Origin of the sequence: Paeniglutamicibacter psychrophenolicus (assembly GCF_030812255.1) — a bacterium.
Classification (GTDB): Bacteria; Actinomycetota; Actinomycetes; order Actinomycetales; family Micrococcaceae; genus Paeniglutamicibacter; species Paeniglutamicibacter psychrophenolicus_A.
Map to the genome: position 1 here is coordinate 55,381 of NZ_JAUSSH010000001.1, position 230,686 is coordinate 286,066.

Genomic DNA, 230,686 nt, shown 5'->3' on the forward strand with positions numbered 1-230,686 from the left:
CCTCCAAGCCAGCTCCGGCTCCCGTCGTGATCGCCGTGGCCAACGAGGTCACCCCGCGCTCCACCACTTCCTCGACTTCCTCGACGCGTTCCAGCAATGCCGACGCCTTTGCACCGGTAACCCGCTCGAACCGCGGCACCACCGAATCCACCTCCCCGGCCCCCAAGGCCAAGAGCGACTCGGTCAACACCGCCAACCTCTCCGGCATCGCGGCAACCGCTGCCAAGTACGTGGGCGTTCCCTATGTATGGGGCGGCAGCACCCCGTCGGGCTGGGATTGCTCCGGCTTCGTCAAGTACGTCTACGCACAGCACGGCATCAACATCGCCCGCGGCACCTCGGCCATCCGTGGCTCGGGCCAGTTCGTTCGCACCTCCAGCCCGAAGCCGGGCGACCTGGTGTTCCAGAACGGTGGCGGCCACGTTGGCATCTACCTCGGTGGCGGCAAGATGATCGGTGCACAGAACCCGACCGTCGACACGATCCTTCACGACGTGACCCGCAACCCGCTCTACGGGTACTACACCCTCAAGGGCTAAGCGTAAGCGTTCCAAGGGCCCCGGCCGATCCGCAAGGATCGGCCGGGGCCCTTGCCGTTAATCCCGCCAACAGGGGTGCCTCCGGGGCGGCAGGGGCGGTGCGTGGCGCCCGCGCCCGATGCATCCGGGAACGGCCGAAACGCGCCGCCAGGGGTGTACCGCGGGCAAATTTCCGGTGGATTTTTGAACTAGTTGCCGACAAATGCGAGCAAAACAGTGATCCATTGTCTTAGGCTAGGGCACAGGAGCCAAAGCCGAGTGCCGCGTGCGCCACCGTGAGGGATTTCCGTCGTGGACGGGTCCCTCTGTTGCGCCGGGTCAGGATCAAAGGATGCGCACATGCGAACCCTTGTACTGAATGCAGGATTTGAACCGCTGGCGGTCATCACCTTCCGCCGGGCACTTCTCCTTGTCCTCACCGGAAAGGCCACCGTCCTTGCCGATGACGACCGGGACCCGGTCGTCGGGGTCAACCAGGTGGTGCCCAGGCCCACGGTGATCCTGCTGAACCGCTACATCCGCCTGCCATACCGCTCCGTCGTCAATGTCTCGCGCCGCGGGGTGCTGCGCCGCGACGGGCACCGCTGCGCGTACTGCGGACGAAGCGCCAACACGATCGACCACATCGTGCCGCGGAGCCGCGGCGGCGAGGATTCATGGGAGAATTTAGTAGCGGCATGCCAAGGCTGCAATAGCGCCAAGGGAGACCGGACGCTGGCACAGCTGGGCTGGAAGCTGCGGTTTGCCCCGAGCCGACCGCGAGGCGCCCAATGGTTCATCACCGAACTGGAACGCCCCGCAGAGGCTTGGAGTCCCTTTTTACGGAGTGCAGCATGAAATTCGATGCGATCATCGTGGCCGGTGGCCGTGGGTCCCGGCTCGGCGGGGTCAGCAAGCCCCTTCTTGAACACCGCGGCGAGACGTTGCTGGAGCATTCGCTCAACGCCGTCCGTGACGCCCAGGCCATCGCCGTGGTCGGCGCCCACGCCCTGGCCGAAGCCGTCACCCGGTACATGGACGGTGCCCCGGACCACCAGCGCGTGGTCATCACCCGCGAATATCCAACCTTTGCGGGCCCCGCCGCGGCGGTCGCCGCCGGTCGGGCCGCCCTGGACGACGGACCCGACGACGAAAGCGCGCAGCGCGAAAACGAGGCTTCCGAGCTGACCATCGTGCTGGCCTCGGACCTCTTGGATCCGGGCCCGGTGGTCGCGGCACTGCTGGCCGCCACCGACAACCCGGTTCAGGGAACCGAGGCATGGGTGCCCCAGGATGTCTCCGGGGTGCTGCAGACGCTCTCCTGCGCCGTCCTCACCTCGTCCCTGCGCGAAGCCATCAGCCGGGCCTCCGAACCCCGCGGAAGTCTCGAGAATGCGTCAATGATGCGTCTGCTTGCTACAGTGCAGATGGAACGGCTGAAGCTTCCCGACGCGGACTTCAGCGACATCGATACGCCCGGGGATGCCGGGCGGCACGGGATAGCGGTGGCCAACGGCCACTGACAAGGAGAATGCACCATGCCGGAAGCCCAGCTCGATCAATGGGTCAGGGAACTCCTGGCGGCGTATGAACTCAACGACACCGAAATCGACATCGACCAGGTGCTCTCGCTGGCCGGCGTTGCCGCGCACACCATCGTCCGCCCCGCCGCCCCGCTGACCACCTACGTGGCCGGCTATGTGGCAGGCCTCGCCGTGGGCAGCGGCCGGGCCGGCATGAAACCGGCGATGGAGTCGGCCGACTCGCTGGCACGCACCGTGCTGGCCGCACGCCCCGCCTCCACCGACGACGCCTGAGCAGCGCCGCGTTGAAAGACCACTCCTGGGACGGCGCCCGCACCGAGGCCCACCGGCTGGGCACCCGGATCGCCGCCGCGCCCCAAACGGTTCCCCTGCACCTTGCCGCAGGACGGATCCTCGCCGCCGACGTGGTGACCGCCTACCCGATGCCGCATTGCGCGACCTCCGCCATGGACGGATACGCGGTCAACGGCACCGGGCCCTGGCAACTGCTCAGGGCGCTGGCCGGCAACCCGGGCGCGGGCGAAAACCTGGTGCTTGCCTCCTCGGAAGCCACCGCGGTGGTCACCGGGTCGCTGGTTCCCGAGGGCACCACCGCCATCCTGCGCGTCGAGCACTCCCGGCTGGAGGGCGGGTTGCTCCACGGCGACCGCCAACTGCGCCCCGGGGCCGACATCCGGCCCGCCGGAACCGAAGCCGCCAAGGGCGAGCTGCTGGCCCGCGCCGGAACCCCGCTGAGGGCAGGGGTGATCGCCGCGGCGGCGGTCTCCGGCCACGACGAACTCCTGGTGGCGGCAACCCCCTCGGTGCACCTGGTGTTCACGGGCGACGAAGTCATCGCCGTGGGGCACCCGGCCCCCGGACAGGTCCGCGACGGCTTCTCCCCGGTGCTGCCGCAGGTCGTGGCCGCGCTGGGCGGCACGGTCGGCAGCGCGGTGCGCATCGGGGACAGCCTCGAAGCCACGGTGGCGGCGATCGACTCGGCGCCGGCCCGGGCGGCGAACATCATCGTCACCACCGGCGGCACCGGGTTCTCCGATCGGGACTTCGTGCGCGCCGCGGTTCGCGAAGTGGGCGGAACGGAAGTGGTCCCCTCCATCGCCATGCGCCCCGGTCACCCCTCGATGCTTTCGACACTGCCCGGAAACCGGCTGTTGGTTGCCCTGCCCGGAAACCCGCTGGCCGCGCTCATGGCCGTCGCCACGCTGCTGGACCCGCTGCTGCGCGGGGCCACCGGGCGCGAAACGGCCAGGCTGCGCAACGCGACCTGCGCCGCGGACTTCGCCCCGCTGCCCGGGCGCACCCGCCTGGTCCCGGCCCGCTGGGTCCCCGGAGCCGCCGGCCCCGACGCCCTGGCCCCGGCCGAGCATGTCTCCCCGGCCATGCTGCGCGGGCTGGCCGCAGCCGATGCGATCCTGGTGGTCGGGCCGGACGGGGCGATTGCCGGTGCACCGGCTTCCTACCTTCGGTTACCGTGGTAGCCGGTCGTGAAAACACGTAAGACCAACAGCCAAGGCCGGAAGGGCAAGAGAAGGACATGGGACGGAAGATAGTCCGCAGGCGCATCACCAGGGCAAGCCTGGACGGGGCCCGGATAACCCGCGAGGAAAAGCTGGCCGTCGAGGAACCGCTGGAAATACGCTTCAACGGCACCTCCTTCACCACCTCCATGCGCACCCCGGGCGACGACTTCGACCTGGTTGCAGGGTTCCTGCTGGCCGAGGGCCTCATCAGCCGCACCGAACACCTGGTGTCCATGCGCTACTGCGCCGGCACCGACGAGGACGGCAACCAAACCTTCAACGTCATCGACGTGCAGCTCGGTTTCGGGGCCCGGGCCCCGGATACGTCCGCCGCACGGAACGTGGTGACATCCTCGGCCTGCGGGATCTGCGGAACCAACTCCATCGACGAGGTCACCAAGAAATCCTCCTACCCGCTGGATCCGGCCCGCGGCCACCTGCCGGTCCAGACGCTGTTGAATATGCCCGACACCCTGCGTGACGCACAGGAACTGTTCTCCGCCACCGGGGGAGTGCACGCCGCGGGCCTGTTCACCACAGCCGGGGAACTGCTGGTGCTGCGCGAGGACGTCGGGCGGCACAACGCCGTGGACAAGGTCGTCGGGGCCGCGCTGCGCGAGCATAGGTTACCGCTTCATGACTGTGTCCTGCAGGTCTCCGGGCGGGCCTCTTTCGAACTGGTGCAGAAGGCCGCGATGGCCGGGATCCCGGTGCTGTCGGCTGTCAGTGCCCCGTCTTCGCTGGCAGTGGAATTGGCCGATGAAACCGGGTTGACGCTTGCGGCATTCTCCCGGGGTAGTACGGTAAACATATATACGCATGCCGACAGGGTTGGATCCGGTTCCTAGGAACCAGCGAGCACCGGGTTTCCCCTTCAGCGCACGCGAGCGGCCACGGTCCGCGAAACCGTTGTTGAACGTGGAGGATACATGCATCGGCCAGCCCCAACGCAGGACATCAATGAAGACGACCTGGTAGTCACCGAGCCCAAACGCAGTGCGGCCGGGGTCGAGGCAGTGATGGTCTCGATGAAACGCGGTTTCGCCGAGGCCGGCGTGAGCCGGACCCTGCGTTCGATGCTGCGCATCAACCAGCGCGGCGGCTTCGACTGTCCGGGCTGTGCGTGGCCCGAGTCCATCACCGGGGCCCGCAAGCCGGCCGAGTTCTGCGAGAACGGCGCCAAGGCCATTGCCGAGGAAGCCAGCGCCCGCACCGTGACCCCCGAATGGTGGGCCAAGCACCCCATCAACGTGCTGCGCGAGAAGACCGAGTACTGGCTCGGCTCCCAGGGCCGCATCACCGAGCCCATGATCATCCGCGAGGGCGAAAGCCACTACACCCCGATCACCTGGGCCCAGGCCTTCGCGACCATCGGCGAGCACGTCAAGGCGACCACCCCGGAACGGTGCGTTTTCTACACCTCCGGACGCACGGCCAACGAGACCGCGTTCATGTACCAGTTGATGGCCCGGTCCCTGGGCACCAACAACCTGCCCGACTGCTCGAACATGTGCCACGAATCCTCGGGCTCCGCGCTGAACCCCACCATCGGCATCGGCAAGGGCACCGTCTCGCTGGAGGACTTCGAGCACGCCGAACTGATCTTCGTCATCGGCCAGAACCCCGGAACCAACCACCCCCGGATGCTCTCGGCCCTGGCCGAAGCGCGCAAGCGCGGGGCGCACATCGTCGCGGTGAACCCGCTGCCGGAGGCCGGCTTCTTCGGGTTCAAGGACCCGCAGGCCGTGCGGGGCATGCTCGGCAAGTCCGACGACATCAGCGACCACTTCCTGCAGATCAAGGTCGGCGGGGACCTGGCGCTCTTCCAGGCCTTCGGCCACCTGCTCTTCGAGGCCGAGGCCAGGAACCCCGGCACCGTGATAGATGCGGCATTCATCGACTCGGTGACCGACGGCTTTGACGCCTACAAGGAAGCCCGCGCCACCCTGGATTGGGAAGCCACCGAGGAAGCCACGGGGCTGACCCGCACCGAAATCACCACGGTGGCCAACCTGTTGGTCAAGTCCAAGGCCTCCATCTTCTGCTGGGCGCTGGGACTGACCCAGCAGCCGCACTCGGTGCCGACGCTGAAGGAAATCATCAACCTGCTGCTGCTGCAGGGCAACTTCGGCAAGCCCGGCGCCGGTGCCTGCCCGGTGCGCGGGCACTCCAACGTCCAGGGCGACCGGACCATGGGTATCTGGGAGAAGCCCGGCGAGGGGCTGCTGGCGGCCCTGGATGAGGAGTTCAAGATCAACTCCCCGCGGGCCCACGGATTCGACTCCACCGAGGCGCTGGTGGCCTTCGAAAATGACACCGTCGACGTGTTCGTCTCCATGGGCGGGAACTTCGCCCTGGCGAACTCGGAGACCGAAGCCCTGGAGGCCGGCATGCAGCGGGCCAAGCTGACCGTGCACATCTCCACCAAGCCCAACCGCTCCCACGTGGTGCACGGGCAGACCTCGCTGATCCTGCCCACCCTGGGACGCACCGACCGCGACGACAAGCACCCCGGCGGACCGCAGTTCCTCTCCGTGGAAGACTCCATGTCCGTCATCCACTCCACCCAGGGCCGGCTCAAGCCGGTCTCCGAGCACCTGCTGGCCGAGCCGGTCATCGTCGCGCGGATGGCCACCGCCATCCTGGGCGAGGACCACGTGGTGGACTGGAAGGCCATGGCCGACGACTACGACGTCATCCGCGACCACATCTCCCGGGTGCTGCCGGGCTTCGAGGACTTCAACCGCCGGGTCCGCGGGCGCAACGGCTTCGTGCTGCCCAACCCGCCGCGCGACACCCGTTCCTTCGCCACCGACATCGGCAAGGGCAGGTTCACGGTCTCGCCCTTCGAGGCGCTTTCGGCCCCGGAGGGGCACCTGATCCTGCAGACCATGCGGTCCCACGACCAGTACAACACCACGTTCTACGGGCTCGATGACAGGTACCGCGGCATCAAGAACGGGCGCCGGGTCATCCTGATCAACCCGGAGGACCTGGCCGAGCTGGGCCTTGAAGACAAGGCGCTGGTCGATGTGATCTCCACCTTCGGCGGGACCGAGCGCCGCGCCAACCGCTTCCGGCTGGTTTCCTACCCGACGGCCAAGGGCTGCGCCGCGGCCTACTTCCCGGAAGCGAACGCGCTGGTGCACCGGGACCTGGTGGCCCGAGAGTCCAACACCCCGGGCTTCAAGGCCATCATGGTGCGCTTTGTGCCGCATACCCGCGAGGCCGCGCGGATGTTCGACGAGGACGCCGTAGCGGTCGGCTGAGCCGGCGCCGGCGGGCAGGGGGCCGCACCGGCAATCCCATTCATTGGGCATGTCGGCCCCATGCCGGCCCGGTGATGGCTAGGCTGGGCGGTTGATCGATCCGTCCAGCCCAAAGATCCAAAGGTACCGCCATGTCCACCAGGTTTTCCCCGCGCACGATCATGGTTGCCGGCGTCCTGCTGGCCGTGCTGGCGGGCCACGCAATGCCCCTGCAGGCCCGCATCAACGGGGAAATGGGGATTCGGCTCCAGGACGCGGTCGCGGCCGCGCTGGTGAGCATGGTGGTGGCCCTGGTGGTCATCCTCGCCGTCACCGCCGGTACCCCCGGCGGGCGCCGGGGCCTGGACCGCCTGCGCACCGAAACCCGCGCCGGAACCATCGGCTGGTGGAACTACCTGGCCGGGATCATGGGCGCGGTCTTCGTGGTGGTGATGGCGGCCACCGCTCCAATCATCGGGTTGGCCATCTACACCGTGGTCGTGGTCGCGGGCCAGACGGTGTCCGGATTGATGGTCGACCGCCTCGGCCTGGGCCCCGGAGGACGGCGGCGGATCACGCCTGCCCGGGGACTCGGGGTGCTGCTGGCCATCGCCGGGGTGCTGGTGGCCGTGTCCCCGCGGTTGTCCGGGCTGGCCGACCCCGCTGCCCTGGTGGTGCCCATCCTGGCGGTGTTTGCCTCGGGCATCATCATGAGCCTCCAGCACGGTTTCAACGGGACCGTGGCCGCGCGTGCGGGTTCCCCGCTGCCCGGAACCCTGGTGAACTACATCCTCGGGGCGGCCGTCCTGCTGGCGGTATGGCTGGTGAAGCTGGCCCTCGGCGGCCACGTCCCGGTGCTGCCCCGCGAACCGTGGCTGTATGTGGCCGGGGCGCTGGGGACCGGAAACCTGATCCTTTCGGCGATCCTGACTCGGCATATCGGGATCCTGGTCACCGGGCTGGGCATGATTGCCGGCCAGCTGATCGGTGCGTTGCTGCTTGACCTGCTGCTGCCCGCCGAGGGCACAGCCATCTACGTGCAGACGGTCGTGGGGATCGCGATCGTGTTGGCCGCCATGTTCCTGGCCGCCCTGGGCCCGGGCCGGCCGCGGGTCGGCCGGGGTGCCGGTGGCGAACAGGGGAAGAAAAACGAGGCAGAATCGGTTGGAACCACAGTCGGCGGTTCGCCTGCCGACTAGTATCGGCCAGTGGCATGCATCCGGGATCCCCGCTGCGTGCTTTATGGCCCCGTCTGCATGAAAAGAGCACCACATGAGCATGGAAAACGCGGCCTGGCATTCGCTGTGGCGGATGTCCGGAGACAAGGGCAAGGCCTACGCGGATACGACCCCGCGACGGGTGCTGTCCTTTGCGGCGAGCTACAAGAACAGGTTGCTGGTCTTCGTGCTCTTCTCGGTGTTCTCCGCGGTGCTGGCGGTGATCACCCCGGTGCTGGCCGGGCGCGTGGTCGATGCCATCGTGGCCCAGACCGGGGTCCAGGTGGTGCTGAAGCTTGCCGGGATCATCGCGATCGTGGCCGTCGCCGATGCCGTCGTCTCGCTGGTGGTGCGCTGGTATTCCTCGCGCCTGGGCGAGGGAATCATCTTCGATCTGCGCACCGCGGTCTTTGACCACGTGCAGAAGATGCCCGTGGCCTTCTTCACCCGCACCCGCACCGGCGCGCTGGTCAGCCGGCTGAACAACGACGTGATCGGCGCCCAGTCCGCCTTCGCCGGCACGCTCTCGGGACTGGTGTCCAACACCGTGGCCCTGCTGCTGACCGCCGGGGTCATGTTCTCCACCTCCTGGCAGGTCACCGCGCTGGCGCTGGTGCTGCTGCCGATCTTCCTGCTCCCGGCCCGGCACTTCGGCAAGTCCATCGCGCTGCTGCGCCGGGAATCGGCCGACCTGAACGCCTCCATGGGCACCCAGATGACCGAGCGCTTCTCCGCCCCCGGCGCCACCTTGATCAAGCTCTTTGGCCGCCCCGCCGAGGAATCGGCGCAATTCGGGCTGCGCGCCGGACGCGTGCGGGACATCGGGGTGAAGATGGCCATGCGCCAGTTCTTCTTCGTCGCGATGCTCACCCTGGTCGCCGCGCTGGCCCTGGCCCTGGTCTACGGGCTCGGCGGGGTCTATGCCATGCGCGGGGAGCTGGCCGCCGGCGACGTGGTGGTCCTGGGCATGCTGCTGACCCGGCTCTATGCCCCGCTGACCGCCCTGGCCAACGCCCGCGTGGAGATCACCAGCGCGCTGGTCAGCTTCGACCGGGTCTTTGAGATCCTCGACCTCGAGCCGCTGATCCACGATGCACCCGATGCCCGGGTGCTGGATGCCGGACCGGTGTCGGTGAAGTTCACCAACGTCTCCTTCGCCTACCCCAGCGCCGAGAAGGTGTCCCTCGCCTCGCTGGAGGACGTCTCGGTGCTCGACACGCGGGGAGGGGAAACGGTGCTGCACGGCATCGACTTCGAAATCCCCGCAGGGTCCACGGTGGCCCTGGTCGGTTCCTCGGGCGCCGGCAAGTCCACCATCGCTTCGCTGCTGGCGCGGCTGTACGACGTGGATTCGGGCAGCGTGCAACTGGCCGGCGTCGACATCCGCAAGCTCAAGCTCGACTCGCTGCGCTCCACGGTCTCGATGGTCACCCAGGACGGGCACCTCTTCCATGAGACCATCGGCTCGAACCTGCGCCTGGCAAAGCCCGAGGCCAGCGACGCGGAGATCTGGCAGGCCTTGGAAAGGGCACGCCTGGAACCGACCATCTCGGCGCTGCCCGACGGGCTGGACACCGTGGTGGGGGAGCGCGGCTACCGGCTCTCGGGCGGGGAACGCCAGCGCATGACCATCGCCCGGCTGCTGCTGGCCGCCCCGCAGGTGGTCATCCTGGACGAGGCCACCGCGGCGCTGGACTCCGCCAACGAGGCCGCCGTGCAGGCGGCCCTGGCCGAGGCCCTGGAGAACCGCACCGCGCTGGTGATCGCCCACCGGCTCTCCACCATCCGCTCGGCGGATTTGATCCTGGTCATCGAGGACGGGCGGGTCGCCGAGCGCGGCACCCACGCCGAGCTCATGGCCGTGCGCGGGCGCTACGCCGAGCTGCACGACACCCAGTTCGCGCAGTGATCCCCGGGCTCAGCGGCCCAGCAAGCCCGGCAGCACCTTGTCCCGCAGCAGCGGGGTGATATCGCCGCGGGTGAGTGCCGCCGCCGGGTCGATCCAGAGCATCTGTTCGATTTCGGCCTGGATCCTGGGCGTGTCGGAAGTGCATGCCCCGAAGAGGTGCGCATGGATATCCGTGTCGGCCTCGTTGGCCGCCGGGCCCTTCCACAGGCCCATGGATTCGACCTGGCCAGGGGCGAAGGCCAGCCCCAGTTCCTCCTGGACTTCGCGCAATACCGCGGCCATCGGGCTTTCGCCGGGTTCGAGCTTGCCACCAGGCTGCATGAACATCACGGTGCCCTGCTTACGCACCAAGAGGATGCGTCCGGAGGGGTCGAGCAATTGCAGGGCGGCGATGGTGAGAATCTTTGGCACAACTTGAGCTTAACAACCATTCAAAGCACAGGTGGGGGTGATAACGTGCTTGGTGGACAAGCCTCGTCGCGCGTTTTTCCATTTAACGGTGGATACTGGAGTCAAATCGGCCAGGCGCCACGTCCGACGAACCGGCCTAGTCATTGGGGACTAACGGTTCGGGCAAGGCCAGCGGGGGATCAAATGTGGATCTACAAATGGAGAATTGATGCAGCGGGGCACCAACTTAGGTCGACTCGGGGATTTTAATCAGGCGGTCATCTTTGAATCGATCCGCCGTGCAGCCGACGGGGTCAGTCGTGTAGAGCTTGCCGGTTCCACCGGGCTTTCCCCGCAAACCATCTCAAACGTCGTGCGCCGTCTTCTGGACGAGGGGCTCGTCCGCGAGGACCGCACGATTGTTTCCGGTCCGGGCAAACCCCGAACCGTTCTGGAACTCGAAGCCAACCGCATGGTGGCCGTGGGCATCCACCTCGACCCGGGTGTCATCACCGTGGCCATGCTGAACCTCCGCGGCGAAATCATGCACTCGCGTCGCCTGGACATCCCTGCCGTCGAGGTCCCCGAGAAAACCATCGAGACCATGGCACAGACCGTGGACGAGATCATTTCCGAATCCGGCGTGCCGCGCAGCAACGTGCTTGGCGTGGGCGTGGTGGTCCCCGGTCCGCTGGATCCCGTGCGCGGGGTCATGATCGACCCGCCGTTGCTCGACGGCTGGAAAGACGTCGACATGGTCGAACCGCTGCACCGGATGCTCAAGCTCGACGTGGTCATCGAAAAAGACACCATTGCCGCTTCCATCGCCGAGCAGTGGAAGGGCAACGACGCCGAACGCGACAACTTCGTCACGATGTATGTGGGTGCCGGAATCGGCGCCGGCATGGTCCTAAACGGGGAAATCCACCGCGGCATCAGCAACAACGCCGGCGAGATCGGGCACTACTCCACCGGTGTCATTTCCCAGGAATGCGAGATCTGCAGCCGCAACGACTGCCTGCACGCCTCCTTGTCGTTCAACCTGATCGCGCAGCGTGCCCGCGCCCGAGGGCTGGGCCTCACGGTGCCCGACGACGGCACCGCGGAACAGCGTGCGGCAGGCATGAACGAAATCGTGGCGCTGGCGAAGTCCGGCAATGAAATCGCCGTGGAACTGATCCGCGAATGCATGGGACACGTCGGCCAGGTCGCCGGACAGCTGTGCAACACCCTGGACGTAGGCCTGGTGGTCCTTGCCGGGCCATTGTGGTCAGAGGTCGGCCAGTGGTGCCTGGAAGACGTGCGGGCAATCATCAACGAACGCTTCAGCTCCAAGAACGTCCATGCCGTCGAGGTCCGATCCTCGACCTTGGGCCATGAAGTGGGGGCGATTGGCGGTGCCTGCGTCGTCATGGACGAAAGCCTCTCGCCCAAGGCCGCGGCACTATTGTTGCGCTAAACGGTCATATATTGCGTCGATGGGTCGTCGAATGTGACTATCTGACGACCCAATGTCTTACTACTTGTGGGTCGGTTGACAATCTATCTCTAATGGATTTAGATGACCGGTAAGAGTTGGTTGCATCCGAGCTGCCCACCGTTGTTTGTGTGACAGTCTTGATTTTCCGCAAAGCCAACGCGTGGGGGAACGGCAGGTCGGCTGCTGGGGACCCGGCTCTTAACGCCGTCGACCGGTGCCGTGGGATGTAATGGGAGTTATCCCACGGTTTCACCGGTCGGCGGCACCTTTTTCTTAACGCCGGATTGTGTGGCACGGCCCGAAACCACACGGGGCGATGGATGCCATGACGAGCACGGACTGCATGTGCCTGACCGAGAAAACCGGGCATCGGCGGGGCCGGCAGGCACTTGCCACTTGTTCAACCTGCGGTGGGGCCCAGGTATCCGGGCACACCCGAAACAGGGCCAACGGCAAGAGCGCAACCTGCAGGTTTGCAGGTTGCGCTCTTGTTTGGTGCCCCTGACCGGAATTGAACCGATGGCCTACTCTTTAGGAGAGAGTCGCTCTATCCAACTGAGCTACAGGGGCGCGTTTCGCCAAAAAACGATCCGGGTCAATCCTAACGGTATTTGGCGAAGCTTGGTCAATGTGGCGCAGCGCGCCGTCTGGCGGCCGCAAACTTCCAGGCGCTAGAGCAGACCCTTCTTGGACAATTCCCACTTTTCGCGGAACGTGCGCACAAACGAGGCGATGAGCACCCCGAAGAGGATTGCCGCGGTGGCAAAGAGCAGGATCCAGCGGGTGGTGGTCAGCGTGGAGGCCAGGGACACCGCGGCCGGGTCCAGTGCACCGGTGAACAAGGCATCGATGGCACGGTTCTCCCACAGGTCGACGACCGCGAAGAGCATGGGCACCGCCCACAGGAGCCAGCGGCCCATGCCGCGGGAGGTGTTGATGTTCACGGCCAGCATGGTGACCAGCGCCAGGAAGAGCGGGAAGAGCAGGCCAGCGGTCTTGTGCACGTAGTTCAACTGTCCGACGGCGTCCGCATCCATGGCCTGGCGCAACGCCTCGATGTGCCCGGCGGAGTAGCCGCCGATCATCTGGTCCGGCATGGCCAACCCGTTGGACAGATCCGTCATCTGGTTAAGCACGAGCAGGTGGTAGTACCAAAAGAGGAAGAGCACCACGACGAACCCGGCGACCAGGATCAGGCTCCCGTTGCTGGCAGCCTTCTCCGGGGAGCGCTGCGTCGAGGGGTTGGGAGCCGGTGCCGCCGGGGCGGGACGGTTGTACTGCTTCTTTTTCTTCTGTGACTTGACCATGACCCCAATTATGCCGCCAAATGATCGGGGCCAGGCCAACGGGTGGGCGCACCGCCGTAGACTGGGGCCATCATGGATTTTCTTTTCGATGACTTCGTCGCGCCCGCCCAAGCCCCTCCCCTCCCAGATGCCCAGGCGCTGCTTGCCGGGCTGAACCCCCAGCAGGAGCAAGCCGTCAAGCACGCCGGGTCCCCACTGCTGATCGTTGCCGGTGCCGGCTCCGGCAAGACGCGCGTGCTCTCGCACCGCATGGCCTACCTGCTGGCCACCGGAAGGGCGCGTCCGCACGAGATCCTGGCCATCACCTTCACCAACAAGGCCGCCGCCGAGATGCGTGAACGCATTTCCGCTCTGGTGGGCGAGGACGTGGCGAAGAAGATGTGGGTGTCCACCTTCCACTCCTCGTGCGTGCGGATCCTGCGCCGCGAGGCGGCCTCGGTGGGACTGAAGTCCAGCTTCTCCATCTACGACTCCGCCGACTCCCTGCGCCTGATCACGCTGGTGTCCAAGGGCCTGGAACTGGACCCCAAGAGGTTCACGCCCAAGTCCATGGCGCACAAGATCTCCGCGCTGAAGAACGAACTCATCGACGACGAGCAATATGCGGCTACCGTTGCCTCCAACGACCCGTTCGCCGCGGCGGTTTCGCAGGTCTACCGGGGCTACACCGAACGGCTTCGCGCGGCCAACGCCCTGGACTTCGATGACCTCATTGCCCACGTGGTCAACATCTTCCGTGCCTTCCCGGCGGTGGCGGACAACTACCGCCGGCGCTTCCGCCACGTCATGGTCGACGAGTATCAGGACACCAACCACGCCCAGTACGCCCTGGTGCGCGAGCTGACCGGGCCCGACGGCCCGACCCCGGGCGGGGAACTGACCGTGGTGGGCGACTCCGACCAGTCGATCTACGCCTTCCGCGGGGCCGACATCCGCAACATCGTCGAGTTCGCCAAGGACTACCCGGATGCTGTGACCATCAAGCTCGAGCAGAACTACCGCTCCACCCAGACCATCCTTTCGGCCGCCAACGACGTCATCAAGCGCAACCCGGACCGGCCCGAGAAGCGGCTGTGGACCGCCGAGGGCGACGGCGAGAAGATCATCGGCTACGTGGGGGAGTCGGAGTCGGACGAGGCCCGCTGGATCGCCGAGGAGATCCTGCGCCTGAACGACGAGGAGTCCATCCGTCCCGGCGACGTTGCCATCTTCTACCGCACCAACGCGCAGTCCCGTTCCCTCGAGGAGCAGTTGATCCGCGTGGACTTGAAGTACAAGGTCATTGGCGGAACCCGCTTCTACGACCGCAAGGAAGTCAAGGACGCCCTGGCCTACCTGCGGGTGCTGGTGAACCCGGAGGACGACATCAACGTGCGCCGGATCCTCAACGAGCCCAAGCGCGGCATCGGGGACCGGGCCGAATACTCGGTGGCCGCGCTGGCCGAACGTGAGCGGATCTCCTTCATGGAGGCGCTGCGCCGGGCCGAGGACGCACCCGGGCTGGGAACCCGCGGCCAGAACATGGTCGGAGCGTTCGTGAAGATCATGGACGACCTGGCCGTGGTCGCCGACGGATCCGGCCCGGCCGAGGCGCTCGAGGCGGTGCTGGAGCAGACCGGCTACCTGGAGATGCTGCGTTCCTCCAGCGACCCCCAGGACGAGTCCCGCGTGGAGAACCTTGCCGAGCTGGTGGCGGTGGTCCGGGACTTCATGAAGGAGAACCCCGAAGGCACGCTCACCGACTTCCTCGAGCGCGTGGCGCTGGTGGCGGACGCCGACTCCATCCCCGACGCGCCCTCCGACGCGGAGGGCGTGGACATGGCCCACCGTGAGGGAATGGTCACGTTGATGACGCTGCACACGGCCAAGGGCCTGGAATTCCCCGTGGTCTTCCTCACCGGCATGGAGCACGGCATCTTCCCGCACCAACGGTCCCTGACCGATGAAAAGGAGCTGGCCGAGGAACGCCGGCTGGCCTACGTGGGGCTCACCCGGGCCCGCCAGCGCCTGTACCTGACCCGCGCCGAGTACCGCAGCCTGTGGGGCCAGGCGCAGTACAACCCCGCCAGCCAGTTCCTCGAGGAAATCCCGGAAGCCCTGGTCGAGTGGAAGCGCGAGGGCACCAAGCGTTCCAGCTTCGAGTCCTTTGGCGGGAGCAGCAACTTCGCCACCAGCCGCTACGAGTCGGGCTCCTACTGGGGTGCGGGCGCCGGATCCGGTGGCGGGGGAAGGCTCTCCGGCGCCCCGGAAATCCACACGCTGAGCACCGCGCCCACGGCGCGGGCCAAGGGCCGGGTCCAGCCGAACAAGGAAATCATTTCCCTGTCGGTGGGGGACAAGGTCAGCCATGGCACCTTCGGCGAGGGCGTGGTCCTGGCCCTGGAAGGTGCCGGGGACAAGACCGTGGCCAAGGTGAAGTTCGCGGACGCGGAGAAACGGCTATTGCTGCGCTATGCCCCGTTGGCCAAGCTTGACTAGCTACGTTGCCAAGCGCGAGGATACCCCCGAAAACGCCATGTTTGCGGGGCCTGTGGCGGGTGTCACGGCGCATTGGGCTCTACCGTTTGTAGAACTGTGCCATTGGGCGCCAAGGCGCTAGGCTGTGGGATGGAGCCCGCCCTGTTTCCAGGATGGACTCTCCCCCTCAAAGCATGGATCCGTGTATATGGAGCCGTGTCTTGAGTCAGCATAGACTTCGACAAGAAGGACACAAGCCCGTGGACCTGTATGAATACCAGGCGCGCGATATGTTCGAGTCGCACGGTGTACCCGTGCTGGCCGGCATCGTTGCCTACACACCTGAAGAAGCCAAGGCCGCTGCCGAGAAAATCGGTGGCGTCGTGGTCGTTAAAGCCCAGGTAAAGGTCGGAGGCCGCGGCAAGGCCGGTGGCGTGAAGGTCGCAAAGACCGCCGACGAGGCGTTCAAGTACGCATCCGACATTCTCGGCATGGACATCAAGGGCCACACCGTGAACAAGGTCATGATCGCCCAGGGCGCCGACATCGCCGAGGAGTTCTACTTCTCCGTGCTGCTGGATCGCGCGAACCGCAACTACCTGGCCATGTGCTCGGTTGAAGGCGGCATGGAAATCGAGGAACTCGCCGTTGAGCGTCCCGAGGCCCTGGCCCGCATCGCCGTTGACCCGGCCGTAGGCATCGACCAGGCCAAGGCCGACGAGATCGTTGCCGCAGCAGGCTTCGCGCCGGAGCTGACCGAAAAGGTCGCCGCGGCAATCCTGAAGCTGTGGGACGTCTTCAAGAAGGAAGACGCAACCCTGGTCGAGGTCAACCCGCTGGTTCGCACCGGCGCCGGCGACATCGTTGCACTGGACGGCAAGGTCTCCATCGACGAGAACGCCGAATTCCGCAACCCGCACCACGTCGAGCTCGAGGACAAGGACGCAGCGGATCCGCTCGAGGCCAAGGCCAAGGCGATGGACCTGAACTACGTCAAGCTGGACGGCGAAGTGGGCATCATCGGCAACGGTGCAGGCCTGGTCATGTCGACCCTGGACGTCGTCGCCTACGCCGGCGAAAACCACGGCAACGTGAAGCCCGCCAACTTCCTGGACATCGGCGGCGGAGCCTCCGCCGAGGTCATGGCCGCAGGCCTTGACGTCATCCTGAACGACGAGCAGGTCAAGTCGGTCTTCGTGAACGTCTTCGGTGGCATCACCGCGTGTGACGCCGTTGCCAAGGGCATCGTCGGTGCACTGGCCGAGCTCGGTTCCGCAGCCAACAAGCCGCTGGTCGTGCGCCTGGACGGCAACAACGTCGAAGAGGGCCGCCGCATTCTTGCCGAGGCCAACCACCCGTTGGTCACCCTGGCAGCAACCATGGACGAGGGCGCCGACAAGGCCGCCGAGCTCGCCAACGCAGCGAAGTAAGTAGGGATACGCGAACATGAGCATTTACCTTAACAAGGATTCCAAGGTCATCGTTCAGGGCATCACCGGTGGCGAGGGTACCAAGCACACCGCCCTGATGCTGAAGGCCGGCACCAACATCGTCGGTGGCGTCAATGCCCGCAAGGCCGGCACCACCGTGCTGCACGGCGACAAGGAAATCAAGGTCTTCGGCGCAGTGGCGGAAGCCATGGCCGAAACCGGTGCAGACGTTTCCATCGTCTTCGTGCCGCCTGCCTTCACCAAGGATGCAGTCGTCGAGGCCATCGAGGCAGGCATCGGCCTGGTCGTTGTCATCACCGAGGGCGTTCCGGTACAGGACTCGGCCGAGTTCTGGGCCCTGGCCCAGTCCAAGGTCGACGCCGACGGCAACCAGGTCACCCGCATCATCGGCCCGAACTGCCCCGGCATCATCACCCCGGGCGAGGCACTGGTCGGTATCACGCCGAACAACATCACCCAGAAGGGCCCGATCGGCTTGGTCTCCAAGTCCGGCACCCTGACCTACCAGATGATGTACGAACTGCGCGACCTGGGCTTCTCCACCGCCATCGGCATCGGCGGCGACCCGGTCATCGGAACCACCCACATCGACGCCCTGGCTGCGTTCGAGGCGGACCCGGAGACCAAGGCCATCGTCATGATCGGCGAAATCGGCGGCGACGCCGAAGAGCGTGCCGCCGAGTACATCAAGGCCAACGTCACCAAGCCGGTCGTCGGCTACGTGGCAGGCTTCACCGCACCCGAGGGCAAGACCATGGGCCACGCCGGCGCCATCGTCTCGGGCTCGGCCGGTACTGCACAGGCCAAGCAGGAAGCCCTTGAGGCTGCCGGCGTGAAGGTCGGCAAGACCCCGTCGGAAACCGCAACGCTGCTGCGCGAAGTTTACGCCGCCCTCTAATTCCATAGAGTGCACCAAAGCGGTGGCGGTCATCTTGTTACTCACGTAGCGAGGTGGCCGCCACCGGTCGTTTAAGCGCTCGTGGTCTCTCCCAGCTCAGGCCCGAAGGCGGAAGAACGAGTCCCCGACCAGCTCGTGGGCCCCGGGAACCAGCACCACCAGGAGCTCGGGGTTGAACTGCACCTCGACTGGACCGCGGCCCGCCAAGGCCGCCGAGAGCTTGTGCGGGGCGAGCGCCTCGAGCACCCACTCGTCGGGCCCGGAGCCCACGTGCAGCAGGCTGGTGTCTTTGTCGAGGTCGAGCCACGCGGTGATCCAGTCGCCGGCAAAGCGCGGCAGGGGATTGGCGGGCGAAGCTGTGGCCAGGCTGGGGCTGTACAAGATGCACACGTCCTTGATATTCGTTGTCCTTGCCCCTGCGCGCGGGATGCGCGAAAGGGCCGCTTCGTCATCCGAACCACCCACCGTGCAACTATGGGGTTGGTATCTGTTTAGGTCGGAGCCTTGCCTTGCGGCAGCCAGAATTCGTGAAGCTGTTTCAACCATACGTTGAAACGGGGACACATTGCCACCACGGGTCAAGGGGGGCAACACAGGGTCATATGTTTCGGGAGCCCGGCACGTGGAGCGTTTTGCTGCTCCGTGTCCAACGAACGGGCATAGGCTGGAAAACGAAAACACCAAGACCAGCCTGCGGAGGCAACCATGCGCGCCACACTGATCCACGGACCGCGGGACATCCGCGTCGAGGACTGCCCCGATCCCGTCCTGCTCGCCGACACCGACGCCATCGTGAAGGTCGGCGCGGCCTGCGTCTGCGGCTCGGACCTGTGGCCCTACCGCGGGATCAACCCGATCCCGGAGCCCCGGCGCATCGGCCACGAGTTCATCGGAACCGTGACGGCGCTCGGTAGCAAGGTCGCCACCTTGAAGGTCGGCGACTTCGTGGTGGCACCCTGGGCCAATAGCTGCGGCACCTGCCCGCCGTGCCGCAACGGCGTCCAGGTCGCCTGCGAGCACCGGGCGTCCTGGGGCGGGAACGACGAGAACGGGTTGCCGGTGGACGGCGGACAGGGCGAGGCGGTGCGGGTCCCCAACGCCGACGGCACCCTGGTTCCGGTCCCGGGCGTCAGCGAACCGGACGAGGTGCTGTCCAAGTCGCTGCTGGCGCTCTCGGACGTGATGGGCACCGGGCACCACGCCGCGCTCGGGGCCAGGGTGGCACCCGGGCGCAGCGTCGTGGTCGTCGGCGACGGCGCCGTGGGCCTGTGCGGGGTCCTTGCCGCCAAGCGCCTGGGGGCGACGCGCATCATCGCGATGTCCCGGCACGCCGACCGCGCGGCCCTGGCCCGCGAATTCGGGGCCACCGACGTGGTTGCCGAGCGCGGGGCCGAGGCCGCAGTGAAGGTGCGCGAACTGCTCGGGGGAGTGCTGGCGGATTCGGTGCTCGAATGCGTGGGCACCGCCGAGGCCATGGACCAGGCACTGCGCTGCACCAGGCCCGGCGGCTCGCTGGGCTTCGTGGGAGTTCCACACGGCCAGGACGGGCTGCCGATCTCGGTGCTGTTCTCCAAGAACATCTCGGTCGCCGGCGGTGCCGCCAGCACCCGGGCGTACCTGCCCGAGCTGCTCGAGGATGTGCTGGCCGGCCTCATCAACCCCGGCCTGGTCTTCGACACCGTCATGGGCCTGGAGCAGGCGCCCGAGGCCTACCGGGCCATGGACGAGCGACGTGCGATCAAGGTCATGCTCAAGCTGGGCTGATGCCCCCTTCCGACGTGTGGCCCGGCAACCCGTCGGACCACACGTCGGAAGGTTTTTCCCTTAGTCCCGTGCGACGCGCAATTCAAGGGCGACGGGCCTCGGGAATTGTCATCGTGACCATTTTGTGACCTTTGCGGGCGTGCGTTATCGTTGGGCCCGATGCCAGCTTTTACCCAAAACCCCGTCCGAGGATCGTCCTACGCCGCAAGCGACCCCGTCTTCGTCGACCCCTCCGGCAGGCGCCTGCAGCGACTCAAGAAGGCCGGCATGGTGGTCGTGGGCCTGATGGCGCTGTACGTGGCACTCCTCCTGGTCGCCTTCCTGGGCGGCTCCACAACCGCGGCACCGAGGCTGCCCGTTTCAGGGGGGCAGCCAGCGGTCGCGGCCGGGCCCGAAGCCTCGACGAAACCGCGGCCAACACCAACCCCGACCCCGGCATCCGAACGCGCCGAGGAACCACCCGTGGCGGCACCCGATGCGACCGCCGGCACCGAGGCGGCCACAAGCGCCCCTGAGGAAACCGCGCCCACCGCCGCGCCTTCTTCCGCAACCGAATCCGCTGCCCCTTCCAGCTCGGCCGTTCCCCGTGAAACCACGGCCCCCCAAACAGCACCGAGCACCGCTCCCGCGAGTGCCGCGCCGAGCCCCGGCAGCGAGCCGACCGCACCGGGAAGGAGCCAGGACGCACCGGGCCGCAATGCAACAGCCCCCGGACACGGCGGCACCGGCCCGGCCAAGCCCACCCGGGAGCCCCTTCCGTGAGCCGCGGACGCCGGGTGGCCCGCACCGGCGGCATCGCGGCGCACTGGTTACTCATGGTTGTCGTCGTCCTGACACTGGGGCTGTCGCTGGCCATCCAGGGATACATGAACCACCTGGCAGGCATCGGCGATCGCCCCGCGCCCGTGAGCCGCGCCGCCGGGAATGTCCCGGAGGCAGTCCTGGACGGTGGCCCGATCATTGATGCCCGCGGGCAGGATGTCCGCACGGCCGGTCCCTCCGCCCGCACCGTGGCCCTGACCTTCGACGACGGGCCCGACCCGGCCTGGACCCCGAAGATCCTCGATGTCCTGCGGGAGCACGGGGTCCATGCCACCTTCTTCGTCACCGGCACCTCGGCGATCCGGCATCCCGGGCTGCTGCGGCGCATGGCCGCCGAGGGCCACGAGATCGGCATCCAGACCCTCACGCACGCCGACCTCTCCGGGGCCCCCTCGTGGCGGCGCGAGCTCGAGATCCGGGGTGCCCAGAAGGTCGTCGCGGGGATCACCGGCCAATCGCCGTCGCTGCTGCGCCCGCCCCACAGCTCGGGGAACGCGGCCACGACGAACGGACAGTGGTCGGCCATGGAGACGGCAGCGGACGAGGGCTTCCTGACCGTGCTGAGCACACTCAACAGCGCAGACGAGCGCGCCCCCGGCGCCAAGGTGATCACCGGCCAGTTGCTGCTGCACGGGGCCGGGGGCCAGGTGCTCCTGATGCACGACGGCGGGGGGAACCGTTCCCAGACCGTCGAGGCGCTGTCCGCGGCGCTGGGGAAGCAGGACGCGCCCGGCCACCGCTTCACCACGGTCGGCGACTCGATCGGCGTGGACAGCACCCGGCAGGCGTCCGTAGCCGATTCCTTGATCGGGACCGCATTCGTCTTCGGTGTCCGCTTCACCGATGCCGTTGCCACGGCCATCTCCTGGGGCCTGGTCGCGGCCGGGATCGTGACGCTGGCGCGGGCGGTGCTGGTGATGGTGGTCGCCTTCCGGCACAGCCGGGCGGTGCGGCGCAGCCGCGAGGCCGAGCGCGGCCGGGCCTGGTTCACCTCGCCGATGCGCACCGAGGTCCTCGACCCGGTCAGCGTGATCGTCCCGGCCTACAACGAATCGGCCGGCATCGAGGCGGCCGTGCGGTCCATCGCCGCCTCGACCCATCCGGTGCAGGTCATCGTCGTCGACGACGGCTCGAGCGACGGCACCGCCGACATCGTCGAGGCGCTCGGACTGCCCGGCGTCGAGGTCATCCGCAAGGAGAACGGCGGGAAGCCCTCGGCACTGAACGCCGGGATCGCCGCGGCCCGCCACGAGCTGGTGGTGATGGTTGACGGGGACACCGTGTTCGAGCCCGACACCGTCCACGTGCTTATCCAGCGCTTTTCCGATCCGCGGGTCGGCGCCATCTCGGGCAACACCAAGATCGCCAACCGCGGCGGCATCCTCGGTGCGTGGCAGCACATCGAATACGTCGTCGGGTTCAACCTGGACCGGCGCCTGTTCGACGTCGCCGAATGCATGCCCACGGTCCCCGGGGCGATCGGCGCGTTCCGCCGCGAGGCCCTGGCCAGGGTGGGCGGGGTCAGCAGCGACACCCTCGCCGAGGACACCGACCTGACCATGGCCCTGTGCCGCGACGGCTGGCGGGTCGTGTACGAGGACGACGCCCTGGCCTGGACCGAGGCCCCGGCAACCCTCGGGGCCTTGTGGAAGCAGCGCTACCGCTGGTGCTATGGCACGCTGCAGGCCATGTTCAAGCACCGCGGGGCCGTTGCGCAATCGGGTGCTGCCGGGAAGCTGGGGCGCCGGGGGCTTGGCTACCTGCTGCTCTTCCAGGTCCTGCTTCCGCTCTTCGCGCCCGTGGTCGACATCTTTGCCATCTACGGGCTGGTGTTCCTGGATCCCGTCAGGATTGCCGTGCTCTGGGGCACCTTCCTGCTGATCCAGTTCATCATGGCGGCCTACGCGTTCCGGCTCGACCGCGAGCCGCTGCGCGCCCTGTGGACGCTGCCGCTGCAGCAGTTCGTGTACCGGCAGCTGATGTACCTGGTGGTGATCCAGTCGGTGGTCACCGCGCTGGCCGGCGTGCGCCTGCGCTGGCACCGCATGGAACGCTACGGCTCGCTGCGCGCTCCGATGGATTCGAAGGCCCGGACCCCGGCGCCGTAGCCGCCCCGGCGCTGGCCGCTGCGCAGCCCCGGGGCGTATCGTGGTGCCCATGGAGGGCGAAGCCGCGCATCGGGCGGTGGGAAGCGGAATCCGGTTGGCCGAGCTGGTGGGCACGCTGTCGCTGGCGGTGGACCTGGGACTCGGCCAGCCCATGGAGCATGTGGCCCGCTCCGCGCTGTTGGCGACCAGGTTGGGCGAACTGATCGGGCTGGGGCCCGACGACCGCGCCGACCTCTATTACGTGGCGCTGCTCGGCTGGGTGGGATGCATCGCCGACAGCCCGGAGTCTTCGCGCCGCTTCGGCGATGACATCGCCTACCGGGCCGGGGTGTTCGACGTGGACATGGCCCCGCTGCCGTTCCTGGGCTACCTGCTGCGCAGCGCGGGCTCCGGTTCCCCGGCCTCCCGACGGCTGGGTACCCGGGCCACGCTGTTGGCCACCGGAGCCGCCGGCGTTAAGGCCTCGCTGCGGACGCATTGCCTGGTGGCGGCCGAGTTCGCCGGCCGGCTGGGACTGGGCGCGGGAGTTTCCGGCCCGCTGCAACAGGTCTTTGCCCGCTGGGACGGCCGCGGCCTGCCCGCGGGGCTTGGCGGGAACAGGATCGCTGTGGCCACCCGGCTCTGGCAGCTGTGCGACGTGCTGGAGGTGCACCATCGGCGGGGCGGCACCGCAGCCGCACTGGCGGTGGCCGAGGCGCGCCGCGGCACCCAGTGCGACCCGGAGCTGGTGGCCGCCTTCACCCGGGACGCCGAGGAGCTCTTCGCCGCACTTCCCTCCGGATCGGCCTTCGAGACACTGATCGATGCGGAGCCTGGCCTGCACCGCGAAGTCACCGGCGCGGAGCTGGACCCCGTGCTTGGGGTGCTGGCCGATTACGCCGACCTGAAGGCCCCTCAGCTACGCGGGCACAGCCGCGCCGTGGCCCGGCTCGCCCAGGCCGCGGCCCGCCGGCTGGGGCTGGAGGACGAACAGGTCAGGTTGCTGGGGCGCGCCGCCCTGCTGCACGACCTGGGGCGCACGGGGATCCCGAACGCGATCCTGGAAAAGGAAGGGACGCTGGGCCGCGCCGAGGCCGAACGGTTGCGGATGCTGCCGTACTACACCGAACGCATGCTCGCGCGGCCCGCGCCGCTACGCGAGATCGGGCAGCTGGCCGCGCTGGCGCACGAACGGCTCGACGGAACCGGGCACCACCGCGGCCTGAACGCGACGATGATCCCGCTGCCGGGCCGGATCCTGGCGGCGGCCAACGAATACCAGCGCTTGTGCGAACCGCGCCCGGTTCCGCACACCGCCGAGCAGGCAGCCCGCCTGCTGGTGGCCCAGGTGGCCGCCGGCGGGCTGGATGCCGGGGCCGTCGACGCGGTCCTGGCCTGCGCCGGGCAGGCCCCCGAACGCCGGCCCTCCGGGCCCGCGGGTCTCACCGCCCGTGAGGTCCAGGTGCTGGTGCTGCTGGCCCGCGGTGCCTCCAACCGGCAGATCGCCGCACGGCTGGGCATCGCGCCCAAGACTGCAGGGAACCACATCGAACGGATCTATGCGAAGGCCGGTGTCGGCAGCCGCGCGGCAGCAACCCTGTTTGCGATGCGGCACGGGCTGCTGGACCGGCTCCAGGAGTTCGGTGATGGGGTAAACGCCCCATGAAACCCGGGTGCCGGCAATCCTACGGTTGTTGCATGCGGTGAAGGACACCGCGGCAGAACCACAGGAGATGGGCACGATGCCGAAGTTTGTCATCGAACGGACCGTTCCGGGCGCCGGCCGGATGGACGAGGGTCAATTGCAGGAGTTGGCGGCGGGCTCCAACGGCGTGCTGCGGCAGCTGGGCGAGGGCATCCAGTGGGTGCACAGCTACGTGGCCGAGGACCGGCTCTTTTGTGTGTACAACGCCAGGGACAAGGGGCTGATCCGCGAGCACGCCCGCATCGGCGGGTTCCCGTGCGACAGCATCCGGCAGGTCTCCGCAATCATCGATCCGGTGACGGGAGAGGCGCCATGAGCACCCTCGGCGCGGTCCTGGCCGCGAAGAACCTGGACTCCCCGGATGAGGTGCGCGATTTCGCGCACGGGCACATGGACATCGTGCAGGTTGCCGGGAGAACAGTGGGGCGGATGGTCTTCGAACCGGGCTGGCGCTGGTCGGTGCACATGCGTCCGACGGCGGGCACCGACAGCTGCCGGGTGCTGCACACCGGTGCAGTGCTCTCCGGCCGGCTTGCGGTGCGCATGGACGACGGGACCGAGGCCGTCGCCGGCCCGGGCGACGTGTTTGTCATTGAGCCCGGGCACGACGGCTGGGTGCTCGGGGACGAGCCCTGCGTGCTGCTGGACTGGACCGGAGCCGGCGGCTACGCCCGGCACTGACCCGCACCCGGCCCGGCGCTAGCCCCTGAGCCCGTAGGTTTCGAGGAAGTGCTGGCGCTGGTCGTGGAACATGACCACGCCGAAGCGCTCATCGAGTTCGTCAAAGCGCCGGATGATGGCAGGGTCCCCGTGGCCCAGCGGGCTGCGGTCCCCGGCCTCGAGGATCCTGAAGTATTCGACCAGGTACTCGTCGAAGTTCTGGTTGAAGAACATGTCCGCGAACCTGACAGGTTCGTCGGTGGCATTGAAGAAGGTGTGGACCAGCCCGGCCGGGCGCAGTTGCATGCCGCCGGCCGGGACCTCGTAGACGGTCCCGTCGACGTACACGCTCAGCGTCCCGGCCAGCACCAGCGAGAGCTCGTCGAGGGTGTGGTGCAGGTGGGGATCGGGGCCCAGCAGCTTCGGGCCCAGCGCCGTTTCGACGCACGCGTACTGGTAGCCGGTCGCCTTGCCGGGCACCAGCACGCGGATCGCGACCCCGCGCGGACCGGGGTCCAGCGGCGGTTGCGGCGGCCACAGCCTCGGTTCGTTGGCCAGGACCTGGACGGCGGTTTCGGGGGTGATGCAGGTGGTGGTCACGGTGACGCACCCCTTTCACTGATCGGAGGGCCGGCGTTGGGCCGCCAGCACCAGGTTGAACGGCGTTTCCGCGACCTTCTCGACCGCGGTGAATCCGGCCTGTGCCAGGACCCCGCGCAGTGTTTGCTCCCCGGACATCGCACCCAGCGCCAAACCGACGGGCTGGGACAGCGAGTTGGGCGTGCACAGGAAGGTGGAGGCGGCGTAGCCGAAGGCGGCGGCGGGGTTTTGAGCCAGGTTCTGCGCGAGCGAACCGGCGGAGTACGGCTCGATGAGCAGCAGCGTCCCGCCGTCGGCCAGCGCGTCCCGGGCATGGATGGCCGCCCCGAGCGGGTCGCCCAGGTCATGGAACGCATCAAAGAACGTGATCAGGTCGTATCCCGTGCCCGGGTAGCCTGCCGCGTCGGAGAGGGCGAAATCGACCCGTGCTGCGAGGCCGGCAGCATTCGCGCGTTCCCGCGCCAGCTGGATCGATGGTTCGTGGGCATCGAATCCGGTGATGCGCGCGTCGGGATACATCCCGGCCAGCAGCACCGAGGGATAGCCGCGACCGCAGCCGACATCGGCCACCGTGGCGCCGGTGCGCAGCGCCGCATCGAGCTCCGGAAGCAGGGCCAGCCAGCCTTCGAGTCCCGCGCGGTAGCGCGCCCCAGAAGCGTTCGGTGGCTTCGAACACCAGCGGATCATGGAGTGCCCAGTCCAGGCCGTGCCCGGAGCCGAAGGCCCCGGCCACCGCTTCGGTGTCCCGGAACAGGGTCGCCGCCATGGTGATGTCGCCGATCATCGAGGCCGGGGAGGCCCCGTCCACCAGCACCGCGGCGTGCGCCGGCGGCAGGGAGAAGCTCTGGGTTGGGGCCTCGTAGCGAAGGAAACCGGCGGTGGCCTGCTGGGCCAGCCATTCGCGCAGCAGGTGCTCGTCGAACCCGGTGGCGTCGGCCAGTTCCCCCGAGGTGGCCGGTGGTTTGCCGGCCATGGCCGCGTAGAGCCCCAGCCGGTCGCCGAGCACGACGGCGGCCAGGGATGCCGCACCGATCATGGCCCCGGCGAGCTGCCCGGCGAAGGCCTCGATGTCCTTTTCAACCGCCTGCCCGGCGGCATGCGCCGGTGCGTCCGGGGTGATGGTGTTTTCTGCGGGGCCGTTCATGGCTCCTCCTTCGGGGTGGGCCGCCGGATTCTCCGGGGCAGGAACTCGGGGTTTCCGGCGAGCGGTAATGCGCGGCGGTATTCGTCTTCCATGACCCCAGCCTGCGCGGTTGGCCTTTCACCGACCTTTCACTGGACTTCACGCGGTGAGTCAGGACAATGGCAGGTATGGACGGGCCTGTCATTGGATTCGCGGTGCTTGGCCCCCTGCGGGCCACCGTGGACGGTGTCCCCGTCGTTTTGCCCGCGGGCCGTCGCCGGGCGGTGCTGGCGGTCCTGTTGCTGCACCGCGGGTACATGGTGGGAGCAGACGCACTCATCGATGCCGCGTGGGGCCGGGACCTGCCGGAGTCTCCGCCGGCAGCGCTTTACACCGTCATCTCGCGGCTGCGCGGGCTTCTGGGCCGACAATGCCTCGACGCGGTTCCCGGTGGCTACCGGCTGGACCTCCCGCCCGGCAGCACCGATGCCGAGTACTTTGAGGAACTGCGCACCAGGGCCGCACGCAGCCCCGCGGAGCCGGCGGCACGTTTGCTGGATGCCGCGCTGGGACTGTGGCGCGGAGCTGCCTACCAGGAGTACAACGACCGTGACTTCGCCCGGGCGGAAGCCGCCCGGCTCGATGGGCTGCGGCTGGATGCCTTCGAGGAGCGGGCTGCCATCGATCTGGAACTCGGGGCAGCGGACGCTGCGTCGGCGCGGCTGCTGCCCTTTGTCACGGAGAATCCCTTCCGGGAGCGGGCCGTGGGACTGCTGATGAGTGCGCTGTCCCGATCCGGGCGGACGCCGGAGGCACTGCAGGAGTACAGCGGGTACCGCAGGACCCTGGCCCGGGAACTCGGGCTGGATCCCTCCCCCTACCTCGAAGGCCTGCAACAACGCATCCTGGGGAACACCGGAACCACGGGGCCCGTGCGCCCGGGGCGGCGAAACCTGCCGGCTTTCGGCGGGCCGCCTCCCACCAGCTTCGTGGGCCGGGAGCAGGAAACCGCCCGGCTGCTTGACATGGTTGCCACCCACCGTCTGGTGACGGTGACGGGGCCCGGGGGAGTGGGCAAGACCCGCCTGGTCACCGAGGCGTTGGGAGCCCTGGGGGACCGCACGGGACTCGCCCCCGTGCTGGTGGACCTGGCGGGCGTGGCCCGCCCGGCACCCGGAGGAACCGCCGCGGTGGGCACCGAGGTCTGCGCGGTGCTGGGCATGGAACCGGGCACCGGGGACGACCCCCTGGAGGCGATCGCCGAGGCGCTGCGCGCGGCCCCCGGGCTGCTGGTGCTGGATAATTGCGAGCACGTGCGTGCCGAGGTCCGCGAGCTGGCAGGTACCTTGGCCCGCGCCTGCCCCGATTCCCCGCTGCTGGCCACCAGCAGGGCCAGGCTGGGCCTTGAGCACGAGGCGGTGCTGGTGCTGGACCCGCTGCCCGTCCCGGCTCTCGGCGCCCGAAGCACAGAGATCAACGCCTCCTCCGCGGTGCGCCTGTTCGTCGAGCGATCCGGCACCGACCCGCCCCGGGACGGCGCCGCGGACACCGTGGCCGCCCCGGGACGGCGCCGCGGACACCGTGGCCGCCCCGGGACGGCGCCGCGGACACCGTGGCCGCGCTGGTGCGGCGGCTGGACGGGCTGCCGCTGGCCATCGAGCAGGCCGCCGGCCGGGCGGCCGTGCTGGGGGCCGGACCGCTGCTCGAACGCCTGGAACGGGGCCTGGATTTGGTCTCCGGGAACGGGGGCGGGCGGCAGGAATCGCTGGCCCGCGTGCTGGACTTCTCCTGGGAACTGCTGGACCCGGCGACCCGGCAGCTGCTCGAATCCTTGTCGGTCTTCGGCGGAGAATTCGACCTGGACGCGGCCGAGGCGATGGCCCCGGGCCCGGGAACCCCCGCGGACCTGCGGCTGGCCGAACTCGTGGAATGCTCGATGCTCGTACTCATCCGGGACCCGGCCGGCACCCGCTACCGCTTGCTGGAAACGGTGCGGGCGCATGCCGCCGCCAGGCTGGAGGCCGCGCACCGCACCGATGCCGCCCGGATCGCCCATGCCCGCTGGGCCGCAGCCCTGGCCGGCAGGTTCGCCGCCGCCTCCGTGTCCCGCGGCATGCGCGGCTTCGGCCTGCTGGACCGGGCCAAGGCGGAATTCGCCGCCGCGGTGCGCTTCGCGCTGGACACCGGCAGGTGCTCCCTGGCCGCGAGAATCACCGGGCAGCTGGCCCTGGTGCCGCATTGGATGCCGGGGCCGCGGCTGTGGCAGTTGTTCACCGAAGCGGGCCGCGCCCCCGGGCTGCGCGGGCAACGGGCCGAAGCGCTGGGCCTGGCCGCCGCCGCGATGGCTGCGGCCCAACAGGGGACGCCGGGCGAGGCACTGGAACTCGCCGCCCGGGCCCGGGAACTGGCCACCACGGTGCAACCGGCGTACCTGGCGGGCCTGACGTCGGGCATCGCCGCGCTGTATGCAGGCCGGCTGCCCGACGCCGCCGCGAACTTCGCCGGGGCGTTGGACATCGCGGGCCCCACACCAGGGAACCGCGCCGAGCTGCACGCCTCGCTGGCCCTGGTCCACTGCTACGCCGGGGACCTGGCCGCCGCACGGGCTTCGGTTGGGGCCGCCCGGTTGGCGGCCGAGGGGCCCGTCCACGGGGCCATCCGCGCCTTCGCCACCTACGCCAGCGGGGAGGTGTTGGCCGTGCGGGACCCGGCAACGGCCACTGCGGTGTTCCGCGATGCGGCGCTGCAGGCGGACAGGATCGCGGCGCAACAGGTGGGGCTGGTGGCCAGGATCGCCTGGCTCGCTGCCCTGGCCACGATCGGTGAGCACCGCAAGGCGCTGGACATGGCCGGGCCGCTGCTGGAGGGCCTGCTCCGGGAGGGGAACTGGCCGCAGCTCTGGACCACGGTGCGGACGCTGGCCGGGTCGTTCGCCGCCACGGGGCGCGACGCCCTTGCCGAATTCCTGCTGGCCGCGGCGGACGCCGCGACCTCCGCCACGACGCTGGCGGGCCCCGATGCCCTGCGCCAGACCGAATTGCGCGAACGCCTCCGCGGACGGTTGGGGGAGAGTCGCAGCGCACGGATCGCGGCGCTCGCCGGAGCGTTGCCCCGCACCGACATCGTGCACCGGGCCTGGGCCGCCCTGCAGGACGGTGCCCCGGTGCTGGACCCCGGAGCCTGAACCACCTGCCGGACCGGGCCCGGCCTGCCGTCCCTACACGCGCTCGCGCCCCGAGGCCGGAGCCCGCCGGGGCAGGGAGCGGCCGGAGAAGAACTCCGGACGGCGAGCCGCGGCCCCCACCAGGAACACCGCACCGAGGGCGATGATGCCCACGCCGAGCACGAAGACCAGCCCGACCCCGAAGATCTGGGAACCGGACCCGTAGGCCGGGTCCCAGAAATCGACGGCGGTCTGGATGAAGACGGCCACCAGCGCGATCCCGCCCAGCAGCGGGGCCAGCAGCCGGAGGGCGAAGTCGCGCAGCGAGTCCAGGGCCGTGTGGCGGAAGTACCAGACGCAGGCCAGGGCGGTGAGCCCCAGTTGGCCGGAGGCCAAGCCCTTGGAGCGGATGCGCCCGGTGCCGAAGGAGCGTGCGGGCGCCTGGGCGCGCCGGGCGGTGGACACGCTCATGGCCGGTCCCCGGCCACGGGTTCCTGCTGGGTGATGCAGTGGATGCCTCCGCCGCGGGCGTAGAGCTCGCGGGCATCCACGCCCACGACCTTCCGCCCCGGGTAGGCCGCGGCCAGCACGGCAAGGGCGGCTTCGTCGTGCGGATCGTCGAAGGTGCAGGCCACCACGCCGCCGTTGATGACCAGGTGGTTGATGTAGCTGTAGTCCACGAAGCCCTCCGCGTCGCGCAGCACGGTCGGGGCGGGGACCTCGATGACGTTGAATTCGCGGCCCTTCGCGTCGGTGGCGCCGCGGAAGGTGGAGATCAGTTCCTGGCAGATCGCATAATCCGGGTGTTCCGGGTTTTGCTGGGAGTGGATGAGCACGGTGCCGGGGGAGGGGATCGTGGCGACGATGTCCACGTGTCCGCGGGTGCCGAACTCCTGGGAGTCGCGGGCCAGGCCGCGGGGAAGCCAGTGCACCTTGGTGGCCCCCAGGGTGCGGGCGAATTCCGCCTCGATTTCTTCCTTGGTGGTCCCGGGGTTGCGTCCCGGGTCCAGCTGCACCGATTCGGTGGCCAGCACGGTGCCCTCGCCGTCCACGTGGATGGCGCCGCCCTCGTTGACCAGCGCGGTGGCGATGCGCGGAACCCCGGCCCATTCGGCCACCGCGGAGCCGATCAACGCGTCCTTGTCCCAGGCCGCCCAGTCCTGGGCGCCCCAGCCGTTGAACACCCAGTCGACGGCCGCCAGTTCGCCCGCGGCATTGGTGACGAAGGTGGGGCCGATGTCGCGCATTCAGGCGTCGTTGAGCTCGACGGTGCGGATCTCGATCCGCTCGTCGAGGTATCGCGCGGCGATCTGTGTGTCGGCGGGATCCACGACCATGGAGACCGGTGCGAACTCGGCCACCGCATGGGCTACGTTGGCCCAGGTCGAGCGGGCCGCGTGGGCTTCGGCCTCGGTGTCGCCAAGCGTGTAGCCCCCGTGGGGAAGGCCATCCACACGCGCTTCTGGGCCGAGGTCTCGGCGGGCATGGTCCAGTTCACGTCTGACTCCTGCAAGGTGCCGGGTGTGTGGGAGGCGATCGAGGCGGAAGGTCCCGCGTGGAGGTCGCCGCCACATAAATGAATATCGTTCGTTTTAGTATGGTGGCTTGCGTCACGTGGCACAAGGGGTAAAACGAATGTAGTTCGTTAGGCTTTGGGGAACAGGTCCCCGACCCCCGCTTTCAGGAGCCATCCATGGCACGGCCCGGCGCCCCCAAGCTCTCCGCCTGCGCGATTGCCGCCGCCGCCCTGGAACTGGTTGACGCGCACGGCGGGTTCACCATCCCGGCCCTGGCCAGGGCCATGGGCGTGGGCCCGTCCTCGCTCTACAACCACGTCGCGTCGAAGTCCGACATCATCGAATTGATGCGCGGGGAGGCGATGGGGGAGATCGGGCTGCCCGGGCCGGGCACCGACTGGGTGGACACGCTGCGGCGGATCGCGACCGGCTACCTGCGCTCCTACGCCCGGCACCCGAGGCTGATCCCGCTGCTGACCGCCCACACGGTGCGCGACGCGGCGACGCTGCAGGTCTGCGAACTGCTCGCCGACGCCCTGGCCGCGGGCGGGTTCGGCGCCGAGGCGTCACTGGCCGCGATCACGGTGCTGGACTCGTTCGTGCTCGGCTCGGCGCTCGAGGCGGGCCTGGGGTCCGGGGACCGCGCGCAGCGGACCTTCGAGTACGGCCTGGAGATCCTGCTGGCGGGATTCGCCCTCCAGGCCGCCGCGAAGGCACCGGCGCCCTAGCGCAGCAGTTCGCGGATGTCGTCCGCGTTGAGCACCTTGCCGAAGCCCGCGCCCTCGTCCATCACCGAGGAGATCAGCTGGCGCTTGGAATCCTGCAGTGCCACCACCTTCTCCTCGATGGTGTCCTTGGCGACCATCCGGTAGACCATCACGTTGCGGGTCTGGCCGATGCGGTGCGCCCGGTCCACGGCCTGCGACTCCGCGGCCGGGTTCCACCAGGGATCCAGCAGGAAGCAGTAGTCCGCCTCGGTGAGGTTCAGCCCGAAGCCGCCGGCCTTCAGCGAAATCAGGAACACCGGCGCCTGGCCCGACTTGAAGGAATCGATGACCTCGGCGCGCTTGCGCGTGGAGCCGTCCAGGTAGGCATAGGGCACCCCGGCGGCATCCAGCCGGTCAGCTGCCTTCTTCAGGAAGGAGGTGAACTGGGAGAAGATCAGTGCGCGGTGGCCCTCGGCCAGCACATCCTCGAGCTGCTCGAAGAGCACGTCCAGCTTGGCGCTGGGCACATCGGCATAGTCGGTATCCACCAGCGAGGCATCCAGCGCCAGCATCCGCAGCAGGGTCAGCGACTGGAAGATCGTGAACCGGTTCTTGTCCATGTCATCGACCAGGCGCAGCACCTTCTGCCGCTCGCGGTGCAGGTGCGTGTCGTAGACCTTCCGGTGCGCCTCGCCCAGCTCCACGTGCAGCACCTGTTCCTGCTTCGGCGGCAGGTCGGTGACCACCGCGTCCTTGGTCCTGCGCAGCATGAACGGGCGGATCCGCCGGCGCAGGCGCACCAGCGGCTCGGGCAGGCCCTGGCGCTCGATGGGCCGCTGGTAGTTCTCCGCGAAGCGCACCGCGGAGGGGAAGAGCCCGGGGGAGACGATGGCGAAGATCGACCAGAGCTCCATGAGGTTGTTCTCCATGGGCGTGCCGGTGATCGCCAGCTTGAAGCGGGCGGGCATGTCACGGGCCACGTGGTGCGCCTTGGTCGCCTTGTTCTTCACGAACTGCGCCTCGTCCAGGATCAGCCCGGCCCAGTTGATGTCCGCGTACGCGTCGTCGTCCAGGCGCAGCAGCGTGTAGGAGGTGACCACCACGTCGTACTCCCGGGCCAGGGCCGCCAGCGAGGCGCTGGCGCGCGATTCGGTGTCGGTGACCGCCACGACCCGCAGGGAAGGGGCGAAGCGCGCGGCCTCGTCCTTCCAGTTGGACACCACCGAGGTCGGGGCGACCACCAGGAACGGGGCGCGGACCTTGGCCTGGGCGGTGATGCCCTCGAAGGCGTCGGGGTTGGCCCACACCTGGTGGGCGTGCAGCATCAGGGCCAGGGTCTGCACGGTCTTGCCCAGGCCCATGTCGTCGGCCAGCACCCCGCCCAGCCCGTTGCGCCACAGCGTGGCCAGCCAGCCGAAGCCCTCCACCTGGTAGGGGCGCAGCGTCGCGTTCAGGGTCTCGGGCAGGTCGGTGACGGCGGTGGTCTTCAAGTCCACCAGCGAGTTCAGCGCGCTGACCCATTGGTCCGGGCCCTCGATGTGCGTGGCCAGCGCGTCCAGTTCCTCCCACATGGCGTACTGGTACTGCGTCAGCGAGATGTCCGCTTCCTTGTCCTTCATGTCCCGCAGCCCGCTGGCCTCGGTGACCAGGGCGCGGAGCTTGGCGAAGAGCGGATCCTCCAGGGAGAAATAGGTGCGGTCCGGCATCAGCAGCTTGGTCTGGCCCTGGGCCAGGGCGCGCAGGATGTCGGCGTAGGGGATCTGGCGCCCGCCGATGGAGATCAGCAGGCCCAGGTCGAACCAGTCGCGGCGGTCCGATTCCACGGTGGTGATGACCAGCTCCGGGGCCTCGGTGAGCTCGTGGAACACCGGGCGGGTGCCGGTTTCGTTGAGCACCAGGTCCTTGATCCCGGCCAGGGCCGGCAGCACGCGGCGCACGAAGTCGATGACCTCAAGTCCCGCCAGGTGCTTGGGGCCCAGCACCGTGGACTCGAAGGCCGGGTAGTGGTTCAGGATTTGAAGCACTTCGGATTCCAGCGCGGATTCCACCGCGGTGTCGCGGTCCGCCGCGTCCACTACCATGCCCTGGTAGTCGAAGACCCAGTCCACGTCGACGGTTTCGCCGGTGCCGTAGCGGATCCTGGCCACCAGCTTGGGCGGCAGCACCGCCGGCAGCGCCACGGAATCGTCGGGGCTGGTGACCCGCAGCTTGCGGGCCAGGCGCGGGTAGACGCGGGAGAAGAATTCCTCGGTCTCGGATTCCGGGACGTTGAGGGTTTCGGGGTGGTGCAGCATCGAGAGCTCGGTGTGGCTCAGCCCGCCGGGGACCTGGCCCAGGAAGATCTCGTTCTGGTCCTCGGTGGCGGCGTAGACGCCGTGGTTGCCGATGGATCCGGCCGGCGAATGCGCGTCGAGGATGAAGCGGTGCCCGCCCATCGACAGCGACGGTGCCAGCGCCAGGCCGTCTTCGCCGGCCTGCGCGCCCAGGGCGACGTGGGCCGGGGAGGCGAGCAGGATCCGGGTGTTGGTGCGCATGCCCACCAGCGCCACGCCCAGGGCCTTGGCCGTGGGCAGCAGTTCCCAGAGCAGCGCGGAGGCGTATTCGTCGAGATAGAGCCAGTCGTTGTCCTCGCCGAAGTAGAGCTCGCCCTTGGCCCGGTAGAGCGGCACGAACTGGCAGAACCAGCGGTACTGCTCGATGTCCAGGTTCAGCCCGAAGGTCTTGAAGCTGATGGTGTTCCAGCGCAGGTTCGACCGCGCCCAGCGGTCGGACCCGGCGCGCACCACCGGGCGCACGCCCAGCCGCCAGCGCCTCGAGGCGACCTTCAGCTGCCCCACCCCGGACCCGGGGGCCCATTGCTGGTGCGCCGAGAGCGTGGTGTCCTGCAGCTCGAACTGCAGGCCCATCTGCAGCACCGGGTGCTTGGAGTTGGCCCCGCCCAGGGACGTGGGGGTGGCCGGCGCCGGGGCGAGCAGCTCCTGCAGTGCCTGCTGCCAGGCCGGAACGGCCACGGCGGTGTTGCGGTACACCACGTCCTTGGCGCGCAGGTGCATGGAGTTCGAGTAAATGAGCACGGCCGCCACGTGGCGGCATGCCGGGGCCGCCCCGCACGGGCAGGTGGCGTCGTCGATGACGCGCTCGCCCTTCTTGGTGGCCAGCGCGATGCGCACCTCGTGGGCGGGCTCGGAATCCCCGGACACCGTGGCGGACATGGCCTGGCCGACCGGATCCCACGCGAACCCGCTCAGCGCGGCGTCGGTGGCCAGCACCTTGCCGCGGGTGAAGGAGACACCGCCGACGACACGCAGGATTTCACGCGCATCGACCATGGGAAAAGCAGATTCGGTCATCCTCCCATCGTTTCACGTTCCTGACCCCCAGCCCTAACCCGGGCGGGCCAGCGTGCCGAAGAATACGGCCCGGGACCCGAAAGTCGCTAGCCTAGGTGTCATGAACAGCACTCCGGCCCTTCATCCGCTCCCGCGCATCATTGAGATTGCGTCGCTGGGCGACTTCGACCGGCATGCGGCCACGGCGCTGGCGCTGACGGACAAGCGCCTGGCGGCCTCCATGCACGGCTGGCACGTGCAGTCGGTGGACCTGCGCGCCCGCAGCGCGGTGCTGGAAAAGCTGCGCTCGGCAGGCTCGGTGTTCATGGGCTGCGACATCGAGGGCAAGACCGAGCGCCGGCTGCGCGGGGGCGGGGCACTGGTCTTCCCCGAGATCCCCGGGCTGCCCTTCGACCCCTACCGCGGGGAGCTGTATTCCGGGGGCGAGCTCTATGCGGGCCTGGACGCCGGGTCCTACGAGTCGGTGCCCGACGCACGGATCTACGCCTGGGCCTCGCACCGCTACGGAGCCGGCGCCCACGACGCCTTGAACGCCGCGCTGTCCACCACCCTGCACGACCACGCCATCGGTTCGCGGCTGGATTCGCAGATCCGCGACGGCGCGCTGGCCCACGCCCCGCTGGTCGGGGTCATGGGCGGGCACGCCCAGGAACGGGGATCGGCGGGGTACGAGCGGGCCGCACGGCTGGGCCATGCCCTGTCCGGGGCCGGATTCATCGTCGCCACCGGAGGCGGGCCCGGGGCCATGGAAGCGGCGAACCTGGGTGCCTACCTGGGATCGGGCAGCACCGAGAACCTGGCCGAGGCGCTGGGCATGCTGGCTCAGGAGCCGGGGTTCACCCCGTCGGTGACCCGCTGGGCGCGGGCCGCGGCACGCGTGCGCGAACGCTGGCCCGCGGGCCTGGCGAACCTGGGGATCCCCACCTGGTTTTACGGGCACGAGCCGCCGAACATGTTCGCCACCCACATCGCCAAGTACTTCGCCAACGCCACCCGCGAGGCCGTGCTGCTGAAGAGCTGCCCCGGGGGCATCGTGTTCCTGCCCGGCGCCGCCGGGACCGTGCAGGAAATCTTCCAGGACGCGTGCGAGAACTTTTACGGGGCCGAAGGCAGCATCAGCCCGATGGTGCTGGTGGGCATCGAGCACTGGACCCGGACGCTGCCGGCCTATCCGTTGCTGGCCGAACTGGCCCGCGGCAGGGCCATGGAGGAGAAGGTCTTCCTGGTCGACGATGCGGCCGAGGCCGTGCGGATCCTGGTGGACCTGAACGACGGCTCGATCTCCGGGGTCCGGGGACTGGCCTGAGTGCCGCAACCGCCGGTGCGCAGCGGATAGGATGTTGAAGATCATTTCCCCACATCCACGACTGTTCTTGGCGAAAAAGCCCTGCCCGGCACCCCGGGCCGTCCCCGCGAGGCAGTTGCACACGTATTGACCGAAGAGGGCACATGCCAGCGGAAGAACTAGCCATCGGCGTCGACATCGGTGGAACAAAGATCGCGGCAGGACTGGTGACCCCCGAGGGCAAGGTCCTCGGCCGGCTCCGTCGTTCCACGCCCGGCCACGACGCGCGTGCCGTCGAGTCGACGGTCGTCGAACTGGTGACGCTGCTCGGCGCCCGGGCCCCGCACGCAGCGGTCGGGGTTGGTGCCGCGGGCTGGATGGATTCGACCGGCAGCACGGTGCTCTTCAGCCCCCACCTGGCCTGGCGCAACGAGCCGCTGCGTGCGCGACTCGAGGGCGCGCTGGGGCGCAGTGTGATGCTCAGCAACGACGCCGATGCGGCCGGCTGGGCCGAACACCGCTTCGGGGCCGCCCGCGGCGAGAACGAGATGCTGTGCCTGACCCTGGGCACCGGGATCGGCGGGGCCATCGTCCTGGGCGGGAAGCTGCAGCGCGGCAGGTTCGGCGTGGCCGGGGAATTCGGGCACCAGACCCTGGTTCCGGGCGGCCACCGCTGTGCCTGCGGAAACCGCGGCTGCTGGGAGCAATATGCCTCGGGCAACGCCCTGGGACGCGAGGGACGTGCCCTGGCCGGTTCGAACTCGCCGGTGGCCCACGCACTTCGATCCGAAACCCACGGGGACGCCTCGGCGGTGACCGGGGAAATGGTCACGCGCCTGGCGGAGGCCGGGGATCCGGCCTGTGCCGACCTGGTCGCAGAGGCCGGCGAATGGCTGGGCCTGGGCCTGGCGAACCTGGCCGCGGTGCTGGACCCGGGAATCATGGTCATCGGCGGGGGACTGGGCTCGGCCTCCCCCACCCTGATCGAGGTGGCCACGGCCGCCTACAAGAAGGCCCTGAGCGGGCGCGGGTACCGGCCCTTTGCGAAAATCCTGCGGGCCGAGCTGGGCCCCGACGCCGGCCTGGTCGGTGCCGCCGATCTGGCCCGGCTGCCCCGCGGCTAGGCGTATTTGCCCAGCCGCAGGGCAGGAGAACCGGCCGAAGTGACCGGCGGGCTCTTGCATGGTGCCGCGGTGTCAGCGATTCGGCAACAGCTCGGACATGTCCAGCTGACCCACCGTGAGCGTCCGGCCATAGCTGAACTTCACCCGGCTGGCCACCCACGAGGTGCGTGCCAGCTCGACCAGCTCGCCCGTTTCCCTGAGCCGACTCTGCGTGATGATCTCCAGCAATTGGACGTCATGGTATGAGCCCAGAAGCTTGGCCTGACCTGCATCCGCGAAACAGATGCGAATCGAACTCGAGGCGCTGATGACGGCCGAACGAGCGTTGCGCCCGAGAACAGCCGCTCCATTGGCCGGCATCCAGGATTCCGTGATGGCAATGGCCACGCCGTTGACCTCTTGGACGTGCACTCCGAAACCGAGCCTGTCCCCATCGTCATGTTGGATCACGGCGAGCAATTCCTCCGGCACCTCGCCGTTCCGTGAATAGGAGATCAGTCGTGAACGCGCCACGTGGCCGGTGGCAAGCAATTGTTCGCGCCAGGGGCGCAAGAGATTGACTTCGCAGCGAATCAGGTCGCTGCGCTCGGTGACAAAGCTGCCCGAGCCGCGTCGGCTGAAAAGAAGTCCGTCGGTGGCCAGGGCCTCGATTGCGCGGCGCACCGTCATCCTGCTCACCCCGTAGTGGGGCACCAACGCCGACTCCGACGGGATGCGGGCGCCAGGGGCGAATTCTCCCTGCTCGATGCGCTGGCGAAGGTCTCGCTGTACCTGCCCCCACACGGTCAACGGCGAGTCCTGTTTGACGGTGAACGCTTCCATGAACATATCCTTCCATGCCACACCGCCCCCCGAACATGCAACAGCCGATGGTGAAGCGAAACGGGAGTCCCGTTGGCGCGAAGTTGTCTGCTTTCCCGGACAGCCTTGGCCCAAAGCTGTCCGTCTTAGCGGGCAGCAGGCCCTTATTTTACCCACCAACGTGGCCTGACGCACACCTCGACCCCTAGGTTGGGTTCGAGAGCTGAAAACAAGTACCGAAGGAGCCCAGCACAGTGAACCAGACCCAGATCCCGCAGCCGCGGATCGCCATCGTGGGGAGCGGACCCGCGGGTTGCTACACTGCAGGCTTCCTCCGCAAGCGCTGGCCCGAGGCACCGATCGTGCTCTTTGATCGGTTGACCACACCCTACGGCCTGGTCCGTTACGGCGTGGCCCCGGACCATCTGGGCACGAAGGGCATCGCCAAGCAATTCGACAGGCTTTTTGCCAGGGACCGCGTGGAATTCCGCGGGGGCGTGGAAATCGGCAGGGACCTGGGCCTCGACCAACTGCGCGCCGAATATGACATCGTGGTGCTGGCCACCGGCCTGTGGGCCGATCGGAGCATCGACGGGTTCCGCGATGTCGAAGGCAACGCCACCCATGCCGGAGTCCACGGCTCGGGTGAGCTGACCCGGATGATCAACGGCCACCCGGACCGTGACTCCGAGAACCTGGTCATCGGGCGCAACACGGTAATCGTGGGCAACGGAAACGTCGCGGTGGACCTAGTGCGTCTGATGCTCACCGATCCGGGGGTCTTGACCGGGCTCGACGTGCCCATCGATGCCATCAATGCGCTGCATGAGGGACCGGTGGCGCGGATCGATGTCGTCGGACGCTCGGCGGCCGACGAAGCAAAGTTCGATCCCGCCATGATCCGCGAACTGGGAAAACTCCCGGATGTGCGATTCACCAGCGACGCGGTCGCCGTTCCGGGGAATGGAGACCGGGACGCCACGGCCAAGATGGCGGCCATAGTCGAACTGGTCGAACAATCGCCTGTTGCCGCAACCCGTAGCGTGAACTTCCATTTCGGCTGGACCCCCGACACCCTGCAGGGAAGCGAGCGGGTTGCCTCGGTAATCTTCCGCGATACGGGTGGGCAACGCGGGCAGTTGGTGCTTGAAACCGACAGCGTGTGTACAGCAGTGGGCTTCACCGAAGTCGGCGACGACGTTCTGTTGCGCAGCGCGTTGGAAGGCGAGGCCACCAACCTTGAACGCGGGATGCTGGCCGAGGGACTCTATTGCGTCGGATGGCTCCGACGCGGCCCTGTCGGCACGATCCCCGTCAACAGGGCAGACGCCAAGATGGTCGCCAACGCCATCATCAATGACGTCGAATCCAGTGTCGCCACTGTCGCTCGATAGCCCGCCTGCACCGTCACCCTCCAAATCAACCTTTCAAGGAAAGAGCAACCATGAATATCACGGTCCTGTACGGCACCGAATCCGGCAACGCCGAGACGGTGGCCGACGACATCATCGAAGAATTCGACGGACAGTTCGAGGTCACCGGCCTCGACATGGGCGATGCAGCCGCCGTGGACCTGGACCCCGCCTCCATCTACTTGGTCGTGTGCTCGACCCACGGCGAGGGCGGGCTGCCAGCAAGCGCCGTGCCCTTCGCCGAAATGCTGGACGAGGAAAAGCCCGACCTGTCCGGCATCCGGTACGCCATGTTCGGCCTGGGCGACAGCTCATACGAGATCTACAGCCGCGGCAGCGAGCGCATCGACGAGCGTCTGGCCGCCCTGGGTGCCGTGCGCGTCGGTGAATACGGACGGCACGACGCCGGCGACGGCTCACTGCCCAACGAACCCGCCCTTGCCTGGTCCCGCGAAACGCTTCCCGTCCTTGCCCAGCTGAGCGAGGTGGCCTCATGACCATCACCACGGCCGCCGCCAACGCCCGGGCTATCACGGTTCCCCGCGACCTGACCGTTCACTACGACCCGCTGTCCTACGCCGATTACGACTACCCATACGATCTGTTCAAGCGGCTGCGCGATGCAGCCCCGGTGTTCCACAACCGCGAACGCAACCTGTATGTCGTCTCGCGCTACGCCGATGTGCGTGCCGGGCTCGGCGACCACGAACGCTTGTCCAACAAGCACGGCAATGACATTGACGGCACCCACGACTCCTACGGCGACGGCATGCTGGTTACCCTCGATCCGCCGCGGCACACGGTGCTCCGCTCAGCGATCCGCCGCACTTTCTCCGCCCGCGAGATCCTCGCCAAGGAAGACGGATTGCGCGAATTCGCCCGGCACCTGCTGAGCGAGCTGCGCGAGGACGGCGGCGGAGACTTTGCCGCACGATTCGCCGTGCCCATGGGCATCGGCACCGGCATGACCCTGCTCGGCGCGCCGGCCGAGGACAACCCGGCATTTTCCGAACTCCTTGAACGGTCCATGGTGCGCATCGTTGGCCAACTCGGAGTCCCCGCGGATGCCGCGGCCGCGAACCGGGAAGCCGAGGAAATCATTGCCCAGCGATTCTCCGAACGACGAGCCGCCATCGACGCGGGTGCCGAAGCCACTGGCAAGGACGCCTTCACCCAAATCCTGGTGGCCGCCCACGCCGGCAAGGTCCTGCCCGGCGAGGAAGACGGACTGGCCCATCTGGTGCTCTCGGCCGGAAGCGACGCCCCGGCGGCGCTGCTCACCAACTGCATTGCGGTGTTGGACAAGTTTCCTGCGCTGCAGGGTTTTCTCCGCGAAAATCCCTCGATGATTCCCGATTTCATCGAGGAGACGCTGCGCTATGAAACCCCCAGCCAGAACCTGTCGCGGCAAACCACCCAGGAGATTGAAATTGCCGGAACGGTGATCCCCCAAGACTCGCGGGTGATGTTCCTACAGGCCTCGGCCAACCGTGACGAACGCGTCTACGAGGACCCTGACACCTTTGACCTGACCCGTGGATTCACCCCGGCAAACCGGATCATGACCTTCGGCGAAGGCGCCCATGCCTGCATGGGCGCCCCCGCCGCACGGTTGGTTGCCAGGGTAGTGCTCGAAGAACTCCTGCCGGGACCTGACTTCAGGATTGTCGGGCAACCGAAGCGCTGGACAAAGCAGTTGGTGCGCGGGTTTGAGAAACTGCCCATCAAATTCATCTCATGAGCACAGCCACGCTCATCTGGCCACTGCGCAGCAGTTTCGTCTCGTACATCGAGGCACTCCCCGACGGCATGGTGGAAGCCGGGAACGGTGCGCGGCGCCAGGGACGCAACTTCATGTTTCCCGGGCACTCCGCTTCCGGCGGTGGGTTCGGCTTCGAGGGCTGGCTGCACTTTGCAGGCCACCACGGGAGCCTGGACATCACGCTGGAATCGCTGGAAGTCCAAACCGAGGGGGCGAACGCGACACTCTGGACCGTGGTGTCCGGCTACCGGATGCGAATGGCCACGATGAGCGGCGTCCAAGTGTCCGGCGAGGTGCTTTTACATTCCGACGCGGTGAGGCTGACAGGCGACGGTGCGCACGTCCTGGGCGGGGTGTACGCCCCGGGAGCCGAACTGGAACCCCTAACCATCCGTACCGTTCGCTAACGCGCGCGGACAACCCCGAGAGGAAACGCATGCAGTATCGCAATTTTGGCCGCACTGGCTGGAACGTCAGTGAGATTTCGTTTGGCGCTTGGCAACTGGGAGGGCAATGGGGCGCCGTCGACGACAAAAAGTCCGTCCAGGCGCTCCTGGAAGCCTACGAAAGAGGCATCAACTTCGTGGACACCGCAGAATCCTACGGTGCGGGGCACAGTGAAACGGTGATCGGCGAGTCCCTGCGCCAATGGGGCAGGGCGAAGGTCTACGTTGCCACCAAGGTCCAACCGCTGAGGTGGCCGGACCCGGCACTGGACGATCCGCAGATGCGCGGCAGATATCCCGCGTGGTACCTGCGCGAAAGCGTTGATGAGTCGCTGAAGCGGTTGGGCGTTGAACGCCTGGACCTGCTGCAGCTGCACTGCTGGCTGGGCTCGGGCATCAACGAGCTGGACTGGCTGGAAACCCTCAACGACTTGCGTGTGGAAGGAAAAATCGACAAGATCGGCGTCTCGATCCGCGATTACCGCCCCGAAGAGGGTGCCAAACTGGCCGAACTTGGCCTGGTCGACTCCATCCAGGTCATCTTCAACATGTTCGAACAGCGCCCCATCGAGGACTTGTTTCCATCGGCAGCCAAGACCAATACGGCCATCATCGACCGAGTCGCGTTCGACTCCGGATCGCTCTCCGGCTCGTGGACCCCTGAAACCTACGCAGGTTGGGAACCGGGCTCGCAGCAGCGCGAGATGTTCCGCGGCGAGAGGTTTGCCGAAACGCTGCGCCGGGTCGAGGAGCTGAAGAAGATTGTTTCCCCGTACTACGAGTCGTTGGCCGAAGCCGCCATGCGTTACGTGCTGGCCTCGCCGGAGGTGTCCACAGTGATCGCCGGCATGAGCAGCTCGCGCAACATCGCCCGCAACGTCAGCTACTCCGACGGCCAGCCGTTCCCCGGGGACCTCCGCACGGCACTGGCCGAACACGGCTGGATCAGGAACTACTACGCATGAGCCATCCCAAAACGGTGCAGGTCGAACTGCTCAGCCCTGCCGAGCTGGATGCGTGCCTCGCCGCGGCAGCTGTCGCCTACCTGCCGCTGGGCACCCTCGAATTCCATGGACCGCATCTGCCCATCGGCTTGGATGCGCTCACCGCCCACGGCGTGTGTCTTGCCGCTGCCCGGTTGGGCGGCGGCATCGTGCTCCCGACCGTCTACCAGGGGTTCGGAGGCGGGCATGGTCACTACCCGTGGACCATCATGATGGAGAACGGCGAAGGCATCGCCGCACACCTGACGGCGACCCTTTCCCGATTGGAGGATTTCGGGGTGCGCACCGCCGTGATCTTCTCCGGTCACTTTGCCGACGAACAGCTCCAAGTGATCGACGACGTTGCGGCGGCATTCAACCAACACGCCGGCGGATCGCTGCGGGTGCTCGCCTCGGCCGTCAACAGGTGCCCAACAGCATCGTTGCAGGCCGACCACGCAGGTGAGTTCGAGACGACCTTGCTGGGGGCAATAGCCCCAGGGCTGGTGCACCTGGACCGGTTGCCCCCTGTCGACACATATCCGGCGGCCGACCCCGGCGGAGATTCCCAAGGCGTCCACCGCCATGACAAAAGCCATCCGCTGTGGGGAGTCTTCGGGCCCGACCCGCGACTGGCGGACCTCTCGCGCTCGCCGGAGCTGCTCGCAGATCTCGCTGCTTGGTTGGTCCGGTCGGTCGATGACCAAAGCCAAGGCACTGCAGGCATCGGAGTCCAGGCGGGGGAATGAGTTGGTTCCTTCGGCCCCTGTCGTTTTCGTGCCACGGGCGAGCTGCCCCGTTTCAGTGAGAAGGCAATGCAGGGGCTCTTCGCCGGTTTACGGAGATTACTTGGAACCTCGGATTGCTCCGGGATTACGACGGGGAATGCGAGGGGGAAGGCCTCGTTGAACAGCAGGTTCCCATCGGAGCAAACATTGCTCCGGTGGGAACCTGCTGTTCGCGTTAAGGCGTGTTGAACCTGGCCGAAGGTGCAGCAGATGCCAGCGTCCTGGGCGCTGGGTTTCTTCCGGCAGGGTTACAAAGAAACGATGGAAAGCAATCGTCCGGGCGTCCCCCTGCGGGGTAGACGCACCGTTTCAGGGCGGTGTACGCAGGTGGGCTTTTGCGCTGGAGTGGTTGTGCCGATCCGATGGATTCGGGATCCGAAGTTCATACAAAAATGACAGTGTCCTTGGGGTGGTTTCCTCCGCACACCCATGCGGTGCGGAGAAAGTCGGTGCAAGTACCGGGTTCGACAGCTTGCGGTCGGTCTCGTTCCGCAGGACGAAATGCGGTGTCGGTGCAGCAATGCAGGAAAGCCGAGGTGCACCCCCTGAGGTGTGCCTCGGCCTTCCTCTTGCCTCCGTTCGCACAGGTTCCCTAGCGAACCCCGTACTTGGTTTGGAATTCCATTTCGAGTTCCTCCAATGAACGCCCCCTGGTTTCCGGGACGGAGGTGGCGATGAAGGTGATTGCGACCAGCCCGATGGCCGCGAAGATCCAAAAGGTGCCGAAGCCGACGGCTTCGATCAGCGAGGGGAAGACCAGCGAGACGACGGCGTTGGTCAACCAGAGAACCAGGACCGTGGCCCCGATCATCCGGCCACGGAACTTCAACGGGAAAATCTCCGCGATCATGAGCCAGGCCAGTGCGCCGATGGTGCCGGCCATGAAAGCGATGAAGGCCAAGATGCCGATCAATAGCAGCCATGGCCGCAGCGGGTTGCCGTCCTCCATGAAAATGCCGACCGAGCCCACGAAGGCGTGGGCCAGGGTGGTTCCCGAGAGTCCGATGAGCAACAGCGTGCGGCGATTGAACTTGTTGATGATGGCCAGCGCAACCAACGTCGCCCCGACATTGACCACGCCATTGAGCACGTTGAAGCCCAATGCAGCATTGCGGGTGAAGCCGGCCTGTTCAAGGACCTGGGTTCCGTAATACATCATGGAGTTGATGCCGGTGAGTTGTTGGAAGGCAGCCAATCCCATGCCGATGAACAGCAGGCGGCGCAACCACGGCTGGGAAAGGATCTCGGACCAGCCAACGGACTGCTCCTTCTTTTCCAGGAGCGTGAGTTCCTGGATCTCGTTGATCTCCGCCACTGCCCGTTCGTCCGAGCGGATGGTGCGCAGCGCCGCGAGGGCCTCGGCATAGCGTCCCTTGGAGGCGAGCCAGCGAGGGCTTTCGGGCATGCGCAGCATGCCGAAGAAGAGGACCAACGCCGGCAGGACGGCAATGGTAAGCATGTAGCGCCAGACCTCACCGTGTCCGCCCCAGAGATTGCCGATAATGGCGTTGATCGCAAAGGCGAGGAACTGGCCGGAAACAATCATGAGTTCATTAAGCGAGACCAACGAGCCTCGGCGCTCGAAGGGAGCGACTTCGGCCAGGTATACCGGGACGGTGACCGATGCCCCGCCCACGGCCAGGCCCAGGATGAAGCGGAAGACCAACAGGGATTCGTAGGTCGGTGCAAGCACGCAGCCCAGTGCACCGACAAAGAACAAGACTGCAAGGCCGATGATCAGCTTGCGTCGGCCCAATCCATCGGAGATTCGACCTCCGAAGAATGCGCCAAGTGCGGCGCCGGCCAGCAGGATGAAGGTGATGAGCCCTTCTTGGATCGCATTGATCTGGAAGTAGTCGACCATGAATGAAAGTGCGCCGTTGAGCACCCCGGTGTCGTAGCCGAAAAGGAGGCCGCCGAACGTTGCGATGACCGCAACCTGGCCAATGCGCTTGTTGTAGGCGCCCTGGCCCAGCGGTGGCAGTGATGTCTTGCCGGCGCTCGGGGCCACTGGTTGTTTGGACATGTCTCGCTCCCTTGAGAGATTCATTCCGTCACCCCACGGAATGGCGGAGGAGGTTTGATGAAAAGATCTTTGGCCTAATGTCAGTACATACTAGCACGAGCCAGTGAGCTGTGTCACAGGTATTTTGATACAATTTTCTACCGTTGATCAACATGGCGAATAACCCGTTGGTGACCTGAAGCAACGAGGCATTCGAGGAGCGACAGATGCCAGGCAGGTAGGGTGGTTCACGATGAACAACGAGGGTGCGGGCGCACGCAACGCCAGAAATTCGGGGTCCGACCGAATCGGCCGCAGGGCAACCATGTCCGATGTGGCCGCCCGGGTTGGCGTTTCACGGCAATTGGTCGGTCTGGTCTTCCGCAACGAGGCAGGGGTCGGGGTCGAAACGCGTAATCGCATCCTTGCCGCAGCGCGCCAACTGGGGTACAGCCCGAATACCGCAGCCCAATCCCTTCGCGGATCCTCCACCCGGTCCATAGGGGTCATTTTCAATCCCTATGAGCTCACTCCGCTGGATATCCTGAGTCGGATTTATGAACACGCAGCGACGGCCGGCTATCGCGTCCTGGTGAGCACCACAACGGAGACCCGGACCGAGCAGGTTGCCATCGACGAACTGGTTGGATACCGGTGCGAGGCGTTGATTCTCATTGCGCCGAAGGCTGGATTTGTGGAATTGCGACGGGCTATCGGCCCCACGCCGGTTGTCGTGGTGGGCCGAGGCATGCCCGGTTCCGACTTTGACGTTGTTCGGTCACAGGGTGCCGACGGCATGGACGGCATGGTCCGTCATCTGGCGAGCTTGGGGCACCGGAGCATTTGCTACGTGCATTGCCTGGACGTGCTCGATTCGGACGTGCGCCTGGGCGGTTACCGCAGGGCGATGGCCGGACTCGGGTTGGAGCAACGGGTCATCGAATTGTCGGGTGATTTCACCGAGGAAGCCGGGGCGCGGGCTGCCGAGTTGCTTATGAGCGGCGGGGACCTGCCGGGCGCGGTCATGTGCAACAACGACCTTGCGGCATCGGGACTGAGCCACCGCCTCCTGCAGTTCGGGCTCCACTGTCCTCGGGACATTTCGATCACCGGCTACGATGACAACCGCATTGCGGGACTGTCCTATCTCGATCTGACGACGGTGTGCCAGGATCCGAATGAGATGGCCCGGGCTGCGGTCGAGGCGGCCGTGGCACGGGCGGCAGGTTCCGCAGGACTCCCTCGGGAGATCTTCACCGGTGCCCGGCTGGTCATCCGCTCGAGCACGGCCGCCCCTTCCGTTTGAGGTGGAGCGGCCGTACTTGCGATTTCCGCGGCTACAGTGCCCGCGGCGTGCCGGAGGAAGCTGTCGTACCACCGTCCACCGGAAGGATGATGCCGGTGATGTAGCCGGCGTCAGGGGAGGCGAGGAATAGCACGGATCGGGCGATGTCCTCCGGTTCCCCCGCCCGCTCCAGGGCGACGCGATCCATCAAGCGTGCCGAGAACTCCGGATTCTCCAGCCGCTCGACGGTGAGCCTGGAAGCGGTGAATGCCGGAGCGACGGCATTCACGCGGACACCGTGGGCACCCATGTCCAGTGCCAGTGACTGCACCATCGCATTGAGGGCGCCCTTGGTGGCGTTGTAGGCAAACTGTTTCCAGTCGCCTCGGATGCCGGCAGTGGAGGAAATGGCAACGATGTTTCCTCGGGTTAGTTTCAGCGCAGGGACCACCGCCCGGGCAAGGGTGATGAAGGCATCGAGGTTCACGCTGCGCATCCGTTCCCAAGCCGCGTCCTCGAAGTCCTCGATGATGCTTGGCTCACTGGTGCCGGCATTGGATACCACGACATCAATGCGGCCAAAGTGCTCCATGATGCCGGCCACGGCGGACTCCACCGCAGATCGTGACGTCACGTCGGCGACAAGGACCAAGGCGTCTTCTGGGGGAAATCCCGCAATGGTCTCCTCAAGCGGCCCCGCGGACCGCCCAAGCACCGCGACGCTGGCACCCTGCTCCAGGAAGCCCCGGGCGATGCTGCGCCCGATGCCGGAACCTGCGCCGGTGACCAGCACGACCTGGCCCTCGTAGGGGTAGCGCGCCCAAGCGATCAACGGACCGAAACCTCGAGGGCGGCGTTGGCTTCGCGCAGCACGGCCGAGGCCACTTCCAGGCCCTCGATGCGGCCCAGGGACACGTCCTCGTGCTCGATGTTGACCCACATCTCGGGGTCGACCTCGTGCAGGGCGCGTAGGAACTCGGTCCAGTACGCGGTGTCATGTCCCTTGCCCAGGGCCACGAAGTCCCAGGCTGCATCCTTGGGCCACTCGTTGGCCCATTCGTCCCCGCCCAGGTTCGTGCGCGGCTCGGAGGGGTCCAGCTTGCGGAAGCGGTTGTCCAGCACCCCGTAGATCGCGGCGGACGGGTTCACCCGCACGTCCTTGGCGGCGGCGTGGAAGACCAGCGGTCCCAAGTCGCGGATGACGGCCACCGGATCCATCTGCTGCCAGAACAGGTGCGAGGCATCCAGTTCCACACCCACGTTGGTGGCGCCGGTGCGTTCGACCAGCTCGCGAATGCCTGCCGGGTTGAAGACGACGTTTTGCGGGTGGAGTTCAAGGGCAACCTTCACCCCGTGGTCGACGGCGAGCTTGTCGATGTCCTTCCAGAAATCGGCGGCCACGCCCATTTGGTAGTCAAGGACATCGAGCGATGCGGAGTTCCAGGCGTTGACGATCCAGTTCGGCGTGGTGGCTCCGGGTTCCCCGCCGGGCAGGCCGGACATCGTGACCACGCGGTCCTGGCCCAGGCGTTCGGCCAGGCGGATCGAGCGGCGGATGTCCTCGGCGTGGGCATCGCCGATCAGGGGATTGGGGTGCAGCGGGTTGCCGTTGCAGTTGAGCCCGGCAATCGAGACGCCGGTGCCTTCGAAGATCCCCAGGTATTCGTCGCGGGCGACGTCGCTGGCCAGGATGTCGTCATAGGTCGGGATGTGCACGGGGGGAAGGAATCCGCCGGAGTTGATCTCAATGCCGGTCAATCCGGCCTTGGCGATGGCAACAAGCGCCTCGGGCAGTGGGCGGTCGTGCAGAATGGCGTTGTAGACACCGAGTTTCATGGCTTTCCTTGCTTTCTTGGATGGAGAAGGGCATTCCACGGTTCGTGGCGAGGTCGGCCTGTGACACTGGACGTGGGGGCCGCACCGAGTTCTTGGAGCGCTCCAAACGATGGCGCACCTAAAATATATCCACACAAGGTCAAGTTGTCCATACAAAGTTTCCGACGAGAAAAATTCCCTTCCGCCGCGGGCGCGGAATGGGGCCCCCGGGATTGCCCGACGGCCTTCTATTGACTTTGTAAACATGTCAGGACAAACTGTTTTTAGGACCCGCCGGAATCCCGGCGGGCCGCCCAGCGTCGAACAGGAAGGGAGCGTCGGAGCCGTGCCGATGATTCGCATTGATGTCACCCAGGGGCGCACGCCCGAAGAGCTGGCCGCACTCAGCAAGGCGATCCATGCCGCGGTGGTGGGGGAATACCGCATCCCGGCGGGCGACTACTTCCACGTCATGACCGAGCATCCGCGCGGACAGGTCGTCGCGCTGGATGCCGGGCTCGGGTTCGAGCGCAGCGATGGCGTGGTGATGATCCAGGTCTTCACCCAGCGCGGGCGTTCCGGGGAGGCCAGGGCGGCTCTGTTTGCAGCGATCGCACGCGAGCTGCGGGGCGTCGGCGTGGCCGGGGAGGACGTGTTTATTGGCTATGTGGAAAACGGCGCCGAGGACTGGTCGTTCGGATTCGGCCGGGCCCAGTACTCCACCGGCGAGTTGGCCGCACCCGATGCCCGGGACGCTTCGTGATCCGGCGCCGGGCGGCCCGGACCGCCGTTACGTGACGTTTGTTGTAAATATGACAGTACAAACTTTTGACAGGACAAAGTTTATGGTGCAGAGTATTTCCTGTGGCTTGACTCACAGCAGCGAGACCTTCGGGGCTGATGTGCAACCTCCCAGCCAGGAACCAGACAAGAAAGGACGTCGATCCGCGTGACCCACGACGTACTCACCATCGGACGCATCAGCGTCGACGTCTACCCGAACGACATCGGTGTTCCCCTTGGCGAGGTTAACAGCTTCGGCAAGTATCTTGGTGGTTCGCCAACCAATGTGGCGGTGGCCGCAGCCCGCCATGGGCGCCGCACCGCGGTCATCACCCGGATCGGCGATGACGAGTTCGGCAGCTACCTGGAACGCGAGCTGGACAAGTTCCAGGTCGACCGCAAGCATGTCAGCCGCGTCCCCGGGCTCCAGACACCGGTCACCTTTTGCGCAATCATGCCCCCGGAGGACTTCCCGCTGTACTTCTACGGACGCTTCCCCACCGCACCGGACTGGAAGATCGCCACCGACGAGCTGGACGTCGATGCCATCCGCAGCTCGCGGATCTTCTGGTCCACCGTCACCGGGCTGAGCCAGGAGCCCAGCGCCAGCGCCCACATCGCTGCGCACGAGATCAGGTCCCGCGACACGCTCGCGGCAAACCAGTTCACCATCCTGGACCTGGACTACCGCCCCATGTTCTGGGAATCCGAGGAAGCGGCCCGCGCCCAGGTGGCCAAGGTCCTTCCCCACGTCACCGTCGCCATCGGCAACGACAAGGAATGCGCCGTGGCCGTCGGGGCGGGAACCCCCGACGAGCAGGCCGACCGGCTGCTGGCCGCCGGCGTGGAAATCGCCGTGGTCAAGCTCGGACCCGAGGGCGTCATGGCCAAGACCCGCACCGAACGGGTGGTCTCCGCCCCGGTGCCGGTGCAGACCGTCAACGGGCTCGGTGCCGGGGACTCCTTCGGCGGCGCCTTCTGCCACGGACTGCTCTCCGGATGGCCGCTTGAGCAAGTCCTGGACTACGCCAATGCCGCCGGTGCCATCGTCGCCTCCCGTCTGGCCTGCTCCGACGACATGCCCACCCCATCCGAGGTCAACGCGCTGTTGGCCGAACGCGGCCGCACCGTACCGGGCCCAGCAACCATCGAGGTCTCCCCATGAGCAACGGCCCAGCCATCGACCGCGAGGACCCGCGCCGCTACGCGCACCTGACCAGTATCCGCCTGGAGGATCCGGGAGCCGTGGCCCGTGCGGCCGCCACCCGCATCCGCCACGTGGGGGCGCGCACGGGACGGCAGAACTTCATCATCGCCGCTGACCACCCTGCCCGCGGAGCGCTGTCGGTCGGCGAGAACCAGCTGGCCATGGCCGATCGCCGCGACCTGCTCGACCGCCTGCGCATCTCCCTGCAGAACCCCGCCGTCGACGGCGTGCTGGCAAGCCCCGACATCCTCGATGACCTGCTGCTGCTCGGCGCGTTGGACCACAAGCTGGTCTTCGGGTCGATGAACCGCGGCGGGCTGTCCGGATACGTCAACGAGTTCGACGACCGCTTCACCGGGCACACCGCCCAGGCGCTGGCGGACATCGGCGCGGACGGCGGGAAGATGCTCACCCGCATCGCCCTGGGCGACCCGGCAACCGCGGTGACCCTCGAGGCCACCGCCCACGCCATCGACGAGCTGGCCGAACGCAAGCTCTACGCCATGGTCGAGCCGTTCCTCTCCGAATGGCACAACGGACGGGTCCGCAACGACCTGAGCCCCGACGCCGTCATCAAATCGGTCGGCATCGCCTCCGGGCTCGGCGGCACCAGCGCCTACACCTGGATGAAGCTCCCGGTGGTCCCGGAGATGGAACGCGTCATGGCCTCCACCACGCTGCCCACCGTGCTGCTGGGCGGGGACCCCGACGGCTCGCCCGACGAGGTCTTCGCCACCTGGCAGGCCGCACTGGCGCTGCCCGGGGTCCAGGGCCTGACGGTGGGGCGCACGCTGCTCTACCCGGCCGACGGAGACGTCGCCGCCGCGGTGGCCACCGCCGCCTCCCTGCTGAACCACAACACCATCCCCGCCGAGTAGGAGCACCGCAAGGCAATGGCTACACGCAGAATGACGGTCGCCCAGGCCGTCGTGGAATTCCTGGGCAGGCAGTACACCGTGGACAACATCGGTTCGGAAACCTACCGCGAACGCCTGATACCGGGCATGTTCGGGATCTTCGGCCACGGCAACGTGGCGGGCGTCGGCCAGGCCCTGAAGCAGTTCCAGGCCAAGGACCCGGCCCTGATGCCCTATTACCAGGGGCGCAACGAGCAGGCCCAGTCGCACCAGGCCGTCGGCTACGCCCGGCACACCCGGCGCCGGGCCACCTACGCGGTGTCCACCTCCATCGGCCCGGGATCCTCGAACCTGCTCACCGGCGCCGCCCTGGCCACCGCCAACCGGCTTCCGGTGCTGCTGCTGCCGTCTGACACCTTCGCCACCCGCGCGGCCGACCCGGTGTTGCAGCAGCTCGAGCACTCCCACGGCTACGACATCACCGTCAACGACGCCTTCCGCCCGCTGTCCAAGTACTTCGACCGGGTCAACCGCCCCGAGCAGCTGTTCTCCGCGATGATGAACGGGCTGCGCGTGCTCACCGACCCCGTCGAAACCGGCGCGGTGACCATCTCGCTGCCGCAGGACGTGCAGGCCGAGGTGTTCGAGGTGCCCGCCGAATTCCTGGCCGAACGCGACTGGAGGATCCGCCGCCCCGAGCCCGAGGCCGAGGACATCGCCCGCGCCGCAGCGCAGATCAAGGCCGCCAAGTGCCCGCTGATCATCGCCGGCGGCGGGGTGCTGTACTCCTTCGCGCAGGACGCGCTGCTGGAACTGGCGCAGAAAACCGGCATCCCGGTGGCCTACACGCAGGCCGGGGTCGGCACCATCGCCTGGGACTCGCCGTACTCGCTGGGCGCCATCGGTTCCACCGGCACCACCGCAGCCAACGCGCTGGCCGCCGAGGCGGACCTGGTCATCGGCATCGGCACCCGCTACGAGGACTTCACCACCGCCTCACGCACCGCGTTCCAGAACCCGGAACTGCGGTTCATCAACATCAACGTCGCGCCGCTTGACGCCTACAAGCACGGCACCGCGCTGCCCATCGTCGCCGATGCCCGCAAGGCCCTGGTGGCGCTGAACACCGCCCTGGGCGGCTACCGGGTCGGGGCAGACCTCGAAGCAGCCATCGCCTCGCAGAAGCAGCGCTGGGACGCAACGGTCGATGCCGCCTTCGCCACCCGGCACAACCCGCTTCCGGCGCAGAACGAGATCATCGGCGCGGTGCACGGGGCCATGGACGAACGCGACGTGGTCATCTGCGCCGCCGGATCGCTGCCCGGGGACCTGCACAAGATGTGGCGGATCAAGGACGCCCACGGCTACCACGTGGAATACGCGTTCTCCTGCATGGGCTACGAGATCGCCGGCGGCCTGGGCGTCAAGCGCGCGGTCATCGACGAGGCCGCCCGCGGCGCGGCGGCAAACCGCGACGTCGTGGTCATGGTCGGGGACGGGTCCTACCTGATGATGCACACCGAGCTGGTCACCGCCGTGGCCGAGGGCATCAAGCTCATCACGGTGCTGATCCAGAACCACGGCTACGCCTCCATCGGCTCGCTCTCCGAATCCCTGGGTTCCCAGCGCTTCGGCACCCAATACCGCCAGCTGGATGCAGAAACGCATTCCTTCGACGCCGGTGCCAAGCTGCCCATCGACCTGGCCACCAATGCCGAGTCCCTGGGCGTGAAGGTCATCAGGATCGAACCGGGCACCGACGCCATCGACAAGCTCGCCGCGGCCGTCGCCACGGCCAAGGCGGCACCCGAGGGCAGCGGCCCGATCCTCATCCACGTCGAATCCGACCCGCTGCTCGATGCCCCGGACTCCGAGTCCTGGTGGGACGTGCCGGTCTCCGGCGAATCCGACCTCGAATCGACCCGGGCCGCCTACGCGACCTACACCGGGCACAAGGCGCGCCAGCGCAACTTCCTGGGCTAGCCCCCCACCCGAACTTCCCCCCACCACAGAAGGAAAGCCGACATGAGCACCACCACCCAGGCCACCGCGGTGACCACCATCAACCACTTCATCAACGGGACCGAAACCGCCGGCGAGGGCGGCAACACCCAGCCGGTGTACAACCCCGCCACCGGCGAGGTCACCGCCAACCTGGCCCTGGCCTCCGCCGCCGACCTGGCCGCAACGGTCGCCGCGGCCCGCACCGCGGCCGATTCCTGGGGGGACACCTCCATCGCCAAGCGCACCGCGGTGCTCTTCAAGTTCCGTGAACTGCTGGTGGCCAACACCGACGCGCTGGCCCGCATCGTGACGTCCGAGCACGGCAAGGTCCTCTCCGACGCGGCGGGCGAGATCGGCCGCGGCATCGAGGTCGTGGAGTACGCCTGCGGCATCTCGCAGTCGCTCAAGGGCGAATTCTCCGACCAGGTCTCCACCGGCATCGACGTGTTCTCCTTCCGCCAGCCCCTGGGCGTGGTCGCGGGCATCACCCCGTTCAACTTCCCGGTCATGGTGCCGCTGTGGATGGCCCCGGTCGCCATCGCCGCCGGCAACGCCTTCATCCTCAAGCCCTCCGAGCGCGACCCCTCCGCGGCCGTCTTCATGGCCCGGCTCTTCAAGGAAGCCGGCTTGCCCGACGGCGTGTTCCAGGTGCTGCACGGCGGAAAGGAAACCGTCGACGGGCTGCTGAACCACCCGGACATCGACGGGATCTCCTTCGTCGGCTCCACCCCGATCGCCAAGTACGTCCACGAAACGGCAACCGCCAACGGCAAGCGCGTCCAGGCCCTGGGCGGGGCAAAGAACCACGCGGTCATCATGCCGGACGCCGACATGGAACTGGCCGCCGACCACCTCACCGCCGCAGCCTTCGGCTCGGCCGGACAGCGCTGCATGGCCATCTCCGTGGCCGTGGCCGTGGGTTCGGCCGCCGACGTGCTGGTGGACAAGCTGGTGGCCCGCGCCAACGACATCAAGGTCTCCCACGGCCTTGACGCCGAGGCGGACATGGGCCCGGTCATCACCCCGGCCTCCAAGACCCGCATCGAAAAGATCGTCGGCGAGGCCGCCGAAGCCGGGGCCGCGGTCATCGTCGATGGCCGCGACCTGGTGGTCGCCGACCACGAGAACGGCTTCTTCGTCGGCCCGACCATCATCGACAAGGTCAAGCGCGAAATGACCGCCTACACCGAGGAGGTCTTCGGACCCGTCCTGGCAGTCATCCGCGTAGACACCCTGGCCGAGGCCATCGAGGTCGTCAACGCCAACCCCTACGGCAACGGAACGGCGATCTTTACCTCCAACGGGGCCGACGCCCGCACCTACACCCGCAAGGTCCACGTCGGCATGGTGGGCGTCAACATCCCGCTGCCGGTGCCGGTGGCCTGGCACTCCTTCGGCGGCTGGAAGAACTCGCTCTTTGGCGAGCACCACATCTACGGCCCGGACGGGGTGCGCTTCTACACCCGCGGCAAGGCCGTCACCCAGCGCTGGCCCGAACACAAGGAAGACTCGAACGCCTCCTTCGCGTTCCCGTCCAACTAGTTCCGCCGCACCAACCTCCCACCGGGGGACCCGACATTGGGGACCAACGCCTTCCGGGGGAAGCACCACGCCGTGCCGCGGGATACTTGTCCCGCGGCACGGCGAACCTCACCAATGCCACGCCACGTTGCGCTAGAGAAAGGTCCGCCTGATGCCGGACACACCGAACAAATTGGTCATCGGCACCGCGCCGGACTCCTGGGGCGTCTGGTTCCCCAACGACCCGAAGCAGACCCCGTGGGAGCGCTTCCTGGACGAGGTCGCCGAATCCGGCTACAAGACCATCGAACTGGGCCCCTACGGCTACCTGCCCACCGACCCGTCCCGGCTGGCCGACGAGTTGGCGGCCCGCGACCTGAACGTCTGCGCCGGCACCGTGTTCACCGCCTTCCACCGCGGGCTCGACGGCTCCGCCGATGCCTGGGACGAGGCCTGGGAACCGGCCCGGAAGGTCGCCGAACTGACCGCGGCGATGGGCGGGGAACACATCGTGGTCATCCCGGCCATGTGGCGCGACGACGTCACCGGTGCGGCCGTGGAGGACGAGCACCTCACGGACGGGGGCTGGGATGCGCTGTTCAAGGGCCACGACCGGCTGGGGAAGATCCTGGCCGAGGACTTCGGGCTCAAGCAGCAATTCCACTCCCATGCCGACTCCCATGTATGCGCCCAGGAGGACATCGAGCGGTTCCTGCAGCACACCGATCCGGCGCTGGCCAACCTCTGCCTGGACACCGGGCACGCCGAATACGGAGGGGCCTCCTCGCTGGAGCTGATCCGCAAGCACCCCGAGCGTATCGGCTACCTGCACCTGAAGCAGATCGACCCCCAGGTGCTGGCCACGGTGCGTGAGCAGAACCTGACCTGGGCCGCGGCCAACCTGGCCGGGGTCATGGTTGAGCCGCCGAACGGGCTGCCCGACCTGCGCGCGGTCATCGAGGCCGTCGAGGAACTCAACCGCCCGATCTACGGGATCGTGGAACAGGACATGTACCCGGTCGCCGATTTCTCGGTGCCGATGCCCATCGCCAAGCGCACCGCCACCCACCTGCTTTCCTGCGGCTCGCGCACCCGCGTCCGCTAAACCCCACCCCACCAGGCATCGCGGCCCGCGGGCCGGACAGAAAAGGAACACCAGCATGAGTCCAACATTGCGCGTAGCGGTCATCGGGGCCGGACGCATGGGAGCCGACCACATCCAGCGCCTGCACCACAGGATTTCCGGGGCCGAGGTCGCCGCCGTCGTGGACATCGACGAGGCCCGGGCCAACGCGGCCATCGCCGGCATCGAAGGCGCCGTGGCGCTCACCGATGCGCAGGCCGCCCTGGATTCCCCGGACGTGGACGCGCTCCTGATCGCAACCCCCGGCTTCCTGCACCACGACATCCTGCTCAAGGCCCTGGAACGCGACATCCCGATCCTGTGCGAAAAGCCGTTGACCCCCGACGCTGCGTCGTCCTGGGAAATCGTGCAGGCCGAGGCCAAACTCGGCCGCAAGCGCATCCAGGTCGGCTTCATGCGCCGCTACGACGCCGAATACGCGCAGCTGCGCGCACTGGTCGCCGGCGGGGAGTTGGGCGAGCTGCTGATGCTCCACCACCAGCACCGCAACCCCGACACCCCGGCCGGCTTCACCAACGAGATGCTGATCAACGACTCGGTCGTCCACGAATTCGACGCCATCCGCTTCTTCACGAACGAGGAAATCACCTCGGTGCAGGTGCGCCTGGGCAAGGCCACGAAGAACGCGCCGGCGGGCCAGCACGACCCGCAGCACGTGCTGATCGAGACCGAATCCGGGGTGCTGGCGGACGTGGAGATCTACGTCAACGCGCTCTTCGGCTACGAGGTCGCCACCCAGGCTTCCTTCGAGACCGGCATCGTGTCCATCGGCAACGATTCGGGCCCCTACGTACGCACCGCGGGCAAGTGGGGCGGCAACGTCACCCCCGGCTTCGAGGAGCGCTTCGGCGCCGCCTACGACACCGAGATCCAGGCCTGGGTCGACGCCGCGGCCAAGGGTGAACTGGGCGGCCCCAGCGCCTGGGACGGGTACGCCACCGCCGCCTGCTGCGAGGCCGGCGTCGAGGCCCAGCGCACCGGGCAGAAGGTCGCCGTGAAACTCAACGCCAAGCCCTCCCTGTACAGCTAGCCACCAGACCCCAGGAGCCAGAGAATGAAGATCGCCCTTGACCCGACACCGTTCCACCACACGCACTCGCTGCTCGAATTCCCGGCGCTGGCCGCGGAACTCGGCTACAAGTACCTGCAGCTGACCCCGCACCAGGACCTGCTGCCCTTCTTCAAGCACCCGAAGGCCGACGATGCACTGGTCGCGGACCTGAAGGCCGCGTGCCGGAAGGCCGGCGTCGAGGTCGCCTCGGTGCTGCCGGTGCACAAGTGGTCCTCCCCGGACCCGGTGCTGCGCGAGGCCGCGGTGCGCTACTGGAAGCGCGCCATCCAGATCACCGTGGATTTGGGCGTGAACCAGATGAACACCGAGTTCTCCGGCCGCCCGGAGCAGCCCGAGGAATCCGAGGCCGCGTTCTACCGCTCCATGGAGGAACTGGTCCCGCTCTTCGAATCCGAGGGCATCAATGTGGCCTTCGACCCGCACCCGGACGACTTCGTGGAGGAAGGCCTGGCCGGCTGGCGGGTCATCCGCGGGGTGAACTCCCCGAACCTGTCCTTCGCCTACGTCGCGGCGCACACCTTCCACATGAAGGACGAGCCGCTGGAGATCATGGCGGCGGTCGGCGAGAGGCTGCGCGTGGTGCACGTGGCGGACACCATGAACCACCACGCCTCGCACGGGCTGCGCTACATCACCAACCCCCCGGGAAACGCGGTGCGCGTGCACCAGCACCTGAAGATCGGTGACGGGGATGTGGACTGGGACGAGTTCTTCGGCGGACTGGCCGAGAACGGGTTCACCTCGCGCGAGGAAACCGTCATGGTCTCGTGTGTCTTTGCGGAGAACGAAAACGCCAAGGAAGTCGCAAGGTACCAGTTGCGCACCATGCAGGACTACGTTTCAAGCACCCTGTAGTCGAGGGCGAAGGTGAAAGCGGATTTTCGGATGATGACAGAGATGAAAGCCACCGTGACGGCAGGAATTGCTGCCAAGGCGGAGGCCAACCCCAAGAAATTCATGCGCAAGGTCGCATTGTTCTCCACCTTCGGCGGACTGCTCTTCGGCTACGACACCGGGGTGATCAACGGGGCGTTGCCGTTCATGCAACGCGACCTGGGACTCAGCCCGATGGCCGAGGGGCTGGTCACCTCCACGCTGCTGCTCGGTGCCGCCTTCGGGGCCCTGTTTGCCGGACGCCTCTCCGACACCTATGGCCGGCGCAAGACCATCATGGGGCTGGCCATCGTCTTCGCGGTGGCCACGATCGGATGCTCGATCTCCCCGACCGTCGGGCTGCTGGTGCTCTCACGCACCGTGCTGGGACTGGCGGTGGGCGGGGCCTCGGTGATCGTCCCGGTGTACCTGGCCGAGATGTCGCCCGCGGCCCAACGCGGGCGCATCGTCACGCAGAACGAGCTGATGATCGTCACCGGCCAGTTCCTGGCCTTCACCTTCAACGCGGTGCTGGGGAACATGTTCCCCGAGGCGAACCACATCTGGCGCTACATGCTGGTGATTGCCACGCTGCCGGCGGTGGTGCTGTGGTTCGGGATGCTGGTGCTGCCCGAATCCCCGCGCTGGCTGGCCTCGGCCGGACGCTACGACGCGGTCCTGGACGTATTGGGCCGCACGCGCCGGGCCGAGGACGTCACCGGGGAGTTCGAAGAGGTCCGGCAGGCAGCCCGCGACGACTACAAATCCAAGATGGGCGGGTTCAAGGACCTGATGGTCCCTTGGGTGCGGCGGATCTTCGTGATCGGGTTGGGCATGGCCGTGATCAACCAGATCAGCGGCATCAACGCCATCATGTACTACGGCACCACGATCCTCTCGTCCTCGGGCTTCGGGGACCGCGGCGCCTTGATTGCCAATGTGCTCAACGGGGTCACCAGCGTGTTGGCGGTGCTGGCCGGAATCTGGATGATGAGCCGGCTGCCGCGCAAGTTCATGCTGGTCATGGGGCTGACCGGCACCGCGATCTCGCTGACGGCCATCGCCCTGGTGTCCCTGCTGGTGGACGAGGGGCTGCTGCGCGGCTTCCTGGTGCTGCTGTTCATGGTGACCTTCCTGGCCGCCATGCAGTCATGCATCGGCACCGTGACCTGGCTGACGATGTCCGAGATCTTCCCGATGCACGTGCGCGGGGTCGGCATGGGAATCTGCGTGTTCGTGCTGTGGATCGTGAACTTCCTGGTCGGCTTCCTCTTCCCGCAGCTCGTTGCCGGGATCGGGATAGCACCGACCTTCCTGATCTTCGTGGCGCTGCAGGTCATCGCCATCGTGTGGGTCAAGCGCTCGGTGCCCGAAACCAGCGGCAAGACGCTGGAGGAACTCGAGCAGCACTTCAAGGGCGCCGAAGTCTCCTGACCATTCCTGACCACGGCCCCGGGCGGGGAGCGGGGGGTCAGGAAACCGGTGCGATGCCGGTGCTGTTGCGCACGACCAGGGCCGGGGCATGCCATTGCAGCCCCGGCCCCTGGCCCGCCAGCCGGGCCACGGCCCGCTCGATGGCCGCGCGGGCCAGGGCCGCCACGTCCTGGCGCACGCTGCTGAGCCCGATGTGCGCCAGCCGGGCAAACTGGCTGTCATCGAACCCCACGACGGAGATGTCGGCCGGAACCTCCAGGCCCGCGCGTTCAAGCGCGTCCACGACCCCCAGGGCGCAGCGGTCGTTGAACACCACCAGGGCGCTGGGCGCCGGGTGCCGTGGATCGGCCAGCAGGCGTCCAGCCGCCGCGGCGCCCTCGCGTTCATCCGCACCGGCCGGCAGCACGCGTGCCAGATCGCCCAGCGAATGGCGCTCCATGGCCGCGAGGTAGGCGCTCCGGCGTTCGGCCGAGGCCACCGCGTCGCCCCCGTCCAGGTGGAAGATCCTTCTGTGCCCGAGGCCGACCAGGTGGGCGACGGCCTGGTCCATCCCCGATGCATCATCGGTGCACACCGAGTCGATTCCCGGGACCTCGCGCAGCAGGCTGACGAGCGGGAGCCCGGCGTCCACCGCGGCGAGTTCCGCACGGGTGCCGGAGGCTGCGATCGCCAGGATGGCCTCGCACCCCGAATCGGCCAGTCCCTCCAGCGCCCTGGCCTCGCTTCGGTGTTTCCCGACGGCTCCGAGCACGACCTCGTAGCCGTGTTCCTCGGCGGCGGCATAGATCTCGTCGACGAGCTCGGCATGGAACGGTTCGTCCAGGCGCAGCGAGACACCCAGCAGGCCCGAGCGCAGCGAACGCAGGGCACGGGCCCGGCTGTCGGGCCTGTAGCCAAGGGCTTGGGCGGCGGCCTTGACCTTGAGGCGGGAGGCTTCGCTGGCGCCTTCGGCCCCCCGCATCACGATCGATGCCAGGGCCACCGACACCCCCGACTCCCTGGCGACATCGGCCAGGGTGGTGCGGCGTGGGGGCGGGGCGGGTTGGTTCATTTCGGGCCTTTCGGGATTTCTTCTAGAACGATCTAGACGACTGACTAACAGTGTGGCATAGTTGCCGGGACAGCAGAAACTAGAACGTTCTAGAAGGATCGTGAACCACATGGCCTATTCCCCAAACACCCCGCCAATCCCGGAGCCCATCCGCATCGCGGTCATTGGCTGCGGCTGGATCGGCGCGTTCCACGCCCGCTCCCTCGCCGGCCACCTGCCCGGAGTGCGGCTCGAAGCCGTCGCCGACCCGGCGCCCGGTGCGGCCGCGGCGCTGGCCACCGAGCTCGGGATCGCCAAGCACACCACCGACCCGGTGGATCTGTTTGCCGACCCGGAAATCGACGGGGTGCTCATTGCCGCGCCCTCCGCCTTCCACGCCACGCTGATCACCCAGGCCGCCGCCGCAGGGAAGCATGTGTTCAGCGAAAAGCCCGCGGGCCTGGACCTGGCGGAGCTGGAAGGTGCGCTGGATGCCGTGGATCGCGCCGGGGTTGAATTCCAGATCGGCTTCAACCGCCGCTTTGCCGCCGACTTCACCGAAGCCAAGAACCGCATCAACGCCGGGGACATCGGAAGCGTGCAGCTCATGCGCTCGCTGACCCGCGACCCGGGCACCTCCGACGGCATCGCGCATGCTGCGCGCATCAAGCCCAACACCATCTTCCTGGAGACGCTGATCCATGACTTTGACACTCTGAACTGGTTCAACGAGGGCGCCCGGGTCACCGAGGTCCGTGCCATGGCCGATGCCCTGGTGGAACCGTCCTTCAAGGACGGGGGATTGCTGGACACCGCCGTGGTGACACTGCGCTACGACAACGGCGCGATCGCCGTGGCCGAGGCCAGCTTCAGTGCCCTCTACGGCTACGACGTGCGCGGGGAGGTCTTCGGCTCCGCCGGCATGGCCACCGCCGGGCACCCGGTGCAGCTGGCCGCCGGCACATTCACCGCAGCCGGTGCGCAGGCCCCCACCGAAAGGCTGAACATCGAGCTCTTCGCCGGGGCATACCGCGCGGAACTTGCCCACTTTGCCCAGCTGATCGCCGCCCGCAACGGCCACGCCGAGCCTCCGACGGCCCCCACCCCGGGCGCCCAGGCGGCACGTGACGCCTTGGAAATCGCGCTGGCCTGCGTGGAATCCATGCGCACCGGCGAAGCAGTCCGACTGGTCCGCGAAACCGCGGGCGGTGCCCGGTGAGCCTGGACCTGGCCGTCTGCGCCGAGATGGTGTTCCTTCACCTGCCGTTCACCCAACGGGTCGAGAAGATCCACGAGCTGGGATTCGCGGTGGAAATGTGGGACTCGCGCACCAAGGACATCGCCGCGCTGGCGGCCACCGGCGCGGGCTTTTCCTCGATGACCGGCTACAGCGCCGGTTCCCTGATCGATCCGGACAGTTGCGGCGAGGTGCTGCGCACCGCCGCCGAATTGGTCCCCGCCGCCCTGGAGCTGGGCATCAAGCGGTTGGTGGTGCACCCTGCCGAACTCATCGACGGGCAGGCGGCCCGGCCGCTGTTCCGGGCCACGGGCCAGATGTGGCTGACCGCGGCCCGCACCCTTGAAAGGCTCGGCGAGCTCGGGGCCGAACACGGCCTGGTGTTCACCGTGGAAAACCTGAACACCATCGTGGACCATCCCGGCATCCCGCTGGGCCGGGCCAAGGACACCCTGGCCCTGGTGTCGGGGGTCGGGCACCCGAACGTGAAGATGATGCTGGACCTGTACCACGCGCAGATCGGCGAGGGGAACCTGATCGCGCTGCTGCGCGACTCGATCGACCACCTCGGGGAGGTCCAGGTGGCCGACGTTCCGGGGCGCTGCGAACCGGGCACCGGGGAGATCAACTACCCGGTGATCGCCGCCGAGCTGCGTGCCCTGGGCTACACCGGGACCGTGGGTCTGGAGGGTTGGGCCTCCGGGGATTCGGAGGCCGCCCTCTCCGGTTTCAGGGCTGCCTTCTCCTGAGGACTGTTTCGAACAGGGCCCGCCAGGCTTGCCTTGCCAAGGGGTTCGGCAAGCCAACCCCGGCGGGCCGCCTCGAGACGACGCCTGGATCAGCGTGCGCCGGTGCGGCGGCGGGATTCCTGGGCGTCCAGGGCCCCGTCCAGTGCGACGTGAGAGGCTGAGCGCCCCAGGTGTTCCAGGACGAGTTCGGCCTGGGACTGCGGGGCCAGCCCGCCTATGGGCTGGTCCCGGTCCAGGTTGGTCGGGAAGGCATACCCCTCGGCCGAGGATGCCACGATGTTCTTGAGCGCCTTCTGCGAGGCTCCGGAGGACTTCATGCCAAGCAGCACCGGGTACAGGGCCTTGCTCATGGCCGTGCGGTCGACGGTCTCCATGGCCCGCCCGAACGCCGAGGAAACCTGCAGCAGGTTGGCCATGCGCTTGATGTCGGTCGAGACGTTGTTGCCGGCCCCGTGGAACAGCGCCGGGTTGAAGAAGGCGGCGTCTCCCTTGTCCAACGGCAATTGGGCGAAGTTCGCCTGGAAGTATTCGGTGAAGTCCTCCCGGTGGAAGGCCACGTAGCCCGGGGCATACTTGTGGGAGTGCGGCAGGTAGAGGGTGGGACCCGATTCCAGCGGCATGTCGCAGTGTGCGACGGCCCCCTGCAGCGTCAGTGCCGGCGTGAGCAGGTGGGTGTGGGCAGGGTAGGCGGAAGCCTGCTCGGCGGACATGAAGCCCAGGTGGTAGTCGCGGTGCGCGCGCTGGGCAACGCCGCCGGGATTCACCACATTGACCTGGCTGGTCACCTGGTAGTTGGGGCCCAGCCACGCCTCGGACACCAGGGCCAAAATGTCCGAGGAATAGTACTCGGCAAAGACCTCCGGTTCGGCCAGGGCCAGCTTGTCCAGCGCACCCCAGACCCTGTCGTTGGCACCCGGCTTGGCGAAGTGGTCCCCGCCGGTGACCCCTGCGGCCTTCTGGGCCGCGATCAAGCGGTTGAAGGCGTCGGTGGCACGGTCCACGACGCCCAGATCGGGGAAGGCACCTTTGAACACCACGATGCCAGGGCCCTCGGTGAGTGCATGGGCCAACTCGGCCTGGACGTCGGCGCGCTCGGCCGGGTCATCCAGGTAGGAATGCAGTCGCGGGCCGTAAATGAGCACGTTCTGCTCCACGGCATCTGCATACGGGTAGTCTTCCAACCGCGTTGCCGCGGACACGACCTGCTTGAAATCCTCGAGGTTGCAGTCTTCGGCGCGGAACCAGCGTGGGACGGCGTTCGCGGAGGTCGAGGTGGTGGTCATGGTGCAAGCCTTTCGAAAAATGAGGATGGGACGTGGACCGACATCGCGGGAACCTCACGGATCCCTCACGGCAGTGTGACGGTATAGGCTCGGAACTGCCAGGTGGATATTGTCGCCACCATCAATTCTGCTTCCGAAGCACCGTGCTGAACCAGCATCAAACACCTCAAAAACACCTCAAGGGGACCAACGATGGCACATCGCTTTTCCATCCGGGACATAGCCCGGCAGGCCGGGGTCAGCGAGGCCACGGTGGACCGCGTCCTGCATGGGCGCACCGGGGTACGCCCAAGCACCGCTGGCCAAGTCGGTCGCGCCATCCAGGAGCTGGAAACCCAGCAGGCCCAATTGGAACTCTCGGGCCGAACCTTCGTGATCGACGTGGTGGTCGATGCGCCGTCGCGCTTCAGCCACGCGATGCGCGCGGCCTTGGAAGCCGAGTTGCCCCTGCTGCGGCCTGCAGCGTTCCGAGCCCGATTCCACCTGAGCCAGCATTGGAGCGAGGGGGAATGCGTCGAGCAATTGGACAAGATTGCCCGCCGGGGATCCCACGGTGTGTTGCTCAAGGCAACCGATTCACCGGGGGTGGCCGAGGCAGTCGGGATGCTCTCGGGCAGGGGCATCCCCGTCGTGACGGTTGTGACCGATCTGCCGTCAACGGCCCGGATCACCTATGTGGGGCCGGACAACAGGGCGGCCGGGTCCACGGCCGCCTATCTGATGTGCGCATGGCTTGGCGACAGACCCGGAGATGTGGCCCTTACCGTGAGCAAAGACGGCTTCCGCGGCGAAGAGGAACGGGAAATGGGTTTCCGGGCCACACTGCGAAAGCTTGCTCCGACCCGGATCATTCACGAGCTGCCGGACTCCGAGGGCATGGATGGGGCTGCCGAACAGTACATGGAGCAGATGCTGGCCCGGCACTCCGATCTCGCCGGCGTGTATTCGATCGGAGGCGGTAATTCCGGCCTGGTGCGTGCCATCCAGCGGGCAGGCTCACCGGGAACCGTGGTGATAGGCCACGACCTGAACAAGGAAAATTCCCTGTTGCTTTTGGGTGGCGCGTTGCATGCGGTGCTGGGGCACAACCTGCGCTCCGATATGCATGCTGCCTGCCGGGCCTTGATGCATTACCACCGGGCGCTGCCCGGCAGCCATGAGCCCGAGCGCTCGCCGATCGAGATTCACACGCCCTACAACTTGCCGGCGGCCGCTGCCCAATAGCATCGACCTGCGCTGCCTCGCACCTGGCCTGCGAGCCAGTGATGGAACCCTTTTCGGCAGGGTGCTGGAGGGTCCAACGATTCCTGCGCGCAACGCGGTGCTCGTTGACATGTCCGGGGCCCCGCGGGGATGGGCAGGCAGCCCACTTCGGATTCACCGGGATGCGGGCCGACCAGAACATTGCCGGATTCCGCATTGACCAAGACGCGGGGCTCCGGCAGCAAAAACGTCGGGGTGGTCTCACCTTGGCGGTGGGACCACCCCGACGGTGGTGCCGTGCTGTGGCCTCGAGCCATTGCCCGGCGTCAGATCTTGCCGATCTTCACGGTCCTGCCGGTCTTTGCGGATTCGAGTGCCGCGTCGGCCAGCACCAAGGCGGCAACTCCGTCTTCGAAGCTCGGGGAGCAGGGGATGCCGTTTTGGATCGCGTGCGCGAAGGCATCGAGCTCACGCCGGTAGGCCTGCGTGTAGCGTTCCAGGAAGAAGGGCATGAAGGCCTCGCCTTCGCCGGTGCCCGAAGCGCCGTACTTGCGGACCGTGGTCGGGGTGATGTTCTTGGCTTCAAGCATGCCCTCGGAGCCGAAGGCCTCCAGCCGCTGATCGTATCCGTAGGAGCAGTGACGCGAATTGGTGATCGTGATCAGCTCGCCCCGGCTGCCACGCAGGGTGACCACGACGGAATCGTAGTCTCCAAGCTCTTCGATGTAGCTGCTGAACTGGTTGGATCCCACTGCCGTGACCTCGACGATGTCCTCAACGAAGAACCGGGCCATGTCCAGGTCGTGGATCGTCATGTCCCGGAAAATTCCGCCCGAGGTTTCGATGTAGTCGCGGGGAGCAGGCGCCGGGTCGCGGCTGATGATGGTGACTTGTTCCAATGCACCAATCTCACCGGCTTCAACGCGGGCGTTGATGGATGCGAAACTTGGGTCGAACCTGCGGTTGAAGCCGAGCATGATGGGCACCGTCGTGTCCTTCAGCTTGTCGCGGCACGCCATGACGGTTGCCAGGTCCAGGTCGATGGGCTTCTCGCACAGTACTGCGAGGCCGTGGGCCGCAGCGCGGGTAATGAGGTCGACGTGGGTGCTTGTCGGCGAACCGATGATCACGGCGTCAAGGCCGGGTTCGGCAAACACCTCATCAGGGTCCTGTACGGCCCGGGCACCGGTCTGTTCGGCAAGCTTGCGGGCGGCGTCAATGAACGGATCGGCAATGAGGACCAGCTCAATGTCCGGGTGGGCGGCAAGGTTGCGGGCGTGAACCTGTCCAATGCGGCCGGAGCCGAAAAGTGCCATACGCAACGGTCGTGGTGAAGCCATGAATTATAAGTCCTTTCAGGGAGGGGAATAACGTGTTGAAGATTCGACTTGGGCAGCACATGCGATGCCCTGGGCGTTGGTGGAGCCGTGGAGCTAACCGGGGAAGGAAGCAACCGCGGTGTCGAAGGCCCGCTGGAGTCCTTCGCGCAGCGGGGTTGAGCGGTGCTCGCGGGAAATGATCTCCACTCCCCATGGCCCGAGGTATCCGGCCTCGAGGGCAAGCTTGATGAATGTCGCGGGATCGAAATCACCGCGGCCGCAGTATGCGCGGTTGTTGATGGTGTCCTCGAACAAGGTTCCATCGGTCTTGTGGAAACCATCGTCGATTTCCACTGCGAATACACGGTCCATCGGGGTGATATTCCACAGCTCTTCGTGTGAGAGCCCCGACTTGGCAGTGTGCCAGATATCGATCATCAGCCCCGCGGAGGGGCTGTCCGAAGCCGTCACCACCTGGATCGCCTCGGCAGTGGTGCGCAGGTTCGAGAACGGGGTTGCTTCCAGGGCAAGGCGGATGCCGACGTCGGCCGCCTGGTCCGCCAGATCGGAGAAGGCACCGGTCATCAATGAGATCGGCAGGGGTTCACCGGCGTTGCCGGCCCCCACCTTGATGTGGCGGGCGCCCAGCAGGGTCGCTGCCTCGAAAAGCTCGGCCTGGACCTTGTCCGCGGCCTTGCGTTCGGCGCCTGTGGACCACCAGCCGTTGATGAATTCGACCTCGACGATGCCGATTCCTGCGGCCTTGATCTGTCGACCGAGCTCTTCATAGCCGATGCTGTCGCGGACAACCAGCAGATCGTCATGAACCAGGCCGATGCCGGCCCATCCGGTCTCGGCAACTGCGGCGATGCGCTCCGAGATCGCCAAGGGGCTGCATTCGGTGGGGCCCAGCGGCGCGGCATCCCCGGCGCTGGTCCAGCATGTGGCAATCAGCTGCGGGTTCTGCCCGGTGGATTCGTTGCTCTGCATGCTCAAGGCACCTCAATAAGTGTAGGTTCGGTGATGCTGGCCATGCCACCGGCATTGTTGCTCGAACGGTAGCAGGCATCCACGATTCGGGCCACGGTGAGCGCATCGGACACCGGGGCAACATTAGGTGCACCGGTCCGGATGCTGTCAACCCAGCCGCGCATCTCGGTGCGGAAATTGCTGATGTTCTCCAACTCGGGGAGTTCGGAGAACTTGTTGCTCTCGGTCCGGGCAAAGGGCGGAGTGAAATAGCTTTCGGTCCACTCGGTCCAGCCTGCCGGCAGCCCGGCGGCGGCTTCGTCCAGATAGACGCGCAAACGTTGGGGAAGGATGCCGATTTCAATCATTCCCCGCGTGCCGTAGACGAAGATGCGGGAGCTTTCGAACCACTCGAGTTTGTCGTGGCCGTCGAAGCTGAAGGTGGCTGACATGTCGGGGTAGTTAAGCAACACTGATGCGGAGTCTTCCCTGCTGCCCTCACCCGAGAGCCGCGCGGACTTGTGTACCCGGGCATTCACGGACTCCGGTGCACCGAAAATGTGGACCAATGAATCGAGCATGTGGCAGCCAAGGATCCACAGGACGCCGCCCATATCGGCTGGCTGGTTCAGGTGGTCGGTGACATGCTCGCCCACCATCGCAGCACCGCGTGCCGAAACGGTGACGACCTCTCCGACGGCTCCATCGTCGATCAGCTTCTTTGCCCATCTAATCGATTCGGCCAGACGTACGTTGTAGCCCACCTGGACCACCTGGCTCGAGGGGACCCTGCTTTCGGCCTCGGCCAGCTGCAGCAAGTCCTCAACCGTTCCGCCACCCGGCTTCTCGACGACTACCGACTTGCCTGCCGCCAGGGCGCGCAGGGCATGAGGGACCATGTCCTTGCTCTTTGAATGCACCATGATGGCATTGATCCGCTCGTCATTGAGCACTCCGTCGATGTCCCGAAGCTCGACATTGTACTTCTCTGCGAAGTATCCCAGTCGTGGATCTCCATCGGCTGCGGCAACCACTTCCACGTTCTCAATTTCACGCAGTGCTCGGACACGGGCAGATGCATGCGGGTGGGTGATTCCCAGTAGTCCCACAACGATAGGTTTCATCGAGTTTTCTCCTGTAGCTGTTTCCCGGGCGCTTTCGTCTTCGTACGACGGCACGTGGATCCTGGTCGGTCCTGGCCATGCGGTGTCCAGGTAAATTACTTCGACCTAGTCGCATCTATTGGACAGTGTGTCCAAAGTATTGCATGTCACATGATTGAGGGTCAAGCCATGGAGTGGACAGCGAGGTTGGCTGGTGAAAGTGCTTAGCTGTGCGCCGGGATCGGGGCGCCAAGGTACTCCGAGAGGCGGCGGGCGCCGTCCCTGGCCAGTTCAATCACGGTGCGACCGTCTACCGCTTCCGTCAGGATGCCCGCGCGCAGTCCGCTGACGGAGAGGGAGGCGACAACATGCCCCTTGTGGTCGAATACCGGGGCACCGATGGCCGCGATGCCCGGCGTCAGGTCGTCGTCACTCACGGAGTATCCCGCGGAGCGGATGGCTTCGAGGTCCGCGTAGAACTTCGTCCGGGCGCGCGCGTCGAACTGGATGTCGGCGGTCTGTGAGACGACCGTCGCGTAGTCGTCCCAGGTTTGGCGGTCCTCGAAGGCCAGCAGCGCGCGGGGGGCTGCGCCGGTATGAAGGGGGAGCGAACCGCCAAGAGACAGCAAACGGCTGTTCACGCGCTTCCCATCGACTCGTTCGATGCAGACGGCACGGGTGTTTCGCCGGATACACATGAAGGCTGTTTCGCCGGTTGCTTCGTGGATAGAGCGAAGAACCGGAACTGCTGCGCGGCGCAGATCGAGGTCGTTGAGTAGTTTTCCCGACAGCGAGATGAGCTTGCTGCCGATCCGGAAGGCACCGCGGGGTCCCAGCTGCTCAACCCAGCCCGCCTCGGCAAGGGTGGCCAGCATGCGATAGACCGAACTTACCGGCTCGTCAAGGATCTCGGTCAGCCTGGCGGAGGTTGAGATGCGCTCGTTGGCAAGGGCCTCCATGAGTGCGTTTGCTTTGGCGATGATCGAGGAGATGTTGTTGATGGATGTGCTGAGCACGCGCTCGGCCGGTTTTGGAACGAAGTCCCGCATAGCCTTGGTCAGGGTCTGTGCGGCCTTGGCGATTACGGACTTGGCTTCCTCCTGCTGGTCAAGCACCTGGTCCACGAGGCCGGCTGCGGTGAGCGAGCCGAAAATCGTCCCGTCCGGGTTCAGTACCGGGAAGCTGATGGCGGCAATCCCGTCTACGACTTCATTGACCTCTAGCCGCCAGCCTTGGTGCCTGGTTTCCTCGATGTGGCTCCGCAGGGTGACGGCGTCAGTCGGGGTCTTTGAGGAGAGCCTTTCGTACGGTGCTGCGCCGAGTACGCTTTCCAAGACCTCTGCCGGTTGGAAGGCGAGCAGCACATGGGAGGCCGCCCCCGCATGGAGGGGAAGGATGCGCCCGGAGGAAAGTTCGTACAGGTCGACATCCGTGGCGTCGACCTGTTCCAGGCACACCGCGGTGTCGTTTCGCGGGATCCAAAAAGATGCCGTGAGCCCAAGCTGGCGTTGGATGGAGCTTAGCTCGGTGGCCAATAGCTCTCGATCGATGATTGCATCTGCCGCGGCCTCTCCAAGGTGCAGGATCTGGGTCCCGAGTTCAACGCGTCCGTCATCGGAGCGCCGGACCAGCCCTGATTGTTCCAGGGCGGAGACGATTCGATAGACCGACGGGCGGGGCTCGTTCACCGCCTTGGCCAGTTCTGCCGAAGTTGACGGCCCGAGGTTGGAGATTTCATCGACCACCTGAGTCGCCTTCGTGACCAGTTGAATAATATTCGCTGCGGGCTTCATGCGTTGCTCCTTGACTTGTTCATTCACGGCTTACCCATTCCTGCGGTGGCGATTAGTCCAGTTTCACCTGTTCCCTCCGAAAGGGAAAATCTTGGGACCTGACTCCGCTAGACGGTCTCGCCGTGATCCAGATCATGTGATACTGTCTGAACACGTTGTCCAGTCTATGACACTAGAGGTCGGTGGCTCGCACCAGAGATGGCCGAAGACAGCACAATCACGACAAGCAACTCGTTTCAACTTCGGGAGAAGACATGCAAAGACGAATCTTTTTGGCTGGTGCCGCAGTGGCGGCAGCGTTGCTGGTTTCAAGTTGTGGCGGACCCGGTGCCACCGGTGGAACGTCGAATGGGCAGAGCCAGGAACCGACTGACATCCGAATTGGGGTGTCCCTGACCAGCCAGGACGAGGAACGCTGGATCACCGATGGGAGGGCCATCCAGAAGGGCCTGGAAGACCTCGGCTACCAGGTGGATCTGCAGTACGCGAACAATGACATCCCCACTCAGCAGCAGCAGGTCGACCAGATGATCACGCGAGGGGCCGATCTACTGATCCTTGCCCCACTGGATGGAACAGCCCTGGCGCCGCAGCTCCAGGCCGCGGTGAATGCCGAGATCCCCATCATTTCCTATGACCGGTTGATCCGAAACAGCCCTGATGTCGATCTCTACGTGACCTTTGACAACTTCAAGGTCGGGGCCGAGCAGGGCAAGGCGCTGCTGACCGGATTGGGTGTCCTGAATGAGGACGGGTCCGAAGGCAAGGCCAAGGGCCCGTTCAACGTCGAATTGTTCGGTGGATCGCTCGATGACAACAACGCAACCTTTGTCTATGACGGTGGCATGTCTGTATTGCAGAAGTACATCGATGACGGCACGATCGTGATCAAGTCGGGCCAGACCAAGCTTTCACAAATTGCCACCAAGGATTGGTCTCAGCAGGAAGCCCAGTCCCGCATGGACAACTTGATCACTTCCAGTTATTCCGATGGAACCACCCTTGACGGCGTGTTGACGCCCAACGACAGCGTCGCCCGCGGCGCCATTACCGCGCTGAGCAACTCCGGATATGGACCGAAGCACGGCGCGGGCGCTCGTCCGATGCCCATCACTACAGGCCAAGACGCCGAAATCGCTTCGGTGAAGCTGATCAACGACGACGTTCAGTACTCGACGGTCTTCAAGAACACCAAGCTGCTGGCCGCCCAGACGGTCAAGGCTACAGAGGCCCTGCTCAATGGCCAGGAGCCGGAGGTCAACGACTCGAAGTCGTATGACAACGGTGCCGAGGTGGTTCCGTCCTTCCTGATGCCGATCGAGGTGGTGTTCAAGGACAACATCCAGAAGCTCCTGGTGGATTCGGACTACTACACCATGGAGCAGATCAAGGCCGGCCAGCTCTGACGTCTTCCAGCAGACCCTCACAGGACCACAAATGTTTAGAGAATCGATAGGACAGCGCCATGCCTGATTACATTCTGGAAATGCGTTCCATCACCAAGAGTTTCCCCGGCGTCAAGGCGCTGGCGGATGTCACGTTCTCCGCCCAGCGCGGGGAAGTGCACGCCATTTGCGGTGAAAACGGTGCAGGCAAATCCACGCTCATGAAAGTGCTCTCCGGCGTCTATCCACATGGAAGCTATGGGGGTGAGATTCTCTTCGAAGGAGAACCCTGCGAGTTTTCCGGAATCCGTGATTCCGAGCGTGCAGGCATCGTCATCATCCACCAGGAACTGGCGCTGGTTCCGCACCTGTCCATTGCCGAGAATATCTTTCTGGGCAATGAACGACGGGGCCGGGGCGGGCTCATCGACTGGCACAAGACGCAGGCCGAGGCCGCGGAACTCTTGAAGGCCGTGGGCCTGAACGAGGAGCCAACAACCCAGGTCGGGCAGCTGGGTGTCGGAAAACAGCAGCTGGTGGAGATTGCCAAGGCACTGGCCAAGGACGTCAAGCTCCTTATCCTGGACGAGCCTACCGCGGCCCTGAACGACAACGACTCCGCCCACCTGTTGGATTTGGTGCGCCAGTTGCAGGCGCGCGGCATCACCTCGATCATCATCTCGCACAAGCTCAACGAGATTGAGGCGACCGCGAACCGCACGACCGTAATCCGTGACGGACAGACCGTTGAAACCCTGGACATGGAGGCACCGGACGTCAACGTGGACCGCATTGTGCGCAGCATGGTGGGGAGGGACCTCGAATCCTTCTACCCCGAGCGCACCCCGACCCCCGGCAAGGTGGTTTTGGAGGTTCGGGACTGGACGGTGCGTCACCCGCAACAGGATCGTCTGGTGGTTGACGGCGCCTCGTTCGAGGTACGTGCCGGCGAGGTGGTGGGCATCGCCGGCCTTATGGGAGCCGGACGCACCGAACTGGCCATGAGCGTCTTCGGACGATCCTACGGACGGTTCATCTCGGGACAAACGCTGATGCATGGCAAGCCGGTTGCTCCCCGCACGGTGGCCGAGGCGATCGGGCGCGGATTGGCGTATGTGACCGAGGACCGGAAGCAACTGGGCCTGAACCTGCTCGATACGATCACCCGCAATATCTCCGGGGCAGCGCTGCCAAACTTGGCCAAGTGGGGTTTCGTGGATGCGAACCTTGAAGCGAAGCTGGCCAGGCACTCGATGGACTCGATGAGGATCAAGGCCCCGAGCGTCCAATCGGTGGTGGGGAAGCTCTCGGGCGGCAACCAGCAGAAAGTGGTGTTGTCCAAGTGGCTGCTCACTGGCCCGGATGTGCTGATCATCGATGAACCCACCCGAGGGATCGATGTGGGTGCGAAATTCGAGATCTACACCTTGATCAACGAGTTCGTGGAATCAGGAAAGGCCGTCGTGGTGATTTCCTCCGACCTGTTGGAACTGCTGGGCACCTGTGACCGGATCTATGCGCTCTCCGGCGGGCGGATCACCGGCGAGTTCCCGGCGTCGGAAGCGAATGAAGAAAAACTCATGACTCTCATGACGAAAGAAAAGGAAGCAATAGGATGACTGTCACAGCCCCCCGAGGACCCATGGGCGCCATTGCCCCTCCCCCCGAAAAAAATGGTCTGGGCGAGCTGCGCCTTGCCATGACCCACAACCTGCGCACCAGCGGCATCTATGTCGCGCTGGTGGCATTGGTTGCCCTGTTCGCCCTCATCACCGGTGGGGCGTCGCTGTCGGCCGGAAACGTCACCAACATCGTCTTGCAGTACTCCTATATCCTGGTCCTGGCCATCGGCATGGTCATCGTGATCATTGCCGGGCACATCGACCTGTCGGTCGGCTCCGTGGTGGCACTGACGGGCGCGATATCCGCAATCACCGTCATAAAATATGACATGCCCTGGTGGGTCGGCGTCCTGGCGGCACTGGCCACCGGGCTGTTGATCGGTGCCTGGCACGGCTTCTGGGTGGCCTACGTCGGCATCCCTGCCTTCATCGTGACCCTTGCCGGCATGCTTCTCTTCCGGGGCCTGACCCTTTTTGTCCTGGACAATGTCTCTCTTTCGCCGTTCCCTGACGAATACGGGGTCATCGCTTCGGGATTCATCAACGGGTGGCTCGGTGGTTACGGCTATGACGTCTTCACCCTGGTGGTTTTCGCGCTCGGCGTTGTCGGGTTCGCCGTGAGCCAGTACCGCTCCCGCAAGGCCCGCATGGGCTACCACCAGCCGGTCCCGCCCCTGTCGCTGTTCGCGCTCAAGATCCTGGCAGTGGGTGTGCTCGTGATGGCATTCGCATGGAAACTGGCCTCTGCCCGCGGGCTGCCCGTCGTGTTGATCATGTTGGCGGTGCTGATCATGGCCTACACAGTGATGATGCAGCACACCGTTTTCGGGCGCCAGATCTACGCCATTGGTGGCAACCTGGCCGCCGCGTCGCTCTCCGGCGTCAAGGTTCGTGCGGTGAACTTCTGGATCTTCGTCAACATGGGCCTGCTGTCTGCAGTGGCTGGCATCGTTTTCTCTTCACGCACCAATGGAGCCCAGCCGGGGGCCGGGAACATGTTCGAGCTCGACGCCATTGCGGCTGCCTTCATCGGCGGCGCGGCAGTCACCGGCGGCGTCGGCAAGGTTGTCGGGGCCATGGCCGGTGGCCTGATCATGGCGGTCATGAGCAACGGCATGCAGCTGATGGGCATCGACCAGTCCCTGCAGTCGGTGGTCAAGGGCCTAGTGCTCCTGCTCGCCGTGGCCTTCGACATCTGGAACAAGCGTCGCGCCGGCGCCCATTAGCCCCGCGCACCACAGGACCGGAACATCATCGACAATGCATCGAATAATCTTCTTGCCCAAGAAACTTCCCATGGAGGAGTCAAACCAATGACCACGAAATTCACCTACGACGCACTTCCCATGCGAGTCCGGTTCGGAACGGGTTCCCTGGCCGAGCTACCCGCGGAGCTTGACCACCTCGGCCTGACGCGGGTCCTGGTCCTGTGCTCGCCCGAGCAAAAGGACACCGGGGACCAAATCGCCCGGATCCTGGGTTCCCGCGCGGTCGGGGTACTGGCCGAAGCGGTCATGCACGTGCCTGCCGAAGCCGCGCAACGCGCAAGCGACGAAGCCGAACGGGTGGGGGCGGACGGGTGCGTCACCGTGGGCGGAGGCTCGGCCATCGGCCTGGGCAAGGCCATTGCACTGAACCACAACCTGCCGATCGTTGCCGTGCCCACGACCTATGCGGGTTCGGAAATGACCCCCGTATGGGGACTTACCACCAACGGACGGAAGCAGACCGGCAGGGATCCCAGGGTGCTTCCACGCAGCGTCGTCTACGACCCGGAACTGAGCGCGACGTTGCCGGCATCCATGTCGGTGACCAGCGGAATCAATGCCATTGCGCACGCGGTGGAAGCGCTGTACGCGCCGGATTCGACCCCCATCATTTCCCTGATGGCGGAAGACGGGGTCCGTGCCCTGGTGGCTGCGCTGCCGGCCATCGTCAAGAACCCCAGCGACCTCGAAGCCCGCAGCAATGCCCTGTACGGTTCGTGGCTCTGCGGCGCTTGCCTCGGGGCGACGACGATGTCGCTTCACCACAAGCTTTGCCACGCACTGGGAGGGACGCTGAACCTTCCCCATGCCCAGACCCACACCGTGGTGCTGCCCTACGCCTTGGCGTTCAACCAGCCGGCCGCTCCGCAGGCCAAGAAGGCATTGTCCAGGGCCCTGGGCGATGTGGACGACCCGGCCTTGAAATTGTGGGTCCTGGCCGAGGAACTCGGTGCGCCGCGTTCGCTGGCCGAGCTGGGCATGCTCGAGGAAGACATCGATCGGATTGCCGAAGAGGTCACCAGCTATTCCTACGGAAACCCCCGCCCGATCGACCTGGCCGCGGTTCGCGGGATCCTTCGTGATGCATGGGCAGGGGACAAGCCGCGTGAAAACCCTTCGGCCTAACCATCGCACGCCCCTTCTTTCTGGAGTTTGATCATGTCTTCACGGCTAGCAGTTTCACAGCAAATCAAAGTCTCACCACTGGTGCTCGGCACCAACGTCTTCGGCTGGACAGCGGATGCTGACGTTTCCCACAAGATCCTCGATGAGTACGTGGACGGGGGAGGGAACTTCATTGACACCGCCGACTCGTACTCATTCTGGGCCGAGGGGAACTCGGGCGGCGAAGCCGAAACCATCATTGGATCCTGGCTGGCGCGGCGCGATGACCGGGACGAGCTCTTGGTGGCTTCGAAGGTGAGCCACCATCCGCAGCTCTCGGGGATGGCTCCGGCGACAATCAACGCGGCGATCGACGGATCGTTGGCCAGACTGGGCCTCGACCACCTCGACATCTACTACGCGCACTTCGACGACTCTTCGACCCCGTTGGCGGAAAGCATCGAAGCAATGTCAGGGCTGGTGGACAGCGGCAAGATCCGCTCGATCGGGATCTCGAATTATTCGCCCGAACGGATCACCCAGTGGCTTGAGATCAGTGAACGCGAAGGCTTCCACCTTCCCGTGGCCCTCGAACCCCACTACAACCTGATGGAACGCGGTATCGAGGATTCGCTCCTGCCGCTTGCGCAAGAACACTCCCTCGACGTCTTCCCCTACTATTCGCTGGCCCACGGATTCCTGACCGGAAAATACCGGGGCAATGCAGAGGTCGACAGCGTTAGGGCCGCAGATGCCGGCCAGTACCTGACGCCCCGCGGCGAAAGGGTGCTCGCTGCCCTCGTGCAGGTATCGGAGGGCCGCGCGTGTACCTTCGCCCCGATCGCCTTGGCCTGGCTCAGGGCGAAAACCGGGGTCACCGCACCGATCGCCAGTGCGCGTACCGTGGCACAGCTTCAGCCGCTGGTGGCCAACATGCACTTGGCCTTGACCGAATGCGAACTACAGCTTTTGGACGAAGCTTCACAGCCGTAAACACCATTGGTGTGTTGACACCAACCACGAGGAAGGAAACAACATGAGCAGTTCAATCGAAGAAACACGCACAGCGGATGAGGCCCGCCTGCCGGCGATTTCCCCGGCCCAGTCGGAAGTCGAAGAACGGCTGATAGAAAACGTTCTCCGGTCCTTCGAACAATGCACCGAGCCGCGGTCTAAGCAGTTGATGCAGTCGCTGGTACGCCACCTGCATGCATTCATCCGTGAGGTACGGCTCACCGAAGCCGAATGGGAGCAGTCCATTGAATTCCTCACGGCGGTTGGCCACATCACCGACGACCGTCGCCAGGAGTTCATCCTGCTCTCCGACGTCCTGGGCGCTTCCATGCAAACGATCAACGTCAACAACGAAGCCATGGGCAACGCAACGGAGGCAACCGTCTTCGGACCGTTCTTCGTTGACGATGCGCCCCTCATCGAGAACGGCGGCGATATTGCCGGCGCAGGGGCCGGTCAGCCCTGCTGGGTCGAAGGAAGCGTCAGTGACGTGAAGGGGAACGCCATTCCCAACGCACGCATTGAAGTATGGGAAGCAGACGAGGACGGATTCTACGATGTCCAATACACCGACCACCGGGTATCGGGCCGAGCCCACCTCTTCAGCGACGACGAAGGCAAATATCGATTCTGGGGCCTGACGCCGACCCCGTACCCGATCCCGCACGATGGTCCGGTCGGCCAGATGCTGGAAGCCACCGGTCGCTCGCCCATGCGTGCATCCCACCTCCACTTCATGGTGACCGCACCGGGCTTCCGCACCCTGGTGACGCACATCTTCGTCCGCGGCGACGGGCTGATCAAATCCGACACGGTCTTTGGCGTCAAGGACAGCCTGATCAAGGACTTCGAGGAGCAAGTCCCAGGCGTTCCCGCACCCGATGGACGTGAACTCGGTGACCGCGATTGGTCGAGGGTTCGATTTGACATCGTGCTTGCCCCCGAAGGGGCATGAGCAACAACGACTCGCCGGTGGGCCCCCCACCACAAGCAGTCGCGGCTGGATGAGGGCCCTGACGATCATTGGATGGGACGGATCCGCCCGCTGCCCGTCGGGGCGCCGGCGGGCATTCCGGCAGGGAACGGCCAAGGCCTTATGGGCTGAAATGCCCGCGCAAAACTCTTTCGCAAGACCAAACAAGCAGGCAAGGAGCCGGTGTCCCCGCAAGGGGCACCGGCTCCTTGCCTGCAACTTGCCTAGGACGTGAAGGGCAGCCGCGGATCGATCGACTCCTGGTCCCAGGTGCCTCGAACCCAGCCGTGGTGGGGGTCGTCGCTGATCAGCCACTCGCGCACCCGGCCCGGCCCGGCCATGACATTGAGGTAGTACAGGTCGTAGCCCGGTGCCGCCATGGCCGGCCCGTGCCAACCGTAGGGAACCAGTACGACGTCGCCGGTGCGCACCTCGACGTTCACATCGATGGGGCGTTCATCGGAGGCGTAGACGCGGGCGTAGCCCACCGGATCGCTCGTCTCGGGGGCGGGTGAATCCTTGGCCACGCGGGTCTCGAAGTAGTAGATCTCCTCGAGATTGGACTCCCCGACCTTCTCTTCGTCGTGCTTGTGCGGGGGATAGGAGGACCAGTTGCCTGCCGGGGTGATGACCTCGCAGACGATGAAGCGGTCGGCCTCCAGCGCCGCGGGCGTGCCGAAGTTGTGGACCTGGCGCGAGCAGTTGCCCGCTCCGCGAATTTCAACCGGCGTCTGGGCAGCCGTGACCAGTCGCGTGGGATAGGCGGCCTGGGCCGGTGCCAGGGCCACGGCAAAGCGGCCACCTGCCGCAGAAGAGACCGTCACAGCGGTGTCGATGCCGGTGTACAGGACGTCCGATGGCCCGCTAAACACCGAGGGGCGCCCCGCAAGTTCATGATCCTGACCGTCAACCGCGGCGGTGAAGGCCCCTTGCAGCGGGACGATGATGCGTTCCTCCGCTGCCGCAGGCATCGACAGCGATTCGCCGGGTGCAAGGACCGCGATCTTGATGCCGGTATGCGCCCAACCGGGGACATCCAGCTGTGAATCAGCTGCGCCGATCGATGTTTGCCATGCTCCGTCGGTGGCTGTTCCGGCCGGATATACCCAATCTGTCAAGGTGCTGCCCTTTCGAGGTTCTTGGTGCCCGGCATTTCTAGCGCTGGACGAGAGTCATTTCAAAGCTGTATGAATCAGCCCGGTACACGTGGCTGCCGGTCTCCACGCTGCGGCCGGTGTCATCGACCGCCGTGCGTTCCATGGTCACCAGCGCAGAGCCCTCGGAGACCTTCAGCAGCGGGGCCTGGTAGTCGTTGGCGATCATGGCGCCGATCCGCTGGTTGGCCAGACGGAAATTCACGCCGGCATCACGCAGGATCTGGTAGAGCCCGCGCTCGTTGAGCGACTCCTCGTCGATGGTGACGATGTCGTCGCGCACCCAGTTTTCCATCAGCGCCAGCGGGCTGCCGTCCACGCTGCGCAGGCGCGTGAAGTGGTAGACCTGCACCCCGGCCGGGAGCTTCATCAGGTCGGCCACGCGTTTGTCGGCAGGTCCGTGGCTGAAGCTCAGCGACTCGGTGGTCGGGGTTTTCCCGGAACGTTCCAGGTCGTCGTTGAGGCTGGACAGTTCAAGGTGTCGACGCACTTGGCTGGAGACGACCTGTGTTCCCACGCCGCGCTTGCGCACCAGGAGCCCCGAACGGACTAGCTCGTCCATGGCCTTGCGCATGGTTGGCCGTGAAAGGTTCAGGCGCTGCGCCAGGTCGATCTCGTTCTCCAGGCGACTGCCGGCTTCCAGTGTTCCGTCGTGGATGGCGGTCTCGATGCCCTGGACAATCTGGTGGTAAAGCGGCACGGGAGACGAGCGGTCAATCTGGATATTCAGGTCCAAGCTCAATTGTTTCCTCCATGAAACCCGTCGGCATTACGCACGAATAGTTTGATAAGACATTCTAACTTGAGTTGAGCATAGCAGTCCAGATTCCCGCGGAGGAGGCGGGTTCCCCATCGGTTCAGGTCAGGGGTTCAGCATGTCGGGCACGGTTGGTTTTCCGCCTGTGGCACGGGGACCTCGGTGCCGCCGAGGGTGGCGCTGAGCCGGGCCGCATCCAAAACCCGCAGGCAGGCAATGGCCTCGCAGGCGCACACCGGCAAGGGTGTCTGGTGGCGCACGGAGTCGACCAGCAATTCGTAGTAGGCGTGGTACCTGCCCTGGGCGGAGGCCACCGGCGCCGTTCGGCCGCCGGCAGCCAGGATGGCATCGACCGGGTCGAAGCCCCAGGTTCCCGGGTTGTCCGCGGGGCGTTGTCCCTCCAATAGGGCCTCGGCCTGGATGTCGTTGCCCCGGAGCGTGAGCAGGCCGTCCTCGCCTTGGGCCCGGAGCAGTCGTTGGCCCTGTTCCGCCAGCTTGTTCGCGGACAGCCAGCTGGTGACGCCGCTGGCATGGTCGAGTCGAATGGTGAATGCCGAGTCGTTGACTCCCCATGAGGTGTGCGTCCATGTCATGCCGGCCGCGACGTTGTCGACCGGGCCAAAGAGCCACAATGCCTGGTCCACCAAGTGGCTCCCCAAATCCAGGAGGGCTCCACCGCTGGAGGCCGATTCGACGGATCGTGGTTCGTTTTGGTCGAACACCGATTCCAGGCTGTGCAGCGGACCGAGCCGGCCCTCGGCAAGCACCGCGCCCAGCGTTGCGATGTTGGTGTCCCACCGGCGGTTTTGGTAGACGCCCAGGCGTGCCCCGGAGGCCTCGGCGTATGCGGCCAACTCGCTGGCCTGACCGGCATCCATGGCAAAGGGCTTGTCCAGGATCACCACTGCGCACGAATCCAAGGCCTCCCTGACCAGCTTTTCCCGCCCAGGGGCGGGCACCGAGAGCACCAGGACATCGATGCCCGATGCCACCAGGGATGCAAGGGAGTCGTGGGCGCGGACCCCGGGGTGCTCGATCGCCAGGTCGGCGCGCCGAGCGGCCGAGGTTGTCACGACTCCTGCCAGCACGGCGCCGGCTGCGGCTTCGATGACGGGGGCGTGGAAGTATCTTCCTCCCCAGCCGTAGCCAACCAGTCCAATGCGGACATCGGGTTGTTCACTCATTTCCGGTGGCACTTCCTCTTCGGTGTTTGCAGTGGCCTTGGAGTCTGGCATGTGTTGGTTCGCGGCGGCGGGCCAGGTCCTGCGCCCCCCGCCGCGGGGACCGGTTCCTTCTAGATGGTGACGAGCTTTCCGTTGGCCTGTGCCGAGGCGGCGACCGCGGCCAGGACCTCCATGTTCCGCACGCCCTCTTCGAACGTGGCGCAGCGCGGCAGCGATTCCGCCTCGGACACTCCGGCAACCTCTTCGAGGAAGGCGCGCGCCTGGTAGGCGAAGGCCTCGTTCTGGCCGAATCCGACACTGGGCGCATCCATGGGCAGGCCGCCGGCCAGGTACGGGTGCTCAGGGCCGAGGATGACCTGGCGGTAGCCATTTTGTGCGCTGGTGCCCTCGTTGAGGAAGAGCTCGATCTCTGCGGGCCGGCGCTGGTCGAACCGGGCTGACCCGTTGGCGCAGAACACCTCGAAGATCAGGGAGTTGGCGTGGCCCGCGGCGACGCGGGAGACCTCGAATCCGCCGGAGCCGCCATTGGCGAATTCCGCTGAGAAGGCGGCGTAGTCGTCGTTTTCCACCGGTTCGAAAGTGTCGCTGACCGGGGTGTGGTCGTGGCCCATGACGGCTCCCAGGGGCAGCGGGCGTTCCTTGATGACGGTGCTCAGCCGTCCGCCGCTGACGGCGGTGATGTCACCGCAAAGGAACTCGGAGACATAGGCCAGGTGGCTTCCCACGTCGGCCAGGGCGCCCGAACCGGCCCCGCCCTTGTAGCGCCAGCTCATGGGCGCTGCGGCATCGAATCCGTAGTCGGTCCAGTAGCGGCCGCTGAAGTGCAGGACCTCGCCCAGCACTCCGGTGCGGATCAGATCGCGGATGTAGGCAATGCCGGGGGTGCGGCGGAACGTGAATCCGACACGTGCGATCCCGCTGGCCTTGGAAGCGAGCTCGGCCATGGCGCGGGCGTCCTCCATGGTGTCGCTCAGCGGCTTTTCACACAGCACATGCTTGCCGGCCGCCAACAGCCCCTCGACGGCCTGGCGGTGCAGGGAGTTGGCGATGACGACGCTGACAACATCGATGTCGTCGGCCTCGGCAATGGCCTGCCAGCTGCTGTCCGTGCGTTCGTAGCCAAAGCGGCGCGCGGCCAGCGAACCGAACTCCGGGTTCATGTCCCCGATGGACACGAGCCTGATGGGCGGCAGGACGGGGGAGTAGAGCGTGGAGGCGCTGCGGAAGGCGGCGGCGTGGGCCTTGCCGGCCATGCCTGCGCCGATGACGGCAACCCTGATTTCATTCGACATTGGGTGTCTCCTTGGAAACTAAAAAGCGGGGGGATGGTGGTGACATTTGCTGATGATGCCCTAGACTGTTGGAGCGCTCCATATGAACGTTACGGTTGTCCATATGTCCTGTCAATCTTTTTTCGCGAAGGGTTTGAAAATGACCGAAACCGCCACATCTGCCCGGCTCCGGGAAGGGCAGCGTCCCACCATCTACGACGTTGCCAAGCGGGCAGGGGTGTCAAAGTCCCTGGTGTCCCTGGTGCTGCGCGGTTCACCCAACGTCTCTGCGGAACGGCGCACCGCAGTGGAGTCGGCGATAGCCGAACTGAACTATCGGCCCAGCCGGGCTGCCGCCGCGCTGGCTGGAAGCCGCACCGGAACCATCGGGGTCATCATCGACGACTACCGGAACCTGTGGTTTGTCGACTTCCTGCATGGCGTGCAGGAAGTGCTGGCCGAGCGTGGCATCCGGGTTGCGGTGGCTGACAGGTCGTTCAACGCCCATGTGGACACCTCGCCGCTGGAGGGGTTTCTGGCCATGCGGGTCGATGGGATCGTCGTTGCCTCCGAACCGAGCCCAGAGATGGGCGATGGGATCGGCGTGCCGTCCGTCCTGGCGGGAAACCGGCTCCGGCGAATTCCCGGGGCGGACGTCGCCACCAGTGACGACAGACGCGGAGGCAAGCTGGCTGCCGACCACCTGCTGGGCCTGGGGCACCGGAAAATCGGCCATGTGACGGGCGGGGGCGGCTCGGCCCGCGAGCGCGCCGCGGGATTCGTCAACGCACTCCACGAGGACGGGATTGAACCGGTGGTGCTGGGGGATGCGGGAACTTCCGAGCAGGACGGCTTTCACTTCACCAAGATGCTGCTGCAGGCCAACCCCGAGACCACTGCAGTCTTTGCGGCCAACGATTCGATGGCCATGGGCGCGGCCGCGGCCATCAAGGACCTGGGGCTGCGGGTTCCGGAGGACATATCCCTGCTCGGTTACGACAATTCCCCGTTGGCATCCTCAAACCTGTTGCGGCTGACGACGGTGGATGCCCTGAATCTCGAGGTCGGGCGGCAGGCCGCTACGGCATTGTTGGCGCGCTTCGACGGAGCGGAGCAGGAAGCGACCACAAGCCTGGTTGAGCCCCGGCTCGTGGTGCGCGGATCCACTGCGAGGGTGGCTAGCTAGGGGGCCGCGCCCAAGCGCACAAGGCGCGCCAATCATTGAATAGATGAATGGCGTTTCTTTGGCATGCCATTTTATATTAGTAAAAATATTTGTCCTGACAATCTATTGACTTCTCGAAATTAACAAATCATGCTCGATTGTGAACGAACGAGTGGCCGACCCGAGGTCCCGCCGCACACACCTGCCAGTTCCCGAGGCAATCGCAATCGCAATCAATTCACTTTCATTTCGAGGAGCATTCCCATGTCCAGAAAATTTTCTTGGCGCACGGCTTCGGCTGCGCTCTTGCTGATTCCCGCGCTCGGCCTCACCGCCTGTTCCAGCCAGGGTGGGCGAGCCCCCGAGCCGGACGCCTCGGCACAGGGTGCCGTCGCCGACACCCCGCGTCTCAAGGTTGCGATGATCACCCACGCCCCGGCCGGGGACACCTTCTGGGACATTGTCCGCAAGGGTGCGGAGGCCGCGGCGGCCAAGGACAACATCGACCTGCAGTACCTCAGTGACCCCGAGGGCGGGAACCAGGCCCAGCTCATCGAGCAGGCCGTGGACCAGGGCGTTGACGGCATCGCCGTGACCCTGGCCAAGCCGGACGCCGTGGCCGGCGCCCTGGCCAAGGCGAAGGCGGCGGGCATTCCCATCACCAGCCTCAACGGCGGCGAGGACCGCTACAGGGAGTTGGGTGCCTTCGCGAATTTCGGCTCCAACGAACGTGCAGCCGGAGAGGCCGTGGGGCAAAAGCTTCTCGATGAGAACTACAAGAAGCCCATTTGCGTCATCCAGGTCCAGGGGCACGTGGGGCTCGAGGCGCGCTGCGCCGGGGTGAAGTCCAAGATCCCCGCCACCGAGGTCCTCTACGTCCAGGGCACCGATATGACCCAGGTGCAGTCGACGACGACCGCGAAGCTGCAAACTTCGAAAGACGTGGACGTCATCATCGGGCTGGGTGCACCCATCAGCCTGACGCTGCTGAAATCCGTTGCCGAGGCCAACAGTTCGGCCAAGGTCGCATCCTTTGACATGAACGCCGAAATGGCCCAGAAGATCGTGGACGGCGAGATCCTCTTCACCGTCGACCAGCAGCCATGGCTCCAGGGCTATGAGTCGGTCGATGCGATTTGGCTCGACTCCGTGGGTGGCTTCGCCCTGGGTGGGGGGCAGCCGGTGCCGACCGGCCCGAGCATCGTGGACAAGGACAACGCAAAGGCCGTGCTGAAGTTCGCCGAGGAAGGCCTGCGCTAGCAGAAGGCTGTGACGGGTGGGGAAGCTCCTCGTTTTGCTTCCTCCCCGTCCTTGGCCGTGGCGCTCCTGGGCATCCCGCCACAGGGAATCCTTGACATTCCGGGACTTGATGGGTGTTCCGGCCGGTGTGGAGCGGCATCACGCGTGCGTAACAATCACCCCAAGGTAAGGGCTGATGTAAATATGTCCTGACAATGTCTTGACATGTGTGACTGTAGTCACGATGATCGATGGAAAGGGAAAAGCTTGTTGGCGCCAATGGCGCCTCCGACACTTGGCTGGAGCCCCTTTGGCCGTCTTGGATCAACGAGGCGAGCCCACGACTCAAGGAGATTCTTGTAATGTCAAAGTTTTCCTGGCGCAAAGCCGCGGTGGCAGCGCTCATTGTCCCTGCCCTCGGCCTGGCAGCGTGCTCAAGCGGCGGCGGACGGGCACCTGAAACAGCCAATGGTGGCGATGCAGGCGCTGTTGCCGCGACACCGAAAATCAATGTCGCCCTAATCACCCACGCTGCACCCGGTGACACCTTCTGGGACACCGTGCGCAAGGGTGCCGAGGAAGCGTCCGTCAAGGACAACGTCGACCTGCAGTACCTTTCGGACCCGGACGGCGGACGCCAGGCCCAGCTCATCGAACAAGCCGTCGACCAGAAGGTCGATGGCATAGCCGTCACGCTAGCCAAGCCGGACGCGCTGGCGTCTGCACTGAAAAAGGCCCGCGATGCCGGTATCCCGGTGGTAAGCCTGAACGCAGGCGAAGACCGCTACAAGGAACTCGGCGCCTTCACCCACTTCGGTTCCAATGAAAAACTCGCAGGCGAGGCCGTCGGCGAGAAGCTCGCGGCAGACGGCTTCAAGCACCCCGTTTGTGTCATCCAGGAACAAGGTCACGTCGGCCTTGAGAATCGTTGTGCGGGTGTCAAGGAAAAGGTCCCCGGATCGGAGATCCTCTACGTGCAAGGCACCGACATGACCCAGGTCCAGTCAACTGTCACGGCCAAGCTCCAGGCCAGCAAGGACGTCGATGTCGTCATCGGGCTCGGCGCACCGTTCACCCTGACCATCCTGAAGTCGGTTGCCGGCGCCAATTCGGATGCCAAGGTTGCGTCCTTTGACATGAACCCCGAACTCGCCCAGCAAATCGTCGACGGAAACGTCCTTTTCACTGTTGACCAGCAGCCCTGGCTGCAGGGATACGGCGCCGTGGATGCGCTATGGCAGAACACCCGCGGCGGTTTCGAGATCGGCGGCGGCCAGCCGGTGCTGACGGGTCCGGCCATCATTTCCAAGGACAACGCCGCAGCGGTCCTCGAATTCGCCGAACAGGGTATCCGCTAACAGTCAAAGACCCACGTGGCGGCGGTGGATTAAACCACCGCCACCACGGACCAACGGAAAGTAATTCACATCATGACGAACACACTCCTCACCCCGCCGACCGCCCCCAAGGTGGCCGATGAGCGGGTGGCGTCCAAAGGCGCCATCTCCACGCTGTTGGGTCGCCCGGAATTCGGTGCCCTCGTCGGCGCGGTTGCCATGTTCGCTTTCTTCGCTTTCGTGGCCCCCGTATTCCTGCAGCCTTCATCCTTCGCCACGGTGCTTTACGGGTCCTCGACCATCGGGATCATGGCGGTGGGCGTCTCGCTGCTGATGATCGGTGGAGAATTCGACCTTTCCACCGGCGTTGCGGTGATTTCCTCGGCACTGAGTGCTTCCCTCTTTTCTTGGTACTTCGGAACCAATGTGTGGGTGGGTGTGGTGCTCGCGCTCGTCGTCTCGCTGGCCGTCGGATTCATCAACGGCTGGATCTTGATCAAGACCAACCTTCCTTCCTTCATTGTCACGCTGGCCACGTTCCTGATGCTGACCGGCCTGAACCTGGGATTGACCCGATTGATCGGAGGCTCGGTTTCCACCCCCTCGATCGCCGACATGGATGGGTTCGAATCGGCACGGGCGATCTTCGCCTCATCGGTGAACATCGCCGGGGTCGAAGTGAAGATCACCGTGTTCATTTGGATCGCCTTGGTGGCAGTGGCCTCCTGGATCCTGCTGCGAACCCGTATTGGCAACTGGATCTTCGCCGTGGGCGGCGACGCAAATGCCGCACGCGCAGTGGGTGTACCGGTAATCCGCACCAAGATCGGACTGTTCATGGGGGTGGGCTTCTGTGCCTGGATCCTGGGAATGCACAATCTTTTCGCTTTCGCCACGGTCCAGTCCGGTGAGGGCATCGGCAACGAATTCCTCTACATCATCGCCGCCGTCATCGGCGGATGCCTGCTCACCGGCGGCTACGGCTCGGCAGTGGGCGGGGCCATCGGCGCCTTCATCTTCGGCATGGCCAACAAGGGCATCGTCTACGCCGAGTGGAACCCGGACTGGTTCAAGTTCTTCCTGGGCCTGATGCTGCTGCTGGCCACGATCGTGAACCTGGTCGTGAAGAAACGTGCCGAGACCAAGTAGCAGCGCAAGGAACCAAGGAGCCAATTCCATGACGAACACCAATAATTCCCCAGCCCCCGAACGCATCGACCAGGCGACGCTGCTGCAGGAACAGACCGACCCGCTCACCCACACCCCGGTGCACCTGCTGGAGCTCAAGGACGTGGGCAAGCACTACGGGAACATCATCGCCCTGACCGGCGTCACCATGGCCGTGGACACCGGACGCGTGACCTGCGTGTTGGGTGACAACGGGGCCGGCAAATCGACCTTGATCAAGATCATTGCGGGGCTTCACCAGCACACCACCGGCACCTTGGAGATCATGGGTGCCGAACGCAAACTCAACTCCCCGCGCGAGGCCCTGGACTCCGGCATTGCCGCCGTCTACCAGGACCTTGCGGTCGTGTCCCTGATGCCGATCTGGCGCAACTTCTTCCTCGGCTCCGAACTCACCAAGGGCTTGGGTCCGTTCAAGAGCCTCGACGTGGAGAAAATGAAGAAGATCACCAAGGACGAGCTCGCCGCCATGGGGATCGACCTGCGGGACGTGGAGCAGCCCATTGGCCAGCTCTCCGGTGGTGAACGACAGTGCGTCGCCATCGCCCGCGCCGTTCACTTCGGTGCCAAGGTGCTGATCCTTGACGAACCCACTGCGGCGTTGGGCGTCAAGCAGTCCGGCGTGGTGCTGCGCTACATCCTGCAGGCGCGCGACCGCGGCCTGGGCGTCATCTTCATTACCCACAACCCGCACCATGCCTTCCCCGTCGGGGACCGCTTCCTGCTGCTCAAGCGCGGCAAGTCGATCGGCTACTACGACAAGAAGGACATCACCATCGACGAATTGACCAGCCAAATGGCAGGCGGCGCGGAACTGGCCGAACTCGCCCATGAGCTCGAGCAGTCCGGTGGCCACGCCGACGTGCTTGCCGAGGTCAAGGCCGAGGTGGCAGATGCCCTGGACACCCCTGCCGCCGGGCGCCACTCCTAGCCTCCGAGCCCGGTGGCGCCCACCGGTTTCGGAACCCGGACCGCGTACCGAAACCGGGTGCGACCAGCTGATTCCCCAATTCCCGACACAGGCAACGCCAGAAAGCGCAGGAGCGCCCATGAGCGGATTCCCCGCTGCACTTCCCGATTCCCGGGTTCCCGATTCGCAAGATGCACCCGTGCTGAACTGGGGAATTGCCGGTCCTGGCTGGATCGCCGAACGATTCGTCGAGTCCGTCAAGGCGCATTCCGCGCAGAACATCACGGCCGTCGGCTCCCGGTCGGCCTCGCGTGCGGCAGATTTCGCGGACAAGCACTCAATACCCGCCGGCCACGGAAGCTACAAGGAACTGGCACAGGACCCAAACGTCGACATCGTCTACGTGGCGACCCCGCACCCGCAACACTTCGATACGGCCATGACGGCCATCGAGGCCGGAAAGCACGTGCTGGTGGAAAAGCCCATGGGCATCACCGGTGAACAGGTGCGGATCATGGCCGAGGCCGCACGGGCGCGGAACGTCTTTGCCGCCGAGGCCCTGTGGACGTTCTTCCTGCCGAAGTTCGACGTGGTCACCCAGTTGCTGGAGGACGGAACGCTGGGAGACATCGTCTCGGTGTTCGCCGAATACGGAGAGCACTTCGAGGCGGGACACCGGATCTTCGACCCGGCGCTGGCCGGCGGTCCGCTCATGGACCTGGGCACCTACCCGTTGGCCTTCGCCACCAGGGTGCTCGGCGCCGCGGAATCGGTGGCCGCCATCGGAACACCCCATCCTTCGGGCGTGAACGGCCAACTGTCCATGGCCTTGGGGTTCGCCGACGGGGCCCAGGGAATCGTGAACACCAACCTGTACAACTTCACCCCGACCGAGGCCGTGATCGTGGGCACCGAAGCGACCCTGCGCATCGACGGCCCCTTCAACATGCCCGGCGGCTTTACCCTGCGTCATAAAGACGGACGTGAACTGCGCTTTGATGAGGACCCCGGGGCGCACTTCGAGGGGTTGCACTTTGAAGCGGCGGCGGTGGCCAGAAGCATTGCCGCCGGGCTCACCGAGGCACCGCAACGCCCGTTGGAAGACACACTGAGGACCCTTGAGCTGGCCGACGAAATCCGACGCCAGACCGGCATGGAATTCCCGGACACCACGACACGAAAGCAAACACCTTGAAGACTTTGAACATCGGACTCATCGGAGTCGGCCGCATCGGCACCATGCACGCAAACAACCTCAATTCGCTGCGCCCGCAGCTGGCCGAACGTGGCCTGGACGTGAACCTGTGGATCACCGACGTTGCCGCCGATTATGCGCGCACCGTGGCCGAGGGCCTGGGCGCCACCTTCTTCGACTCCGTGCAGTCGATGATCGATTCCGGAGTGGATGCGCTTCTCATTGCCACGGGGACCATGACGCACCCGGACTTGATCCGTGCCGGCATCGCCGCGAACCTGCCGGTCTTCTGCGAAAAGCCGGTGGCCGGCGACGTGGAGGCCGCCCTGCCGCTGCTGGAGGAAATCGCAGCCGCCAACGGCCGGGTGCAGATCGGCCACCAGCGCCGCTTTGACGCGGGCTACCTGGAGGCCAAGCGCCGCCTGGATGCCGGGGATATCGGGTGGATCCACTCGATGCGTGCCATCACCGGGGACATGTTCCCGCCTTCCCTTGAGTTCATTGCCTCTTCCGGCGGACTCTTCCGCGACTGCTCGGTCCATGACTTCGATATCCTGCGGTGGCTCACCGGCAAGGAAATCGTCGAGGTCTACGCCAAGGGCTCGAACAACGGGGACCCGGGGATCGGAGCCGCCGGGGATGTGGACACCGCGCTGGCCGTGCTGACCTTTGAGGACGGGACGGTCGCCACCGCGATAGCCACCCGCTACAACGGGGCGGGCCACGACGTGCGCCTGGAGATCCAGGGGTCCAAGGACACCGTGGTGGTGGGCCTTGACGAGAAATCCGCCCTGCACTCGGCGGAGGCAGGCATCACCTTCCCCTCCGGCACCGCACACCAGACGTTCATCGAGCGCTTCGACGGCGCCTACCGCGCCGAACTGGTGGCCTTCATCGAATACGTCCTGGGGGAACGGGAAAACCCCTGCTCGCCATGGGACGCCGTGGCCGCATCTCGCGTTGCCGACGCTGCCCAGGAATCCCTCCTCACCGGGGTGCCGGTCTCCATTGCTCCGGTTCCCTCCGTCTAGGTGCCCCGCCCAGTCACCGCCAATCACCACTCAGCCACCATTTGTAAGGATATTCATCCATGAGCACCAGCATCGCCAACCAGCTCGCAGCCGCCCCGATTTCCTGGGGCGTGTGCGAAGCCGCCGACTGGGGAGTGCAGCTAAGCCCCGAACAGGTCCTGGGGGACATGCGGGAACTGGGCATCAAGGCCACCGAATTCGGGCCGCTGGGCTTCCTGCCGACCGAGCCCTCCGCCCGCGCCGCACATCTGGAGGGATACGGGATGAAGGCCGTGGGAGGTTTCCTGCCGGTGGTGCTCCACGACCAGGCCGTGGATCCGTTGCCGCTGGTCGAAGCGGAGCTGAAGGCGTTCTCCGCTGCAGGGGCCTCTGTGCTGGTGCTGGCCGCCGACGCCGGGACCGGTGACTACGAGGCACACCACGAAATGGACGAGGATCAATGGGTGGTATTCGGGCGCAATCTTCAGGCGGTGGTGGACCTGGCCGCGAAAGCCGGCATCCTGGCGGTGCTGCACCCCCATGTGGGCACCATGGTCGAATCGGCAGCCAGTGTGCAGCGCCTGCTGGAGTCCACCGCGGCGCAGATCTGCCTGGACACCGGCCACTTGCTGGTCGGGGGAACCAACCCGCTGGACTTGGTGCGCCAGCACGCCTCGCGCGTGGGCATCGCCCACCTCAAGGATGTGCGCTCCGAGATTGCCGCCAAGGTGGCAAGCGGCGAGCTGGGATTCGTGCAGGCCGTCAAGGACGGCATGTTTGTTCCATTGGGCCAGGGCGACTGCGAGATCGGACAGATCGTGGGCCTGCTCACGGAAGCCGGATACAAGGGGTGGTATGTCATGGAACAGGATGCGGTGCTCGAAGCGGCCGCCGACGGCGCCGCTGCCAAGACCGATGTGCGCACGTCGATCGACTTCCTGCTGGGGTTGTAGGGCGCCCGCCGACTGGTTGACAGCCTCCTGCACCCCCTGGGTGCATGGGTGTGCCGGGGATGCGTGGACGCATCCCCGGTGGTGCAAGGGTGAGGGTTTCCCGCGCGTGGCGGCGGGCGGCTATTTTCGCTGGGGTGGCCGGTTCATGCCGGTGCCGGGCCGCAGCGGCGGAGCCGTGGAGATGTAGCTGTGGCCGCTGGGGGTGGTGATCCTGAAGGAGTGCCTTCCTTGCCCGGACAGCGGTTCCTCGTGCCAGCCGGGCGCTTCCTTGGATTGGTTGCACGTCCTGCATCGACCTGAGGCATTTTTCTCGGTGGTCTTTCCGTTGCGGCGCACCTGCACGATGTGGTCGAATTCCTGGATGCGGCCGTTGCAATGCGGGGTGTGGCAGCGTTGGTCGCGGAGGCTGATGAATCGCTTGAGGTTTCCGGCAAAGCGGCGGGCCGCCGAGTCCATGGCGACAAGCTTGCCGGTTTCCGGGGTTGTGTAGAGGCGCCGGTACCAGGTGTTCAGCGGGTGCTCGGGATCGCCAGCCACCAGGGACCGTGCCTTGGCAGCGCTGATGTAGCCGTGGCCCGGAATCAGCGCCGGTTCGTCGTTGTCGCCGGTAAGGCTCTCTGGCTCCATGATCAGGAACAGCGCCACGGGCCTGGAGCCGGTGGCCTTGGTGTCGGTAAGCGCTTCGAAGACTGTGTCTGCCGCGACCTGGGCATTGGTGCGTTCGTCCCCGGGCTCCCGGGGACGTTCCATTTCGCGGTTGAGGACCTGCAGGATGGGGATGCCCTGGTCCAGCGGGAACTCGCCGACGATCCGCACGGTGTTTTCATTCAGCTGGTAGCCACTGGCATACCGCTTGTCGGCAGCGTCTTCTTCCTTCTTTTCGGCGGTTTCCGGTTCCAGGATGAGGGCCCAGTATTCGACCAAGTCACGCAGCGTCGCAATCCCTGCCACGAAGCAGGTGTGGGTGTCCTCCCACAGCAGGGAATCGAGCATTCTGCGGTTTTCGATCTTGAGGTTCCGGGTGCCGCTGATGACCACGTGTACCTGGTCCCAGGTCAGGATGCCCTGGCGCAGTCCCCGGTGGCACCGGGGCAGGTCTTCGACAAGAAGCCGGAAGTCGTTGGTGCGGTTGGTCCCGCCCGTCGGGGACAAGTGAAGCGCCAGGGCAACGTCCCCGCTGGAGCCCCAGGCGGGGGTCTTCTCCCTGATCCCGGCGCGCTTCCGATCGGCAACCAGGCAGTCCTGGTAGGCGACACTGTGGTCGGCTTGCTTCGCCGTGGCGGCGCATTTCAAGGTCTCCAGGGCACCGACTGCGGCCACCGCATCATGGGTGCCGGTCAGCACCGGGGCCGCGTTCACGGCGGTGGCCAGGGACAGGATCCCGGCGGTGCCGGTGCGGGCCAGGTGTTCGGCAACCAGTGCATCCATGTCCGCGCCGTCGGCCAGCAGCGCCTCGTAGCCCAGGTCCTTCCCGGCTCCACCTGTGGTGGTGCCAGCGGAAGGGATGCCGCTCGATGACGTCGTTGCCATACCTCCATTGTAGAACCGGGCATCGGGAAAGGGAACAGCTTCTCAAAGAATTTAGAAAATATATTCGAGTCCTGTTGTGGACGACTTCCCTCCGTACAAATGCCCCTTCGCTGGGCAACCGGGAGGAAAGGGCGCCGCCAAATCGCTGGTTCCGGGAGACGGTGGCACCCTGCCGTCGTTTTCAAGCGGACCGCTAGGCCACGGACCCGCCGACGAGCAGGCCCAGGGCATAGGTGATGCCCGCGGCGCCCAGGCCGATGGCCAGCTGGCGCAGTCCGCGCTTGGTCGGGGAGGCGCCGGAGAGCAGGCCGACCACCCCGCCGGTGAGCAACAGGGCGATGCCCACCAGCACGGCGGAGAGCAGGATGGCAGGGGTGCCGCCCATGCCGAAGATGAACGGCAGGATCGGGATCACCGCACCGGAGGCGAAGAAGCAGAAGGACGCGGAGGCCGCGCCCATGGCCGAACCGATTTCCTCGTGTTCCTGGGCCTCGGCGATGTCCAACAGCTCCGGCTGCAGCGACAGCGAGGGGTTGCAGTCGCAGGAGTAGATGCCCATGCGTTCGGCGGCGCGGTGGGCCGCATCCTCGTCGCTCATGCCGCGGGCCTTGTAGACCAGCACCAGTTCGTTGGCGTCCAGATCCAGGTCCGGGGCGGCGGCCAGGGTAACCTGCGTGGGCTTGGATGCGGAGAGCAGCTCGCGCTGGGAGCGCACCGAGACGTACTCGCCGGCGGCCATCGACAGGGCACCGGCCAACAGGCCGGCAATGCCGGAGAAGAGCACCATCGAGGTGGCCACCCCGGTCGCGCCGATGCCCATGACCAGGGCGAGGTTGGAGACCAGGCCGTCGTTGGCGCCAAAGACCGCGGCGCGGAAGTTGCCCGAGAGCTGGTTGCGGCCCCGGGTGGCCAGGCCGCGCACGACCTCTTCGTGGACCAGTTCGTCGGCGGCCATCTGGCGGCTGGCGTCGGTGTCCCCGGCATAGGGGGAGTTGCCCTCGGCGCGCTGGGCCAGGGCCAGGGCCAGGACGAAGACGGAGCCGAAGTGCCGGGCCAGGAAGCGGAGCATGGTGCGGCGGATCGAAGGGCTCATGGTCTTGCCGGCATGTTCACCCAGCAGTGCCCGCCAGTGTTCCTCGTGGCGGGTTTCGGCCTCGGCCAGTCCCAGCAGGACCGCGCGTTCCTCGCCCTGGCGCTTGTTGGCCAGTTCGCGGTAGACAGCGCCCTCGGCGACTTCGTCGGCCAGGTACTTGCGCCATCGTCTGATCTGGGCTGGGGTGGGGGTCGGCGCTTGCGGCGTCATGCTCTCATCCTCGTGTGGGCGTTCACGGCCTCAGGCGGCCATGCGATGGGGAGGCCCAGCGGGATTGTTTCTGGGGTGCGTTGGACCTCGGGCCACCAGTGTGTGGACCGAAGGTCTCGTTCGCCCGGACCCGGCGTTGCCGCCTCGGGCCCTGGGTGGATTGCCGGGTTACAACGTTGTAACCAGTATGTCGACGCACCGCTGTCCCGCCGCTGCCGGCGGGGCTGGGAACTACTCCCCTTCAACCCACGAGTGTAGCGTTCGGAAGGGGCCGTGAGAATTCGCTGAGGCTAAAAATCCGGGCCTGGCCAGCGGCGCAACCGGCCTTCGGGATGCGCACCACAAGCTCCCGGGCGTCGGTGTCCCAGCGCGGGGAGGCGACCGTGTTGGCCAGTGCCGCGGCCAGGGCCTCGGCATCCGCGACGTGGAAACGTTGCCAGGTGCCGCGGATGCGAAGCTCGAGGACCTCGCGGTGGACATCGAGCAGGGGAAGGACGGGGATGGAAGGTGCCATGGCGGGAAGGGACGGCCTTTCACTAGCTCTTGCCGGGGCCAAGTGGTCCGCGGCCGCTTCTTCATCCGAACCACCCATGAACCTGGGGTTGGTGCGCGTCTTAGTCGGAGCTTGCCGACGCGTCTCGTGAAGCTGGGTTCCACATTACCGCGATTCGGAGGCCCGCAGGATCTTTTCGTGCAGTTCCTTCCACGCAGTGCCGTCATAGGGAGGCATGTTGTCGTTGTCCCGGCGCATGCCGGTGGACCCGTCGATGAGCTCGCGCAGGATGTCGGCGTGCCCCGCATGGCGCGCGGTTTCCACGTTCATGTGCAGCATCAGCCGCCCGAGGGTGGTGTGGCGCCGTTCCCCGGGCCACCACGGAACGGTTGCCGGGGAATCCAGGGACAGCGCGGCGATGTTGCGGTTTGCCGCCTCGATGGCCCTCCGGTAGAAGGCCAGGACCTCGGCGCACGGGACATCGGCCGCAACCCACATGTCCGCGCTGTCATCCGCATCGGCCTCCAGCGCCGCGTAGTACTCGTCCTCGATCGTGAAGCCGAGGCATTGGACGAAGTAGCCGTACTCGACGAAGGCCAGGTGCTGGATCAGGCCCAGGATGCTGGTGCCGGTGGGCACCAGCGGCCGGGTCAGTTCCCCGTCGCTGAGCCCCTCGGCCTTCCAGAGCATGGCCTCGCGGGAATTGGTCAGGTAGGTCGCCAGGTGGTCCTTGAGATCGTCCATGGCCCCCAGCCTAGGAGCGCCGGGGCCGGTTGGGAATGGCGGCAGGCCAAAAGGGCGATGGCCCCCATCGACGCGGTGCGCGCCAAGGGGGGCCATCGGTGGTGCGGATGCGCCCTAGCGTCCGGCGACCTGCTCGAGGTCCGCGCCCTCGGTGTCGCCCTGGCCGGCGACCCGCGCGTTCCAGTTGGTGATGACGGACGGCTCGGTGGGCCGTGTCAGCAGCGAGACCAACACGTAGACCAGGGCCGAGGCGATAAGGCCGAAGTAGATCGGCTCGTTGGCGTAGATGCCGTCGAAGCGGTTCTCCGCCTGGATCTCCAGGGTGATCATGGTGCCCAGCGTGACGATGGTTCCGGCGGCCATGGAGGCGGCGGCGCCCAACCCGTTGCCGCGCTTCCAGACCAGCCCGCCGATGATGGCCACCAGCAGGCCGCCGACCAGGATGTCGTAGGCGATGGTCAGGGCCGCGACCACGTCGGAGACCATGATGGCCAGCACGATGGCGACCACGCCCAGCAGCAACACCCAGATGCGGTTGGCACGCACGTCGTGCTCCGGGTTCTCGTTGGTGTTCACCTGCACCTGCTTGCCGAACCAGCTGGCCACGAACGGGGTGACGTCGGTGCGGGCCACGGTGGCCGCGGCAATCAACGCACCCGAGGCGGTGGACATCATCGCGGCAACGGCCGCGGCCAGCACCAATCCGCCGATCGCGACGGGCAGCAGCTGCGTGGCGACCTCCGCGTAGACGACGTCCTTGCCCAGATTGGCGACATCGATCTCCGGCAGGGCAACGCGGGCGGCCAGGCCGATCACGGCACCTGCCGCGCCATAGAGCACGCAGTAGATGCCGGCGGTGGTGCCGCCCCAGCGGGCCACCTTCGGGGTCTTGGCGGTGAAGACGCGCTGCCAGATGTCCTGGCCGATGAGCAGGCCCAGGGTGTAGACCACGAAGTAGGTGATGATGGTCTGGACGCCGATGCCGTCCCAGGTGAAGAACTCGGCACCGACGCGTTCGCGGATGCCGGACATGCCGCCGGCGGCGTTCAGTGCGAAGGGCAGCATCAGGAAGAAGATGCCCACGGTCTTGATGACGAACTGCACCTGGTCGGCCAGGGTAATTGACCACATGCCGCCGATGGTGGAATAGATGACCACGATGACCCCGCCGATGGCGATGGCCATCCAGCGTTCCCAGCCGAAGAGGACCACGAAGATCGTCGCGTAGGCGCTGGTGGAGGTGGCGCAGAGCATCAGCGTGTAGGCGAGCATGACGATGCCCGAGGTGTTGGTTGCCGACTTGCTGCCGTAGCGCAGGGTGAGCATCTGCGAGACCGTGAAGATCTTCAGGCGCTGCAGGGTGGGCGCAAAGAGCAGCGAGAGCAGGATGACTCCGGTGCCGATCGCCACGACCAGCCACATGCCGGAGATGCCGAACTTGTAGCCAAGTCCCACGCCGCCCACGGTGGACGCGCCGCCCAAAACGACCGCGGCCATGGTCCCGGTGTAGAGGAAAGGTCCCAACCGGCGGCCGGCGACGAGGTAGTCGCTGCTGTTCTTGGTGCGCGATTTGCCCCACCAGCCGAAGATGAGCATTGCCGCCAGGTAGACGGCGACGATGGTGCCATTGATGAATTCCATGAGGGGGTGCCTTTGCTTCGGGAGCGGGGCCAACAACCATCAGGTGATGCCTGTTAGTAAACATTTGTTGTCTCATAGGCTAATGTGAGATGCCTTACACGTCAATTGCCCTAAGCTGGACAGACCAAATATTTCTTTGAGCACCCCTGGAGAGCCTTGCCCATGAAAGCCCTGCCCGTCGAACCCAGCAGTGCCGCATTGGCCATCGGTTCGCGGATCCGTGCGGCGCGGCACGCCCAACGACTGACCATCGACCAGGTCGCCGATTCCACGGGCCTGACCAAGGGCTTCCTTTCCCGGGTGGAACGCGACCTGACCAGCCCCTCGGTCGCCTCGCTGGTGACCCTGTGCCAGGTGCTCTCGATGGAGGTCGGCGAGCTGTTCACGGCGCCGGACACCCACGTGGTGCGCCTCGCCGAGGCCCCGCGGATCTCCCTGGGCGGCGAAGGCATCGTCGAGCAATTGGTGACGGCCCGCTCCGAGCGGCGCCTGCAGGTCATTCGCGCGGTCATCGCCCCGCGCGGCGAGGGCGAGACGGAGCTCTACGCGGTGGATTGCGAGGTCGAGGTGCTCCACGTGCTCTCCGGGCGCTTCGTGCTGATCTTCGCCAACGAGCGCTTTGACCTCAATGCGGGGGACACCGTGACCTTCCCGGGCCGGGAACCGCACAGCTGGCTCAACCCCACGGACGAGGAAGCCGTGGTGACCTGGACGCTGGTGCCGGCCGCTTCGCGCTAGGACATGTTGCCAAGCCCCCCGTGGCCGTGGCACGCGGGGGGGCGATCGATTCCCCGGGTGTGGTCCCCGTCCGGTGTGAAGGGTGCTCCCGCGACATCGCGCGGTGGCGCATGGCGCAGGGCGGGCGCGGTCGCGATCGAGCAGACCCGGGTCATGACGGGGGAGGTCCGGGCCCGCAGCCGGCGGCGCACCAGGGCGAAAATGCCGATCCCGGCCAGGCCCTGGCGGCGTGGACGACCAGGTCGGCGGCCTTCCACCACCGCAGGGGCGGTGCAAGCAGCATAAGGTGCAGGCCGGAGGGGACAAGAAGCACGAAGTCCGCGACAACCTCGACAGGTGCGCTGGCACCGAACCCGGAACCGGGGGGCGAACGGGACCAACGTGGCCTGGCGCAGCGCCCCGGCGCCGACCTGGGTGACCTCGAGCTTCCACGGCACGATCCAGGTGAGCAGGACCGGGTGGATCGCGAACAGCTCGGCCAACAGGACGCGCCCGCCGACCCGGGCGGCATTTTTCCGAAACAGGCACTGCAGACTCCACGACGAACGACAGCAACCAGGCAATCCGGGGGCGTGCCGCCAACCCGGGGACCAGTCCGCGGTTTTCGGGCCGCGCCCTAGCCCACGTGCACCCAGGGCCGCCGTGCGATCGACGGCTCCGCCTCGCGCAGCACCTCGCGGGTCAACGGCGCGATCTCGCCCTGGCCCAGGAACAGGAAGCGCAGCAGGTTTCGCACCGGGTTCCCCTCGGTCCAGCGGAAGTAGATGTGCGGCATCACGCCTGTGGCATCGCGGATTTCCAGGCAGATCGCGGCGATGGCCGTGGGGACCGAGGGGGCCTCGGCCTGCAGGATCTTGTAGCCGTGCCGGGTGATCCCGCAAACCTTGAGGTCCTGGGCGAAGTCCGAGAAGTCGGAGACCTTGATTTCGATGAAGAGCACCCGGGCCTCCTCGGGCAGGTGGCTGGCCATCCTGGCGTGGGCCAGCTTGTGCCGGTAACGGGAGGCCGAGAGGCGCACCGGTTCGTGGGCGATGATCCGCACCATGGAATCCTCGGTGGAGGTCTTGATGATCTCCAGTGCCGCGGCATCCAGGGTCACCGAGGTCGCCCGCAGCTCCGTGGAGCGGCGGAACCGGGAAACCAGCGAGACGGCGATGATCCCGGCGATGAAGAACGCCGCGATCCGGATGCCGTCCGGGCGCTCGACGACGTTGGCCGCGGTGGTGTAGACGAAGATGACCGACACGATGCCGAACCCGATGGTCCGCCACCGTTGGCCCTGGCGCTTGGCGGAAATGGTCACGGCCACCGCGGCGGAGGCCATGAGCACCAGCACGCCGGTCGCGTAGGCGGCACCCTGGGCATCGACACTGGCTTCGAAGGCGATCGTGATGACCACGGCAATGCCGATGAGCACCAGCACCAGCGGGCGGATGGCGCGGGCCCACTCGGGCGCCATGCCAAAGCGCGGCAGGTACCGGGGGATCAGGTTGAGCATGCCGGCCAGGGCCGAGGCCCCGGCGAACCACAGGATCAGGATGGTTGACAGGTCGTAGATGCTGCCGAACCCGTCGCCGAGCATCGCGTGGGCCAGGAACGAGAGGGCCCGGCCGTTGGCGTCGCCGCCGGGCTGGAACTCCGGGGCGGGAATCAGCAAGGTGGTGACCACCGAGGAGAAGACCAGGAACACGCTCATGGTCAGTGCGGCGGTGAGCAGCAGCTTCCGGGCCCCGGCAATGCGTCCGCGCGGGTTCTCTTCGGTGTCCCCGGGGGTGTGCCGGATCTGCGGCATCACGGCCACGCCGGTCTCGAAGCCCGACAGGCCCAGGGCCAGCTTGGGGAACACGAGCAGTGAGATGGCGATCATCATCCACGGGCTCGAATGGGTGGCCGTCAGGTTCAGCCACCAGTGGTCCACGGGCGCCGGGTCGGCGACGAGGGAGGCCACGGCCACCGCGATCACCACGACGTTCAGCAGCAGGTAGGTGGCCACCAGCCCCACGGCCAGCCAGATGACCTCGTGGAAGCCGCGCAGGAACAAGGCCCCGAGCAGCAGGATCAGCACAATCGTGATGATGATTTGCTGTCCGTTGAACCAGTCGGGAGTGAAGGGGTTCTCGATGATGTGTGCCGAGGCGTCGGCCGAGGACAGGGTGATGGTGATCATGAAGTCGGTCGCGGCGAAGCCCAGCAGCACCAGCACGAACAATTTGCCCTTCCAGTGCGGAAGCAGGCGTTCGAGCATCGAGATGGATCCCTGCCCGTGCGGGGACTCGTTGGCCACACGGCGGTAGACCGGCAGCGCCGCGCCCAAGGTGACTGCCACGAGCATGAGGGTGGCCAGCGGGGCCAGGGCGCCGGCGGCCAGTGCCGCGATGGCCGGCTGGTAGCCCAGGGTCGAAAAGTAGTCCAGGCCCGAGAGACACATGACCTGCCACCAGCGGTGTCCGGCCGGCTTGGCGGCAACCTCTTCGGGGTTTTCCCGACCGATGTCGGTGTCCTTGAGCCACGCCGCGATGGGCTTCGTCCGGCCCGCTCGGCGCAGGGGCTGGACGGGGTATTTGGCGCCCGTGGTTTTCTTCACGAGTGTGAACCCTACTCCTGGTTGAGCATCACGGGATATAGCTGGGGACAAGTGCTTTTAGTGACATGCCTGACATGCTCTGCTTTGACATTTAGCTGGCGAAAAGCAACCATTTTGTAGCGGGATACGCAGGGAAGTCGTTTCCTGGTTTGCGCCCGCTCGTTTAAGGACATTGCTTGTGAGTTCCCGGCCCGAAGATCCCGCTGCGGTTCCTTGGCGACCCAAGCGGCTCTGGGCACCCTGGTGGCTGGCCATGTTGTTGGGCGGGGCAATGGGCGTTACCCTGACGTTGCTGCGCGCCTCCAGGGAGTTCGTGATTCCCGGGGCCATCGCCCTGGCCCTGGTCATCGTCTTCATCACCGTGGCCACGATCATGCGCAGGCAATTCCATCCAGAGGCTCTCGAGCCGCCGATGTCCCTGTCGTATGTGTTGTGGATGGTCTTGCTGGTTTTCCTGGTCGGGCCCGTCCAGGTGATGCTCCTGCCGGCCAATCCGCAAGAGATCGCCATCAAGGCCCTTGCGTTGTCCGCGGGCATTTCCATCTGCATCTACGGGGCCGACCGCGCCCTGTTCTCGTCCTTCGCCGTGCGCAAGAGGCCGGGCAGGCCCGCCTGATCATTGACTTTCCGTTATGGAAAGGCAAGACTTTCCATAACGGAAAGCGAGGACGTGCATGTCCGACGAAAAAACTTGGCCCGCCGGCATCGATCCGCGTGAGGCGCTCGCCGAGGTCGACGGCGCCTCCGGCGCCATGGTGCACTCCACCGAGGCGCCTCGCGGGTTCATGCTGGCCCTGGTGCTGGTCATGTCCACCGTCATGGCGCTGCTCGGAGTTGCTTCGTGGCCGATCCTTCTGGGCATCGGGGCCCTCGGTGCGCCCCTGCTTGCGTGGTACCTGCTCGCAATGCGCGCACGGCCCAAGCCGCGCCCCATCCTGAGCCACTCCGGGCCCTACATGTTGTACGCGCTACTGCTCATGCTGGTCATGCAGGCCGGCCGGTTCTGGGAGCCTCGATCGTGGTGGGAGGTTGCCGCCAAGTGGATCGTCGTGTTTGCCATCTGCTGGTACGCCATGTCCCGCATGCGGGCTGCCGCCATCAGGAATCGACTCAAGGACGCCAATGAGCGACCCATCTAATCCTGCCGCGTTTGACGAACTGATCCATGCGCCGTTGCGCCTGCGCATCTGCGCTTCCCTGGCCCTGGTGCAGTGGGCGGAGTTTGCCCAGCTGCGCGATGCGCTCGGTGTTGCCGACTCGGTGCTGAGCAAGCATCTCAAGCAGCTGGTCGATGCGCGCTATGCCCATGTCGAACGCTTCACCAAGGGCGGCCGGAGCCATGCCAGGGTCGCACTGACGGTGGAGGGCCGCAGGGCCTATGTGGGGCACGTGGCTGCGCTGCGGGCCATGCTCGAGCAGGAGATGTAGCGCGGGGTTTCACGCGGGAGCCTTGACTGTAAGCCGCACCACAAATAGCATACAGGGCAACGGTTGTTTCATATTGAGCAACAAGACGTGGTCGGCGGTGGGTACCGCCGGAAACCCCTGAGGGAGAAGATCGTGGAAGAAATCCGCATTGAAGACAACGGAAACATCGGTCCCATCGATGCCTCCAAGATTCCGCGCTTCGCCGGACTGGGGACCTATGCCAGGCTCCCCCGCATCGACCAGGTGCCCTCCGCGGACATCAAGGTGGTCGGGGTGCCGTTTGACTCGGGGGTTTCCTACCGGCCCGGCGCGCGGTTCGGATCCACCCACATCCGCGAGTCCTCGCGACTGATCCGCCCGTACAACCCGGCCCTGAATGTCTCGCCGTTCGCGCTGACCCAGGTCGCCGACGCCGGGGACATGGCGGTGAACCCGTTCAACATCAACGAAGCCATCGAGACCATCCAGCAGAACGCGCTGGACCTCACCGCCGACGGCTCCACCCTGGTGACCCTGGGCGGGGACCACACCATCGCCCTGCCGCTGTTGCGCGCCGCCGCCGAACGCGCGGGAAACCCCGTGGCCATGCTGCACTTCGACGCGCACCTGGACACCTGGGACACCTACTTCGGCGCCGAATACACCCACGGCACCCCCTTCCGCCGCGCCGTGGAGGAAGGCATCCTCGACACCGAGGCCATCTCCCACGTGGGCACCCGTGGCCCGCTCTACGGCAAGAAGGACCTCGAGGACGACAAGCGCTTCGGCTTCGGCATCGTCACCAGCTCGGATGTCTACTACCAGGGCGTGCGTGAGATCGTGGACAAGCTCCGCGACCGCATCGGCAACCGCCCGCTGTACATCTCGGTGGACATCGACGTGCTGGACCCGGCCCACGCGCCGGGCACCGGAACCCCCGAGGCCGGCGGCATCACCAGCCGCGAACTGCTGGAGATCCTCCGCGGGCTGCGCGGCATGAACATCGTTGGCGCCGACATCGTCGAGGTCGCCCCGGCCTACGACCATGCCGAAATGACCGGCGTTGCGGCATCGCACGTCGCCTACGACCTGATCTCGCTGATCGCGGACAAGCGCGCCAACGACAAGAAAGCGGCCCAGGCATGAGCCCGGACGACATCGCCGAGGTGGGCACGCGCAACGGCGGGGACCTGGTCATCGAGACCCTCGAGGCGCTGGGCGCCCACACGGTCTTCGGCATCCCCGGCCAGCACGCCCTGGGCCTGTTCGACGCGCTCTCGCGCTCGAAGCTGCATTTCGTCTCCTCCCGCGTGGAGAACAACTCCGCCTTCGCCGCCGACGGCTATGCCCGGGCCACCGGCGAGGTCGGGGTGCTCTTCCTGTCCACCGGTCCCGGCGCGCTGACCTCCCTGGCCGGGCTGCAGGAGGCCTACGCCACTTCCGTGCCGATGGTCGTGGTGGCCAGCCAGATCCCGTTGGACGGGCTCGGTGCCCGCCGCAAGGGCATGCTGCACCAGCTCGACGACCAGAAGGCCTCCGCAGCCAACGTCACCAAGTCCCAGCGCACCGTGCACCACGCCTCGGGCATCCCCTCGGCGATCCAGGATGCCTGGGCCGATGCGATCACCGTGCCGCAGGGGCCGGTCTGGGTCGAGGTGCCGCAGGACGTCCTGCTGGCCCCGGTGCTGGTGCCGCCGGTCATCGACGCGCTGGCCGAGGCCTACGAGCACCCGCCGCGCGTGGAGCTCATCGAGGAGGCGGTGCGCTGGCTGGCCAAGGCGTCCCGCCCGGTGATCGTGGCCGGCGGCGGGGTGCGCCGTGCCGGGGCACAGGACGCGCTGCTGGCCGTGGCCCACACGCTGCGTGCGCCGGTGGTTTGTTCGCCCGGCGGCAACGGCGCCTTCCCCTGGAACCACCCCCTGTCCCTGCAGTCCTGGGTCGAGGACCGGCACGTCACCGAGGTCCTCGAGGACGCGGACGTGCTGATCGTGGTGGGCTCCGCCCTGGGCGAGGTCACCAGCAACTACTTCACCCTGGAACCGCGCGGGCACCTGATCCAGATCGACGCCGAGCCGCGCGTGCTCGAATCCAACCGGCCCGCACTGGGCATCCGGGCCGACGCGAAGGCCGCGCTCGAATATCTGGGCGAGGCCCTGGGCAGGCTCGAGGGCGGGACCGGGGCCGACTGGCACGGGCGGGAGCCCGAAGCGGTCGTGGCCGACACCCTGGCCAAGGTCATGGCTCGCCTGGACGCGCAGGACCTGGCCAAGGAACGCACGTTCATGGCCGACATCCGTGCCGCCGTGCCCGATAACATGCAGACCTTCTGGGACATGACCATCTCCGCCTACTGGGGCTGGAGCTGCTGGGATGCCCGGAGCGGGGAATTCCACTCCGCGCAGGGTGCCGGCGGGCTCGGCTTCGGCTTCCCCTCGGCCATCGGCGGCGCGCTGGGGCTGGGGGAACGGGTATTGGCCGTCTCCGGAGACGGCTCGGCCATGTACTCGATCGCCGAACTGGCCACCGCCAGGCAGCACAACGCGCCGGTCACCTGGCTGATCGTCGACGACGGCGGCTACGGGATCCTGCGCGAGTACATGGAGGGCGCCTTCGGGAAGGCCACGGCCACCGAGCTGGCCCGTCCGGACTTCGTGGCGCTGGCGCAGTCCTTCGGGATCCCGGCCCGCCTGGTGGAGCCGGAAAACGTGCGCGAGGCACTCGAGGAGTCCTTCGCCGCCGACGGTCCCAACGTGGTGGTCGTGCAGACGCTGCTGAAGATGTTCGCACCCACGCACCTGTAGCAGGCGGCCCGCCTCCCGGCTGTGGCGCGGGCCCCGGATCGATGGATGCATCGGTCCGGGGCCCGCTTTTTCGGCTACGGCATGGTCCCTACATAGGTCTGCAGGGCATCGCGCACGAACGATGCACCCACGGCTCCGCCGTAGTTCGCGGCGAAGCGCTCGTCGGCCACATACATCTCGGCCAGTCCCAGGACGTAGGCCCTGGTGTGTTCGGGGGAGTCCGCGGCCGGTGTACCAGGAATGCCGGTGAGCCACTGGACATGGCGCCGGGCCAGGGCCTGGGCCGTGGGGGAATCCGGGGTGGTCCCGGGATCCCGGGCTGCGGCGATCCAGTCATTGCCAAGTTCCTTCGACCGGCGCTTCCAATCGTCCTGGCCTTCCTTGCCGAGCCCGCGCCACCAGGCATCGGAGCTGGCGTAGGCCTCCTTGCCCCAGCGCTGCTCCACTTCTTCCCGGTGCACCGTGTGGTCGAATCCGTCAAACATGTCTTGTGCCATGAGCTTTTCGCTTCCTTGGAGTGAATTGATGGTGTGCTGCACCGCGGCGATCTGCCGGGCCAGGCGGTCCTGTTCGGCGCGCAACAGGGAAAGGTGCGTCGTCAGCGCCTGGGCCTCGTTGGCCTGCGCCGCGATGAGATCGGCGATCTGCGGCAGGCCCAGTCCCAGCTCGCGCAGCAGCAGGATGCGCTGCAGGCGGATGAGCGCCGATTCGTCGTAGTACCTGTAGCCGTTGTGCCCGATCCGGCTGGGCGGCAGCAGCCCAATCTCGTCGTAGTGGCGCAGCGTGCGGCTGGTGGTGCCGGCGAGCCTGGCAACCTGTTGAATCGAGCGTTCCATGGAACCAACGGTAAAGCTTGACGTTGCGTCAATGTCAAGAGCCGGTGGGGAAATGATGCCGGCGCCCACCTCAAGCGGGTGGACGCCGGCAACGTGGGCATTTTGGGCCCTACATGTTCTCGGTTTTGGTTCCGGCGCCGGGGCGCAGGTCAAGCCGGCGCAGCAGCTGCGCATTCAGCGCCACCACGACGGTGGAGATCGACATCAGCACCGCGCCGACCGACATCGGCAGGATGAAGCCGATCCCGGCCAGCACTCCGGCCGCCAGTGGGACCGAGATCAGGTTGTATCCGGCCGCCCACCAGAGGTTTTGCTTCATCTTCCGGTAGCTGGCGCTCGACAGATCCATCACCGAGATGACCGATCGCGGGTCGTCGCTGGCCAGGATGACCCCGGCCGAGGCAATGGCCACGTCGGTCCCGGCCCCGATCGCGATCCCCACATCGGCCTGGGCGAGCGCCGGGGCGTCGTTGACCCCGTCCCCGACCATGGCGACCCTTTGGCCCTCGGCCTGCAGGGCAGCGACCTTGGCGGCCTTGTTCTCGGGCCGCACCCCGGCAAAGACCCTGTCGATCCCCAGCTCGCGGGCCACCGATTCGGCCACCGCGGCCGCGTCCCCGGTGATCATCACGACCTCAACGCCCCGGGCGTGCAGGGCGGCAACGGCGGCCCGGGATTCGGGACGGATCTCGTCGGCCAGCGCGAGCGCCCCGATGACCCGGCCATCGGCGATCACGTGCAGGATGGTTGCGCCGTCATCCTTCCACGGTTCGCTGGCCTGAAGCGGATCCAGCACGTGGTTGGCCAGCATGTGCGGGCCGCCGACCCCGACCACGGTCCCGTCGACGGTGGCCTGCACGCCCTCGGCCGCGGCTGAACGGAAGCCGGTGGATGGCGAGAGCTGCAGCGAGCGGTCTGCCGCGGCCCGCACGATGGCCCTGGCCAGCGGGTGTTCGCTGTCGGACTCCGCGGCGGCCGCGAGCGCGAGGACCGCCTCCTCGCTGTGGCCGGCCACGGTCGCGATGTTCGTCAGGACGGGTTCGCCCACGGTCAGGGTGCCGGTCTTGTCGAAGAGCACCGAGGTCACCTGGCGCATGCCCTCCAGGGCCAGCCGGTCCTTGATCAGCACCCCTCCGGCGGCGGCGCGTTCGGTGGCAATGGACACCACCAGCGGGATGGCCAGCCCCAGGGCATGCGGGCAGGCAATGACCAGCACCGTGATGGTGCGCATGACCGCCGCGTCCGGATCGCCCAGCAGCGACCATGTGGCGGCGGTGATGGCGGCGGCGCCCAGCGCGAACCAGAACAGCCAGCCGGCGGCGGTGTCGGCGATGCGCTGGGCCTTCGAACTGGAGGCCTGCGCGTCGGAGACCAGCCGCTGGATGCCGGCCAGGGCGGTGTCGGAGCCGATGGCCGTGACCTTCACGCGGATGGCCGTGTCGGTGGAAACAGTGCCGGCGACCACGTGGGTGCCGGGGCCGCGGGACACGGTTCGGGACTCGCCGGTGATCATGGATTCGTCCATTTCGGCGGTGCCCTCGGTGATCATCCCGTCGGAGGGGACCCGCCCGCCGGGGCGCACGATCACCACGTCGTCCAATTCCAGGTCGGCCGGGGCCACCTGCTCGAAGGCATCGCCCACGAGCCGTTCGGCGGTGTCGGGCAGCAGTGCGGCCAGGGAATCGAGGGCGGAGGTGGTCTGGGCCAGCGAGCGCATCTCGATCCAGTGGCCCAGCAGCATGATGACCACCAGCAGTGCCAGCTCCCACCAGAAGTCCAGGCCGTGGTCCAGGAGACCCAGGCTCGCGCCCCAGGAGGAGAAGAACGCGACGGTGAGGCCCAGGGCGATCAGCAGCATCATGCCCGGCTTGCGGGCCGCCAGCTCGTCGCGTGCCCCGGCTAGGAAGGGGCGCCCGCCCCAGAGGTACATCACGGTGCCCAGGATCGGGGACACCCAGGGGATCCAGGCGTTTTCGGGCAGGGATACGCCGATGAGCATGGTGAACATGGGGTTGAAGGCCAGAACCGGGATGGCGATGGCAAGCATGATCCAGAACAGCTTCCGGAAGACCGCGACGTGGCCCCCGTGGCCCCCGTGGCCCCCGTGGTCCATCGCCGCGTCGTCGTGCTCCTGATGCGGGTGCGTCGTGGGTTCGACCGGCATCGTTCCTGGGTGGTGTTGGTGATCGCTCATGCGCCCACCATATACCCCATGGGGGTATAGGTCAACGGCTTGTCAAGGGCTGCACCCGGACGTCGTTTCCGTGCCTCCACGCGTGTTTGTGCCTTGCCCGACCCGCGGGGCATCGAGACACGAAGCCTGGACACCAATTCCCCGGACCGTCGTGGCCGCCGGGATGAAGATGGACATGCGGCTAATCCCCATTCGGCACGGCCAGAGCCCATCGAACGTCGGGCACCACCTTGATACCGGGGAACCGGGGGCGAGCCTGACCGGCCTCGGTCGTGAACAAGCCCAGGCGCTGCCTGCGGCGTTGGCTGGCGCCGGCAGCGAGGCGATCCACGCCTCCACGCTTCGTCGCACCCAACAGACGACAGCGCCGCTCGCCGCCGCGCCCGGGCTCGAGGCAAGTATTCGTGCCGGGCTTCGGGAAATTTCGGCAGGGACGTTGGAGATGGCCCAGGATGAGGCCTCCCTTGAGGCTTGCCTGTCCGTGGTCCTCGGATGGGCCAAAGGGGCCACGAACACCACGGTCCCGGGGTCCAGGGAGGACGGGACGGCGGTGCCGGGACGGTATGGCGAGGTTGTTGCCGAAGTCGTGGCCATGGGCATCGAAACCGCGGTTCCAATACCGGTGTCGTTGTTGTGGACGGGGCTCCGGGCAGCTGGCATGCAGAGAGCCGGCAGGGTCAAGCCCTGGGCGGATGCGGGCTGGAGGATGCGGCCGCGGATGGCGCCGCCGCCGAGGTTCCGGCGCGGGACTGATCCGGAATGCCGGGAACGAAACTGCATTTTGCAGGCACCACCAGGCCTGCACGGCATTCGCCGACCCCGTGAAGGTGTCGGTCTTCCAGCCCAAAAGCTTCGGGCCGGCGGGAATCCAAGAAGGATCCCGCCGGCCCGAAGCCTGGAAAGGGTTTCGTGCGCGCCTGTCGTTAGCGCAGCACCACGGTGCGGTTGCCGTAGAGGAATACCCGTCCCTCGGCGTGCCACTTCACTGCGTTGGACAGCGCCTTGCACTCGGTGTCGCGGCCCGCGGCGACCAGTTCCGCGGGGGAGTAGGTGTGGTCGACGTCCTGGACCTGCTGGGAGATGATCGGGCCCTCGTCGAGCTCGGCGTTGACGTAGTGGGCGGTCGCGCCCACGGTCTTGACCCCGCGGTCCCAGGCCTGGTGGTAGGGCTTGGCGCCCTTGAAGCTGGGCAGGAACGAGTGGTGGATGTTGATGGTCATGCCGGTGAGCTTGCGGCTGAGCTCGTCGCTGAGCACCTGCATGTAGCGGGCCAGGACCACCAGCTCGACGTCGAACTCGTCAATGAGCTCGAGCAGCCTCGCCTCGGCCGCCGGCTTGGTCTCCGGGGTGACAGGCACGTGGAAGAACGGCACGTTGTGCCATGCGGCCAGTGACTGGTGGTCGGTGTGGTTGGAGACCACCGCGACCACGTCGATGGGCAGCTCGCCCAGCCGCGCCCGGTGCAGCAGGTCGTTGAGGCAGTGGTCGAACTTGGAGACCATGATCAGCACCCGCTTCCTGGTGCCCTTGGGCGCCAGCGTCCAGGTGATGCCGTACTCCGCCGCCAGCGCCTCGAATCCGCCGCGCATGCGCTCGGTCAGGCCCTCGGCGTCCGGGCCCGCGACGTCGAGGCGCATGAAGAACTGCCCGGCCCGGCGATCCCCGAAATGCTTGAGCTCGACGATGTCGCGGCCTTGATCCAGCAGGAACCCGGTCACCGCATGGACGATGCCGGGGCGCTCGGGGCAGGCGACAGTCAGGATGTGTTCAACTTCGGACTTCGTATCCATCTCAGCACTCCGTTACATTCACGGCGAGTCCGCCTCGCGAGGTTTCCTTGTACTTGGTCTTCATGTCGGCACCGGTCTGCCGCATGGTTTCAATCGCCGCATCCAGGGACACCTTGTGCTCGCCGTTGCCCTGCAAGCATAGCCGCGCCGCATTGATGGCCTTCACGCTGGCGATCGCGTTGCGTTCGATACACGGGATCTGCACGAGCCCTCCGATCGGATCACAGGTCAACCCAAGGTTGTGTTCGATTCCGACCTCCGCGGCGTTCTCCACCTGGGCAGGGGTGCCGCCCAAGACCGCGCACAGCGCACCGGCGGCCATCGAGCAGGCCGAGCCGACCTCGCCCTGGCAGCCGACCTCCGCCCCGGAAATCGAGGCATTCTCCTTGAACAGGATCCCAATGGCCGCGGCGGTGAGCAGGAATTCCACCACCTTGTCTTCGTTGGCGCCCGGCATGAAGCGCATGAAGAAATGCAACACCGCAGGAATGATGCCCGCGGCCCCGTTGGTCGGGGCGGTGACGATGCGCCCTCCGGAAGCGTTCTCCTCGTTGACCGCCAACGCATAGAGATTCACCCATTCCATGGCCCACAACGGATCGGGGACCTGGCCTGCAGCTGCGGCCTCGGTGGCCCGCAGCTTCTCGCGCAGCGCCGGTGCCCGCCGGCGGACCTTGAGCCCGCCGGGAAGCAGGTCCTCGGTGCGGGTGCAACCGTTCTCCACGCACGCTTCCATGACGGCCCAGATCTCCAGTAGCTGCCCGCGCAATTCCGCCTCGCTGCGCCAGGTGAGTTCATTGGCCAGCATGATTTGCGCAATGGACTTGTTTTCGGTGGAGCAGTGCGCCAGGAGCTGTGCCCCGGTGGTGAAGGGGTAGGGCAGGGCCGAATCGTCGTTCACGATGCGTTCGGCCCCGAATTCGTGCTCGTCCACCACGAAACCGCCACCGACGGAGTAGTAGGTCTGCTCCTCAAGCAGCGTGCCCGCGGCATCGAACGCGGCAAAGGTCATGGCATTGGGGTGCCCGGGCAGCGCCTTGCGGCGGTGCAGGATGACGTCCTTTTCGTCGTCAAAACCAATGCGGTGTCCACCTGCAAGCTGCAGGGTGCCCGCCGCAATGGACTCGGCAACCAAGGAATCGGCCAGCGCGGTGTCCACGGTTGCCGGGTCGTGTCCCTGCAGGCCCAGGATGACGGCCTTGTCGCTGCCGTGTCCCAGTCCGGTGGCACCCAGCGAACCGAAAAGCTCCGCCCGCAGGCGGGCGACCTGGGTAAGTCGCCCGCCTGCCAGCAAATCATCAGCGAACCGCTTCGCCGCCTTCATCGGCCCCACCGTGTGAGAGGAGGAGGGGCCGATGCCGATGGAAAAAAGGTCCAGTGCACTTAGTGCCATTAGTCGACCTCTGGGGAGGCGAACTCCGTCATGGCGTCGAGCAGCCAGCGTGCCGTGTAGTCGGCGAAGGAGGCACGCGGCAGCAGCCGGAAGGTGTCTTCGGCGGTCTTCCACAGCAACACCGGTACCGGGCCGAGCACCGTGGTGATCGCGGTTCCCGCGCCGAAGCTGCGCGGGTGCAGGTCCGCCGGGCAGCCCTTTTCCAGCACGAGCCGGGCACTGGGGCCCGAGAGCTCGATGATCGTGCGGTTTGCCGAGAGGTCGAGGACCTGTCCTGCGGACTGGCCCAGCGCCGCAACCAAGTCGTCGAGCAGCTCGGTGCCTTCCGGCGCCACCACAAGGAACTCGTCCGGACCGTTCCAGAGCACCGCGGTGCCCTCCGCGTTCCCGGCGACCTCGCCCACCGAGGCGGGCAGGCCGACACCGGTTGCCGCAGCCAGGGCCGCATGGGCCTCGGATCCGGGCTCGGCGCGCAGGCCGAGCTGCGTGGTGAATGCAAGCTCGCGTGCGCTCACACCGCGTTTCCCGGCCACCGCGCCCTGCTGGAACGCGGATGCCATGTGCGCCAACGGACTGGTGCGCAATGCGGAAATATCAGTCAAAACTTGCTCAGCCATCTCGACGGCTCCCTTCGGGATCAAACAGTACGGTTTCGGAAACTACAACATCGACGAGGCTTCCATCGACAAAAGCCTGCAGCTTTTCACCGATGCGGGCCCGGCCATTCTTGAGCATGACCATCGCAAAGCTGCGGCCCAGCGCCGGCGAGTGGTAGCTGGAGGTCGCAAACCCCTCCATCGGCACCGGTTCGGTGGCCTGGGTCAGCGCGGTTCCGTAGTTGACCAGCTGGGTGCCCTCGGGCAGCCGCAGCGTCTTGTCCTCCGGAAGCACCGTGACCAGCTGCTTGCGGTCCTCGCGCTTGTTGTCCACGCGGTCGAAGGAACGCTTGCCCACAAAGTCCTTGACCTTGGAGACAACCCATTCCATCGATGCGTCCTGCGGGGTCACCGTGCCGTCGGTGTCCTGCCCGACGATGATGAAGCCCTTCTCGGCGCGCAGCACGTGCATGGTTTCGGTGCCGTAGGGGGTGATGTTGAATTCCTCCCCGGCCGCCGCGACGTCCTCCCAGACCTTGAGCCCGTACCAGGCCGGCACGTTGATCTCGTAGGCCAGTTCGCCGGAGAAGGAGATGCGGCAGACCCGCGCCTCGATGCCGGAGGCCAGCACGGTTTCCTTGAATGCCATGAACGGGAAGGACTCGTTGTCCAGGTCCAGTTCCGGGGCGAGCTTGGCCAGTACGGCGCGGGACTTGGGTCCCACCACCGCGACGGTGGAGTACTGCTCGGTGACCGAGGTGCACTTCACGTCAAGTTCCGGCCATTCGGTCTGCAGCCATTCCTCCAGCCAGTCCAGCACGCCGGCGGCGCCGCCGGTGGTGGTGGTCATGAAGAACCGGTCCTCGTCCAGGCGCAGGGTGACCCCGTCGTCAAAGATCATGCCGTCGGCCTTGCACATCAGCCCGTAGCGGGCCAGGCCGGGCTTGAGCTTCTTGAACGCATTGGTGTACATGCGGTTGAGGAACTCGCCGGCGTCCTTGCCGCGGATCTCGATCTTGCCGAGGGTGGAGGCGTCCATGAAGCCCACCGAGTCGCGCACGGCCTTGGACTCGCGGTAGACCGCGGTGTCCATGTCCTCGCCTTCCAGCGGGTAGTACCAGGGGCGCTTCCACTGTCCCACGTCCTCGAACAGCGCACCGCGCTCCACATGCCAGGGGTGGATGGAGGTCAGGCGGGCGGGGTCGAAGAGCTCCCCGCGTTCGCGCCCCGCCAGTGCCGCGAAGGCCACCGGGGTGTAGGGGGCGCGGAACGCGGTGGTGCCGATGCCCGCCACGTCGTTGATGTCCAGGGCGGAGGCAATCACGCCGATGGCGTTGACCCCGGAGGTCTTGCCCTGGTCGTTTGCGGTGGAAATGGAGGTGTAGCGCTTCACGTGCTCCACCGAGCGCATTCCCGCGCCGACCGAACGCAGCACATCGGCCACGGTCTGGTCGCGCTGGAAGTCCACGAAGTGGGTCTTGTAGTCGGCGGCATCGCCGTCAAGTGAAGGCACCAGCCACAGGGCCCGGGAAGCACCCGGGGTCTCCACCGGGGCGCTGGGCACCGAAGCGGTGCTTGAGAACCCGGCGGCTGTTGCCGCGTCGGCTCCGGCGCGGGCGCCCTCGGCCAGCGCGGAGGCAAGCTCCAGGCGGCCGTTCATGGCGCCGGCGGTCTGCTGGTTGGCCACCGGGTGCGCCGGGACGAACGCGGAGAGAGCCTCGTTCCAGCCCAGGCGGCGTTCGCGCTGGGAGTGCAGGTGCACCACCGGGTTCCAGCCGCCGGAAACGGCCAGTACATCGGCGTCGATGGTTTCGACGCTGCTGTTCAGGGCGCCGTGGGCGTCGATGCCGCTGACGGTCACCGAGGCCAGGGCGCCGTCGGCGCCTGCCGCGGTGTTGGCTACCACCGAGCCGGTCAGGACCCGGACGCCGCGCGCGGAGAGTTCCGTCGCGCGAATCGAGGGCTCCTCGCGGGCGTCGACAACCGCGGCGACGCTGGTGCCACGGGCCAACAGGTCTTCAACCAGGGCGTAGGCGGAATCGTTGGTGGTGGCCACGACGATCTGCTGGCCGACCTGGACGCCGTAGCGGTTCAGGTACGAGCGGGCGGCGGCGGCCAGCATGATGCCGGGGCGGTCGTTGTTCTCGAAGACCAGCGGGCGCTCGTGCGCGCCGGTGGCCAGCACGACCTGGGAGGCACGGATGTGCCAGATGCGCTCGCGGGACACCCCGGCACCCAGCTCGCCGCCCAGGTGGTCGGTGCGGCGCTGGACTGCCAGGATGTAGTTGGCGTCGTAGCTGCCGAATGCGGTGGTGCGTGCCAGGTAGGTGAATTCCTCGACCGCGTCCAGGGCCGAGCGGGTCTCGGCGATCCACTGCGCGGCCGGCTGGCCGTCGATGGTTTCCGTCGAGGCCGAAAGCAGCGAACCGCCGGCTTCGGGCTGTTCGTCGATGAGGATCACGCGGGCACCTGACTTGGCTGCCTCGCGGGCAGCTGCCAGCCCGGCGGGCCCGGCTCCGACGACCAGGACGTCGGTGTGCACGTGCTTGCGGTCGTAGATGGCCTCGTCGGCACGCGGGTCCAGCTGGCCCAGGCCCGAAAGCAGGGTCACTTCCATGCCTTCGGTCAACTCCACGGTGGTGGCCGGGAGCATGGATTCGTTCACGTGCCCTGCGTAGCGGGCACCGATCTTGACCAGCGCGTTGGATTCCTCGACGCCGGAGGACATGATGCCGCGTGGGCGGTCCAGGTAGAGCGAGGGACCGCAGGCCTTGAGCCCGGCTCCCAGCATGGCGGAGGCCACGGTGTCCCCGGCGAAACCGGAAAGTTCCTTGCCGTCAACGGTGAAGGTGATTTCCCGCCCGCGGTCGATGCGGGCGGATGCCGATGCTTCTGCGCCGAGTCGGTGCGAAGAAGTGGTGCTCACTTGGTTCCTCCCTGTGCTGGTGCGTTGGTGGTGGCGATGGGTTGTGGTTCGCCTGGCTTGTAGACGGCCTTGAATTCATAGGTGACGGTGTCGCGCACGGCGTTGAACCAGCGGCGGCAGCCGGCGGAGTGGACCCAGCGTTCGGCGAAGAGCCCCTTGGGATTCTTGCGGTAGAACAGGAACTTGGCCCATTCGTTGTCGGTTAGTGCATTCGGGTCTGCCGGGTAGGCCACGTGGGCTTCTCCGCCGTAGCCGTATTCGGTCTCGTTTCGGGGCCCACACCAGGGGCATTCGATGAGCATCATGGTTGTGTGGATCCCTTTCTAGTGGGCCACGGCTGCGGCGCCGTGTTCGTCGATGAGGTGGCCGGTCTCGAAGCGCTCAATGCTGAATCCTGCATTGAGTTCGTGCGGCTCGTCGTTGGCAATGGTGTGGGCGAAGGTGAAACCGGCGCCCGGTGTGCCCTTGAACCCGCCGGTGCCCCAGCCGCAGTTCACGTACAGCTGGTCGATCGGGGTCTTGGAGACGATCGGCGAGGCGTCCATGGTGGTGTCCACGATGCCGCCCCAGGTGCGCAGCACGTGGGCCCGTCCGAAGATCGGGAAGAGCTCCACGGCAGCTGCCATCTGCTCCTCGATCACGTGGAAGGCGCCGCGCTGGCCGTAGCCGTTGTAGGTGTCGATGCCCGCGCCCATGACCAGTTCACCCTTGTGTGCCTGGGAGACGTAGACGTGGACGTGGTTGGACATCACGACGGTCGGGTGGACCGGCTCGTGCAGTTCGGAGACCAGTGCCTGCAGCGGGTGCGACTGGATCGGGAGATCGAAGCCGGCCTGTTCGGCCAGCACCGAGGAGTGCCCGGCACCGCACAGGGCGACCTTGCCGGCGTTGATGGTCCCGCGGTTGGTCTTGACACCGGTGACCCGGTTGCCGTCCTTGATGAAGCCGGTGACTTCGCAGTTCTGGATGATGTCGACACCCATTTCGTCGCACTTGCGGGCGAAGGCCCAGGCGACGTGGTCGTGCTTGGCGATGCCGGCGCGCGGCTGGTAGGTCGCACCCATGACCGGGTAGCGGATGTCGTCCCCGATGTTGATGATCGGGCACAGTTCCTTGACCTGCTCGGGGGTGATCCATTCGGCGTCGACGCCGTTGAGCTGGTTGGCCCCGACGCGGCGCATGGATTCGCGGACGTCGCCCAGGGTGTGGGCGAGGTTCATGACCCCGCGCTGGGAGAAGAGGAAATCGTATTCCAGTTCCTCGGGGAGCTGCTCCCAGAGCTTCAGGGACTTCTCGTACATGCCAGCGGATTCGTCCCAGAGATAGTTGGAACGAATGATGGTGGTGTTGCGGGCCATGTTGCCGCCGGCAAGCCAGCCGCGCTCCAGGACCGCGATGTTGGTCATGCCGTGGTTCTTGGCAAGGTAGTAGGCGGTGGCCAGGCCGTGCCCCCCGCCGCCGACGATGACGGCGTCGTAGGAGGGCTTGGGGTCCGGGTTGTGCCAGAGGAACTCCGGGTGCTCGGGGAGGATGTCAGCCATGTTCTTATGCTCCAATCGGGGCGAGATTTGGGTACAGCGGGTGGGCGTTGGCCAGGGCGGTGACGCGGTCCTTCAGGGCCGCGAGGGTGTCCTGGTTGTTTTCCGTGGTGCCGGCGATGAGGGTCTCGGCGATGATGTCCGCGACCTCCACGAATGCGGCCTCGGAGAAGCCGCGGGTGGCCAGTGCCGGGGTGCCGATGCGCAGCCCGGAGGTGACCATCGGCGGGCGCGGGTCGAACGGGACCGCGTTGCGGTTCACGGTGATCTCCACCTTCGCCAGCAGGTCCTCGCCCTGCTGCCCGTCCAGCTCCGAGTTGCGCAGGTCCACCAGGACCAGGTGCACGTCGGTGCCGCCGGTCAGCACGCTGATGCCCGCCGCCGCGACGTCCGCCGCGGTCAGGCGCTCGGCCAGGATCTTGGCCCCGGCGATGGTGCGTGCCTGGCGTTCGGCGAACTCGGGCGTGGCTGCGATCTTGAACGCGACGGCCTTGCCGGCGATCACGTGCTCCAGCGGGCCGCCCTGCTGTCCGGGGAACACCGCGGAGTTGACCTTCTTGGCGATCTCCGCGTCGTTGGTCAGGATGATCCCGCCGCGCGGGCCGGCCAGGGTCTTGTGCGTGGTGGAGGAGACCACGTGGGCGTGCGGTACCGGGTTCGGGTGCAGCCCGGCGGCGACCAGCCCGGCGAAGTGCGCCATGTCCACGAACAGGTACGCACCGACCTTGTCGGCGATCGCCCGGAAACGCTCGAAGTCCAGCTGCCGCGGGTAGGCGGACCAGCCGGCCACGATCATCTTGGGCCGGTGTTCGATGGCCAGGGCCTCGACCTTGTCCATGTCGATGACCAGGCTGTCCTCCTCGACCCCGTAGGGGACGATGTTGTACAGCCGGCCGGAGAAGTTGATCTTCATCCCGTGGGTCAGGTGCCCGCCGTGGGCCAGGTTCAACCCCATGATGGTGTCGCCCGGGCGGATCAGTGCGTGCATCACCGAGGCGTTGGCCTGCGCGCCGGAGTGCGGCTGCACGTTGGCGAACTGTGCGCCGAACAGCGCCTTGACCCGCTCCAGGGCGAGGGTCTCGACGACGTCGACCTCCTCGCAGCCGCCGTAGTAGCGCTTGCCCGGGTAGCCTTCGGCGTACTTGTTGGTCAGCACCGAGCCCTGGGCCTGCATCACGGCCAGGGCCGTGTGGTTCTCCGAGGCGATCATTTCCAGGCCGCGCTGCTGGCGGGCCAGCTCCGCGTCGATGCGCTGCGCAATCTCCGGATCCAGGGTGGCAATGCTTTCAGTCAACGTCGACTCGACAAGCGTGGTGTTCGTGGCCGTCATCCAGTATTCACTCCTTGAAGTACAAGTTGTTGCTGATTGATATATCAGAACTAAACACAATGTTATGATGAGGATCACACGGTGTCAACAGCCGCCTGAAATGAGTCGCCATGCCGGTCACACTAAGGTTGATCGGCGACAACAAGGAGAAAATCACATGAGCGCAGTCTCCGTAGGCCCGGGGTTGCTGGCCGAGCCCATTTCGCTGGCCGAACAGTCCTACCGGGATATCCGGGACCGGTTGATCATGCTGGATATCCACCCGGGGGAACCCATCAACGACGGGCAGCTCGCGTTGGAGCTGGGTGTCGGGCGCACCCCGGTGCGCGAGGCGCTCAAGCGCCTGGAAATAGACCACCTGGTCATCTCCTATCCGCGGCGCGGAACCTTTGCCACGATCGTGGATATCACCGAGCTGGCCGACGTCTCTGAACTCCGCCGTTCGCTCGAACCGCTGGCCGCCCGCAAGGCCGCGCTTAGCGCCTCGGACGCTGATCGCAACGCACTGCGTGACCTGGCCCGTGATATCGAACGGCTGGAAGACAAGAAGGTCGACAAGCGCGGGTTGATGCAATATGACCTCAGCGTTCACCGGTTGATCTATCGCGCGGCGGGAAACCCCCACCTTGAGGAAACGCTGATCCGCCTGGACAATCTGGCCACCCGCATCTGGTGCCTGGTGCTGGACAAGGTCCCGACCGTCTCCGGACACATCGAGGAGCATGTGGACCTGCTCGATGCCATCGTGGCGGGGGACTCGGAAGCAGCCGAAGCCATGGCGCTGGCGCACATCACCAGCTTCGAGCAGACGATCCGGGCCGTCCTCTAGGAATTGCGGACGGGGGAGGCCGGCGAGATCCAGGGCATGCCGAAGCCCCCGCTCGGCATGCCTTCGAGCTGTTTCAGGGAGCGGGGCCAAGCGACCATATGATGGTTTGATGCGGGAAGAACCGGGCGGGGCCAACGCTTTGAAGCGCACCCCGATTTACGTGGAGATTCCCATTCGGGCTCCCCTGGAACGGGTGTGGCACCTGAGCCAGGACACCGAGATGCACCCGCAGTGGGATTTACGGTTCTCGCGCATCGTCCCCCTGCGCCAAGATGCGGACGGGGTGCTCGACTTCCGCTACGAGTTCCATCTTCCCCTTCACATCATCCGCGGGACGGAGGCGTCCCTGGGACATCGGCGCCGGGCCGATGGGCAGGCAACCTCCGTGCTTAGGTTCGACACGTCCGATCCGCTCTCGCCCATCGGCCAGGGAGCAGGATATTGGAGGTACATCCCCACCGAGGACGGCGTGCGGTTTATTACCGGCTACAACTACGAGCCGGGAATGGGGTTGTTGGGAAGGGCCTTGGATTCCAGCGTGATCCGCCCGGCGCTGGGGTGGGCGACCGCCCTGGGTTTTGACCGTCTGCGTCTCTGGGTCGAATCGGACGTGGATCCCCGCACGGCCCGCAACCGGTGGTTCTTGGATGCGTGTGTGAGAACGGGGAGTCTGCTGGCTGCCGGGATCCTGCTGCGCCGCGCCCGATCAACCCAAGCACGACCGCTGCCGTGGTCGGCGTGGCCGCGGTTTTGTCGTCATTCACGATTCCGTCCCATTGGACGGTGCCAAGGGCGCGTCGGTGCCTGCGTCGGGCGCCCGATGCCCGAGCGGCACGTGCGCCCTCAATCCTTGCCGGGCTGAAGACGAGCGGCGAACGCGGAACCGGTGGCCTACCCATGGAAGGGGGCAAAAATGGCCTCGATCTTTGAGCTTGCCCTTGGGCAGGATTTTGGGCGGTTGCACCCCATGCTCCGGAAGCGTTTTGGTGTGGACACGTCGGCAGGGTACGCCTGCATTGGGCAGGGCGTCTTTTCCGAAGTTCGGCGCGGCGCCTGGTGGACCAGGCCGTTCCTGCGCCTGGGTTCGTATCGAAACATCTTGTTTCCCGGGCAGGGACGGCACATCCCCTTCACCATAGAGAACTACCCGTACACCGACGGACTCGGTCGCCCAACCGTCACCTTCGTGCGCACCCTGGAACTCCCGCGCGCCAGGAAGCACCGTTTCGATGCGACCATGGTGCACAGTGCGCAACGCGGTGGGATCGTCGATTACCTGGGAACGCGCCAGCACCTGGCCACCGATCTCCAGCTGGAGGTCCTGGACGATGGAACGCTCCACCTCCGAACGGGTGCCCTCCGCTTCTATGAAGGTCCGCTGGCGTTCACGGTTCCCGCAATCTTCACCGGAACCGCGGATCTGTATGAAGGCTATGACGACGAGCGCGGGGTGTTCACGGTGCGGATGCAGGTGGCAAACCCTGTATTTGGATTCCTCTTCGGGTACCGGGGCGAGTTCTCCTGCACCTTTCCGCCAATTTCTGACGTCGGTGTCCCGGCAGACCTCAAGCCGCTCAGGGAAGAGATCCGGGAATAGCGGCCAACTTCCGCTGGTTGTTACTTTTCCGAAATGCGTTCGTGGAGTTCCTTGACGATGGCCTCATGCAGGGTCTTGAGCTGGTCGTTGCTTAAGCCGGATGGGTCGACAACCCCATTCTCGAGCTCTCCCTCGGGCAAGTTTCCGGGGGAGGGTGCCGCGTCTGTGGAGCAGCGTAGTTTGTTGCCGGTCGCGGTGAGCAAGCACGAGGAATCGTCGGCGTTCAGTTGAACGCGGTAGTTCACGTTCTGCTTCTGCCCGATGCTGGCGTGCCAGATCCCTTCGCCACCCGGCACGATCTCCATGACGGCCATGCCGGTGGCCCAGTCGCTCAGCGAGGAATAGTCGGCCTTGATCTTGTCGGCAGTGGCTGCATTCGACTGGCGCGGGCTGCGCAGGGCGTACAACTTTGCCGAGGCGCTCGTTCCGGCCGTCACCTGCGAGCTGTCGAGCACAGCCACGTGGTCGATGGTGCGTGAGGACGCACGCGAGGTGAACGGCGAGAAGAACCCGAACTTCTCGTCACCATGGTTCAAGCTGAAGTTCGAATGGCTTCCAAGGTTCGTGTCGTCTTCGTCCTTGGGCTCATCGGTGATGCCGGTTGACTTCAGGATATTGGTGCTCCACCAGCCACCGTTCAGCGTGGCCAGCGACGCATTGATGCGGCGCGACTGGGAAATGGAAACGGCCGGGCCGGGTAGCTGGCCGGAAGCGACCTCGGGTCGGTACTCCAGTTCGTCGGTGCTTCCGTCATAGATGACGACGCCGGCAGGAACGTCGTGCGGGGCCAACCAGTTTTCGAGCTTCGTCACCGGGACAACGATTTTCGGGATGCCGTTGTCACAGTAGCCCCAGGTATCCACGTCCTTGGCGATCAAGCCGGTGTCGATGCGGGCAATGGCCCTCGTCAGGCTATTGCCGAAGATTCCGTTCATCCGCCTATTGGCGTGCGGGGCGAAATCGCAGCGCTCGCCGGTTGCCTGGCCGGTCAACGCGAGTTTCTGCACGATCATGGTCTCGTAGCCCGGGCCCAGCCAACCGCGACGCTCCACCAGGGTCGAGTACACATTCTTTCCGGCCAGATAAGTGGTTCCGGTGATATCTCCCACGGTGCCCGAGCTGTTGGATGAGGCCTGCCGCTCGGCAACCAGATAGGGCGCGCGCAGTCCGGTTTCCGGAAGAAGTTCTTCCTCGGCGGAAACCACCGCAACGGTGTCGCGCAGGTGCACATTGGCATTCCAGCTGGCAGCCAAAGCCAACGGCACCGCCACGACAGCAGCCAGCAAGCCGAGGCGTGTGGCTCCCCGCTTCTTGGAAAAGAACAAACCGAACAAGGCGACGAGAATTCCTGCGACCAGCAGCGTGAGGGCCAGACCGCCACCAAGGAAGATCCCCGTGAATACCCTTGCCCGCGTCAGCGGGTCGAGCAACGGACTCGCCAGAATGGCAAGAAGGACTACGCCGACGATGGCGAGGGGTTTCTTCACGAGAGAATATTCCTTTTGGCTAGGGATGATGAAGTTCCTAGTCATGCTTTCACGGCAGGCTCCCCGGAACGGGAGGTGGCACGCGCTTGTTGCCGATTCGGGGCCGGCATCGATTTCTCCTGGCTGGACCGAACTGCCACCAGTGCCGGGCCGTACTACGCACTGGGCTACCGCCGCTTCAGGTCCCGCATCGAACAGGGTGTTCCGTTGGGGCTGAAGCCTGATTGCTCCGATGCGGAGTTCATCCGCCAGCGTGGCAGTGCCGAGTTCCAGCCCGCTGAACAGCGGATCGACGATGGGGTTTCGCCCTCGGAAGCGTCGTCCGATGCTGCGTCCACAAAGCACAATGTCGGTTCGTAGTTGCGTCTGTGAGTCAGCGGGTCGCTCGGTGGAGAAGTCCACTGCGGGACCCGCTGTTCTGTCGCCTGCAGGGTCCGGTTGCCAAGAACGTGGGCGCCGTTGAAGCGACAAACGTTGTCTCGGATCCAAGTATCTGATCCGGGCAGCACCCATCAAACTAGTGGAAGGCAATGGGGCGTTCCCTCCTTGGGTAGGCGTTCGCCACGCAGGACATCATCCACGGCGACTTTGAAGTCCACCGGTTCGTTGACGGGAGGCGGAAAACTGCAGTGGACCGAGTATGCCGAAGCCGGGCTTGTTTCGGGTGATTCCGCTGTTCTACTGGGAATTCGTTGACGTCGTGAAGTTGGGAAGGGTCATTTTTGACGGGTTCTGGAGTTGGGTCATCGAATACGGCAGCGTGCTGGAATTTGCCTTGCTCACCGGAAACCTGGAAAGGTCCGCATGACCCGCGCCAGCAGCCATCCGCCTGCACAGTGAATGCCTGCCCTCGCCGTCGGCGCCCCGAGCCGCGAGTCCGTGGGATTTCTCGGCCCGCTCCCGGGCTGCTTGCGGAGCCGGTCCGCGCGTCCGAATCGTGGACAGAAAGCCGACTGCCGGAAAAAACCCTTGACAGTGACCGGGGACACAAATAGAGTCGGTGCAACAGTGTTGCAATCAATGCAACGTCAAAAAATCTTGGTGGTTCCCAAATGATTCAGCGCAACAACTCCGCGAACGGCAATGGCGCCAACGCACGTTCTGCAACGAGCACGCTCACCGACCTCCCGCCTTCCGGCCTTGGCCCGACGCTCAGTGGCCAGGAGCGTCCCGACCCGGATGGGATCGGCAAAAAGACCCGACGCAAGGTGGTTGCCGCAAGTTTTATCGGCAACTTCGTGGAGTGGTTTGACTACGCCGTCTACGGCTACCTCGCAGTCACCATCACCGCAGTTTTCTTCCCCGAGTCCGATCCGACGACCGGCTTGATGCTCACCTTCGCGCTCTTTGCCGTTTCGTTCTTCGTTCGCCCCTTGGGCGGTTTCGTTTGGGGCCATATCGGAGACAGGGTTGGGCGTCGCGAGGCACTCTCGTGGTCGATCCTGATCATGTCCGCGGCAACCTTCTGCATAGCCTTGATCCCTTCGTATAACACCATCGGCATCTGGGCGCCGATCCTGCTGCTGATCATCCGCGTTGTCCAGGGCTTCTCCGCCTCCGGCGAATACGCCGGCGCTTCGGCTTTCCTGGTGGAGTATGCGCCGGCCAACCGTCGCGGACTCTACGCCGCCGTTGTCCCGGCCAGCACGGCCACCGGCCTGCTGCTCGGTTCCCTGATGGCAGGGCTGCTTACCGGACTGCTGGAACCAGCGGCCATGGAATCCTGGGGGTGGCGCCTTCCGTTCCTGCTGGCTGCACCCATGGGCCTGATCGGCCGCTATATCCGCACCAAGCTCGAAGACTCTCCCGTCTTCGCCGAACTTGCCAAGGAAGACGAGGCGGTCAAGGCCCCGGTGAGCTCATTGTTCAAGAACCACTGGCGCCAGCTCATCCAGGCCGTCGGCGCGGTGCTGCTCAACGCCGTGGGCTTCTATCTGATCCTCAGCTACATGCCCACCCACCTGCACGAAAACATCGGAATCTCACAGTCCGCCGCCTACGTCGCGACCACGGTGGCCTTGACCACCTACATCGGCTTCATCTTCCTCATGGGGCTGCTTTCGGACCGGTTGGGCCGCAAGAAGGTGCTGATGACCGCCTCGATCCTCTTCGTGGTACTCACCGTGCCGGCCTTCCTGCTGCTGGAAACCGGCAATTTCCTGATCATCGTGCTGGTGCAGGTCCTGCTCGGCGCAATGCTCAGCCTCAATGACGGCACGCTGCCCAGCTACCTGGCTGAAATGTTCCCGACACGGGTTCGCTACTCCGGCTTTGCCGTGAGCTTCAACCTGTCCAATGCACTGTTCGGGGGCACCGCGCCATTCGTGGCGACCGTCCTGATTGCCACCTCGGGCAGTGTGCTGGCGCCCGGCTGGTACCTCATGGGTGCCGCGGTCATTGCCCTGGTTGCCGTAGCCTGCTCGGTGGAGACCAGCAAAAAACCATTGGCCTGAGGCCGGGCTGTTGTTACCGTGATGTCGGCCATGGCCCGGTGGGGATCCACCCTCCGGTCTGCTTCATCTTGGCCGGCCACGGTTGACTGTGAACTGAATCACTGAAAGTATGCCGTTGCAACAAGGTTGCAATGAACGCAACACTTTTCCATTCGCTGGAATCCTGGCCGATCCACCGAAGTCCCAACGTGCCTGTCCGCTGTCCAACCTAGGAGACGACGATGACCTCAGTTTTTCTTGAAGACCTTGACGCAGAGACCTACGCCGCCATTGTGGCGAAGGAGGGATCGACCGTCATTATCCCGACCGGCGCCACCGAGCAGCACGGTCCGCACATGCCCTTGGGCGTGGATGCAATGCTCTCGAAGGCCATCGCCGGGGTGGTCGCCGAGCGGACCGGCGCGGTCGTTGCCCCGGTCTTTGCCTACGGGTACAAATCCCAGCCGCGTTCGGGTGGCGGCAACCACCGGGTCGGCACCACCTCTCTGGGTGCCGCGTCGCTGACCGGGATGGTTGACGATGTGGTTTCCTCGTTCCTGGGCCAGGGCTTTTCGCATGTGGTGGTCCTCAACGGCCACTTCGAGAACTACCAGTTCATCTACGAGGGACTGGACAACGCAGTCTCCCGTGCCCGCGACCGTGCCGCCGGCGCAAATTCGCGTGCGGTGCTGCTTTCCTACTGGGACTTCGTTGACGAGGCCACATTGGAGCAGGTCTTCCCCGAGGGATTCCTGGGCTGGGACATTGAACATGGAGGGGTGCTGGAAACCTCACTGATGCTGCTGCTCCACCCGGAGAAGGTGGACATGTCCCGCGTCGTGGACCACCCGCCGGCCAAGCTGACCCCGTATGACATTTTTCCCGAGGACCCGGCGCGGACACCGGCCAGCGGGTGCCTCTCCAGCGCAATGGGCGCGAGTGCGGAACGTGGACAGCTGCTGCTCGATGCGGTGACCACCCAGGTCGCCGCCGCCCTGGAGGGCGAACTGCCGCTCGGAAAAACCACCCTGGAGGTGTCTTAGCATGACCATGGACAAGACAAAGCAGGAGTCCCCACGACATACCAAGCCCGGATCCGCCGACAAGGCCAAGGCCCCGGTGGAGGTTCCGCGCTTCGTCGGGCTGCATATCCCGCCCATTGACCGATTGCTGATCCGCATCATTCCACCGGTGCTGATCGTTGCGGTCATGATCTGGGTGCTGACCAACCCGGTCGGGGCGGCGGCAGTGATCTCCGAGATGCGCACCTTCGTCACTGGCCGGTTCACCTGGCTGTTCATCCTGTACTCGGCCTTCACCGTGGTGGTGTGCATCTGGCTTGCCTCCAGCAAGGTGGGCAAGATCCGCCTGGGCGGACCCAGTGCGAAGCCGCAACACAGCAAGTTCGCGTGGTATTCGATGCTCTTTGCCTGTGGGCAGGGCATCGGCCTGATCTTCTGGTCGGTCGCCGAACCGATCATGCTGCGGGATGAAAACCCGGTCATCCCGGCCGGACCCAGCGGGGGTGCAGAGGGCGCCATCGTGTGGACCTATTTCCACTGGGGCCTGACCGCCTGGGCAATGTACTGCGTGGTGGCCGTGTGCCTGGCATATTCCCACCACAATCTGGGCAAGACCCTCACCTTCCGTGAAGCCACCGTCGATATCCTCCCGCGCTGGTCGCGCCGCGGTGCCGGCGTGGTTGTTGAACTGCTCGCCATCATCGCCACGGTGCTTGGCCTGGCCACCTCCTTCGGGTTTGCGGCCATGCAGTTCTCTTCGGGCCTCACCTCCTTTACCGGCATCGTGGCCAGCCCGGTGATGTGGTTCATGGTCATCCTGGTCTTCGCGGGCATCACCTCGATCTCGGCCATCGTCGGCATCAACAAGGGCATGGCCCGGATCAGCAGCGTGAACTCGATCCTGAGCATCGTGCTGGTCGGTGCCGTGCTGATCTTCGGCCCGACGCTGTTCATCATCTCGAACTTGTCCCAGACCTTCGGCAGCTTCATGGCGAACTTCGTGGACATGAGCATGTGGACGGATTCGGGGCTAGCCGCCACGACGCTGGAGAGCTGGCAGGACAGCTGGAACGGCTGGTGGACGGTGTTCATCTGGTGCTGGGTCATTGCCTTCTCACCGTTTGTCGCCGGCTTCATTGCACGCATTTCCCGTGGACGCACCATCCGCGAGTTCGTCCTGGGCGTGACCGTCATCCCCACCCTGATCGTCATGGTCTGGGTTGCGGTGATTGGATCGGCCGCCATCTACTACGACGACAAGTCCGACCGCGGAATCAGTGCAGCGGTGGCGGCGGACACGTCTGCCGGCCTGTTTGCGATGCTGGACGCCGTTCCGGTGGTCGGCACCATCCTGTTGGTGGTGGCCACCATCCTGGTCGCCACCTACTACGTGACCTCGCTGGACTCGGGCATCTATGCGCTGAGCGAGTTCGTCTCGGCGCCGCACAAGTCCGGGCCGGTCTTCCGCGTGGTGCTGGTGCTTTCGGTGGGTACGGTCACCACCGTGCTGCTGACGCTAGGCGGGACCGCGGTGGTGGACACCGTGCAAACCGGCACCATTATCGGGGCCTTCCCGTTCTCCTTCGTGATCATCCTGATGATCGTGAACCTAATCCGTCGCCTGCTCAAGCGCGACAAGGCCATCAGGCGGATGGAGAAGGACATCAACAACCCGGATCCGTCCCTGGTCATCGTGCCCGACCCGCGCGGGGAAGGAGCCATCCGCATGGCCTCGGTCGACGCGGACCCGGAGGACCTGACGCTCCGGGAGTAGAACCCCAGGCGGCCAAGGCCGTGCCATCCGCAATCTTGTTGCGGATGGCACGGCCTTTCTGTGTCGCGACACTGCACGAAAGGCCAGGGAAAATAGCTTCCCCGCGACGGAATGGAGGGCGTGCGGTGGAAAGTTTTAGGTGACCGGCGAAACGCACTTGACAGTGAGGTGAGACACACATATTCTGAGTGCAACGGCGTTGCAGTGAATGCAACTTACCGAAAATTTCTCCGGCGGTTCCCAAGAATCCACGCAATCCTTTGGATTGGGCCGGTCTCCATTGCCACCTGATTACTTCTGAGGAGCCAATATCATGACCACCACCGCGAACAGCGCAACCAACGTTTCCGAGCTCGAGCGCCTGAAGACCCTGCACAACGGCACCAAGCAGCAGCTGACCTTCTCGGACGCCGAGTTCGAGCGCCGCCTGGCCGGCCTGCGCAAGATCATGGCCGCCAAGGAACTGGACGCGGTCATCCTGACCAGCTACCACGGCATCAAGTACTACTCGGACTTCCTCTACACCACCTTCGGGCGCAACTACGCGCTGGTGGTCACCGCCGACAGCTCGACCACCATCACCGCGAACATCGACGCCGGCATGCCGTGGCGCACCAGCTACGGCGACAACATCGTCTACACCGACTGGAAGCGCGACAACTTCTACTACGGCCTGCAGGAGGCCCTGAAGCGCAACGGCGTGAAGGCAACCCGCATCGGCGTCGAGGACGACGCCCTGGCCCTGTTCACCCGCCAGGCCATCGCCGCCACCTTCGACGGCGCCACCCTGGTGGATGTCTCGCAGGACGCCATGCGCCAGCGCATGATCAAGTCCGCGGAGGAGATCGAGGTCATCAAGCACGGTGCACGCATCGGCGACCTCGGCGGCGAGGCCATCAAGGCCGCGATCCGCGAGGGCATCACCGAGTACGAGGTCGCCCTGATCGGCACCGAGGCCATGGTCCACGAGATCGCCAAGACCTTCCCGCACCGCGAGGTCCGCGACACCTGGGTCTGGTTCCAGTCCGGGATCAACACCGACGGCGCCCACAACTGGGCCACCACCCGCAAGCTTCAGCGCGGGGACATCCTCTCGCTGAACTGCTTCCCAATGACCTCGGGCTACTACACCGCCCTGGAGCGCACCCTGTTCCTCGGCGAGCCGGACGCCCGCTCGCTGCAGGTGTGGAACGCGAACGTCGAGGTGCACAAGCGCGGCCTGGAACTGATCAAGCCCGGCGCGGTCTGCAAGGACATCGCCGCGGAACTCAACGAGATCTTCATCGGCCACGGCCTGCTGCCCAACCGCACCTTCGGCTACGGCCACTCCTTCGGCGTCCTGTCGCACTACTACGGCCGCGAGGCCGGCCTGGAGCTGCGCGAGGACATCGACACGGTGCTGGAGCCGGGCATGGTGGTCTCCATGGAACCGATGGTCACCGTCCTTGACGGCGAGCCGGGTGCCGGTGGCTACCGCGAGCACGACATCCTGGTGATCGGCGAGGACGGCGGGGTGGAGAACATCACCAAGTTCGGCTTCGGCCCGGAGAACAACATCATCGACGCCTAGTATCGAGCTGGCATGATGAGGGGCGGTGGAGCGCACAATTGCGCACCACCGCCCCTTGCCGATTAACGCAGCGCTTCCCGCCCCCGACGAAGAATCGAGCCCCACGCCATGACCCTTCACGAACACGACCGCGCCGGATATGCCACCGCCCTTGGGCAAGCCCGTCTGGGTGCCGGGGAAGGCGGAGTGCCCATTGGCTCGAGCCTCTTCGAAAACGGCGTGATGCTGGGGGCCGGCCGCAACCGTCGCGTGCAAAACGGGGATCCGACTGCGCACGGGGAAATCGACGCGCTGCGCAATGCCGGGCGCCGGACCTCCTACGCCGGGACCACCCTGTACTCCACGCTGGCGCCCTGCGCCCTGTGCACCGGAGCGATCATCCTCTTTGGCATCCGGCGCGTGGTGGTCGGGGAGGAGAAGAACTTCCCCGGGGAATTCGAGCTGCTTCGGTCCCGCGGGGTGGAGGTCGTGGTCATCGACGATCCGAAGGCCACCGCACTGATGGAAGACTTCGCCACCCGGAATCCGGAACTCTGGAACGAAGACATCGGCGTCGACCAGGCACAGTCCGACCCGAGGCAGTAGCCTACAACTGTGAACGAATCCACCAGCTCCCCACCCACCGGAGGAAACCCCATGGTTGCCCAAGTGACCGACACCGCCGTCGAACCCCGCGGGGCCTCGGTGATTGTCAATGTCATCGACGTGTTGCGCTGCTTCACCGTGGAGCAGCCGGTGGTGGGCGTGACCGAAATCGCGGCGCGGGTGGGGCTGCATAAATCCAGCGTCTCGCGCATCCTGGCCACCCTGGAGCAGGAACGCATCGTCGCCCGCGATGAGACCACGCGCAAGTACTCACTGGGACTGGGGCTCATCGCCGTGGCCGGGCCGCTGCTGGCCAACCTCGACGTGCGCCGGGTGTCCTTCCCCTTCCTGGAGGAGCTGGCCCGGGAAACCGGGGAAACCGCGGTGCTGACCATCTGGGACGGGCTCGAATCCGTCTCGGTCGAACAAATCCCCAGCTTCCACCAGGTCAAGCACACCTCGGCCATGGGCAGCCGCTACAACACCGCGCTCAGCGCCTCGATGCAGGTCTTTTTGGCCCACGAGCAACCGGGGCGCGCCGCAGCGCTGCTGGAATCCGGGACGGTGGTGCTGCCGGAGAACACCGCCGCTGCCCGCAGCGCCTACCTCAAACGCCTCGAAGCGGTGGGCCGGCGCGGATACGCGGCCAACCACGGGGAGACCTCGCCGGACGAAGTCGGCGTGGCCGCACCGGTCTTCGACCACCGCGGCGCGGTGGTCGCCAGCGCCATGATCGCCGCCCCGTACTACCGCGTCACCGAGGAACAACTCCACCAGCTCGGTGCCGCCTGCGTGCGCGCAGCGCGGCAAATCAGCCTTCGCCTGGGATCCCCGGCAATCTAGCGAACAGGAACCCGGCATGTTTGAAGCACGCGGCGCACACACCTTCGACTATTCGCTCCACGAGGGCAGCCCAACGCGCATGCAGTTCCATTTTGCCGATTCCATGGCCATGCCCGTGGCCATCCAGACCTGGGAGCTTGACCCCGGCGGCCATGAGGGCATGCACTCCCACGACCCGGACACCATGGCGCTTGAGGAGTTCTACCTGGTGCTCCAGGGCACCGCGCAGATGCAGGTCGGGGCGGAACACCACCAGCTGCGCGCCGGGGACAGCGTCCTGGCCCCGGCCGGTGTGGAGCACGATCTGCGCAACACCGGGGACGGCGTGCTGCGCGTGCTGGTGGTCTGGGGCGAGGCCGGGCACAAGGACTTCTCCTCGTTCGGTTCCCTGGCCGCGGCCCTTGCTGCCCGCGGCCGGAAGCCCTGATTGGCAGCGCTCAGCGCGCGCGGGCGGTGGCGGGGCGCTGCCGGGCTGCCATGTCCGCGAGCCACCCATCGAGCAGCGCGCCGGTTTGCCCCGGCTGGTCAAGGTGCGCATTGTGGCCGGCCTCCTCGAGGACCGATACCGTGCAGTTGCCGTAGCGCCCCGCCAGCGCCAGCTGGTCCTCGAACCCCACCACGTGGTCCTGGCGGCCCGCGATGAGAACCACGGGTCCGCCGAATGACGACGCACGGTCCTCGGGTTCGACGGCCAGCGGGTAGTTCCCGGCAATCCGGCCGATGGCCTTGCGGTCAAAGGCACGCAGGCCCGGGAGCGCGCAATCGCGGAAGCGCTCCCAGTTCCTGCGGGACTGGATGACCGCCAGCTCCGCGTAGGCCGCCGCGTCGTCCGGGTCCAGCGAGGCCAGCAGCTGCGGGTCGGTGCGCAGGATCCTCCGGGGCGGCAGTGTGCGGCCGGACTTTTCGGCCACGGCCACCGGGCACAGCAGCCCCAGGCCCAGCACCTGGTCGCCGAATTCGGCCACGAGGTGGCGCGCAAGCATGCCGCCAAACGAATTGCCCAGGATCGCGAAACGCTGGCTTCCCAGGAATTCGCGCACGAATGCCGCCACCGCGGCCGCCACGTCATCGCTGGTGCGGATGCCCGGCCCGGCCACGGAGCCGCCCATTCCCGGCAAATCGAGGTAGATCCGTCGCCACGTGCCCCGCGCGGCAAACACCGGGTCGAGGCCGAGCAGCAGCCGGTGGTCGACGCAGAGCCCGTGGATCATGAGGATCGGTGTTCCGGAGCCAGATTCAACAAAGTGCACCCCTGCACGCTAGCAGCAGGGGGTGGGGCGGCATGCCCCGCCTGCCAAGGCGTGTGGTCCGGACCACTTCGGCGATAGTGTGGATCCATGTCGAACACCCCGCATTCGCAACACTTCGATGTCATCGTCGTCGGCGCCGGCCTGGCCGGGCTCGTCGCCGCCACCGAAGCCACGGCGGCCGGAGCGCGCGTGCTGCTGCTGGACCAGGAACCCGAGACGAACCTCGGGGCCCAGGCACACTGGAGCTTCGGCGGGATCTTCCTGGTGGACTCGCCGGAACAGCGACGGCTGGGCGTCAAGGACTCCGAGGACCTGGCCCTGCAGGACTGGGAAAACACCGCGGGCTTCGACCGCGACGAGGACGACTGGGCACGCAAATGGGCGCGCGCCTACGTGCAGTGGGCAGCCGGGGGCAAGCGCGAATGGCTGCACCAACGAGGCATCCGCTTCTTCCCCGTGGTCGGCTGGGCCGAACGCGGCGGGGCCGGGGCCCAGGGCCCGGGCAACTCCGTGCCGCGCTTCCACATCACCTGGGGCACCGGGCCCGGCCTGCTCGAACCCTTCATCCAAGCAGCCCGCACGGCCGAGGCCAAGGGCCAGCTGACCATGCTCTGGCGGCACCGGCTCGACGAGCTCACCACCGGGAACGGAGCCGTCACCGGGGTGCGCGGCACGGTGCTGGAACCCGACCCGGCACCCCGGGGCGTGGCCAGCAACCGCACCAAGGCCGGGGACTTCGAGTACTTCGCCCCGGCTGTTGTCATCGCCACCGGCGGCATCGGGGGAAACCTGGACAAGGTGCGTGCCGCGTGGCCGCCGCGGCTGGGAACCCCTCCCGAAACCATGGTGTCCGGCGTGCCCGCCCACGTGGACGGGCGCGGACTGGATATCGCGCAAAGGGCCGGTGCACGGCTGGTCAACGAGGACCGGATGTGGCACTACACCGAGGGCATCGCCAACTGGAACCCCGTCTGGAAGAACCACGGGATCCGCATCCTGCCCGGACCCAGCTCGCTGTGGCTGGACGCAACCGGCAAGCGGCTGCCCGATCCACTGTGGCCGGGCTTCGACACCCTGGGCACCCTGGAACACCTGCGCGCCACCGGGCACGATTACAGCTGGTTCATCCTGAACCGACGCATCATCGGCAAGGAATTCGCGCTTTCCGGATCGGAACAGAACCCCGACCTCACCGGCAAGGACATCCGCGCGGTGCTGGCACGGGCCCGCGTGGATGTTCCCGGCCCGGTCCAGGCCTTCCTCGACCACGGGGAAGACTTCCTCCAGGCGCCGACGATCGACGAACTGGTGGCCAAGATGAACCGGCTCACCGGATCCGATCTGCTGGACCCCGTCCAGGTGGCCGAGGTCCTCAAGACCCGGGACTCGGCGGTGGCAAACCCCTTTGGCAAGGACGGACAGATCGCGGCCATCACCTCGGTCAGGAAGTACCTGGGGGACAAGCTGGTCCGCAGCGTCAAGCCGCACCGGATCACCGATCCCCAGGCAGGTCCGCTGGTAGCGGTGCGACTGAGGATCCTGACCCGCAAGTCGCTCGGCGGGATCCAGACCGACCTGGACTCCCGGGTGCTGGACGCTGCGGGGAACCGGGTCGGCGGGCTCTACGCGGCGGGCGAGGCCGCGGGATTCGGCGGCGGCGGATACCACGGCTACCGTGCGCTGGAGGGGACGTTCCTGGGCGGCTGCCTCTTCAGCGGAAGGGCGGCCGGCCGGCATGCCGCTGCGGCCCGGGCCCGGGCGCGGGCATGGGTCGAGCCACCGGCTTCCCCGTGAAGGTGCGGGGAGCCGGTGGCTCGAAGGTGGGCGGAAGGGTCAGTGCGTGAAGTGGTAGACCGTTCCGAAGAGAATCGCCGAGAGGCTGAACGCGACACCGATCATCATCGGAGCCCAGGTTCCCTGGACGGCAATCAGGAAGATGGCGAACGTCGCAAACAGCAGGGTCGCCAGGATTCCGCCGAGGATGATCGATCCGCCGCCGTGGTGGTGCACGGCAGTCTGTACATTTCGATGAAATAGAGTAGCCATAACCTCAGGGTAAGCCGAAGAACCGGGAAATACGAGGGAAAGTATCATGAAGGATCCAATGCAGGAAACGGCCGGTGACTGGCGCCAGGTTTTTGGTGCCCTGGCCAACGATGAGACCCGCCGCTACTACGCCCAGCAGGTCCTGGGCCTGGACAGCGACCTGCGGCCCGAACGCGCAGCCAAGGCCAGGGCCAACCTCGCCAACGCAGGGCTCTTGGACCGGGACGGAGCGGTGGATGACCAGCTGTTCGCGCGCATCCTGGCCTCAGGTGCACGGAAGGCCCCGAAGGAAGGCGTCGACCGCTTCCTCGACGCCGCCGGGCGCATCGATCGCTACCCCAGGAACCAAGAGGAGCGCCTGGGTTTGCTGCGCGTGGTGGCAGGCAAGGTGATGGGCCACGGCCAGCAACTCACCGAGGTGGAACTGACCGCCAGGCTGGGGGAGTTCACCGACGACCCGGTGCTGCTGCGCCGCTACCTCGTCGACCACGGCATGCTGCTGCGCCAGCCGGACGGCTCGGTGTATCGGTTGGCCGACGGCTCCGACTAGGAACGGAAATTGTGCCAACCGTCCCCAGGAGGTAATTTCTTTGTGAACGGTTTCCGGCATTTGCCACTTTCCGTCCCCGCGTTCCAGGAGCCCCATGTCTGACCCCCATGCCCGCCCCGGTGGCGATCCGAACCATGGATCGTGGCCGACCCCCGGCGGGTACCCGGGGCAATACGCCCAGGATCAGCAGCCCTATCCGGGGCATTACCAGGGGGCTTACCCGCGGCAATACCCTCCGCAGGGCTACTACGGCACCGGCGGCTACCCGCCCCCGCGCACGCACGGGATGACGGTCTTCGCGATGGTCACCGGCATCGTGGCCGCGGTCCTCTCGCTGATCCCCTTCGTGGGCTTCGTTTCCTTTGTGTTGGGTCCCTTGGCGATGGTGCTGGGCATCGTGGGCATCGCCAAGCGGATCAGCAGCCGCGGCTTCAGCATCACGGCCCTGGTGACAGGAACCTTCGCGTTGCTGGTGTCGATCCTTTACGCGGTGCTTTTCTCCACGATGCTCTCGTACTTCGACAACACCCAAAGCTTTGAATTCAGCGCCAACGGGACCGGGGAATACCAGGTCACCGTGGCCAAGACCGCGGACCCGCCGGAAACCACCAGCCAGCACGAGCCCTACGCGCAGACGGTGGAAGCCTCCACGCTCTTCGGCGGCATCACCGCGACAAACCCGGGCGGCAGCGACGAGGACGTCAGCTGCCGCATCCACGACATGGCGGGAAACCTGCTGGTGGAGGACTCGCAGTCCGGCCCCCATGCGGTGGCCGTGTGCGAGCTCAGTGACGTGCTGGTGCGCAAGGTTGAGGACATTGAGTTCCCCGACGAGGTCAATGCGCGGGAGCTGGACTGACTATTTCCCGGCGTCCCGGTCCTGGCGGGCCTCGATGATCCGGCGGATCGAGAGATCCAGCACCGGGTAGTCGGCACCGGGACCCAGTGCCAAGAAGCACGGGGCCTCGTGGTCCGGGAGTGTGCGCCCGTCATAGCGGAAGCCCAGGTAGCGACCGCCGGCGCGGCGCACCAGCAGTGCGCCGGCGGAGACGTCCCAGGGCTTGGTGTCAAAGCCGATGGTTGCATCGCACCATCCGGCGGCCACGTGGGCCAGGGCCAGGGCCGCGGAGACCTTTCGGCGCACCGTGGCAAAGGACGTGACCCAGGATCCGAACTCGCCCAGCGCCGAGTCCCCGTCGCGGGCGATAGCCTCTGCCGAGGGATAGTCGGTCATGATGTTCGCGTGCCGCTGCTCGGGCCGGGGCGAGGGGGCCAGGATGCTCCCGTTCAGGTAGGCGTGCTCGGCATCGGCGGTGAACTCCAAATCGGCGATCGGGTCCAGCACGACGGCGGCGAGCAGTTCCCCGTTGCGGGCCGCGGCAATGGAGATGCAGAAGAAGGCAACTCCGTGGGTGAAGTTGCTGGTGCCGTCGATGGGGTCCACGATCCACTGGATGGAACCGGCCCCCGTGCGACCGCACTCTTCGCCCAGCACCCAGGAATCCGGTTCGGCAGCCAGAAGGTGTTCGCGGATCACCGCCTCGCTGCGCCTGTCGAAGGCCGTGACCAGGTCATGGGCGTTGGTCTTGTTCTCGCGTTCCACCCCGGACCGGAACGCGTCGCGCAGGATCGGTGCGGCCAACCGCGCGGCGTCCAGTGCAATGATGCGCAATCGTGCGGCCAGGTCGATATCGGAGGTGCTGAAGTTTGCGGTGCTCACGATCCACCAGCCTAGCGCCGCTGTGAGAAGCATCAAATTAGTTTGACTTGGCAACTAAATTGCCAATATGGTTGCCTGAGGCAACATTTGCCTTGGTCAACCATATTCGTGAAGGAGCTCGATCCCTTGTCGCGCGGCGAAACACCAACCCTTGAACTGGTCGAAAGCCTCATGGCGCTGCGGCGCACGCTGCGATGCGTCGAGTACGCGGGGGAGACCAGTGGATCCCTGGGGTTTGCCGCCCTGGGCGTGCTGGCCTACATCCAGCGCCACCAGCCCACCCGCGCCACCGACGTCGCCCAATGGATCGGCATCGGCCCCGCCGCACTGAGCCGCCAGGTCGCCGAGCTCGAGGGTGCGGGATTGCTCGTGCGCGCGCCGAGCCCCACCGACGCCCGGGCCCAGCTGATCTCGCTCACCCCCAGGGGCGCGGAAGAGCTCGGCCAGGCCTACACCAGGCGTGCCGGCCTGCTCGCGGAAATGCTCAAGGACTGGGACGAGGCGAAAATCTCCGCTGCCGCAGCCACCGTGAACGAAATCCAGGACGTGCTTCGCGTTGGCCTGGATGCCCGTGGAGGGAAGACCACCATGGCCCCCCAGGGCCCAGGGGAGAACCCCAATGTCTGAACAGCAGTCGGTCGACCTGACGCGGGAGCGCCACGGCGACCAAGCGCAGATGAGCCAGAAGGAAGTGCTGCGCTCCATCACCGGCGTCTTGGCCTCCTTCTTCGCCGCCATGCTGGCAACCACCATCGTTGCCATCGCCCTGCCCACCATCATGGATGCCCTGGACGGCACACAGACCGACTTCAACTGGGTCATCACCGCAGCCCTGCTGGCCAATGCCGCAACCACCCCGATCTGGGGCAAGCTCGCCGACCTCTTTGACAAGAAGAAGCTGCTGCAAATCAGCATCGTCATCTTCGTGACCGGATCCATGCTGGCGGGATTTGCCATCAACATCCCCATGCTCATGAGCGCCCGCGTCATCCAGGGCATCGGCATGGGAGGGTTGACCGCCATGGGCATGGCGGTGATCGGCACCGTCATCCCGCCGCGCGAGCGCGGCAAGTACTCCGGCTACTTCGGCGGGGTCATGGCGGCCGCGACGGCCGGCGGGCCGCTGCTGGGCGGCCTCATCGTCGATTCCCCGCTGGGCTGGCGCTGGACCTTCTTCATCGGGATCCCCATCGCCATCATCTCCATGTGGCTGATCCACAAGACCCTGCACATCGCGCACATCCCGCGCAAGGTCTACATCGACTGGGCCGGCGCGGTGCTGGTGACCATTTCGGTTTCCGTGCTGCTCATCTGGGTGTCCTACGTGGGCAAGGAAGGCTTCTACGAGTTCAACTCCTGGCAGACCTACGCGATGGTCGGCGGCTCGCTGGTGCTCATCGCCCTGCTGCTCTGGGTCGAGGGCCGGGTCCCGGAACCGGTGATCCCGCTGCGCATCATCGCCACCCGCACCACCGCCCTGGCGATCCTCGCCTCGATCTCCATCGGCGTGGCGATGTTCGGCTCCGGCGCCTTCCTGGGCCAGTACTTCCAGGTGGCCCGCGAGGCGAGCCCCACCCTGGCCGGGGTCATGACCCTGCCGATGATCGCCGGCAACCTCTTCGGCTCGGTCTTTTCCGGACAGTTGATCTCCCGCTTCGGACGCTGGAAGATCTTCCTGGTCATCGGTGCCATCCTCAATGTCGGTGCGCTGGGCCTGCTGGGCACGATGTCCCATGACACCAACTACTGGATCCTGGCCACCGGCATGTTCTTCAACGGCCTGGGCATGGGTTTCATGCTGCAGAACCTGGTCCTGGCGGTGCAGAACACCGTGAAGGTCACCGACATCGGCACCGCCAGCTCCTCGGTGGCCTTCTTCCGGGCAGTCGGAGGCGCCGCGGGCGTGGCGGTGCTCGGTGCGATGCTCTCGGACAAGGTCTCGGTGCTGGTGCTGGATGCGTTGAAATCCGCGCACCTGGTCTCGCCGGACGGTTCCACGGGAGTAGCGGCAGGGGGCACCTCGCTGAACCTCACGGAGATGCCGCCGGCGGTGCGCCTCATGTATGAAAACGCGCTCGGCGATGCCACCGGCGTGGTCTTCATGACTTCGGCCATCGTCGCCGTCGTCGGTTTGGTGTGCATCCTGTTCATCAAGGAAGTGCCGCTGCGCCGGACCGTGTAGGAGTGTTATCACAGGTTGACGTGGGCAAAGACTGGTCGTTTCGGATGAAGTGACCCGGGCTTTGGATAATGCATCCGAGACTTCCGTCACGCCCCTTGCGTAGTGTGAGCTGCGTCGTACTCACGGAAGGAACCGCGATGACCAGCACCCCCACGCAAGGCAGCACCGCAGCACCCGCGCTCAAGAAGGTCCTGGGCCGATGGGACACCCTCGCCATCGGCGTCGGCGCCATGATCGGCTTCGGCTGGGTGGTGCTCACCGGGGACTGGATCACCACCGCGGGCCCGCTGGGCGCATCCCTGGCGATGGTCGTCGGCGGCGGCATCATGGCCGTGGTCGGGCTGACCTACGCCGAACTGGTGGCCGCGATGCCGCGGGCCGGCGGCGAGCACAACTACCTGCTGCGCGCCATGGGCGCCCGCTGGTCGTTCGCCGGATCGTGGGCCATCGTGGGCGGCTACATCACCATTGTCGCCTTCGAGGCCGTGGCCCTGCCCAAGACCGCGCTCTATCTCTTCCCCGACCTGAACAAGGTCCACCTCTGGGACATCGCCGGATCCGAGGTCTACCTGACCTGGGCACTGGTCGGCGTCCTGGGCGGGGTGGTCATCACGGCCATCAACATCCGCGGCATCAAGACCGCCGGGGTCGTGCAGACCTTCGTGGTCCTCTTCCTCTTCGCCATCGGCGCCGTCCTGCTCTTCGGGTCCTTCGCCGGCGGCTCCACCGCGACCATGGAACCGTTCTTCAACAACGGCGTCGCCGGGTTCTTCGGCGTGATGATCATCGTCCCGTTCATGTTCGTCGGCTTCGACGTGATCCCGCAATCCGCCGAGGAATGCGACATCGAACCAAGGCGCATCGGCAAGTACGTCGTGATCGCCGTGCTCATCGCCACCGCCTGGTACGTCATGGTCATCCTGGCGACCTCCTCGGGCATGGGGCAGGGCGCGCTGGCCACCTCCGAGCTCGCCACCGCCGATGCCATGGGCGCGCTCTTCGGATCGGCCATGATGGCCAAGGTGCTGATCGCCGGCGGCATCGCGGGCATCCTGACCTCCTGGAACTCGCTGCTGATGGGCGCCTCCCGCCTGCTCTACGCGATGGCCTCCTCCGGCATGCTGCCGGCCTGGTTCGCCAAGTTGCACCCCAAGTTCCATACCCCGGTCAATGCGCTGCTGTTCATCGGCGGGCTCTCGGTGCTGGCCCCGTTCTTCGGTTCGGCCATGCTCGGCTGGCTGGTCGACTCCGGCTCCCCGTCCATCGTGATCGCCTACCTGCTGGTCGGGGTGGCGTTCGTGATCCTGCGCAAGCGCGAACCGATGATGGAGCGCCCGCTGCGCATCGGCGGGAAGGGAAACCTCGGCCAGGCCATCGGCGTCACCTCGGTGATCTTCTGTGCGGCACTGATCAGCCTCTACCTGCCGGGCATGCCCGCAGCGATCGGGATCCAGCCGTGGCTGCTCTTCGGGGCGTGGTGGGCCATGGGCTTCGTCTTCCTGCTGCGGGTGCCGCGCGGCATCGAACCGGGCATCAACGCCGAGGACGAACTGCTGGCACGCCTGGCGATGCGCAGGGCCGCCAAGGTGGCGGCAAGCTTCGGGCAGGCCCCGCAGGCCGCCGTGGACAACAACGTGAAGGAGTCCGAACGAGCATGAGCAAGATCCGCCCCCTTGGGGGAATCATCGTCGCCGACTTCTCCCGGGTCCTGGCCGGCCCGCTGTGCACCATGACGCTTGCCGACCTCGGGGCCACGGTCATCAAGGTCGAACGCCCCGGCACCGGGGACGACACCCGCAGCTGGGGGCCGCCCTTCTCCGCCACCGGCTCGACCTACTTCGAATCGGTGAACCGCAACAAGCAGTCGGTCGCCCTGGACCTCGCCGACCCCGCCGACAGGGAGATGGCCAGGGAACTGGCGCTGCGCGCCGACGTGCTGGTGGAAAACTTCAAACCCGGCGGCATGGACAAACTGGGCCTTGGCTATGCGGAACTCTCCGCACGGAACCCCGGGCTGGTCTACGCCTCGATCTCCGGCTTCGGCTCCGCCGGGGGAGCCCACCTGCCCGGCTACGACTTCATCGTCCAGGCCCTGGGCGGGCTCATGTCGATCACCGGGGAAGCCGGTGCCGACCCGATGAAAGCCGGGGTTGCGCTGGTGGACGTGCTCACCGCCAAGGACGCAAGCATCGGGGTGCTCGCGGCGCTGAGTGCCCGCAACTCCTCCGGGCACGGCGCGCACGTGGAGGTCAACCTGCTCTCCAGCCTGCAAGGAGCCCTGGCCAACCAGGGCCAGGCGTACCTGGGTGCGGGCAAGGTCGCCACCCGCATGGGCAACGAGCACCCCTCTATCGTGCCCTACCAGTTGCTGGCGTGCGCCGACGGATCCGTCGCCGTGGCCTGCGGCAACGATCGCCAATTCGCCAGGCTCTGCGCCGAGATCGGGACCCCCGAGCTCTCCTCCGATGCGCGCTTCGCGACCAACTCGGCCCGCGTGGCCCACCGCGAGGTGCTGATCCCGCTGCTCGAGGACGCGCTGGGTGCCGACACCGGCGCCAACTGGCAGTCCCGCTTCACCGGCATCGGGGTGCCGGCCGGAAAGGTGGCCGGCATCGACGAGGGCCTGGCCTACGCACAGTCCCTGGGACTCGAACCTGTCATCGAGGTGCACAATGCCGAAGGCCTGACGGTCGGCAAGCAGGTACGACACCCGATCACCTGGACCCCGGAGCTTGACGCGCCCACCGTGGCCCCGCCGCAGCTGGGCGAACACACCGAGAGCATCCGCTCCTGGCTGGGAAGCACTGCCGGCCCCGTCCCCGGGTCACGGGACATGGCGCAGCTGAACCCCTGATTCCTCGCGGCGCATCGCCAGCCACAGGTGCGCGGCGACATCCGGGTCGTCCAGGTCCACGCCCAACAGGCCCGATGCCACCGAGATCCGGTGGCGCAGCGAATTCCGGTGGATGCCCAGGGCCCGTGCCGCATCTTCCCAGGTGCCGCGGGCCCCGAGGTAGGCCCGGACGGTGGCCAGCAGGTCGGCGCGCGGATACTCTGCCAGCGCACGCACCCAGCCGACGGCCTTCGCGTCCTCGCTGGCGTCCACCGCCACCAGGTGCCCGGCCGGAGCCTGCAGCACGGCCCGGCGCAACACCGCAAGGTTCCCCGGGATCTCGCCCAGGGACACCGGGTCGCCCAACGCCGCGGCCAGCGACCCAAAGGCCTCCGGCTCGGCGGCCCCGGCAATCCCCAGCAGCGCATCTTGCTCCAGGGACCGCCCACCCCCGTCGGCCGGCCTGCTGCCGATCCCGGAGGCAGGAAGCACCAGGTAGAGGATCCCGTCCTGCGCGTGGCGCAACGTGCAGGCGTCCACCGCTGCGGACAAATCGGGCAACCCCGGATCGGCCACCAGCTTCGCCGCGGCCCGCGCCGCCAGCCCGGGATCATCCCCGTCGGAGAGCCTGATGCCAAGCAGCCGGACCCGTGTGGGCAGCTCGGCCAGTCCCACATCCTCGGCAACCATGTGCGCGGCCTCGGTCTGGCCGTGCAGCAACAGCTTGGTGGTCGCCGCGCCCAGTGCGTTGGTCGTGCCGATGACCACCTCGCGCTGCCGCGCGCGCAGGGCCAGCAGCGTGGAGACCGTCATGATGACCTGCCGGTCGGCGCGGGTCAGCGTGCGCCCCGAACCGATGCACAGAAACCCGTGGATCCGGGAGCCCAGCAGGATCGGGTAGAGCACCACCGGCTGGCCCTGCACCTCGAAGGTGGCGGCCGACGGCACACCGGCCTTGTGGAAGCGGATCGATTCGGCGCGCAGCAGCCCCACCAGCGACACGGCCGAGACCGGCCACACGGTCTCGGTTCCGGCATCCGCCGGAAGGTACGCGGCCCAGCCACCCAGCGCCTGGGCCAGCCCGCGCACCACGGCATTGGTGGCATCCGGGCGCATCGCCGCCCGAGCCAGCGCGGTCTGCGTGCCCAGCGAATCCATCAGGTTCGCGGTGTCGTCCCGGGCGGACAGGCGCCAATAGGCGCGTGAGACGTGCTGGAACGGCACGCCGTCGGGGACGATCGCCAGTTCGATGCCCGCGGCCTGGCTTGCCGCCAGCACGTGCGCGGGGACCTCCGTGAGCCACGGCCCCAGGCCCAGGCCCACGGCACGCACCTCCCTTTCGCCGAGCCGGGCCATATAGGCGGCGGAGAGCGCGGCGGACTTGGCAAAGGGCATGCCGGTGGTCAGCAGCAGCTCCCCGCCTTCGAGGTACGGGGTTGGGTCTTCCAGCTCGGAGACGTGCACGCCGGTGACCGGATTGGCACTGAATTGTGCGCCCGGGGCGGGCACCAGCTCGGGCCCGAGCTCGGCACCCATCTGCAACAAGGAGATCATGGGTTGAATTATCCAACACGGACGGTTGTCTTGGGTGAATTGTCCAATGACGCGTGTCACGCCTTGGCATAACGTGGAACGCATGACCGAAACGCTCCCGGCCCTCGACGCCGCCACCATTCCCCAGTCCCGCCACCTCGCCACCGCCATCCCCGGCCCGCGTTCCACCGCGCTGCACGCCGAACGCGCATCCCAGGTAACCAGCGGCTTCGGGATCGCCCTGCCGGTCTTCGTCACCCGCGCGGACGGCGGCATCATCGAGGACGTCGACGGCAACCGGCTTATCGACTTCGCCTCCGGCATCGCTGTGACCTCGCTGGGCGCCGGCAACAAGCGCGTGGCGCAGCGCGTCGCGGCCCAGCTCGAGGCCTTCACGCATACCTGCTTCATGGTCACCGAATACGAATCCTTCACCCAGGTCTGCAAATGGCTCAACGAGAACACCCCGGGCGACTTCGAGAAGCGCACCGGCCTGTTCTCCACCGGCGCCGAGGCCGTGGAAAACGCCATCAAGATCGCCCGCGCCGCCACCGGACGGGCGAAGGTGCTGGTCTTCGACGAGGCGTACCACGGCCGCTCGCTGCTCACCATGGCCATGACCGCCAAGGTCAATCCGTACAAGTTGAACTTCGGCCCGCTGCCGGCCGAGATCATCCGCGCGGCCTCCGCCAACCCGCTGCGCCCCGCCCAGGGCCTGGCCGCCGGCGCCGAGGCCGCGCTGGCCTCGGTCGAAGCCACCATCCTCGAACACGGTGCCGACACCTTCGCCGCCATGGTCATCGAGCCGATCCAGGGCGAGGGCGGCTTCATCGTCCCGGCGCCCGGGTTCATCCCGGGCCTGCGCAAACTCGCCGACAAATACGGCATCGTGCTGGTCATCGACGAGATCCAGGCCGGCATGGGCCGCACCGGAACCCTCTTCGCCTCCGAGCACGAGGGCGTCGCCGGGGACCTGATCCTCACCGCCAAGGCACTGGCCAACGGCGTCCCGCTCTCCGCGGTCACCGGACGCACCGAACTGATGAACGCCCCGCACGCCGGGGGACTGGGCGGCACCTACGCCGGCAACCCGCTGGCCTGCGAGGCCGCACTGGCGGTCTTCGAGCAGTTCGAGGACGGCACCTTGCTGGCCAACGCCCGCCGCATCGAGCAGATCGCCCGCGAAGTCCTCGAGCCCCTGTTGGCTTCAACCGAGATTGTTGCCGAGGTCCGCGGCCGTGGGGCCATGCTCGCCATCGAGCTGGCCGATGCCGGGACCCTGGCACCGCGCGCGGATCTGGCCAAGGAAATCTCCGCGGCCTGCCATGCGCAGGGCCTGGTCACCCTGACCTGCGGCACCCACGGCAACGTCGTGCGCCTGCTGCCCCCGTTGGTCATCGGCGAGGAACTGTTGCGCGACGGACTGGACATCCTGGCCCGGGCCATCGCCGACGCCGCCAAGTAGCCTGACGGGCACCCCCGAACCACCCCCCACGACCTTCCTTGGAGAACACCATGAGCCTGACCCTGCACGACCACGAAACCCACCAGCTTGACCCGGCCGACCTGATCAACTTCGATGCGCTGCTTTCCGCGCCGGAACTCGCCTTGCGCGCCAAGGTCCGCACCTTTGTCGACGAGGCCATCAAGCCCAACATCGCCGGTTGGTACGCCGATGCGGTCTTCCCGCTGGAAATCGTCCCGGAAATGGCCAAGCTCGGCCTGCTGGGCATGCACCTGAAGGGCTATGGCTGCGCCGGCGCCACCGCCGTGGAGTACGGCATCGCCGGCTCCGAGCTGGAGGCCGGGGACTCGGGGCTGCGCACCTTCGTCTCGGTGCAGGGTTCGCTGGCGATGAGCGCGATCTACAAGCACGGCTCGGAGGAACAGAAGTCCGAATGGCTGCCGAAGATGGCCGCGGGGCAGGCCATCGGCTGCTTCGGGCTGACCGAACCAACCGCCGGCTCGGACCCCTCGGCGATGAAGACCTTCGCCCGCCGCGACGGCGACGACTGGGTCATCAACGGCACCAAGCGCTGGATCGGCCTGGCCAACGTCGCCCAGGTCGCCGTCATCTGGGCACAGACCGACGAGGGCATCCGCGGATTTGTGGTCCCCACGCAAACCTCCGGGTTCAAGGCGACCCCGATCGAGCAGAAGCTCTCGATGCGGGCCTCCATCCAGTGCGAGATCGAGCTGACCGACGTGCGTCTTCCGGCCACCGCGGTGCTGCCGAACGTGGTGGGCCTGAAGGGCCCGTTCTCCTGCCTGAACGAGGCCCGCTACGGCATCATCTGGGGAGCCATGGGAGCGGCCCGCGACGCCTTCGAGGACGCCCTGGCGTACTCGCAGCAGCGCCTGCAGTTCGACAAGCCGCTGGCCGGCTACCAGATGACCCAGCAGAAGCTGGTGGACATGGCCCTGGAGATCAACAAGGGCTACCTGCTGGCCCTGCACATCGGGCGCATGAAGGATGCCGGGACACTTGACCTGCACCAGATCTCGGTGGGCAAGCTGAACAACTGCCGCGAGGCCATCAAGATCGCCCGCGAGGCCCGCACCATCCTGGGCGGCAACGGCATCACCCTGGACTACTCGCCGCTGCGCCACGCCAACAACCTGGAATCGGTGCGCACCTACGAGGGCACCGACGAGGTCCACACCCTGATCCTGGGCAACAAGCTCACCGGCGTCCCGGCCTTCCGCTAAGGATTCCCCAACATCCATCCCGAGGGAAAAATGACTGAAACCATCACACAGACCGACGTTGTTCCGCTGCGCCTGCTGATCGACGGCAGCTGGGTCGAAGGCACCGGGCACGAGCTGGAATCGACCTCGCCGACCGACCCGAGGCAGGTTGTCGCAGCCGGCGGCACCGCCACCGTGGACGACGTGCGCTCCGCCATGTCCGCCGCCCGCGCCGCGGCCGCGGGCTGGGCCGCCACCCCGATGGCCGAACGCGGGGGATACCTGTCCCGGGCCGCGGGAATCGTCACCGCCAACGCCGAGGCGTGGGGCACCGAGCTGGCCCGCGAGGAAGGAAAGACCGTCGCCGAGGGCCGCGGCGAGGTGCTGCGCGCCGCACAGATCCTTTCCTACTACTCGGCCGAGTCCGACCGGCTGGCCGGGGAGGTCTTCTCCTCCCCGCGCCGCGGCGAAAAGATCCTGGTGACCCGCAAGCCGCTGGGCGTCGTCGGCGTCATCACCCCGTTCAACTTCCCCATCGCGATCCCGGCCTGGAAGATCGCACCGGCATTGGTCTTCGGCAACACCGTGGTGTGGAAGCCGGCCTCCACGGTGCCGCTGCTGGCGATGCGCCTGGCCCAGGCGCTGGTGGAGGCGGGCCTGCCGGCCGGCGTGCTGAACCTCGTGCTTGGCTCCGGGGCGCTGGGCAACGAGATCGTGAACCACCCGGAGCTTGACGGGCTAACCTTCACCGGGTCCACGGGCGTGGGGCGCAAGCTCGCCGCCGCCGCCGCCGGTGCCGGGGTGCCTATCCAGGCCGAGATGGGCGGAAAGAACGCCTCGGTCGTGCTGGAGGATGCCGACCTGGAACTCGCCACCGAGCAGGTCCTCTTCGGGGCCTTCCGTTCCACCGGGCAGAAATGCACCGCGACCTCGCGGCTGATCCTGCAAGAGTCGATCGCCGTGCCGTTCCTGGAACGCCTGCGCGAGCGCCTGGGGCAGTGGAAGACCGGGGATCCGACCGATCCGTCGGTGCACATGGGCCCGGTCGTTTCCCCGGCCGCCGCCGGGCAGATCCGTGCCGGCATTGCCGCATCGATGGCCCAGGGTGCCACCGTGGGCTTCGAGGGCGATGTCGCGTCCCTGGGGGATGCCTTCGTGGCCCCAACGGTGCTGGAGGTCCCGGATGCGGGCAACGACGCGTGGCGCGAGGAATTCTTCGGACCGGTCCTGGCGGTGCGCCGCGTGGCCACCACCGAGGAAGCCTTTGCGCTGGCCAACGACTCCGAGTACGGCCTGAGTTGTGCGCTGTTCACCCAGGACCTGTCCAAGGCCCTGGCCGCCATGGAATCCATTGACGTGGGCATCCTGCACGTGAACTCCGAGTCGGCCGGCGCCGATCCGCACGTGCCCTTCGGCGGGGCCAAGAAGAGCGGTTACGGCCCGAAGGAACAAGGCGGTGCCGCGAAGGAATTCTTCACGCACACCACCACCGTGTACCTGCGCGGGGCCTGACACCATCCGGTTCGGGGCGCCCGCCGTCATCTGGCAGGACCGGATGCGGCCGGCGCCCCGTCCCGTGCCTAGGATAAACATCGAGCCTGGCCGCCAAACGTGAGCCAGCGAACAATTGACGAAAGCGCGGAGCCAAGAATGAGTGCAGGGACCGGCATCGAAAACATCTCCACCATCCTGGTCATTGGTGCCGGAACCATGGGACGGCAGATCGCCATGAGTGCGGCCCTGGCCGGGTACTCCACCACCATCCAGGACATCTCCGAAGAGGGACTGGTCGCGGCGCGCACCGAGCTCGAGGGCTGGGCCGCCTCCCGGGTGGCCAAGGGCAAGCTCGGGCAGGGGGCCGCCACCGCGGCCCTGGAAGCCCTGGCCTACAGCACCGACCTGGACGCCGCGGCCGCCACGGCGGACTTCGTGATCGAGGCCGCCACCGAGCGGCTGGACATCAAGACACAGATCTTCGAGAAGCTCGGCGTGCTGGCCCCGGCCCACGCGATCCTGGCGACCAACTCCTCGACCCTGGGTTCCTCCAAGGTCGCGGCGGCCACCGGGCGCCCGGCCCTGGTGTGCAACATGCACTTCTTCAACCCGGCCCTGGTCATGAAGTGCGTGGAGGTCGTGCGCCACGAAACCACCAGCGACGTCACGGTGGACACCGCGATGGAGCTGGCGCGCCGGCTGGGCAAGGAGCCGGTGCTGATCAACCGCGAGATCCCCGGGTTCATCGCCAACCGCCTGATGGGCGCCATCCAGCGCGAGGCGCTGTTCCTGGCCGATGCGGGCATCGCCAGCATCGAGGACATCGACACCACCGCGCGCACCGCGCTGGGCCATCCGATGGGCCCGTTCGCGCTGATGGACATGGTCGGGCTCGACGTCATCGACTTCATTGCCCAGGCCACGCACGCGGAGACCGGCGCGGCCGAAGACGCCCCCAACGGGCGCATCGCGGCCCTGGTCGCCGAGGGCAAGCTGGGCCGCAAGTCCGGGGCGGGCTTCTACGACTACGCCGGGTAGCGTGATCCCGCACCACGTCCTACCCGGATCGGGCCCCCCGGGCGGGCATGGCGCCCGGAGACGCCGCGGGCCCGGTTACGGCATAACGGTGCCCCGGTGTCGGCGATTGCGCCGCCAAGTCGGGCAATGGACGACCTGGCGTGGGCCCGCTTGTTCAAGGCCGCCCAATGGGCCGGCTCGCGCTGTCGCACTGTCGACCACCTGCCCGACCAGGTTTGCCGCGGACCTGGCCGCTGGCATTGCAGTGGCACTGGTGGGTTTGGCATCGGGTGCCCTATGGCATCCGGCGGCCAACCACCCGAACAGGGAACACTTCGTTGCCGTTGAAGACCCGGTGCCAATCCGGAATATCCATATTGCGGGAAATGAATACCACCGAATGCATGACAAGGATCACAGTCACTGCTATTGTCGGGGCATGCCCATGGCGGGAACCTATCCATGGTCGCCATCCACCGGGCATGTTGCTGAATGAGTGGCCGGCGGTTTCGGGCGAAACCGGAGTGCCGGTTCACTCGCGGGAAACACACGGGAGCCACGCCCATGAATAGCGGGACAACTGGTTTGGAATACAGAAACGCCGGCTGGGTGCGGCCGGCTCCCAAAGAACGCCGTATGTGTCTTGTGAACCAACAACATTGATGATCCGAAACACCGGAGGACCCTCATGGGTGGAACGACGGCATGGTCGAAGGGGCAGATTGCCCACGGAAACTAAGCTGGCCTGCATGCAGCGAGCCAGCTGAACCAGACCCTGGCTCCTGGCGCTGATACGCAGGCCGCTTTGTTGCGCGCCCATCATCAATCGTTCGTTCACAGCGCTTCCCGCCCTGGTGGGAAGCAGGAGGAAGCGGCATGACCGCCAAGACAACCCCAGACTCCCAGTGTTTGATTACCGTAAACGGAACGGTGCGGGAATTCACCGGGCCAACGCATACCAACGCCCTGGACTTCCTGCGCGGTGAAGGACTTACCTCTTGCAAGGAAGGCTGCGCCGAAGGCGAGTGCGGGGCCTGCTCCATCCTGGTGGCCCGGCCCGACGGCGATGCCACGCGCTGGACCGCCATGAATGCCTGCCTCCTGCCGGCCGCAGCCCTCGACGGGCAGGAAGTGGTTACAGCCGAGGGGCTGGGGGACCGCACCGACCTGCATCCGGTCCAGCAGCAGCTGGCCGAGCGCGGTGGCTCGCAATGCGGGTACTGCACCCCGGGATTCGTCTGCAGCATGGCTGCCGAATACTACCGGCCGGAACGGGCAGCCCCCACCGGAACGCTGCCGGACGTCGAGGACACAGGGGAGCAGCACTGCGGGCCGAACGGGTTTGACCTGCATGCGCTCTCCGGCAACCTGTGCCGGTGCACCGGGTACCGGCCCATCCGCGATGCAGCTTTCGCCCTGGGCACGCCGGCCGTGGATGACGCGCTGGCTGCCCGCAGGGACCAGCCGGCACCGACCGTGGCGACCACCGACCTGTCCCGCCCCGGTACCCCCACGGGCCAGCTCGGGCGCTACCGGCGGCCCGGAACCCTGGAGGAAGCACTGCGGATCCTGGCCGAGGAACCCGAGGTGTTGCCCCTCGCCGGTGGAACCGACTGGGGTGTGGAGGTCAACATCAAGGGGGCACGGGCCCGATCCCTGCTGGCCATCGACCGGCTGGATGAACTGAGGCAACTGGATGTCACCGACACGCACATTGAGATCGGGGCGGCCTGCACGCTCAGTGAACTGGAACGCGGACTGCAAGGCCGGATCCCGTTGCTGGGCAAGCTCTTTGGCCAATTCGCTTCCCGGCTCATCCGCAACAGCGCGACCATCGGCGGGAACCTCGGCACCGGTTCGCCCATCGGAGACACACCTCCTGCCCTCTTGGCCCTGGACGCCGAGCTGGTGCTCAGCTCGGCGAGCCGCCAACGGGTGGTGCCATTGGCCGACTACTTCACCGGATACCGGCAAACGGTCCGCCTGCCCGGCGAGCTGATCACCGCCATCCGCATCCCGCTGCCACTGGGCGAACTGACGTCCTTCCAGAAAATATCCAAGCGCCGCTTTGACGACATTTCCAGCGTGGCCATCGGCTACGCGCTCACCGTCGAAGACGGCATCATCACCAAGGCACGGATCGGCTTGGGCGGGGTGGCGGCCACCCCGTTGCGGGCCACCGCCACCGAAATGATGCTCGAAGGCCGGGTCTGGGAGCCGGAAACCATCCGCGCCGCGGCCAGGGTCATGGGGGAAGAGGGAACCCCGATGGATGACCACCGGGCCAGCGCCGACTACCGGCGGGCGATGCTCGCATCCTCGCTGGAGCGGTTCTTCGCCGAACAACTGCAAGAGACCAACCTGTTGAAGGGAGAAGGCACATGAGCCAGTTATCCCAACGTCCTGAACACCCCGTTGTCGGGGAAGTCCATCCGCATGAATCGGCGGTGGGACATGTCACCGGAAGCGCCTTGTACACCGACGACCTGGACCGGCGGATGGTCGGTGTGCTGCACGCCTACCCGGTCCAGTCCACGCAGGCACACGCAAAAATCCTGAACCTTGATCTCGGCGGGGCCTACCGGGTTCCCGGGGTGGTCCGGGTGATCACGGCAACGGACATCCCCGGGGTCAACGACCAAGGGGCCAAACACGATGAACCGCTGCTGCCGGTGGACGAGGTCATGTTCTACGGCCAGGCCGTGGCGTGGGTTCTCGGCGAGGACCTGGAAGCCGCCAAGGCCGGGGCGGCTGCCGTCGAGGTGGACTACGAACCGCTCGACTCGTTGATCACCTTGCAGGACGCGATCGCCGCGCAAAGCTTCCACGGAATCCAGCCGCTGATCGACAAGGGCGACAGCCAAGCCGCCTTGAGGGACGCCGCGCACGTTTTTGACGGGGAATTCGAATTCTCCGGACAGGAACACTTCTACCTGGAGACCCAGAACTCGCTGGCCTTGGTGGACGAAAGCGGCCAGATGATGATCCATTCCTCCACCCAGCACCCCACCGAAACCCAGGACATCGTCTCCCACATCCTGGGGATCCCCGCACACCGGATCACCGTCCAGGTGCTGCGCATGGGTGGCGCCTTCGGTGGGAAGGAAATGCAGTCCCACGGCTATGCCGCGGTGGCGGCCCTCGGGGCCCTGCTCACCGGGCGGCCGGTGCGGGTGCGGTTGGACCGCACGGTGGACATCACCATGACCGGAAAGCGCCACGGCTTTCATGCCAGTTGGAAGGCCGGTTTTGACGACGATGGCAAGATCTTGGCTCTGGAGGCAACGCTGACCGCTGACGGCGGGTCGAGCCTGGACCTGTCCGAGCCGGTGCTGACCCGGGCCATGTGCCACATCGACAATGCCTACTGGATACCCGACATCCGTGTTCGCGGCCGAGTGGCCAAATGCCACAAGACCTCGCAGACGGCGTTTCGCGGTTTCGGGGGACCACAGGGAATGCTGGTCCTGGAGAACATCCTGGGACTGGTGGCCCCGCAACTCGGCCTGGACGCCCGGGAACTGCGGCGCCGAAACTTCTACGTCCAGGGTCAGGACACCCCGTACTACCAGCCGGTGCGCCACCCCGAACGGCTGGAAGCCGTCTGGCAGCAGCTGCTGGACGGTGCGGAAATTGAACGTCGCGAGGCCGAGATTGCCCGGTTCAACGAGGATCACGAGCATGCAAAGCGGGCCTTGGCCCTGACCCCGGTGAAATTCGGGATCTCCTTCAACCTCACCGCGTTCAACCAGGCTGGTGCCCTGGTGCTGGTCTACAAGGACGGTTCGGTGCTGGTCAACCACGGTGGCACGGAAATGGGGCAGGGGCTGCACACCAAAATGCTGCAGGTGGCTGCCACCACCCTCGGGGTCGCCCTGGACACCATTCGGCTGGCGCCGACGCGTACCGACAAGGTCCCCAACACCTCGGCCACGGCAGCCAGTTCGAGCAGCGACCTGAACGGCGGAGCGGTGAAGGATGCCTGCGAACAGATCCGGGATCGGCTTGCCCAAGTGGCGGCGGTCAAACTCGGCGTTCCCTCCCACGAGATCCGGTTCAGTCGCGGCACGGTCTCCACCCTCGGCGGGCGTGAATCCATTAGCTGGAAGGATCTGGTCCAGGCCGCATACTTCCAGCGGGTCCAGCTCTCGGCCGCGGGCTTTTACCGGACCGAGGGTCTGCACTGGGATGTGGGCCTCATGAGGGGATCTCCGTTCAAGTACTTCGCATACGGGGCGGCGGCAAGCGAAGTCGAAGTCAGTCGTTTCGATGGCTCGTACACACTTCGCCAGGTGGATGTGGTCCATGACGTGGGAGATTCACTCTCGCCACTGATTGACCTGGGGCAGATCGAAGGCGGTTTTGTGCAGGGCGCGGGTTGGCTGACCTTGGAGGACCTGCGCTGGGATACCAGTGACCGGCCCACCCGGGGGCGGCTGGCGACCCAGGGTGCCAGCACCTACAAGATCCCGAGCCTGTCGGAAATGCCCGAAGTCTTTAAGGTCTCGCTTCTGGACAAGGCCCATGAAGAGGGCGCGATCTACGGTTCCAAGGCGGTGGGTGAGCCCCCGTTGATGTTGGCTTTCTCGGTACGTGAGGCATTGCGCCAGGCCATTGCCGGTTTCGCCCGGCCCGGAACCAGCGTGGAGCTGGCATCGCCGGCAACCCCCGAAGCGGTGTTCTGGGCGATCCAGGCGGCCCGCGAGACCAGCAAATTAGTCAGCCAACGATCGTCATGACCTGGATTGACACCGTGCTGCGGCTGCGATCCCGTCGTGCCCCGGCGGTGTTGATCACCCTGGTTGAAGTGCGCGGGCATGCACCTCGTGAGGCCGGAACCAAGATGGTTGCCACCATTGATGAGCTTTTTGAAACCATCGGTGGCGGCAACCTGGAGATGACCGCGGTGGCAAGGGCACGGCAAATGCTCACCGATTCGCAGGACGTGCCCGAAACCATGACCTTGCGCCTGAATGACAAGGCGCCGGCAACCTATGGCCGGCAATGTTGTGGAGGCGAGGTGACGATCCTGTTGGAGCCGTTGGCCGTGCCCGAAGCGGTGGCGATCTTCGGGGTTGGCCATGTGGGCCTCGAACTTGCCCGCATCCTTTCACGACAGGACATTGACCTGTACCTGAGCGACTCGCGTGCGGAAAACCTGCAGGGCTTGGAAGCGCTTGAACCGTCGGTGGCGCGAATTCATCCGAGACCAGCCGTCATTGGCGAGGAGGTGCTCAGCCGGTTGCCCTGCGGAACGCACGTGCTGATCATGACCCATGACCACGCCGAGGACTTCCATCTGTGCGATGCCGCATTGCGGCATCCGAAACTTGGCTCGATAGGGCTGATCGGGTCGAACGCCAAATGGCAGCGATTTCGCAAGAACCTTGTGGACAGCGGTCATGAGGCAAACGCAATTGAGCGGATCAACTGCCCCATTGGGGACCCCGAGGTGATCGGCAAGGACCCGGCCACCATTGCGGTCAGCGTGGCAGCAGACCTGCTCAAACGCATGAACAAGGTCGGCGCTGTCAAAGTCTGATTTTGCCTCGGGGATCTCTTCAGGCACGCTCATGGCCGTGGTGCTGAACCTGCTGTTCAACGAAATGAAATTTGGCACGCCAGCCAAGGATGCCTCGGTCTTTGCCGCGGCCCCGCCGCGGGTCGTTTGCCAGGATGACATCCGCGCCTTGCTTGACGGCGACCAATATGCCGACGGCAAGCTGATCGACAGGGAAGGGCGCGAAGTTCCGGTGGTCACCCAGGCGGAATGTGCCCAGATCGAGACCGATGACATGGACATGCCGGCCCCGGGAAAGCACGAAGGCGGTGCTGGAGAGCAGCTTCATGCCCCGACGGGAACATGTCGGTCATGCGGAGGCTGTCCTGCCCCACCCGCGGGTGACGCAAGACAGCCTCGGCATGTCCGGGGCATGACACTGGACTGGCAGGCGGTTGGCATTTCTTGGCCAGAAGGCCTGTTTCACGAAGCTGCACGGACGAATCAAGCCTTGCCGGTTGGAGCGCCGAGAACCCCGAAATGACCGCGACCAAAGTACCTAGTTGGCCTCTGGCTGCGCCCCGAGGCGGAAATGGCGCCCCGAGATGTTCCTGACCTCGATCTTCACCCAGGATTCCTTCGGAGTCGGGATCCATGGGGAGACCCCTGAGCTACGCGCCTCCTCGATCTCCGCGCTGGTTTGCAGCTGGCGCGCGTGTCCGTGGACCACCACCGACCAGGCTTCGTCGGAGAGGATGCCGTCGGCCTCGAAGGCCACGGCATCGTGCACCGTCAGGGCCGCAAGCTTTTCGCCGGGAGCCGTGCGGATGTATATGGTCTTGCCCACCAGGCCGAAGTTAAGCGGGAAGATATCGACGGCGCCGCCCACCGCGGTGGCCAGGCGGCCGTGGGAGGTCCTCTCGAGCAGGCTCCAGGCCTGCTCTTCGGTCAGTACCAGTACGGGTTCATCTGCATCATGGTCAAACATCATGCCTTCATAATTCTACGAATCGTAGAAAAATACCAGTGCTGACAACGGCAAGTGAACTTTCCGGCAACGCGGCCCAATTCATCCTTTCGATCCACTCCAGGTCCCCGGCTCATGAAAGACTGGGTTTCATGGTCAAGGAAACAGGAGCCGAACGCGCCCGGCACATCGCTGCACGCTTCGAGGACCGCGCCCTGGAACTGCGCGCGGCACGGGCCCGCGAGCGCGGCCTGGTACCCACCGTCCTGCCCTACACCGGCTACGGGCTCTCGGACCCCGCCAACGGCTGGGTCCGGATCTTCGCCCGCCTGGTGCTGGCCAAGCCCGGCGCGTTCGATGCCGGGCGCCACCGCGCCAAGGTTATCGCCGACGGGGTGCGCGGCTGGCGGAACTTCATCTCGCCGATCGTCCCCCACGGGCAGCTCGAAGTGCACATCAACGGCGAACGATTTGCCGTGCGGGCCGACCGCGGGGGAGTGCTCGACGTCAGGGTCGCCGCCACGCTGCCACCGGGCTGGCACGAGATCACCCTGCACACCGAGGGTTCCGCCGCGGTGGCCGCCCCTGTCATGATGGTCGACGCCGCCGCCGAATTCGGGTTGCTCTCCGACGTGGACGACACCATCGTGGTCACCGCACTGCCACGCCCGCTGCTGGCCGCCTGGAACTCCTTCGTCTTGTCCGAGCACGCCAGGCTGGCCACCCCGGGGATGCCGGTGATGATGGAAAAGCTGATGCGCGACAAGCCCGGAGCCCCCACCTTCTACCTGTCCACCGGAGCCTGGAACGTCGCCCAGACGCTCACCCGCTTCCTCTCGCGCAACCTCTACCCGCAGGGCCCGCTGCTGCTGACCGACTGGGGACCCACCGACAGGGGTTGGTTCCGGTCGGGCATGCAGCACAAGGCCGACCAGCTGCGCCGCCTGGCCAACGAGTTCCCGAGCTTGAAGTGGCTGCTGATCGGGGACGACGGCCAACACGACCCCTACCTCTACGCCGAATTCGCCAGGCGCTACCCCGACCACGTCGCGGCGATCGTGATCCGCCAGCTGACCCCCTCGGAGGCCGTGCTCGCAGGCGGGCGCAGCCAGGGGATCCTGAACTCCACCCCGGGGGTGCCGTGGGTGTACGAACCCGACGGGGCTCGCATCGCCAAAAAACTGCAGGCGCTGGGCCTCATCAGCCCCGACGCCGAGCAGGGGCCGGGGCAATGAACGAACCCAAGCTCCGAGTGGAGGTACCCATGCGCTGGGGAGACATGGACGCGTACGGCCACATCAACAACGTGAACCTGGTCCGCATGATGGAAGAGGCACGCATCGCCGGCTTCGGCGTGCCCGGCGGCACCGGCAAGCCCGGGATCGAGCCGATGGCCGACCTGTTCTCCGCGGTCCCGGACAACACCCAGATCCTGGTGGTCGAGCACCGGGTGCGCTACGTCAGGCCGCTGGATTACCGCAACGTCCCGGCGCACGTGGATCTGTGGATCAGCGCCATCAAGGCCGCAAGCTTCGACATCTGCTACGAATTCCACGATCCGGTGGACGGCGGGGTGTGCGTGCGAGCCGCCACGACCCTGGCGTTCTTTTCCGTCGAGACCCAGCGGCTGCTGCGGCTTTCCGCGGAAAGCAAGGAAGCAATGGCCCGCTTCGGGGCCGAGCCGATCTTCCGCTAGGAACGCTGTAGTTCGGCCGTCAACGCGTCGAAATCCCGGGCCAGGGCCTCGTCCCGCTCGAAGCTGCACGGTTCAAGCGGCTCGGTGCTGAAGGAGAAGTAACCCAGCCCCGCGCTGCGCCGCGGGTCGGCCGGAAGCGCGAGCGCCTTGTTGTGGAAATTCACCCGGCCCAGCGAGACGCCCTCGGGACGGGCGGGGGCAATGCGCAGGAGATGCGCGATCACCGGAAGGTCGTGGGTGAAGACCTGGTGGTGCGCCCCGCCGGCAAAGACGTGCAGCGTGAGCCCCTGGACGGGGGAAACCATGACCTCCACGTCGGCCGGAACCCACAGCGTGGGTCGGGCCATCATGGACTTGACCGCCCGCGGATTGGTGCGGTGGCCGGGGTGGAAGGACATGCAGGATCCGGACGGGCATGGCTGGTTGCGCAAGGGATGGCGCCTTTCGTGTGCTCTTGTCCCCGGGGCGGTTGCCGCCAAGGACCGCTTCGTCATCCGAACCACCCGTGAAGCATGGGGTTGGTGTGTCGCCGGGTCGGAGCCCATATCTGGCGCGCATCTCGTGAAGCTGGTTTTATCGTACCAAAACCGGGCTGACGATTTAGGGTGAAGGTATGAGACTGATCTTGATCCGCCACGGGCAGACCGCCTCGAACGTGGCGCAGGCGCTGGACACCGGAGCCCCCGGGGCACCCCTGGATGAGACCGGGATTGCGCAGGCGCAGGCACTGGTGGAGCGGTTGGGTGCCGAAGGGCAGGACGTCAACGCGGTGTATTCCTCGACGTTGCTGCGCGCCAGGATGACGGCCGGTCCATTGGCGCAAGCCCGCGGGCTGGAAGTGGCCGAGCATGCCGGGCTCACCGAGATCTCCGCCGGGGAACTGGAAATGCGCTCCGACCGCGACGCCCAACTGGCCTACCGCGACGTGTTCTTCCGCTGGCTCTCGGGCGACCTTTCGGCCCGGGTGCCCGGCGGCGAGGACGCCCGCACCGCCCTGGATCGCTTCGACGCGGTCATCGAAGGGGCCAGGAACGCCGGGACCGGAAAGCTGGTGGTGGTCAGCCACGCGGCCATGCTGGTGACCTGGCTTGCGTCCCGGAGCGCCAACTTCGACTCCAAGCTGCTGGCCCCCGTGCCGTTGGCCAACACCGGTGTAGTGACCCTGGAGAATGCGACGGGATCGAGCTGGAGGCTGCGCAGCTGGCAGGGCCAGCGCCTGGAGTAGCAGTCGCAGTTCCACACAAGAAGGGCTGCCGCCCGCACGGGCTTGAAAGACCGTGCGGGCGGCAGCCCTGGTTCCGGGACGGTGTTGCTAGTCCTCGAAGGAAAGTTTCGGCGGGGTGGAGCGGAAGCCATTGGTTCGAACAGCCAGGAAGATCATGCCAGCGGCGAACCACATCAGGCCGACAACGAGGCTGGTTCCCGACAAGGACGTCCACAACCAAATGGTCAGCGCAAAACCCATCAATGGCATCAGCAGATACAGCAGAACGGCGCGGGCGCCGCGCGCCTTGGCATCCATGAAGAAGATCTTGATGACCGAAAGGTTCACCATGGAGAACGCGACCAGAGCCCCGAAGCTGACTACCGAGGCGGCCATCTCAAGACTCACAAAAAGGTAGGTCAACGACACTGCGGAGACCACGAGGGTCGCGTAGACAGGTGTGGAGAAGCGGCGGTTGAGCATGCCCATGCGGCGTGGCAGCAGCCCGTCGCGCCCCATGGAATACAGGATGCGGGTAACGCTGGCCTGCGAGGCCATTGCCGAGCCAAAGGATCCTACGACGTACACTGCCACGAAGATGGCGGTGAGCGCCGCACCGCCGACGCCTGCCATGAGTTCGACACCCGCGGCATCCGGGTCGGTGAAGGTGGTGTGGTCCGGATGGATCAGCGCCCCGGCCCAGCCGACGACGATGAAGATCAGCCCGCCGGCCAAGGTTGTGAGCACGATCGCTGCGGGGATCGACTTGCCCGGATTCTTCGCATCTTCCGACAGCGTTGAAATCGCATCGAATCCAAGGAAGGAAAGCGACAGGATGGCCGCACCGGAGAAGATCGGTCCCAGGCCATCGGCACCGAAGGAGAATGGTGCCAGCAGGTTTGGCGCATCGGTGTTGAGGATCTGGTTGAGCACCAGTGCAACGAAGATGCCGATCATGAGCACCGATGAAGCCACCACGGTTGCGCTGAGCCGCCCGATGAACTTGATGCCAATGATGTTCAAGCCGAGCACCAGCACGAGGGCCACCAGCGAGAAAGCCCACGCGGGAACCGCCGGGAACTGGGTGTTCAGGTAGATCCCGATGAGCAGGAAATTGATCATCGGAATAAACAGGTAGTCAAGCATCAGCGTCCAGCCCGTAGCAAATCCCACGGTGCCGCCGAAGGCCTGCTGGGTGTAGGCGTAGGCAGATCCAGCCTGCGGAACCGCCCGCGACATGTGAGCATAGCTGAATGCCGTGAACAACATGGTCACCAGTCCAACGATGTAGGCTGCGGGCAAATGCCCGTTGGTCACACCAGTCACCACTCCGTATGTGGTGAACACGGTGACTGGTGCCATGTAGGTCAACCCGAAGAGCACCAGGAACGGGATGCCCATGACGCGCTTGAGTTGGGTGGGGCGGGAATCCTGATTTCCGCTGGCCGCAAGGGCCTGAGCATTGGTCTTGATCTTCATCGTGTTCCTTCTGATACCCGATCGGGTATTGCCAAATGGGTGGGTTTGCCGGCAAGCCAGGTGCCCAGGACCTTGAGCCCGGCCACTTCGTTGTCGGCGCTGGTGCGTGGGTCGCTCGCCATCCATACCAGGTCCGCGAGCTGCCCGGAAGCGAGGGTTCCTCGTTCATGCTCGGCAAAGGCTTGGTAGGCAACTTGGGTGCTGTAGGATTCCAGGGCATCAGTCACGTCGTACAGCGCCCCGGCCAGCGGTTTCCCGCCAGGGTCTGCTACGCCGGTGCGGGTCATTGCCGTGCCGATGCCCAGCAGTGGGTGGTGGTGGGTGACGGGCCAGTCACTGCCGAAAGTCACCCTGACGCCGGAAGCGGCGATCTCGCCGATCTGGAATTGCCGTGAAGCCCGTTCGTCTCCCAGCCGGGGGAAGGTCAAATTGGTCATCACGGGATCCTGCTGCGCCCACAGCGGCTCGAAGTTCGCGATGACGCCCAACTCCCCGAACCGCGCCAGGTCCTTGGGGGCAATGGTCTGAAGATGCGCCATGACCGGACGGCGGTCACGCGGCCCGTTGGCAGCAAGGACCGCTTCAATGGTGTCCAGCCCCTGGCGCACAGCGGCGTCCCCGATGGCATGGATGTGCAACTGGAAACCCATGGCATCCACGGCAATTGCCGCGTCGATGAGTGCTTGGTCCTCCCAATTGGGCAGGCCGCGGCTGCCGGGGAAGTCCGCGTAGGCATCGATCATATGGGCCGTGTGTGATTCAACAATCCCATCCAGGAAGAATTTGATGGTGTGTGCGCTGAGCAGCTTTTCATCGGCGGCAAGCACCCTGTCCTTGGCTAAGGCAAAATCGGGCAGCTGTTGTTCCCAACGCGTCGGATCTGCGCGAAAGGCAAGGTTCATGCGCGTGTGTAAGGCCCCCTGCCGCGCCGCAGCCAAGTAGGTGTCCAGCGATCCGGTTTCCACCCATGCGTCCTGCACCCAACTGACACCGGCCTCTGCGAAGGTTGCCGTTGCCCGGGAAAGAGCAGCGACCATTGTGTCCTGGCTATGGTCGGTAACATGGACGGTGACCAGATCGATGGCGCCGGGCTCGCACAATGTTCCCAGGGGAGTGCCATCTGCTCGACGAATGATCCGGCCACGTTCGGGCTCCGGTGTATCTGTCGTGATTCCAGCAATCTCCAGTGCCATGGAATTGACCCACACTGTGTGGTAATCCCAAGCCCGTAGGAGCACCGGGCGGTCGGGAACCACCAGATCGAGCCACCGGGCATCGAAGTATCCGTTTTCGGCCAGCGTTGCGTCATAGCTGGCACCAACGATCCAACCGTCCCCGGGGTGCGCATCCGCCCACTTCGCGATTGCGTCAAGGATTTCGTCGAGGTTTGTGCATTGGCGGATCTGCGGACCGACGTCCTCGAGCCCGGCAAAGAGCGGGTGTGCATGACCATCGCCGAATGCGGGTCCCAGGTAACCTCCGCCCAGGTCGTGGAGTACGTCGGCCGCCGGGACCAACGCCTCGGCGGAGGACCCGACCGCGGTGATGATCCCGTCTGTGACCGCCACGGCAGTCATGTGCCCCGTGGGGGCACCGGCAATCGAGCCAGAGTGAAAGACTGTCAATGTCAAGGGGGTAACTCCCAACGATATTTAATACGATTAAATAAACTTTGCCCACCGTACCTGTGGGCGGAGTCACAGGCAAGGGGTTTTGGTGGATTTGTCGGAAATTCGTCGCGCTGGTCGGCCGCGCAAGTCGGTGCTCGACCGCGAAAAGATACTTGGTGCTGCCCTCGAGCTGCTCAATTCCGTGGGTCCGGAGAAGTTCTCCATGGCTGCGCTCGCTGGCGAACTCGGTGTCAAGCCTCCTGCGCTCTACCACTATGTCAAGAACAAGCAGGCGCTATTGGTGGGGATGCGCGAGGTGGTCAGCGACAGTATCGACATCAGCGGGTTTGGGGTTTTGCCCTGGAGTGAAGCTGTGGGGCTGTGGGCGCGCTCGTACCGGGACGCATTCGCTGCCCATCCGAACGCGATTGCGTTACTGGCCACCGAGCCGATCGCCGGGGCGGCCCGCACCCTGGCCATGTATGAATGTGTGGTGCAAGGCTTCTTGGCTGCTGGATGGGAGCCAAACCGGGTCATGAGTGACATTGTGGCCCTGGAGTCGTTCATTCTGGGTTCAGCACTTGATATGGTGGCGCCCGATGACATGTTTGACCCCGGGGCGGATGCCCCCCAGACGCCGGGACTTGTCGAGGCGCTGGCCGCCCAGGCCTCACTGGGCGGATCGCGTGCCGACACGGCTTTTGGCGTGGGGCTGGACATCATGATTGACGGCTTGGCTCTGACCAACGGGTTGGGCGCATGACGTTGGCATTGGCTAAGCAGGGGCTTGGTCGATTAGGCTAGGCTTATCTTCCCTAATCCAAAAAGGCGGTAATTGGTGACTATCCAGCGTTCGGTACGTCCGGTTCGGCCCCAGGTTGTCCTCGAGGTTTTGGCCAGCGAGCAGCTGTCCCGGCACATGATGAGACTGACTTTCGGGGGGCCGGGCTTCGTGAACTTCCAGGACAAGGCCGTCTCGGACCGCTACGTGAAGATCCTTTTCACCAAGCCCGAGCTCGGACTGGTGCCCCCGTACGACCTCGATGCCCTCCGTGAGCAGCTGGCCCCGGAAGACTTCCCGGTCCGACGCACCTACACGCTGCGGCACGTGGACCTCGACGCCCAAACCGTGCAGATCGACTTCGTGATCCACGGCGACCAGGGCCTGGCCGGCCCGTGGGCGCAGAACGCAAAGATCGGCGACCAGATCTGCTTCGCCAGCCCCGGTGGGCTCTACACGCCGAACCCTGAATTCGACAGGCACCTGCTCATCGGCGACGAGACGGCGCTTCCGGCGATCTCCGCCGCGGTCGAGGACATGACCCCGGAGATGGTCGGGGACATCTACCTTGAGGTCGCAGGACCAGAGGACGAGGTCCAGCTGGATGTGCCGGCAGGGATCACCGTGCATTGGCTGCACCGCGGCGGCTACTTCACCCCGGAAAACACCAAGCTCGAGGAAACCGTTCGCAACGCGCAGTGGCACGAGGGAAGCATCCAGGTCTTTGCCCACGGCGAACGGGAGACCATGAAGTCGCTGCGGGCCTATCTCAATGGCGAGCGCGGCGTTGACCGCCGGGCCATGTCGCTGTCGGCCTACTGGGCCTATGGCCGCGCCGAGGACGAGTTCCAGGCAGAAAAGAAGACTCCCGTCGGGCAGATATTCCCGGAGTCACTGAGCGCCTGAGGCGGGTTTCGGGCGGGTTCTCTCCGGCAGGGCTTCGCGGCGGCCCCGCATCGAGGAGTCATCGCCTGCTCGAAGCGGGGGTACATGACCCTGGCAAAGTGCTCACGGGGTGCCAGTGGGTTTTCCATGCGAGACGGATTGGGCCGGCGTACCGCCCATCGAGTCCGAAGCCCAGAGGTGGACCATGGCGTAGGACCTGTATGGCGCCCACGAGCTTGCCAATGCCGCAGCTTCGCGTTCGGTGATCCTGTCCAGGGCTCGACGCGCGACCAGGTCCCCGGGCACGAAGGCATCCGGATCGCTTTGGCCGCGCATCTGCAGGTAGTCTGCGGTCCACGGGCCCACTCCGCGCAAGGCCAGCAGTTCCGGGCGATCCAGGGGGATGCCGGGCGTTCCGGTGAAACCCTTGGCGGCGAACACCTCTGCCATGAGGAACAGCGTGCCCGCCCGGGTCGTGGTCAAGCCGATGGTTTCGCGCAGGGTGCCAACGCCTTGGGCAACCACGGCCTCGGGCGTCGGGAAGATGCGCAGTCCGCCGGGGCCCTCGCTTCCGTACGCTGACAGAAAGCGTCCGCCAAACGTCCGGCCTGCTGCCAGCGTCACCTGTTGGCCCAGGATCGTGGTGGCGGCCGCTTCGAACCCGTTGAGATAGCCGACCAGCCGCAGCCACGGGCGAGCCTCGACCAGCGGGCCGAGCACGGGATCGGGGGAAAAGGACTCCTGCATGCCGGATAGATCCGTGTCCAGGTCCAGCCATGCGCGGACCGCGGCTTCAAGCTGGTCGAGGTCGCCGGCATTGCTCCCGGCACAGGTCAGTCGGACTCCCTCCACGGCGAACTCCAACTCAACGGCCTTTGGGCCGGAGTCGACGGCGATCACCCGGGTGTGTCGATGCTCGGCGGGCTCGTGGATATCGAGCGTGGGGATCGAGTGGATGCCCAGCGTGCGCATCATGTGACCGGGATCCAGCGGACCTTTGGATGCCAGGAAGCGCGAACTCATGCCGGCCAGACGCCCGAGGTGCCGCGGCGGTGGGAGCCGAGAAGATGTGTGTCCACGATTCCCAGCGCTTCCATGAGCGCGAACATGGTGGTGGGCCCCACGAAGGCGAAACCGCGTTTCTTGAGCGCTTTGGACAGGGCCAGGGACTCGGGGCTGGTGGTCGGAACTTCTTCGATGGCTGAAGGCGTCGGGGTGGAGTCCGGTTGGAACGCCCAGACGAACTCGGCCAGTCCGCCATCCTCGCGCAGTGCGATGGTGGCCTTCGCGTTCTTGATGGTCGCCAGGATCTTGGCACGGTTGCGGATGATCCCGGCGTTGCCCAGAAGTTCCTCGACCTTGGCCTCGTCGAAGCCTTCGATGACCTCGGGGTCGAAGGCGGCGAAGGCCTCGCGGAAGTTTTCGCGCTTGCGCAGGATGGTTGCCCAGGAAAGTCCGGACTGGAACGCCTCGAGGCTCAGCCGTTCGAAGACCCCGTGCTCGTCGCGCACGGGCATGCCCCACTCGGTGTCGTAATAGATGCGCATCATCGGGTCTGTCGCCGCCCATGCCGGGCGGGCCAGGTTGTCGTCGCCAATGATTATGCCGGTGCTCATGTTCCAATCCTGCCACGGGCTTGCGTCCGTTTGTTTTATCGCAATGATTCGATATCATCGTAATATGACGATGATAGATCGGGTCAACCACGAGCGCCACGAAGCCATCCAAGGCCATGCCGCGGCGGCAGCACTCTTCCACGGCCTGGCCGACCCCACGCGGCTGATGATCTTGGCCCATCTTCGCACCGGGGAACACAAGGTCAAGGAACTCACCGACCACCTTGGCCTGGCCCAAAGCACCGTCAGCGCCCACCTGTCGTGCCTGCGCGACTGCGGCCTGGTGACCTCGCGCGCGCAGGGACGAGCCAGCATGTTCTCGCTGGCCAACCCGCGGCTGCTGCTGGACCTGCTCGGCGACGCGAACCACTACATCGGCACCAGTGACGAGAACGGATTGGACACCCACGACTTCACCGAGGTCCACGGCCCGGCCCCGGCACGGGAAGGGGCCAGCCGATGAGCCACGACCACGACCACGGCCTGGCAACGACCAACAGGAAGAAACTGGCCTGGGCCTTTGGCATCACCGCGACGATCCTCGTGGCCGAGGTCATCGGTGCGTTCCTGACCAATTCGCTGGCGTTGCTGGTTGACGCCGCGCACATGCTCACCGATTCCACCGGTCTGCTGCTGGCACTCACCGCTGCCACCCTGATCATGCGCAAGCCAACGGCCAAGAGAACCTGGGGATTCCGCCGCGCCGAGGTGCTCTCGGCAACGCTCCAGTCGACCCTGCTGCTCGGGGTGGGCGTCTACGCGCTCGTGGACGGCATCCGCCGCCTTTTCCAGCCGACGGAAATTGCCGGCAGCGGGCTGCTCATTTTCGGCATCATCGGCCTGCTCGGCAACGTCGCCTCGATGCTGATCCTTGCCTCGGGCAAGGACGACAACCTGAACATGCGCGCTGCCTTCCTTGAGGTCGTCAACGACGCCCTGGGCTCGGTCGCCGTGATCATCTCCGCGATCGTCATCTCCACCACCGGCTGGATGCAGGCCGACTCGATCGCCGCCATGCTGATCGCGATCCTGATCATCCCGCGCGCTTTGAAGCTGCTGGGGGAGACCACGCACATCCTGCTCGAGTCCACGCCCAAGGGACTTGACCTCGAGGATGTCCGGGCCCACCTGGTTGCGCACCCCCAGGTCCTGGCGGTCCACGACCTGCACGCCAGCCAGATCGCCTCGAACCTGCCGATCCTCTCGGCCCACGTGGTGGTCGAGGACGCGGCGTTCCACACCGGTGCCGCGGCCACCCTGCTGGGCGAATTGCAATCATGCGTGGCCGAGCACTTTGAGGTGAGCATCGAGCATTCCACCTTCCAGATCGAGTCCCACAGCCACCAGACCCCGGAGCACGGGCGGCACGACTGAACCGACGTCGTGGAGGCTCTGCGGCGTGCTTGCCGGGCTGTGCCTGGTCGTCGCCGGCAGCATCGCGGGGAGCGCTGCCTGGTTGGTGAAGCACCCGCCGGCGTTCTTCCCGGCCGTGAAGGACTACATCTACATCGAGACCCTCACCGACGGAGAACGCGGACCCGAAGTCGGACCTGTCTTGGGATGTCCCGCATGCATGCGACCGGGCCAGTTCGCTGTGGAGCACGTTCCTGGATCCTGTGGACATGGAATGCGAGCTGCTACCGCTGGTGCAGTGATTCCGGGGCGGCGGGATCGGAAACGGTCAGCCTGCGCCTGGCAGCGGTCACCAGGGCCCAGCCGATGAAGGCCGCGGCAAATCCACCGGCGGTGTTGGTGATGACGTCGGTGATGTCCGAGGCCCGGTTGTTGCGCAGCAACAGCTGCGTGGTCTCGACGCAGACGGATAGCCCCAGTACCAAGACCGTGGTTTTGAGCACCGCGAACCGGCGCCAGTAAAAGGCCAGCACCAACCCCAGTGGTGCAAAGAGCCCGAGGTTCGCCACCATCTCCACTCCGAGGTCGCGTTCCTGGTGCGCGAGGAACGGAATCCAATTGAAGGTGCCGGTCGGTATCGAGGGATCCGGCTGCGGGGCCGCCGGCAGGACCGCCACGGCCAACCCCAACGCCCACACCGCGAGGGCCACCAACAGCACCTTGCGCACTGCCCGCTCGCGGCCGCGGGAGGTGAAGTGCAGCAGCGCCGCCAGCAGGGACGCGCTTGCGGCCAGGCCGAGGACAACTAGCAGGGCAACGGTTGGAACCGCGAAATAGAGCATAGGCTTGCGATCCTATCGCCGGACCCTGTGAAGGTGCTGTCTCATACCCGAGTATGAGCCAAGGGATGGAATAAACGGTCCCTGCGGATGATCCAAAACCATCCAACGGCAACATAACGTGGAACCATGACCATTACTGCACCACATACCAGCACCGATTTTGCTGTCCACGCCACGAACCTGACCAAGATCTACGGCGAGGGCACCACCCGCGTCGAGGCGCTGCGCGGTGTCGACGTCTCCTTCGTCCGCGGCAAGTTCACCGCGATCATGGGCCCCTCGGGCTCGGGCAAATCCACCCTCATGCATTGCCTGGCAGGCCTCGATGACGCCAATGACGGGCAGATCCTTATTGGCGGGACAGACATCTCGAAGCTGAATGATGATGCATTGACCAAGATGCGCCGCGAAAAGGTCGGATTCGTCTTCCAGTCCTTCAACCTCGTCCCCACGCTCACCGCCGAGGCCAACATCCTGCTGCCGTTGGCGCTGGCCGGCAAGAAGCACGACAAGGCATGGTTGGAGACCATCGTCGCCACCCTGGGGCTGGGCGACCGCCTGAACCACAAGCCACACGAGCTTTCCGGCGGCCAGCAGCAGCGCGTGGCCGTGGCCCGGGCCCTGCTCACCCGCCCCGAGGTCGTCTTCGGCGACGAACCGACCGGCAACCTGGACTCGCGCACCGGAGCCGAGGTGCTCTCGCTGCTGCGTTCCTCCACCCGCGAGATGGGCCAGACCATCATCATGGTCACCCACGACGCAGTGGCCGCCTCCTACGCCGACACCGTGCTGTTGATGAAGGACGGCGAGCTGGTTGGCCAGCTCGAGGACCCCACCGTCGAGACGGTCACCCAGGCACTTTCAGGGTTGGGTGCATAAGCCTTGCTGCAACTCGCACTGGCCAACCTCAAGACCTATTCGCGGCGCTTCATCGCCGTGACCCTTGCGGTCATGATCGGCACGGCCTTCCTGGCAGCCACCCTCATGGTCAACGCCTCGGCCACCGAAACCCTGAAAAACAGCATCGGTTCCTCCTACGCCAACGCGGACCTGGTCATCGGGCAGGACTACATGATGGACATGGCCGCGGGAGACGAGGACAAGCCCGAAACCCACGTCCTTGGCCCCACGGCCCTGAAAGCCATCGAATCCGTCGACGGCGTGGCGGCCGTCCACGGCTCCGCCAATATCGGGGTGGGCGTCAACGCCGGTGGCAGGGACTACTACGCCTCGGCCAACACCGCGGCAACCAACAAGAAGCTCAGCTCCACGGTGCTTGAAACCGGGGCGCTGCCCACCGGCAGCGAGCAGGTGGCGATCGATGCCACCTATGCCGGTGAATACAACATTTCCGTGGGGGATGTCCTCGAAATCGGCACCACCACCGCCGAGGGCAAGGAAATCAGCCGCCAGGTCAAGGTCTCGGGCATCACGGCGGCCTCGAACGACCCGATGACCGGCTCGGCCATGAACCTGACCATCGGCCAGTCCCTGCTCGATGCGCTCTCCGGCCCCGGGGAGACCAGCTACGGCAGCATCGTGGTGGCCGCCCGGGACGGGATCGACCTGCAAGGGCTCAAGGCCCCGATCACCTCCGCCCTCGAGGGAACCGGCCTGAAGTACTTCCAGGTCAACACCCCCGACGAGCAGATCGTCAAGGACATCGCCGCCTTCTCCGGCGGCAACGACCAGCTGACGATCGTGTTGCTGGTCTTTGCCCTGATCGCACTGGTGGTGACCGGGCTGGTGGTCATGAACACCTTCGCCGTGCTCATCGCCCAGCGCACCCGCGAGCTGGCATTGATGCGCACCCTGGGCGCGCTGCGGGCGCAGATCCGCTCCTCGGTGCTCATCGAGGCCCTGCTGGTCGGCCTGCTGGCCTCGGCCGCCGGCGTGCTGCTGGCCACCGGCATCATGGCAGCCCTGATCAAGGTCCTGGTCGCCACGGTGCCGGAGATGTCCATCGCGACCCTTGCCGTCAACCCGCAGGCCGTCATCGTGCCCATCGTGGCCGGAACCGCGATCACCCTGGTGGCCGCCTGGATGCCTGCCCGCAAGGCCATGCTGGTCTCCCCGCTGGCGGCACTGCGCCCGGCCGACGACGCCGCCGTGGGAAACAAGGCCGGCAAGGTGCGCATCGTGTTCGGTGCGCTGCTGGTGGCCGCCGGCGCCGCGGCGCTTGCCTACGGCGCAGCCGAAGGGGACATCCTCATCGCCTTCGGCGGCGGCGTGCTGTCCTTCCCGGGCGTGCTGATGCTCGGCTCGCTCTTCCTGCCCAAGACCGTCTCGGCGATCGGTGCCCTCACCTCCGGCGGAACCGTGCCCGGGAAGCTGGCCAGCCTCAACGCGGTCCGCAACCCCGGTCGCACCACCGCCACGGCCACAGCGCTGCTGATCGGCGTGACGCTCGTGTCAATGATGATGGTCGGCGCGCAGACGGCCAAGGCGTCCCTGGACGCTGCCCTGGGCAGCGAGTACCTGGTGGACGTCGAGGTCAACGACTACTCCGGCACCACCTTCCCCGCCGAATCCCTGGCCAAGGTCAAGGCCATGAACGGCGTCCAGGACCTGGCGGAACTCACCGCAGTGGGAAGTTCCAAGAGCGGCCAGGAACTCTTCGCCACCGACCCCGGGTCACTCAATTCCGTGCTCAACAACGGCAGCCAGGTCCCTGCCGCCGGCCAGGTCCTGGTCTCCTCCAACAACGAGGGCAAGACCATGGAGGCCACCGGCTTCGGCGGGAAGACCGGCACGCTGGAAATGCTCATCACCGAAAGCAACGCGCTGCAGCCGGCCGTTGGTTGGGACACCGCGACCTCCATGCTGGGAGTGACCAGGGAATCGGTGGCCAAGGACGCCAACGCCCGCACCGTGCTGTGGCTTAAGGTCGATGATTCGCTGGGCAATGCGGAGCTTCGCACGCTGCAGGCCGACATCGCCGATGAGTTGAACGTCGAGGAGTACGCCGTGGGCGGAGGTGTCATGGAAAAGCAGATGTTCAACACCGTCATCGACATGCTGCTGATGATCGTCTCGGGCCTGCTGGCCGTCGCGGTGCTGATCGCGCTGATCGGCGTGGCCAACACGCTGAGCCTCTCGGTGCTGGAACGCACCCGGGAGAACTCGCTGCTGCGCGCCCTGGGCCTGACCCGCGGGCAGCTCAAGAAGATGCTGGCCACCGAGGCCGTGCTCATCGGCGGGGTCGCGGCCCTGCTGGGCGTGCTGCTCGGATCGGCCTACGGCCTGCTCGGTGCCCAGTCGGTCATGGGTGCCTTCGGGGCCATGAGCGTGTCCATCCCGTGGCTGCAACTGGCCGGTGTCATCGCGGTGTCGGTGGTTGCGGCGCTTGCCGCTTCGATCGTCCCGGCTCGCCGGGCCGCGAAGCTGGCCCCGGTGCAGGGGCTGGCCAGCGAATAACACCGCAGTGAAACAGCGGGAAGGTCCTGCCCGATCCGGGCAGGGCCTTCCCGCTCTCCGGCCCCTGGGCCGGATGGTCCCTGCCGGCCAAGGCCCACCTGACCCGATTCCGGCATCTTCGTGCTGGTCAACCGTGATATGTTCGGCTTGTTCCCACGCCCGGGCCGTGTCCAAGCACTGCCGCCGGGTGCTGCGCGGTAGGTCCGTGCAGGTGGTCAAACGGAGCAGCTGGAAGGCTGGGCATGGCACGGTTTTGGACACGCCTGATGGTGGTACTCACGCTGATACTGGGCGTGAACTACATTGGTTGGCGCTGGGCGGCCTCGTTGAACTGGGACGCCTGGTGGATCGCGGTCCCCTTGATTGTCGCCGAGACCTACAGCCTGATTGACGTGCTCTTGTTCGGGATGACGGTGTGGCGCTTGAAGGAACGCACCGGGGCGCCGCCGGCGCGTCCGGACGCGACGGTGGATGTCTTCGTCACCACCTACAACGAGCCGCTGGAGATGGTCATGAACACGGCGCTGGCCGCCGCCCGCATCCGGCACCCGCACAGCACCTGGATCCTTGACGACGGGGACCGGCCGGAACTGCGGCAGCTGGCGGCCGAGCACGGGCTCGGGTATGTCACCCGGGGCGAGGACTGGGCCAACAAACCGCGGCATGCCAAGGCCGGGAACCTGAACAACGCGTTGATGGTCACCGCGGGCGAATTCCTGTTGATCCTGGATGCCGACCAGGTTCCGGAACCCGACATCCTCGAAAAGACCCTGGGGTATTTCAACAACCGGAAGGTCGCGTTGGTCCAGACCCCGCAATACTTCACCAATGTCCCCGGTGACGACCCGCTGGGCAGCCAGGCCCCGCTCTTCTACGGCCCCATCCAACAGGGCAAGGACGGCTGGAACGCCGCCTTCTTCTGCGGCTCCAACGCCGTGCTGCGCCGCGAGGCACTCATGGAACTCGGCCTGCTCGGCTATGTCCGGGAGACCGAAAAGAGCATTCGCCGGGCTCTGGCCGCTTCCAAGAAGGCAATCCGGCAGGGCCGGAAGGCTGCCGATGCCGACTCGCCGCTGGTCGGTGCGATGCTGGACGAGGTCGAGGCCGCCATCGCCCAAGCCGACAGCCAGCTGGCGGCCGGAAAGTCGCTGAGCGAACTCACCTACGAGGTCCAGCGCAAGGTGGGCGCCGCTGTCCGAACCCTGGTCCAGGCCGATGTGCACGCGCTGCAGGCGGACCTTCAGGAGATCGCTGCCATGGACCTGGCTGCCGTGGGCGACACCGGGGTGAAGGTGATCACCGACGAAGCAGTGCAACGGCTCTCGGCGCGGGAGTGGTCCCCGCTGGGCGCCATGGAATCGGTCCAGGCGGTACTGGATGCCCTGACGGTGGAGCGCGCCGGGGAGGCACAGCCGCTCATGCCGCTGGCCACGATCTCGGTCACCGAGGACATGGCCACGGCCATGCGGATGCACGCCCGCGGCTGGCAGAGCGTCTACCACCATGAGATCCTCGCCTACGGCCTGGCCCCCGAGGACATCGGCACCATGATGACCCAGCGCCTGCGCTGGGCCCAGGGGACCATGCAGGTGCTGCTGAGGGAAAACCCGCTGACCCAGCGTGGCCTGAAGTGGGGCCAGCGGCTGATGTACTTCTCCACCATGTGGAGCTACCTCAGCGGCTTTGCAGCCATCGTCTATTTCGCCGCCCCCGCCATCTATCTCCTGCTGGGCATCCTGCCGGTGTCCAGCCTCAGCGCTGACTTCTTCATCCGGTTCATTCCGTTCATGGTCGTGAACCAGGTGCTCTTTGCCGTCGCCGGGCGCGGCATCCCCACGTGGCGGGGCCAGCAATACAGCCTGGCCCTGTTCCCGACCTGGATCAAGGCCTGCACCACCGCGGCCCGGAACGTCTGGTTCGGACGCCCGCTGGGCTTCGCAGTCACCCCGAAGTCCCGGCAATCCGGCGGGCCGCGCTGGAGCCTGATCCGCCCGCAGCTTGCGGTTGCCGCGCTTCTGGTGGTTGCCGCCGTGGCCGGAACCGTGCGCCTTGCCACGGGTTTGGCCGAACCGGTCGGTACGCTGGTGAACGTTGCCTGGGTCGTCTTCGACCTGCTGGTGCTCAGCGTCCTGTTCAAGGCCGTGCGGTACCGCGGCCATGGCCCGGGCGCAAACCCGACAGATCCATGCAATTTGTCGCCGGATTTCCCGGTGGAAACGGAAAGGAATCTCGATGGAGCTTAGCCACCAGGCCAAGGGATCGTATACGGAGGTGCTGGCCTCCGGCCGGCTGAACATGGTCTCGGCACCCACCCTGCGGGCCTATGTCGGCGAGGTCGTTTCGAGTGGCTCGAGCCGCATCGTCGTGAACCTCGCCCAGACCAGTTTCATGGATTCCTCGGGGCTCGGCGCGCTGATCGGCTGCCTGAAGGCCGCCCGGCAGGCCGGCGGGGACCTGCGCATAGCCGCGGTGCAGCCGCAGGTGAAGATGGTGCTGGAACTGACCAGCATGGACCGGGTGCTGACCTCGTACTCCACGACCGAGGAAGCATTCGGCAATGACTGAGCTGATTGCCGCCCGCAGCTTCCGAGACCAGGCCGTCCCGGAGTCCATCGAGGCCGTCCACATCCTGCTCGACGAGCTATGGGCCGATGCACCCTTCGTCCCGGACATGGACCGCATGACCTTTGCCACCGCGGTGATCGAGGCCGCCTCGAACATCGTCCAACACGCGATGCCCGAGTACCCGACGCCCGTGGAGCTGGGGGTGGAGATCAGCGTGAGGACCCACAACCTGCGCGCGGAGATCAGCGCCTTCGGCGCCACCGATCCCCAGCTGGAGTCCGCGACCGGGTCCATGCCCGGTCCGGAGGCAGAGTCGGGGCGCGGCCTGGCGCTGATCCGGGCCCTGGTCAGCACCGTCACCTTTGTCCGGCAGGACGGCACCAACATCTGGGTCCTGTCCCGCGACTCGTCGCCGCACGTATGAGGCTGGTAGTTCCATGACATCTGGCCCCCCGCGCGTCCTGGCCGGACTCGACGACCTGTCCCCGTTCAGCAAGCAGCTGCCCTTCGTGGTGTTCTACCTTGCCGCCGCGGCCATGAGCGCCGTCATCCCGTCGCTTGTCGTCAGCAGCGTGCCGTCCCTGGTCGCCGGGCTCTGCGTGGTCGGCGCCGCGACGGTGCTGGCGATCGTCTTTCGCCCGCCGAAGCTGGCACGCTTCGGCACAATTGTCCTGGCGCTGGACGTCGTGGCCGTCGGCCTGCTGCGGCACGGCACCGGCGAAAGCCACTCCGTGTTTTCCTCGCTGCTGTTGCTGCCGGTGCTCTGGTTCGCGGCCCTGCAAGGACGGCGCTATGTGCTGTATGCGGTGTTCGGGGTCGCGTTGTCGACCAGCGTGCCGTTCCTGCTGGGCGCCCGCGTGGCGGACAACCCCAACGAACTGGCCCGCGGCCTGATCACCGCGGGAGTCTATGCCGTTGCCGCGCTGGTCATCAACCAGTTGGCGGCACGGGCGCGGCGGCACCTGGGTTCGGTCAGCAGGAAGGCGGCCAAGGCCTCCGAGGAGCTGGCCCGCGCCGCGCAGATCCAACGCTTCCTGCTGCCGAAGCAGTCGGCGATCCTGGAGGGCTACGAGACGGCCGGGGCCTGCATCCCCTCCAAGGCCGTCGGCGGGGACTTCTTCGACTGGTACGCGATCGACGGGGGCCTGGGGTTCACCCTGGGCGACGTCATGGGCAAGGGTGCCGGGGCGGGCATGATCGCCGCGACCACCCGTGCGGTGATTCGCAGCGCCCGCAACAGCGAGGACCCGGTGCGGGCGCTGATGCTGACCTCCGACTGCCTGGCCACCGAGCTGAGCGAAGCTGCGGCCTTCGCCACGCTTTTCCACGCCAGGCTCCGGGCCGAAGACGGCCGGGTGCTCTTTTCGGACGCCGGGCATGGCCTGAGCCTGCTGGTGCGCGCCGGCGGCACCTGGGAGCGGCTGGGGTCGGGCGAGATGCCCGTGGGGCTGATGCCCGATGCGACCTGGACGTCCCGGGAAATCACCCTCGCCCCGGGCGACATGATCGTGAGCTTCAGCGACGGGGTGCTGGACCTCTACGACGGAACCCTGGCCGCCATCGACGAGGTTGCGGCGCTGGCATTGAACGCCGACCGCGCCCAGGACATCGTGGACGCGGTCCACCAGATGGCCTCCGGCAACAGCAATCCCGACGATGTCACGGTCTTGGCCGTGCGGCGTTCCGGGTTGGACACGGCGGTTGCCCGGGATCCGGGCCTTGGAAACGGGCGCGCCCTGTCATCGGCATCCACCGCCTAGGACGACGGGCCGGCCAAGCGGTCATGCTCGAGGTCCAGCAGGACCTTCTTGGCCTCAAGGCCGCCGAGGTAGCCGCCCAGGGAACCGTCGCTGCGCAGTACCCGGTGGCAGGGAACCAGGATCGGCAGCGGGTTGGTGGCGCACGCGGTGCCCACCGCACGCACCGCCGCCGGGCGACCGGTCAGCGCAGCCATCTCCTTGTAGCTGACGGTGTGCCCGTAGCCGATCTTCGGCAGGGCCAGCTGCACTTCCAAGCGGTAGCCGCTGGACAGCCGGTGGTCGAGGGACAACTCGAAGCCCGTCCGCGAATGCGCGAAGTATTCGTCGAGCTGGGCCGCCGCCGCATCCAGTGGTGCGGCACGGTGCAGCACCCGCACCCCGACCTTCTCGGCCAGGGTGCCGAGCACCGCGTCGAAGTCCTCCGCGGTGAAGGCGACGCGCACGATCCCGCGCTCCGTCGCGGCCAGCATCAGCTGCCCCACCGGTGAGTCCACCAGCCGGTAGGAAACATCGATCAGCCCCTCGGCCGCGGCCCGTTCGGCCAGCTGGCTCCGCAGGACATCCATCTCGTGCATGGCAAGTTCGCTCATGATTCTTCCTCCGCTTCGTGGTGTTGGCTGCGCATGGCCTTGATGCCGTCCGCGGCGGCCCGGCGCAGCGATGCGGGATTGCCGCCCAGGAACGCCGGGATGTCCGCGTACGGGAACCCGAGCAGATAGTGGTAGCCGATGACCTTGCGTTGCAGCTCGCTCAGCGAGGCCAGCGAATCCAGCATTTCCAGCTGCCCCGTGAGCTCGGGGAGCACCGCGGATTCCGGGAGCTCGTCCATGGGGACGGGGTGGTTGGCGCGCAGGATGTCGATGGCCTTGTGCCGGGCGATGGTGATGAGCCACGCCTCGATATTGGCTCCGGCGGCCAGTGCCGGGTAGGCGCGCAGGGCCGCCAGGAACGTTTCGCTCCAGGCGTCCTGCGCATCGGGTCCCGGGCCCAGCAGGGCGGTGCACATGCGCAGCACCGAGGTGCCGTGCCTGCGCACCACCAGCTCGAAGGCGGGGTTCGTTGTCATCTCCACACCCTGTAAACGCCCCGGAGCACCATTGTGTGAGGTCCTATCGCAAGATGATGCTCGTGGCCACGGCCGGGGAGCGGCCCGAGGCCACGAATCCGGAGACGTTGGATTCGGGGTGCTTGATGATGTCGCACACCGATCCCAGGTGCCGGGACAGGTCGATCTTGTCCTCCGGGGCCGCGAGCAGCAGCTGGAAGCCGAATTCCTGCAGCGCGTTGATGCCGGCGGCCGCGTACTCGGAGTTCGCCTGGATGAAGGCCTCGTCGATCATCACGGTGCCGTAGGCGGTGAACCCGGCGGTGGCGAATCCCAGCTGGTAGGCCAGAGCCGCGCCCATGATGAAGGAGGTGAAGCGCTGGCCCTCGCCGCCCGAAAGCGTTCCGGGCTCCAGGCCGGTCTCGACCTCGCCGTTGGGCTTGTGCTCGTTGCAGCTGATGGTCACGTGCTGGCGCACGTCCAGCACGGTGTCGCGCCAGGCTGCGCGCGAGGAATCATCCAGCGCATCCACCAGGGCCTCGAGCGCCTTGTAGCTCTCGCTCAGCGTCCCGGCGCCGCGGGAGGAATACGCGCCGGCCAGCGCCTCCTTCAGCGCCTGGCGGAAGGCCCGCGCCTCGTCGGGGACCGTCGTGGCGACCTCGAGGGCCAGCCTGGACCCGTGCTCGAAGGTGACATCGGCCAGGATCTGGTTCAGCGGGGAGATGCGTTCGGCAATCGACCGGCGTTCCTCCTCCAGCAACTGCAACAGGTCCGAGAAGCGCTCGTAGGAGCGGTTGGAGAAGTATTCGCGGAACTCCTCCTCGTGCTGCGGCAGCCCCTGCTCGATGATGCCCTGGTGCAGGGCGACGTAGTGCTCAGCCGACTCCACCGAGGTGCCGTAGGAGGCTGCGGCGGAATTGCCGAACTCGCGGGCGAAGGCCTTGAAGGTGTCCTTCAGCGAGGCCTCGAGCGTGTAGGCCTCGCGCTTGAGCTCGGCCCCGGACTCGGACAGGGCCAGGGCCAGCGCGTTCAGCGATGCCTCCAGCTCGGTGGTGGACACCGCGGCCCCCTCGTCCAGGCGCTTGATGAGCGGGGCCAGCTGTTCGCTGGCGGCCAGCTTTTCGGCGGCCCAGGCCTCGGTGGTGGTCTCGCGCACCGATGCGGCGCGCAACGCGTTCTGCGCCCTGTCCAGGGCGGATGCGAGCGTGGTTGCCTCGGCGCGGGCCACCGCCAGGGTGCCCACGCATTCCTCGAGTTCGGCACGTGCCGCCTCCAGCGAGCGGCGCACATGCGACAGGTCCCCGGATTTGGACAGCGCCTCGGCCATGCGGGCCTCCAGGTCCTGCAGCGTGTTCAGCGCGCCGGAGGCGTCCAGGGAAGCGAAGGAGCGGTCGTCCCCGGCCAGGGAGCCGAGCAGGGCCAGCTTGGCGGCGAGCTGGTCCTTGGCCGCGGAGCGGTCATCGGCCACCGCGGCGGCGCGGGTGGTCTCCGCCTCGAGGGCGGCCAGCTTGGTTTCCAGCTCGGAGATCTTCTCCGCGTTGGTGAAGCCCAGCAGGTAGTCGGAGGCCGCCACGCCGCGGGTGTCGCGCTCGAAGGTGCCCGACCCGGTCTTGATGGTGCCGGCCAGGGAGATGGCCTTGTCGTGGATGTGCAGGCCGGCATCGGATTCGACGCAGGCCAGCGGGTAGTCGGCGGCGATCTTCGCGCGCAGCCAGATGCCTGCCTCCGAGTGCTTGAAGTCGAGCTTGCCCACCAGGTCCCCGGGGCCGGAGACGACCTCGCGCGGGGTCTTGGAGATGTCCATCCAGCGGATCCGGCCCAACCCGGAGAGCGAGTCGATGGCCCGGGTGACCGACTTGATGTCCTCGCCCTTCACCAGCAGCGTGGTGGCCAGGGAGCGCAGCGCCTTTTCGGCGGAGGGACGCCACTGGCCGTGGGAGGGGGACAGATCGATCAGTTCCCCGGCGAAGGGCAGGTCCTCGAGGTCCAGGTTGGTGGACGCGGCGATGGCGCGGCGGGCGGCGATCGACCGGTCGTCGATGTTGGAGCCCCGCTTGGCGTAGGAGTCGATCTGGAGCCGCAGCTTCTTGGCGCGGTCCCTCAGGTTCATGACCGAGGCCATGGCCTCGTACTCCATGGTGCGCGCGTCCTTGGCGATGGAGGCCAGATTCTCGGCGCTGACCGCGGCCTGCCGGCGCATGGCCTGCAGCCCGGAGGCGGTGAAGGTGAAGTTCAGCCCCACGGCCTCGAAGTTTTCGCGCAGCGTGGACAGCACGGCCTCGCGGTCGGCCAGGTTCCTGCGGGCGGCCTGCGCTTCGCGCTCCAGCAGTGCCAGCCCGGCGCCGCCTCCGGCCTCGTGCTGCTCGTTCAGCGAGGAGACCTTGGCCTCCAGCGTCTCCTTGCGGGCGGCGCTCTCCTCGATCAGCGCGGAGTTGGCCTCGACCGCCGCGGTGAGGGTTCCGGTCTCGCCCTGCAGGGCGCGGGTCGCCAGTTGCGCCCCGTAGGCCGGCAATTGCGTGGAAACCAGGGCGTTGAGCGTGGCCAGCTCGGCGTTCAGCTCGTCGTGCCGCAGCTTCTGCTCGGGCACCGAGGCCAGGGCGTCGCGCTGGGCGCGGGCCTCCTCGAGCTGGCGGTGGATGCCGCGCAGGTGGGAGAAGTCCTCGATGGCCCCGGCGGCGGCCTTGATGGTCGCGGGGATTTCCAGCACCTCGTAGCGGAAGAACTGGTTCACGCCCTTGTCCAGTCCCTTGCCGTTCTGCAGCGTGCGCAGCAGCGAGAACGCCTTGTCGTTGTCGATGCCCAGGCGGCGGCGGAACTTCTCGGCGAAGGCGCGGTGCACGTCGAAGGCCTCGAAGCCGGGCAGCGACTTCTGCAGCGAGGACGGGGTGAAGCGCCGTGCCCCGTGCTCCTCCAGCGCCGCGGTGTCCAGCACCCGGTCGCCCATCACGTAGTGCTTGCCGACCTGGCCCTCGAGGCCGTTGGCGGGCAGGTCGAAGATCGCGCCGATGCACACGTTCGAGCCCAGTCCGTCCTCGTACACCAGGGCCAGGGCGCTCCAGGTGGCGCCGGGGCGCTGGTACAGGGTCCCGGCCTCGGTCTTGAAGCGGCGCCCGCGCATGTACGAGTAGGTGGTGCGGCGGTCCTTGCGGGTTGAGGCCTCGTGCGCGGATTCGTTGAGCCGCGGGGCGGCATGGAAGATGTGCCCGATGCCGTCGAACAGGGTCGACTTGCCCACGCCGGGGTGCCCGGTGAGCAGCGTTCCGGCGCGGTCCACGTACAGGGTGTGCCGGCCGTGGAAGGTGCCCCAGTTGATGACCTGGATCTGGGTGAGTCGGTGCTGTCCGGGGTTCAACGCATCGGAGAGCGGGAGGGTCATTTCAATGCTCATGGCTCTTCTGTCTCCAGCTCGAATTCGTCGGTGTCATCGGTGCCCACGCGCTCGATGGCCTTGATGTAGTCGGGGATTTCCTCGATCGCGGCAAAGGGCAAGGCCAGGGCCAGCGCACCGGAGACCTTGTACTCGTCGGCCAGCTCGGTGGGCAGGATGAGCTTGAGGTTCAGCAGCCGGGTCAGGGCCGCATCGGTGTTCTCCTCGAGTTTCTTGTCATCGGTGTCCCCGGGCACACGGTGCTCGAGCAGGATTTCGCGGGCGGCCGCGCGGGTGATCACGGCGTCGGTCCCGGATCCCGCGTGGCGTTCCAGCAGCAGGCGCAGGCGCAGGGCCAGCAGCGTTTCCTCGCGCTTCAGGGCCCGGCGCGGGGCGATCGCGGTGGTGTGCGCGGCCTCCAGGTCCACCGGGGCCAGCAGCGCGATCTTGCGGTTGGCATCGACCTCGAGCACCAGGAAGATCTCCGCGACGTAGGCTGCGATGTCGGCCCGCCGGTCCAGCAGCAGCTGCCAGAGCCGCGGGTCGGCGACCCCGTCCAGGTAGGGACCGCGCAGCAGGCGCACCAGCAGCTGGCGCAGCGGCAGTTCGAAGGAACCCGTGTCGCCGGTGAAGAGGCGGCGTTCATCGACGGCGCCGGATGGAAGTGTGCTGCTCATGCGGGATCCTTCGTAAAGCTCATGGACGGCACCAACGCGGTGCGTGTGGCGCCGTTGACCTGGATGAAGCTGATTTCCTCGAGGGAGGATTCGTCGATCGAATCCCCGCCGTTGCGAGCCGTCTCGATCAGGTACCTGATGGTGTTCAGGTGCCGGTGTTCCGCGGACAGCGTCTCGTACGTGTCCCGCAACCCCACGGAACCGCCGGCCTTGGCCCGGGAGGAAGCAATCGCCTGGTGCAGCGCCGGGATGTCCGGGGCGGGGGTGGAGGGGGTGCGGCGGATGTCGGCGACCGAGAGCGGCGGCGGGGCAGCCAGCTTGGGCGGGGCGACATGTTCGTCCGGGTCGTAGATGCCCAGCGCGGCAATGGAGGTGAAGCGCGGGGCATAGAGCCGGATCGGGGCCACCGGCGTGCGCGAGTGCAGCACGCGGGAGGAGGACACCGCGATCTCCGCGGCCCGCACGGCCTCGCGCAGGATCGCCGCCTCCTTGAACTCGGCCGATTGCACGTAGGCGTGCAAGGACTCGGAGAGCCGGCCGTAGGACTGGTGGACCTCGGAGGCCTGGCGGCGCAGCTCGCGCAGCATGTTGGCCAGGGTGTGGCGTTCCTGCGCGTCCAGCGCGTCGACGAAGTCGCGTTCGAGCACCTCGTTGACGGCCTCGCGGAAGCGCGCCTGCGCCTCGGGGGAGTTCAGGAACTCGGTGAAGCCGCGGAAGGTTTCGCCCTGCGGGGTGCTGCGCAGCTGCTTGTCGCCCTCGAGCACCGCGCCGACCGCGACGCCTTTCACGGAGGAGGATTCCATGATTTCCCCGCGCAGCGCGTGGAGCATCTCCTGGACCCCGTCGCGCATGCGCTTGAAATCGGCCGGCAGCCCGGAAGCCATGTCGAGCACCGAGCGGGTCGCGGCCAGTGCGCCCTCCCGGGGCAGCACCGCCGGGGTGGTGCCGTCGCGCAGCGAGGCGATCTTCTCCTGGCGCTGCGCGATCTCCGCCTCCAGCGCGCGGATGCGCGCGGCCGGGTCCGGGTCGGTCTCGTGGGCCAGGGATTCGAGGGACGTGAGCAGGGTGTTCAACCGGGAGGAGTTCAGGTTGGTGCGGTCCCCGGAGAAGTCCGAGAGGAACTTCAGCACGCGGGCGGTCTGCGCTGTCGGTTCGTAGACGAAGTGCCCGTCGACCAGCGGGCGGGCCAGGAACTGGTTGCGCACCCAGGCATCGGCGTATTGGGCGGCGGTCATCGAGTCGTTGAAGGCCGGGTCCTCGGAACGCACGACCTTGAGGAAGGATTCGAGGGAGGCATGGAAGACCTCCAGCCCGACGCGGGGCTTGGCGCTGGTGAATTCGGCGCGCAGGAAAGCCACGGCCCAGGGTGCGGTGGAGAGCAATTTCCAGGCGGCGGACGACCTGAATTGTTGCGTCTGACTCCACAGCGGGCTCGCCTGGTGGGTAGGTCGCATCACGGTCCTTTTGCTGGGGATTGACCAAACAATCCTAGTCCATCGGCGCGCCCGTTTAAGGTTGCCCCCAATCTGGGTAAGGTCGTTTGAACCACACCGGTGACCCGAGGCGCGAGGGACTGTCCATCCCCGCACCGGGACGAAAAGTGAGGGGCACGCCATGAAACTTCGGATACGCCTGGCCGCAGCCGCGGCCCTCTTGACTGCCTCGGGGCTGGTCCTGGCGGGGTGCACCACCCCGCCCTACATGCCCCCGAGCCAGTACGACCCCACGTCCGTGGGCTCTGCCCCGCAATCATTGGTTTCCCCCAGCGAACACGCCGAGGGGCCCACCGAGGCCGAACGGATCGAGCAGGCCAAGGCCCTGGCCGCCGGCTACGACTATGCGGCGGCGAAAAAGGCGCTGGCCGGGTTGGAGGGGGCCGAGGCCGAGGCGGCACTGGCGGACATCGAGGCCGCCGCAGCCAAGACTGTGGTGTGGGAAGACAACTCGAAGATCTCCCACCTCTTCGTCCACTCCCTGGTGGTTGACACCAAGCGGGCCTTCGACGGGGATTCCAAGGAGCAGGGCTACCTCGACTACATGGTCACCCTGGACGAATTCAAGAAGATCCTCGCGGAGCTCTACGCACGCGACTACGTCTTGGTGAACCCGGCGGACATCGCGTCCCTGGATGCCAACGGGAAGATGAAGTACAGGGACATCCACCTGCCCAAGGGCAAGAAGCCGCTGGTGCTCTCCGAGGACGACGTCAGCTACTACGAATACATGAAGGGTGACGGGTTCGCCTCTAAGCTGCTGATCGATGACGACGGCAAGGTCACGAACGAATACGTGGATGCGGCGGGCAAGAAGCACCTCGGCGCCTACGACATGCCCCCGGTGGTTGACGAGTTCGTTCAGAAGCACCCTGACTTTTCCTACCGCGGGGCCAAGGGCATCCTCGCCTTGACCGGCTACAACGGCGTGCTGGGCTACCGCACCTCGAAGAGCGAGTACCCGGATTCGAAGTCCCTGGATGCGGACATCGCCACGGCCACCGAGGTCGCCACCGCGCTGAAGAAGGACGGGTGGGTCTTTGCCTCGCACGCCTGGGGACACATCAACATGACCACAAGCTCGATCCGGCGGATCAAGCACGACCTGTTGCTGTGGGATGAAGAGGTGCGCCCCATCCTCGGGGACACCGACCAGTTCATCTACCCCTTCGGTGCCGATATCTCCGGGGTCCCGAAGTACAAGGGCACGAAGTACGACATGCTCAAGAAGGACGGGTTCGACTTCTTCTACGGCGTCGACGGGACCACCCCGGCCTGGATGCAGAAGGGCGATGGCTACCTGCGCCAGGCGCGCATCAACATCGACGGGCTGCAATTCGCCAAGGAACACCGCGGGGACCGGCCCGTGCTGAAGCACTTCTTCGACGTCAAGGACGTCATCGACCCCGACCGGCCCACATCGAAGTAGCCGCCGGGGCTAGAAGTTTGCTGTCATTGGCTCGTTTTCTGTGGGGCCACTCGTAAGGGAGGCACCGTGGACACCGATCACGCCCTTGTCCTTCATGAAAAACACATCGTAAGTGACCTGCACCGGCTTGGAATAAGAAGTCTTGTCTTTGGTGAGCTTCAAATCGACGTAGGCCTCGACAGTGACGGTGGCACCGTCAATCTCGGTTTCGGACTTGGACGAATCGAGGAAGTCGCCTTTGTCGTACGAGTTGGCTGAGGTCAACTTAACCGTCGGGTTGAGGAAGCGGCTGGAGTCCTTCGCCTGGTAAATCTCGTATCCGGAGAAGTAGTTCAAAGATGGCTCGGCCCATACAACGAGTCCGTTTTCGCTCACTGGACCGTCAAAAAGTGATGCCCACTCCTTGGCACCACCCCGGTCCTGATCCGACTTAGTAAGCCGCTTGCTGAAGCCTTCCATTTGAGCTGCAATATCCTCCTTGTTTCCACCGATGGCAGGGCCCGAAAGGATGTCAACGAACACGAAGTCCACTGCCGTGAGCTGTGCCTTGGCCATGTCAGCTTCAGTCCATGATTTGCCGGTGCTCGTCCACAGAGTGGGGTCGAATGTTGCGAAGTCCGACTCCTTGTCGGCACCCAGTTCAACGTACTGGCCCGCTTTGTTCTTCGAAATCTTGGTGTAGACCAGGCCCTCACCAAGGTTGTCAGGGTCGGTCTTCTGCACAAGCTCGATCGGGGTGGGCACCTTCTCGGATGCTGAGGCTGAAGTTGTTGGGGATTCCTCTGGCGTTGCAGCCCCGGTGGCAGCACAGCCAGCGAAAAGCATGGTGCCGGCAAAAGAAAGAGCCAGGATGGGCAGGATACGAGGTGTTTTCAAAGTGGTGCCTTTCAATGACGATGCTGCGTTGATTCAATAAATGCGGGTCAGCTAAATTATTTGAGAAATAGGACGCTATCCATCGTCGAGATGCGGCTTGGTTCAACCGACCCTGATCCACTTGCAGTGGAGGCACTCGCACGACTGCCATCCAAAAGCGTCCGTGACGAGTGCTCCACGGGTGCTTTTGGATGGCAGCGAGGGGTTACCTCATCGAGAATTCAAAGGTGCCGCCAGTGCTTTCGACGTTGCAGTGCCCAGGCTGGGTAGGACCGGGCAACATGCAGGCGCCGACCCCCGTGAGTTCCACCGCGCCGGTGTGGATGGGTTGCTTGAGCAGCCGCGTCAACAAGGCCTTGGCCTCATCGCAGGAGAGCCCCGAGTCGCCCAGCTCGTAGGTGAACTTGGCACCGGCGCATCGGCCAGTAGTTGCTGATTCCGAGCCGGCCGGAACTACGTCCTTGAGCTGCTTGAACGAGAGCATTGCCTTCTTGAGCTGGGAGTACTCCTCCGTCTTGGCATACGCCTTGAAGCGCTCGGCGCCCTTCACCGAATCGGCTACGCCGGGAAGCACAGACTTACTGGTCAGTGCGGCGCTGAACTCGCCCGAACCGCCGGCGTAAATGAGACTTTCGAGCCTGTCTCCCCAGGTCTCGGCAGAATCGCTATCAAGCGCCGTGAGCATCATTTCTGCCTGGTCCGCCTGGCCATCGTAGGAAAGGAATTCATAGTTCAGGCCCCCGAACTCGCCATCACCCGCTGAATCGAAAACCGTATTCTTTGCCAGTCCGGCCAAGGGGACGATGTCCCAGATTTCTTCACCACCGGTGCGGATCTCCGCAAGCTGTCGGCCGTCGGCTGCAACGATCTTGAAGCTTGCGGTACTGTCCTTGTGAACCTGGGCGGCAACATTGGTGAGCTTCTCGAGCTTCCAGTCTGAAGGCATCGTTATCTGGAAGTGGGCGTTGGCGATCTTGTGCGTTTCCAGCGTCGCCTTGGTGGGGCTGGGTGGACTGCTCTCTATCGCCTCTGGAGTCGACGGCCTGCTCGAAGCTTCTGTCACGGACGCCGGTGCCGCCGATGGCGGCACCGTGGTTCCTGGCGACGTAGCCGCCTGGCCGCACCCGGTGAGCAGCAGGGCTGCCGAAATCGCCATACCCGCCCACATGGTCATTTTCGGGCGCGTGCTGAGTCTGCCCATATGTATCCCCCAAGATTTAATGCGGTCTGAAGCATCTGGTGAGACCGCGAATTATTCCTAGTCTATCCGAGGGACTTACGCCTGCAGTGATCCCGATCATGTGTTGCTTTGAGAATACCTGAGCAGCACATGGCCGGTTAGCCCGGATTACCTTTGGCAGCTCCTTGGCCTTTCGTTGGTGAGCTGGCGCAGACGGGCTGGTTCGTGATGCGATTCCAGGCCAAGCAGCCGAGGAAACGTAACCAAGGGTGTGCCGCATGGGGGTAGCGGAAGGTGAACCCGACCCGTTTGACCCGTAGTTGCCCGGTGCTGTCGGCACGGTGGGTGCATCGCAGGCAAGACTCGAAGTTGCTGATGGGATCATGGACCAGGGGCGTGGTCGGCGGTCGAAACCCTTTCTGGGATGCTTCGCGTAGCCCATCCAACCTTCCGTGTGGACGACGGCGCCCGGTGCGACATTTTAGCCGCAAAGGGGCTCTCTGGCTTTAGCGGTGGCGTCTTCGAATACGCGGGACCCCTGGACGACGGAATGGGAACCGATCCCCGAAAGGTGGACCGAATATTTCAGATCCACGGACTGTGGGAACCCCGGAGGTGCTCCCCAACGCTTTACGGCGGTTCAGTATTTTCCCTGTGGGACCGGCGCAAATTCCTCGGTGTCGATGGTCTTCTGCTGGTGGACGTTGTAGCGGTCCCCGGCGATCGTGGACTGGTTGATGATCTCCCCGGCCTCGGCAAGCTCCGCGGGGGCCAGCGACAGCGACAGCGCCCCGAGGTTCTCGGCCAGGTGGTCGCCGCGTGTGGTGCCGGGAATGGCATGGACGTGATCGCCCTGCGCCAGCACCCAGGCCAGGGACAGTGCGGCGGCGGTGGTGCCCAGCCGGGTCGCCAGCAGGACCAGCCGGTTGACCAGTTCGAGGTTGTGCGCATAGTTCTGCGCCTCGAAGCGCGGCATGGAGTGGCGCATGTCCCCGGCCGGAAGCGAGGCGGTCTCGCGCAGGTTGCCCGAGAGGTATCCCCGGTGCAGCGGCGAGAAGGCCACGAACGCGGTGCCCAGCTCCGCGCAGGCCTGGAGGGTCCCCAGTTCGGGATTCCGGGTGGCCAGCGAGTATTCGTTTTGCACCGCGGCGATCGGGTGCACCGCCTGGGCGGCGCGCAGGGTCGCGGCCGAGATCTCCGAGAGCCCGATGCCGCCGATCTTTCCGGCCGCCACGGCCTCGGCCAACGCGCCGACCGACTCCTGGACCGGGACGGCGGGGTCCAGCCGGTGCAGGTAGTAGAGGTCGATGTGCTCGGTCTGCAGCCGCTGCAGGGACGCATCCACCTGGGCCCGCAGGGTGTCGGGCCGCCCGTCGATCTTCCCGCGGCCCTCGACCAGGGACAGGCCGCCCTTGGACGCGAGGAAGTATTCGTCGCGGCGCTTTTTCAGGTGCTGACCGATGAGGTTTTCGCTGCGGTGCCCGCCGTAGAGGGTGGCGGTGTCCAGGTGGTCGACCCCGGCATCCAGCACCTCGTGCAGCAGCCGCCCGGCTTCGTCGTCGGTGGGGAAGTTGGAGTAGCCATGGGTGATGTTCATGGCGCCAAAGCCCAGGGGGTTGACGTTTTTTCCGGCCAGTGCGCGCGTTGTCATGACTTCATTTCTAGCACGCGGGCACGGGCCGGCGGGGAATTTGCCGCCTCACGGCGTCACGGAAACCGTGCTTCCGATGCCCGCAGCGACCGGCTCCGGATCACCGGCATGCTTCCGGTTGGGCACGGGCCCGAGATCGGTGCAGGGCAACCGGAAACCCGCAAGGTCCCAGGCCGGGGAATTGCGGTGCAGCTCGGCGGCCAGGGCCCTGCCGGCGATGGGATTGGTGGTGAAGAAACGGCTGTGCGGCGCGGAATCGGCAATCATCATGCCCCCACCTTCCCCCGGAAAGATGGCGCAAGGGAGAAGGGGGCGTGAATTCGACGGGGCACCACGGGGTCGGACGGGTGGGCGGAGACTAGGACCCCAGGGCCAGGAATGCCCCGAGCTGCGCGAAGGCGGCGGGGGTGCCGGGCAGGAAGTGCGTGAGCGCGGGGGAGCGCACGATCACGGCGCGCCATTGCCCGCGCGAGACCGCCACGTTGATCCGGTTGCGGTTTAACAAGAAGTCGATGCCGCGGGCGGCATCGTCGGCCGAGGAACATGCCATGGACACGATCACCACCGGTGCCTCCTGGCCCTGGAACTTGTCCACGGTGCCGACCTTCACATCCGCCAGCCCGGCGTCGTCGAGTTCGGTGCGCAGCAGGTTGACCTGGGCGTTGTAGGCGGCGACCACCAGCACGTCCTCGGCCAGCAACGGCCGGGGTTCCTTGCCTTCGTCGCCGATCCAGGAAAGCCCCATGTGGGCGCGGACCTGGTTGATGACCTCGTGCGCCTCCTCCACCGCCTGGGTGGTGTTGCCCCGGTGCTCCACGAAGACCGTGGATACCCCGGCAGGCACGTGGGACAGTGAGCGCTTGGCGGCCGCGGGGGCCGAATGCAGCTTGGAGGAATAGCTCAGCGCCGAGACCTTGGCACAGAGCTCGGGGTGCATGCGCCACGAGTCGGCCAGGAAGTAGCCCAGTTCCCCGGGCAGCGTGGGGTGCCCGGCGCTGAGCCAGCCCAACGCGGACTCGTCCACCGGCTGCGGGTGCGAGCCCTGGGTGACCTGCGGCAGCTGCTGCGGGTCGCCCAGCAGCAGCAGGCGGGTCGCGGCGCGGGAGACGGCCAGGGTGTTGGCCAGCGAATACTGCCCGGCCTCGTCGATGACCAGCAGGTCAAGGGAGCCCTCCGGGACCCGCTTGCCGGTCATGGTCCAGGCGGTGCCGCCGATCAGCGCACCCTCATCGGAATTCAGCAGTTCCTCCACGGCGTCGTCGGTGGTGCCGGCCCACGGGACCTCGGTCTTGTCCCCGGCCTTCAGCTTCTTGGCGACCTGCTCGGGGTGCACACCGGCACCGGTGATGGCCTTGGTGAGCACGTTGTCGATGACCGCGTGGGACTGGGCCACGACCCCGACCTTCCAGCCCTGCTTGACCAGGGCGGCAATGACGTGGGAGGCCACGAAGGTCTTGCCCGTCCCGGGAGGTCCCTGGACCGCGAGGTAGGAATGGTCCAGGTCGTTCAGGGCCTCGACGATCGCGCCGACGACGTTGCGTTGTCCGTTGGCCAGCGCCGGGGCAGGCGGGGCGGAAAGGGTCTTGAAGCGCGGGGCGGACTTGCGCAGGATGTCGATTCCCGGGTGCCTGGGCAGCGAGGGCAGGGCACCGCCCACGGTGCGTGCGAGCTCCGCCAGGGCCTCGCGCAACGAGGTGGTGTTGATCGGCTGGTCCGGGGTCAGCGCCACCGGCAGCGTCCCGAAGGGGGCCACCTTCTTGCTGGACTTCTCCGCAACGACGAAGCGGTCCTCGTTTTCCCGCACCACGGCGTTGAACAGCCCGGCCCGCTGCGCGTTGCTGGGTTCCAGCTCCGGCGGCAGCGGAGCAGAATACATGGCAAACCAGGAGCTGCCGACCTTGAAGTCCGAGCCCTCGGCCATGGTGCCGGTCAGCTCGGTGACGCGGGTTTCCACCTGGGCGCGGGCGGTGGCCTTGTGCCAATCCTCAACCACCTGGGCGTCATCGACCAGGAACACGTTGCGGGTGTCGGCCCATGCGTCGAAGGGTTGGTCGAGGCGGTCGAAGTGCTCCCACCAGAATTGCTTGGCCTCGCGGCGGTGGTAGCCGGTGGCGGCGGCGACCATGGCAATGGCCCGCTCGTCGTTGCTCAGGGCGCGGTCCGCGGGCAGGGATTCGAGGTATTCGCGCAGCGCGATTTCCTCCGCGCTGGGCTCCACGTCGTCGACCCCTGGCAGGGCCGCCTCGTCCACCCACTGCGTGTGCGGTTGGTGGGGGACCAGGCCCTGCAGCCAGTCCCGCAGCCGCAGCGTGGAGAGGCAGTCGTATTCGTTGTAGTCGCGAATGGATTCCAGGATCCGTGCGGCCGCCGCCGCATCGACCTCGAGCTGCTCGCAGTACTTGGCGTAGGCGACCACGGAGGCCCCGGCGTCCTTCACGTCCCCGCCGCGCAGGTGCTCGCCCATGTAGAGGGGCTCGAGCTTCTTGATGGAGTAGGAGCGCTCGGAGATCAGCAGCGAGTGGCGGACCGTGTCGTAGAGGTCCACCAGCAGTCCCTCGCGCAGCCACGCATCGATGGTGTCCTCGGCAACCACGTGGCGCAGCGAGAGATTCCGCAGCGCGCTCTTCTCGTAGGGCGCGTAGTGGTAGATCTTCATCTTCGGGAAGATGGCGCGCCGGGCCTCGACGTAGGCGACGAAGTCGGTGAAGGCCTTGCGCTCGCCGGCCCGCGAGTGGGCCCAGAAGGGCTTGAAGACCGGTTCGGCGGTGTCGATCTCGATGACGCCGAAGAGGTATTCCAGTCCCCAGGATTCGTCGAAGGGGTCCTGCCAGAGCGGGTCGCCCTCGAAATCGAAGAAGATGTCCCCGGGATCGGCCTCCGGGAGCCGGGAAATGGTTTGGTTGGCGTTGACCTTGTAGGCGACCCCGCCGATGGTTCCGTCGGTGGCTCCGAGACCGACCTGCATGCGGGCCTGTTCGGCGAGCTTGTGGTGCGGATCCCGGGCCTTGGTGTTGGAGGCGGCGAGCTCGTCGATGGTGGTGATGCCCGCCTCGAGGAGCTTCTTGCGCCGGGTGGAGCTCATGCCGGCGACCAGCAGCAGGTCGCGGTGGGCCGCGACCTGGGTGGCGCAGTAGTCGCAGCGGCCGCAGGCCCCGATGCCGTCCTGGCCCCAGGTGACCGGGTCGTCTCCGGCACGGTGGGCGGCGGTGAGGGCCTTGAAGCGGGCGCGGCGGTCCCTGAACACCGGCAGCAGCTCGTGCATCTGGTGCACCGAGTGGGTCTTGTCCCCGAGCACCAGGGTGGTCTGCTCGGCGACCGGGATCCCGGCGCCGATGAGCTGGTCGCCGTAGGCGGCCAGCTGCAGCAGGGCGGTGACGCGGGCGTGGCGGGCCAGCTTGGTGTCCCACACCGCGTAGGAGCCGTCGGCCTCGCGGATGAGGAAGTCGGCAAAGCCCACGAATTCCCCGTCGAAGAAGGTTGCCTGGAAAACCACGTCGGCACCCTTGCGCAGCGCCTGGTGGGTTTCCTCGTGGGCGGCCACCAGGGAGGCGCGGTCCCCGCGGACCCCGGCGGCGAGCATCTTGACGCCGCGCCCGGTCGCCGCGTCGTAGTCGCCGAATTGCGCGCGGAGTTCCTCGAGTACCTTGTGTTCGTGGGCGTCGCCGAGCACCGCGGTGCGTTCGAGCATCTCGTCGGGACCGAAGTCGGCCTTGGCGCTGCGTCCCAGGCGTTCGTCGAGCTTGCTCAGGGAAGCGAACTCGCAGCCCGCTGCCGTCACGAGGTCGGATGCGGAATAGATCAAATCCTGATCGAGGAAAAACACGGGGACGGTGCTCCTTTGGCGAAGTGGCGTAGCTTCGAAGCTAGCACCTGTCCGCCACACATTGGATTCCAGGGACGGTTCCAGGTACTGGTGCAGCGAGGCGGAAAGTCCCGGCATGCGGTGCACGCCGGGACTTTCCACCTGGGGACAGGTCAGCGGACGGGCTGGGCAGAACGCAGCTTTTGGGCGACCTCGATTGCGTCTCCGCTGGGGGCGTCGGACTTCTTGTCAGGCTGGGCAACAAAGAGGTACAGGGCGCCGGATCCGGCAACGACAGCCAGTCCGATCAGCACGATCCAGTCGGCGACAAAGTCACCGGTGGCCCCGGGCCTGGCCAGCAGCACCATGGCAAAGACACCGTAGACCAGGGCAAGGACATTGATCACGAGACCTGCTGCTCCCAGGCTGAAGGGCCCGGCTGGCTTCCAGCCTTTGAGGCGTTGGCGCAGCGCGGCCAGGACCACGGCCTGGAAGGAGACGTAGATACCGAGGATGGCGAAGCTCGTTACCTGGGTCAGCAGGGATTCGGGACCGAAGTAGATCATGACGCAGATCAGCAACGGGATGGAGCAGGCCACGATAAGTGCGTTGGTGGGCACCTTGGTGGTTGGCGAGACCCGCGCCAGCCATCGGTGACCGGGAACCATGCCGTCGCGGGCGAACGAATACATCAGCCGTGAAGCGGCCGCCTGCAGGGAGAGCACGCAAGACAAGAACGCGGTCAGTGCGACGAGCAGGAAAATCTTCGCTCCCACCGGGCCGAGGGAAGACTCCAGGATGGCCGGGATGGGATCGGTGTCCTCGCCGTTGACGATCGACTGCAGGTCCGGGGCTGCTAGCACGTAGCCGCCGAAGGAGAGCAGGGCGGAGATGCCGCCGACCAGGATGGTCATCATCATGGCGGTGGGGATGCGGCGTGCCGGGTTGCTGACTTCCTCGGCCACGTCGCCGCAGGCTTCGAAGCCGTAGAAGAGGAACAGCCCGGCCAAGGCCGCGCCCATGAAGGCCGCAGAGTAGCTTCCGCTGCCCTCTACCCCCATCGAATCAATGAAGATGCTGAAGGGCTGCTTGCGGGCGAAGATGAGCAGGTAGAGTCCCACGGCGATCACGCCGATGAGTTCGGCCGCCAGGCCGATGCGGGCCACCCGGGCCAGGGTTTTGGTGCCGGTGAAGTTGAGCACCAGGGCGATCAGGAGCAGCGCGACGGAGAACGCCAGTGTGGTTCCGCGGTTCAGTTCCGCCCCGAAGGTGCTGGCCACGAATCCTGAGCCAAACTGGGCAACCGCGGTGATGGTGACGACCATCGCCCAGATGTAGATCCATGCGGCCATCCAGGCGTAGCGCCGTCCCCATAGCCGCCGGGTCCAGGGGTAGATGCCGCCATGGATCGGGTACTGGGAGACGACCTCGCCGAAGACCAGGGACACCAGGAACTGGCCGCCGGCCACGACGAGGATCCAAAATATCGAGGGCGGACCTCCAGTGGAAAGGGCCATGGCGAATAGCGAGTAGACCCCGACCAAGGGGGAGAGATAGGTGAAGCCGAGGGCGAAGTTCGCCCAGAGGGACATCGAGCGATCAAAGGATTGCTCGTATCCCAGGACGGCGAGGTGGTTGCCGTCTTCGATATTTTGGCTGCTCATGGCGTGTGGGACCTTTGGTGGCTGCGAGTGGGATATGGCGGTGGTCCATGGCCTGCGTAGCACCGGGAGCCTGCCTCGTGACCGTCGTCACAAGAGCCAGGCTACACGCTTATCATCCTAAATAGAATGATTATTTTCTCCGGTGGCCACCACCAGTGTGGTTCCCGGGACAGGGCATCCCGAAAACTGCTTCAGGCTTGAACCCAGATCCCAGTCGTCGGCGGTCGAGGCGATGATGCGCCCGCCGGCGGTGGCAAGCGCCGCGGGTCCGTCAATGGCGCGCAGTAGCCGCAGGATTTGGGGCTCGATCTTGCGTACCAGGATGTCCAGGCCCACGATGCCAGCTCCCCGGGCACCCACCGGGGTGGTCAGGGTGAGCATGTAGTCGCAGGTGCACAGGTGGTCGACATAGGGTCCGGTAATGTGTCGGGCACCCGTGGATTCGGGGACCGAATACCATTCCAGCGAACTGAAGTCCCGCAAATAGTCTGCGTATTCCCTGGCGGCAAGGTCCAGGCGGGTGACCTCGGTGGTGGTGCCGGACAGCGGGTTCTCGGCCAGCGGGCCGAGCCACCAGGCAAAGTGCATGGCCTTCGCGCCTCCGACCCCGGGAGTGGGCGAGGAGCCGGGACCGCCGATGTATCCGGCCCCTGCCACCGTGGCCCCTTCGATCATGAGCCTGGGCTGCACGAAACCAAGAACGAGGGCGTCGAGATCCGCACCGCGTTCCATTCCGCCCTCGACCTGGGTGCGCAACGCGTCAAGCATGGAAAAGTGTTCGTTGAAAAGTGCGCCGATGCGCTCGGCGGTTTCCTGGGTCGTGGTCATGCCGCGCGCTCCAATCGTTCCTTGGTCTTCAGCAGCCATGTGGTCAGCGTCTTGAGTAGCCGGCGCACGGTGCTGCGCGCCAGGTCTATGTCCCCGGCGGAAATGGCCGCGACGATGGTTTCGTTGCAGCCGTAAACCTCATGGCGGATGGCCTGCTCGCCAAGCCCCAGCCACAGCAGCTGGCCGAACTCGGCCTGGAAACGGATCTGCTCCCGCACCAAGCGCGGAGATTGGGAGATCACCGCAAGTTCCAGCAGGAATCCGCCCTGGTTCCGTGCGGCGGTACGTGCGGTGGTGAAATCGGCATCCGCTAGCCAATCGGCGAGCCGGGTGGCTTCCTCGCCGGAAGCCAGTTCGGCGGCGCGTTCAGCCGCCCCGGCACACAGCGTGGCCTCGTAGGTTCCGACATCGGCCAGCTCGATGCGTGAAATGCCGCGCAGCCGCGCCGTGAGCACCTGGGTGGGGGTGTCGCTCGAGGCCAGGACGAAGGAGCCCCCGTCGCGTCCGCGTCGAGTTTCCACCAGCCCTGCCCTGCGGATCTCGCTCAGCGCTTCGCGCGCGGTGACCAGGGCAACGCCAAAGCGCTGGGCCAGCTCAGCCTCGGTGGGAAGTCGCTCGCCGGGGGAAATGACGCCCAGCAAGATGGCGTCGGTAAGGCGCCGGGCCACCTGCAGGGACCGGGTAGCCCCGTCCAGCGGCGTAAACACGGCGCTGCGGGGCCCTCGCGGAGTGGAGGGACTTTGGGTCATGGCTGCAACTCTATCCGTAGCGCACCGGGCATGCCCCGGGACGCGGTGTTCAGTCCTTGGCCAGTTGCCCGCGGATGAATTCGGCGGTGGCCTCGGCGAGCCCGGAACCGTCCTGCGAAACGGTGCGTCCGGAGCGGGCAACCTTGAAGGAATGGTCGCCGCCTTCGAACCAGAGAAGTTCGCTGTCCCGGTTGAGGTTGGAGAACACGCGGGTCATGATGTCCCGGTTCGCGAACGGGTCGCGGGTGCCTTCGAGGAAGAGCATCGGCACCGCCAACGGGTAGAGGTGTTCGTCGCGCAGCTTGTCTTCCTTTTTAGGGGCATGCAGGGGGTAGCCCAGGAAGACCAGGGACCGGACGTCCATGCCCTCGGCGACGGCCAGGGATGCCATGCGGCCGCCAAAGGACTTGCCGGCGGCGAACACCGGAAGGTCCCCCGACAGGTTCGAACCGACCCACTCGCGCACCTTTTTCCATACCTCGACCGCAACGGGTGCACGGTCGGGGAATTTCTTGCCGGCGTCCATGTACGGGAAGTTGAACCGCAACACCGAGACGCCCTGGTTGGCCACTGCCCGGGCGTAGCCGGAGAGGAAGTCGTGGTCCTTGCCGGCGCCGGATCCGTGGGCGAGGACCAGGAAGGCCCGGGGGTTCTCGGCCTCGTCAAGCAACGCGGTGAGGGTTTCGTCGCCCCACGGGATGGTCAGTTCCTGGCTCATGCCTTCCAGCCTAGCGTTCGTGCCGGCGGGTTGGATCGAACCGATCGCCCTGCCCCGTCCCGTGCCGAACGCCACGAACCCACCCACGTGGGCGACGCGGTGCTTGAAGCCGAGGAGATCAGTGCAGCGGGTAGCTGGAGTCCTTGATGTTCGCCTCCACCCGGGTGTAGGCATCGCGCGCCACTGCCTTCCAGAAGCGCAAGGCGGTTCCCGGGTCATCGGCCTCCAGCCTGGCGATCGACGCGGCCGAAAGCACCTTCAGGTGCAGCCTGCCCACCGCGGTGACCCGGGTGGTCTGCTCGCCCTCGCCGCCCAGGGCGATCTCGCCGAAGGTCATGCCGGCCGAGAGCCTGGCGTGCCGCACCGGCTTGCCGTTCTGCAGGGTCGAGGTGACCACCTTGCCGCTGAGGATGAAGTACACGCCGCCGAATTCTTGGCCGGGCCGGCGAATAATGCGTCCGTCCTCGATCCGGCTCTCCTCCATCAGGGACTCGAGCAGGTCGATGTCCGCCGTGTCCAGCGGGTCCAGCGCCGCGAAGTCGCGGACCGCGACCTCGCTGGGCACCAGGTCCTCGCTGCCGTGGCGCTGCAGCAGCATGGTCTCGGCCCACTCCACCGCGTCGTTGCGGCTGGGGAAGCAGCGCAGGGACGCCAGCGGCTCGAAGGCCTTTTCCTGCACCAGCGCCAGGGTGCGCCCCTCGGCCTCCAGCTCCCGGCCCAGCTGGTGGATCATCTGCACCGCGATCCGGTCGATCTCATCGACCCGGCGCAGATCCAGGATCACCAGCTCCACGGTCGGGGCAAGCCCGCTGACCTCGCGCACCATGGACTCGGTGCCGGCGAAGAGCAGGTCCCCGGCCAGCTCCACCACGTGTGCGCGCTCGCCGTACTCGGCCAGCAGCCGGTTGGCCGCATCGCTGTACCGGGTGTAGGACGGGGCCTCGGTGATGTCGTAGTTTTCGCGGATCGTCGAGCGGCCCAGTCTCGCGGCGCGCACGAAGTGCAGGCCCATGTCGGCGCTGATGCGCTCGCTGGCCGCGACCCCGCGGACCGAGGAGCCGTGCGCGTCCAGCGCCGGGGAGTAGATGGCCAGGCCCAGCTGGCCCGGCAGCACCGCGATCAGTCCGCCGCCGACCCCGGATTTCGCCGGCAGCCCGACCGCCGAAATCCAGGCCCCGGCGTCGTCGTACATTCCGCAGGTGGTCATGACCGACAGGGTGCGCTGGACCGCTTCCTTGCCCATGACCTGCACCCCGGTGGCCGGCTGGGTGCCGCCGTTGGCCAGGGTCGCGGCCATCAGGGCCAGGTCCCGGGTGTTGACCATGACCGAGCAGGCGCGAAAGTAGTCCTCGAGCACCGGGGTCGGGTCGGTCTCGATGATGTCGAAGGAGCGCAGGAGGTAGGCCAGTGCGCGGTTGCGGTGCCCGGTCAGTGCCTCGGAGGCGTAGATCGAATCGCTCAGTTCCAGCTGCCGCCCGGCGGCCGCCGAGAAGTGCTGCAGGATGCGGCCGAAGCGCGGGGCCTCGGTGTCCCGGATCAGTGAGATCGTCGCGATGGCCCCGGCGTTGATCATGGCGTTGGCCGGACGACCGGAGTCCCTGGCCAGCGAGATCTCGTTGAACGCATCCCCGCTGGGTTCCACGTCGATCTTCGTATCCACCGCGTCCAGCCCGATGTCGTCCAGTGCCAGCGCGTAGGAGAAGGGCTTGGAGATGGATTGGATGGAGAATTCCAGCTCGGCGTCCCCGACTTGGTAGACGTGCCCGTCGACGGTGGCGATGGCGATGGCGAATTTCGTGTTGTCCGCATCCTTCATCGCCGGGATGCCCTGGTAGGGGGTGCCGGAGGAACGGCCAAGCAGGTCGGCGTGCAGGTCGGCGAGGTAGCTGTCGATGGGGGAGCGCATGGCTCCTAGCCTAGGGGCTGGGGCGCCTCGGTGTCGGCGATTGCGACGACGGGTTTCGTGCCCAGCGCCTGGCCGATGGCCGCTCCCAGGATCTTCGCGCCTTCCACGTTGGGGTGCACCCCGTCGTCGCTGAGTCCGGCGGCGAAGGTGTTGGCGTCGCTGCGCAGCCCGGCGGCGGCGTCCACGAAGATCCATCCGCGCTCGGCGGCCAGGGATTGCAGGAAGACGTTGTACTCCACGGTGGCCTGAACCGCGTCGTCGCGCGGGGGGACGCTGGAGAGCAGGACCCTCGGGGCCTGGACGATCTGTGAGATCCGGATGAGGTTTGCCGCGGTCCGCTCACGTTTGGTGTGCCGGGCCAGGTCGTTGGTTCCGGCCAGGATCACCAGCGCGTCGGCGCTGCCGTGGCGCAGGGCGGCTGCCATGTCCCCGGTCTGGGCCCCGCCCAGGGCCCACCCGCCGGTCCAGGCCAGGGCCGGGGGTGCCCCGGGCGTGTTCACGTAGTTGATCCAGGAGGCCTCCCCGACATGCCCGTCGGCCACCGTGTGGCTGCCGGCGGCGGTGATCGAGTCCCCGGCGACCATGAATCCCACCTGGACCCCGCCGGCGGGCAGGGCGAAGGCCTGCGGGACCGGTTGATCGGCGCGCGGGCCTCCGGAGAGGCCGAGCAGGCCGGCAAAGACGGACACGATTGCGAGTATGAGCAAGGGTTTGCGGGTTCCCAAGGTATTGCCCCCTTCCTGGCCTTTAAGCCTAAGGGTGCACCGTGCCCGGGAACGTGCGGGACGGACTCAATCCTGCAACGATTCGCGTTCGCGCAGGATGAATCGCTGCAACTTCCCCGAGGGGGTCTTGGGCAGCTCGGCGGCGTAGGTGATCTTCCGCGGGTAGGCGTGGGCCGCATAGCGGGTCTTGACCAGGGCCTGCAGCTCGGCGGTGAGCTGGTCGCTGCCGGTTGCCCCGTCCTTGAGCACCACGTGGGCGACCAGGACCTCGCCGCGCAGCTCGTCGGGGATCCCGATGACCGCGGATTCGAGCACCAGCGGGTGTTCGGCCAGCACGGACTCGACCTCGAACGGGCCGATCCGGTAGCCGGCCATGATGATCACGTCGTCGTCGCGCGAGGAGAAGAAGATGTAGCCGTCTTCGTCCATGGTCCCTGCGTCCCCGGTGAGGTACCAGCGGCCGTCGGCGGAATAGCGTTCGGCGGTGCGTGCCGGGTCCCCGGTGTATCCGTTGAACCAGAGCATCGGGGAGCCGGCGACGTTCAGCGCGACCCGTCCGCGGGTTCCGGCCGGTGCGCATTCGTCGGTGTCGGGCTGCAGCACGCAGGCCGAGTACCCGGGCATGGGCCGGCCCATGGATCCGGCCTTGACGGTGTCGATGACCTCCGGTGCCCAGCCGTTGACAATGCACATGCCCATCTCGGTCTGTCCGTAGTGGTCGCGCACCGGGACCCCGAGCACCCCCTGGGCCCAGGCGATGGTGGTGGCGTCCAGCGGTTCGCCGGCCGAGGAGGCCTTGGCGAGCGTGAGCCCGGGAACCCCCTCGGGCTTGGCGGCGCGCAGGGAGCGCACGATGGTGGGGGCGGCGGCGAAGTTGGTGACGTTGAATTTTTCCAGCACGGCCCAGCAGGTCTCGGCGCCGAACCCGGTGGACAGCAGCAGGTTCCGCTTCCCGGCGTAGAGCGGGGCGAGGATCCCGTAGTACAGGCCGTAGGCCCAGCCGGGGTCGGCCACGTTCCAAAACGTGTCATCGGCCGTGACGTCCAGGCCGTAGCGGAAGTACGTGTCGAAGGCTTCCAGCGCGCGCACCGGAACGGCAACCCCCTTGGGGGTTCCGGTGGTGCCGGAGGTGAAGATCTCCACCAGCGGGTCATCCAGCGACCGGGTTGCCGGTGCGAAGCCGGCCGGCTGCGTCTCAAGCAGGGCCGCCAGCTCCCCGGTGTCCAGCACCGGGTGGGGCAGGGATGCGAGCTTGGGGGCCTGGGCGGTGTCGGCGACGATGAGCTTGGCATCGGCCCCGGCAACCCGGACCTCGATGGCGGGCGTGGCGAATGCGGTGAACAGCGGCACGTGCACCGCACCCAGCCGCCACAGCCCCAGCAGCGTGTAGAGCAGCTCGGCGCTCTTGCCCATCAGCGTGGCCACGCGGTCCCCGGGCTTGATGCCGCGGGAGGCAAAGAGCGCCGCGGCCTGCTCGGAGCGCAGCTTCAGCGTCGCATAGTCAAGGTCCACCGAGCCCAGGTCCGCATCGATGACGGTGAAGGCGACCGCGTCGCCGGGGTGCCTGTCGCACAGGAGCACCGCCGGTTGCACGTCCCGCGGCAGGGTGGAGATGACCGGGATATTGAATGAATGCATGCCTGTTGCCTGCCTTGGGTCGTGAGGCGGGGATTGCTTCCCCGCCGCCAAAGCTACCAGCGCGGGGAGGCAAAACCACTCTTTGTGAACCTATTTGCGGCGCCCCGCCACCAGGGAAGCGAGCACCACCGCCGCGGTGACGGCGTTGACCGCCGGCCACGCACCGATCTTCCTGGCCAGCGGGTGCGAGGCGCCGAATGCGGCCAGGTAGAGCCCGGTCAGCGCCGCGGCCCTGGGGGCCCCGACGTTGGCCTTCCAGGCCAGGAAGGCGCCGGTTCCCGCGACGGCGAGCACGGCTCCGCCGGCGGGGCGGTTCTTGGTGGTGCGGGCGGTGGCGAAGCCGCCGATGAGTCCGGTTCCGGCAAGTATGGAGGGAAGCAGTGACATGGTTTGGTGTTCTCCTTATTCCTTGTCCTTCAAGCTTAGAGGCCGATGCCGCCGGTGCACGGTGCACCGGGCTCCGGGGTCTGGGGGCCCTGGCGGTACTTCTTGACGAACGCGGCGATGCGCGGGTCGTCGGCGGAATCCACGCTGAGCTGCTCGCCCCAGGCGGTGAGCTTGATCTTGGCGCCCTGGTCCGGATACGGGCTCAGGAGCATGTAGGTCTTTTCGCCCACGTCCTGCTTCAGCGTGGCCAGTTCGGCGTCGGACACCCCGTCGTAGCTGATCCACACCGCACCGTGTTCCAGGGAGTGCACGGCGTTGTTTTCCGGCACCGGCTTTTCATAGATGCCGCAGTTGAGCCAGACGGGGTTGTGGTCCCCGCCGACACCGGGCTTCTGCGCGTAGGCCACCTTGGCATCGACGTGGTTGGCCGAGGCGACCTTGTAGTCCTTCACGCCCTCGATGGGGCTCGCGGCGGCCGCGGCGACCGCGGATTTCTCCTGGGCGGCACCGGTGAGCACCACCGTGGTGGGAACGATGATGGCCAAGGCGGCGGCGGCGACCAGCGCAACGGTGAGGAGCTTGGTGCGTTTTTCCTTGGCCTGGGCCTTGGCAAGGACTTCTTGGGCTTCTTGGCGCTTGTTCATGGAAGGGGGATCCTTTAGCTCAGCTGCGCGAGCAGCTGGGTCAGGGCCGAGATCTCGGCCTGTTGGGTCATGACGATTTTGTTGACGAATGCGGTGACCATCGGGTCGTTTCCGCGTTGCAGGTAGGCCTGTGCCATCTCGACCCCGCCCTTGTGGTGGGCGATCATCAGGGTCAGGAACTGGCGGTCGGCAGTGCTCCCGCGCGCGGCGCTGAGCCTGTCGATGTCTGCCGCACTGGCCATGCCCATTGAGGCCATGGTGTGGGCCTTGCCGGGGGCGGCTGTCCCGTGCGCGGCATGGGTGCCGTTGTCGGTGAGCAGATCGCTCATCCAGGTCATCGATTCGCCGGTCTGGGGCAGGCCCCAGATTTCGAGCCAGGCGTACATCTGCCCGGACTGCTGTTGCTGGGTCAGTGCGATGTCGTAGGCCATGGAGCGCACCGCCTCGTTGGCGGAGTGCTCGCGGATGATCATGGACAGCTGCACGGCCTGGTGGTGGTGCGTCTGCATGTCGCGGGCAAAGCCGGCCTCCGGGGAGGCCTCGGAGGGGAAGGCGCTGCGTGGGTTGGCGGAGCCCAGGATCCAGCCGCCGGTGGCCATGGCTAGCATGAGCACCACCACGGCGATGAGCAGGGCACGGGAAGTCTTGGGTTCGGACATGGGCGGTCCTTGGAGAAACGGAGGCGGTGCACCGCAAGGCGGCGCGCTGGCGGCAGGGGGAAGGAAGCCGCGTTCTACGTGCGTGAAATGGACAGCGCGTGCAAGTCCGGGGCCCGTGCCTGTTGCGCCCGCGGAGTCCCGGACGATGGCGCAAGGGTTGCCGGTGGCGCGCCGAAGGCCCCGGAGGTGTCCGGGCGCGGGGCGATCTGGGCGATGTTCAATTGCGGATCCGCGCTCGGGGCGCAGTGCTGCTTGTCCGGGGCATCCGTTGGGCAATGGGTGGCCCCGGTCGCCGCGGAGGCGCTCGCCGAGATGCCGGCGTGGGCGGCCGAATCGGCCACCGATGCCGGTGCCAGGGTGTGGCACAGCGGAAGCAGGACGCAGAGGGCAAGCAGCAGCCCCAGCAGTCGCTTCACGTGTGCCGCCCTTCGGATCGCGGATCAGATGTTGGTTGAGGAGCCAACGATATAAATGCGAGATGTGCATTTGCTGTGAGCCAGGTGCGGAGACCCGGGCGCGGGCGGCCCGGATGCAAACGGCATGCAGGACCGCGGCATAGGGTTGGGGGATGGAAATCATTGACCGCTGGTGGCAGGCGGTGCTGGCCGGGTTCGGCGGCACCGAACCGTTGGTGCTGGCGACGTGGCCGGTGCTCGGCCTGCTGGCGTTGTGCGTGCTGCTGACCGTGCCGCGGGCCACCTGGCGGATCTTCGGGCTGTATGTGACCTTCGTGCACGAATTGGGCCACGCCTTTGCCGCGCTGGCCACCGGGCGCTTTGTCCATGGACTGAAGATCCGGCTGGATCATTCCGGGGAACTGGTCAGCAGCGGAAAGCCCGGTTTCTCCGCGGTTTTCAGCGGCTTCTGGGGCTACCCCGCACCCGCCGTGGTCGGCCTGGGCCTGGTTGCCTCGACGTACTTCGGCCATGCCTCCGCGGCCCTGTCCATCGGGGCGCTGGTGCTGTTGGGGTCGCTGGTGTTCCTGCGCAACTGGGCCGGCATTGCGGTGGCCTTGTGTTCCGCGCTGGCTGCCCAGCTGCTGGTGCTCTACACCCCGGCCCAGGCCATGGGCTGGGTGGTCCTCGGCCTGGGGCTGATGCTGCTGGTCGGCTCGGTGCGCGATCTGTTCAAGGTGATCGGGGTCCACACCCGCCGGCGCGAGCTGGTTTCTTCCTCCGACGCGTACATCCTGGCCACGCGCAGCTGGCTGCCGGCTTGGTTCTGGCTCCTGGGCTTCACCGTGGTGGTGGGCGGCTCGGTCGTGCTCTCCGGCTGGATGCTCGCGGGGATGCTGGCCTGAGACAACCCAGGCCCATCCATCCGGCGCGTCGCTCCGGTAGGTTTGGAAACACACGGGAAAGGTGCCGGGCGAAGCCAGGGAGGTGAAACCGGATGGGAGTCCACCGCTGGACGCGCTCCGGGGAAGACCTCGCCCTGCACCTCATGCAACCGCGACGCCTGCATTCGGTCGTCATCACCCTCAGCGCACGGGCGGAAGCGGCCGGGTTCGATGCCCAGGCGATCTACGAGGAAGTCAAGGACTGGGCCGAGGTCATCGTGGTTCCCACGGGCCGGCTGACCTACGAGCTGCGCGACCACCTGCCCTACGGGTGGGAGGTGTTCGGCACCGCTGCCCGCGTCTATCCCACCGGGCCCGGCAGCCAAGGGATCGCGCCCGGGAGGCCGCACGTGGTGCGCGCCGGGGACTCGATCGAGCGGATCAGCAACGAGCTGATCGACGAGGTGCTCTTCCTGCCCGACCCCCGCACACTGGTGGTTTCCGCGTCCCCGACCCCCGGACCCGGGCGGCACGCCGCGGACCCGGTGCGCACCGTGGGCTCCCCGGGGCCGGTGTCGACGGGCACCGGAAGCCACTCGGTGCTGGTGGCCGGTGCGGTCGCCGGATTCCGGAACCACGGCTTCACCGCAGTCATTGCCCTGGACAACGGCGCAAGCGCGCAGATCCACAGCGAGGACATCTATCCGCACGCCCCGTTGACCTGGATGCTGGAAACCGGAAGCCGTCTCACCGGTGCCCGCGAACCGGGCAGCGGGCGCCTGCTGATCCGCGAATCCCTGCTGCACCCGCGCCTGCTGCAGCATTACTCCTGGAACCAGGTCGTCCCGTGCCTGGTGCTCGAGGCCGGGAAAGAGGCAGCGGTGCTGGTCCCGGTGCCGGGGGAGAACATCACGGTGCACCGCGCAGATGTCTCCTCCAACGAACTGGACGACGTCGACTCGCTGCTGGCACCGGGGCAGGTCGTTGCGGCGCGGCTGGTCAACGCCGCCGGGGTGCGCAAGCTCGTGCTGGTCGATGTCGATGACAACGAACCGGTGGCCGTTGCCCCGGCCCTGGTGCGCGGCGGCACCCCCTGGCTGGTGGTCGACCGGGACCACGTCCCGGAACCCGGGGAACCGCCGGCCGCAGAATCCGCGACCGGAATGCCGGTGGTTCAGACGCCGGAAAAGCAGCGCGAGGCCCTGCGCCAGGCGTTGCTTCAGATCGATGCGCTCAAGTCCGAGCTGAAGGCGTTGCGCCAACGGCAGGCCGGCAACGCGGAATCCGAGTTGGCCTCCGTGCTGCAACAGCTGGGCCGGTACCGTACCGAGGCGCTCAAGCTGAGGACCCTGCTGCGCAACAAGTCCGAAGCGTTGAACCAGAACCACCGGGTGGCCCGGCGGAAGGCCCGCAGCACCGTGGAGCCGGCGCCGAGCGACGCCCGGGACCTGTTCACCACCGCGGAGGCGGCATTGCGCCACGAGCTGTACCTGGAGTGGGCCCAACGCGTCCCGGCGAACGAGAAGGCCGTCTATCCCTGGGACCCGGGCTTCGTCATCGGCCCGAAGTTCGCCGCCTCGTTCTACGCTCACGGTGCCGCGCTGCGCGGCAAGACCCTCAAGGCCCTGACCCAGCTGCTGACCGGGAGGGCGGACCGAATGGCCGCGCGCGAGGTGCACCCCAAGCGGACCGGACCCGGAGGGGACGACCCGCAGGAGATCCGGGAGACGGACGGGGCGACCTGTTGGCGGATGAGCGTGGAGATCGGGGTGGCCGCGGCCCGCCGCGTGCATTACTGGAAGCTGCCCGACGGGCGCATCGAACTCCACGAGCTCGTCTCCCACGACACCTTCGGCATCTGATACCGGGGCCCGGAAGCCTTGCTACGTTCCGGCGGGCGGAATCCTGCCGGCCGGGGCCCCATGGAGGAAATGCCAGGTGAGCACGTCCTGGATCGCAGGTTCCTCGACCCCGTAGGTGCTCGCTATTTGTTCCAGCGTCCACCCGGCGGTGCGCAACTCCATGAGGGTTGGATAGGCCGGCATGCCGATACCCATTTTCGCTCCCCCTGACTTGATGATGGATCGATGCCACCAGCAAACCACACGGCTAGGACAATTTGGTTCCGCCGGAGCCCCGCCGCCGCAGGGGCCCGACCGAAGAGACGAATTTCGCCTAGTGTGGGTGGAAAGGGGCAACGAACACGACACCTAGGGATGGGCACGGCCATGGCAATCTTTGAGTACACCACGCATCTGCCCCACCCGCGCCAGTTGGTATTCGACTGGTTTGCCCGCCCCGGGGCCCTGCCCCGGCTGGCCGCACCCTTTACCGGAACCATCAGGCAGGAACCCGACAAGGGCCTGGCCGTGGGCTCGCGCGCCGTCATGGACATTGCGGCCCCCGGAACCATGGGCACCTCGTTGGCCGCGGCCGTCGAGACCGGCGCCCGGACCCTCGGGCTTCCCGGGTGGGTGCGCGCACAAGTCCCGTGGCACGCCAAGCACATCGCCCTGAACCCCGGGCACGACTTCACCGACATCATGGAATCGGGCCCGCTGGCCCGCTGGGAACACCGGCACCTCTTTGCCGACGACGGCCCCCCGGCAACGCCCGGCACGGTGATGCGCGACGTGGTGGAGTACGAGCTGCCGGTGCTCAACCGGCTGCCGTGGCAGCAGGCGCAGCGGCTCACCGAGAGGGCCTTCAAGCACGAGCTGATCCAGGTCTTCCGCTACCGCGAACGGATGCTCCGGGCCGACTTGGCCTTCCACGCCGGCCACCGGGCCCGGCCCCTGGTGGTTGCCGTGGCCGGGGCCTCCGGAATGATCGGCACCCAGCTCTGCGCCCTGCTCGGCGGGGGAGGACACCGCGTGATCCGGTTGGTCCGGGACCGGGCCGCGGCCGACGGGAAGGAGCGGATCTTCTGGGACCCCGAGAACGCGGTGCTGGACCCGGAGGATTTGCGCGGGGTCGACGCGGTGGTGAACCTGGCCGGGCACACCATTGGAGGCCGGTTTACGCAGGGAACCAAGGAGTCGATCCGCTCCTCGCGCGTGCTGGGCACCGGTCTGCTTGCCCGCTCCCTGGCGTCGCTGGCCGGGGACGGGAAGCCGCGCAGCTTCATCGTTGCCTCCGCCATCGGCATCTACGGGGCGAACCCGCACGGCACGTCCCCGGCCGTGCCGCTGGCCGAGAACGCGAAACCCGGCACCGACTTCCTCGCAGGGGTCTGCACGGCCTGGGAGGAATCCTGCGCGCCGGCCGCCGCGGCGGGCGTCCGGGTGGTCAATGTGCGCACCGGGCTGGTGCAGTCCCCGGCCGGAGGCGTCCTGGCGCAAATGCTGCCGCTCTACGCCCTGGGCCTGGGCGGGCCCTTGGCCGCGGACGCCTGGCAGTCCTGGATCGGGCTCGATGACGTGGTGGGCATCTACGCGCACGCGCTGCTGACCGATTCACTGTCCGGGCCGGTCAATGCCGTGGCACCGAACCCGGTGCAGGGGGGCGAATACGCCAGGGTCCTGGGCAAGGTGGTGCGCCGCCCGGCACGGGTCCCGGTCCCGGCCTTCGGGCCCCGGCTGCTGCTGGGCCGCGAGGGCGCTGCCGAGCTGGCATTTGCCAACCAGCTGGTGGACAGCGGAAAAATCGAGGCCAGCGGCTACGAATTCCGGCAGCCGGACCTGGAATCGGCGTTGCGCCACGTGCTGGGCCGGTCCTGAGCCAAGGGCTCTGCTAACGCCCCGCGCCGTGCCGCCGCCCGGCCAGGTACGCGCCCACGGCACCGAGGGTCCCGGCCAACAGTCCCCAGGGGATGCGCGGCCCGGGGAGATCCACGTCGGGGTGGGCCTCACCGCCTGCCCGCATCCGCAGCGTCCGGGCGTCCTGGTGGTCATCGAGCATCGACAGGCGCGCCTTGGCGATCCCGGTGTCGTCGCGGGCAGGCAACGCCAACTCGTCTTCCACGGCCAGGCCCTGGCGCAGTTCCCGGGCGCGCTCGAGTTCGGCGTCCAGTTCCGAGCCCAGCAGCAGGGAGATGTTCGCCAGCCAGATCCACAGCAGCAGGATGATCACCCCGGCCAGCGCCCCGTAGCCGCTCTGGTACGTCCCGAACGCCACATAGAAGAAGAACCCCGCGGTGGCCAGCGCCAGCACAAAAAGCGCACCCAGGGACCCGGCGCTGATCCAGCGGAACTTCGGTTGGCGGATGTTCGGGGTGAAGTGGTAGAGCAGGGCGACCATGAACACGGCGATCAGCACCAGCACGGGCCACTTGGCGATGTTCCAGGCCAGCAGCGTCGCCTCGCCCAGGCCCAGCACATCCCCGATGGCCCGGGCCACCGGCCCGGAGAGCACCAGCAGGGCCAGGGCGAGCACCGCCAGGACCACGATCACGAGGGTCAACAGGTACATCTGCGGCCGCAGCTTCCACAGCGGGCGCCCCTCCGTGGTGGCGTAGGTGCGGTTCAGCGCCCTCCCGAAGGCACCCACGTACGCGGAGGCCGACCACAGGGCACCGAGCAGGCCAACGAGCAAGGCCCATCCCGCTCCGGTCTGCTCGCCGAGTTGCTTCAGCAGCGCCTCGGCATTCGTTTGCATCTCGGGGGTGCTGACCGTGCCGATGGCCTGGACCATCCAGTCCCGGGCCTCGGCCCCGCCGCTGATCAGGGAGAGCAGCGAGAGCATCGCCAGCAGCCCGGGCACCAGGGACAGGACCGCGTAGTAGGTCAGTGCGGCGGCCAGGTCGGTGGCCCCGTCGCGGGAAAACTCGCGCACGGTGCGCTTCACGGCATAGAGCCATGAATCCCGGCGCAACGTCAGATCGTGGTGTTGTGGTTTCTCCACTGGGGAAATCACCGGCTTTCGGAGGGCTTGGCTTGGGCTTTTTCCCACCCTACGGCCTTGGACGCCTCAGCGCAGGGAACGCGTGGCGCGAAATCCGTCGGCGGCCAGCAGGACCAGGGCCAGGATGATCGGTGCGTAGGTGAAGGCATCGCGGGCGACGAGCTGTTCGCCCATGGCCACCGCGGCCACCAGCAGCAGCACCGGTTCGACGTAGCTCAGCAGCCCGAACACCGACAGGGACAGCAGCGAGGCGGCGCCCAGGTAGAGGAACATGGCCACTGCCCCCAGCACTCCGATGGAGAACACCGGCAGCAGTTCGGCCCCGGTCCCGCGCGCCCCGGTGAGGATGAACCAGAGCGCCAGCGGGGTCAGCAGCAGGATCTCCAGGGTGAAGGCGGCATTGGATTCGAAGCGTGCCCGTCGCCTGGCGGCGAAGTAGATGGGGTAGCCCAGGCAGATCAGCAACGTGGGCCAGGCCAGCCCTCCGGCGAAGACCAATTGGTGTGCCACCCCGAGAGCCGCCAGCGCCACCGCGATCTTCTGTCCCTGGGAGATCCGCTCGGCGAAGGCCGCCCGCCCCACCACGACCATGACCAGCGGCAGCAGGAAATAGCCCAGCGAGGTTGCCAGGGCATACCCGTTCATGGGTGCGTACATGAACAGCCAGAGCTGGACGCCGACCAGGGCACTGGCGATGACCCCGAAGAACAGCAGCGAGGGCCGGGCCCTGATGCGTCCGAGCAGGGCCAGCATCTGGGCCCGGCGGGAGGGAACCAAGGCGTAGACCGGGGCGATGATCCCCAGGGTCAGCACGATCCGCCAGCCGTAGACCTCCGTGTGCCCGATGTCCTTGAGGGACCCGGAGACCAGGAAGATCGCGGCGAACAACGCCGAGGCAACAAGGGAGGCAAGAACGCCACGATTCAATATGACGCTCCAACACAAGACGGGAATCGACCAAGGCTTTCAGTCTAGCTTCGTTCCGCGGGGGAGGAATCCCGGCGTTAGGCCGCAGGTGCGCGGATTGGCCCCTTGGGGCAACACCGCCGCCTTGCGCCTCACCGGGCTTCCGGGGTTTCGGGAGGCGACTGGATTGCCCGTCGTTCCCGCGAGCCTGTGTCCTCGCGGACGCCAGCCTTCTTCCCTCCGCTTGGGGAAGCTGGCTGACTTGTATTGTGGGGCACCTTGATGCCTGCGGCGCCGCGCTCCGAAGCACCTTCGGCTGCGGCGCATCGCTTTCACGGCGGCGCGGGCATGGGCGGGGAGAGTGACCGTGCGGGCCGCCTGGCCACCGGAGCAAGCGGAGTCCCTGGCCGGACCTTGGCGGCCGCAAACCTTCGGGTTAAACCTGGGCGCCGCGTCCACCGGTGTCCGGCGGCAGGTCACGGTTGGAGGTGCGGCCGGTCCCCGGTGCGATTTCGAGCATGAGGAACACGAAGACCAATTCGAGCGTGCCGAGGCCGAAGTAGATGGTTTGCAGGAACGAATACTCGAGGATGATCGCCAGTTCCACAAACACCCAAATGATCATCCCGAATCCCGCAATGGCGGCCCATCGCATGGATGCGCGGCGGTGGGCCATCAGCGAGCCGGCCGCAACAACCTGGGTGCCGCCGACGACCACTCCCAAGATGATCCCGGGAACCAGGAAAGAGCCAAAGGGACTGCCCTGAAGGTATTCCAGGGGAACACCCGCGCCCTTGAAGACGATGGCCATTACAGCACCGGCAAAGGCGGACACCGAGCCAAAGAGCAGGAGCACCAGGAGCGCGGTCCGTGTGGCGCCGCCGTTCATTCGCTGCCTCCCGGTGCGTCCGGAGGTGTCGTGCGCAAGCGCGCGCCCCATTCCTGCGCCCGTTGTTCTTCACCCGCGAGCAGATGCGTAGCCTTGTCAACAAGGAAGCTCTCGGGCGGGGCCGCCAGCTCGAATCCCGATTTCCGCAACAACCTCGATATGCCCTTGGACGCCCGGCCGGTCAGCAGGGGCGCCGCGTCGAAGCGTGTGTCGAAGGCTGCTGCCATGCCTCCCGCACGGGAAAAGGAAGCAAGCCATTCGCGGATTCCTTCCCCTGCCGCGTCCGGCTCCAGCAGCAAACCACCCGCGAGGTCGGATGCTGCAGTCCGGGCTGCGTTGCGGGTCGATTCCCGGCTCATGGCATGCACATGGGTGGGGCCACCCACGACGAGCAGATCGAGGTCCCCGGGGTCGATTGCTTCGGTGTTGGACACCGGTAGAACGGGCACGTTTCCTGCCGGGTCGATGCCGCGCGCAATGGCTTCGGCGACATGCCGTGTGTTGCCGTACATGGACTCGTAAACAACGATTGCACGCATCTTTCGCTCCTGATCGGTGTGTAAGGGATAAAGGGACTATCTTTGGTTCCCGAGCCGTGGACCTGAGGCCACGGCGGTTCGCAGGAGAACAATGATCTCCACGACCACACCGAGGACACATCCGGCGATGGCCACCACAATCAGCACCCGTGTCACCAGACCCCAGTCGATGCCGAGGCTGTCGAATTCGAATGGAAAGAGCCTCCACAACCGGGTTAGCACGGCCAACGCGAAGACGCTCGTGACGATGTCTCCCATGGCCTTGACCCAGGCGATGTCCAGGACCAGATTGATGAAGTTCACCACTGCGCCGGCGATCAGTGCGGCCACCAACAAGCCGATGACCTGCTGGGTTTCCTCGGTGAGGAAACCCAATGCATGCCAGCCCGGCGAACCGGTGACAAGGAACACCAACACGACGTTCACCAGTACGGCGACAAGGTAGCCGCCCCTCCGGGCTCCACCGCGATTTCGATCCTTCGGCCCCCAGCTTGCCCGATTCCCCATGTCCTTGGCCATATGCACCATGGTGCTCGTGAACCGCGGCCAACCATAGGGCCGAAGGTCATATCAGGGCCCACTCATCGCGGGTACCAGCGGCGCAATCCCGGGTTGGCCTGACCCCGGTTGCCCCGGTAATGGTCCTCAGGACGCCGGGTTCTCCGTCCCGGGCGGGTGGGGCCGGGCAAGTGCCGGTTCGTCAGGTCCCTGGTCGAGCCGGAACGGCGGGTACTCGTCGCGGAACAGCGCGGCGTATGTCACCACACGGAAGATCCAGCGGTTGATGCCGACCACGAGGTTGAAGAGTCCCACGGGATATCGTGCCGTGAACAGCAACGCAAAGCCGGCAATGACGACCAACGCGACCACGAGTGAAATGCCGTTGCGTTCGGTGTCGGTGTCCCAGCCATAATTCCAGCCGTGCCTCCATCCGGAATTCCCAGTAGCGACCGGTGCGCTGATTGCACCAAGAATCAGATAGTGCGGAATCGCCAACAGCCACCACTTGACGAGGACCAGCCCTCGGTTGAGCCGCTCAGGATAATCGATGTCGAAGTCGGCAGGGTAGTCGGTCCTGGCCAAGGTGAAGGGCGGGTATCGGTCTGTGCCGAGGGCCGAATACGAATAGAAACCCACGCGCCAGGTCCAGCGCAGCACCCCGACGTTGAAGCCAAACAGCGCATGTGGGTACCTGCCGGTGAAGAGAATCGCGAAGCCCGCAATCAATGTCGTGACGGCGAAGGCGAGCCAGAGGAACGCCAGCACCACGTAATGCGGGATGGCGAGTAGCCACTTCACCAGCCACAACCCCCGTGAGGGGTTCCCGTCAAGCCGACCGTAAAGGTGCGCGGGGAAGACCCCGCCCGTCGCGTGCACCTGGCCCCCTTGCGCGGCCGCCGGGGAAGGTATTGCGGGGAAGGACTCAGCACGCGCCGTGTTGCGGATGGCTGGGTTGCGGCGTCCCAAGACGACAGCGCCGATGATTAGCATCGGCACACCAATGGCCAGCAGCACCGCGCCCACGATGATCAGGGTTGAGGCGATCGGAGCGAGCAGATCGCTGCGCACTCCGACAGCAAGGTCTGTCGTGACGCCGGGCGTACCATCTGCATTCATCACCACAACGCCCCATTGCCCCGGAGAAAGGTTCCACTGGATCTCCTGCAAGCCCGGGCCCGTGGCCGACGCCGCCCAGAATTGCTGTTTCGCCGGTGGCGCAGGAGTCCGGGTGCCGGCGGAATCCAGGTACTCGACGGCGAAGGGGTGGTAGCTGACGCTGCCTATTTCGGCATGCTTGACTCCCGCGAGGTAGCGGTCGATGTCGGCCATGGGAGCAATTCCGATGAAGATATTGGAATCGGTCGATTTGGCACCCAATCGAAGGGTTGCAAGGTCGAAGGGCAAGTTCCGCGCTGCCGGATCAGTTCCGGACACCTCCCCGGGTGGGGAAGTCAATGCGTATCCCGGGGTGCTGAAGGTCTCCGTCGGCACCGAGAAGTACCCTTCGCTGTCACGGAACTGGTTGGCGCTGGCGGCGAAGATGCCCCCGGTCAGCACCGCGCCGCCCACAAGGGTAAAGAGGATTCCGAATGCAAGGAGCAGCGCACCCTGCGTTCCGTTGCCCCGGGGCGACGGCTGTCTGGACGCAGGCCCCGGGTTCCCTGCGGGTGGGTTTCCTGGTTCCTGTGTCATGGGACCCAGCGTGCCGGGTGGCAGCCTTGGGCAGAAGGGACCAAGGTCCCAAAGGGCAAGGTGGGATTCTCCAGGCGGTTGCGGCCTTGGATTGGGAATATGTCCGGATGCCGGCGACGTAACGGAAATGCTTCAAGACGAGGTGAACTCTAGCGCCCGTCCCGCGCCGCCGCACAGGACTTGGGCCGTTGGGGGCAGCTACGGCGTGGATCCGTCGAACCGCAGCAAGATCGCGGCACGGCTGGGTGCATCGTCCTTCGGGTGTGCCGTCGGTCGTGACCGGTGCAACCACTAACCCAGACCACAAGCGGCCTGTTGCCTCCCTCTCCGCAGGGCCGCGATTTCGTGGACTTCTGCATTCCCGTGACCGGAACCTCGGTGCCTGTGCCGGAAATAGGCCATTGCCTCTGGTCGCCCGGTGTGGGGAAGGAATCGGCCTTGGGAACCGGGCGGCAAAGTGTGGGGTGTTTCCCTGGCCTCAAGCCATATAGGAGACGGGTGTGCTGACCGCCGGCCCGACCTTTGCAAGACGATTCCGAAGGAACAGAATGTAGGGGATCATCACGACCGCGATGATCCCCACCGTGATTGAATCCCCGAGCACGGAGTGTGCGGTGATCGTGCCGCTGATGTTGAACAAGACGTGGAATGCAACGCCGGGCATGATGCTTCCGGTGAGCGCCACGCAGTATGCCAGGGCGATGCCGATGAGCACTGCCGCGACCACCTGCAGGGCCTGGTCGGTGAGCGAGTACCCGCGCAGGAGGTTGACGATGTGCCCGAGGCCGAAGGTGACTCCCGAAATAATGATCGCGCGATTGAGGCTGCCGCGCATCCTGAGCGCCTGGAGCAGAAAGCCACGGAACAGGAGCTCCTCGATGAATCCGACGGCCGCCATCAGGAGAATCGCGTAGACAATGATTTGCAGGTCAAGATCGGCTGCCAATCCCTTGGCGTACTCCAGAAAAGCGATCGCCAAGAGCGGGAGGTAGAAAAGCACGGCTGGCAGCGTGCCGCTCTGCACGGATCGCACTCCGTAGAACGCGAGCCGACCGCCAACCCGCAGATAGACGACCAGCACGATCGACAGGGCGATGAGCACGAAGCTGGTAAACCCGGGGAAGCCGAGTTCCTCCCCGAGTAAGTCGCCGATGTTGACGGCTACGATGTAGATCGCAATCCAGATCAGTGCATGCCCGATGGGCTTGGTGTCCTGCAGCTTGCGCATGAGAATCCTCCGAGGGATGACCGCGGGTGCGGGTGTTGGCCAGACTACGTCAGATTAAGTGATTTGAGGGTTCTCGCAGCTCTGGTTGGCGGTGAAGGGTTGAATGCCCGATGGTGGAACCGTCAACGATCAAACCGTTGACCTGGATGGAAGCGTTGCTCCAGCCCCGATGACGGCGCTCGCCGAACCTGCTCTTCCACCATGCCGCCGGCCCGTGACTTAGGGCACTGGCCGATGATCGGGTTTGCGGTCATCCTGAGAGGGAAGGACAGTTTCGGACACGCAGCGATTGCCACTGCGTTCGGCACTGGCCCGCGAAATCCGGAATCAGCTTCTGAAGGCGAGAGTATTCATCTTGGGCAGGGGAATTTACGTTTGTGCTTCGGCTCCGGGATCAGGCAAGAACCTGGTGTCACTGGGCCTGGTTGATGCCCTGCACCGTCATGCCGACACGATCGGCTTTTTCAGGCCGATTGTTGGCGGCACGGATCCGAAGCTGGACCCGATGCTCCTGACGCTGCGAGAACTATACAACCTCGATCCATCGGTGTGCCGGGGCGGCATGACTCTCGGCAAGGCCAGGGGGTTGCTGGCGGCGGGGCGCAGCGAGGAAATCGAAGCCGAAACCATCGCCCACTACAGCGAAATGGCCAAGCAATGCGATGTCCTGGTGGTCGAGGGGTCCGACCTCCGCGGCCGCGATGCGGCGGTGGAGTTCGGCCTCAACGCGCGTCTGGCCAACAGCCTGGGGCTGCCGGTCCTGGCTGTTGTCGGTGCCGAGGGCCTGGGCCCGGAAGAGACCGCGGACGCCGTCGACGTGGCGCGCAAGGAGCTTGCGGCGGCGCACTGTTCGCTCCTGGCCGTGCTGGTCAATCGGGCCGAAGCCGACGGGGCAGCCCGGACGAAGGCGGCAATCCGGCCCGGAAGAAGCGGCTGGCCCGTGTATGTGATCCCCGAGATCCCGGAGATAGCCCGGCCGACGATGGGCGACGTTGCCGCCGCCTTGGAGTTGCGGCACGTGGCAGGCAGCACCGAGCTGGACCGCGATGTCCACTCGGTGAAGGTGGCCGCCATGACGGTGGGAACCTTCCTGCAGGTCCTGGGCGCGGGCGATCTGGTGATCGTGCCAGGGGACCGGGTCGATGTGATGGTTGCCAGCTTGGCCTCGGCGTTCTCCCTCGAGTTCCCCGTCCCCAGCGGGATGATCCTGAGCGACGGGCTTGCTCCGGGACCCGAGGTGCTCAAGTTCCTGGCCCGGGCGCCGTTCCCCGTCCTTGCCAGCGAGCAGGACACGTATTCCGCTGCCCACCTGGTGGCGGCGGTCAGAAGCGAAATCCATGCCGGCCAAAAACGCAAGGTGGCCGCCGCACTCGGCGCATGGGCGCGCAACGTCGACGAGACCGAGATGCTTGCACGCCTGGCCCTTCCGCGCCCCGCCACCACCACGCCGCTGCGCTTCTTGCATGAACTCGTCGAACGCGCCAGAAGCCCGCGACGACGGATTGTCCTACCGGAGGGGCAAGAACTCCGGGTGCTTCGGGCCGCCGAGATCCTGCACCGCAGGGACGTCTGCGATCTGACGATCCTGGGCAACGAGGCCGACATCCGGGTGCTGGCCGCCAGCGCCGGCATTGGCCTGGACGGACTGGCCCTGGTTGATCCGGCGACCTCGGAACTGGGGGAACGGTTCGCCCGTGAATACCAGCGTTTGCGTGCACACCGTGGGATGGTGCTGTCCCGTGCCCGGGAGATCATGTTGGAGGGGGCCTACTTCGGCACCATGATGGTTCAGCTGGGTTTCGCGGACGGCATGGTCTCCGGTGCAGCGCACACCACCGCCGACACCATTCGTCCGGCCCTGGAATTCGTCAAGGCGCGGGAGGGTGCCGGGACGGTGTCATCGGTGTTCTTCATGCTTTTTCCCGACCGCGTCCTGGTATACGGGGATTGCGCCGTGAATCCCGAACCGGATGCCCGGCAGCTGGCCGACATCGCCTTGGCCTCAGCCGATACCGCAGCCGCATTCGGCGTGGAACCCCGGGTCGCGATGCTCTCCTATGCCACGGGGGCTTCAAGCACGGGAAGCTCCGTGGACAAGGTGCGCCGGGCCACCGAACTGGTCAGGGCCGCCCGTCCGGATCTGGCCGTCGAGGGGCCAATCCAGTACGACGCCGCCGTGGATGCCTCCATTGCGGCGCTCAAGCTGCCTGCGTCGGCAGTGGCCGGACAGGCCACCGTATTCGTGTTCCCCGACCTGAACACCGGCAACAACACCTACAAGGCCGTCGAGCAGTCCTCCGGCGCCGTTGCGGTGGGTCCGATCCTGCAGGGCTTGCGCCGGCCCATCAACGACCTGTCCCGGGGCTCAACGGTCGAGGACATCGTCAACACCGTTGCCATCACGGCGGTACAGGCCCAGTCCACGCCCAAGGAGGGCGACGTGCACGGCAGTGGAGCGGGTCCCCGCGGGAACCAACACCGGCAGCCACCTCCCCGGTGAACGTTTGGATCCTGTTCCAAGGTGGTGCCGCGTTCGATGTCCTCGGTGCGTTCTCGAGCCACCTCGTGTGGGGGAGGGGCAGAGGCCCCACCCGGGAGTTGCCTGACCTTTCGGGCATCGGGTTGCTGTCGCGGGCCTCAACCGGATCTCCGCATTGCCGTGGTCAATTGTCTTCTTCTTCCGGCGCATGGGCGACCATGACTGGGCACTTGGCGTGCGCAATGCACGAGGAACTGACCGACCCGATCAGCATGCCGCTGAGGCGTCCGTGGCCCCGCCGTCCGACAACGAGCAGGTCGGCATTCTCGCTGGCCTTGATGAGCAGGGACCGGGGGTCGCCCCGCAGCAGGCTGACCTTGAGATTGACGGGTGCATCGGATCCGAAGGCATTCTTGACAGCGTCGTTGAGTACCTTCTCGGCGCCCTCCTTGAACCCCTCGATTCCAGCCACCATGTAGCCGTCGTACATGCGCGGGTAATCCCAGCAACCGATCGCCTCGACCTGGGCGTTCAAGGCCCCGGCCAAGTCGTTGGCCCGCCGCAGTGCTTCGAGGGATGCTTCCGAGCCGTCGACGCCCACAATGATCCTGTTTATGCTGGAACTTCGCCCCATGAGAGTCTCCAATGCTAACGAGATGTGCATTCCAAGCTACTCCCCACGCCGCTGGAACACCATGGATGCATTCGACGGATCTGGGCACCGGCAAGGGAAGAGGCCAGTGAAGGGACAACACGAGACGCCACCGGTCCCGAGGATTCCCGCCGTGGCTCCCGGCATGTCAACGGGATTCGTGGCGGGCACCCTTGCGACGGCGGTCCCGGACCGGGTTTCCGGCGACCCGGTCGAATCCTCGCGGCAAGCGGGATGGAATCGGTTCGAGGTTCCCGGCCGATTCCGGCCGCGGGTTGGTGCACGGCAGCACCCTCATCGCGGGACTGTTGGATGGCCGCTCAGGCCTGCAATACCAGGGCAAGCTTCGGACACAGCTTGACCGCATCCCTGGCGGCCTGTGCCTCGTCGGGCCCGATAGTCGCGTTCGTACCATCACCGTTCCTGGGGTGCCTGACCACGGGGTATCCCCAGTCATCGCGCCCCAGCACCGCGGGCAACAGCTCGGTGCAAAGCCCCCGACCGTCACACCTTGTCCAGTCGATGTGGAGTTTCTTGTTCATGCTGCCCTTCCGCCCATCCGTGTGCAGTTCCCGGTTAGATGTGCCCCGACATCCTCGGAGAATATTTCCAAGGCACTTTGGATCAATTGCAGGGTCCCGTCCGGGTGGTGGCAGGCCCCCCTGCGGGCGACGAGAGTGCCCAGCCGTTCCAGCTCGCCGACAAGTTTCGGATTGCGGTCACCGCCGGCAATCGCAGCCAGGACCTTGGCCATCGCCGGCAGGCCGAACACGCACGGACCGCATTGCCTGGCGGATTGCCCGGCCAGGTACTCGACGATCCAGGCAGTTGCCTCCAATCCGCACTGCCCGGTGGAAAGCACATGCAGCACACCGGCGCCGGGACGGACGGTTTGGCCTGCCGGGCCCGACGGCGTCAACCGGTAGTCCAGCGGCTTCACCCAGCGCCCGTGGTAGCCGCCAACCAACACCGCCTGCACACCCGAGAGGTCAATGCCGGCATGGGCCAGGACAAACCCGAGGCCCTCATCGCCTGCGACTTCCAGGACCTGGTCGGCACCCCGGCCGGATACGGAAACCAGCCGCGTGCCGGGGTCCCGGTCCGATCCCGCAGAACGAAACCATTGGGCACCGTAGCGGGCGATGAGCGCCACATGTGAAAGGGTCTCCACGTTCAACACGAGTGTCGGCCGACCCTTGAGCCCCGAGTCGCTGAGCCGGCGGCGGTTGTCCAGCGGCAGTGCGTTGCCGCCGCCGATAGCGTTGACCACCGCGCTGGCCTGGCCGGAGATGAAGGTTTCAGGTGCCTCGATCACCTGGATGCGGCGGGCGTCGCGGCGCTCGGCGATGGCTGCTTCCACGGCGGGCATGGCCACGGCCGTGGTGTAGACGTAGAGCGACGAGGCGGACACGGACCGGGCAGCCACCAGAAGCCCGTCCAGCACCAGATGCGGCGCATGGAGCAGGAGCGTCTTGTCCTTGAAGCTCAGCGGTTCCCCCTCGGCGCCGTTGGCGATGACCACGGGCCTGCTCCGCAGCAACGCCCCGTCACGGCCCTGCCCCGTTGCGGAGACCTTGCGCCACGAGGCGAAGGCAGCCCCGCCCCTACCGGTCAGGCCGGATTGTTCCAGTACGCCGATGAAGGTCGCGTCGATGCAGTGCTCCGGAAGCGGGCCGTAGGCCCGCTCGTGGTCGGCCAACGTTGCGTTGGACCCGGCGGCGAAAAGCCGGTTGTTCCCCGAGGGGCCGAGGTGCTGGGACGTCACGGGCATCTGCGAGGTCATGTGCGTCATGACAGGCTCCTTTGTCGGATTTTGGCATTTTCCAGGAAGTTCGAGGACAGGCGCCAGGCCAATGCGCCGCCCACCGCGACGACGGAGCCCGCGGCAAGGGCCAGGAACCACCTTTCGGTTCCGTTGGTGCCGTTGCCGATGGAGTGCGCCAGGGCGATCGGCCACATCGCGTAGGCGAACCAGTGGACGGCGCGAAACGTCCGCTGGCCCAGCCGGTGGCGCAGCAGCCCGGTGAGCACCACGGCCACCAGCAGGTCGAAGGCCACCGTCCCGAGTCCCTGCCAGAACGGCTTGAAGGATCCGAGGAAGGGAACGAACACGTCGACCAGGTTGAGCTTCGCATACGAGTCCAGCATCAGCGATCCAATGTGCATCAGCAGAAACAGCGTGGCCAGCAGGGAGATGTTGCGGTGGATCAATGCCACGGAGAACCTCGGGACGGCCGGCAACGGCCTGCCCGAGCGGTTCACGATGCCCAGCAGCACGGTAACGGTGAGCATCGCCAGGGAGACGATCCCGCTGACCCGGCCCAGGGCCCAGAGCGCGCTATCCATGTGAATCCACTCCGGTCAACACGTCGTCTTCCCTGGGCCAGCCGCCGGTGGTGACGATCCTGCCCTGCCGGTCGACAAGGCGCCCGGCGATTCCCCCGCGCTCAAACCATGCCACGGCGGCAAAGCCGCGCACGATGCCCGCGGTGCTGTATGCGTTGGCCAGCAGGCAGGTCGATGCGGCCACGGTGACGGAGCGCCAGACGGGTTCCGCCGGAAGCCCGAACCTGGGGTCCAGGATGTGGTGCATGTCGTGGCCCTCGTGCTTCCAGCGGCGCTTCTGGGTGCTCGAGGTCGCCATGGCCTGCCCGGCACCCAGGGTGACTTGTTGCCACGGGTCCGTGGGCAGGTCCTGCACCAGAACCTGCCACCCGCCCTCCGGTTCGGGCCCGGCCGTGGCGATGTCCCCGCCGAGGGAGACCAGGATCCCGCAGCCCATCTCGTCGAAGACCAGGGATGCGGCGCGGTCGGCGGCGACGGCCTTGGCCGTGGCGCCAAGGTCGAGCCGCAGGTTCCGGGGAACAGTCAGTTTCTGTCCCTCTAGGTCCACCTGCCGCCAGCCCGGCGTCCGACGTCGTGGCCGGGACAGGGTGGTCACGGAGCCGGCGGAACCGAGCCGCACCCGGGAAATGTCACGGTCGTAACCCAGCGATTCCATGTCCTTGCCAAGCGTGGGATCCACGTCGCCGCCGGTCCAACGGGCGGCATCCAGGGCGCTTCGAACCAATGCGGCCAGCAGGGGGCTGGCGTCCGCTCCGGAGTCAAGTTCCGGTTGCAGGCGCATCAACTCCGAATCCGGCCGGAAGCGGCTGCAGGCGTCGTCGATTTGCGCGATTACCCCGCGCACCAGGCGCTCGGCGTCGGAAGCCATGCCGGGATCTTCGACGGCGATGGAGGCCTCAAGCCCCCAGACCGGCCAGGAAGCGGTGCCGCCCATGTCAGGATCCCGAGGACTTGCCGCTGGTGGAACCGCCGTTGCCCGGGCTGACGGGGCTCGCGGCCGACTTGGTCTGTTGGCGAACGATGGTCTTTTTGACGTGGGCGGTCGCCGGCGGCTCATCGTTCTTGGCGACGTCTGGAGTTTGCCACGCGTCGTCGTCCTGGCTTGAACCACGCACTTGCGGCGTCCCGGAATGCTGGCTGAGGCTCGAAACCGGGGTGGCGGCGGCACTCGTCGGAGCCTTCTGCAAGGCCACAAACCCGAGCCCCGCCGCCGCAATGCCACCTGCTGCAACGACTGCGGTGATGCGTGCTGCCGTCTGTTTTCCGCTGATTCGAGTGGCCATGGCCTGCTCCTGTCCCTTAGCTGTTGGTGAAGTCCTTTCCACCATCATCTACACGGATTCTTTGCGGTTTCTTAGACGGGATGGGAATTTCCCGTTAGGTCCTGGCCAAGGGCAGGACCGCGACAACTGTCGCGCCCCGGCCGCGCTCTGCCGACTCGATCAGGATCTTGCCGTGGTGGTGGGCTGCGATCTCGGCTGCCAAGGCCAGTCCGAGTCCGTAGTGGCGAGTGGCATCCGAATCGGAGGATCCGGGGCGTGCCGAAGAGAACCGCTCAAAGGCGCGTTTCTCGGTTCCCGGGGCGAAACCGGGTCCGTCGTCGGAAACGACAACGCGGGCTTCATTTCCCCGGATTTCGACAGCGACACCGACAACCGTCCTGGCATGGTCCAACGCGTTTGAAATCAGCGAGGTCAGCACACGCTGGAGTGCCACGGGCGAACCCTTCACGGTTACGGAACCGTCGGAACCCTCCAAGTGAATCCCGATATTGCGTTGCGATGCCTGCGGTGCCGCCAACTCCACGGCGTCAGCCGCAATCTTGACAAGGTCAACTGCCGTTTGCGCGGTGTTCTCCCGGGGATCGGTCGAAATAAGCAAGTCGTCCAGGATGGCGGTGAGCAGTTTGGAGTCCTCGACAAGTCGGGACACCTCGGCGGAGACAGCATCACGGGACAAATCCGATTCAGGGCCTGAAAGTTTCCTGCGCAGCAGTTGGGCCCGGGTGCTCAGCAAGGTCAGTGGCGTCCGAAGCTCATGGCTGGCATCAGCCACAAAGCGCCTCTGCAGGGCCAGGCTTTCGGACAGGGGGAGCATGGCACGCCTGGCCATCCACGCCGATGCGGCGACGGCCAGCACCGTCGCCGCGGCAATGGCAAGCACCATTGCCCACGCCAAGCGGTCCAGCGACTCCCGGCCCTCGTGGGTGTCCACGGCCACCTGGACCACCCGGTCTCCGCGGAAGGTCGTAAGAACCTCGTACGTCCGCCCGCCGGCGGAAAAGCCCTCACGTTCTTCCACCCCGGTATCTGCCACCCGGTTCATCACAGCGGTGTCGGGGAGACCCCGCGGCATGACATGTGAGCTGACAACCCCCTGGTGCTCCAGGAACGAAACGAATACTCCCAAGGGGGCATCGCGGGGTGAATCGATCCGGCTCGCATCCTCCAGGGCCCTGGTCGTGGATTCGATTGTGCTCGCCGCAACGATCGAATACAGCAGGGCCCCCATGACGACCAACAAGACCACCGTCAGGGCTGTGAATTGCACGGACAAGCGGATGGCTGCGCGACGAAGTTCGGCCACATCGCGCGTATTCATGCCAGGGGGCCCAACACATAGCCCAGCCCGCGTACCGTCCGAATGCAGGTACGGCCCAGTTTCTTGCGCAGATAGTGCACATAGGTGTCGACCACGCCGCCCTCGTCCGCATCGGAGAAGATCGATTCCAAGAGCCCTGTCCTGGTGAAGACCTGATGGGGCCGGCGGGCCAGGTGCTCCAGGAAATCGCACTCCCTTTCGGAGAGAACCACGCGTCCGGTGCCGTCGACCGTCGCGGTCCTGCTGCCGACGTCAAGGACCCCGCCGGGTATTCGAAGCATGGCTGAGGTGTCTGCGTGGCGTCTGATGAGGGAGCGAATGCGGGCCAGCAACTCGTCGAGGTCGAACGGCTTGCCCATGTAGTCTTCGGCTCCCCGGTCCAAGCCCTCGACCCTGTCCGCGGGGTTGCCCAGCGCGGAGAGAACCAGCGCAGGAGTGGAGATCCCCTTCCGGCGCAATCGCTCCAACACGTCAAGCCCCTCGAGCCCCGGAAGGCCTCGATCCATGACCATTACATCGAAGTCCCGGGTGAGTCCCTGGTGGAGGGCGCGTTGTCCGTCAGCTGCCACCACGACGTCGTAGCCTTCCCACTCAAGGAGTTCCTTTAGCATGGAGGCAAGTGCGGAGTCATCTTCCACCACCAGTACGCTGTGTTCTTCGGCCATGATCTGAAGTATATGGTCCGTGGCCGCCCTGGCTACCGTACCGCGTTCCTTCGCGGCCGCTCGATGTGGCCAAACATGTCAGGCTGCCATTCCTGCCCCATGCACAAGCAGTGCCATGCCCAGGAAGCGCAATGCCGCCGCCGGGCCTGACGGTGTCCGTCCGTCCCTCGCCTTCGCGCAGACCATGCGCGACCTTCGGCAGGTGGATTCCTTCGTGTGCAGGGAGCGTACCGCCCCGCTGCACCATCTCGGCAGTCCCCGTTTGGACATTGCAGTGTTCGCGATGCGGGGCACTGCACCGCGCCGGAGTTCCAGGCACTCCGCCCGAGGCGGTGCCTAGAACTGCGGCAGAATCGCCGACCCATCGACATGGCGTGTCGCGAAAGGAGGTGTTGCTGCGTCTTGGCTGTTCCGGCGGTGGTGGCTGCGCGGGCCCCCGCGTGGTTAGCTGATGGCATGACCGATACGACCAGTACCCACCCCAACGAGCCACACGACGCGAATTTCGCTGAGCGCCTGAATTGGCTTCGCGCCGGGGTGCTCGGAGCCAACGACGGAATAGTTTCCGTGGCTGCGACGGTTGTCGGCGTCGCAGGAGTCACCAACGATCCAGCCCCGATCCTGGTGGCGGGCATGGCCGCTGTCGTCGGCGGTGCGATTTCCATGGCCCTGGGCGAATACGTTTCCGTAAGCAGCCAGCGCGATAGCCAACACGCATTGATCCAGAAGGAACGTCGGGAACTGGCCGAAGACCCCGAAGCCGAGCTGGCTGAACTGGCGGGAATATACGAAGCCAAGGGCCTGAGCCGGGGCACGGCCGCACTGGTAGCCGAGGAACTGACAGAACATGATGCCCTGGCCGCCCATCTCTCGGCGGAGCTGAACATAGACGAAACCGAAGTCGTCAATCCGTGGCATGCGGCATATGCCTCGGCGGCCGCCTTTGTGGTGGGTGCCGTGCTTCCGATGCTCGCCATCTTGTTGCCTCCTGCGGGGTTGCGCGTGCCGGTGACGTTTGTTGCCGTCTTGGTCGCCCTGGGCCTGGCGGGAATGCTCAGCGCCTACATCGGAGGAAGCTCCAAGCGTGTTGCGGCCGTTCGCCTGGTCGTGGGTGGGGCGCTCGCCCTTGCGGCCACATATCTCGTCGGTACCTTTCTCGGAGCCAGTGGAATCGTCTAGAGGACCCACCGGCATCCCCATGCGCCTGCTCCGGGACGAGGCGTGCGGGCTGCCTTCGGAGGCACTTCTTCACAAGCCACCCATGCAAGGTGGTGCTTCCGTGAAACCTCACGGCTTCCAGCCCTCCAGAGCAGCCGTGTCTGAGATTGCGGAGGAATATCCGAGGGCCCGGGTTCCCCCATCTCGATGTGTGGGTGTTTCGGCGGCAGTGGCGACCAAGCGCCGCCGGCGCCCTGAAATCCATCCCGGATTGCCAGATGCCTGTTCGTTCCCCGGAAGCTCCTCTCGGGCGCGGCTCCTTGCAATGCCACTACGAGGGCACCACCTTGCCGTGGTACCCTCGCCAGTCGCGGCGTTCGTAAGGCAGTGGCCTCGGTCTGAAGAACGCGACAGCCAGCAACGCCCCGGAGACAACAAGCACCAAGTCCATAACCAGAAGGCCCAACACCTCAAAGCGATACTCCAGCTGTTCTTGGTAGAGGAATCCAAGAAACACCAGTAGGCCCAAGGCCAAGACCCCGCCAAGGAAAAGGACCCTGCCGGCGGCCGGCGCCGCCTTCAGCGCGGTGTTGGCCAAAGGTACGCCAAGGAACATCGCGGCCAGGGCCAATGTCGCATATCCGAGGTTCTCGAGACCGATGAATATCCCGTGCGGGTTGTACTGGGACAACAACGACAGATCGGAAGTTTCGCCGGCGAGCAGGCTGGGTTGCACCACCGATAGCTGCAAGCCGTAATCGATCACCAGCGCCCCCGCCGCGACCACCGCCAGGCATGTTCCGGCAAGAGTCCATCCTTTCCACCGACCCGACGCCGAGGAGTGGACGGATGCGGCCAACACGACAAATGCGATGGCGCCCAAAATGGCGGGGTACATCCACAGATAATCACGCGGGACGTATTCGGCGACGTCTGTATAAGGATATGAAATGCACCCTGACCTGCAATACGGACCCGAACGGGGCGGGGTCGTGACTGCCACCGCGAGGGCCACCGCCGAGGAGGCAGCCGTCATCACCGCTGCCCAGAATCCCAGGCGGGTGCCCATCTGCCGCGCGTAATCAACGTCCGTTTCTTCGGCCGAAGCCCCCGGTCGTTCCCTGCGCGGGACAGTATTGACGGGTTCGACATGTTTCGAGTGCTCCATCATGAAGGTTCCTTTGAAAGGCCCGCAGATTCGCGGGGAAGAGGCGGCGGAAACTGGATCGAGTTACGCCGTGCGTGTGGGAATGCGGGCCACGAGCCGCCTTCGGCGGCTGGTGCATCAAGTGGCGGGCGTGGCGGCGTTCCCACCGATGCGCAGTACCGCCGCCCCGTTGACCCGGTCCGCGGCCAAGTCCTCCAAGGCCACGTCGGCGGCCGAGAACGGATACATGGCGGTGGTCGGCTGCAATGGTATTTGGGCGGCCAGGGACAGGAACTCCTGGCCGTCCGCCCTGGTGTTGGCCGTGACGCTGCGCAGCTGGCGTTCCTGGAAAAGTTCGGATTGGTAATCCAGCGGCGGGATGTCGGAAAGATGGATGCCGGCCACCGCGAGGGTCCCCCCGCGGTCCAGCGCACGCAGGGCCACCGGGACCAGGTCCCCGGCCGGGGCAAACAGGATGGCTGAATCCAGTGGCTCCGGAGGGATATCGGACGGTCCCCCGACAAAGTCCGCGCCGAGGCTTCGCGCGAGTGAGCGGGCGGCCTCCGACCGCGTCATGACGTATACGGATGCACCGGCATGGCGTGCCATCTGGGCGGTCAAGTGTGCGGAACCGCCAAACCCGTAGATCCCCAAGCGGCCCCCGGGTGGAAGCTCCGCACGCTTGAGCGCGCGGTACCCGATGATTCCGGAACACAGGAGCGGAGCTGCCTGCTCGTCGGTGAAGATCTCCGGGATCCGGTAGGCAAATGCCTCCGAAACGGTGACAAGCTCTGCATAGCCCCCATCCCTGTCCCAACCGGTGAATGTCGGGGAAAGACAGAGGTTCTCCCTCCCGCTTTTGCAGAACCGGCAGGAGCCGCAGGTCTTCCCCAGCCATGGAATGCCGACCCGGTCGCCAGGGCTGAACAACGTGCACCCGGGCCCCAATTCCCGGACCAAGCCCACCACTTCGTGCCCGGGCACCACCTGCCGATGCCGCGGGGCCAGATCCCCCTCGGCAAGGTGCAGGTCGGTGCGGCAGACGCCGCACACGCTGACCTCCAACAGCAATTCTCCCGGACCGGGTATCGGCTCTGGTCGTTCGCCCATGACCATCGGGCGCGAGGCCGCAACTCCAGGCTCATCGACCCACCAAGCAAGCACGAGTTCTTCCTTTCCGCCCCCGGGATACCACCGAGCTTGGCGGTCCGGCGTCCCCGGGGCTAGGGCACAAGGTCCTACGCGGGGCCCGGGAAACCGGTGAGAGCCCGATCGCCACGCCCGGCAGGCGGTCCAGTGCCTTAATCCCCTAGCCGACACCCGCGTCCGCGGAGTTGACTGTGAAGAGGAATGTGGATTCGGGAGCCAACAAGGAAGAAATAATGGACGCGATGAACGAGAACGTGCTGTGGCTGGGGGATGTGGGTCGGGCGGATGTGTCCGTCGTGGGCGGAAAGAACGCCTCGTTGGGGGAGTTGATCGGCTCGCTTCTCACCGAGGGTGTGGGAGTTCCGGACGGCTTTGCGCTGACGGCGTCCGCCTACCGAAAGTACGTTGCAGCCAACGGCCTGGAACCGAGGATCGCCGGGATCCTGGCCAAGCGGGAATCCGGAAACCTCACCTGGCGCCAGGCGGGGTCCGCGATCCGGGAGTTGGTGCTTGCCGGTGAATTCCCCGCTGAAATCACGGACCGGATCCGTCGTTTCTACCGGGACCTTGCCGCGCGTACCGACGAAACCGACCCGGCCGTGGCGGTCCGCAGCAGTGCAACGGCCGAGGACCTCCCGGAAGCAAGCTTCGCAGGACAGCAGGAAAGCTTTCTCAACATCAGGGGCGAACCGGCTCTGCTTGACGCCTGCCGACGGGCCTATGCCTCCCTGTTCACCGACCGGGCGATCAGCTATCGGGACATCATGGGCTTTGGGCAGCTGGACGTTGCCTTGTCCGTCGGAGTCCAGCTCATGGTCAGGTCGGATATGGGTTCTTCCGGCGTCATGTTCTCGCTGGACACCGAAACGGGGTTTCCCCGGGCCGCGGTCATCAGCGCCAATTGGGGGCTGGGTGAAACGGTGGTGCAGGGCACCGTGAACCCCGACAGGTACTGCGTTTTCAAGCCGTTGCTTGCCGAGCTCGAATGTTCGCCGATCATCGAAAAGACCCGTGGCTCCAAGCTGCGCAAGCTGGTTTATGCCCCCGGTGGCGGCAGCGGAACGCTGATGGCGGACACCACGGAAGCAGAAAGGGGCTCCTTCGTCTTGGACGACGCGGACATCGTTCAACTGGGTCGGTGGGCCGTGCGGATCGAGAGTCACTATGGGGGGCCCATGGACATGGAGTGGGCCAAGGACGGGATCACTGGGGAACTGTTCATTGTCCAGGCCCGGCCGGAGACGGTGCAGGCGCGCAAGAGCGGCACTCTCATGCGGGTGCACCGGTTGACCGAGCAGGGAACCCTGCTGGCGACGGGGGCCGCGGTGGGCGAAGCCATTGCCTCGGGACGGGCTTGCATCATCAAGGACGCGGCGGACATCGGGGACTTCATCGACGGGGCGGTGCTGGTCACTGAGCAAACCGACCCGGACTGGGTGCCCGTGATGAAGCGGGCCAGCGCCATCGTGACGGACAAGGGAGGGGCCACCAGCCACGCAGCCATTGTGGGACGGGAGCTGGGAATCGTGGCTGTGGTGGGAACCTCCAACGGCACGCGCGTGATCACGGAGGGGGAGGCTGTGACCGTTTCCTGCGCGGAGGGGGACAAGGGCAACGTCTACGAAGGCCTGCTTGCAAGCACTGCGGAAGATACCGATCTGGGCGAATTGCCAACCACACGCACCGCGCTCATGGTGAACATGGCAAACCCGTCGACGGCCTTTAAATGGTGGCGCCTGCCCGCCCGGGGAGTGGGGCTGGCACGGATGGAATTCGTCATCAACGACATGGTCCGTGTCCACCCGATGGCGGTGGCCTTCCCCGAGCGGGTGGCCGACGCCGCGGCTCGGGGCGAGATCGAGGACATGGCCAAGGGCTATGCCGACCCGGCCGACTACTTCGTGCAGACGCTCGCGCGCGGATTGGCCAAGCTCGCCGCACCGTTCCACCCGGCACCGGCCATCGTGCGCTTCAGCGACTTCAAGACCAACGAATACGCCAACCTGGTCGGTGGCGCTTCGTTCGAGACAGAGGAAGCCAACCCCATGCTTGGTTTCCGCGGGGCATCCCGCTACTACGACGAACGCTATCGCGCGGGCTTTGAGCTTGAGTGCAAGGCCATCGTCCGGTTGCGGGGGCATTGCGGATTCTCGAACGTCATCGTCATGGTCCCTTTTTGCCGGACCCTGGACGAGGCCGATCGGGTGCTGGCCGTCATGGGTGAGAACGGGCTGGTCCGGGGCACGGACGGGCTCAAGGTCTACATGATGTGCGAGGTTCCATCGAATGTCGTTCTTGCCGGGCAATTCGCCTCCAGGTTCGACGGATTCTCGATCGGGTCCAACGACCTGACCCAGCTGGTGCTTGGCGTTGACCGGGATTCGGCGGAACTTTCGACCTTGTTCGACGAACGTGACGCCGCGGTCGAATCGATGATCGGCGAGGCCATCGACAAGGCACACGCCGCCGGAATCCGGATAGGGATTTGCGGCCAGGGTCCGAGCAACCACCCGGACTTTGCGCAGTTCCTGGTGAATGAAGGGATCGACTCCATCTCGCTGAACCCGGACAGCTTCTTGCGCACGGTGCCCGTCATTGCGGCGGCCGAGGCCGCTGGCGGTGTTCGGCCAGAGGTCTCGCCCTGAGGCCTACTTGCGAAGCGGGGTCTCGAACACCGCACCGGGATGGAGGGTCTTGCGGATCCCCTCCACGTGGACGTGGATGGGCCGCGCCGAGCCTGGATGCAGGCGCAGGACCGCGCGGTCATGGTCCAGCTCGATGTCGATGGGCTGTCCGCGGTAACTGATCTGGAACGCGATGCGTGGCAACTCCGCGGGCAGCCTGGGGTGAATCCGCAGTTCGTCTTGGCGTGTTTCCACGCCCCCGTAGCAGCGGATCGCCATGTCCACGGTTCCGGCCATCGCACCCAGATGCACCCCCTCGCGTGTCGTGCCTCCCTGGGCGTCGGACAGGTCGCATTCCAGCGCCTGGCTGAAGAGCGACCACGACTTCTCCCTGTCGCTGCGGGCCAGGACCCAACTGTGTGCCAGCCTGCTGAGCGTTGATCCGTGGCTGGTGCGTGCCAGGAAGTAGCCCACGGTGCGACGGACCAACTCGGGAGGCAGCGCGTAGCCGAGATGTTCGAACAGCGAGCGTAGCTCCTCGGCCGAAAACAGGTAGAACAGCATCAGGACATCCGCCTGCTTGGAGATCTGGTAGCGGTTGGTGGTGTCCGCCTCGGCTTGCAGAATCAGGTCCAGACGCCCGATGTTGCCGTACTTGGCCCGATAGGTGTCCCAGTCGAATTCGGAGAGATCCTCATAACCGTCGAACTGGCTGATGATGCCGTCGGCATGGAAATGCAGGCGCAAGCGTTGGCCCACGTGGCACCAGTGCCGCATTTCTTCCTGGCCGGGTAGCCAGGGTGCCGCCGCATCTTGGAGGTCCAGCGATTTGACGATCTTCAGTGCGTCCGCGGTCCGGGCAAGAACCCACGAAGCCAGGACGTTTGTGTAGGTGTTGTTCCTGATGCCCAACTCCACGCTGTCCGGGTAGGCGTCATGGAATTCGTCGGGGCCCATGACACCGGCTATGTCGAACCGGTCCGAGCTCTGGTCGTAGCTTGCGCGCGAGACAAAGTACCGGGAGACCTCCGCCAGGATCTCCGCCCCGTACCTGGCCAGGAAACCGTCGTCGGCCGTCACCTGGTAATACTGCCAGACGCTGTATGCGACGGCGAGCCCCACATGGACCTGAAGGTGGGAATGGTCGGGCATCCACCTGCCGTCGAGGATATTGAACAGCTGGTTGGGGGTCTCCTCCCTGCCGCTGCTGCCGCTCTGCCACGGAAACATGGCACCCCCGTAGCCTGCTGCCGTGGCCGCTGCCCGAGCCTGGTCCAGCCTCCGGTAGCGGTACATCAGCAATTGGCGGGTGAGCTCCGGACGCCGAAGGGTGAGCATGGGATAGACGAACATTTCATCCCAGAAGATATGGCCCCGGTATCCCTCGCCATGCAATCCGCGGGCGGGAATCCCGGCATCGATTTCGGCATTGACCGGCACGGACTGGAGAACATGGAAGGTGTTCAGGTTCATGGCAAGGGCCGCAGGTGTCTCGGCAGGAAGCTTCACGCCAAAGCGGGACCACAGGGCACCCCAGGCGTGCGTGTGCCTGGCCAACAGGGCTGCAAAATCCGGAGCCCGCTCCAGTCGCGCGGCGGCGTCCAATGACGGCCTGGAGATGGCGCTGTCGCGCGACGTCGATGCCGCCACCGTCTTCTCGATGATGATCGGTTCACCGGCCGTAAGCATGCAGGTTATTTCGATGCCGGACAATCCATCGACGGACACGAACCGCGAGCTGTGGACGACGGGTCCTCCGTTCTGGTCGAAAACCCGGGTGCGTGCGGCCATGGCGATCGCAAGCCCGGATTGATTCGTTTGGACGTCCACGATGACGGTGTCCGGGCCCGCCGGGACTGCTCTGGCCGGCTGCAGATGCGTCTTGGCGAGCATGGAGTCGACGGTTGCGTTGCCGTTGGTGACGGATGTGTTGATGGCCGAAAGGATGCTGATGCTTCCGGACCAGTTCCCCGCCACGATTCTGGTTTCCATGGCGGCGAGCCGAGGGTCGGCTTGTGACTGGAGACGCCGCGACGAAACGGCCGTGGTCCTGCCCTCGCCATCGGCGTAGTTGTCATCCACTTCGAAAAGTCCGCGACGAAGGTCCAACCGCTGGGAGTGCTCCTGCAAGAAGGCAGAACGCGCGCTGTAGGCGGGTGCTCCCGTTCGCGCAACCGTCAGGTACGTCCAGTCGGGGGCATTGACCAGGTGTTCGTCCTCCCTCGGAACGGAATCCACCACGGTCACAAGCCTGTTGTAGATCCCTGCAAAGTAGGTTCCGGGATAGTGGACCCCGTCGTTCGTGGCCCCTGGCTGAGAACCACGTGTGGCCCAGTATCCGTTTCCGAGTGTGAACAAGGACTCCCTTAATCCTTCATGCGCCGGGTCGAATCCGTGGCTGGCCAGGGTCCAGGCATCGGGGCCGGTCAGGAGGCGAGGCTGGGCAATTGCGGTTTCGGGGGCGCCGATGCCAGCCAAGTCGAGGCCGGAAAGCGTAGCGAGCTCGATATCGGCATCGATGGCGCGCGGGGGCTCGCCGTTGCCCGGGACCTCGATGCCGATGACCAAGCCGAACCCTCCTGCCGTTGCTGCCCTGATTCCGGCAGGTGAACTGCCCAAGACCACGATGGCCGCCGGGTGGGTTCGCATCCGGCGAGCGGCCTCCAGGAACATGGCGGGGTCAGGTGCCGCGGGCAACGAGATCCGTGCGCCATCCGCTCCGTCCACCACCACCGTGACCAGTGGTTCGATTCCCGCGACCCGCAACCAGAGGCGGCCGTTCCGGCTTGTGGTGACCGCCGCAGTGTGTACACCGTCCGCATGCAGTTGCCGCAGCAGGGGACGCAGGGGAGAAGCCATGCGCAGGCCGTCCAGGTCGAGGAGCACTGCGTCGAACATTCCTCCCGGACCGGTTCTGCCACGCGCCGTGGGGAGATTCTCGAGTTTCATTGCGTCCTTGTCCCGGGCGTTGTTCGCTGCAGGGCCCGGCGGATCCAGATGCCCTTATTCAAGCCCCGCGCGCGTCGCCTCGTCCAAGGGAACTTTCCACGTCGTGGACGGTTCCAAGGTGAAGCGCCTTCCGGTCACTTTCTCCGGAAGGATCCGCACGAGGTGGTCCTTGCCGATGCCTTGCCACGGAAACAGTCCACGGCCGACGGTCTCCAGAATGGGATCCGGCGAGGTGGAGATTTCCACCCGGCCCCTGATGACCACGCTCCAGGCCCGTCCGGATTCACCGCTGACGGAATCGGCTTCAAGGGCGACGCGCGCGTCGTTCTTGATGTCAGTGAACTTGCTGCCGCCACCGGTCCTGAACAGGAGCGATTCCCCATCGACCTTGTAGTTCACGGGAAAGACGTCGGGAGCGCCGTCCGTGGACACGGCCAGCCGCCCGACTGACGTCTCGGAAAGCAGCTTCCAGCACTGCCCTGCGGTGAGGATTTCTGTCTTTGGAACCAAGGAGTTCTCTCTCATGGGAATGATCGTACGGGGATGCCTGCCGGGGGAACAGGGCACGAAGGCCCGGACATCTGCCGCTCCCGGGATATCGTGTTGGAGGCACCGACCCCGGAGCGCGCCCTCGGCCCGGGGCCGAAGCACCAGAAACCAGCATCTTGGCCGATGCAAGGGAGGATCCCCAATCAAGAACGGTTGGGGATCCACTCAAGGATGTTATGGGCGGGACGGGGATGGCTACTCCCGGGTGATCGCCACCTTTGCAGGGGCGGCAGGTGCTTGCTCTTCAGGAAGCGTTGCCTGGATCTCCAGGATGCCGTCCTTGTAGCTGGCCTTGATGTCGTCCTCGGTGACTCCCCCGGGGAGAGCAATCCTCCTCTGCAACGAACCATAGTGGAACTCGGAACGATAGCTGTTCTCCGTCTTGGATTCGGTCTTCTGCTCGCGCCTGGCGCTGATGTTCAGGACCCCGTCGGCAATGGACACATCGATGTCGCGGTCCGGATCCACGCCAGGGAGTTCGGCACGGACCACCAACGTGTTGTCCTTGATGGTTTCTTCGACGCGGATGGAGGCGTTCTCGGTGCCACCGTCGAACAGCCGCTGAAAGGTGTCCAGGACACCGAAAGGCGACTTCGTGAACAGGTCGAAGGGAGCTGCCCAGCGTGCTGCATCCAGTGGGGACCAGCTCAAGATCTCAGTCATGTCATTTCTCCTGTGGGGGGGGGTGTGGCTCCGCATGCTAAGGCGGGGCGGGGCAGTTCCAGTAGATCCTGCACCGGCTGAGGGGAATAGAGCCGAAAGCCCCTTCCCTCCGTTCGGCGGCGCTGCAATCATGAAGAGGCTTGGGAACAATCCGCCTCGCTTGCCTGACAGCGCGATGTGCCGGCCCCGAGATGGTTCGCGACCTCCAGCGATGGACAAGATGACATGGACTTCTATAGCCCGGACGCAATCTCGAGCGCAACCTCGGAGGGCCTCAACCCCCAAGAGCCCCTTGAGCGGCTGTTGCGCGATCTGCGCGGGCGTCCGGAAGGCCTTTCGGCGAGGGAATCCGAACGGCGCCTGATCGTTTTCGGCCGCAACGAGCTGACCAAGCGGGGCCGGAGCCAGTGGCCGCGCGAGTTGGGCAGACAATTCATTCATCCTTTGGCCCTGTTGTTGTGGGTCGCCGCGGGGCTGGCGTTTGCAGCAGGAAGCGCCGCCTTGTCCGTGGCGATTGTTGCGGTAATCGTTTTGAATGCGCTCTTCGCCTTCTTCCAGGAACGGCATGCGGAGCATGCGGTTGAAGCATTGTCCGCATACCTGCCCGCCCAGGCCAGGGTCAGGCGTGAAGGAAGCGAAGTGTTGGTTGACGCAACCAGTCTCGTTCCAGGAGACGTCATCGTCATCAGGGAAGGCGACCAGGTCTCGGCGGATTGCCGCCTGCTTTCCGGGTCCCTGGAAATGGATGTGTCCACGCTGACCGGCGAATCACTGCCGGTGGTCAGGAGCGCCGACCCGGTGGGAGTGCAGGGCGTGCCCCTGCTCCAGGCACAGGATGTAGTCTTCAGCGGCAGTTCCTGCACCGGGGGCGAAGCAACCGCGGTGGTCTATGCGACGGGAATGCGCACCGAAATGGGGCGAATCGCTGCCCTCACCCAGAGCATGGGGCACGAGCCAAGCCCGTTGGAAAAGCAGGTAGCACACATGGCGCGGCTGATTGCAATTGTTGCCGTGGCGATGGGTCTCGCCTTCATTCCGCTGGGAACGCTTCTGGGTGGACTGTCGTTTGGAGACGCACTCAATTTCTCGATTGGTCTTCTGGTTGCCAATGTTCCGGAAGGACTGCTGCCGACCATCACCTTGGCGCTCGCCGTGGGCGTGCGGTCGCTGGCCCGGCGCGGAGCCCTGGTAAAACGGATCTCCGCCGTGGAGACGCTGGGGTCAACGAGCGTGATTTGTACGGACAAGACGGGCACCTTGACCATGAACCGCATGCAAGTCCTCAAGTTCTGGACCACCGGAGGCGAGCAGGAACTGGCCGCCGGAAACGTTCGGGCCCAACGCGCCCCCGTGCCACGGTTCGCGGCCTCGGCCGCGACGTGTACCAGCGCCCAGCTTGCGGGCCCCGACGGGCACGGGGAAGCGGGCGATCCCACGGAGCTGGCGCTTCTCCACCTGGCGGACGAACTGGGAACAACCGCTGAAAGCCTCGGCGCTGTGCAGCTGAGGCAATTCCATTTCGACCCCGCACTGCGGCGCATGTCCACGATCGACCGAATCGGCCCTGCAACCGAAGTGCATTCGAAGGGCGCCCCCGAAGACATCCTCCCGCTATGCTCGCACCTTGCCGTCGAAGGACACGAGCGTGCCATGACCGACGAAGACCGCGAGCTGATCGGCAGCGTCGTCGACACCTGGGCGGCCGAGGGGCTGCGAATCCTGGCGCTGGCCGACAAGCCGCTGGCGTCGATGGAAGCTTCCGGCATGTCGCGGCAGCAGGCGGAAAAGAACATGACATTCCTGGGGCTTGCCGCCATGCTGGACCCGCCTCGTCCACAGGTCTTCGACGCCGTGGCGAGGTGCCACTCGGCCGGGATCCGGTTGATTGTCATCACCGGGGACAATGGGCTGACGGCGGCCGGGATCGCCCGCAACGTCGGGATCGGAGGCGCCGGGCTCGACACCA

At 66.2% G+C, this 230,686-nt stretch carries 199 protein-coding genes, 1 tRNA gene, 4 pseudogenes and 2 riboswitches (2 of these 206 running past the window's edge); of the genes and pseudogenes, 110 read left to right on the plus strand and 94 right to left on the minus strand.

Annotated features, from left to right (window positions below; all coding sequences use genetic code 11):
- The 9 genes from J2T21_RS00275 to J2T21_RS00315 all read left to right on the plus strand — a co-directional run.
- Positions 1–539: the 3' portion of a C40 family peptidase gene (locus tag J2T21_RS00275; RefSeq protein WP_307577290.1), read on the plus strand. Its footprint begins 298 nt before the window's first position; only the last 539 of its 837 coding nucleotides appear in the window; its start codon lies beyond the left edge, outside the window; the stop codon is at positions 537–539.
- A gap of 339 nt (positions 540–878) precedes the next feature.
- Entirely contained in the window at positions 879–1,376 is a 498-nt protein-coding gene (locus J2T21_RS00280; RefSeq protein ID WP_209911237.1) for an HNH endonuclease, read from the plus strand.
- A complete protein-coding gene (mobA, locus tag J2T21_RS00285; protein WP_307577292.1) occupies positions 1,373–2,041 on the plus strand; it encodes a molybdenum cofactor guanylyltransferase in 669 nt (222 codons plus the stop codon). Before J2T21_RS00280 ends, mobA begins: the two co-directional genes overlap by 4 nt.
- A 15-nt stretch (positions 2,042–2,056) precedes the next feature.
- Positions 2,057–2,335, plus strand: coding sequence for a DUF6457 domain-containing protein (locus J2T21_RS00290; RefSeq protein ID WP_307577294.1), 279 nt, complete (start codon positions 2,057–2,059; stop codon positions 2,333–2,335).
- 11 nt (positions 2,336–2,346) lie between these two features.
- A complete protein-coding gene (locus tag J2T21_RS00295) occupies positions 2,347–3,540 on the plus strand; it encodes a molybdopterin molybdotransferase MoeA (protein ID WP_307577297.1) in 1,194 nt (397 codons plus the stop codon).
- Between the two features lie 56 nt (positions 3,541–3,596).
- Positions 3,597–4,430, plus strand: a complete 834-nt coding sequence (gene fdhD / locus J2T21_RS00300) for a formate dehydrogenase accessory sulfurtransferase FdhD (protein ID WP_307577299.1) — start codon at positions 3,597–3,599, stop codon at positions 4,428–4,430.
- 81 nt (positions 4,431–4,511) lie between these two features.
- A complete protein-coding gene (locus J2T21_RS00305) occupies positions 4,512–6,851 on the plus strand; it encodes an FdhF/YdeP family oxidoreductase (protein WP_307577302.1) in 2,340 nt (779 codons plus the stop codon).
- A 131-nt stretch (positions 6,852–6,982) separates the two neighbouring features.
- Positions 6,983–8,029: a DMT family transporter gene (locus J2T21_RS00310; protein WP_307577304.1), complete on the plus strand. Its 1,047-nt coding sequence runs from the start codon at positions 6,983–6,985 to the stop codon at positions 8,027–8,029.
- 73 nt (positions 8,030–8,102) lie between these two features.
- The gene (locus J2T21_RS00315; RefSeq protein ID WP_307577306.1) at positions 8,103–9,956 is read left to right on the plus strand and encodes an ABC transporter ATP-binding protein; all 1,854 of its coding nucleotides are present in this window, start codon (positions 8,103–8,105) and stop codon (positions 9,954–9,956) included.
- A gap of 9 nt (positions 9,957–9,965) precedes the next feature.
- On the opposite strand, the gene J2T21_RS00320 is transcribed toward J2T21_RS00315, so the two are convergent.
- The gene (locus J2T21_RS00320) at positions 9,966–10,367 is read right to left on the minus strand and encodes an NUDIX hydrolase (protein ID WP_307577308.1); all 402 of its coding nucleotides are present in this window, start codon (positions 10,365–10,367) and stop codon (positions 9,966–9,968) included.
- A 208-nt stretch (positions 10,368–10,575) separates the two neighbouring features.
- On the opposite strand from J2T21_RS00320, the gene J2T21_RS00325 reads away from it, so the two are divergent.
- Positions 10,576–11,805: an ROK family protein gene (locus tag J2T21_RS00325; RefSeq protein ID WP_307577310.1), complete on the plus strand. Its 1,230-nt coding sequence runs from the start codon at positions 10,576–10,578 to the stop codon at positions 11,803–11,805.
- Between the two features lie 514 nt (positions 11,806–12,319).
- Here J2T21_RS00325 and J2T21_RS00330 read toward each other — a convergent pair.
- A tRNA-Arg gene (locus J2T21_RS00330) sits at positions 12,320–12,396 on the minus strand.
- A 101-nt stretch (positions 12,397–12,497) separates the two neighbouring features.
- Positions 12,498–13,133 (minus strand): hypothetical protein, encoded by a 636-nt coding sequence (locus tag J2T21_RS00335; protein ID WP_307577312.1) that lies wholly within the window; start codon positions 13,131–13,133, stop codon positions 12,498–12,500.
- Positions 13,134–13,205: 72 nt separating this feature from the next.
- On the opposite strand from J2T21_RS00335, the gene pcrA reads away from it, so the two are divergent.
- The 3 genes from pcrA to sucD all read left to right on the plus strand — a co-directional run bounded on the left by pcrA (position 13,206) and on the right by sucD (position 17,939).
- Positions 13,206–15,611: a DNA helicase PcrA gene (gene pcrA / locus J2T21_RS00340; RefSeq protein ID WP_307577314.1), complete on the plus strand. Its 2,406-nt coding sequence runs from the start codon at positions 13,206–13,208 to the stop codon at positions 15,609–15,611.
- Between the two features lie 239 nt (positions 15,612–15,850).
- Positions 15,851–17,020, plus strand: coding sequence for an ADP-forming succinate--CoA ligase subunit beta (sucC, locus tag J2T21_RS00345; protein ID WP_071216346.1), 1,170 nt, complete (start codon positions 15,851–15,853; stop codon positions 17,018–17,020).
- A 16-nt stretch (positions 17,021–17,036) separates the two neighbouring features.
- A complete protein-coding gene (gene sucD, locus J2T21_RS00350; RefSeq protein ID WP_307577318.1) occupies positions 17,037–17,939 on the plus strand; it encodes a succinate--CoA ligase subunit alpha in 903 nt (300 codons plus the stop codon).
- A gap of 96 nt (positions 17,940–18,035) precedes the next feature.
- Here sucD and J2T21_RS00355 read toward each other — a convergent pair whose 3' ends face one another.
- A complete protein-coding gene (locus J2T21_RS00355; protein WP_307577320.1) occupies positions 18,036–18,320 on the minus strand; it encodes a hypothetical protein in 285 nt (94 codons plus the stop codon).
- Positions 18,321–18,644: 324 nt separating this feature from the next.
- On the opposite strand from J2T21_RS00355, the gene J2T21_RS00360 reads away from it, so the two are divergent.
- The 6 genes from J2T21_RS00360 (at position 18,645) to J2T21_RS00385 (ending at position 24,998) form a co-directional block, all read left to right on the plus strand.
- Positions 18,645–19,703, plus strand: coding sequence for a zinc-dependent alcohol dehydrogenase family protein (locus tag J2T21_RS00360; protein ID WP_307577322.1), 1,059 nt, complete (start codon positions 18,645–18,647; stop codon positions 19,701–19,703).
- Positions 19,704–19,862: 159 nt separating this feature from the next.
- Positions 19,863–20,465, plus strand: a complete 603-nt coding sequence (locus tag J2T21_RS00365) for a hypothetical protein (RefSeq protein WP_307577324.1) — start codon at positions 19,863–19,865, stop codon at positions 20,463–20,465.
- A complete protein-coding gene (locus J2T21_RS00370) occupies positions 20,462–22,633 on the plus strand; it encodes a bifunctional polysaccharide deacetylase/glycosyltransferase family 2 protein (RefSeq protein ID WP_307577326.1) in 2,172 nt (723 codons plus the stop codon). The genes J2T21_RS00365 and J2T21_RS00370 overlap by 4 nt, the downstream gene beginning before the upstream one ends.
- A gap of 49 nt (positions 22,634–22,682) precedes the next feature.
- The gene (locus J2T21_RS00375) at positions 22,683–24,278 is read left to right on the plus strand and encodes an HD domain-containing phosphohydrolase (protein ID WP_307577328.1); all 1,596 of its coding nucleotides are present in this window, start codon (positions 22,683–22,685) and stop codon (positions 24,276–24,278) included.
- A 76-nt stretch (positions 24,279–24,354) separates the two neighbouring features.
- Entirely contained in the window at positions 24,355–24,633 is a 279-nt protein-coding gene (locus tag J2T21_RS00380; protein WP_307577331.1) for a DUF4242 domain-containing protein, read from the plus strand.
- Entirely contained in the window at positions 24,630–24,998 is a 369-nt protein-coding gene (locus J2T21_RS00385) for a cupin domain-containing protein (protein WP_307577333.1), read from the plus strand. The genes J2T21_RS00380 and J2T21_RS00385 overlap by 4 nt, the downstream gene beginning before the upstream one ends.
- Before the next feature lie 18 nt (positions 24,999–25,016).
- Here J2T21_RS00385 and J2T21_RS00390 read toward each other — a convergent pair whose 3' ends face one another.
- From J2T21_RS00390 to J2T21_RS20775, 3 genes and pseudogenes are all read right to left on the minus strand, one after another.
- Positions 25,017–25,577: a cupin domain-containing protein gene (locus J2T21_RS00390; RefSeq protein WP_307577335.1), complete on the minus strand. Its 561-nt coding sequence runs from the start codon at positions 25,575–25,577 to the stop codon at positions 25,017–25,019.
- A gap of 15 nt (positions 25,578–25,592) precedes the next feature.
- Positions 25,593–26,264 carry an SAM-dependent methyltransferase gene (locus tag J2T21_RS00395; RefSeq protein WP_307577337.1) on the minus strand — a complete coding sequence of 224 codons (672 nt, stop codon included), beginning with the start codon at positions 26,262–26,264 and terminating at the stop codon, positions 25,593–25,595.
- A gap of 181 nt (positions 26,265–26,445) precedes the next feature.
- Positions 26,446–26,721: pseudogene (locus tag J2T21_RS20775) on the minus strand (hypothetical protein); the annotation flags it as partial.
- 296 nt (positions 26,722–27,017) lie between these two features.
- Here J2T21_RS20775 and J2T21_RS20780 point away from each other — a divergent pair.
- Both J2T21_RS20780 and J2T21_RS00400 read left to right on the plus strand, forming a co-directional pair.
- Positions 27,018–28,049: pseudogene (locus J2T21_RS20780) on the plus strand (BTAD domain-containing putative transcriptional regulator); the annotation flags it as partial.
- A 263-nt stretch (positions 28,050–28,312) separates the two neighbouring features.
- Entirely contained in the window at positions 28,313–29,884 is a 1,572-nt protein-coding gene (locus tag J2T21_RS00400; RefSeq protein WP_307577339.1) for a hypothetical protein, read from the plus strand.
- A 33-nt stretch (positions 29,885–29,917) separates the two neighbouring features.
- Here J2T21_RS00400 and J2T21_RS00405 read toward each other — a convergent pair whose 3' ends face one another.
- Entirely contained in the window at positions 29,918–30,334 is a 417-nt protein-coding gene (locus J2T21_RS00405) for a hypothetical protein (protein ID WP_307577341.1), read from the minus strand.
- Positions 30,331–31,349 (minus strand): annotated as a pseudogene (locus J2T21_RS00410) (agmatine deiminase family protein). Before J2T21_RS00410 ends, J2T21_RS00405 begins: the two are co-directional and overlap by 4 nt.
- A gap of 207 nt (positions 31,350–31,556) precedes the next feature.
- Between J2T21_RS00410 and J2T21_RS00415 the strand changes: the two are divergent.
- Positions 31,557–32,108 carry a TetR/AcrR family transcriptional regulator gene (locus J2T21_RS00415; protein ID WP_307577344.1) on the plus strand — a complete coding sequence of 184 codons (552 nt, stop codon included), beginning with the start codon at positions 31,557–31,559 and terminating at the stop codon, positions 32,106–32,108.
- On the opposite strand, the gene J2T21_RS00420 is transcribed toward J2T21_RS00415, so the two are convergent.
- Positions 32,105–35,437 (minus strand): DEAD/DEAH box helicase, encoded by a 3,333-nt coding sequence (locus J2T21_RS00420; protein WP_307577346.1) that lies wholly within the window; start codon positions 35,435–35,437, stop codon positions 32,105–32,107. The genes J2T21_RS00415 and J2T21_RS00420 overlap by 4 nt on opposite strands.
- Positions 35,438–35,537: 100 nt before the next feature.
- Between J2T21_RS00420 and J2T21_RS00425 the strand changes: the two genes are divergently transcribed.
- Together J2T21_RS00425 and J2T21_RS00430 are read left to right on the plus strand one after the other, a co-directional pair.
- The gene (locus tag J2T21_RS00425) at positions 35,538–36,743 is read left to right on the plus strand and encodes an LOG family protein (protein ID WP_307577348.1); all 1,206 of its coding nucleotides are present in this window, start codon (positions 35,538–35,540) and stop codon (positions 36,741–36,743) included.
- A 143-nt stretch (positions 36,744–36,886) separates the two neighbouring features.
- Entirely contained in the window at positions 36,887–37,846 is a 960-nt protein-coding gene (locus J2T21_RS00430; protein ID WP_307577349.1) for an ROK family protein, read from the plus strand.
- Between the two features lie 72 nt (positions 37,847–37,918).
- Here the strand turns inward: J2T21_RS00430 and J2T21_RS00435 are convergent, their stop codons facing one another.
- Positions 37,919–38,668, minus strand: coding sequence for a GntR family transcriptional regulator (locus tag J2T21_RS00435; RefSeq protein WP_307577351.1), 750 nt, complete (start codon positions 38,666–38,668; stop codon positions 37,919–37,921).
- Between the two features lie 233 nt (positions 38,669–38,901).
- Between J2T21_RS00435 and J2T21_RS00440 the strand changes: the two genes are divergently transcribed.
- The 6 genes from J2T21_RS00440 to J2T21_RS00465 are packed head-to-tail and all read left to right on the plus strand — an operon-like array spanning position 38,902 to position 43,999.
- Positions 38,902–40,041, plus strand: coding sequence for an FAD-dependent oxidoreductase (locus tag J2T21_RS00440; RefSeq protein ID WP_307577354.1), 1,140 nt, complete (start codon positions 38,902–38,904; stop codon positions 40,039–40,041).
- A gap of 50 nt (positions 40,042–40,091) precedes the next feature.
- Positions 40,092–40,556, plus strand: a complete 465-nt coding sequence (locus J2T21_RS00445) for a flavodoxin domain-containing protein (RefSeq protein ID WP_307577356.1) — start codon at positions 40,092–40,094, stop codon at positions 40,554–40,556.
- Positions 40,553–41,800: a cytochrome P450 gene (locus tag J2T21_RS00450; protein ID WP_307577358.1), complete on the plus strand. Its 1,248-nt coding sequence runs from the start codon at positions 40,553–40,555 to the stop codon at positions 41,798–41,800. Before J2T21_RS00445 ends, J2T21_RS00450 begins: the two co-directional genes overlap by 4 nt.
- Positions 41,797–42,228, plus strand: a complete 432-nt coding sequence (locus J2T21_RS00455; protein ID WP_307577359.1) for an HtaA domain-containing protein — start codon at positions 41,797–41,799, stop codon at positions 42,226–42,228. The genes J2T21_RS00450 and J2T21_RS00455 overlap by 4 nt, the downstream gene beginning before the upstream one ends.
- A 29-nt stretch (positions 42,229–42,257) precedes the next feature.
- On the plus strand, positions 42,258–43,232 hold the full coding sequence (locus J2T21_RS00460) for an aldo/keto reductase (RefSeq protein ID WP_307577361.1): 975 nt from the start codon (positions 42,258–42,260) through the stop codon (positions 43,230–43,232).
- On the plus strand, positions 43,229–43,999 hold the full coding sequence (locus tag J2T21_RS00465) for a creatininase family protein (protein ID WP_307577363.1): 771 nt from the start codon (positions 43,229–43,231) through the stop codon (positions 43,997–43,999). The genes J2T21_RS00460 and J2T21_RS00465 overlap by 4 nt, the downstream gene beginning before the upstream one ends.
- A 631-nt stretch (positions 44,000–44,630) precedes the next feature.
- On the opposite strand, the gene J2T21_RS00470 is transcribed toward J2T21_RS00465, so the two are convergent.
- Entirely contained in the window at positions 44,631–46,064 is a 1,434-nt protein-coding gene (locus J2T21_RS00470) for a sugar porter family MFS transporter (protein WP_307577365.1), read from the minus strand.
- A 232-nt stretch (positions 46,065–46,296) separates the two neighbouring features.
- Here J2T21_RS00470 and J2T21_RS00475 point away from each other — a divergent pair, with 232 nt between their 5' ends.
- Positions 46,297–47,349 carry a LacI family DNA-binding transcriptional regulator gene (locus J2T21_RS00475; RefSeq protein WP_307577367.1) on the plus strand — a complete coding sequence of 351 codons (1,053 nt, stop codon included), beginning with the start codon at positions 46,297–46,299 and terminating at the stop codon, positions 47,347–47,349.
- A 31-nt stretch (positions 47,350–47,380) separates the two neighbouring features.
- Here the strand turns inward: J2T21_RS00475 and J2T21_RS00480 are convergent, their stop codons facing one another.
- Both J2T21_RS00480 and J2T21_RS00485 read right to left on the minus strand, forming a co-directional pair.
- Positions 47,381–48,160, minus strand: coding sequence for an SDR family NAD(P)-dependent oxidoreductase (locus tag J2T21_RS00480; protein WP_307577369.1), 780 nt, complete (start codon positions 48,158–48,160; stop codon positions 47,381–47,383).
- Entirely contained in the window at positions 48,157–49,164 is a 1,008-nt protein-coding gene (locus J2T21_RS00485) for a sugar phosphate isomerase/epimerase family protein (RefSeq protein WP_307577371.1), read from the minus strand. Before J2T21_RS00485 ends, J2T21_RS00480 begins: the two co-directional genes overlap by 4 nt.
- 325 nt (positions 49,165–49,489) lie before the next feature.
- Between J2T21_RS00485 and J2T21_RS00490 the strand changes: the two genes are divergently transcribed.
- The 9 genes from J2T21_RS00490 (at position 49,490) to J2T21_RS00530 (ending at position 60,038) form a co-directional block, all read left to right on the plus strand.
- The gene (locus tag J2T21_RS00490; protein ID WP_307577373.1) at positions 49,490–49,906 is read left to right on the plus strand and encodes a tautomerase family protein; all 417 of its coding nucleotides are present in this window, start codon (positions 49,490–49,492) and stop codon (positions 49,904–49,906) included.
- A 186-nt stretch (positions 49,907–50,092) separates the two neighbouring features.
- Positions 50,093–51,091 carry a 5-dehydro-2-deoxygluconokinase gene (gene iolC, locus J2T21_RS00495; RefSeq protein WP_307577375.1) on the plus strand — a complete coding sequence of 333 codons (999 nt, stop codon included), beginning with the start codon at positions 50,093–50,095 and terminating at the stop codon, positions 51,089–51,091.
- Complete coding sequence (locus tag J2T21_RS00500) at positions 51,088–52,011, plus strand: Cgl0159 family (beta/alpha)8-fold protein (RefSeq protein ID WP_307577378.1); 924 nt, start codon at positions 51,088–51,090, stop codon at positions 52,009–52,011. Before iolC ends, J2T21_RS00500 begins: the two co-directional genes overlap by 4 nt.
- A 30-nt stretch (positions 52,012–52,041) precedes the next feature.
- On the plus strand, positions 52,042–53,973 hold the full coding sequence (gene iolD / locus J2T21_RS00505) for a 3D-(3,5/4)-trihydroxycyclohexane-1,2-dione acylhydrolase (decyclizing) (protein WP_307578304.1): 1,932 nt from the start codon (positions 52,042–52,044) through the stop codon (positions 53,971–53,973).
- Positions 53,974–54,015: 42 nt separating this feature from the next.
- Positions 54,016–55,536, plus strand: coding sequence for a CoA-acylating methylmalonate-semialdehyde dehydrogenase (locus J2T21_RS00510; RefSeq protein ID WP_307577380.1), 1,521 nt, complete (start codon positions 54,016–54,018; stop codon positions 55,534–55,536).
- Between the two features lie 151 nt (positions 55,537–55,687).
- Complete coding sequence (locus tag J2T21_RS00515; protein ID WP_307577383.1) at positions 55,688–56,620, plus strand: sugar phosphate isomerase/epimerase family protein; 933 nt, start codon at positions 55,688–55,690, stop codon at positions 56,618–56,620.
- Positions 56,621–56,675: 55 nt separating this feature from the next.
- Positions 56,676–57,689, plus strand: coding sequence for a Gfo/Idh/MocA family protein (locus tag J2T21_RS00520; RefSeq protein ID WP_209911125.1), 1,014 nt, complete (start codon positions 56,676–56,678; stop codon positions 57,687–57,689).
- 24 nt (positions 57,690–57,713) lie between these two features.
- On the plus strand, positions 57,714–58,586 hold the full coding sequence (locus J2T21_RS00525) for a sugar phosphate isomerase/epimerase family protein (protein ID WP_307577385.1): 873 nt from the start codon (positions 57,714–57,716) through the stop codon (positions 58,584–58,586).
- A gap of 33 nt (positions 58,587–58,619) precedes the next feature.
- Positions 58,620–60,038: a sugar porter family MFS transporter gene (locus J2T21_RS00530; RefSeq protein WP_307577387.1), complete on the plus strand. Its 1,419-nt coding sequence runs from the start codon at positions 58,620–58,622 to the stop codon at positions 60,036–60,038.
- A 37-nt stretch (positions 60,039–60,075) separates the two neighbouring features.
- Here the strand turns inward: J2T21_RS00530 and J2T21_RS00535 are convergent, their stop codons facing one another.
- A complete protein-coding gene (locus J2T21_RS00535) occupies positions 60,076–61,089 on the minus strand; it encodes a LacI family DNA-binding transcriptional regulator (protein ID WP_307577389.1) in 1,014 nt (337 codons plus the stop codon).
- 109 nt (positions 61,090–61,198) lie between these two features.
- Here J2T21_RS00535 and J2T21_RS00540 point away from each other — a divergent pair, with 109 nt between their 5' ends.
- Both J2T21_RS00540 and J2T21_RS00545 read left to right on the plus strand, forming a co-directional pair.
- A complete protein-coding gene (locus J2T21_RS00540) occupies positions 61,199–62,287 on the plus strand; it encodes a Gfo/Idh/MocA family oxidoreductase (protein WP_307577391.1) in 1,089 nt (362 codons plus the stop codon).
- Positions 62,284–63,054 (plus strand): TIM barrel protein, encoded by a 771-nt coding sequence (locus J2T21_RS00545; protein WP_307577393.1) that lies wholly within the window; start codon positions 62,284–62,286, stop codon positions 63,052–63,054. Before J2T21_RS00540 ends, J2T21_RS00545 begins: the two co-directional genes overlap by 4 nt.
- An 89-nt stretch (positions 63,055–63,143) precedes the next feature.
- Here the strand turns inward: J2T21_RS00545 and J2T21_RS00550 are convergent, their stop codons facing one another.
- A complete protein-coding gene (locus J2T21_RS00550) occupies positions 63,144–64,337 on the minus strand; it encodes a phytanoyl-CoA dioxygenase family protein (protein WP_307577395.1) in 1,194 nt (397 codons plus the stop codon).
- A gap of 192 nt (positions 64,338–64,529) precedes the next feature.
- On the opposite strand from J2T21_RS00550, the gene J2T21_RS00555 reads away from it, so the two are divergent.
- A complete protein-coding gene (locus J2T21_RS00555; RefSeq protein WP_307577397.1) occupies positions 64,530–65,561 on the plus strand; it encodes a LacI family DNA-binding transcriptional regulator in 1,032 nt (343 codons plus the stop codon).
- A 305-nt stretch (positions 65,562–65,866) separates the two neighbouring features.
- Here the strand turns inward: J2T21_RS00555 and iolG are convergent, their stop codons facing one another.
- From iolG to J2T21_RS00575, 4 genes are all read right to left on the minus strand, one after another.
- The gene (iolG, locus tag J2T21_RS00560) at positions 65,867–66,880 is read right to left on the minus strand and encodes an inositol 2-dehydrogenase (RefSeq protein WP_307577399.1); all 1,014 of its coding nucleotides are present in this window, start codon (positions 66,878–66,880) and stop codon (positions 65,867–65,869) included.
- Positions 66,881–66,973: 93 nt separating this feature from the next.
- Positions 66,974–67,849: a sugar phosphate isomerase/epimerase family protein gene (locus tag J2T21_RS00565; protein ID WP_307577401.1), complete on the minus strand. Its 876-nt coding sequence runs from the start codon at positions 67,847–67,849 to the stop codon at positions 66,974–66,976.
- 2 nt (positions 67,850–67,851) lie between these two features.
- Positions 67,852–69,006 (minus strand): Gfo/Idh/MocA family protein, encoded by a 1,155-nt coding sequence (locus J2T21_RS00570; protein WP_307577403.1) that lies wholly within the window; start codon positions 69,004–69,006, stop codon positions 67,852–67,854.
- Positions 69,007–69,155: 149 nt separating this feature from the next.
- On the minus strand, positions 69,156–70,724 hold the full coding sequence (locus J2T21_RS00575; protein WP_307577405.1) for an IclR family transcriptional regulator: 1,569 nt from the start codon (positions 70,722–70,724) through the stop codon (positions 69,156–69,158).
- A 182-nt stretch (positions 70,725–70,906) separates the two neighbouring features.
- Between J2T21_RS00575 and J2T21_RS00580 the strand changes: the two genes are divergently transcribed.
- From J2T21_RS00580 to J2T21_RS00605, 6 genes are all read left to right on the plus strand, one after another.
- The gene (locus tag J2T21_RS00580; RefSeq protein WP_307577407.1) at positions 70,907–72,130 is read left to right on the plus strand and encodes a substrate-binding domain-containing protein; all 1,224 of its coding nucleotides are present in this window, start codon (positions 70,907–70,909) and stop codon (positions 72,128–72,130) included.
- A 59-nt stretch (positions 72,131–72,189) separates the two neighbouring features.
- A complete protein-coding gene (mmsA, locus tag J2T21_RS00585; protein WP_307577410.1) occupies positions 72,190–73,728 on the plus strand; it encodes a multiple monosaccharide ABC transporter ATP-binding protein in 1,539 nt (512 codons plus the stop codon).
- 23 nt (positions 73,729–73,751) lie between these two features.
- Positions 73,752–74,957, plus strand: a complete 1,206-nt coding sequence (gene mmsB, locus J2T21_RS00590) for a multiple monosaccharide ABC transporter permease (RefSeq protein WP_373457878.1) — start codon at positions 73,752–73,754, stop codon at positions 74,955–74,957.
- Positions 74,958–75,044: 87 nt separating this feature from the next.
- A complete protein-coding gene (locus J2T21_RS00595) occupies positions 75,045–76,124 on the plus strand; it encodes a maleylacetate reductase (protein ID WP_307577412.1) in 1,080 nt (359 codons plus the stop codon).
- A gap of 33 nt (positions 76,125–76,157) precedes the next feature.
- On the plus strand, positions 76,158–77,096 hold the full coding sequence (locus tag J2T21_RS00600; protein WP_307577414.1) for an aldo/keto reductase: 939 nt from the start codon (positions 76,158–76,160) through the stop codon (positions 77,094–77,096).
- A 43-nt stretch (positions 77,097–77,139) separates the two neighbouring features.
- Entirely contained in the window at positions 77,140–78,072 is a 933-nt protein-coding gene (locus J2T21_RS00605) for a dioxygenase family protein (RefSeq protein ID WP_307577416.1), read from the plus strand.
- A 242-nt stretch (positions 78,073–78,314) separates the two neighbouring features.
- Here J2T21_RS00605 and iolB read toward each other — a convergent pair whose 3' ends face one another.
- The 4 genes from iolB to J2T21_RS00625 all read right to left on the minus strand — a co-directional run bounded on the left by iolB (position 78,315) and on the right by J2T21_RS00625 (position 82,477).
- Positions 78,315–79,208 carry a 5-deoxy-glucuronate isomerase gene (iolB, locus tag J2T21_RS00610; protein WP_307577418.1) on the minus strand — a complete coding sequence of 298 codons (894 nt, stop codon included), beginning with the start codon at positions 79,206–79,208 and terminating at the stop codon, positions 78,315–78,317.
- Positions 79,209–79,245: 37 nt separating this feature from the next.
- Positions 79,246–79,986 carry a GntR family transcriptional regulator gene (locus tag J2T21_RS00615; protein ID WP_307577420.1) on the minus strand — a complete coding sequence of 247 codons (741 nt, stop codon included), beginning with the start codon at positions 79,984–79,986 and terminating at the stop codon, positions 79,246–79,248.
- Between the two features lie 128 nt (positions 79,987–80,114).
- On the minus strand, positions 80,115–81,185 hold the full coding sequence (locus J2T21_RS00620; RefSeq protein WP_307577422.1) for a Gfo/Idh/MocA family protein: 1,071 nt from the start codon (positions 81,183–81,185) through the stop codon (positions 80,115–80,117).
- Positions 81,186–81,295: 110 nt separating this feature from the next.
- Complete coding sequence (locus tag J2T21_RS00625) at positions 81,296–82,477, minus strand: Gfo/Idh/MocA family protein (protein ID WP_307577424.1); 1,182 nt, start codon at positions 82,475–82,477, stop codon at positions 81,296–81,298.
- 139 nt (positions 82,478–82,616) lie between these two features.
- Between J2T21_RS00625 and J2T21_RS00630 the strand changes: the two genes are divergently transcribed.
- The 8 genes from J2T21_RS00630 (at position 82,617) to J2T21_RS00665 (ending at position 91,453) form a co-directional block, all read left to right on the plus strand.
- On the plus strand, positions 82,617–83,642 hold the full coding sequence (locus J2T21_RS00630; RefSeq protein WP_307577426.1) for a LacI family DNA-binding transcriptional regulator: 1,026 nt from the start codon (positions 82,617–82,619) through the stop codon (positions 83,640–83,642).
- 243 nt (positions 83,643–83,885) lie between these two features.
- Positions 83,886–84,881 carry a substrate-binding domain-containing protein gene (locus J2T21_RS00635; protein WP_307577428.1) on the plus strand — a complete coding sequence of 332 codons (996 nt, stop codon included), beginning with the start codon at positions 83,886–83,888 and terminating at the stop codon, positions 84,879–84,881.
- A gap of 341 nt (positions 84,882–85,222) precedes the next feature.
- Complete coding sequence (locus J2T21_RS00640) at positions 85,223–86,218, plus strand: substrate-binding domain-containing protein (protein WP_307577430.1); 996 nt, start codon at positions 85,223–85,225, stop codon at positions 86,216–86,218.
- Positions 86,219–86,290: 72 nt separating this feature from the next.
- Positions 86,291–87,346 (plus strand): ABC transporter permease, encoded by a 1,056-nt coding sequence (locus J2T21_RS00645; protein ID WP_302262909.1) that lies wholly within the window; start codon positions 86,291–86,293, stop codon positions 87,344–87,346.
- 28 nt (positions 87,347–87,374) lie between these two features.
- The gene (locus J2T21_RS00650) at positions 87,375–88,316 is read left to right on the plus strand and encodes an ATP-binding cassette domain-containing protein (protein ID WP_307577432.1); all 942 of its coding nucleotides are present in this window, start codon (positions 87,375–87,377) and stop codon (positions 88,314–88,316) included.
- Between the two features lie 118 nt (positions 88,317–88,434).
- Positions 88,435–89,490, plus strand: coding sequence for a Gfo/Idh/MocA family protein (locus J2T21_RS00655; protein WP_307577434.1), 1,056 nt, complete (start codon positions 88,435–88,437; stop codon positions 89,488–89,490).
- Positions 89,487–90,521, plus strand: a complete 1,035-nt coding sequence (locus J2T21_RS00660; RefSeq protein WP_307577437.1) for a Gfo/Idh/MocA family oxidoreductase — start codon at positions 89,487–89,489, stop codon at positions 90,519–90,521. Before J2T21_RS00655 ends, J2T21_RS00660 begins: the two co-directional genes overlap by 4 nt.
- Before the next feature lie 59 nt (positions 90,522–90,580).
- Positions 90,581–91,453, plus strand: coding sequence for a sugar phosphate isomerase/epimerase family protein (locus J2T21_RS00665; protein WP_307577438.1), 873 nt, complete (start codon positions 90,581–90,583; stop codon positions 91,451–91,453).
- 120 nt (positions 91,454–91,573) lie between these two features.
- Here the strand turns inward: J2T21_RS00665 and J2T21_RS00670 are convergent, their stop codons facing one another.
- The 5 genes from J2T21_RS00670 to J2T21_RS00690 all read right to left on the minus strand — a co-directional run bounded on the left by J2T21_RS00670 (position 91,574) and on the right by J2T21_RS00690 (position 97,164).
- The gene (locus J2T21_RS00670) at positions 91,574–92,983 is read right to left on the minus strand and encodes a DUF222 domain-containing protein (protein WP_307577440.1); all 1,410 of its coding nucleotides are present in this window, start codon (positions 92,981–92,983) and stop codon (positions 91,574–91,576) included.
- Positions 92,984–93,176: 193 nt separating this feature from the next.
- Positions 93,177–94,286 carry a VIT1/CCC1 transporter family protein gene (locus J2T21_RS00675; RefSeq protein WP_307577442.1) on the minus strand — a complete coding sequence of 370 codons (1,110 nt, stop codon included), beginning with the start codon at positions 94,284–94,286 and terminating at the stop codon, positions 93,177–93,179.
- A 241-nt stretch (positions 94,287–94,527) separates the two neighbouring features.
- Positions 94,528–94,800: a hypothetical protein gene (locus tag J2T21_RS00680; RefSeq protein ID WP_307577443.1), complete on the minus strand. Its 273-nt coding sequence runs from the start codon at positions 94,798–94,800 to the stop codon at positions 94,528–94,530.
- Between the two features lie 20 nt (positions 94,801–94,820).
- Positions 94,821–94,932: riboswitch (SAM riboswitch) on the minus strand.
- Positions 94,933–94,944: 12 nt separating this feature from the next.
- Positions 94,945–95,523, minus strand: coding sequence for a DinB family protein (locus J2T21_RS00685; RefSeq protein ID WP_307577446.1), 579 nt, complete (start codon positions 95,521–95,523; stop codon positions 94,945–94,947).
- A gap of 114 nt (positions 95,524–95,637) precedes the next feature.
- Positions 95,638–97,164: a sodium:solute symporter gene (locus J2T21_RS00690; RefSeq protein WP_307577447.1), complete on the minus strand. Its 1,527-nt coding sequence runs from the start codon at positions 97,162–97,164 to the stop codon at positions 95,638–95,640.
- Positions 97,165–97,326: 162 nt separating this feature from the next.
- Between J2T21_RS00690 and J2T21_RS00695 the strand changes: the two genes are divergently transcribed.
- Positions 97,327–97,902, plus strand: coding sequence for a cupin domain-containing protein (locus J2T21_RS00695; protein WP_307577449.1), 576 nt, complete (start codon positions 97,327–97,329; stop codon positions 97,900–97,902).
- Between the two features lie 616 nt (positions 97,903–98,518).
- Here the strand turns inward: J2T21_RS00695 and J2T21_RS00700 are convergent.
- Positions 98,519–100,330 carry an amino acid permease gene (locus J2T21_RS00700; RefSeq protein WP_307578307.1) on the minus strand — a complete coding sequence of 604 codons (1,812 nt, stop codon included), beginning with the start codon at positions 100,328–100,330 and terminating at the stop codon, positions 98,519–98,521.
- A gap of 427 nt (positions 100,331–100,757) precedes the next feature.
- Between J2T21_RS00700 and J2T21_RS00705 the strand changes: the two genes are divergently transcribed.
- The 5 genes from J2T21_RS00705 to J2T21_RS00725 all read left to right on the plus strand — a co-directional run bounded on the left by J2T21_RS00705 (position 100,758) and on the right by J2T21_RS00725 (position 104,694).
- On the plus strand, positions 100,758–101,102 hold the full coding sequence (locus tag J2T21_RS00705) for a hypothetical protein (RefSeq protein ID WP_307577451.1): 345 nt from the start codon (positions 100,758–100,760) through the stop codon (positions 101,100–101,102).
- A 58-nt stretch (positions 101,103–101,160) separates the two neighbouring features.
- Positions 101,161–101,625, plus strand: coding sequence for a hypothetical protein (locus J2T21_RS00710; RefSeq protein ID WP_307577453.1), 465 nt, complete (start codon positions 101,161–101,163; stop codon positions 101,623–101,625).
- Entirely contained in the window at positions 101,609–101,914 is a 306-nt protein-coding gene (locus J2T21_RS00715) for a transcriptional regulator (protein WP_307577456.1), read from the plus strand. Before J2T21_RS00710 ends, J2T21_RS00715 begins: the two co-directional genes overlap by 17 nt.
- Positions 101,915–102,046: 132 nt before the next feature.
- The gene (speB, locus tag J2T21_RS00720; RefSeq protein ID WP_307577458.1) at positions 102,047–103,039 is read left to right on the plus strand and encodes an agmatinase; all 993 of its coding nucleotides are present in this window, start codon (positions 102,047–102,049) and stop codon (positions 103,037–103,039) included.
- Positions 103,036–104,694: a thiamine pyrophosphate-binding protein gene (locus J2T21_RS00725; protein ID WP_307577460.1), complete on the plus strand. Its 1,659-nt coding sequence runs from the start codon at positions 103,036–103,038 to the stop codon at positions 104,692–104,694. The genes speB and J2T21_RS00725 overlap by 4 nt, the downstream gene beginning before the upstream one ends.
- A 74-nt stretch (positions 104,695–104,768) precedes the next feature.
- Here the strand turns inward: J2T21_RS00725 and J2T21_RS00730 are convergent, their stop codons facing one another.
- Positions 104,769–105,530 (minus strand): MerR family transcriptional regulator, encoded by a 762-nt coding sequence (locus tag J2T21_RS00730; RefSeq protein WP_307577462.1) that lies wholly within the window; start codon positions 105,528–105,530, stop codon positions 104,769–104,771.
- Positions 105,531–105,639: 109 nt separating this feature from the next.
- A complete protein-coding gene (locus tag J2T21_RS00735; RefSeq protein WP_373457865.1) occupies positions 105,640–107,724 on the minus strand; it encodes a heavy metal translocating P-type ATPase in 2,085 nt (694 codons plus the stop codon).
- A 175-nt stretch (positions 107,725–107,899) separates the two neighbouring features.
- On the opposite strand from J2T21_RS00735, the pseudogene J2T21_RS00740 reads away from it, so the two are divergent.
- A pseudogene (locus J2T21_RS00740) lies at positions 107,900–108,256 on the plus strand (histidine phosphatase family protein); the annotation flags it as partial.
- A gap of 391 nt (positions 108,257–108,647) precedes the next feature.
- Here the strand turns inward: J2T21_RS00740 and purU are convergent.
- From purU to glyA, 7 genes are read right to left on the minus strand one after another with little or no spacing between them, the layout of a single operon-like run.
- Complete coding sequence (purU, locus tag J2T21_RS00745; RefSeq protein WP_307577464.1) at positions 108,648–109,514, minus strand: formyltetrahydrofolate deformylase; 867 nt, start codon at positions 109,512–109,514, stop codon at positions 108,648–108,650.
- Between the two features lies 1 nt (position 109,515).
- A complete protein-coding gene (locus J2T21_RS00750) occupies positions 109,516–110,907 on the minus strand; it encodes an L-serine ammonia-lyase (protein ID WP_307577466.1) in 1,392 nt (463 codons plus the stop codon).
- Positions 110,907–111,524: a sarcosine oxidase subunit gamma gene (locus J2T21_RS00755; protein ID WP_307577469.1), complete on the minus strand. Its 618-nt coding sequence runs from the start codon at positions 111,522–111,524 to the stop codon at positions 110,907–110,909. Before J2T21_RS00755 ends, J2T21_RS00750 begins: the two co-directional genes overlap by 1 nt.
- Positions 111,517–114,429: a sarcosine oxidase subunit alpha family protein gene (locus J2T21_RS00760; protein ID WP_373457866.1), complete on the minus strand. Its 2,913-nt coding sequence runs from the start codon at positions 114,427–114,429 to the stop codon at positions 111,517–111,519. The genes J2T21_RS00755 and J2T21_RS00760 overlap by 8 nt, the downstream gene beginning before the upstream one ends.
- Positions 114,426–114,734, minus strand: coding sequence for a sarcosine oxidase subunit delta (locus J2T21_RS00765; RefSeq protein WP_307577472.1), 309 nt, complete (start codon positions 114,732–114,734; stop codon positions 114,426–114,428). The genes J2T21_RS00760 and J2T21_RS00765 overlap by 4 nt, the downstream gene beginning before the upstream one ends.
- A gap of 18 nt (positions 114,735–114,752) precedes the next feature.
- The gene (locus tag J2T21_RS00770; RefSeq protein ID WP_209911027.1) at positions 114,753–115,970 is read right to left on the minus strand and encodes a sarcosine oxidase subunit beta family protein; all 1,218 of its coding nucleotides are present in this window, start codon (positions 115,968–115,970) and stop codon (positions 114,753–114,755) included.
- A 4-nt stretch (positions 115,971–115,974) separates the two neighbouring features.
- Positions 115,975–117,297: a serine hydroxymethyltransferase gene (gene glyA / locus J2T21_RS00775; protein WP_307577475.1), complete on the minus strand. Its 1,323-nt coding sequence runs from the start codon at positions 117,295–117,297 to the stop codon at positions 115,975–115,977.
- Positions 117,298–117,454: 157 nt separating this feature from the next.
- Here glyA and J2T21_RS00780 point away from each other — a divergent pair, with 157 nt between their 5' ends.
- The 3 genes from J2T21_RS00780 (at position 117,455) to J2T21_RS00790 (ending at position 119,723) form a co-directional block, all read left to right on the plus strand.
- Positions 117,455–118,126, plus strand: a complete 672-nt coding sequence (locus J2T21_RS00780; protein WP_307577477.1) for a GntR family transcriptional regulator — start codon at positions 117,455–117,457, stop codon at positions 118,124–118,126.
- 109 nt (positions 118,127–118,235) lie between these two features.
- Positions 118,236–118,988, plus strand: a complete 753-nt coding sequence (locus tag J2T21_RS00785) for a hypothetical protein (protein ID WP_307577479.1) — start codon at positions 118,236–118,238, stop codon at positions 118,986–118,988.
- A gap of 105 nt (positions 118,989–119,093) precedes the next feature.
- Positions 119,094–119,723 carry a DUF4166 domain-containing protein gene (locus tag J2T21_RS00790; RefSeq protein WP_307578312.1) on the plus strand — a complete coding sequence of 210 codons (630 nt, stop codon included), beginning with the start codon at positions 119,094–119,096 and terminating at the stop codon, positions 119,721–119,723.
- A 20-nt stretch (positions 119,724–119,743) separates the two neighbouring features.
- Here J2T21_RS00790 and J2T21_RS00795 read toward each other — a convergent pair whose 3' ends face one another.
- Positions 119,744–121,255, minus strand: coding sequence for a hypothetical protein (locus J2T21_RS00795; protein WP_307577481.1), 1,512 nt, complete (start codon positions 121,253–121,255; stop codon positions 119,744–119,746).
- Positions 121,256–121,865: 610 nt separating this feature from the next.
- On the opposite strand from J2T21_RS00795, the gene J2T21_RS00800 reads away from it, so the two are divergent.
- The 8 genes from J2T21_RS00800 (at position 121,866) to J2T21_RS00835 (ending at position 129,863) form a co-directional block, all read left to right on the plus strand.
- Positions 121,866–122,018, plus strand: coding sequence for a hypothetical protein (locus J2T21_RS00800; RefSeq protein WP_307577483.1), 153 nt, complete (start codon positions 121,866–121,868; stop codon positions 122,016–122,018).
- Positions 122,019–122,262: 244 nt separating this feature from the next.
- Positions 122,263–123,663: an MFS transporter gene (locus tag J2T21_RS00805; protein ID WP_307577484.1), complete on the plus strand. Its 1,401-nt coding sequence runs from the start codon at positions 122,263–122,265 to the stop codon at positions 123,661–123,663.
- A gap of 221 nt (positions 123,664–123,884) precedes the next feature.
- Positions 123,885–124,685, plus strand: a complete 801-nt coding sequence (locus J2T21_RS00810; protein WP_307577485.1) for a creatininase — start codon at positions 123,885–123,887, stop codon at positions 124,683–124,685.
- 7 nt (positions 124,686–124,692) lie between these two features.
- On the plus strand, positions 124,693–126,438 hold the full coding sequence (locus J2T21_RS00815; protein WP_307577486.1) for a BCCT family transporter: 1,746 nt from the start codon (positions 124,693–124,695) through the stop codon (positions 126,436–126,438).
- A gap of 313 nt (positions 126,439–126,751) precedes the next feature.
- The gene (locus J2T21_RS00820) at positions 126,752–128,008 is read left to right on the plus strand and encodes an aminopeptidase P family protein (RefSeq protein ID WP_307577487.1); all 1,257 of its coding nucleotides are present in this window, start codon (positions 126,752–126,754) and stop codon (positions 128,006–128,008) included.
- A 108-nt stretch (positions 128,009–128,116) separates the two neighbouring features.
- Positions 128,117–128,593: a nucleoside deaminase gene (locus J2T21_RS00825; protein ID WP_307577489.1), complete on the plus strand. Its 477-nt coding sequence runs from the start codon at positions 128,117–128,119 to the stop codon at positions 128,591–128,593.
- 51 nt (positions 128,594–128,644) lie between these two features.
- Entirely contained in the window at positions 128,645–129,436 is a 792-nt protein-coding gene (locus J2T21_RS00830; RefSeq protein ID WP_307577491.1) for an IclR family transcriptional regulator, read from the plus strand.
- A gap of 16 nt (positions 129,437–129,452) precedes the next feature.
- Complete coding sequence (locus J2T21_RS00835) at positions 129,453–129,863, plus strand: cupin domain-containing protein (RefSeq protein ID WP_307577493.1); 411 nt, start codon at positions 129,453–129,455, stop codon at positions 129,861–129,863.
- Between the two features lie 10 nt (positions 129,864–129,873).
- Here the strand turns inward: J2T21_RS00835 and J2T21_RS00840 are convergent, their stop codons facing one another.
- Positions 129,874–130,686, minus strand: coding sequence for an alpha/beta fold hydrolase (locus J2T21_RS00840; RefSeq protein WP_307577495.1), 813 nt, complete (start codon positions 130,684–130,686; stop codon positions 129,874–129,876).
- 87 nt (positions 130,687–130,773) lie between these two features.
- On the opposite strand from J2T21_RS00840, the gene J2T21_RS00845 reads away from it, so the two are divergent.
- Positions 130,774–132,480, plus strand: coding sequence for an FAD-binding dehydrogenase (locus J2T21_RS00845; protein WP_307577497.1), 1,707 nt, complete (start codon positions 130,774–130,776; stop codon positions 132,478–132,480).
- Between the two features lie 39 nt (positions 132,481–132,519).
- On the opposite strand, the gene J2T21_RS00850 is transcribed toward J2T21_RS00845, so the two are convergent.
- Positions 132,520–132,732 carry a hypothetical protein gene (locus tag J2T21_RS00850; protein WP_307577499.1) on the minus strand — a complete coding sequence of 71 codons (213 nt, stop codon included), beginning with the start codon at positions 132,730–132,732 and terminating at the stop codon, positions 132,520–132,522.
- A 46-nt stretch (positions 132,733–132,778) separates the two neighbouring features.
- Here J2T21_RS00850 and J2T21_RS00855 point away from each other — a divergent pair, with 46 nt between their 5' ends.
- Both J2T21_RS00855 and J2T21_RS00860 read left to right on the plus strand, forming a co-directional pair.
- Positions 132,779–133,282 carry a DUF2087 domain-containing protein gene (locus J2T21_RS00855; protein WP_307577501.1) on the plus strand — a complete coding sequence of 168 codons (504 nt, stop codon included), beginning with the start codon at positions 132,779–132,781 and terminating at the stop codon, positions 133,280–133,282.
- Between the two features lie 94 nt (positions 133,283–133,376).
- Positions 133,377–134,141 carry a DUF308 domain-containing protein gene (locus J2T21_RS00860; RefSeq protein ID WP_307577503.1) on the plus strand — a complete coding sequence of 255 codons (765 nt, stop codon included), beginning with the start codon at positions 133,377–133,379 and terminating at the stop codon, positions 134,139–134,141.
- Here J2T21_RS00860 and J2T21_RS00865 read toward each other — a convergent pair whose 3' ends face one another.
- Entirely contained in the window at positions 134,142–135,002 is an 861-nt protein-coding gene (locus J2T21_RS00865) for an inositol monophosphatase family protein (protein ID WP_307577505.1), read from the minus strand. It lies immediately after the preceding gene.
- 126 nt (positions 135,003–135,128) lie between these two features.
- Between J2T21_RS00865 and J2T21_RS00870 the strand changes: the two genes are divergently transcribed.
- The 4 genes from J2T21_RS00870 (at position 135,129) to J2T21_RS00885 (ending at position 140,038) form a co-directional block, all read left to right on the plus strand.
- Positions 135,129–135,629, plus strand: a complete 501-nt coding sequence (locus J2T21_RS00870; protein WP_307577507.1) for a MarR family winged helix-turn-helix transcriptional regulator — start codon at positions 135,129–135,131, stop codon at positions 135,627–135,629.
- Positions 135,622–137,184, plus strand: a complete 1,563-nt coding sequence (locus J2T21_RS00875; protein WP_307577509.1) for an MFS transporter — start codon at positions 135,622–135,624, stop codon at positions 137,182–137,184. Before J2T21_RS00870 ends, J2T21_RS00875 begins: the two co-directional genes overlap by 8 nt.
- 137 nt (positions 137,185–137,321) lie before the next feature.
- Positions 137,322–138,842: an APC family permease gene (locus J2T21_RS00880; protein ID WP_307577511.1), complete on the plus strand. Its 1,521-nt coding sequence runs from the start codon at positions 137,322–137,324 to the stop codon at positions 138,840–138,842.
- On the plus strand, positions 138,839–140,038 hold the full coding sequence (locus J2T21_RS00885) for a CaiB/BaiF CoA transferase family protein (RefSeq protein WP_307577513.1): 1,200 nt from the start codon (positions 138,839–138,841) through the stop codon (positions 140,036–140,038). Before J2T21_RS00880 ends, J2T21_RS00885 begins: the two co-directional genes overlap by 4 nt.
- Here the strand turns inward: J2T21_RS00885 and J2T21_RS00890 are convergent.
- Positions 140,009–141,571, minus strand: coding sequence for a PucR family transcriptional regulator (locus tag J2T21_RS00890; RefSeq protein WP_307577515.1), 1,563 nt, complete (start codon positions 141,569–141,571; stop codon positions 140,009–140,011). The genes J2T21_RS00885 and J2T21_RS00890 overlap by 30 nt on opposite strands.
- An 82-nt stretch (positions 141,572–141,653) precedes the next feature.
- On the opposite strand from J2T21_RS00890, the gene J2T21_RS00895 reads away from it, so the two are divergent.
- The 7 genes from J2T21_RS00895 to xdhC all read left to right on the plus strand — a co-directional run bounded on the left by J2T21_RS00895 (position 141,654) and on the right by xdhC (position 152,291).
- Positions 141,654–143,015: an aminotransferase class III-fold pyridoxal phosphate-dependent enzyme gene (locus tag J2T21_RS00895; protein WP_307577517.1), complete on the plus strand. Its 1,362-nt coding sequence runs from the start codon at positions 141,654–141,656 to the stop codon at positions 143,013–143,015.
- Positions 143,016–143,065: 50 nt separating this feature from the next.
- On the plus strand, positions 143,066–144,259 hold the full coding sequence (locus tag J2T21_RS00900) for an acyl-CoA dehydrogenase family protein (protein ID WP_307577519.1): 1,194 nt from the start codon (positions 143,066–143,068) through the stop codon (positions 144,257–144,259).
- Positions 144,260–144,289: 30 nt separating this feature from the next.
- A complete protein-coding gene (locus J2T21_RS00905) occupies positions 144,290–145,750 on the plus strand; it encodes an aldehyde dehydrogenase family protein (protein WP_307577521.1) in 1,461 nt (486 codons plus the stop codon).
- A 138-nt stretch (positions 145,751–145,888) separates the two neighbouring features.
- A complete protein-coding gene (locus J2T21_RS00910) occupies positions 145,889–146,770 on the plus strand; it encodes a 3-hydroxyacyl-CoA dehydrogenase family protein (protein ID WP_307577523.1) in 882 nt (293 codons plus the stop codon).
- A gap of 855 nt (positions 146,771–147,625) precedes the next feature.
- The gene (locus tag J2T21_RS00915; RefSeq protein ID WP_307577525.1) at positions 147,626–149,134 is read left to right on the plus strand and encodes a xanthine dehydrogenase small subunit; all 1,509 of its coding nucleotides are present in this window, start codon (positions 147,626–147,628) and stop codon (positions 149,132–149,134) included.
- A complete protein-coding gene (xdhB, locus tag J2T21_RS00920) occupies positions 149,131–151,488 on the plus strand; it encodes a xanthine dehydrogenase molybdopterin binding subunit (RefSeq protein WP_307577527.1) in 2,358 nt (785 codons plus the stop codon). Before J2T21_RS00915 ends, xdhB begins: the two co-directional genes overlap by 4 nt.
- Complete coding sequence (xdhC, locus tag J2T21_RS00925) at positions 151,485–152,291, plus strand: xanthine dehydrogenase accessory protein XdhC (protein WP_307577529.1); 807 nt, start codon at positions 151,485–151,487, stop codon at positions 152,289–152,291. The genes xdhB and xdhC overlap by 4 nt, the downstream gene beginning before the upstream one ends.
- A 19-nt stretch (positions 152,292–152,310) precedes the next feature.
- On the opposite strand, the gene J2T21_RS00930 is transcribed toward xdhC, so the two are convergent.
- Positions 152,311–152,598 carry a hypothetical protein gene (locus J2T21_RS00930; protein WP_307577531.1) on the minus strand — a complete coding sequence of 96 codons (288 nt, stop codon included), beginning with the start codon at positions 152,596–152,598 and terminating at the stop codon, positions 152,311–152,313.
- Between the two features lie 210 nt (positions 152,599–152,808).
- Positions 152,809–153,240: a pyridoxamine 5'-phosphate oxidase family protein gene (locus J2T21_RS00935; protein WP_307577532.1), complete on the minus strand. Its 432-nt coding sequence runs from the start codon at positions 153,238–153,240 to the stop codon at positions 152,809–152,811.
- Between the two features lie 128 nt (positions 153,241–153,368).
- On the opposite strand from J2T21_RS00935, the gene J2T21_RS00940 reads away from it, so the two are divergent.
- Positions 153,369–154,451, plus strand: coding sequence for an App1 family protein (locus J2T21_RS00940; RefSeq protein ID WP_307577533.1), 1,083 nt, complete (start codon positions 153,369–153,371; stop codon positions 154,449–154,451).
- Positions 154,448–154,912, plus strand: a complete 465-nt coding sequence (locus J2T21_RS00945; protein ID WP_307577534.1) for an acyl-CoA thioesterase — start codon at positions 154,448–154,450, stop codon at positions 154,910–154,912. The genes J2T21_RS00940 and J2T21_RS00945 overlap by 4 nt, the downstream gene beginning before the upstream one ends.
- On the opposite strand, the gene J2T21_RS00950 is transcribed toward J2T21_RS00945, so the two are convergent.
- Positions 154,909–155,310: a hypothetical protein gene (locus tag J2T21_RS00950; RefSeq protein ID WP_307577536.1), complete on the minus strand. Its 402-nt coding sequence runs from the start codon at positions 155,308–155,310 to the stop codon at positions 154,909–154,911. The two genes, J2T21_RS00945 and J2T21_RS00950, sit on opposite strands and share 4 nt — an antisense overlap.
- A 47-nt stretch (positions 155,311–155,357) precedes the next feature.
- Positions 155,358–155,479: riboswitch (SAM riboswitch) on the minus strand.
- Between the two features lie 46 nt (positions 155,480–155,525).
- Between J2T21_RS00950 and J2T21_RS00955 the strand changes: the two genes are divergently transcribed.
- Positions 155,526–156,137, plus strand: coding sequence for a histidine phosphatase family protein (locus tag J2T21_RS00955; protein ID WP_307577537.1), 612 nt, complete (start codon positions 155,526–155,528; stop codon positions 156,135–156,137).
- Between the two features lie 87 nt (positions 156,138–156,224).
- Here J2T21_RS00955 and J2T21_RS00960 read toward each other — a convergent pair whose 3' ends face one another.
- On the minus strand, positions 156,225–157,595 hold the full coding sequence (locus tag J2T21_RS00960; protein WP_307577539.1) for an APC family permease: 1,371 nt from the start codon (positions 157,593–157,595) through the stop codon (positions 156,225–156,227).
- Complete coding sequence (locus J2T21_RS00965; RefSeq protein WP_307577541.1) at positions 157,592–159,112, minus strand: amidohydrolase; 1,521 nt, start codon at positions 159,110–159,112, stop codon at positions 157,592–157,594. Before J2T21_RS00965 ends, J2T21_RS00960 begins: the two co-directional genes overlap by 4 nt.
- A 199-nt stretch (positions 159,113–159,311) precedes the next feature.
- Between J2T21_RS00965 and J2T21_RS00970 the strand changes: the two genes are divergently transcribed.
- On the plus strand, positions 159,312–159,968 hold the full coding sequence (locus tag J2T21_RS00970; RefSeq protein ID WP_307577543.1) for a TetR/AcrR family transcriptional regulator C-terminal domain-containing protein: 657 nt from the start codon (positions 159,312–159,314) through the stop codon (positions 159,966–159,968).
- Between the two features lie 75 nt (positions 159,969–160,043).
- Positions 160,044–160,892, plus strand: a complete 849-nt coding sequence (locus J2T21_RS00975) for a siderophore-interacting protein (protein WP_307577545.1) — start codon at positions 160,044–160,046, stop codon at positions 160,890–160,892.
- Positions 160,893–160,994: 102 nt separating this feature from the next.
- Here J2T21_RS00975 and J2T21_RS00980 read toward each other — a convergent pair whose 3' ends face one another.
- Positions 160,995–161,894, minus strand: a complete 900-nt coding sequence (locus J2T21_RS00980) for a DNA-3-methyladenine glycosylase family protein (RefSeq protein WP_307577547.1) — start codon at positions 161,892–161,894, stop codon at positions 160,995–160,997.
- Positions 161,891–162,487: a DNA-3-methyladenine glycosylase I gene (locus J2T21_RS00985; RefSeq protein WP_307577550.1), complete on the minus strand. Its 597-nt coding sequence runs from the start codon at positions 162,485–162,487 to the stop codon at positions 161,891–161,893. The genes J2T21_RS00980 and J2T21_RS00985 overlap by 4 nt, the downstream gene beginning before the upstream one ends.
- A gap of 64 nt (positions 162,488–162,551) precedes the next feature.
- On the opposite strand from J2T21_RS00985, the gene J2T21_RS00990 reads away from it, so the two are divergent.
- On the plus strand, positions 162,552–162,950 hold the full coding sequence (locus tag J2T21_RS00990; RefSeq protein WP_307577552.1) for an ArsR/SmtB family transcription factor: 399 nt from the start codon (positions 162,552–162,554) through the stop codon (positions 162,948–162,950).
- A complete protein-coding gene (locus tag J2T21_RS00995) occupies positions 162,947–163,861 on the plus strand; it encodes a cation diffusion facilitator family transporter (protein WP_307577554.1) in 915 nt (304 codons plus the stop codon). Before J2T21_RS00990 ends, J2T21_RS00995 begins: the two co-directional genes overlap by 4 nt.
- A 263-nt stretch (positions 163,862–164,124) precedes the next feature.
- Here the strand turns inward: J2T21_RS00995 and J2T21_RS01000 are convergent, their stop codons facing one another.
- Entirely contained in the window at positions 164,125–164,682 is a 558-nt protein-coding gene (locus J2T21_RS01000) for a VanZ family protein (protein ID WP_307577556.1), read from the minus strand.
- Between the two features lie 126 nt (positions 164,683–164,808).
- Here J2T21_RS01000 and J2T21_RS01005 point away from each other — a divergent pair, with 126 nt between their 5' ends.
- The 6 genes from J2T21_RS01005 (at position 164,809) to J2T21_RS01030 (ending at position 172,424) form a co-directional block, all read left to right on the plus strand.
- The gene (locus J2T21_RS01005) at positions 164,809–165,561 is read left to right on the plus strand and encodes an ABC transporter ATP-binding protein (RefSeq protein WP_307577558.1); all 753 of its coding nucleotides are present in this window, start codon (positions 164,809–164,811) and stop codon (positions 165,559–165,561) included.
- A 3-nt stretch (positions 165,562–165,564) separates the two neighbouring features.
- Entirely contained in the window at positions 165,565–168,099 is a 2,535-nt protein-coding gene (locus tag J2T21_RS01010; RefSeq protein WP_307577560.1) for an ABC transporter permease, read from the plus strand.
- 242 nt (positions 168,100–168,341) lie between these two features.
- Complete coding sequence (locus tag J2T21_RS01015; RefSeq protein WP_307577562.1) at positions 168,342–170,342, plus strand: glycosyltransferase family 2 protein; 2,001 nt, start codon at positions 168,342–168,344, stop codon at positions 170,340–170,342.
- Positions 170,332–170,664, plus strand: a complete 333-nt coding sequence (locus tag J2T21_RS01020; RefSeq protein WP_307577563.1) for an STAS domain-containing protein — start codon at positions 170,332–170,334, stop codon at positions 170,662–170,664. The genes J2T21_RS01015 and J2T21_RS01020 overlap by 11 nt, the downstream gene beginning before the upstream one ends.
- Entirely contained in the window at positions 170,657–171,088 is a 432-nt protein-coding gene (locus J2T21_RS01025; protein WP_307577565.1) for an ATP-binding protein, read from the plus strand. Before J2T21_RS01020 ends, J2T21_RS01025 begins: the two co-directional genes overlap by 8 nt.
- A gap of 13 nt (positions 171,089–171,101) precedes the next feature.
- Positions 171,102–172,424, plus strand: a complete 1,323-nt coding sequence (locus J2T21_RS01030) for a PP2C family protein-serine/threonine phosphatase (protein WP_307577567.1) — start codon at positions 171,102–171,104, stop codon at positions 172,422–172,424.
- Here J2T21_RS01030 and J2T21_RS01035 read toward each other — a convergent pair.
- The 5 genes from J2T21_RS01035 to J2T21_RS01055 are packed head-to-tail and all read right to left on the minus strand — an operon-like array spanning position 172,421 to position 178,967.
- Complete coding sequence (locus tag J2T21_RS01035; protein ID WP_071216047.1) at positions 172,421–173,014, minus strand: methylated-DNA--[protein]-cysteine S-methyltransferase; 594 nt, start codon at positions 173,012–173,014, stop codon at positions 172,421–172,423. The genes J2T21_RS01030 and J2T21_RS01035 overlap by 4 nt on opposite strands.
- Positions 173,011–173,490, minus strand: a complete 480-nt coding sequence (locus tag J2T21_RS01040) for an RNA polymerase sigma factor (protein WP_071216046.1) — start codon at positions 173,488–173,490, stop codon at positions 173,011–173,013. The genes J2T21_RS01035 and J2T21_RS01040 overlap by 4 nt, the downstream gene beginning before the upstream one ends.
- Positions 173,491–173,533: 43 nt before the next feature.
- Positions 173,534–176,857 carry an ATP-binding protein gene (locus tag J2T21_RS01045; protein WP_307577569.1) on the minus strand — a complete coding sequence of 1,108 codons (3,324 nt, stop codon included), beginning with the start codon at positions 176,855–176,857 and terminating at the stop codon, positions 173,534–173,536.
- Positions 176,854–177,513, minus strand: coding sequence for a DUF4194 domain-containing protein (locus J2T21_RS01050; protein WP_307577571.1), 660 nt, complete (start codon positions 177,511–177,513; stop codon positions 176,854–176,856). The genes J2T21_RS01045 and J2T21_RS01050 overlap by 4 nt, the downstream gene beginning before the upstream one ends.
- On the minus strand, positions 177,510–178,967 hold the full coding sequence (locus J2T21_RS01055; RefSeq protein WP_071216043.1) for a DUF3375 domain-containing protein: 1,458 nt from the start codon (positions 178,965–178,967) through the stop codon (positions 177,510–177,512). Before J2T21_RS01055 ends, J2T21_RS01050 begins: the two co-directional genes overlap by 4 nt.
- A 160-nt stretch (positions 178,968–179,127) precedes the next feature.
- Here J2T21_RS01055 and J2T21_RS01060 point away from each other — a divergent pair, with 160 nt between their 5' ends.
- Positions 179,128–180,435 carry a polysaccharide deacetylase gene (locus J2T21_RS01060; RefSeq protein ID WP_307577573.1) on the plus strand — a complete coding sequence of 436 codons (1,308 nt, stop codon included), beginning with the start codon at positions 179,128–179,130 and terminating at the stop codon, positions 180,433–180,435.
- 9 nt (positions 180,436–180,444) lie between these two features.
- Here the strand turns inward: J2T21_RS01060 and J2T21_RS01065 are convergent, their stop codons facing one another.
- From J2T21_RS01065 to J2T21_RS01140, 16 genes are all read right to left on the minus strand, one after another.
- On the minus strand, positions 180,445–181,326 hold the full coding sequence (locus tag J2T21_RS01065) for a hypothetical protein (RefSeq protein ID WP_307577575.1): 882 nt from the start codon (positions 181,324–181,326) through the stop codon (positions 180,445–180,447).
- Positions 181,327–181,516: 190 nt separating this feature from the next.
- On the minus strand, positions 181,517–182,512 hold the full coding sequence (locus J2T21_RS01070) for a hypothetical protein (RefSeq protein ID WP_307577577.1): 996 nt from the start codon (positions 182,510–182,512) through the stop codon (positions 181,517–181,519).
- A gap of 619 nt (positions 182,513–183,131) precedes the next feature.
- On the minus strand, positions 183,132–184,142 hold the full coding sequence (locus J2T21_RS01075) for an aldo/keto reductase (RefSeq protein WP_307577579.1): 1,011 nt from the start codon (positions 184,140–184,142) through the stop codon (positions 183,132–183,134).
- A 48-nt stretch (positions 184,143–184,190) separates the two neighbouring features.
- The gene (locus J2T21_RS01080; protein WP_307577581.1) at positions 184,191–184,412 is read right to left on the minus strand and encodes a hypothetical protein; all 222 of its coding nucleotides are present in this window, start codon (positions 184,410–184,412) and stop codon (positions 184,191–184,193) included.
- 88 nt (positions 184,413–184,500) lie between these two features.
- Complete coding sequence (locus J2T21_RS01085; RefSeq protein WP_307577583.1) at positions 184,501–187,965, minus strand: TM0106 family RecB-like putative nuclease; 3,465 nt, start codon at positions 187,963–187,965, stop codon at positions 184,501–184,503.
- A 152-nt stretch (positions 187,966–188,117) separates the two neighbouring features.
- Entirely contained in the window at positions 188,118–189,608 is a 1,491-nt protein-coding gene (locus J2T21_RS01090) for an APC family permease (protein WP_307577586.1), read from the minus strand.
- A 117-nt stretch (positions 189,609–189,725) separates the two neighbouring features.
- Positions 189,726–190,436: a hypothetical protein gene (locus J2T21_RS01095; RefSeq protein ID WP_307577588.1), complete on the minus strand. Its 711-nt coding sequence runs from the start codon at positions 190,434–190,436 to the stop codon at positions 189,726–189,728.
- Entirely contained in the window at positions 190,433–191,185 is a 753-nt protein-coding gene (locus J2T21_RS01100; RefSeq protein ID WP_307577590.1) for a FadR/GntR family transcriptional regulator, read from the minus strand. Before J2T21_RS01100 ends, J2T21_RS01095 begins: the two co-directional genes overlap by 4 nt.
- 49 nt (positions 191,186–191,234) lie before the next feature.
- Positions 191,235–191,903, minus strand: a complete 669-nt coding sequence (locus tag J2T21_RS01105) for an alpha/beta hydrolase family protein (RefSeq protein ID WP_307577592.1) — start codon at positions 191,901–191,903, stop codon at positions 191,235–191,237.
- A 118-nt stretch (positions 191,904–192,021) separates the two neighbouring features.
- A complete protein-coding gene (gene glsA / locus J2T21_RS01110; RefSeq protein WP_307577594.1) occupies positions 192,022–193,809 on the minus strand; it encodes a glutaminase A in 1,788 nt (595 codons plus the stop codon).
- Positions 193,810–193,814: 5 nt separating this feature from the next.
- Complete coding sequence (locus J2T21_RS01115; protein ID WP_307577596.1) at positions 193,815–194,498, minus strand: SGNH/GDSL hydrolase family protein; 684 nt, start codon at positions 194,496–194,498, stop codon at positions 193,815–193,817.
- A gap of 102 nt (positions 194,499–194,600) precedes the next feature.
- A complete protein-coding gene (locus J2T21_RS01120; RefSeq protein ID WP_307577598.1) occupies positions 194,601–196,172 on the minus strand; it encodes an AMP-binding protein in 1,572 nt (523 codons plus the stop codon).
- 90 nt (positions 196,173–196,262) lie between these two features.
- Entirely contained in the window at positions 196,263–196,559 is a 297-nt protein-coding gene (locus J2T21_RS01125) for a hypothetical protein (RefSeq protein ID WP_307577600.1), read from the minus strand.
- A gap of 35 nt (positions 196,560–196,594) precedes the next feature.
- On the minus strand, positions 196,595–197,203 hold the full coding sequence (locus J2T21_RS01130) for a DUF3105 domain-containing protein (protein ID WP_307577602.1): 609 nt from the start codon (positions 197,201–197,203) through the stop codon (positions 196,595–196,597).
- Positions 197,204–197,217: 14 nt separating this feature from the next.
- Positions 197,218–197,862, minus strand: coding sequence for a DUF305 domain-containing protein (locus J2T21_RS01135; RefSeq protein WP_307577604.1), 645 nt, complete (start codon positions 197,860–197,862; stop codon positions 197,218–197,220).
- A gap of 74 nt (positions 197,863–197,936) precedes the next feature.
- Entirely contained in the window at positions 197,937–198,278 is a 342-nt protein-coding gene (locus J2T21_RS01140; RefSeq protein ID WP_307577606.1) for a hypothetical protein, read from the minus strand.
- Between the two features lie 152 nt (positions 198,279–198,430).
- Between J2T21_RS01140 and J2T21_RS01145 the strand changes: the two genes are divergently transcribed.
- Complete coding sequence (locus J2T21_RS01145; protein ID WP_307577607.1) at positions 198,431–199,162, plus strand: M50 family metallopeptidase; 732 nt, start codon at positions 198,431–198,433, stop codon at positions 199,160–199,162.
- A 92-nt stretch (positions 199,163–199,254) separates the two neighbouring features.
- Positions 199,255–201,003 carry a hypothetical protein gene (locus J2T21_RS01150; protein ID WP_307577609.1) on the plus strand — a complete coding sequence of 583 codons (1,749 nt, stop codon included), beginning with the start codon at positions 199,255–199,257 and terminating at the stop codon, positions 201,001–201,003.
- A gap of 21 nt (positions 201,004–201,024) precedes the next feature.
- Here the strand turns inward: J2T21_RS01150 and J2T21_RS01155 are convergent, their stop codons facing one another.
- The gene (locus J2T21_RS01155) at positions 201,025–201,186 is read right to left on the minus strand and encodes a hypothetical protein (RefSeq protein WP_175475521.1); all 162 of its coding nucleotides are present in this window, start codon (positions 201,184–201,186) and stop codon (positions 201,025–201,027) included.
- A 183-nt stretch (positions 201,187–201,369) separates the two neighbouring features.
- On the opposite strand from J2T21_RS01155, the gene J2T21_RS01160 reads away from it, so the two are divergent.
- The gene (locus tag J2T21_RS01160) at positions 201,370–202,860 is read left to right on the plus strand and encodes a TIGR01777 family oxidoreductase (protein WP_307577611.1); all 1,491 of its coding nucleotides are present in this window, start codon (positions 201,370–201,372) and stop codon (positions 202,858–202,860) included.
- 13 nt (positions 202,861–202,873) lie between these two features.
- On the opposite strand, the gene J2T21_RS01165 is transcribed toward J2T21_RS01160, so the two are convergent.
- The 7 genes from J2T21_RS01165 to J2T21_RS01195 form a co-directional block, all read right to left on the minus strand.
- On the minus strand, positions 202,874–203,983 hold the full coding sequence (locus tag J2T21_RS01165) for a YihY/virulence factor BrkB family protein (protein ID WP_307577613.1): 1,110 nt from the start codon (positions 203,981–203,983) through the stop codon (positions 202,874–202,876).
- A gap of 66 nt (positions 203,984–204,049) precedes the next feature.
- Positions 204,050–204,910 (minus strand): EamA family transporter RarD, encoded by an 861-nt coding sequence (gene rarD / locus J2T21_RS01170; protein WP_307577615.1) that lies wholly within the window; start codon positions 204,908–204,910, stop codon positions 204,050–204,052.
- 415 nt (positions 204,911–205,325) lie between these two features.
- Positions 205,326–205,778: a hypothetical protein gene (locus J2T21_RS01175; protein ID WP_307577617.1), complete on the minus strand. Its 453-nt coding sequence runs from the start codon at positions 205,776–205,778 to the stop codon at positions 205,326–205,328.
- A complete protein-coding gene (locus J2T21_RS01180) occupies positions 205,775–206,317 on the minus strand; it encodes a flavodoxin family protein (protein WP_307577619.1) in 543 nt (180 codons plus the stop codon). Before J2T21_RS01180 ends, J2T21_RS01175 begins: the two co-directional genes overlap by 4 nt.
- Positions 206,318–206,353: 36 nt before the next feature.
- Positions 206,354–206,734: a hypothetical protein gene (locus J2T21_RS01185; RefSeq protein ID WP_307577621.1), complete on the minus strand. Its 381-nt coding sequence runs from the start codon at positions 206,732–206,734 to the stop codon at positions 206,354–206,356.
- 228 nt (positions 206,735–206,962) lie between these two features.
- Entirely contained in the window at positions 206,963–208,387 is a 1,425-nt protein-coding gene (locus tag J2T21_RS01190; protein ID WP_307577623.1) for a DUF4389 domain-containing protein, read from the minus strand.
- 601 nt (positions 208,388–208,988) lie between these two features.
- Positions 208,989–209,738 (minus strand): CPBP family intramembrane glutamic endopeptidase, encoded by a 750-nt coding sequence (locus J2T21_RS01195; RefSeq protein WP_307577625.1) that lies wholly within the window; start codon positions 209,736–209,738, stop codon positions 208,989–208,991.
- 355 nt (positions 209,739–210,093) lie between these two features.
- Here J2T21_RS01195 and pta point away from each other — a divergent pair, with 355 nt between their 5' ends.
- Entirely contained in the window at positions 210,094–212,238 is a 2,145-nt protein-coding gene (gene pta, locus J2T21_RS01200; RefSeq protein WP_307577627.1) for a phosphate acetyltransferase, read from the plus strand.
- A gap of 163 nt (positions 212,239–212,401) precedes the next feature.
- Here the strand turns inward: pta and J2T21_RS01205 are convergent, their stop codons facing one another.
- From J2T21_RS01205 to J2T21_RS01240, 8 genes are all read right to left on the minus strand, one after another.
- The gene (locus tag J2T21_RS01205) at positions 212,402–212,818 is read right to left on the minus strand and encodes a universal stress protein (RefSeq protein WP_307577629.1); all 417 of its coding nucleotides are present in this window, start codon (positions 212,816–212,818) and stop codon (positions 212,402–212,404) included.
- A 371-nt stretch (positions 212,819–213,189) separates the two neighbouring features.
- Entirely contained in the window at positions 213,190–213,411 is a 222-nt protein-coding gene (locus tag J2T21_RS01210; protein ID WP_307577631.1) for a ferredoxin, read from the minus strand.
- Positions 213,408–214,661 (minus strand): NADH-ubiquinone oxidoreductase-F iron-sulfur binding region domain-containing protein, encoded by a 1,254-nt coding sequence (locus tag J2T21_RS01215; RefSeq protein ID WP_307577633.1) that lies wholly within the window; start codon positions 214,659–214,661, stop codon positions 213,408–213,410. The genes J2T21_RS01210 and J2T21_RS01215 overlap by 4 nt, the downstream gene beginning before the upstream one ends.
- The gene (locus J2T21_RS01220; RefSeq protein ID WP_307577635.1) at positions 214,658–215,215 is read right to left on the minus strand and encodes a ferric reductase-like transmembrane domain-containing protein; all 558 of its coding nucleotides are present in this window, start codon (positions 215,213–215,215) and stop codon (positions 214,658–214,660) included. The genes J2T21_RS01215 and J2T21_RS01220 overlap by 4 nt, the downstream gene beginning before the upstream one ends.
- A complete protein-coding gene (locus tag J2T21_RS01225) occupies positions 215,208–216,149 on the minus strand; it encodes an FAD:protein FMN transferase (protein WP_307577637.1) in 942 nt (313 codons plus the stop codon). Before J2T21_RS01225 ends, J2T21_RS01220 begins: the two co-directional genes overlap by 8 nt.
- 1 nt (position 216,150) lies before the next feature.
- Positions 216,151–216,498: a hypothetical protein gene (locus J2T21_RS01230; RefSeq protein ID WP_307577639.1), complete on the minus strand. Its 348-nt coding sequence runs from the start codon at positions 216,496–216,498 to the stop codon at positions 216,151–216,153.
- A 94-nt stretch (positions 216,499–216,592) separates the two neighbouring features.
- Positions 216,593–217,816, minus strand: a complete 1,224-nt coding sequence (locus J2T21_RS01235; protein ID WP_307577641.1) for a sensor histidine kinase — start codon at positions 217,814–217,816, stop codon at positions 216,593–216,595.
- On the minus strand, positions 217,813–218,481 hold the full coding sequence (locus J2T21_RS01240; RefSeq protein WP_307577643.1) for a response regulator transcription factor: 669 nt from the start codon (positions 218,479–218,481) through the stop codon (positions 217,813–217,815). The genes J2T21_RS01235 and J2T21_RS01240 overlap by 4 nt, the downstream gene beginning before the upstream one ends.
- Positions 218,482–218,937: 456 nt before the next feature.
- Between J2T21_RS01240 and J2T21_RS01245 the strand changes: the two genes are divergently transcribed.
- Positions 218,938–219,660, plus strand: a complete 723-nt coding sequence (locus J2T21_RS01245; RefSeq protein ID WP_307577645.1) for a VIT1/CCC1 transporter family protein — start codon at positions 218,938–218,940, stop codon at positions 219,658–219,660.
- Between the two features lie 310 nt (positions 219,661–219,970).
- On the opposite strand, the gene J2T21_RS01250 is transcribed toward J2T21_RS01245, so the two are convergent.
- Together J2T21_RS01250 and J2T21_RS01255 are read right to left on the minus strand one after the other, a co-directional pair.
- The gene (locus tag J2T21_RS01250; RefSeq protein WP_307577647.1) at positions 219,971–220,810 is read right to left on the minus strand and encodes a hypothetical protein; all 840 of its coding nucleotides are present in this window, start codon (positions 220,808–220,810) and stop codon (positions 219,971–219,973) included.
- Between the two features lie 114 nt (positions 220,811–220,924).
- Entirely contained in the window at positions 220,925–221,950 is a 1,026-nt protein-coding gene (locus J2T21_RS01255; protein WP_307577649.1) for a zinc-dependent alcohol dehydrogenase family protein, read from the minus strand.
- Positions 221,951–222,168: 218 nt separating this feature from the next.
- Here J2T21_RS01255 and ppsA point away from each other — a divergent pair, with 218 nt between their 5' ends.
- Entirely contained in the window at positions 222,169–224,580 is a 2,412-nt protein-coding gene (gene ppsA / locus J2T21_RS01260; protein WP_373457867.1) for a phosphoenolpyruvate synthase, read from the plus strand.
- A gap of 3 nt (positions 224,581–224,583) precedes the next feature.
- Here the strand turns inward: ppsA and J2T21_RS01265 are convergent, their stop codons facing one another.
- From J2T21_RS01265 to J2T21_RS01275, 3 genes are all read right to left on the minus strand, one after another.
- Positions 224,584–227,457 carry a glycosyl hydrolase family 65 protein gene (locus J2T21_RS01265; protein ID WP_307577651.1) on the minus strand — a complete coding sequence of 958 codons (2,874 nt, stop codon included), beginning with the start codon at positions 227,455–227,457 and terminating at the stop codon, positions 224,584–224,586.
- Between the two features lie 105 nt (positions 227,458–227,562).
- The gene (locus tag J2T21_RS01270; protein WP_113763366.1) at positions 227,563–228,033 is read right to left on the minus strand and encodes a pyridoxamine 5'-phosphate oxidase family protein; all 471 of its coding nucleotides are present in this window, start codon (positions 228,031–228,033) and stop codon (positions 227,563–227,565) included.
- Between the two features lie 219 nt (positions 228,034–228,252).
- Complete coding sequence (locus J2T21_RS01275) at positions 228,253–228,720, minus strand: Hsp20/alpha crystallin family protein (RefSeq protein ID WP_307577654.1); 468 nt, start codon at positions 228,718–228,720, stop codon at positions 228,253–228,255.
- Positions 228,721–228,945: 225 nt separating this feature from the next.
- Here J2T21_RS01275 and J2T21_RS01280 point away from each other — a divergent pair, with 225 nt between their 5' ends.
- Positions 228,946–230,686 carry the 5' portion of a cation-translocating P-type ATPase gene (locus tag J2T21_RS01280; protein ID WP_307577656.1) on the plus strand. Its footprint extends 1,016 nt past the window's final position, so 1,741 of the gene's 2,757 nt are visible here — the first part of the coding sequence; the start codon lies at positions 228,946–228,948; its stop codon lies off the right edge, out of view.

Bases quoted from the DNA above. Each gene is read 5' to 3' on its own strand.
- J2T21_RS00405 (WP_307577341.1), bottom strand. From the start codon at position 30,334: ATGAGCGTGTCCACCGCCCGGCGCGCCCAGGCGCCCGCACGCTCCTTC.
- J2T21_RS00880 (WP_307577511.1), top strand. From the start codon at position 137,322: ATGACCAGCACCCCCACGCAAGGCAGCACCGCAGCACCCGCGCTCAAG.
- J2T21_RS01155 (WP_175475521.1), bottom strand. From the start codon at position 201,186: ATGCCGGCCTATCCAACCCTCATGGAGTTGCGCACCGCCGGGTGGACG.
- J2T21_RS00815 (WP_307577486.1), top strand. From the start codon at position 124,693: ATGGACAAGACAAAGCAGGAGTCCCCACGACATACCAAGCCCGGATCC.
- J2T21_RS00730 (WP_307577462.1), bottom strand. From the start codon at position 105,530: ATGGAACGCTCGATTCAACAGGTTGCCAGGCTCGCCGGCACCACCAGC.
- J2T21_RS00935 (WP_307577532.1), bottom strand. From the start codon at position 153,240: ATGATGTTTGACCATGATGCAGATGAACCCGTACTGGTACTGACCGAA.
- glsA (WP_307577594.1), bottom strand. From the start codon at position 193,809: ATGCGCTCCCCCATCGACAGCTACCTCGCCGACCTGCACGCCGACCTG.
- J2T21_RS00305 (WP_307577302.1), top strand. From the start codon at position 4,512: ATGCATCGGCCAGCCCCAACGCAGGACATCAATGAAGACGACCTGGTA.
- J2T21_RS00445 (WP_307577356.1), top strand. From the start codon at position 40,092: ATGAATATCACGGTCCTGTACGGCACCGAATCCGGCAACGCCGAGACG.
- J2T21_RS01240 (WP_307577643.1), bottom strand. From the start codon at position 218,481: ATGGCCGAAGAACACAGCGTACTGGTGGTGGAAGATGACTCCGCACTT.
- J2T21_RS01175 (WP_307577617.1), bottom strand. From the start codon at position 205,778: ATGAACGGCGGCGCCACACGGACCGCGCTCCTGGTGCTCCTGCTCTTT.
- J2T21_RS01030 (WP_307577567.1), top strand. From the start codon at position 171,102: ATGACATCTGGCCCCCCGCGCGTCCTGGCCGGACTCGACGACCTGTCC.
- J2T21_RS00335 (WP_307577312.1), bottom strand. From the start codon at position 13,133: ATGGTCAAGTCACAGAAGAAAAAGAAGCAGTACAACCGTCCCGCCCCG.
- J2T21_RS00415 (WP_307577344.1), top strand. From the start codon at position 31,557: ATGGCACGGCCCGGCGCCCCCAAGCTCTCCGCCTGCGCGATTGCCGCC.
- J2T21_RS01135 (WP_307577604.1), bottom strand. From the start codon at position 197,862: ATGTCCGAACCCAAGACTTCCCGTGCCCTGCTCATCGCCGTGGTGGTG.
- J2T21_RS00725 (WP_307577460.1), top strand. From the start codon at position 103,036: ATGAGCCCGGACGACATCGCCGAGGTGGGCACGCGCAACGGCGGGGAC.
- J2T21_RS01045 (WP_307577569.1), bottom strand. From the start codon at position 176,857: ATGAGCATTGAAATGACCCTCCCGCTCTCCGATGCGTTGAACCCCGGA.
- J2T21_RS00755 (WP_307577469.1), bottom strand. From the start codon at position 111,524: ATGGCTGAGCAAGTTTTGACTGATATTTCCGCATTGCGCACCAGTCCG.
- J2T21_RS00705 (WP_307577451.1), top strand. From the start codon at position 100,758: ATGGGCGTTACCCTGACGTTGCTGCGCGCCTCCAGGGAGTTCGTGATT.
- J2T21_RS00510 (WP_307577380.1), top strand. From the start codon at position 54,016: ATGAGCACCACCACCCAGGCCACCGCGGTGACCACCATCAACCACTTC.
- pcrA (WP_307577314.1), top strand. From the start codon at position 13,206: ATGGATTTTCTTTTCGATGACTTCGTCGCGCCCGCCCAAGCCCCTCCC.
- J2T21_RS01130 (WP_307577602.1), bottom strand. From the start codon at position 197,203: ATGAACAAGCGCCAAGAAGCCCAAGAAGTCCTTGCCAAGGCCCAGGCC.
- J2T21_RS00465 (WP_307577363.1), top strand. From the start codon at position 43,229: ATGAGCCATCCCAAAACGGTGCAGGTCGAACTGCTCAGCCCTGCCGAG.
- J2T21_RS00895 (WP_307577517.1), top strand. From the start codon at position 141,654: ATGACCGAAACGCTCCCGGCCCTCGACGCCGCCACCATTCCCCAGTCC.
- J2T21_RS01250 (WP_307577647.1), bottom strand. From the start codon at position 220,810: ATGATGGAGCACTCGAAACATGTCGAACCCGTCAATACTGTCCCGCGC.
- J2T21_RS00420 (WP_307577346.1), bottom strand. From the start codon at position 35,437: ATGACCGAATCTGCTTTTCCCATGGTCGATGCGCGTGAAATCCTGCGT.
- J2T21_RS00710 (WP_307577453.1), top strand. From the start codon at position 101,161: ATGTCCGACGAAAAAACTTGGCCCGCCGGCATCGATCCGCGTGAGGCG.
- J2T21_RS00280 (WP_209911237.1), top strand. From the start codon at position 879: ATGCGAACCCTTGTACTGAATGCAGGATTTGAACCGCTGGCGGTCATC.
- J2T21_RS01230 (WP_307577639.1), bottom strand. From the start codon at position 216,498: ATGGCCACTCGAATCAGCGGAAAACAGACGGCAGCACGCATCACCGCA.
- J2T21_RS00600 (WP_307577414.1), top strand. From the start codon at position 76,158: ATGTCTTCACGGCTAGCAGTTTCACAGCAAATCAAAGTCTCACCACTG.
- J2T21_RS00860 (WP_307577503.1), top strand. From the start codon at position 133,377: ATGTCTGACCCCCATGCCCGCCCCGGTGGCGATCCGAACCATGGATCG.
- J2T21_RS00475 (WP_307577367.1), top strand. From the start codon at position 46,297: ATGAACAACGAGGGTGCGGGCGCACGCAACGCCAGAAATTCGGGGTCC.
- J2T21_RS00835 (WP_307577493.1), top strand. From the start codon at position 129,453: ATGTTTGAAGCACGCGGCGCACACACCTTCGACTATTCGCTCCACGAG.
- J2T21_RS00460 (WP_307577361.1), top strand. From the start codon at position 42,258: ATGCAGTATCGCAATTTTGGCCGCACTGGCTGGAACGTCAGTGAGATT.
- J2T21_RS00850 (WP_307577499.1), bottom strand. From the start codon at position 132,732: ATGGCTACTCTATTTCATCGAAATGTACAGACTGCCGTGCACCACCAC.
- J2T21_RS01100 (WP_307577590.1), bottom strand. From the start codon at position 191,185: ATGACCCAAAGTCCCTCCACTCCGCGAGGGCCCCGCAGCGCCGTGTTT.
- J2T21_RS00695 (WP_307577449.1), top strand. From the start codon at position 97,327: ATGAAAGCCCTGCCCGTCGAACCCAGCAGTGCCGCATTGGCCATCGGT.
- J2T21_RS01020 (WP_307577563.1), top strand. From the start codon at position 170,332: ATGGAGCTTAGCCACCAGGCCAAGGGATCGTATACGGAGGTGCTGGCC.
- J2T21_RS00520 (WP_209911125.1), top strand. From the start codon at position 56,676: ATGAGTCCAACATTGCGCGTAGCGGTCATCGGGGCCGGACGCATGGGA.
- J2T21_RS00785 (WP_307577479.1), top strand. From the start codon at position 118,236: ATGCGGGAAGAACCGGGCGGGGCCAACGCTTTGAAGCGCACCCCGATT.
- J2T21_RS00645 (WP_302262909.1), top strand. From the start codon at position 86,291: ATGACGAACACACTCCTCACCCCGCCGACCGCCCCCAAGGTGGCCGAT.
- J2T21_RS01040 (WP_071216046.1), bottom strand. From the start codon at position 173,490: ATGACAACGAACCCCGCCTTCGAGCTGGTGGTGCGCAGGCACGGCACC.
- J2T21_RS00750 (WP_307577466.1), bottom strand. From the start codon at position 110,907: ATGGCACTAAGTGCACTGGACCTTTTTTCCATCGGCATCGGCCCCTCC.
- J2T21_RS00470 (WP_307577365.1), bottom strand. From the start codon at position 46,064: ATGTCCAAACAACCAGTGGCCCCGAGCGCCGGCAAGACATCACTGCCA.
- J2T21_RS00940 (WP_307577533.1), top strand. From the start codon at position 153,369: ATGGTCAAGGAAACAGGAGCCGAACGCGCCCGGCACATCGCTGCACGC.
- J2T21_RS00845 (WP_307577497.1), top strand. From the start codon at position 130,774: ATGTCGAACACCCCGCATTCGCAACACTTCGATGTCATCGTCGTCGGC.
- J2T21_RS01145 (WP_307577607.1), top strand. From the start codon at position 198,431: ATGGAAATCATTGACCGCTGGTGGCAGGCGGTGCTGGCCGGGTTCGGC.
- J2T21_RS00315 (WP_307577306.1), top strand. From the start codon at position 8,103: ATGAGCATGGAAAACGCGGCCTGGCATTCGCTGTGGCGGATGTCCGGA.
- J2T21_RS00565 (WP_307577401.1), bottom strand. From the start codon at position 67,849: ATGCAGAGCAACGAATCCACCGGGCAGAACCCGCAGCTGATTGCCACA.
- J2T21_RS01005 (WP_307577558.1), top strand. From the start codon at position 164,809: ATGACCATTACTGCACCACATACCAGCACCGATTTTGCTGTCCACGCC.
- J2T21_RS00830 (WP_307577491.1), top strand. From the start codon at position 128,645: ATGGTTGCCCAAGTGACCGACACCGCCGTCGAACCCCGCGGGGCCTCG.
- J2T21_RS00680 (WP_307577443.1), bottom strand. From the start codon at position 94,800: ATGGCACCTTCCATCCCCGTCCTTCCCCTGCTCGATGTCCACCGCGAG.
- J2T21_RS00450 (WP_307577358.1), top strand. From the start codon at position 40,553: ATGACCATCACCACGGCCGCCGCCAACGCCCGGGCTATCACGGTTCCC.
- J2T21_RS00905 (WP_307577521.1), top strand. From the start codon at position 144,290: ATGACTGAAACCATCACACAGACCGACGTTGTTCCGCTGCGCCTGCTG.
- J2T21_RS00655 (WP_307577434.1), top strand. From the start codon at position 88,435: ATGAGCGGATTCCCCGCTGCACTTCCCGATTCCCGGGTTCCCGATTCG.
- J2T21_RS00425 (WP_307577348.1), top strand. From the start codon at position 35,538: ATGAACAGCACTCCGGCCCTTCATCCGCTCCCGCGCATCATTGAGATT.
- mmsB (WP_373457878.1), top strand. From the start codon at position 73,752: ATGGGCGCCATTGCCCCTCCCCCCGAAAAAAATGGTCTGGGCGAGCTG.
- J2T21_RS00640 (WP_307577430.1), top strand. From the start codon at position 85,223: ATGTCAAAGTTTTCCTGGCGCAAAGCCGCGGTGGCAGCGCTCATTGTC.
- J2T21_RS00795 (WP_307577481.1), bottom strand. From the start codon at position 121,255: ATGACTAGGAACTTCATCATCCCTAGCCAAAAGGAATATTCTCTCGTG.
- J2T21_RS00455 (WP_307577359.1), top strand. From the start codon at position 41,797: ATGAGCACAGCCACGCTCATCTGGCCACTGCGCAGCAGTTTCGTCTCG.
- J2T21_RS00535 (WP_307577389.1), bottom strand. From the start codon at position 61,089: ATGAACCAACCCGCCCCGCCCCCACGCCGCACCACCCTGGCCGATGTC.
- J2T21_RS00765 (WP_307577472.1), bottom strand. From the start codon at position 114,734: ATGATGCTCATCGAATGCCCCTGGTGTGGGCCCCGAAACGAGACCGAA.
- J2T21_RS01060 (WP_307577573.1), top strand. From the start codon at position 179,128: ATGAAACTTCGGATACGCCTGGCCGCAGCCGCGGCCCTCTTGACTGCC.
- J2T21_RS01055 (WP_071216043.1), bottom strand. From the start codon at position 178,967: ATGCGACCTACCCACCAGGCGAGCCCGCTGTGGAGTCAGACGCAACAA.
- J2T21_RS01090 (WP_307577586.1), bottom strand. From the start codon at position 189,608: ATGAGCAGCCAAAATATCGAAGACGGCAACCACCTCGCCGTCCTGGGA.
- J2T21_RS00365 (WP_307577324.1), top strand. From the start codon at position 19,863: ATGCCAGCTTTTACCCAAAACCCCGTCCGAGGATCGTCCTACGCCGCA.
- xdhB (WP_307577527.1), top strand. From the start codon at position 149,131: ATGAGCCAGTTATCCCAACGTCCTGAACACCCCGTTGTCGGGGAAGTC.
- iolD (WP_307578304.1), top strand. From the start codon at position 52,042: ATGACGGTCGCCCAGGCCGTCGTGGAATTCCTGGGCAGGCAGTACACC.
- J2T21_RS00595 (WP_307577412.1), top strand. From the start codon at position 75,045: ATGACCACGAAATTCACCTACGACGCACTTCCCATGCGAGTCCGGTTC.
- J2T21_RS00630 (WP_307577426.1), top strand. From the start codon at position 82,617: ATGACCGAAACCGCCACATCTGCCCGGCTCCGGGAAGGGCAGCGTCCC.
- J2T21_RS01245 (WP_307577645.1), top strand. From the start codon at position 218,938: ATGACCGATACGACCAGTACCCACCCCAACGAGCCACACGACGCGAAT.
- fdhD (WP_307577299.1), top strand. From the start codon at position 3,597: ATGGGACGGAAGATAGTCCGCAGGCGCATCACCAGGGCAAGCCTGGAC.
- J2T21_RS00360 (WP_307577322.1), top strand. From the start codon at position 18,645: ATGCGCGCCACACTGATCCACGGACCGCGGGACATCCGCGTCGAGGAC.
- purU (WP_307577464.1), bottom strand. From the start codon at position 109,514: ATGGATACGAAGTCCGAAGTTGAACACATCCTGACTGTCGCCTGCCCC.
- J2T21_RS01215 (WP_307577633.1), bottom strand. From the start codon at position 214,661: ATGACGCACATGACCTCGCAGATGCCCGTGACGTCCCAGCACCTCGGC.
- J2T21_RS01105 (WP_307577592.1), bottom strand. From the start codon at position 191,903: ATGAGCCAGGAACTGACCATCCCGTGGGGCGACGAAACCCTCACCGCG.
- J2T21_RS00890 (WP_307577515.1), bottom strand. From the start codon at position 141,571: ATGATCTCCTTGTTGCAGATGGGTGCCGAGCTCGGGCCCGAGCTGGTG.
- J2T21_RS01025 (WP_307577565.1), top strand. From the start codon at position 170,657: ATGACTGAGCTGATTGCCGCCCGCAGCTTCCGAGACCAGGCCGTCCCG.
- J2T21_RS00485 (WP_307577371.1), bottom strand. From the start codon at position 49,164: ATGAAACTCGGTGTCTACAACGCCATTCTGCACGACCGCCCACTGCCC.
- J2T21_RS00395 (WP_307577337.1), bottom strand. From the start codon at position 26,264: ATGATCCGCTGGTGTTCGAAGCCACCGAACGCTTCTGGGGCGCGCTAC.
- J2T21_RS01210 (WP_307577631.1), bottom strand. From the start codon at position 213,411: ATGAACAAGAAACTCCACATCGACTGGACAAGGTGTGACGGTCGGGGG.
- J2T21_RS00675 (WP_307577442.1), bottom strand. From the start codon at position 94,286: ATGACGCCGCAAGCGCCGACCCCCACCCCAGCCCAGATCAGACGATGG.
- J2T21_RS01075 (WP_307577579.1), bottom strand. From the start codon at position 184,142: ATGACAACGCGCGCACTGGCCGGAAAAAACGTCAACCCCCTGGGCTTT.
- J2T21_RS01150 (WP_307577609.1), top strand. From the start codon at position 199,255: ATGGGAGTCCACCGCTGGACGCGCTCCGGGGAAGACCTCGCCCTGCAC.
- J2T21_RS00980 (WP_307577547.1), bottom strand. From the start codon at position 161,894: ATGAGTTCGCGCTTCCTGGCATCCAAAGGTCCGCTGGATCCCGGTCAC.
- J2T21_RS00700 (WP_307578307.1), bottom strand. From the start codon at position 100,330: ATGTGTCTCTCGGGCCTGGACTACTTTTCGACCCTGGGCTACCAGCCG.
- J2T21_RS00915 (WP_307577525.1), top strand. From the start codon at position 147,626: ATGACCGCCAAGACAACCCCAGACTCCCAGTGTTTGATTACCGTAAAC.
- J2T21_RS00990 (WP_307577552.1), top strand. From the start codon at position 162,552: ATGACGATGATAGATCGGGTCAACCACGAGCGCCACGAAGCCATCCAA.
- J2T21_RS01000 (WP_307577556.1), bottom strand. From the start codon at position 164,682: ATGCTCTATTTCGCGGTTCCAACCGTTGCCCTGCTAGTTGTCCTCGGC.
- J2T21_RS00945 (WP_307577534.1), top strand. From the start codon at position 154,448: ATGAACGAACCCAAGCTCCGAGTGGAGGTACCCATGCGCTGGGGAGAC.
- J2T21_RS01035 (WP_071216047.1), bottom strand. From the start codon at position 173,014: ATGAGCGAACTTGCCATGCACGAGATGGATGTCCTGCGGAGCCAGCTG.
- J2T21_RS00910 (WP_307577523.1), top strand. From the start codon at position 145,889: ATGAGTGCAGGGACCGGCATCGAAAACATCTCCACCATCCTGGTCATT.
- ppsA (WP_373457867.1), top strand. From the start codon at position 222,169: ATGGACGCGATGAACGAGAACGTGCTGTGGCTGGGGGATGTGGGTCGG.
- J2T21_RS00385 (WP_307577333.1), top strand. From the start codon at position 24,630: ATGAGCACCCTCGGCGCGGTCCTGGCCGCGAAGAACCTGGACTCCCCG.
- J2T21_RS00500 (WP_307577378.1), top strand. From the start codon at position 51,088: ATGAGCAACGGCCCAGCCATCGACCGCGAGGACCCGCGCCGCTACGCG.
- sucD (WP_307577318.1), top strand. From the start codon at position 17,037: ATGAGCATTTACCTTAACAAGGATTCCAAGGTCATCGTTCAGGGCATC.
- J2T21_RS00690 (WP_307577447.1), bottom strand. From the start codon at position 97,164: ATGGAATTCATCAATGGCACCATCGTCGCCGTCTACCTGGCGGCAATG.
- J2T21_RS00995 (WP_307577554.1), top strand. From the start codon at position 162,947: ATGAGCCACGACCACGACCACGGCCTGGCAACGACCAACAGGAAGAAA.
- J2T21_RS01180 (WP_307577619.1), bottom strand. From the start codon at position 206,317: ATGCGTGCAATCGTTGTTTACGAGTCCATGTACGGCAACACACGGCAT.
- J2T21_RS00435 (WP_307577351.1), bottom strand. From the start codon at position 38,668: ATGGAAGCGTTCACCGTCAAACAGGACTCGCCGTTGACCGTGTGGGGG.
- J2T21_RS00575 (WP_307577405.1), bottom strand. From the start codon at position 70,724: ATGAAGCCCGCAGCGAATATTATTCAACTGGTCACGAAGGCGACTCAG.
- J2T21_RS00780 (WP_307577477.1), top strand. From the start codon at position 117,455: ATGAGCGCAGTCTCCGTAGGCCCGGGGTTGCTGGCCGAGCCCATTTCG.
- J2T21_RS00955 (WP_307577537.1), top strand. From the start codon at position 155,526: ATGAGACTGATCTTGATCCGCCACGGGCAGACCGCCTCGAACGTGGCG.
- J2T21_RS01275 (WP_307577654.1), bottom strand. From the start codon at position 228,720: ATGACTGAGATCTTGAGCTGGTCCCCACTGGATGCAGCACGCTGGGCA.
- J2T21_RS00825 (WP_307577489.1), top strand. From the start codon at position 128,117: ATGACCCTTCACGAACACGACCGCGCCGGATATGCCACCGCCCTTGGG.
- J2T21_RS00820 (WP_307577487.1), top strand. From the start codon at position 126,752: ATGACCACCACCGCGAACAGCGCAACCAACGTTTCCGAGCTCGAGCGC.
- J2T21_RS00875 (WP_307577509.1), top strand. From the start codon at position 135,622: ATGTCTGAACAGCAGTCGGTCGACCTGACGCGGGAGCGCCACGGCGAC.
- J2T21_RS00605 (WP_307577416.1), top strand. From the start codon at position 77,140: ATGAGCAGTTCAATCGAAGAAACACGCACAGCGGATGAGGCCCGCCTG.
- J2T21_RS01125 (WP_307577600.1), bottom strand. From the start codon at position 196,559: ATGTCACTGCTTCCCTCCATACTTGCCGGAACCGGACTCATCGGCGGC.
- J2T21_RS01080 (WP_307577581.1), bottom strand. From the start codon at position 184,412: ATGATGATTGCCGATTCCGCGCCGCACAGCCGTTTCTTCACCACCAAT.
- J2T21_RS00325 (WP_307577310.1), top strand. From the start codon at position 10,576: ATGCAGCGGGGCACCAACTTAGGTCGACTCGGGGATTTTAATCAGGCG.
- J2T21_RS00805 (WP_307577484.1), top strand. From the start codon at position 122,263: ATGATTCAGCGCAACAACTCCGCGAACGGCAATGGCGCCAACGCACGT.
- J2T21_RS00310 (WP_307577304.1), top strand. From the start codon at position 6,983: ATGTCCACCAGGTTTTCCCCGCGCACGATCATGGTTGCCGGCGTCCTG.
- J2T21_RS00810 (WP_307577485.1), top strand. From the start codon at position 123,885: ATGACCTCAGTTTTTCTTGAAGACCTTGACGCAGAGACCTACGCCGCC.
- J2T21_RS00790 (WP_307578312.1), top strand. From the start codon at position 119,094: ATGCTCCGGAAGCGTTTTGGTGTGGACACGTCGGCAGGGTACGCCTGC.
- J2T21_RS00665 (WP_307577438.1), top strand. From the start codon at position 90,581: ATGAGCACCAGCATCGCCAACCAGCTCGCAGCCGCCCCGATTTCCTGG.
- J2T21_RS00650 (WP_307577432.1), top strand. From the start codon at position 87,375: ATGACGAACACCAATAATTCCCCAGCCCCCGAACGCATCGACCAGGCG.
- J2T21_RS01225 (WP_307577637.1), bottom strand. From the start codon at position 216,149: ATGGGCGGCACCGCTTCCTGGCCGGTCTGGGGGCTTGAGGCCTCCATC.
- J2T21_RS00950 (WP_307577536.1), bottom strand. From the start codon at position 155,310: ATGTCCTTCCACCCCGGCCACCGCACCAATCCGCGGGCGGTCAAGTCC.
- mmsA (WP_307577410.1), top strand. From the start codon at position 72,190: ATGCCTGATTACATTCTGGAAATGCGTTCCATCACCAAGAGTTTCCCC.
- mobA (WP_307577292.1), top strand. From the start codon at position 1,373: ATGAAATTCGATGCGATCATCGTGGCCGGTGGCCGTGGGTCCCGGCTC.
- J2T21_RS00290 (WP_307577294.1), top strand. From the start codon at position 2,057: ATGCCGGAAGCCCAGCTCGATCAATGGGTCAGGGAACTCCTGGCGGCG.
- J2T21_RS00985 (WP_307577550.1), bottom strand. From the start codon at position 162,487: ATGAGCACCGGCATAATCATTGGCGACGACAACCTGGCCCGCCCGGCA.
- J2T21_RS00715 (WP_307577456.1), top strand. From the start codon at position 101,609: ATGAGCGACCCATCTAATCCTGCCGCGTTTGACGAACTGATCCATGCG.
- J2T21_RS00625 (WP_307577424.1), bottom strand. From the start codon at position 82,477: ATGTCGAATGAAATCAGGGTTGCCGTCATCGGCGCAGGCATGGCCGGC.
- glyA (WP_307577475.1), bottom strand. From the start codon at position 117,297: ATGACGGCCACGAACACCACGCTTGTCGAGTCGACGTTGACTGAAAGC.
- J2T21_RS01195 (WP_307577625.1), bottom strand. From the start codon at position 209,738: ATGCGCAAGCTGCAGGACACCAAGCCCATCGGGCATGCACTGATCTGG.
- J2T21_RS01070 (WP_307577577.1), bottom strand. From the start codon at position 182,512: ATGGGCAGACTCAGCACGCGCCCGAAAATGACCATGTGGGCGGGTATG.
- J2T21_RS00855 (WP_307577501.1), top strand. From the start codon at position 132,779: ATGAAGGATCCAATGCAGGAAACGGCCGGTGACTGGCGCCAGGTTTTT.
- J2T21_RS00930 (WP_307577531.1), bottom strand. From the start codon at position 152,598: ATGAAGCTGCTCTCCAGCACCGCCTTCGTGCTTTCCCGGGGCCGGCAT.
- J2T21_RS00515 (WP_307577383.1), top strand. From the start codon at position 55,688: ATGCCGGACACACCGAACAAATTGGTCATCGGCACCGCGCCGGACTCC.
- J2T21_RS00885 (WP_307577513.1), top strand. From the start codon at position 138,839: ATGAGCAAGATCCGCCCCCTTGGGGGAATCATCGTCGCCGACTTCTCC.
- J2T21_RS00530 (WP_307577387.1), top strand. From the start codon at position 58,620: ATGACAGAGATGAAAGCCACCGTGACGGCAGGAATTGCTGCCAAGGCG.
- J2T21_RS00635 (WP_307577428.1), top strand. From the start codon at position 83,886: ATGTCCAGAAAATTTTCTTGGCGCACGGCTTCGGCTGCGCTCTTGCTG.
- J2T21_RS00670 (WP_307577440.1), bottom strand. From the start codon at position 92,983: ATGGCAACGACGTCATCGAGCGGCATCCCTTCCGCTGGCACCACCACA.
- xdhC (WP_307577529.1), top strand. From the start codon at position 151,485: ATGACCTGGATTGACACCGTGCTGCGGCTGCGATCCCGTCGTGCCCCG.
- J2T21_RS01095 (WP_307577588.1), bottom strand. From the start codon at position 190,436: ATGACCACGACCCAGGAAACCGCCGAGCGCATCGGCGCACTTTTCAAC.
- J2T21_RS00685 (WP_307577446.1), bottom strand. From the start codon at position 95,523: ATGGACGATCTCAAGGACCACCTGGCGACCTACCTGACCAATTCCCGC.
- iolG (WP_307577399.1), bottom strand. From the start codon at position 66,880: ATGGCTTCACCACGACCGTTGCGTATGGCACTTTTCGGCTCCGGCCGC.
- J2T21_RS00380 (WP_307577331.1), top strand. From the start codon at position 24,355: ATGCCGAAGTTTGTCATCGAACGGACCGTTCCGGGCGCCGGCCGGATG.
- J2T21_RS00550 (WP_307577395.1), bottom strand. From the start codon at position 64,337: ATGACCACCACCTCGACCTCCGCGAACGCCGTCCCACGCTGGTTCCGC.
- J2T21_RS00430 (WP_307577349.1), top strand. From the start codon at position 36,887: ATGCCAGCGGAAGAACTAGCCATCGGCGTCGACATCGGTGGAACAAAG.
- J2T21_RS01270 (WP_113763366.1), bottom strand. From the start codon at position 228,033: ATGAGAGAGAACTCCTTGGTTCCAAAGACAGAAATCCTCACCGCAGGG.
- J2T21_RS00620 (WP_307577422.1), bottom strand. From the start codon at position 81,185: ATGAGTGAACAACCCGATGTCCGCATTGGACTGGTTGGCTACGGCTGG.
- J2T21_RS01160 (WP_307577611.1), top strand. From the start codon at position 201,370: ATGGCAATCTTTGAGTACACCACGCATCTGCCCCACCCGCGCCAGTTG.
- J2T21_RS01050 (WP_307577571.1), bottom strand. From the start codon at position 177,513: ATGAGCAGCACACTTCCATCCGGCGCCGTCGATGAACGCCGCCTCTTC.
- J2T21_RS00525 (WP_307577385.1), top strand. From the start codon at position 57,714: ATGAAGATCGCCCTTGACCCGACACCGTTCCACCACACGCACTCGCTG.
- J2T21_RS00770 (WP_209911027.1), bottom strand. From the start codon at position 115,970: ATGGCTGACATCCTCCCCGAGCACCCGGAGTTCCTCTGGCACAACCCG.
- J2T21_RS01120 (WP_307577598.1), bottom strand. From the start codon at position 196,172: ATGCATTCATTCAATATCCCGGTCATCTCCACCCTGCCGCGGGACGTG.
- J2T21_RS01265 (WP_307577651.1), bottom strand. From the start codon at position 227,457: ATGTTCGACGCAGTGCTCCTCGACCTGGACGGCCTGCGCATGGCTTCT.
- J2T21_RS00900 (WP_307577519.1), top strand. From the start codon at position 143,066: ATGAGCCTGACCCTGCACGACCACGAAACCCACCAGCTTGACCCGGCC.
- J2T21_RS00735 (WP_373457865.1), bottom strand. From the start codon at position 107,724: ATGAGCGATCACCAACACCACCCAGGAACGATGCCGGTCGAACCCACG.
- J2T21_RS01015 (WP_307577562.1), top strand. From the start codon at position 168,342: ATGGCACGGTTTTGGACACGCCTGATGGTGGTACTCACGCTGATACTG.
- J2T21_RS01220 (WP_307577635.1), bottom strand. From the start codon at position 215,215: ATGGATAGCGCGCTCTGGGCCCTGGGCCGGGTCAGCGGGATCGTCTCC.
- J2T21_RS00540 (WP_307577391.1), top strand. From the start codon at position 61,199: ATGGCCTATTCCCCAAACACCCCGCCAATCCCGGAGCCCATCCGCATC.
- J2T21_RS00555 (WP_307577397.1), top strand. From the start codon at position 64,530: ATGGCACATCGCTTTTCCATCCGGGACATAGCCCGGCAGGCCGGGGTC.
- J2T21_RS01235 (WP_307577641.1), bottom strand. From the start codon at position 217,816: ATGAATACGCGCGATGTGGCCGAACTTCGTCGCGCAGCCATCCGCTTG.
- J2T21_RS00375 (WP_307577328.1), top strand. From the start codon at position 22,683: ATGGAGGGCGAAGCCGCGCATCGGGCGGTGGGAAGCGGAATCCGGTTG.
- J2T21_RS00960 (WP_307577539.1), bottom strand. From the start codon at position 157,595: ATGAAGATCAAGACCAATGCTCAGGCCCTTGCGGCCAGCGGAAATCAG.